Consider the following 230,686-nt stretch of genomic DNA (forward strand, 5'->3'; position numbering starts at 1 on the left):
AACATAACTATGGCATCGGCAATGGTATCGCCGATGATGCCGCTGTCGTTATGCCAATTACGACACCAGTCAGTGCCAATGGTAATGCCTTCTCAATCTTTGGCAATGCCACCTCCAATTCAACCAATGACTCATCAACCACAACCAGTAACTACTTCCAAGATAACGACACCACCAATAACAGCAATAGCGGTGGTAATGGATCTGACAATGGTACAAGTGGTGGTATAGGTAATGGTATTGCTGCTGGCAACGGTGAGCATAATTATGGTATCGGCAATGGTATTGCGGATGATGCAAGCATTGTCGCACCAATAACAGTGCCAATTAGTGCCAACGGGAATGCCTTCTCCATCTTTGGCAATGCGACCTCAAACTCAACCAATAACTCATCGACCACAACCAACAACTACGTTCAAGACAACGACACAACCGACAACAGTAATGGAGGCGGTAATGGTACAGGTGGTGGCTCAGGTGGCGGTTTCCTAGGTCTAGGTGGCTTGCTCAATGGTATTGGTTCAGGCAATGGCGAACATAACTACGGTATTGGCAATGGGAATGGCGACGATGCCAGTATTGTCATGCCAGTTGCAGTTCCAATTAACTTATCAGGTAATGCAATATCAGTTGTTGGCACTGCCACATCGAACTCAACCAATAACTCATCAACCACAACCAATAACCACGTCGAAGATAATGACACCACTGACAATAGCAATGGTGCTGGCAATGGCTTCGGCACAGGTGCAGGTCTATTAGGTGGTCTACTCAATGGTGTTGGTACTGGAAATGGAGAACATAACTACGGTATCGGCAATGGTAACGGTGATGACGCTAGCGTCGTTGCACCAATCACAATTCCGATTAACTTCTCAGGCAATGCAATCTCTGTATTAGACCTCAATAGTCTCAGTGAAGGAGACGTGCTCAGCCCTGTCACCAATATCGTTGGTATTATTGCGGGTGATGGCGAAGGTGGTACAGGTCTCGTCGGTACAGTCACAGGTATTGCTGGTGGAATTATCGGTGATCCAGATGTAGGTGGTGGTTTACTAAATCCAATCACCAATGTTGTCGGCGGCATCACTGGAATTATTGGCGGTGATGGTGATCTGACTGGTGGCCTACTTGATCCAATTACAGGCATCATCGGTGGTATTGGCGGTGGTGACGGCGGTCCTCTTGGTGCAATCACTGGCATCATCGGTGGTATTACCGGTGGCGACGGCAGTCCTCTAGATGCAATCACAGACATCATCGGTGGCATTGGCGGTGGTGACGGTAGCCCTCTTGGTCCAATCACTGGCATCATCGGCGGTATCACGGGTGGTGACGGCGGTCCTCTGGGTCCAATCACTGGCATCATCGGCGGTATTGGCGGTGGTGATGATGGTCCTCTTGGCGCAATCACAGGCATCATCGGTGGCATTGGCGGTGGTGACGGCAGTCCTCTAGATGCAATCACAGGCATTATCGGCGGTATCACGGGTGGTGACGGCGGTCCTCTGGGTCCAATCACTGGCATCATCGGCGGTATTACGGGCGGTGACGGCAGCCCTCTTGATCTAATCACAGGTGTCATCGGTGGTATTGGCGGTGGTGACGGCGGTCCATTAGGTCCAATCACAGGCATTATCGGTGGTATTACAGGTGGTGACGGCGGCAGCCCTCTCGATATCTTAACGGGTATTATTGGTGGCATTGCTGGTGGCGATCTAGGCAACAATCCTGTAACGGGCGTCATCCAAACAGGTATTGATATGCTTCAAGGCGTTGAAAGCCTCAAAACTGAAATCATCAATACAGGTATCGACACTGTTGCTGGCACAATCATCGGTGTATTCCCTCAAGCTGAACATCCTGTCGGTGATCTTGCGGATCTCGGTACGCTTACTTTTGAAACGTCTCGCGATACCGTCAACGGTACACTTGAAGCAATCTCTGATTTAGCAGGCTCTGATTTTGGTGGTGCGATGGGTAATGCTACTGGCGTTATCGGCACACTGATCAATAATGGTTCAACTGCTGCGGATATTATCCAACATGTCGTCGGAGACGATCTGCTTGGTGGCGGCATCATCGGTGGTATTGGCGGTGGGGATGGCAGTCCTCTTGGCGCAATCACAGGTATTATCGGCGGTGACGGCGGTCCTTTAGGTTCAATCACTGGCATCATTGGCGGCATTACTGGTGGTATCAGTGGTGGTGATGGTAGCTCTCTTGATTCAATTACTGAGATTATAAGTGGCAGTATAAGCGGTAATTTAGGTGGCTTCATTTCTATCAATGGCGATAGCAATAGTGTTGTTGAGAACATTTTAGACTCTGTAGTCGGTGCAACCTCTTCATCTTCTCAAAGTGTCTCTGTAAGTGTCTTTAATTCAAACTTCACTGAGAGCTTTAATACCCCAAGCTTAAATTTAACTGAACAGCTTTTTGAAAGTAGCAACCTTTTCTAAGGCTTGCTTTCCCTATAAAAAAAACTGCTGATATTTCAGCGGTTTTTTTTAGTACATCGTCGTGAAACAAGATAAAAAATCCTTAATTAACTCAATCATAAAACTTTATTCGAATTGATAAGTTTTCATTAAAGATAAAATAGGGTTCACATCGTCTACATTTTTATATAATAAATTAAGATTATGATATATATTGTTTTTTTATAGACCCAGAGTCTATGAAACATTTACTTTCAAACCAACAACAAATTTCATAAACTTTCTGCTTATTCCTCAATAAGCATCTGGACAATTCAACCTACTCCCTATTAACCAACTGATTTAATAAACTAAACTTCATAATGGAAAATTATTAGCACATCTTCACCATAAGACTTTTCGCCACTAAAAAAACAAAATATATCAAATAAAAACAATTACCTACTTAACTTTAAACTCTCATTTAACAATTAAATTTGATCATTAATATACATTGACAAATTAATTGAAAAATATAACACTAAATTTGATTAATGAGACATAAATCACAGAATAACCGTAACCATTAATAAATAATTGAATCAAAACAACACAACTTCAAAAATATAGGTATCGTTATGCTTTTCAAAAGTCTTTTATCACCCATTAAAAGTATTACTTCAAATTTAACAGAGAGTAGTACATCGTCGGCTAGTCATTCAATCCTAGCCCCTCTTTCTCTTTCCACAATTACAAATATTCTATCTACAAATACTGTAACAAACACAATTAGCAGCTTAACTAGCAACACAGATGGCGGTCCACTAGGTTCAATTACTGGTGTTATCGACGGTATTACTGGTGGCGGTGATGGTGGTCCTCTTGGCTCAATCACAGGCATTATCGGTGGTATTACTGGTGGTGACGGTGGTCCTCTTGGTCCAATCACTGGAATTATCGGTGGTGTTACGGGTGGCGGTGATGGCGGTCCTCTTGGTCCAATCACAGGCATTATCGGTGGTATTACGGGTGGCGGTGATGGTGGTCCACTAGGTCCGATCACAGGCATTATCGGTGGTATTACGGGTGGTGATGGTGGTCCTTTAGGTCCGATCACAGGCATTATCGGCGGTATTACTGGTGGTGATCTTGGCAACAACCCAGTAACGGGTGTTATCCAAACAGGTATCGATGTGCTTCAAGGCGTTGAAAGCCTCAAAACTGAAATCATCAATACAGGTATCGACACTGTCGCTGGCACAATTATTGGGGCGTTCCCTCAAGCTGAACATCCTGTCGGTGACCTCGCAAATCTTGGCACACTCACTTTTGAAACTTCTCGCGATACCGTCAACGGTACACTTGAAGCTATCTCTGATTTAGCAGGTGCTGATTTTGGTGGTGCACTGGATAATGCTACTGGCGTTATCGGTACACTGATCAATAATGGTTCAACTGCTGCAGATATCATCCAACATGTCATCGGAGACGATCTGCTTGGCGGTGGCATTCTTGATGGCATCACAGGTGGTATTGGTGGTGACGGCGGTCCTTTAGGTGCAATCACAGGTATTATCGGTGGTATTACAGGTGGTGACGGCGGTCCACTAGGTCCAATCACAGGCATTATCGGTGGTATTACTGGTGGCGGTGATGGCGGTCCTCTTGGCCCAATCACAGGCATTATCGGTGGTATTACGGGTGGCGGTGATGGTGGTCCACTAGGTCCGATCACAGGCATTATCGGTGGTATTACGGGTGGCGGTGATGGCGGTCCTCTTGGTCCAATCACAGGTATTATCGGTGGTATTACTGGTGGCGATGGCGGTCCTCTTGGTCCAATCACAGGCATTATCGGCGGTATTACAGGTGGTGATCTTGGCAACAATCCTGTAACGGGTGTTATCCAAACAGGTATCGATGTGCTTCAAGGCGTTGAAAGCCTCAAAACTGAAATCATCAATACAGGTATCGACACTGTCGCTGGCACAATTATTGGGGCGTTCCCTCAAGCTGAACATCCTGTCGGTGACCTCGCAAATCTTGGCACACTCACTTTTGAAACTTCTCGCGATACCGTCAACGGTACACTTGAAGCTATCTCTGATTTAGCAGGTGCTGATTTTGGTGGTGCACTGGATAATGCTACTGGCGTTATCGGTACACTGATCAATAATGGTTCAACTGCTGCAGATATCATCCAACATGTCATCGGAGACGATCTGCTTGGCGGTGGCATTCTTGATGGCATCACAGGTGGTATTGGTGGTGACGGCGGTCCATTAGGTCCAATCACAGGTATTATCGGTGGTATTACAGGTGGTGACGGCGGTCCACTAGGTCCAATCACAGGCATTATCGGTGGTATTACTGGTGGCGGTGATGGCGGTCCTCTTGGCCCAATCACAGGCATTATCGGTGGTATTACGGGTGGCGGTGATGGTGGTCCACTAGGTCCGATCACAGGCATTATCGGTGGTATTACGGGTGGTGATCTTGGCAACAATCCTGTAACGGGTGTTATCCAAACAGGTATCGATGTGCTTCAAGGCGTTGAAAGCCTCAAAACTGAAATCATCAATACAGGTATCGACACTGTCGCTGGCACAATTATTGGGGCGTTCCCTCAAGCTGAACATCCTGTCGGTGACCTCGCAAATCTTGGCACACTCACTTTTGAAACTTCTCGCGATACCGTCAACGGTACACTTGAAGCTATCTCTGATTTAGCAGGCGCTGATTTTGGTGGTGCACTGGATAATGCTACTGGCGTTATCGGTACACTGATCAATAATGGTTCAACTGCTGCTGATATCATCCAACACGTCATTGGTGAGGATTTACTTGGCGGTGGCATTCTTGATGGCATCACAGGTGGTATTGGTGGTGACGGCGGTCCTTTAGGTGCAATCACAGGCATTATCGGTGGTATTACAGGTGGCGGTGATGGTGGTCCATTAGGTCCAATCACAGGCATTATCGGCGGTATTACTGGTGGTGACGGTGGTCCTTTAGGTGCAATCACAGGTATCATCGGCGGTATTACTGGTGGTGACGGCGGCAGCCCTCTCGATATCTTAACGGGTATTATTGGTGGCATTGCTGGTGGCGATCTAGGCAACAATCCTGTAACAGGTGTCATCCAAACAGGTATTGATATCCTTCAAGGTGTTGAAAGCCTCAAAACTGAAATCATCAACACAGGCATCAATACTGTTGCTGATGCAATTATCGGGGCATTCCCTCAAGCTGAACATCCTGTCGCTGATCTTGCGGAGCTCGGCACGCTTACCTTCGAAACTTCTCGTGATACTGTCAACGGTACACTTGAAGCCATTTCAGATTTGGCAGGTGCTGATTTCGGTGGCGCGTTCGATAATGCAACAGGTGTCATCGGTACACTGATCAACAATGGTTCAACTGCTGCAGATATTATCCAACACGTCATTGGTGAGGATTTACTTGGCGGTGGCATGATTGATGGTATCGGAGGCGGTAATGGTAGCCCTCTTGATTCAATTACTGAGATCATAAGTGGCAGTATAAGCGGTAATGTAGGTGGCTTTATTTCTATCAATGGCGATAGCAATAGTGTTGTAGAGAACATTTTAGACTCTGTAGTTGGTGCAACCTCTTCATCGTCTCAAAGTGTCTCGGTAACTGTCTTTAATTCAAACTTTACTGAGAGCTTTAATACCCCAAGCTTAAACCTAACTGAACAGCTTTTTGAAAGTAACAACCTTTTCTAAGTCTTGCTTCCCCTATAAAAAACCGCTGATATTTCAGCGGTTTTTTATCACTAGAAAAGGTAATGAACGAGATGAATTAACAATAATTTTGTAGATTGAGAGTTTTTACAAACTTAGAAAACACGAAAATTAAACATCACTGCCTTTAATAAAAAAATCGATGCATTTAATATAAAAAATTACAGCGAAGTTAGACCAAAGTCTAATATATTTATATTTAAAAACACGATAATAGAAAATCAAAATAAATACACACACCAAGTCTCTATCATAAAATTAAATACTCCAACCACATTTATAAAAAAATTAAATGCCGCCTCTACTTTAAATACCATAAAATCCATACTGAATAAGTTCACAGGCCATGCCTCGTGCATTAAATCTATTAGCGAAGGATTGCTTAGATGCTTTCACTTAAAGTTTAAGCATTTAATTATGAAAACACAGCTCAAGGCTTATGCCACATTGATTTATATCTTTTGATTTTCAAGAAATATATTTTTTAATTTTAACGGCATGGTCTATTTTAAATTTCATTTATTTAAATGAGATGACGGTTGCTTATTCATAATTTTAAATTGTTAGGATGACATGAATGAAAATTAATTTTTTAATTGCCAGTATATTAAGCATTGCAACGAGTTCAACATTCGCCGCCCCAAAATTTTATGGTGAGATTGATGCCAGTTTGGATTACCTACCAGAAAACAATGCAACAAAATCTGATCAAGATGTATGGAAAGTAAACAGCAACAGCTCATTCCTTGGACTTAAGGGCGAAGAAAAATTAACCGAACGCCTCAGCGCTGTTTACCTAATCGAATGGGCATTTAATGCGGATGGGGATGGAACCGATTGGTCGCAACGTGATCGCTATGTTGGCTTAAAAGATGAAAAATTCGGAACTATTAAAGCGGGTAAAAACAATTCACCATTAAAAAAATTATCCAGTACTGTTGATAGCTTCAATAACTATGTCCGCAATACTGCGGATATTAGAAGTATCATGCCTGGTGAAAACCGCATCAATAATTCCATCGTCTATGAATCTCCTCAATTTGCAATGAGTGAACAGTCGTCTTTAGGATTTAATGCGTTATTAGCCACAGGCGAGAAACAAGGTATCAAAAACAATCAAGGCGGTGTAACCGTTGATGGTGGGGGCTTAGGGGATGCATGGTCTACCTCTATCGTATTTAACCACCCTTTATTCTTAGCAGGTGCAGCTTATGATAAAGGTATTCCAAGCAACTTCCTCGGCCATGGTTTCTTAAATGCCAGCGATACCGAAACTGCGATTGATGGCGTGTTTGCAGCAGCAAAAACCATGCGCTTAACAGGTGTAATTAAACCTGTAGAAAATCTAAGATTAAAGGGATTAATCCAAAAATCTGAAGTTGAGGAAGCCAAAGGAAATACTGTCGGCGCAGATAATATTGATGATTCTATCGGATGGTTGATTGGTGCTGAATATCGAATTCCCAACTATGAAAAATGGAATGTAAAGGTACAATACAGTCAAAACTCCACCAGCTTTAAAAATGATGATGCAGACTATGATGCTAAGCAAATTATGGCAGGCGTAGATTATTCATTTAACAAGCAAGTGAAAGCCTATGGCTATACAGCCTATGCAACTTTCAAACAAGGAGATGCGAAAGACAAGCAACCTCTAGTCGGTACTGGTTTAGAATTTAAATTCTGATAGCACACATCACCGCTTAAGAAAAAAGCCAAGATTTATTAATTTTGGCTTTTTAATATCTATTCATTATTTAAAATCACCAATAATTTTCAATAAATCAAATACAAAAATTTAATAATAAAGCAGGATTTAATCTTCGCTTATTCATAATTCTCAACCGATTATCACAAATCCATATCCCGCACCGCTCAAATATCAATCATTCCCACCGATTTTTCAAAAGACATTCACCCTTATATTTAAAAAGAAAATCATCAACTTATTTCTCTCTATAATAATTTAGCAGCACATGGTATTTCTAAAATAAATAACCACTTTACATGTATTTTAAAAATGAATCATAACCATAGATAAGATAATGATATTCTTTTTCTGTTTATTTTTTATGATAAACAACGGATTCCACCATTCAAATTAAAGCTATGCAAAAGTGGTAGAGAGTACTGCAAGGTTAAAAATACCTCTCCCCCGTCTTTTAAAAATCTAGGCAACGAAGCCTATATAAAAATATGCACACCCAAAGTTTGCATATAAATATAACCGTTTATGGAGAAACACTTAAAATGTTAAAAGGCATTCTATTAACTGGTACTTTACTGACCTTAGGATTAGGTCTAACGGCATGCAACAAAAAACAAGGCGAAGTGGGCGAACCTAAACGCCCAGAATGTATTGCACCAGCAAAACCAGGAGGTGGTTTTGACCTGACCTGTAAATTGGCACAAAATGCCTTTAAAGAAACCGAATTATTAAAGTCACCAATGCGTGTAACTTATATGCCAGGTGGGGTTGGTGCCGTTGCATACAATAAAATTGTTGCCAATGACCCTGCCAATGACAATGCTATTGTGGCTTTTTCTACAGGTTCTCTTCTGAACCTCTCACAAGGAAAATTTGGTCAATACACTGAAAAAGATGTCCGTTGGTTAGCGATCGTAGGCACAGACTACGGTGTCGTTGCCGTCAATGCAGAATCTCCTTATAAAAACCTAAACGATTTAATTGCTGCCCTCAAGAAAAACCCAAAATCCGTGAGCTTCGGCGCAGGTGGTAGTGTCGGTGGTCAAGATTGGATGCAAACGGCGATGCTCGCCAAAGCCGCTGGCGTGAATCCAAAAGAAATGACCTATATTGCGTTAGAAGGTGGTGGTGAAGCCGTCACATCTGTTTTAGGCAACCACATCCAAGTGGTTAGCGCAGGTGTCGCCGAAGTTATTCCTCATGTTAAATCTGGAAAGTTACGCGCACTTGCTGTATTTGCACCTGAGCGCCTACCAAATGCTTTGGCGGATATTCCAACAGCAAAAGAACAAGGTTATGACATCCAATGGCCTGTAGTTCGTGGCTACTATGTTGGCCCAAAAGTTAGTGACGAAGCCTATCAATGGTGGAAAACATCATTTGAAAAAATGATGCGTGATCCGAAGTTTGAAAAATCTCGCGAACAATTCGATTTACTCCCTCTTTCTATGACTGGAGAAGAGTTAGATAAATTTGTCATGCAGCAAACGAATCAACTCAGAGATTTATCAAAAGAGTTCGATCTCGTTACAAAATAGCCTTTAAAACAATTAGAGCATTTCAATCCTCATATTTCGTTTAAGCGGAAATTCAGTATTGAAATGCGCCTGAATTTTTATGCAGAAAAGGAATTATTTATGTCCGCAGAAAGGATTTTTTCAGGGACTTTAGGACTCGTCAGTTTAGGTCTTCTTTATTTAGCTTGGGGTTATGTGGCCCCTTTCGCATATGACCCCTTAGGACCGCGCCCCTATCCTGTCCTGCTATTGTTACTGTTGATTATAAGTTGTCTTTATCTGACATTTAGACCTCAAAAATTAGCTGAATTCATTGATTTAGGCTACACACCTTCAATTCTAAAAAGAATCGGCTTATTGATGCTATTTATGCTGATTTACGCGGTAACTTTTGAATTTTTAGGGTTTCCTATTGCGACCGCCATCATGTTTTTCCTTGTCGGCACTCTTTTTGGTGGAAGCATCAAAGCATCACTAATCTCAGGCATTGTCTTTGGTTGTCTTTTATATGGGTTATTTGACTACGTATTAGATGTACCACTGCCATTGGGATTTTTTAGTTAATCAAGGAAGAATAAATGGAAGTTTATGAATATTTAATGTACGGCTTTCAGGTCGCATTGACACCTCAAAACCTAATGATTGCGCTGATCGGTGCATTTATTGGAACGATCGTTGGTCTATTGCCCGGACTCGGTCCGATCAATGGTGTCGCATTACTCCTCCCGTTTGCTTACGCATTGGGCCTCCCACCCGAAAGTGCGCTGATCCTATTAGCAGCAGTGTATCTCGGCTGTGAATATGGAGGACGTATTTCTGCCATTCTGATCAATGTGCCCGGTGATGCTGCCGCCATTATGTCAACGATGGATGGATATCCACTCGCCAAACAAGGTAAAGCAGGGATTGCATTGTCACTCTCAGCAATGAGTTCATTTATCGGTAGCTTAATCGCAATTATCGGAATCGTCTTATTTGCACCGCTTTTAGCAAAATGGGCAATCGTCTTCGGACCTGCTGAATATTTTGTCTTAATGGTATTCGCACTGACGTGTTTAAGTGGCTTAGTGGGCGACCAGCCGATTAAAACAGCGATTGCAGCCTTAATCGGTTTATTGTTTGCGACCGTGGGTGTGGATGCTGTCACTGGCGTGTATCGCTTTACTTTTGGTTCGGTTAATTTAAGCGACGGCGTGCAATTTACAACGATTGTAATTGGTTTTTTCAGTATCAGCGAAATTCTAATCATGCTGGAAAAAACAACGGTTGGGCAAAAAGCCTTGGGTCAAGGAAAGCGCAGCTTATTCAACCTCAAAGAGTTTATGTTCACCTTAGGCACAACGATTCGCAGTTCTTTGCTTGGCTTTATTGTTGGTATTTTACCTGGTGCAGGTGCAACCATCGCCAGTGCAATGTCTTATACCAGCGAACGCAAACTCGCAGGAAAAGATGGCAAATTTGGTGAAGGTGATTTGCGTGGTATTGCAGCACCAGAAGCTGCCAATAACGCTTCAGCATGTGGTTCATTTATTCCGATGCTCACCCTAGGTGTACCCGGTTCAGGCACAACAGCAGTGATGTTAGGTGCTTTAACGCTTTATAACATTACGCCCGGTCCACAGTTATTCACCGAACAACCAACGATTGTTTGGGGACTGATTGCCTCATTATTTGTGGTCAGTGTTTTATTACTCATTATGAACATCTCATTGGTTCGCTTCTTTGCCAAGCTATTGAGTGTTCCAAACTTTATTTTACTTCCAGCCATCGCCGCAGTCAGCTTTGTGGGGGTTTATGCCATCCATAGCACTGTCTTTGACCTTGTGTTCATGGTGATTCTGGGTATCTTTGGTTATATTTTACGCAAACTCAACTTCCCTTTATCGGCACTCATTCTAGGGTTCGTACTCGGAGAACTCATGGAGTCCAGCTTACGCCGTGCACTTTCCATTTCTCAAGGTGAATTATCTATTCTGTTTGATGGTTACATCACCAAAGTGTTATGGATGTTGGCAGGTATTATGATTGTATTACCGTTGATTCGCTGGTTACGTAATCGCCATCGCGCGATCTAAATCATGCTGACCGATAGGGATTAAATGCCTATCGGTCACTTACCTTTGATATGTGACCCTATTTATGCTGTATCTAAAGTATGCTTTGAGTCTAAGTCTTGCATTTTTAGGTGCACATCTCGCACTATGGTTACACTTGCCTATTCCATGGCTTCTAGGACCATTATTTGTTACCGCATTACTCAAAATAAATCATGCTCCCATTGAGTGCCATAGCGCTGCACGCAGCATCGGTTTATCCATTATCGGTCTGACCTTAGGTTTGTATTTCACCCCAGAAATGCTACGTTTGATTGCGATCAATGGGTTGGCATTATTGATTGGTTTGCTATTCGCTTTACTGTTAGGTGGTATTGGCGCTGTCATCTTACAACGCTGGGGCAAAGTCGATTTTAAAACAGCTTGGTTTGCTTCTGCGATTGGCGGAGCGAATGAAATGTCGCATTTAGCAGAACATTATCAAGCTCAAGTCGATAAAGTCGCGTCTGCGCATACGTTACGCGTACTGATGGTGGTGGTGATTGTGCCGTTCTTCTATCAGTTCATGGGATGGCATGGCTTTGATGGCAATACCATTGACCGTAATATGGAAATTGATTGGCTCGGTTTTATCCTTTTAGCAATCTTATCTTATCTCGCCAGCCGTATATTTCTGTACTATCAACTCCCTAACCCTTGGACGTTTGGCGCATTACTGATTGCCATTTTTTTTACCGCACAAAATATCCATCTCTCAGCCATACCAGATCCAATTGTGCACTTAGGACAAGTTTTACTTGGCTGGTCACTTGGCAATAAATTCAAAGCTGGATTTTTTAAAACCGCTCCACATTTTTTGAGTATTGTCGCGCTCTGTAATCTTGGCGCATTGGTACTCACAGGCTTAGTTGCATACGTCCTAATGCAATGGACCGATATTCCCCTACCGACACTTGGCTTAGGTCTCGCACCCGGTGGTGTCGCTGAAATGACCATCACTGCAAATGTATTACAATTAGGCGTACCCATAGTGACCGCTTTTCATGTGGTGCGTATGGTTGGCGTATTGGGAACTGTAGGCTATTTATATCGTTTCTTTGAAAAGAAAATAGGGAAATAAAACCCACCTAAAGATTTCATTTATTTCTATAAAAAATCAATAAAAGCATCATAATAAGTAGTTTTCTTGATATCTATAAATAATTATAGAGTTCAACTTTACTCGCAATTAAAATATACACTCAGACGAAAGGAAAGAAATGCAAAAAACAATTTTCGAGAACAATACAGAAGAAGATTGTATTCAAGACCACTTTAAATCGACTTTCCTCTGTTTTATTTTTTCTTTCATCATTTTATTGGTTTTTAGCTCATTTCATCAAGCTGCTTTACATCAAGCAGATCTAGCTAGAAATCACACATGGAAAATCTCAAAGAAACACATCAATTCATCCAGCGAGCCTCACATCCGTCGTGAAAGAGTAGGTGCATCGCTGATACTTCCTACTGGTCAAAAAGAACCCTTGGTGATGCAATGTGATGTCAAACTTATAAGGTTATGCCAACAGGAGCTTAAACAGCCAACTCAAGCTATCCAAACCATCTATTATTATCAAACGATACCTATGAGAAATAACCAGCCCGAATATCAACTTAAAGCCATCGACTATATGGATCTAAAAGGAAAATTGATTCATCTAAATTACAATAAAATAGCACCAAATACCTCCATCGCGATACAAAAGAATAATTGGAAGCTATGGATAATCACTTTTATTGGGGGTTGGGCTTGTTTGTTAATTACTTTAGTGATTTCCACTTTATTAAAATTATTTTCAAAAAAATCAAGAATTACACTGATTGCTTTACTCGGTCTGTATTACATTTCAATCATTTATAAAAGCTTGATGATTTATATCACCTAAAAATTCAGGCACAAAAAAACCGCAATTAAGCGGTTTATTTCATTAAGTTGGTGCGCTCAGAGAGATTCGAACTCCCGACCCCTTAGTTCGTAGCCAAGTGCTCTATCCAGCTGAGCTATGAGCGCATTACTTATGTGCCAATGTGGCATGTGTTACTTGTGCAATATTTACTTGGTGCGCTCAGAGAGATTCGAACTCCCGACCCCTTAGTTCGTAGCCAAGTGCTCTATCCAGCTGAGCTATGAGCGCATTAAGTAAAAAATGGCGGTGAGAGAGGGATTCGAACCCTCGGTACAGTTACCCGTACGCATCCTTAGCAGGGATGTGGTTTCAGCCACTCACCCATCTCACCGTAACACGAGCGCAATAATACAAACTAAAACTCCTTTACACAAGGGAAGATCCTGTTTTTTTCTGTTTTTTTATATCAATCAAATATTTTTTAAACGATTTTGGTATTTTTTCAGCATTTTTTGCCTCAACGCTTGTTAATATAGGCTTCTCTTTTATACAGATCCGTGGCGTAAACAGAAACTTGCAATCTTTGACGTGCAGTCGAAGTTTGAATGACTTATGCTAAAGCGATCTGCCAGATGTGAAATGAAACGATATGATTAAAAACTGGGGCGATCCCGAAGCAAAAGCAGAAGCCGAACGTTATGATAACCCGATTCCGAGCCGAACTCTTATTTTAACCACATTAGAACAATTACAAACTGCTCAATCTCATGCAGAACTCGTCGAGTGCTTTAATCTTCAAGATCAAAAAAGTATTGATGCATTAAACCATCGTTTAAGTGCGATGGTGCGTGATGGCCAGTTAATGAAGGATGGCTATAAATTTCAGCCAGCAACAGACCTTCCGAGCCATGAGGCGACGGTATATATCAATAGCAAAGGTTTAGGTACTGCCAATATCGCAGGACAAAACGACATCCTATTAGCTGAGCGTGAATTGCGACTGGTCTTTAATGGCGATCGCGTCAAAGTTCGTCAGACCTCAGTCGACCGTAAAGGCAAAGCTTGGGGCTTTATTAGCGAAGTGGTTCAACACCGCGTTAAACAGATTATTGGTAAAGTCATTGAACATGATGGTGAATATTTTATTCAACCCAGTAATCCCAATCAGCACCAACCAATCACCTTAGAAAAAGAACTGATTGAACATGCCAATGCAAAAGTTGGTGATATGTTGCGTGTTGCAATTGATGACTATCCAACGCGTGAAGAGCTAGCCACAGGTCATGTGATTCAATCCATGGCAGACAAAGCCGATACCGAAATTATTATTCCGCAAACGATTTTAGAGTTTGGATTACCTTACGAGTTTCCAGATGCGGTCATCAAAGAAGCTGAAAGTTTCAAAGAACCGTCTGCACAAGACCATAAAGGACGTGTCGATTTACGGGATCTGCCACTCGTCACCATTGATGGTGAAGATGCGCGTGACTTTGACGATGCCGTTTATGCAGAGAAACGTCCTGGTGGGGGTTATCGTGTGGTGGTGGCCATTGCCGATGTCAGTCATTATGTCCGTTTAGATTCAGCTTTAAATGAAGAAGCAGAAGACCGTGGGACATCAGTTTATTTCCCACACTTTGTTTTGCCTATGTTGCCTGAAGCATTGTCGAATGGCTTGTGTTCTTTAAATCCGCACCTTGACCGTCTATGTATGGTCTGTGATTTAAAACTGTCTCGTGCAGGAAAAGTAACGGGTTACGAATTTTATCCTGCGGTAATGCACTCCAAAGCACGTTTGACTTATACCCAAGTCAGTGAATATTTTGATGGTACAACAGATGCGATTCCACAAGATAAAAGCATCCATAAATCACTCAACACTCTGTTCCAGCTTTATCAAACCCTAAAAGGCTTACGTGCTGAACGTCATGCAATGGAATTTGAAACCATTGAAACCTATATGACCTTTGATGAGTTGGGTGGCATCAAAGAAATCTTGCCGCGTACGCGCAACGTTGCTCATAAACTGATTGAAGAATGTATGTTGCTCGCCAATGTCGCGGCGGCAGAATACGCTTTAGAACATGATATTCCGATGCTCTATCGTGTGCATGAAGCACCTGAATTTTCACGTATTCAAAAAGTACGTGATTTTGTGAAATTACTCGGTCTACCATTCCCAGAACAACCGACCCAAGCAGATTATCAACGCGTGATCGAAGCGACCAAGGATCGTTTGGATGCACCAAGTATTCATGCGGTGTTATTGCGCTCAATGATGCAAGCGTACTATGGCGCAAAAAACTCTGGTCACTACGGTTTGGCATATGAAGCGTATACGCATTTCACCTCACCAATTCGTCGTTACCCCGATTTATTACTTCATCGTGCCATTAAAACGCATTTGCAACAAAAGCCTCACACGCTTTCTGGTGCGGCCTTGGATGATGCAGGTGAGCATTTCTCTCAAACCGAACGTCGCGCAGATGAAGCTTCGCGTAGTGTGACCACATGGTTGAAATGCCATTATATGCAGCAGCATTTAGGTGATGAGTTTGTTGGCCTGATTAGTGCTGTGACTGAGTTTGGTTTATTTGTCACCCTTAAAGACTTGTATGTGGACGGTATGATCCATGTCAGCCAACTCGGTGAGGATTATTTCCTCTATGATCAAGCCAGCCAAAGTCTGGTCGGTCAAAACCGTGGGCAAGCCTTTAGTTTAGGTGATGAAGTCAAAATCAAAGTCGCTGGCGTGAACTTGGAAGAACGTAAAATCGACTTCCAACTGATTCAGCAATTGACCCATTTGGGTCGTGTGATTCGTCAAAAAGCACCACGTACTGCTTCAAACAAAACCCTAACCACTGAAGAAGTATTTAGCAAAGCACCTATCATCGCTCAACTCAGTGAAGATGGTGAAAAGCCCGTTGCTAAAAAGAAGAATAAGGACAAAGCTAGTCCTTACGCAAAGAAACCAAACAAAAAGAGCGCTTCTAAGCCTGAAAGTAAAGAAAAGGTGAAGAAGAAAGCAAAACCGAAAAAGAAAAAGTCCAATGCGAAGGTAAAGCAAGACGCTTAAATCATGAATAGGAAGGCCAGTATGGGAAAAGTAATATGCGGTATATGTATATCCGTTGATGGTTTCGTTGCTGGCCTGAATATGAGTGAAGATAAGCCTTTCGGTGAGTTACCTAATATTCATCAAAGTTTGTGTAAATGGTTGTTTGAACAAGCTGCTCAACATAAGAATGAAATTGCCAGTTTAACCTCTGCTGGCGCTTTTATTATGGGACGTAATATGTTCGGCCCAAGTGGGGCAGAATATAATACATGGGAAGGTTGGTGGGGCGAAGAACCCCCATACCATGCTCCTGTATTTGTTCTAACCCACACTGCTCGGGAGGATCTAGCTTTGCAAGGTGGTACGACCTTTCATTTTGTGACTGATGGAATACAAAGTGCTCTGGAAAAAGCAAAAGCAGTGGCTGGTGAAAAAGACATTGCAATTGCAGGTGGTGCCAATACCGTTAATCAGTATTTACAAGCAGGTTTGATTGATGAATTGTGGCTACATATCGTTCCGGTCGTGGTAGGTCAAGGCAAACGCTTGTTCGAGGATGTACCGCCAATAGATTTTGAAATACTGGAGCAAAGTGGCACAGATTTGGTAACACATATAAAATATCGCATCATAAAATAGCAAGAGATCACCAGACGTGAATTTGTTTGGCGATTGAACCTCCTTTCCTTTCTCAGCCAAAACCAGAAGTTAACCTAATAAATCATACCTTCAACTTGATTTCTGATGTCATCACCCCTACATCTATAACTATGTTTAAAGATGATATGGCAAAAATAGAATGACACTACAGCAAGCAACGCTTCCCGTTCCTCAATTTGATCAAATTCAACTTGCCGAATTAAAACAACAAATTGAACAGACCATTCAAAACGGTCAAAACTTCTTAAACCAACTCAATGAAGTTCCTCAAAACACTGAAGCCCAGCTTGCAACGCTGTCCGAAGTTGATCAGCTAGAAAATAACATGAGTGAAGCATGGGGCATTTTGTCGCATCTCAATGCCGTCATGAATAACCCTGAAACCCGTGAAGTATATCAATCACTATTACCGAGCTTGAGCGAATACTACACACAACTTGGGCAACATACGGCGCTGTATCAAACCTATCAACAGATTCATGACAGCATTGCGTTCCGAACCCTCAGTGAAGCACAACAAAGTGCCATTAAACTGGCACTACGAGACTTTAAACTTTCAGGTGTGGCACTCGAAGGCGAAGCAAAAAAACGCTATGCCGACATCTCAGCACGTCTATCTCAGCTTTCATCAGACTTTTCCAATCATGTCCTTGATGCAACCCAAGCTTACTTTAAACCTTTAAATGAAGCACAACTCACAGGTCTGCCACAAAGTAGTATTGAATTACTGAAACAATATGGACAACAACGTGAGCTTGATCAGGCCGTTGCGACACTCGACTTCCCTGCTTATTTTGCGATTATGACTTATGCCGATGATCGATCATTAAGAGAGGAATTGTATAAAGCCTATGTGACACGTGCATCTAAGCAGTCTGATAAAGTCGAGTTTGACAACACGCCTGTCATGGAAGAAATCCTCAGCTTACGTCAGGAAATGGCACAATTACTTGGTTTTAATAATTTTGCAGAATATTCACTTGCCAGCAAAATGGCACCTGATGTTGAGACAGTCGATAAATTCTTAGTCGATTTGGCTGAACATGCACGTGTGCCTGCATTGGCTGAAATTGCAGAACTCAAGGCTATTGCACAACAAGATGGGATCGAAGAATTAAAACCTTGGGATGCGACTTATTACTCTGAGAAGTTAAAACAACAACAATTCAATCTCTCTCAAGAAGCACTTAAACCTTATTTCCCAGCTCCAAAAGTTGTGGATGGTTTATTCCAGATTGTGCAACGCCTGTATGACATCCAAATCATCGAACGCCAAGCACCTGTTTGGCAAAATGATGTGCGTTATTTTGAAATTGAAGATCAAGGTCAAGTGATTGGTGGTTTCTACTTTGACTTATATGCCCGCAACGGTAAACGTGGTGGTGCTTGGATGAGTGGTTTCCGCTCGCGCGTGCAAACCGCAACAGGATTACAAAAACCAGTCTGTTATATGGTGTGTAATTTTACTCCACCGATTGGTGATCAACCTGCGCTACTCACCCATGATGAAGTGATTACCTTATTCCATGAGTTTGGTCATGGCTTACATCACATGCTTACTGAAGTGGATAATATCTCAGTTGCAGGCACACACGGCGTGGCTTGGGATGCGGTTGAATTACCAAGTCAGTTTATGGAATTCTGGGCGTGGGATAATGAAAGCTTAGATGTTCTCAGTGAGCATACTGAAACTAAGCAAACTTTACCGCAAGAATTGTTAGCTGCATTGTTGAACGCACGTTTCTTCCAATCAGGCATGCAAACGCTACGTCAGATTGAATTTGCATTGTTCGATCTGACCATTCACCGTCAAGCGCCTGCATTAAACAGCCAGCAGATTCAAGCAACCTTGGATGATATTCGAGATAAATTTGCGGTAGTTCCTGCTGTTTCTTATAACCGTTTTCAGCATAGCTTCAGTCACATCTTCGCAGGCGGCTATGCTGCGGGTTATTACTCGTACAAATGGGCAGAAGTTTTAGCCAGTGATGCCTTTGATCGATTCGAAAATGAAGGCATTTTTAATACTGAGACTGGAAAGGAGTTTCGGAAGTTTATTCTAGCAGTTGGCGGAAAAGAGACTGCACTTGATGCGTTTCGCAATTTCCGAAAAAGAGAACCCAAAATAGATGCATTATTGCGTCATCAAGGTTGGACGAACGCTGACAAAACCGCTTAAACTACGTCATTATTGTTCACAGGGTGATATTAACTGACATGAAAAGACAGTTCATCGCGGGTGCAAAATGCCCCAAATGTGGCGCGTTAGATCGTGTAGTTAAAATCACGACTGTGGATGACGAGTGGATTGAATGTATCGAATGTGCTTATAGCGAGAAACGGCCAACTCAAGTGGATGAACCTGAAATCGCAGAGCCAGATGAAATTGGGGTGATACAGTTCAAACCTCGTCATTTTGACTAGAAGGTTAAAAAAATGACGTCACCAAACCAAACCAAAAACGCCAAGTTATTGTGGATGATCATTGCTGGCATTAGCATTATTGTGGTTTTGTTTTTTGCAATACAATGGTTTTTAGCACAGAAAAACCAACAGCCAAGTACGAACCCAGATCAACCTATAGCTGAGGAAACAATTGCTTCACCAATCGAAGTAAGTAGCGCAGCCTCTGAAATCACTACAATGACGGATAGCGAAGCTGATGCACCGATTCAATTAGTACAAGAGTCATTAATAAAGGAACCATTACCGACCAATGACAGCTTAGCCAAAGAAGAAATCGCTAAATTAGATGATATTCACCATCAATTAAAAGATCAGCAAAAAGATTTAAAACAGCAACACGAAGATGTAGATGCTTTACTCAAGCTGAAAGAGGAACAAATTAAACTGCTTGAAGCTCAAATCGCAGCAGAAAGTAAAACCTAAAAAAGAAAAGCTTTAACTTCTGTTAAAGCTTTTCTTTTGTCCGCATCCTTAATCCAAAACTTGAGCTGAACGTTGTTTCAACTGAATCGGTTTCTGAATGGCTTGGGCTATTAAAATCCCCGCAAGCGTTAAGCCACCCCCCATATAATGGAAATCCTGTAAATGCTCACCCAATAAAACCACTGCAATCATTGCAGTAAATAACGGCAGTAAATTCATAAAAATACTGTTTTTATTAGGTCCTAAATGTCTTATCCCTTCAATCCATAAATAAGACAATAGGACAGAAGAAAAAATACTCGCATATAAAATCAAAGGAATCGTCTGTTGATTCAATAGCCTGTCTGAATCGGGTAAAAAGATAAAAAAAGGTAATACATATAAAATCGCAAAACTAGATTGTATGAAATTCGATTGCCAAGCGGGTATTGGCATTTTCCAACGTTTCAACAATACCCCATACAAAGCATAACCCGCAGCAGCAATCAGTATTAAACCATCACCAAGATGGACGCCTTGTTGCAAAATCTGTGAAATATCACCATGACTGAGCAAATATAAAATCCCATAAAAAGATAAAGCCCCACCAAACAACATGCCATAACTGATTCTATCTTTAAGGATAAAACTACTTAATATCATGGTTAGCAAAGGAATCAATGCGGTCACAATCGCCATATTGGTGGCTGTAGTCGTTGCTGCTGCCTGATAAGACAGAAACTGAAATAATGACACCGATAGAAAACCACCTAGCGCCAATTGCTTCCAATATTGCTGAATAGTTTGTCTATTTTTCCAGACAGGGATCAGCACAAAAGTACTCATCACAGCAAGTGCCAGTACTAAACGATAAAATGTAATCGCCACAGGTGATATGGCATGACTTGCCATTTTAGAAACCACCACATTCCCTGCCCAAAATAAGATAGCGAATAAAGGGTACAAAGAAGCCTTCTGAAACATAATCAAAACCTATACATTGCCGTATAAGTTATGCTAAAAAATAATCAACTTATAGTTACTCGATATAAAGACAATAACTATTGCAAAAAAGACAACTTATCTGAGGGCCTAACGTAAGATGGGGAAAAGCTTTAAACATGGTTTTTTAGATTATCCAGTCTATGCTTTCTCGGAAAACTATCCTCATGGTCATATTGAAGACTGGCATAGTCATGACCGCATCCAATTGATTCATACTCTAACAGGTGTTATCCGAGTGCGGACTCATGAAGGCATTTGGATTATTCCACCTGGACGTGGTGTGTGGATTCCCGCTCAAAAAGCACATGCATTGCTCAGTAGTGGTGATGTGAAAGCGCGAGGTGTTTTTATTGAAACTTCCGCCAGCACAAGCTTAATCAATGAATGCCGTGTCGTTGCAGTGCCTGCTTTATTACGTGAACTGATGAGTAGTGCCATGGAAATACGGACAGCTATTCAATCCAATAGCCGTAATGAAAGGCTTCTTCAATTAATTTTAGACGAAGTACAAATTTTACCCGCACTCGCATTCAATTTACCCGACCCTCAAAGTCCAAAGCTCCAACAATTGTGCCAAAGGATTAAAGGGAACTTAGCTTTAGAATGGAATTTAGAAGATACTGCTCAACAATTACATATCAGCAGTAAAACACTCGCACGACATTTTCAAAGAGAAACTGGCTTACATTTTTCGCATTGGGTTCGACAGGCAAAAGTGATGCAGGCAATGATCGATTTAGCTATGAATAAGCCAGTTTTAAATGTTGCTTTAGACTTAGGTTACGATAGTCCAAGTGCTTTTAGTGCTATGTTTAAACGTGAGACCAGCATGACACCAAGAGACTATCTCCAACAATTTGCGTCGATAGAGACATAAAACCAGTACCAGCTTTGTACTTTACAAGCGACCAACTCTCCGCCAAATGATACCGGCCTCTTTCCACATCCCTTATTATTTCGACTGTAAAAATAGGGAGTCTGAATATGATTGCTACCCTTTTAAATGCTTCTTTAGTTCAAGCCAACGATGCTTAAAAATATACAGTTAGAGAATTTAAAGCTTGATCTTTCTGATCACCGAGTCCCACAAAAAAATTGAGAAGCAAAGGTTTCAATACCTTAGTGACATCATTTGGAGGAAGTAAATATTTTGCTGTTTCTAATAAAACAAACCCATGCACAATCGTCCACCATTGATTAGCAAGCAAAAAGGCAACGTTGTCTCCAAATCTGTTATGTTCAATGCTTACTTGAATCGCCTGAACTATTCGTTCCAAAGTATATAAGTTCTCTTTTAAAACATTGCTCTCCTGAGTGCGTAACTCCCCCAAATGAACACAGCCAAACATGATTGCATATAGGTGTGGATTCTCTCTCGAAAACTGAATATATGCTTGTGTAAGACCAACCAAATAAGTTACTGGATCTTCATGTTGAGTTGTTTTATTTAATGTCATGTCTAATTGAGCAAAACCAAAATTGACCATTTCACTGACTAAGTTCTGTATAGAACCAAAGTGCGTGTAAACACTCATTGTTGATGTTCCAGTTGCAGTAGCGATTTTTCGAGTAGTAAGTGCTTTTACTCCCTCCTCCGCCAACATTTTTGCTGCTGCCTGTAGCAATCGAACTTTCATATCCTGACTTGCATTTTTCTGCATTCTTTTGTCCCGCAATGACATAACACTCGTTATAACATATGTTATAAACTAATGACCAAGCAGTATTGTAACAAGGTCGGTTATTAATGAATACCATTCAAAAAAAGAGAATTAACAAGATTTTATATTTTCTACTTTTGATATTTGTAGTGATATATGCCCCCATGTCGATGGAATATTTTGCCAAATTTTTTTATTCAGATAGTCCTCGGTTGTGGGATAATTTTTTTGTATGGTTTGTTGGTGAGCAACATGCGCTTGGTGTAGGATCGGCTGAAATCGAGCAAGCTATACCGTATACAAAATCTCGTGTTCCTATGCTCTTTCATTCCATCTTTGGTGGACTCTCAATTCTTATTGCCATACATCAATTCTATAAACCCTACAGAATTCGGTATCCACAACGACATAAAATTCTGGGCAGAATCCAAGTTATTGTTGTTACAATTACAGTTATTGGCTCTGTTATGTATTTGATCAATACATCTGCTGTGGATACGTTCAGTGGAATTGGTTTCCACTATTCACTATGGCTATTGGCAATAGGAACCTTGCTCAGTCTATATCTCGCCGTATGGGCCATCATAAAAAAAGACGTCCTGGCACACCAAGCATTAATGATTTTTAATTTTGGCGCTTTACTGTCAGCACCTGTTTTAAGATTAGAGTGGTTGTTTATCGGTCAAATTCCAAACATGACTCAAGAGTTATCAAATTTATATAGTGCATTGATTTTTGGATATTTACTTACTCCTGCGGCCATTATTGTTTCTCGTCTAACGGATTTTCGTAAGCAAACTTTGTGCTCACCTCCTTCAAAACTGAATCATTACTCCCCTTTCTTAAACTTAGGTTTAATACTCAGTTGCTTGTTATATATGTTTATCACGTATCTTTACTTTGATTTGTTCAAAACTTTTGATGCATTTTTCTACATCATCATGTCTTTAATTGTCATGACCTTCATTGGATATGTCACGATGCTGTCTTTGAATAAATATCAGAAAAGATGGATTGCCTATCGTGAATGGCTTATCCATGTAATTAGCTTTGCAGTCTTACCAATATTTATATTAATCAATTGGTATTTCTTCACCTTCTTCTATACGACGCAAATTGCATTTCAAATTGCAGCGATGACGACCCCACCCGCAATTTTTGGTTTAGGTTATGTCTACATGGCTTATTCTAGAAAAAGAATGATATAAATTAGTCATATAGGTCTTGATATTATTTGCAATATCAAGACCTATACACGCAACAACGAAGACTCTATATAAAAAAGTAAATTATTTAAACAATAAGACTTATAATCCATTTAGTTCCTTATTCTCAGTCAATTTGATAAGAAATTATCCTCATCCAATCAGAATAGTTTTATTATCCAAACCTTTCTCATCAATACAATCATGATAGTGATCTACCCTTCAAGATGAATGCAATCAAAAAAGATAAAAGTCTGATTCTGGCTATTGCATGTCTCATGCTCTCTGCACTTTTATTCTCGGTGATGGGGATCTGTATTCGCTATGCTTCCCATACAGTTGATAACTACACCATTGTATTTTTCCGTAACATCGTTGGACTCATTCTGTTTGTCCCCTTTATCTTTCAACAGGGTTTAGCTTTTGTAAAAACAGAAAAACTATGGATGCATACATGGCGTAGTTTGGTCGGGCTTGCAGCAATGTATGGTTTTTTCTATGCCATTGCACATCTAAAACTCTCCAATGCAATGGTATTTACTTATTCATCCCCGATTTTCATTCCACTCATCGCATGGTTATTTTTAAAAGAACGAATCACAGCAGCGATGCTTTGTGCCGCAGCTTTAGGATTCATTGGTGTATTTTTCGTTGCCAAACCTGATCAAGGCTTGCTGAACTGGATTGCTATAGTTGGGATGACATCAAGTCTATTTGCTGCACTGGCATTTGTCACCGTACGAGCACTGACTCGGACAGAACCACCTGAACGAATTGTGTTTTATTTCTGCTTGATTGGTTCGTGCCTTTCTGTGATTCCTATGTTTTGGGTTTGGCGTCCCTATCAAATCAAAGAGTTATTTTTTCTAATCAGTGCAGGTATCCTTGCCAATACCAGCCAAATCTTTATGTCACACGCTTATCGCCTTGCACCTGCTGGTCAGATTGCACCAGTGAATTATATGGCGATCATTTTTGCAGGGATTTGGGGATTTTTTCTTTGGCAAGAAACACCAGATATATATAGTTTAATTGGTTTCAGTTTTATTTTGATTGCTATCTTTTTATGCAGCCCATTCATACAAAAGCAAAAATAAGCCAGTGAAGTAGCACATGAGATGGAATGATATTTGTTATGGGGAATCCCCCCTTAAGCCCAATTAAATAACCAACAGAACAAATCTGTATATTGTTCAGTGCATAAAAAAAGCACCCGAAGGTGCTTTTTTTTAATTAGTTACTTAATGATACCAACCGAACAACTTAAAGTAATACGGTACGTACGCAATAATTAACATCGCAGGAACCATCACCAGTAACGGTAAAATCCAGCGCTCATATCGATAGTAGAACGACAGATGTTTCACTTCTGCATCAGCGGCCATAACTTCTTCATCACCAATCGCTTGTCGTGCCAATAGATGGTTTAAAGCAACAGGTGGTGTGACATAACCCAACTCAAAGCCAGTCAATGCAATCATCCAGAAATGGACAGGATCAATACCGTACTGATAAGCCACAGGCGCAACAGTTGCGGAAATAAGAATAACTGCGCCGAATGGATCCATGATCATACCGACCAAGACCATAAACACTACAACTAAGGAAATCACCACAAACATACTACTGATGTCGCGAGGGAAAGCTTCCATAACCTCAATGTGTTCGAGGAAACCACCGACACTGACTGAAAGTGCCATTAAAATAACTAACGCACCAATATGTCCAACGGTTTCTGTCGTTGAAGTATGTAATGCTTTGCCAAATGGGACGTGACGTTCAGGATTACGTGGGTCATCCGCTGGATTCACTGGTGGTACTGGTTGAGAACCATCTGATGGTGCTGTATAGGTGTTTAAAGTACTGTCCCAATGCCCAACAGGCGCAAGTGGTGCAGGTTCTTTACGCAACTTATCAAACAAGACCATCATCAATAGAATCACTGGCATCATGACAGGTGCAGTAAATTCATTCAGCTCAGTTGATAATGCATGCTTATAGAACAACCAAATCAGAACAAAAATCACGATATACGGCGCTACAGGAACGAATGCACGTAATGATTTCGGTAAAGCAATTTTTGGAGGAGCAATACGGAATTTTTGCTCAGCAAAGAATAATGCAATCACCAAGAATAATGTAGATGTTAACAGGAACACATACATACCATGTTTATATAGTAGGTCAGTCGTGACTTCTTTGTTTAAAGACGCGACAACTACAATTAATAAACAAGGACGTAACACCACACCAAGCGAACCAGATAATGCCGTAGCCGCTAAAGCAAACTGACGACGACCACCCGCATTCCAAACTTCCTTATAAATAATTGCACCAGCGGCAATAACGAAGATACCAGATGCACCGGTATAAGCCGTTGGCAATGCAGCTGCAATCAAAATCAACCATGTTAAGGTTTCAGGAGCTAAGTTCCACGGACGTAAAATATTTAAGAATAAATCGACAATACGTGTTTGCTTAAGCAACATACCTGCCCAAATAAACAAGGCAAGATTTAAGAAGATATTTGCGAATTCAACCAATTGACCAAGGTAAATCCCTTGTCCCATCGGATAATCCATAAAGAATGTAAATGCAATCCCAGTAATAATCGCCATATATGCATACAATGGGATACTGAGGAAGGCCAAACCAATGTTTCCACCTTCACGTGTCGGAGCTGGTGACTTCACTAAATGGAATAAACTAATTAACGTGAGTACCCCAAATAAAATCATCCAAAGCCAATAAATAATATTCATTCCTGAGGCGAAAGGCACACCAGAATTCAAAACAGAATTATATTGACTGATCACTGAGTATGTGAGTAAAGCATTACCCAACAACATCGCAGTGTTATAAATACGGAAATCAATTTTGGTCGCTGGACTACGCAAACCAATATGATGTGATTTTATCGTCGCACTGATTGCAGCAAATAAAACCATAATCACTAAAAATAAAGCGCGATTCTCAGAACCAAATTTAAAAACACCAAAAAAGGAGGTTTCAATATTTCGATAGGTTCGGACGCTTGGATTGGCTTCAATATGTGCCATTGCTTTATCATAGAATTGATATTTTTCTTCACACTGTTGCTTTGCAGCAAGCAATGACGAACGCACATCTGATTCTGATGCAACACCAAACATACTGGCAAACTCATCCGCAGCATTGATCTTCATCTGCTCTTGAACTTGCGCATCTATATTCGGATTAGTATCACAGGTTGGTTTCGTCGGTTCAGCACGTAGAAAAGAATATTGCATACCCGTATTAGGATCGCCATATAAACGTTCCCCCATACGCAATAACTGACCATGAATCATCTCACCAGTACCAATAACGAGCGTCATTAATAGTAAAACGAGAACAACAAAGGTCGATATCCACTCTGTCCAGATATAACTCAGCAGACCTAATCCAGACTTTTTCTCTTGATCATTTTGCATGTCTATTCCAATTTATTGTTATCAACATCCATCCAAAGATGTTGAATCATGCGATATCCATGGTTGATAGATAAATGAATTTACCCTTTGAATCACCAGTCCCTTTTAAACCGCTTAAATTTGCAGCAATCTTTTTCAAAAAAGAATGGCTACAATCAATTTTTTATAGGTTGTTTTTATCAACTTGCCTGTGCTCTACCTTTTCCATTTATAGATAAATAACCTAAACCACTTAAGACACCACCAATTGCACCAATCAAATGGGCCTCTGTTAACACGGGGCTACCGATTAATTGAGCTGTGCCTGCTTGTCCAAAAGTGTTTTCCCAAAGTAACTTTACAGCAACCAAAACCAACACCAAAATGGCAAACTTACGTTCCTTTGGATACTGCAAATACACCAAGCTTACTGCAGTATATAAACCATGCAGAACGCCTGATAATCCTGCGTACGCATCTATATAAGGTAAATAAAAATAAAAAATTAGGCTGATAAATGGCGGTAGAATCAATAACAGCGCACATAAATGCCGATTAAGTACATGAGGAAAAATAAACGGTAAACATCCAAATGCCAGCATATTCAGCAAAAAATGCATCCATCCAACATGCACCCAATGCGCAGTCCACAAACGCCAGAACTCATCAAGTAAACTCGGTTTCCAATAAATGAAATGATCAGAAAAGACTTGTAAGCACGCTGATATTGAAATACATACAGCGATCAAAATGACTTTCCGTATCCATATTTGATCTTTCATTTATTTACACCTCTTCAAAAACAGACCTTTTACGATTCACAAATCATAAATACTTTGTTCATCGAGAACTGTAAAAGGCCGTTTAATTCAAGTTACTCAACAGGCTTCCTGTTGGAACAGATGATTATTCATCGCCATCGAATAATGCATCTAATTCTGATGAACTTTCTTTCTCATCATCCCAGAATGAAGATAAGCCTTCATCACTCGCTCTTACACCCGTATTTTCAGTCCAGTAACGGTCTGCGATACCACGCACCATCAAGCCAGCCATTTGGTCAACTAATCTAAATTGAGGGTTTGCAGGTTTATCTTCACCCGAAGCTGCCGCATAAGAACGTAATGCATCACGCAGTTTCGCATCATCACCACTCGCTTGAGCGGCAACAGCATATAAAGCATGCGCTAGACGAACACCCTTTTTCTCGCCAATTTGCATTGACTCTTTCATGGTTGCATAAGGTTCAGGTTTTCCATCACCAGCGCCAGGTAATAAAGTCCAAATCACTGCACGGGTCGCCATTGGCGCGCCCCAATATTTTTCATTATCCAAGCATGCCATACCACGCTCAACAATCCCTGCGATATCTTTAGGTACATTGACTGAGCCACCAGAATTAATATCATTGGTCATTGCTTGTAAGCCATTTACCATCCCTAGCAAATACACCGTTTGATCGAGATCATTACGCATAGTTGGGCAGGAATCGCCTAATTTATATTTATATTTCGTTTCCCAGCGGTTTGCGAAAAGCTGATAACTGGTATATTGACGTTGAGCCGCAATCGCTGCCCAACGTTTTTGCTCAATACGTGCATCTTGTGCTTCAGTAATTTGTCCTGCTTTTGCTGCTCGCAAATAACGTAATTCTGCTTCTAATGCTTGATTTTCAGCACAAACACCAGATGCTGTATACAACAATACCGCCATCCGCGTTGGATCGGCTCCCATCTCTTTGGTCGACATCACAGCTGGCGTTAAAGCATTCCCCGAGTTACACACCATTTCAGCATCATCCATTGCTAAAATTGGCGGTACAATATGTCTTTCACCAAAACCTAAAGCAACATTTGCCCCAGTTTTAATCACATATGAACACCCTGTTAACATTGATGTTGTTAAAAACGCAACCGCCACGCCCTGTCCAACTTTATGCAGTCTAGACATACTTCCTGTCCTCTAATTAATTTATTTTCCTTTTAATCGTACCTTATCAGATGCCATACTCGAGTTAAAGAGTAATTGCTCTAATTTTGACATAGATATCTTGACACACTTCACAGAACAATGAATTGACAGATATTTGGGAATACAGGAATTTCAGGCAAAAAAAAGTAGCATTGCGACGGTTCAGCACATGCTACTTATTAACTGGTAAAATCGTGAAACTTTTTACATTTTAGTTTTGTTGAAAATAATCCTTAAGTAACGTTCCAGCTCTTCCTACAACAATCGCCATAACAATTGCAATTACTAGAAACATCCACATTGAAATCTCCATAGAGACCTCCTACACTTTTTGTGTCTACTTTTGATAGACACTAGATTGGCGCTCATCATCAATATTCATGGGAGTATGATATATTGATGACACCTTCAATCTCTTTCTCTTGTTCACTCCAATCTTAGATTGATGTGACTCAAGAAGTTCCCTGAGTAAAGTTCCTGCTCTTCCTACTACAATTGCAAAAATGACTGCAATCACCAGAAACGACCATGTTGGAATTTCCATCATTTTGGACCTCCACCATACTTTACGTTGGTGTTTGTACTTTAACCAAAACACATCCAACTTGATCGGCATATTGTCTGACAATCATAATTTTCATGATTTTTTAGAGTATTTAATCTAACAATTTAGATAGCATGAGGGTAAAAAACAGATAAGTACTTGAATAATATTATTTTAATAAAAATATACAACTGCACAATTGTCTAACAATCAAACAAGTTTTGCTAATATCTTCAGGTTTTTCCATTGTAAAATTGATAACTGGTCCCACCAAATAATACAGGGTTGATGCAAAGGATCATCAAAATAGATCACGATATAGCATTGATGATCGATCATTTTTCTAATTGTTCTGCGTTGAATAGACTGGGGGAAATGATGAAAACAGAATATCCAATCTTGATCATCTAAAAATTCAAAATGCTGTATTTGAGGTTTCTTTTGAAAGATAAACCAAGCCACTCCCATAATAACAACGCTGAGCAACCACAAGAATATAGAGAGAAAAGAATATAATAAACTTATAATGATAATAAAAGTAAAGAGTTGCAAAACAATAGCAAATCGACTGTATTGCAACTCAAAAACACGGCTAGCCATGTACATAGTGTTTTAATTTTAAAATAAAATCTTTCAACTCGGTGCGCGGTGGCTCCCCGACTTCCATAAACCAATCTAGCAAATCAGGGTCTTCTTGGTCGACCAACTCTGCAAATAATGCTTTTTCCGCGACATCTGCACTGAGATAGTAATTTTTAACATAAGGGTCAAAATACACATCGATTTCCTTTAATCCCCGACGTGCACGATAAATTACCTTACGTTCTTCCAGTGTCATTTCTTCAGACATGCTTTGTTCCAATACGCAACAATTTCCCCATAGTGTACTCGATCCCCCCATAAAGTTCGCAGAGATTTTTCTCAAGTGACCAAATACATCAATCAAATTGAGCATTGATCACATTGTTCAATATTTTCGATTTCTTGTATCGTGATAAGGATCATTTTAAATCCAATAGACTAGGGAAAAAATAACAAATGCAATCAGGTGCTATTCGTCCAATTCCAAATATGTTACCGCGTAAACTATTTACTTCAGATCACGAAGCATTTCGCGAAACCGTCCGTAAGTTTTATGAAAAAGAAGTTGTTCCAAATATTGAAAAATATGAGCAACAACAACATGTCGATCGAGATTTGTGGAATAAAGCAGGTGAACTTGGCTTACTCTGTACCACGATGCCTGAAGAATATGGTGGCTCAGGTGTAGATCGACTATACAGCATGATTCTGATTGAAGAACAAGCTTATGCGATGGACTCAAGCACAGGATTCTCCTTGCATTCAGATATTGTTGCCAACTATATCAATAACTTTGGAAATGACGCGCAAAAGCAACAATGGCTACCGAAAATGGCAACAGGTGAAGCCGTTACAGCGATTGCGATGACAGAACCTGGAACAGGTTCAGATTTACAAGCCGTTCGCACCACAGCCGTGCTTGATGGCGATGAGTATGTGATTAACGGCTCTAAAATCTTTATTACCAACGGCTATCTTTGTGACATGGCTATTGTCGTCTGTAAAACTGGCAACAATGAAAAAGGTTCAGCCAACTTATCTTTGATTATTGTTGAAGCAGACCGCGCAGGTTTTAGTAAAGGTAAACCTTTAAATAAAATCGGTATGAAAGGTCAAGATACCTGTGAATTGTTCTTTGATGATGTGCGTGTACCCAAAGAAAATCTTCTTGGTATGGAAGGTATGGGCTTCATGATGCTGATGAAAGAGCTTGCGTGGGAACGTATGCTGGTTGCGATCATTTGCCAAGCAGGTGCTGAAGCAGCCTTTGCCCATACAGTGCAATATACCAAAGACCGTAAAGCATTTGGCAAAGCGATTAGTACGTTCCAAAACACTCGTTTTAAACTGGCAGAGTTACGGACTGAAATTGATTTTTGCCGTACCTATCTAGATCGTTGTATGGAATTACAGTTAGAAGAAAACTTAGGCGTTGATGCAGCAGCAGCAGCTAAATACAAAATCTCTGACATGTTCTCAGAGGTTGTCGATGAATGCTTACAATTACATGGTGGTTATGGCTACATGCTGGAATATCCAATTGCACGTGCTTATATCGACAATCGTGCAAACCGTATCTATGCAGGCACCAATGAAATTATGAAAGAACTTATTTCACGTACTTTATAATCCCTATGTAACCCAAAAAAGGAATAGTGCTAATGCGCTATTCCTTTTTTATTTACTTCTGCTCAACCTTTTCAGCTGGTTGAACAGCAGAGGGATTCATCCTTGCCATTAATTGTTTCACCGTCGGGTTTTCTATATGTTGTTGCATGGTAGTATTTAAAGCGGTCCGTGCATATTGTGTGGTGAAATGTGCAACCTCACTCCCTACTTCACTGGCTTTCGTCGCCCAGACTTTTCCTTCAGTAGATTGATAAAAGGTTAATGCAGCTTGTAACTCTTTTTGGCTAAACGTTTCGACATAGCGCTGAACAATAAACTGCTTTCTTTGTTCACTATTTAAGTTTTTAACTAAATCCACATAAAAGCTTTCTGGTATATCTTTCGGCAAACGCATCCGAATTTGCTCTAAAATCATTTTGTCGGTACTTTGCAGGCCTTGCTCTGTTCCATCAATGGAAACCAATTTCTGTGCAATCGCTTCTTTTTGCTTTACATCATTTGCAAAAGTTAAAGTACTCAATAATAAAGTCCCCAAAATTAGTATTTGCTTCATCACACTTCCCTTGCTAATCAATTTTTTTAATGTGCTCAATATACTCGATATTTAAATTATTTAAAGAATATCCATTCAACATTTAAACAAAAAACCCTATGTAAAAACATAGGGTTTTTGGAACTACAGTTCAGCCGTTACGACACTAATTTTGGTTTACGACCTGCTTGCTCGTCACGTTTACTAAATTGTAAAACGCCATCATTAAATTTCGCATTTTTCAATTCTTTACGGTCAGCCAGATAGTTATTAGTTACTTTCCAAGGTGCACGACGACCTTGTTTAGGCATCACATCAGCTGCACGTGCGATATAACCTGATGATAAGCTCCCCATTACAGTATCTTCCATCAAATCTGCTTGGTTACCCAAAGCAATGACTTCGTCAAAGCCATTCTGGTCCATGTGATTGAGCAAGCGACAAATGTAGTCAGCAGCAACGTCCACTTTTAAAGTCCAAGATGCATTGATATAACCAATGATCATCGCCATATTCGGAACATCACTGACCATCACACCTTGATACAGCATATGATGAGAGGTATTCATTGGTTTACCATCTATCGAACCTTTCACACCACCTAGAATCTGAATTTCTAAACCTGTTGCAGAAATGACAATATCAGCTTCCAAGTGCTTACCAGACTTCAATAATACGCCATTCGCAGTGAACTTCTCAATTTGATCCGTTTCAACACTAGCTTGACCTTCACGCAGTGCTTTGAACAAATCACCATCAGGTACAACACATAAACGTTGATCCCAAGGATTGTAGCTAGGTGTAAAGTGTTTCATATCTACTTTACCCTTAAGCTGTAATTCAATACCTTTCAACAATAAACGACGTACTGTTTTAGGATGTTTTAGTGCAAGTGCATAAATTGCACGTTGCATCCCGATATTACGTGCACGGGTAAATTTATATGCAGTTTCTTCTGACATAAATTTACGGGTCTTTTCATAAATAAAGTCAATCGAAGGAATGCTTGCAATATAAGAGGGTGAGCGCTGTAACATCGTGACATGCCCTGCTCCACCTTTCACCATTGAAGGAACGAGAGTAATAGCTGTTGCACCACTACCGATGATAACAACCTTCTTACCTTTATAATCTAAATTTTCTGGCCAATGCTGTGGATGAATCAATTGACCTTTAAAATCTTCTTGATGAGGAAATGTTGGTGCATAACCTTGATCATAATTGTAGTAGCCAGTACAACCCATTACAAAATTTGCTGACCAAGTTTGTTTTTTCTTGTTGCTGTCTTCTATTTCAACCAACCATTTTTTCTTAGCAGAATCATAGTTTGCAGAAAGGACACGATGACCAAAATGAATTTTTTCTTTTAACTTAAATTCGTTAATAACTTCAGCAAGGTAACCCTTGATTTCTGGCCCACTTGCCAAAACTTTTTCTTTCGCCCATGGCTTAAAATTAAAACCAAAAGTTGACATATCAGAGTCAGAACGAATCCCTGGATAACGGAATAAATCCCAAGTTCCACCAAAACTTTCACGACGCTCTAAGATTTCAAAACTACGTTGTGGACAGTTTTTAGAAATATGCACAGCAGAGCCAATCCCAGAGATTCCTGCGCCAATAATTAGAACATCAACTTGCTTTTCCATTTTTTTTATACCTAGTAGAAACTATGAGTTTATTAAAGCACAAATTTGACAATACACAATGTCAAGTTTAGTCATTCATCGGTTTTTTTATATCAGTTCGGGACAATTTGCAGAAAAATTGAGGTTAAAACATTTTGAGATTTACGATTGAATTTGAATTTTTTTAAAAAATTGTTAGCCTCGCTTATATATATTTGCCGTAAATACTTTAGCAAAATAGTTTTAATACAAATGAATAAGAATGAAATGTTAAGTGCTGAACAATATCTCGCACAGAAGCTTAGTACACTAAAATATAGAGCGGTTTACAACAAAAAAGTGCTTAAAGGTAAAACTTTAAGCATTCCGTGTAAGCTGTATTATGTTAGTTTTAGAAGTTTAATAGCAGCCATAATCTTCGAGTCTAGGAATGATAGTTTTAAACTCCCAAATGAGTGAATTCTTGTTATCAAGGGGTAATACTCCTATTCCCGAGACTTTAGAACTTAAGATGTTAGAAGGCTTTTATGAACATGCTGATACTATTGTCTTTGCTTTTTACAAAGACCGCTTAGACCACTGGGACTATGATGCCGTCATTAGTAGATATGGAGATCTAACGGGATTTGAAGCATCCACTAATAGAATTCACATAGATGATTACATTCATAATGAAAATTTTACTACAAATGAAATAATAAACATCGGTTTCTCATTAGTTCAATTAGTTCAAAATTTATGGAATAAATTAAGAGATGATGAATGTAGTATTATCTTATCATCTGATTTAGAAAGTGATTTCGGGAATAATGCATCACTTACTTTTCATAAAAAAAGAGCAAATGAAATATTAATGGATAGCCTAGATGGCTGTCTTCAAGCAGTATTCATTTGTGACAACAATGACTCAATCACTATTTAGGCTTAAATTAAAGTTGGCTTCATTTCACATGATGTAGACATCTTTATGCCATAGAATGCCGATATTTCTTAAACGAATCTTGAAATACAGCCAATAAAAAAGGTTGGCTTTCGCCAACCTTTTTTGGAACAACTGTTCTACACGTAGAAGTATTATTTTACTTCACGGTCAACGAGTTCAACGTAAGCCATCGGTGCAGCATCACCTGCACGGAAGCCCGCTTTAAGAACACGAAGATAACCGCCGTTACGTTCTTTGTAACGAGGGCCAAGAATGGTAAATAATTTACCAACAGTTGCTGCAGAGCGAGTACGAGCAAACGCTAAACGACGGTTTGCTACTGTATCGTTTTTAGCCAAAGTGATTAAAGGCTCAGCAACGCGGCGAAGTTCTTTCGCCTTAGGCAAAGTTGTTTTAATTAACTCATGCTCAACTAAAGCATTTGTTAAATTTTGGAACAACGCCTTACGGTGGCTGCTTGTACGGCCTAATTTCACACCACTATTACGATGACGCATGGTGATAGTCCTACTTAATTAACGGCTACGATAGGCAAAACGGTCATCCATACGGAGACTAGCTGGTGGCCAGTTCTCTAAACGCATGCCGAGTTGTAAACCTTTCGATGCCAAAACATCTTTGATCTCAGTTAACGATTTTTTACCTAAGTTTGGAGTTTTTAACAACTCAACTTCAGTACGTTGAACAAGATCACCAATGTAGTAAATATTTTCTGCCTTCAAACAGTTAGCAGAACGAACAGTTAGCTCGAGATCATCTACTGGACGAAGCAAGATTGGGTCAACTTCTTCGCGAGGTTCTTGAGCCACAGGTGTTTGATCTTTCTGAAGATCAACAAAAATTGCAATTTGTTGTTGCAAGATTGTTGCCGCTTTGCGGATTGCTTCTTCTGGATCAACAGTACCATTAGTTTCAAGATCGATCACTAGTTTATCAAGATCAGTACGTTGTTCTACACGAGCATTTTCAACTGTGTAAGACACACGCTTAATCGGGCTATAAGAAGCATCTAACTGTAAACGACCTACTGGACGTGTTTCGCCTTCCGGGAAACGAGAGTCAGATGTTTCATAACCACGACCTTGAGAAACTTTAAGGCGCATTTTTAATGAACCAGAAGAACTCAAAGTACCGATTAAATGATCAGGGTTAACCACTTCAACATTATGAGGTAAACGAAGGTCAGCTGCTGTTACGTCACCCGCACCTTGTTTCTCTAATGTCAAATATGCTTCGTTTTGATCGAACAGCTTAATAGACAATCCTTTTAGGTTCAGCAAGAGCTCGACGATGTCCTGCTGCAAGCCTTCTAAAGTACTGTACTCGTGCTCGACGCCTTCTATCTCTACTTCTACCACAGCAGCGCCAGGCAGAGAAGACAATAGAATGCGACGTAAAGCATTACCTAGAGTATGACCAAAGCCACGCTCTAAAGGTTCCAGAATCACTTTTGCCGAGGTCCCGCTCACCGCTTCGACCTTGATCGCTTGCGGAGTTAGAAACTCGTTTGCAGTACGCGTCATTTATTGCTACCTCAAGGATTATTTAGAATACAATTCTACAATCAAGCTTTCGTTGATTTCAGCAGGTAAATCAGAACGATCTGGTGCAGCTTTGAACGTACCTTCCAACTTAGAATGATCAATTTCCATCCAAGCAGGTGTACCACGTTGAGCAGCTAATTCAATTGCATTTTTGATACGCAATTGTTGTTTAGCACCTTCATGTACCGCAATTACATCACCAGCTTTTACTTGAATAGACGCAATGTTTACACGACGACCATTTAAAGTAATAGAACGGTGACTGACTAACTGACGAGCTTCTGAACGTGTAGAACCAAAACCCATGCGATAAACAACGTTATCAAGACGGCTTTCGAGCAATTTCAACAAGTTTTCACCTGTTGCGCCTTTCACACGAGCAGCTTCTTTATAGTAATTACTAAATTGACGTTCTAACACACCGTACATACGACGTACTTTTTGTTTTTCACGTAATTGTAGTGAATACTCAGATTGCTTACCACCACGAGCCGCACCATGTTGACCAGGTGCTTTATTGTGCTTTTTGGTTTTAACATCAAACGGTTTAACGCCTGATTTAAGTTGCAGGTCTGTCCCTTCGCGGCGAGAGAGTTTGCATTTTGGACCAATATAACGAGCCATGAATGTTTCTCCTTACACGCGACGTTTTTTAGGTGGACGGCAACCGTTGTGAGGAATTGGCGTCACATCGGTAATGCTGTTAATTTTATAACCCACTGCGCCTAATGCACGAACCGCAGACTCACGACCTGGACCAGGACCTTTTACAAGGACGTCTAGGTTTTTCAAACCGTAATCCAAAGCTGCTTTACCAGCAACTTCAGCAGCTACCTGAGCAGCAAACGGAGTTGATTTACGTGAACCACGGAAGCCTTGTCCACCAGAGGTAGCCCAAGCCAATGCATTACCTTGACGATCGGTAATCGTTACAATGGTGTTATTAAAAGAAGCGTGAATGTGTGCAACACCTTCAGAGACGGTACGAGTGACCTTCTTGCGTGTGCGAGTATCTTTAGCCATCTTTTAGCTTCCAGAAATCTTACTTTTTAATCGGTTTGCGCGGACCTTTACGGGTACGTGCGTTAGTTTTGGTGCGTTGACCACGGACAGGCAAGCTGCGACGATGACGAAGACCACGGTAGCAGCCTAAATCCATTAAACGTTTAATGTTCATGGAAATTTCGCGACGTAAATCACCTTCGGTTGGAACCTTAGCAACTTCTGCACGAATCGCATCAAGCTGTGCATCGTCCAACTCACGGATTTTTGTAGTTCCAGCAATACCAACAGCAGCTAAGATATTCTTAGCTGTATGGCGGCCGACACCAAAAATATACGTGAGGGAGATAACAGCATGCTTGTTATCCGGAATGTTTACACCGGCAATACGAGCCATTCACTTTTCTCCAAAAAGGCAGCAGAGATAATCAACCGCCCCACAAAAATCTTGAGGGGCGGATAATAACCTAATTAGCCTACTGAAATCAACAGGTCTTAATTAAATTAACCTTGACGCTGCTTATGACGAGGTTCTGCGCTACAAATTACGCGAATAACCCCATTACGACGGATAACTTTACAGCTACCACAAATTTTCTTTACAGAAGCTTGTACTTTCATGATGAAACCTCTAAGTGCGCTTATCCCTTCGGATGAGCAGTCGTTTTTCTCATTAACGTTTGATTGTCATATTGATGCGAAGTAAGGTGTGCTTGAAGTTGTGCCATGAAATCCATGACTACGACAACAACAATCAACAATGATGTCCCACCCAAATGGAATGGAATACCAAACGAACTTTGCAGAACCATTGGCATTAAACACACCACGGTAATGTAAATTGCACCAATAAACGTCAAACGGTTAAGAATATGATCTAAATAACGAGCCGTTTGCTCACCTGGACGGATACCAGGCACATATGCTCCGCTACGTTTTAGATTCTCTGAAACTTCTTTCGGACTAAAAACTAGCGCCGTATAGAAATAACAGAAGAAAATAATTAACCCGCCAAAGAGCATCAAATACAACGGCTGTCCAGGCGATAACACCAATGCCAAGTCTTGCAGACTACGTTTTACGATCCCTGCATTTGGATCAGCACTCCCTAACCATTGCCCCAAACTCGCTGGAAATAATAACAGTGAGCTTGCGAAAATCGCTGGAATAACACCCGCCATATTAATTTTTAATGGCAAATGCGTTTGCTGTGCAGTAAACACCCTACGACCTTGCTGTTTTTGAGCATAGTTCACTGGAATACGACGTTGTGCTTTTTCAATAAACACAATCGCAGCGAGAACTGCTAACGATAATAAACCGAAGACAGCTAATCCAATTAAACTACCTTGACCATTCTGAACAGACGAGAACGACTGAATTACAAGATTTGGCAAACCAGCCACAATACCTGCAAAAATGATCATTGAGATACCATTACCAACACCACGTTCGGTAATCTGTTCTCCCAACCACATCAAAAACATAGTTCCTGCAACAAGCGAAGTCACTGCTGGAACATAAAATGCCAAGCCTGATGTCAAAGTAATACCCTGACTAATCAAACCAGCACACATCCCTATACCCTGCACGAGTGCAAGAAACAAGGTGCCGTAACGTGTGTATTGATTGATTTTACGTTTGCCTTGCTCGCCTTCTTTTTTCAAAGCTTCTAACGAAGGAACCACCGTAGACATCAACTGCACAATAATCGATGCAGAAATATACGGCATAATCCCTAACGCTAGAATTGACATGCGCTCCAATGCGCCACCAGAGAACATATTAAATAAGCCTAAGAAGGTACCTTCATTAGCCTTAAAAAAGCTCGCTAGTGCCACACTATCAATGCCTGGCAACGGAATATGCGCTCCTAGTCGAAAGACCAACAACGCGCCAATCAAGAACATTAATCGACGAATAATTTCACGGTATTTCACATGAAATGGTTGGCCTTTCATCATGTTAACATGACCTGAAGAACTAGGAGTCATAGACACTCGAGATTACTCCTCGACCTTACCGCCAGCTGCTTCAACAGCAGCTTTAGCGCCTTTAGTCAACGTAACACCTTGTACAGTGAACGCGCGAGTGATTTCACCTGAAAGCACGATGCGAGCACGAATTTGGTCACGACGAACTACATTCGCAGCTTTTAAAGTTTCAAGGCTAACTACATCACCTTCAACTTTATTCAACTCAGACAAACGCACTTCAGCAGTTTTTAAAGCAATTTGGCTAGTGAAGCCGAATTTTGGCAAACGACGATAAAGTGCTGTTTGACCACCTTCAAAGCCTGGACGAGTACCACCGCTTTTACGTGATTTTTGACCTTTGACACCACGGCCACCAGTCTTACCAACGCCTGAACCAATACCACGGCCTAAACGACGGTTGTCACGCTTAGCACCTTCTGCTGGTGCAAGTTCATTTAAACGCAGAGTCATGGCTTATTCCTCTACACTAACCATATAGTAAACTTTGTTGACCATACCACGGTTAGAAGGCGTATCTTGCACTTCTACAGTATGACCAATACGACGCAGACCTAAACCCTGTAGGCAAAGTTTATGATTTTTTAAACGATGCGAAGAAGATTTAGTCTGGGTAACTTTAATCGTTTTCATGATTGATTACCCTTGAATTTCTTCTACTGATTTACCACGTTTCGCAGCGACTTTCTCAGGAGAAGTCATATCACGCAAACCTTTGAAAGTCGCGTTTACTACGTTAGCAGCATTAGTAGAACCGTAACATTTAGCAAGTACGTTATGTACACCAGCAGCTTCAAGAACAGCACGCATCGCGCCACCAGCAATTACGCCAGTACCTTCAGAAGCAGGCTGCATGTATACACGGCTTGCACCATGACGAGCATTCACAGGGTGCTGTAAAGTAGTCCCCGCAAGGTCTACAGTAATCATGTTGCGACGAGCAGCTTCAAGTGCTTTAGAGATAGCAGCTGGAACTTCACGTGCTTTACCACGACCAAAACCTACGCGCCCATTACCATCACCCACAACAGTTAATGCTGTGAAAGAGAAGATACGACCACCCTTAACAACTTTGGCTACACGATCAACGGCAACCAGCTTTTCAACGAGACCTTCGTTTTGTTCAACTTTCGCCATGATTAGAACTCCAAGCCGCCTTCACGAGCAGCATCAGCCAAGGCTTTGATACGACCATGATATTTAAAACCAGAACGGTCAAATGCAACTTTAGTAACACCAGCTGCTTTAGCACGTTCTGCGATTAAAGCACCAACCTTAGTTGCTGCATCGATATTACCAGTCGCACCACTACGCAAAGATGCATCCAAAGTTGAAGCTTGCGCTAAAACTTTGCCACCATCTGCTGAGATGACTTGAGCATAGATGTGACGCGGAGTGCGGTTTACACACAAACGAGTCGCACCCAATGCACGAATGTGCAAGCGTGTGCTTTTCGCACGACGCAAACGGGTTTGTTTCTTTTCGTTCATAAGAACCTCGCGCCTTATTTCTTCTTAGCTTCTTTACGAAGAATAACTTCATCCGAATAACGAACACCTTTACCTTTATATGGTTCAGGAGAACGGTATGCACGGATTTCCGCCGCCACTTGACCTAACAACTGCTTGTTTGCTGATTTCAATATGATTTCAGTTGCAGTTGGAGTTTCCGCTGTTACACCTTCAGGTAAAGCGTAGTCAATCGGGTGTGAGTAACCAAGGTTAAGGTTTACAACAGTACCTTTAACCGCAGCTTTATAACCAACACCAACAAGCTGTAACTTACGTTCGAAGCCTTCACTAACACCTTTTACAAGGTTGTTCAATACAGCGCGAGCAGTACCAGCTTGCATCCAAGCGTCTTTCGACTCTTTAGCTGGAGCAAGTTGAAGTTTACCTTCTTCCTGTTTTAGCTCGACCAGCGCATGCAGGTTGAAAGACAATGTACCTTTGCTGCCTTTCACTTCGACCTGCCGGCCGTTCTGAGTAACTGTTACACTATTCGGTACAGTTACTGGGGCTTTAGCCACACGAGACATGAGGAATCACCTATTAAGAAACAAAAGCAATAACTTCACCACCGACGCCCGCAGCACGTGCAGCGCGATCAGTCATGATGCCTTTGCTTGTAGAAACAATTGCAATACCCAAACCTTGCTTAACGCTCGGTAGTTTATCTTTACCACGGTATTGGCGTAGACCTGGACGGCTTACGCGTTTAACCGTTTCGATAACTGGTTTGCCTTCGAAATATTTTAACGTAATTGTCAAAGTAGATTTAATCTCTTCTTGAGCAACTTCTACATTTGAAATATAACCTTCTTGTTGAAGTACGTTTGCAATAGCAACCTTCAACTTAGAAGAAGGCATAGAAACAGTTTGTTTCTTTGCCATTTGTGCGTTACGAACACGGGTTAACATGTCGGCAACGGTATCTTGCATACTCATTTAGTCGCTCCTTACCAGCTTGCCTTAACAACGCCCGGTACATCACCTTGCATTACTGTTTCACGTAATTTGTTACGGCCTAAACCGAACTTACGGAAGTAACCATGAGGACGACCAGTTAAACCACAGCGGTTACGAAGACGCACTGGAGATGCATTACGTGGCAATGCCTGTAACTTTAACATCGCATTGAAACGTTCTTCCTCACTTGCATTTACATTTGCAATCGTTGCTTTTAATTCAGCACGTTTTGCAGCGTATTTAGCAACTGTCTGTTCGCGTTTCAATTCGCGATTAATCATACCTTTCTTAGCCATATCGACCTCTTATTTGAACGGGAAGCCGAATGCACGCATAAGCGCACGGCCTTCGTCATCGCTACGAGCAGTGGTCGTAATCGTGATGTCTAAACCACGGATACGATCAATTTTGTCAAAATCGATTTCAGGGAAAACGATTTGCTCTTTTAAACCCATAGAGTAGTTACCACGACCATCAAATGATTTCGCTGAGAAACCACGGAAGTCACGGATACGAGGGATTGCGATAGAGATCAAACGATCCAAGAATTCGTACATTTGGTCGCCACGTAAAGTAACTTTACAACCAATTGGCCAACCATCACGGATTTTGAAACCAGCAATCGATTTACGAGCAAGTGTCACAACTGGTTTTTGACCAGCAATGAGTTGCATATCAGCAACAGCACCATCTAATAATTTCTTATCAGTTGCAGCTGCGCCTACACCCATATTAAGGGTGATTTTTGTGATGCGAGGAATCTCCATCACATTCTTAACGCCAAGTTCTTCTAGTAACTTTGCTTTAAGTTCGTCATTGTAACGTGCTTTAAGTCTGGCCATTGCCTTTTCAACCTATTACTTCGCTGTCGCCACTGATTCACCATTTGATTTGAATACACGCGTTTTCGCGCCATCAATCACTTGGTAACCAACACGGTCAGCCTTTTGGGTTGTAGCATTAAAAACTGCCACGTTTGAAATATGAAGCGAAGCTTCCTGAGTAACAATACCGCCTTCGGCGCCAGTTACACGGTTTGGCTTCTGGTGCTTCTTCACTAAGTTAAGGCCTTCAACCTTAACTCGATCTTCAGAAACTGACAAAACGATACCTTGTTTGCCTTTCTCTTTACCTGCGATCACAATAATTTGATCGCCTTTTTTAATCTTAGCCATGATTGCCTCTTATAGAACTTCAGGAGCCAATGAAATGATTTTCATGAACTGTTCAGTACGAAGTTCACGAGTCACCGGTCCGAAGATACGAGTAGCAATCGGAGCTTTATTGTTGTTCAAAATAACAGCAGCGTTATCATCAAAACGGATCACAGATCCATCTGGACGACGAATGCCGAACTTTGTACGAACAACTACAGCATTCATTACGTCACCTTTTTTAACACGTGAGCGAGGAATTGCTTCTTTTACAGTAACTTTAATAATGTCGCCAACTGAAGCATAACGACGGTGTGAACCACCTAGTACTTTAATACATTGTACGCGGCGTGCACCACTGTTGTCTGCTACGTCGAGCATACTTTCGGTTTGAATCATTGCCCTACTCCAAAACCGAGCATCACCGGTCACAATTTCGAAAGGCTCAAAGAGTACTCGAAATTGTCCGATGATGCAACAAGAACGTCTAATTACTCAGCAGCTGCTTCAACGACTTCCACTAAAGCCCAAGCTTTAGTTTTAGAAATTGGGCGGCTTTCTTTAATGGTCACTAAGTCGCCAATTTTAGCAACGTTGTTCTCATCATGAGCGTGTAATTTAGTTGAACGGCGGATTGATTTGCCATACAACGGGTGTTGAACACGGCGTTCAATAAGCACAACAATAGACTTGTCCATTTTGTCGCTTACGACTTTGCCAGTTAACGTGCGGACTGTTTTTTCATTCATTGTCCGTTCCCCTGTTTTTCGGTAAGGAGTGTCTTGATACGAGCAATAGTTTTACGAGCAATTTGCACTTCGTGCGATTTACCCAATTGACCAGTTGCTTTCGCCATACGAAGACGGAATTGATTAAGCTGCTGCTCATCAAGCAAAGCTTTCAACTCTTCTACCGATTTTTCACGTAGATCTTTAGTTTTCATTACATTACCGTCCGAGTCACGATAGTGGTTTTAAACGGAAGTTTAGCTGCAGCCAAAGCAAATGCTTCGCGCGCTAACTCTTCGCTAACACCTTCAATTTCGTACAGGATCTTACCTGGTTGAATCTGACAAACCCAGTATTCCACACTACCTTTACCTTTACCCATACGAACTTCTAATGGTTTTTCAGTAATTGGTTTATCCGGGAATACACGGATGAAGATTTTACCACCACGCTTAATACGACGGCTAATGGTACGACGCGCAGCTTCAATCTGACGCGCAGTCATACGACCACGTTCAGTTGCTTTAATTGCGATCGAACCAAATGATACTGTACTACCACGATGCGCTAGACCAGTGTTACGGCCTTTGTGCACTTTACGGAATTTGGTACGTTTAGGTTGCAACATGGATTATTCTCCCTTGTCAGCAGCACGGTCACCGCGACGACCACGACGCTCTTGACCTTCACCACGACCACGACCACGTTTAGCTGGACGATCTTCAGCAGGAGCAGGGTTCATGACTTGTTTCATGCCACCTAAGATCTCGCCACGGAAAATCCAAACTTTAACACCAATCGTACCGTAAGTTGTTTCAGCACGTACAGTTGCGTAGTCGATGTCTGCACGAAGTGTATGCAAAGGTACACGACCTTCACGATACCATTCAGTACGAGCAATCTCTGCACCACCTAAACGACCAGAAACTTCAACTTTGATACCTTTAGCGCCAGCACGCATTGTGTTTTGAACCGCACGCTTCATAGCACGACGGAACATTACACGCTTTTCTAATTGTGAAGCAATTGCTTCAGCAACTAAACGCGCGTCCAAGTCTGGGCGATCAATTTCATTGATGCTTACTTGAGCTGGAACACCCATAATAGTGGTGAGTTCGCGCTGTAATTTCTCGATATCTTCGCCTTTTTTACCGATTACGATACCTGGACGAGCAGTACTAATTGTTACTTTAGCAGCGCCAGTAGGACGTTCGATAAGAATATTACTAATCATCGCATTCTTAAGTTTTTTATTTAAAAACTCACGAACTTGAAGGTCTTTAAGTAAATATTCAGCGTATTGTTTCGGACTCGCATACCAGTTAGCGTTATGGCGTTTCACAACACCCAGGCGGATACCGATTGGATGAACCTTCTGACCCATATCAAACCCCTACCTTAACGGTGATGTGACAAGTACGCTTAGTAATACGATCTGCACGGCCTTTAGCACGTGGCATGATACGTTTAAGGCTTACACCTTCATCAACGTAAATCGTAGTTACTTTAAGGTCATCAACATCTAAGCTGTTATTGTGTTCAGCATTCGCGATCGCAGATTCAAGTGCTTTTTTAACAAGCACAGCCGCTTTCTTGTTGCTGAAATTTAGAATATCTAGCGCGCGCGCGATCGATTTACCACGGATCAAATCAGCAACTAAACGTGCTTTCTGTGCCGAGATAGCGGCACCGCGTAATTTTGCAGTTACTTCCATCATAGCACCTATTAACGTTTAGACTTCTTATCAACACCGTGACCACGATAGGTACGAGTTGGCGCGAATTCACCGAGTTTATGACCAACCATATGCTCAGAAATAATTACTGGAACATGGTTACGACCATTGTGAACAGAAATTGTTAAACCAACAAAGTCTGGTAGGATCATTGAACGACGTGACCAAGTTTTGATCGGCTTACGGTTGTTAGCAGCAATAGCAGCTTCAACTTTAGCGAACAAATGTGCGTCGACGAATGGACCTTTTTTTAATGAACGAGGCATTATTCAGATTCCTTACTTGACGCGACGGTCGCGAATAATCATCTTAGTCGTACGCTTATTGGTACGTGTCTTGTACCCTTTAGCTTTTTGACCCCATGGACTTACAGGCTGAATACCTTTACTACGTCCTTCACCACCACCGTGTGGATGGTCAACCGGGTTCATCGCCATACCACGAACGGTAGGACGAATACCACGCCAGCGTGAAGCACCAGCTTTACCCAATGAACGAAGGTTGCTTTCTTGGTTAGAAACTTCACCAATTACAGCACGACATTCAACATGGATTTTGCGCATTTCACCTGAACGTAAACGAACAATAGCGTAAGAACCATCACGACCCAACAACTGAACTGAAGTACCAGCAGAACGTGCTAATTGAGCACCTTTACCGATTTTAAGTTCAAGGTTGTGCAAGGTAGAACCGATTGGCATGTTACGAAGTGGCAAGCAGTTACCTGGACGAATTGGAGCATCGTTACCAGATTGAACTTTATCACCAGCACGTAGGCCTTTTGGCGCAATGATATAACGACGTTCACCATCAGCATATAGAACTAAAGCAATATGAGCTGTACGGTTAGGATCGTATTCGATACGCTCTACAGTCGCAGGAATACCATCTTTATTACGTTTAAAGTCAACAATACGATAGTTTTGTTTATGACCACCACCTACATGACGTGTAGTGATGTGACCATTATTATTACGACCACCAGTACGTTTTTTTGCTTCAACCAACGGCGCATAAGGTGCACCTTTGTGGAGATGGCTATGAACCACTTTCTCTACAAAGCGACGTCCTGGAGACGTTGGCTTACATTTTTGAATTGGCATAATTCTCGTCCTTATTCCGCTGCGTTTTCAGCGGTATCGCCCAAGTCAGCCATTTCAACATCTTGGCCAGCTTTCAGGGTGACGTATGCTTTTTTCACATCAGAACGACGTCCTAATGTTTTACCAAAGCGTTTTGTTTTACCTTTAGTGATTGTTGTGTTTACTTTAACAACCTCAACACCAAAGAGTTGCTCAACTGCTTTCTTGATTTCAAGTTTGTTGGCATTAAGCGCAACTTTGAACACTTGAACACCAGCAGTATCACCTAAAACTTGTGCTTTTTCTGAGAATACTGGTCCTTGAAGGACTTGATAGATACGTTCGTTGTTCATCCGAGTTCTACCTCAATTTTCTTAGCAGCAGCTACAGACATTACAACCTTATCAAATGCGATCAAGCTAACAGGATCAATCGCAGTTGCATCTACCACATCTACGTGTGGAAGGTTGCGCGCCGCAAGATACAAGTTCTCATCTACAGCATCTGTAATGATCAATGCACGAGTTGCATTCAAGTCGTTAAGCTTAGCAAGCAATTCTTTAGTTTTTGGAGCTGCAACAGCAAACTCTTCAACTAACACAAGGCGATCTTGGCGAACAAGTTCAGCTAAGATACATTGCATTGCGCCGCGATACATCTTACGGTTTACTTTTTGAGACCAATCTTGTGGGCGAGCAGCAAAAGTTTTACCACCACCTACCCAGATTGGGCTACGAATAGAACCCGCACGAGCGCGACCAGTACCTTTTTGACGGAATGGTTTTTTACCACCGCCAGAAACATCTGCACGTGATTTGTGAGCACGAGTACCTTGACGACCACCAGCTAAATAAGCTGTAACAACTTGGTGTACAAGAGCTTCGTTAAATTCACGTCCGAAAGCAACTTCAGACAATTCAACAGCAGAGCCGGAAACAGTTTTTAAATTCACAGTATTTCCCCTCAGGCCTTGATGGTAGGACGCACGATAACGTCACCGCCAGTTGAACCAGGAATAGCACCCTTAACAACTAAAACAGAACGTTCAGCGTCAATAGATACAATCTCAAGACCTTGAACTGTTACGCGTTCATCACCTAAGTGACCGGCCATTTTCTTGCCTTTGAACACGCGACCAGGTGTCTGGTTTTGACCTGTAGAACCTAAAACACGGTGAGATAACGAGTTACCATGAGTAGCATCTTGCGTACGGAAGTTCCAACGCTTAACACCACCTTGGAAGCCCTTACCTTTTGATTGACCAGTTACGTCAACTACTTGACCAACTGTAAACATGTCAACACCGATAGAACCACCAACTTCACGACCGTCAAGCTCAGCTTCAGTAACACGGAACTCTTTAACCAAACGACCAGCAGCAACACCCGCTTTCGCGAAGTGACCTTTCTGAGCGTTAGTTACGCGCGATTCGCGACGTTCACCAGTAGTTACTTGAATTGCTTGATAACCATCAGTTTCAAGTGTTTTGATTTGCGTAATGCGGTTTGGATCGACTTCGATAACTGTAACAGGTACAGATACACCAGCATCAGTAAAGATGCGAGTCATACCACATTTGCGACCGACTAAACCAATAGCCATGTGCATAAACCTCTAAAAAAGCGGCCTAATTAACTTAAACGTTAATCAACCGAAAGCCTTAACCCAAAGCGATCTGAACATCTACACCAGCAGCAAGATCTAACTTCATCAATGCATCAACAGTTTTATCTGTTGGTTGAACGATATCGATCAAACGTTTGTATGTGCGGATCTCATACTGATCACGTGCGTCTTTGTTGACGTGTGGTGAAGTAAGAACGTTGAAGCGTTCGATGCGAGTAGGCATCGGAATTGGACCACACACTTGTGCGCCAGTACGCTTAGCGGTTTCTACGATCTCTTGAGCAGATTGATCAATCAGACGATGATCAAAAGACTTCAAACGGATACGAATTCTCTGGTTAGACATACCAGTAAACTCCAAGCCAAATATATAAAGAATCACCCATGACGCACCTCACCTTTCGGTAAGTGTCAAGGGCAGTGAAAATCACTATGGTCGTGATCGATGCCACGACTGTCATGCATTTACTACTTTACTCGCAGTAAACGCCCTCCTATTGAGGGACGCTCATTATAGCGATTGTTTAAGTCTTATGCAATTCTTCTTTTTTATTTTTAGGCTTTAAGTCGGCTTATGCACTCACCACATAGTCTATCGCTTGATTAAGCAAACGATTTCCCTGCTCAAATTTGCTTTTCAGGGTTCTTTTTAGCTCAGATATCGGTTGTACATACTCACCATTAAATACAGCCGCATCCTCTTCATTTTCGATCAGAAGATGCAAGGCATGTGGCGTAATTTCAGGATGAAATTGGAAACCGAGTACATTGCGTCCAATTTGGTACATCTGGTTGCGACACACACTATTTTCAGCCAGATGCACACCACCACGTGGTATTTCAAAGGTTTCACTATGCCATTGCATAATGTTAATTTTCTCAGGAATTTGAAAACAATTTTCTGGGATATGTGTCGCTCTGCCGACATCCATCCAGCCCAATTCTTGATGTGGATTTCGACTTACCGCCGCACCCAACGCATTTGCGATCAACTGACCACCCAAACACAAACCAATCGCTGGCTTACCTGCTGCCAGATAACGACGCAACCATCTTTTTTCTAGCTTCAACCAAGGATAATTCACCTCATCATTGACGCTCATCGTTCCACCCATAATAATCAGCAGATCAACCTCATCCACCCTTGGCAACGCTTCCAATTCGAGTGGTAAATCAACGGGTAAAGCGAAAAATTCAGTTGCGGTAATTTTTGCTTGATTTGCCTTTAAGTAATCGTAGCAACTTCCAAAACCTTCACCTGCGATGTGCTGAAAATAATGCACTCTTAAATGCGACTTCATGCGCTAAAACCTATTTTAGTTAGAATGATAATAATTCTTAGCAAAAATAAAGCCAGTTCTAAGTCAGAGTGTTCTATCTGTACCGATTCTGTACAAAACATGCAAATCACTGGCAGCTTTGCTTATTTTCTCTTAACCTAATTCATTATATCGCTTTGATTTTGCCCCATGACAGCACATAAAAAAACTCAAACTCAATTGATCCATGCACCACGAAAAGCCCCTCAATACATTGAGACGGTCCAACCTCCCCTATTTCGTGCATCCACCATTATTTTCCAATCCACTGCGCACCTTTTTGATCGCCATTGGACCGATGCTTATGACTATAGTTACGGTACCCACGGTACACCGACAACATTTACTTTAGCCGACAATATCACTCAAATTGAAGGCGGCAGTTATTGCCTACTTGCACCAAGTGGTTTATCTGCGATTAATTTAGTGAATAGTACCGTATTAAATACAGGCGATGAAGTTTGGGTCGCCGACAATATTTATGGACCTAATTTAGAACATTTAAACAACCTACAAGATCGCTACGGCATCACCGTTAAGATTTACAATCCAATTGATGCGGACAGCTTTCAACCTACAGAGAAAGCCAAACTGATTTGGTTAGAAGCTGCGGGCTCAATCACTCTAGAGTTTCCAGACTTAAAGCACTTAGTCAAAAAGGCTCAACAAGCGAATGTATTGACAGCCCTAGATAACACATGGGGTGCTGGACTTGCCTTTAATGCATTTGATTTTTCAGATGAACATCTTTCAGTTGATATCACCGCTCATGCATTGACCAAATACCCAAGCGGTGGCGGTGACATACTCATGGGCTCGGTCGTAACACGTGATCAAGCTTTACATCACAAATTGTTCCGTATGCATGCAATTCAGGGCATCTCTGTTTCTGGTGATGATACTGCACAAATCCAACGCAGCTTGGCGCATATGTCTTTACGTTACGAACAACAAGCAAAAAATGCAAATAAGCTACTCGACTGGTTAAAACAGCAACCTCAATTCAGCCAAGTGCTGCATCCAAGCAACCCCGATTCGGCGGGTCACTGCTTCTGGAAGGAAGTGTGTAACACAGGCAAAAGTGCTGGTTTAGTCAGCGTGATCTTTAAACCTGAATATGACCTGACCGCCGTTCGAAAATTTTGCGATAGCTTAGACCTCTTCAAACTAGGTTTTAGTTGGGGTGGGCCTATCAGCTTAGTCATGCTGTACGACTTAAAACAGATGCGCACACTTGAAAATACACATTTACAACAAGGTTTATTGGTTCGCTTCTGTATAGGACTAGAACATCCCGAAGATTTGATCCAAGATATTCAAAATGCACTAAAACAATTGGAATAACACGAAGAATAGGTGAAGAATGAGCACACCCATTATTATTGCAAGAAAAACCACAGATACAACACAAGATATTGTTCTACATTCTAAATTTGCCAACCGACATGGTTTGATCGCAGGTGCAACGGGTACAGGTAAAACTGTTACGCTCAAAGTTCTTGCAGAAAGCTTCTCTCGGCTTGGCGTCCCTGTGTTCTTGGCCGATGCCAAAGGTGATGTTTCGAGTCTCGCCAAAGCAGGGAGTAGTAGTCCGAAGTTTGAAGAACGCCTCAACCTACTCAAAGTAGACAGCGTCGCATTTGCAGCATCACCTGTGATCTTTTGGGATTTATTTGGGCAACAAGGACATCCGATTCGCACCACCATCACAGAAATTGGCCCATTGCTGTTAGCACGCATGCTCAATCTGAATGACACCCAAGAAGGTGTACTCTCAGCCGTGTTCCGTATTGCTGATGACCAAGGCTTATTACTCATCGACTTTAAAGATCTTAAATCGATGCTGAGTTATGTCAGCGCACACACTTCCGAATTGAAAGCAGAATACGGTAATCTCTCTCCTGCAAGCATCGGCGCAATTCAGCGCAATCTATTGGCATTGGGTGATCAGGGGGGCGAGCAGTTCTTTGGCGAACCCAGTCTAAATATTCTGGATTTCATCCAAACAGATGGTAACGGTCATGGCTATATCAATATCTTAGCCGCCGATAAACTCATGAACACCCCAAAACTATATGCCACCTTCTTACTTTGGATGTTGTCAGAACTCTTTGAACAGTTGCCTGAAGTCGGCGATATGGACAAACCTAAATTGGTGTTCTTCTTCGATGAGGCACATTTATTATTTGATAATGCCAGTCCAGCCTTACAGCAAAAAATCGAGCAAGTGGTTCGCTTAATTCGCTCCAAAGGCGTCGGGATCTACTTCATCACCCAAAACCCACTGGATCTACCTGAAAGCGTATTAGGTCAATTGGGAAATCGAATACAACATGCATTACGTGCATTTACACCGAAGGATCAAAAAGCAGTCAAAACTGCGGCTGATACCTTCCGTGCCAATCCAGACTTTAAAGTGGATCAAGCCATTACTGAACTTGCAGTGGGTGAAGCATTGATTAGTTGTCTAGATGAACAAGGTACGCCGCAGATTGTAGAACGTGGCTGGGTGATGCCACCCTACTCATCATTTGATCCCATCACCGCCGAAGAACGCCAAGTGATTATTGCGCAGAGCATCGTTGCAGGTATTTACGATCAGGCCGTTGATCGAGATAGTGCCTATGAAATGCTACAAAACAAAGTCGCTGAACGTGAACAACAAAAACAGCAAGCTGAACTAGAAAAGCAACAACTCAAAGAACAAGAAGCTGCCGAAAAACAACAACTCAAAGAGCAAGAACGTTTAGCCCGTGAGCAACAACGTGCTGAGGAAAAAGCAGCCCAACAACGCGCCAAAATGACGCAAGATATTGTCGGGACTTTTGCCAAGAGTGCCGCGCGCAGTTTGGGTGGGAGTTCTGGGCAAAAAATTGTTCGGGGGTTATTAGGTTCATTATTTGGAAAATAAAGCTTTATTCATTTATAAATAAAGGGATAATTTATTATCCCTTATTTTTTTTATGGTTTTCTTTAAAATACGTATTGCAAATGCAAAATTAAAGGTATATTTTAAATACATCTTATAAATGATAGCCAAGAGAGATCTAAAATGACTCCGCAGCAAATTGACCTTGTAAAAGCCACTGTTCCTGTACTGCGTGAAAATGGTGTCGCGTTAACGGGCTATTTTTATAACCGTATGTTAGGAAATAATCCTGAATTAAAAGAAACCTTTAACATGGGGCATCAACGTAGTGGCGCACAAGCACAGGCGCTTGCTGGCGCAGTCCTCGCTTATGCTGAAAATATTGAAGATCCTTCCGTGCTTTTACCTGTGGTTGAACTGATTGCACACAAACATGTCAGCCTAAATATTCAATCACCAGATTACGGCATTGTGGGTGAAAACCTACTCCACTCCATCAGTGAAGTTCTGAATATTTCAATGCAAGATCCACTTATTGACGCTTGGGCCGCTGCTTATGGTCAATTGGCTGATCTATTCATCAGCACTGAAAAAGCCATATATGAACAACATCAGCAAAATAAAGGCAGTTGGTTAGGCTGGCGTAATTTTAAAATCGCCAAGAAAGTCGTTGAAAGTGATGAAATCACCTCATTCTATCTTGCGCCAATCGATGGCGGTGATTTACCACAATATCAAGCAGGTCAATACACCTCTGTTCGTGTCTTTGTGCCTGAGCTGAATCTCAGACAGCCACGTCAATATACTTTATCCACTAGTCCACAATCGGATTATTTACGTATATCTGTGAAGCGCGAAGATGAAAAAGGTGAGTTAGCAAGCGGCTGGGTTTCAAGTACATTACATGGTTTAGCTGAAGGCTCAGAAATTGAAGTGTCTGCACCAACAGGGAATTTCTACTTAATGAATAGTAATAAGCACAACGTCTTCATTAGTGGTGGTGTGGGCTTAACTCCAATGATCGCCATGCTCAATCAGTTGGTGACGCTAGACATGCCACAAGCTGTCAGTTTTATCCATGCATGTCGTAGCAGCCAAGTTCATGCGATGAAAAAACATATTCATGAACTTAAAGCCAAGTATCCACGTCTCAGCACCTTTACGGCTTATGAGTTTCCACATGCGGATGACGTACTCGGGGAAGATTACGACATTACTGGGCGCTTAGATTTAAGTTCGATGGATGCCGCATTATTACCAACAAGTGCAGATTATTACCTATGTGGTCCAATGCCATTTATGGCAGAACAACATAAAGCGCTAATCGCTCGTGGTATTCCAGCAGAAAATATCCATAGCGAGGCCTTTGGCACAGGCGGTGTCAAACTCAACTAATCGGCACTGCATTTTGCGTGGGGCTAGTCTATGATAGACTAGCCCTTTGTATTTAAAGCACTAGATTGAGTGAAATGCCATGCAACTCAATAAGTTTACTGATTATGCGCTTAGAATTTTGATGTATGTCGCTCGCCCGAGTGATGTACCGTATACGATTGCAGATATTGCTCAAGATTTACATGTTTCGCAAAACCATCTGGTTAAAATTGTTCACTTTATGGGGAAGCAACACTGGATCATTACTACACGTGGTAAAGGTGGCGGTATTCGTCTCAATCCTGAAGCAAAAAATCTTAAACTCGGCGACATCGTTCGCATCTTACAAGGTCATCAGCAAATTGTAGAATGTAACACCCCACCTTGTGTATTGCGTGCGCACTGCGGACTAAAAGGGATTCTAGATCAAGCATTAGAGAGCTTTTATCAAAGTCTTGATCAATATACAGTGGGAGAAGTATTGCAACACAGTATTCTCCCCTCGTCTCAGCATTCAAATATCGATTTTTTACAACTCATTCCAAAAGCCTCGTCATGAGGATTCGCACGAATCTCCGACATCCTTTATAATAGATCTCGCTATTTCAAATTTTAAAGTAAGCTTCTATGCGTCAGCGTCAACAATCGAAAGATACCAAAGCTAAACTCGCCCCAAAAGAAAAAATCAGTTATGAGAAACAGACTGATCCTGCATTAACACTTTATGCAAACCAGTCTTTAAATTGGTTACGCCAAGCTGAGTTTTTAATGAGTGCGCCAAAGCTTGCTTTATGCGTAGAAGATACAGGCTATGAAATTGCTTTCGCTGGTCGATCAAATGCAGGTAAATCCAGTGCAATCAATGCACTGACCAATCAAAAACAATTGGCGCGTGCATCAAAAAGACCGGGGCGCACCCAAATGATCAACTTTTTTAGCTTAGGCAATCCTGACCAACGTTTAGTCGATTTACCGGGTTACGGTTATGCAGCCGTGCCTGAAGCGATGAAACTGGTGTGGCAAAAAGAACTGGAAAATTACTTAATCCACCGCCAAAGCCTACAAGGCTTAGTGTTATTAATGGATATTCGCCATCCATTGCAGCATTTTGACTTAATGATGTTGGAATGGGCGCATTCACGTCATTTGTTTGTACATATCCTTTTAACCAAGGCAGACAAACTCAATCGTGGACCTGCCAATAAAACCTTATTAGATGTGAAACAACAATTGAAAAAGATGAAGCTAGACTTTTCGATTCAACTGTTCTCATCACTTAATAAGATTGGTTTAGAAGAACTAGCAAGTGTGATGGGTGGACGTTTGAATTACACGCTCGACCAACCGACTGAATTTGACCTCGATCAGATTCCAGAAGCTACAGATGCTGATCTTGAAGAATAGTATCTGAATCTTTCATATATGTTTGCAGCATGAGCCGTATACGGCTGCATTTTTTTTAGACGATATATAATATATTTTGCGAAACTGCGTGATGAGAAACAAGGTTTCGTAAGACATACAATGAGAATAAAGTCTCAAAAAGCCCTCATATTGCAATTCATGCAACTTGATGCATAAAATAAATTTTAATTGTCCTGAATTGCTAAACACAACAGGTGGAGTATTTTCATATACTCCATACTATTGGTTCATTGCACTATCGATTAGGACTAAACGATGAAATTACTATCATTTGTGAAGAACAAAGTTCTTGGTTCTTCGATTGACTATAAAATTCTCCCTCGCAAAGTAAAGTTTGATTGGGAAAAAACTCCTGTAGATTGGATTCCAAATCAGCCTTTCGCCAGTTATTTTATTAATGAAATTAACAATATCTTACCCGCAGGTGAGTTTTGGTTCTGTCGTTTATACAATAAAGTCTTGCCTGAAATTACCGATCCAAAACTGAAAGAAGATGTGCAAGCATTTATTCGTCAAGAAGCCATGCATGCGATTGCACACACCTCTGCAAACAAAGAATACCTAAGCCAGCGGAATATAGATATTCAACGTAATCTCGACATTATGGACTTTGTATTTGGCAAAGCTTTAGCGGATAAACCATTTGGCAAAGAAGTCCCAAAAATACTCGATCATCAATGGGATTTATTTCGCCTTGGTGTGATTGCTACCGTTGAACATATGACTTGTGTGCTTGGTAAATATGCATTGTATAACAAACGCTGGGAAGAGCTTGGTGCTGACCCAGAAATGATTGATTTAATCAAATGGCATGGTTCAGAAGAAATCGAACACCGTACTGTTGCCTTTGATCTTTACCGTCATCTTGGTGGTGGCTATATCGCTCGTTACTATCTCAGCGTTGCGGTGATTATTGGCGTGCTTGGTTTATGGGTGGATGGCGCAGCACACATCATGGGTCAAGACCCTCGTTTTGCCGATAAGAAACCGAGTCCGCTCAAACCTTGGATTTGGTTAGAATGGTATAAACAGGGACGCAAAGATGATCAAATATTACCAAACCCAATTTGGCTCGTTGCGCAGCAAATTGATTACCTCATGCCGTGGTACGACCCTGTGAAAGAAGCAAATACCCAAGATGCAGTGAACTATTTAAATAACTCACCTGCTGCAAAACGCGCCTTACAGCCAGCTGCTTAAACGAAATTATTCAACACCAATACAAAAGCCCCCATCTTAGGATGGGGGCTTTTGTTTATAAGCAAATGTAATTAGAAGCGATAGCGAACGCCAGCTTCAAATGAACGCTCAGGACCTACGTAGATTCCATTACGTAAACTTGCCATATAACGCTTGTCTTCCAAGTTTTTCACTGCGCCGTAGAACTCAACTTGATCATTGAGTGTGTACCGTGAGGTTAAATCAACAGTCGTATAAGCGTTAAGTTTTCCAGTAAAGAAACCTGATGTACTTTCTACAATTGGTTTGGTATTGAGTTCATCAGTAAACTGCGAACCCATATAGTTCGCACTAAGCTGGGTACGTAAACCCGCATAACTATAACCGAAACCTAAATTTGCAACCCATTCTGGCGTATATGGCACACGATCGCCATCTTTTGATTTAAGCGTACCATTTTTATTGTAACGATCACCTTTGAACTGTGCATCTGCCACCCAAGTGACATTGGCAAATACATCAAAGCCGTTTTCCAACTCTACACTGATCGCACTTTCAAGACCTTGGTTAAAAGTCTTACCACCATTGGTTGTTTGGAAATCAGAGTTACTGTTAGCAGGGATAATCTGATTATCAAAATCCATTCGGAATGCAGTCAACTCATATTTAAAGATATCCTGCTGACCTCTTAAACCCAACTCCCAACTGACCGCAGTTTCTGCGTCCAATTTCTGATCCGTCATACCACTGAGAGAATCACCATTCGACGCTGGAGAAAAAGCTTTATAAACACTACCATAAAGCTGTACTGCTGGAACCAATTGGAAGGTCACACCTAGACCAGGCATCACTTCCGTATTAGAGGTCTTAACCGTTTCACTCTTTAATTTATCTTCGCGTTGCTGTTCATAACGTTCAACACGAAGACCTGGTGTAACAGACAATTGATCGGTAATGTCTAAACGGTTTTGTGCATATAATGCGACACTTTTAGCAGTGTCTTTTGTATCCTTGCCAATCTTACCTGTACGTGGCGTTGCACGTGTCGCATTAATGGTGACATCATCCATTTTTTCATTCATCAAACGTAGACCGACTTCAGCTTCGCTTGGAATATTAAACAAATTATGTTTTGCCACTAAACGGGTTTCAGCACCCACACGCTCAAAGGCACGGTTATTACCATTCAAACTATCAGTATAAATCCAACGGCCTGCTGCTTGTGAAGCTGCACCATTCGTACTATAACGCCAGTAATCACGGTTCATTTCACTCCAATACACCAAGGTTTGAAGTTCTGTATCTGCATTGATGTTCCAACGGTGATTGATGTCGAATGAGTTACGTTCAGTCAAGAACCAATCATCTGGTGCAGGGTTATTCTTTTTCTTGGCATGATATTCACCCAAGAACTGCCCACGATATGAAATATTGGCATCATTTTCATAATGGGTAAATTTAACACCTAACCACTGGTTATCGCCAATCGCGGTACCCGCTTTGATGACCGCATCTTTCATTTCATAGCCCTTGTCCATGAAACCATCACTTTTAGCCCAACTTAAAATTGCGCCAAAGTTACTATCTTTGTTTGGAGAGCTGCCACCCAATTCAACTGTGGTTTTATAGGTATCCCAAGAGCCAATTGACAGATCGACCAATGCACCATCTTTGGGTTGCTTGGTACGATAGTTAATCACACCACCAATATTTGATGGGCCATAACGCAATGCCGAAGAACCTTTCAATACTTCAATACTATCCATCCGTTGTACACGCGGATTGTAATAACGGCCATTTCCAACGAATAGACCCGGTGCTACAGGAACACCATCTTCTAAAATCAAAGTTTTATAGTCTTGTGAGCTAATGCCTCGCATACCAATATTGGCAACGACAGCAGACTCTTCTTCAGGTTTTACATAGACACCTGATACGCGCTTTAAAATATCTTCAGTTGAGGTTGGGATGAATTTTTGGATTTGTTCTTGATCTACAATTACTGCCGCACCAGGTATCTTAGAAACAGCATCATCCTGTGAACCGATCACTTGAATGGTCGGCAGAACCATCGTTTTGCTCTCTTGGGCTGTCTCAGCATGCAACATAGGTGCAAAACTACCGAATAACAACCCACTCATCACGATTGGATTTTTTAGAAAAAAACGGTTTTTCATAGCTTCCCCCGAAGCGGTAAAGAACGTATAACCTTTCCATCGCTATTTTCTTTAGCGACCAGAAACGATCTCAGACAAAAAAACAAACAAATGATAGTGCAAACAAGAATGATTATCTATATTTTCTTTGAGCATTTATCATAAAACATTTTTAATTTCATATACATATTTTTAATAATATAAATTTATTATTATATATATCATCTTTTTTTCTTATATATTTCAGCATATCAAAGAATTAAAATCTCTTTTTTTAATGCACTTTTCAACAATTTAAATGACCAGAATTTTATCCATTTTTTTGAAAAATGGCTGAACTCAGCAACATTATTCCAATCAGACTGACATAAATCTCTCTGTTTGAGCGATATACGATCTATCGCTCAACTGCTGTCATTTATGCTTTTTTACTCAGGTGTATGCCGATCAACCACTACACTAATCATCATATCGCCCTGCACATTTACCACTGTACGCACTGTATCTAATAAACGATCAATAGGCAGTAAAATTGCAATCGCCTCTGCAGGCAAACCCACAGATTGCAACACCATAATCATGGTGACCATGCCAGCACTTGGAATCCCAGGCGCACCTAAAGAAGCAACAATCGCCACCAAACAGACAATAATCTGTTGGGTGATAGATAAATCCAAACCCATCAGATTGGCAATAAACAATGCTGCCGCTGCTTCGTACAGTGCCGTACCATCCATGTTGAGTTGCGTGCCTAAAGGAATAACAAAACCTGCGGTTTGTGGTCTAACACCAAGATTTTCTTGTGCACATTTCAAACTAAGCGGCATGGTCGCTGAACTAGAACTGGTTGCAAAAGCAGTCACCAATGCTGCCCTAGCTCCTTTAAAAAAGGTAATCGGATCCATTCGACCGAATATCCACAACAATAATGGTAATACAACAAGACCATGAAAAATGGTGGTTCCTGTGACCACAGCCGCGAATTCAACTAAACGACTCAATACGGAAAGATCTTCACTGGCGATCAGTTTGGCGAGTAATGCGAAAATGCCGATCGGCGCAAGTTTCATCACCCAACCCACCAGCATCATCATCATTTCAAAGAATTGTTGAAAGCTATTCCGTACCAGCGCAAAACGTTCTCCACCTTTAACTAACGCAACACCCAAAAATAATGCAAACACGACCACCGCCAAAACATTGCCTTCACTAAAAGCTTTAAATGGGTTGATCAGGGTGTTTTGTACAAAATTGGTCAAAAAACTAGAGGGTGTTAGCGTGTCAGGGGTTTGATGACTTTGCATCTCGGCTTGGAAAATTTGAATATCAATTCCCTTGCCCACGTCAAAAAGATGTGCGCAGCTGATGCCGAGAATCAGCGCCAAAGTGGTGGTGGTGATCGAACTCAGCGCTGTGATTTTCCAGACGCGGCCAAATTGCCCACCTGCTTGTAAGTTTGAAACACCGACCACAATTGAACTAAAGATCAATGGAATCAATAGCATTTTCAACAAACCAATGAAGATGCTACTTAAAATACCGAGCCCATATAAACTATAGTCAACGAATATCGTTTGTGGGTAAGCATTTAACAAAAAACCAAATGCCACACCGAGCACAGCGGCCAGTAAAATCTGTGTATTTAAATTCATTATGCTTGATAAAGTTTTTTAACTTATTGCTACTATGGCATGCTCATGTTGAAGAATCGAGCAATTTTTTGTCACATCTATATCATAAAAAAGCCATCAGAATGATGGCCTTAGTATAAATTTATTTGTTATTGGGTTTCGATTTCTCTGAGCCGAATCAAACCTTCTTGGACCGTACTACAGACCAACTGCCCATTTTGCCACATCCGACCAAAATTGAGCCCGCGAGAACTCGCACTAATGGTCGCCTCCATTTCATAAAGCATCCATTCGTCTGCACGCAATGGGCGATGGAAATAAATCGTATGATCAATACTGGCACACTGTAGATTTGGAGAAATCCATGACAAGCCATGAGGACGCAATGCTGTGGTCATCAGTGTGAAATCTGAATAAAATGCCACGATCGCTTGATGCAATGAGATTTCATCTACATTTTTAGCAATATCACCATGGGTTCGAATGTAATGTGCATAAAACGGTGCTTCAGGCTGCGGTTGAAAAGGATTAACTGGCTGAATTGGACGAATTTCCACATGACGTTCACGCATAAAACTGGCACGAACATTTTCAGGGACAAAATTAATCATCGCTTCTTTCAGTTCATTTTCCGACTTCAAGCTTTCAGGTGCAGGATATTCTGGTTCTTTATGTTGATAATTTAAGCCTTCTTCAGGATTGGCAAAAGAAACCATTGCCGAAAAGATAGTACGCCCATGTTGAATCGCTCGCACTTGTCGACTAGCGAAGCTTTTCCCATCTCGAAGCGAATCAACTTCATAAATAATCGGAGCATCCACATCCCCGCCATAAAGAAAATAAGCATGTAAAGAATGCGCAGGACGATTTGTGGTATATGACGCTGCTCTTAATGCTTGCCCAAGCACTTGCCCACCAAATACACGTTTGCCAACCAAGTTGCGGCTATTGCCCCGAAAGATATTGGCTTCCAGCCTTTCTAGCGTCAAAAGCTCAACGAGTTCTTGCGTTAAAGCATTCATGTAATCACCTTTTTACAACAATGGGGGAGAAATAACGAGAGCCGTAGCTAAGCGATATTTTGCTTAAAACTTAGGGCGGAGCAAGAATAATCATCTTAATCGAGATTAGTCGATTAATATAGATTGTAGCCAAGATAAAATGATTTACCCATCGCATTATTATATTTATACCCGCTAAAAATACGATTTTTAACGATAAAATCTACCAAATACGCTATATTTTGTCAGAAAATAGCATACCGTTTTATGTCAGAATACAGCAGAATGTCGTGTTCATCATGACTTGATGTTAGGGTTATATTTAGGAGTTCGTAATGTCCAAGACAGGATTTGGTCAAATGTATCGTCAACTTTCGAGTAAGTTACTTGACCTTGTGGTAACCCCGCATGTTCTTGGTGAAGTTCCTGTAGAATCCACCACAACAGAACAAAGCCCAGCCGATCCAAATAAAATCGTATGCTATGTATTACAAAATTATTCGCATAGTAATGCGCTGGTGGTCGATGGTGAGACGCGTCGCCTTAAGCTGAAACCTGCGCTAGATCCTTTGAGTTTTGGCAACTATCAAGAAAAAAATTCAGTCCTTTTTTTACATCAGAACGATAATATTTTCTTCAATACCCAAACTTATCCTCCGCGCTTATTAAAACTGATCGAAGCCCTTGAGCAAAATCCTGACATTGAAGTTCAATTGATCCCTGTGACCGTACTTTGGGGACGCTCTCCAGATAAAGAAGATTCTTGGTTCAAATTATTATTTTCAGATACTTGGGCAACACCGAGTACAGTAAAGCAACTGGTCAATATTGGCTTACATGGTCGTCAATCCTACTTAGAATTCCATGACCCCCAATGTTTACGTGAATTGGTCGATTACGCCAAAACACAGCATCCAAATATTTCTCCTGCAACGTATATTGCAAGCTCACTCGATACTTATCTAGATCAACAACGTGAAGTTGTGCTCGGTCCTGATTTGTCTGATCGCCGCAATGTCATGCAGTCCGTGGTCAAAGCACCAGATGTGCAAGATGCGATTCGCCGTGAAAGCATCCATCATAAAATCAGCATGCTAGAGGCTGAACGTCGTGCCATTGGTTATGTCAATGAAATCGTTTCAGACTATTCTGCTTCCGCTGTGCGTTTTGCCGATATGGCGCTGACACGGTTATGGACGCAACTCTATGACGGTGTTGAAGTACATAACTTTAGTACCGTGCGTGAGCTGGCAAAAGATTATGAAATTATCTATACCCCATGTCATCGTAGCCATATCGACTATTTATTATTGTCCTATGTGATTTATAAACGCGGCTTGATGATTCCATATATCGCTGCGGGTGATAATTTAAATATGCCGTTTGTGGGGCAGTTATTACGTGGTGGTGGCGCATTCTTTATTCGCCGCTCTTTCCGCGGTAATGCACTTTACACATCTGTATTTAAAGAATATTTATATAGCATTTTATCTCGTAACACACCGATCGAATACTTTATTGAAGGCGGACGTTCCCGTACAGGACGTTTACTTCCACCTAAAACAGGCATGTTGGCAATGACCATTCAAGGTCACCTTCGTGGACCTGCCAAACCGATCGTATTCTTACCTACTTATATTGGCTATGAACGCTTGATGGAAGGCGCGACCTACGTTGGTGAAATGCAAGGTAAACCAAAAGAAGCTGAATCTATTTTTGGTATCTTAAAAACCTTACGTAAAATTGAAAGAATCTTCGGTAAAGTTCATGTCAACTTTGGTGAACCTGTTTTCTTGGATGATATTTTAAAACAGCATCAAGCAGACAATGTTCACGTCGAAAAAAATGATGCGCCTATTTCAGCCGAAATATCTAATGTGGTTGCAAGCTCTGCCAATCTGATTTTAGAAAACATCAACCGTGCTGTAGTTGTTAACCCTGTTTCATTGCTTTCTTTGGTGTTATTGGCGACACCAAAACATACGCTAGACGAGGAAATCTGTATAAAACAGCTCGATATCTACCGAGACCTCGTCACCCAACAGCCTTATGATGAACGTACCCAAGTGACATCATTATCAGGTAAAGAAATCATTGCTTATGGTTTAAAACTTAAACTGATCAAACGTGTTCAGCATGTCTTGGGCGATATTATTGCGATTGAAGATAACCAAGCAGTACTGCTCACCTATTTCCGTAATAATATTTTGCATGCCTTTGTATTGCCGTCTTTGGTTGCGTCATTGGTTGAGCATAACGGTAAGATTAATAAATCAGATCTTAGCAATGTAATTCGTACCTTGTATCCGTTCTTAAAAGCCGAGCTATTTATGAAATGGCAGCCATCTGAACTACAGCAACACATTGATAGTTATATCGATGCGCTGGTTGAGCTAGGTCTGATTTTCCAAGATCATGATGACAACTTGCTGAGCCCTACACCAAATAGTGAAGAGCATCAAAAGCTTTTAACTTTGGCGATGCCAGTGAAACAAAGTTTAGAACGCTACTACATGACGCTTGCCCTGATTACACAACGTGGTTCTGGCAATATTTCGACCAAGCAAGTTGAAGAGTTAAGTCATTTATTAGGTCAGCGCTTATCTGTGCTTTATGAATTCAACTCACCAGAATTCTTTGATAAATCTCTTTTCCAAAGTTTTATTAAAGTCTTAACGCAGCAAAATTATATTCGCAATAATGAACAAGGTTTCATTGAATATGATGATAACTTCAGCGAAATGGCTGCAGGTGCGCGACTTGTCTTAGATGAAACCACCTTACAAATGTTGCAACACATCACCACATTCAGTGATGAAGAACTTGCAACTGCTTTAGAAGCAATGGCATCACAACAAGCCAAACGTCGCCTCAAACGTAAAAAAGCTTAAAAGCAAAAACAATAACGGCAACTTCGGTTGCCGTTATTGTTTATCTATCTCCGACATTCGATGTATTTGGGTTCATCCAAACACCGTAAACGTTTGATTAGTTCAACAAAATAAGCATCATAATAGCCAGATGCCACAAAACGATTACGAATTCGCATTACCAAAGCATCATAACCTTGCTTTTCATAAGCTGAAATGTCCGCCCAATAATACGCAGGCAATTGATTTTCCCATTGAATTGCTTGTGCAGCCAACACATGGCTATTTTTGACAAACCAAGTTCGAATATTCTGACCAAAACCCGCTGGATATCCCTGAGGGCGGATCACAATATTGACAGCAAAATAAGCTAATGGGAAATTGACTACTTGGGTCGCTTCACCAAATTCCTTCTTGAGGTTATATGGCAACACGCCATAAGCTGGCGCACCTAAGATATCAATTTTCTTCTGTTTGAATAAATCTATGGCATTGGCAAAATCCACATAAACAGGTTTTGCGCCCACACTTTTCGCCAATGCTAGTTGCGGTGGATTATCCACCAAAATCCCAATAGTCTTATTCTTAAGTTGAGAGACTTTCTGAATCTTCTGGGTATTCATGATCATATAGACCGTACCGATTGGAATCATGCCAACCACTTCATACTCGGAACCAATCATACGTTTTTCGACATTCGAATTGGTAAACAGCTGTATAAACACACGTGCCGTACGATTATTTGGAATGAGACCAATACCACTGGTGCTCCCCATAAATTGATTATAACGATAGGTATTAAAATTCGATGCGACCAAACCCGAACATTCTTTTTGATCAAATGCATGAATCGCCTCGTTTTCATTTTTGAAAGTTTTAAATTTCAATTGGACTTGGCTATGTTGCGCATATAATCGAATATCATGTAAACGGCGACTAATATCCCCCTGTGTACTCAAAGGATCAAATACACACCATACCTTTTCACTCGCCCAACTCATTGTCGTCATTAAGCCAAGTAACATCGAGCAAATTATTTTTTTCATATATACCCCTTAATGTCTTAGCGCAATCCATGTGCACATATCGGCTTCAATGAGCCCTGTACTCACAGATATTAAAAATCAAGAATCCCATCCAAAAAGAACAACTACGTCACATTTTAATCAAAATTTCATTTATTACTATGTGCCAATAGCGCCTCAGCATAGTCATTAAAGCAAATCAAATGGTCAAATTTAAAAGATGTTCTCGTCAGTCTCGTCGCATAAATTCGCTTGCCCGTATGTTGTTTAGATACAAGCTGTAAAGGAGGTAAATCAAGTTGTTGCTGAAACCAAAGTAGAATTTCATGCATCGGTAAAGGAATATTGTTGCTGACAATATAACTGGATTCTACTTCTGGAAGATCAGCTAACATAGCCAAAAACTTGGCTAAGTCATCGATATGAATCCGATTACTATAATGAACTGTAGGATAAGTAAGCGTCTGTTGTGCCAGTTTTTTTAATCGAACAATCGATATTCCGTAAATTCCCGCTGGTCGAACGATGATACTGTGTTGTGGATAGTATGCTTGCCATAGAAGCTCCATTTTACGCAGCAAATGCCCTTGCTCATCCGCAGGTTGAATCAACGTCTCGTCGTCGATTCGCTCACCAGCACTTTCCCCATAGACCCGAGTTGAAGAAACGATAATGATGCGTTGTACTGGATGTGATTTTAAAGCCCGAACAATCGGCTCAACACTATCAACATACGTCTGTTGATAAGCATCAACGCCACTTTGAGATGGTGCGAGAATCACGTAAACCACATCAATTGGACGAAATGCTGTTAAATCAAGTCGCTGCACGTCTTGAATAGCATGAGTCGCATAACAATCTGTTTTTTCACTGCGACTAATTGTGCTAATGTGGTGACCACACTCAAATAAGTGTTTAGCGACACGCTGAGATGTTTTACCATAACCAATAAATAAAATATGCATACATGTCCTTGATCAAATATGAGTTCAGTCCAGCAGTTACAAGGCGTTGGTGCTAGCGCAGCAACCTTATTAGAAAAGCTTCATATTTTTAGCACGGATGATTTATTGTTTCATCTTCCCCGTGACTATGAAGATCGTAGCACGATTATTCCGATGAATCAGTTGGTTGTTGGACGCAGCTATTTGCTTGAAGGTGAGGTCAGATCCGTCGATTTCCCACCGGGAAAGAAAAAATCCCTTGCCGCTTTATTGCAAGATGATTTCGGCAAAGTTACTTTGCGTTTTTATCATATCTATAAAGGCTTAACAGATCGCATCCAAATGGGTGCTCGATTACGTATCTTTGGTGAAGTGCGCGTTGGTGCCCGTGGTTTAGAACTGTATCACCCCGAAATCCAAGTCATCCACCAGCATACCGCATTGCCTCAAACGCAGCTCACCGCGATTTATCCAAGTACTGAAGGTCTGACACAACCAAAGTTACGTGAATATGTTCGTCAGGCTTTAAAACATCATAGTGATGATCTGCCTGAACTGCTACCGAGTAAATACAGCAATGGCTATGAACTCAAACAAGCGCTACATTACATTCATGAACCGCCGATTGATGCCAATATGCTGCAACTCAATCAAGGCTCACATCCCGCACAGCAACGCTTAATCTTTGAAGAATTAGTGGCTCACCAGATTAGTTTACTTACTCGTCGTGCTTTTATTCGACAGATCGCTGCGCCACGTTTTAGCAGCAGCAAAGTTCTAGCAAAAAAACTCTTAGAAGCGCTCCCCTTTCAAATGACCAATGCGCAAAAACGCGTTTCTAAAGAAATTTTACAAGATCTAAAACAAGATCAACCAATGTTACGCTTAGTTCAAGGCGATGTCGGTGCAGGTAAAACCTTAGTCGCTGCAGTAGCGGCCTGTCATGCGCTAGAAGCAGATTGGCAAGTGGCATTGATGGCGCCAACTGAAATCTTAGCTGAACAGCATTATTTGAACTTTAAACGTTGGTTCGAGCCGTTGGGTATTCAAGTTGCATGGCTATCGGGCAAACAGAAAGGCAAAGCACGTACGCACGCCGAACAACAGATTAAAGAAGGACATTCGCAGCTCATCGTCGGCACACATGCGCTATTCCAAGACAATGTTGAGTTTTCCAAACTTGGCTTAGTAATCATTGATGAACAACATCGCTTCGGCGTGGATCAGCGCCTTGCACTTAGAAATAAAGGCGTAGATCAATTTACGCCACATCAGTTGGTCATGACGGCAACCCCTATTCCCCGTACCCTCGCCATGAGTGCTTATGGTGATTTAGATACATCGGTTATTGATGAACTGCCACCAGGACGTACACCGATTCAAACCGTTACTATTCCACTGGATCGTCGTGAACAAGTCCTACAACGAATCGCAACCAATTGCCGCGAAGGTAAACAAGCCTATTGGGTCTGTACCTTGGTTGAGCAATCTGAGACCTTAGATGCGCAAGCCGCAGAAGCTACCTATCAAGAAATTAGAGAACGCTTTTCCGATATAAATATCGGACTGGTGCATGGAAAAATGAAAGCCGATGAGAAGCAATCAGTCATGCAAGCCTTTAAAGACAACCAACTACAACTGCTCATTGCCACTACTGTCATCGAGGTTGGTGTGGACGTTCCCAATGCATCGATTATGGTGATTGAAAATGCAGAACGTTTAGGACTTTCACAACTCCACCAACTCCGTGGTCGCGTGGGACGTGGCGCCACTGCGAGTTTCTGCGCATTATTGTACAAAGTCCCTTTGTCGCAAAATGGTCAGGAGCGGCTTTCTATTTTGCGTGAAAGTAATGATGGTTTCGTGATTGCTGAAAAAGACTTAGAAATACGGGGGCCTGGCGAGCTATTAGGTACCAAACAAACTGGTGATATGGGCTTTCGTGTTGCAAGCTTAGAACGTGATGACCACCTACTAACTCAAGCACACTACGTTGCGGAACAAATTTTAAAAGATTACCCACAACACGCAGCAGGATTACTCAAACGCTGGTTACCTAAAGCACCGCGTTATGCCTATGTTTAAATCTCTCAGTACACACGCACAACAACTTTTTGATTATGTGACGCCATGTAGTCTATGTGAGGTCGGCATCAAGCAACATTTCGGTGTTTGTCAAAGCTGTTGGCAACAATTGCCGTGGTTAAAACAACAAATCCAACGCAATCAACAACAAGTATATGTCGCTTGTCATTATGACTATCCGATCAATCGTATTATTCAACAGTTCAAATATGAGCAAAAATTACAGCATCAAAGATTATTAAATGGTTTGTTGTTACAGCTTCGACTTCCAAAAGTCCACGCAATCGTTCCGATGCCCATTTCAACCGATCGTTTAGTAGAACGAGGTTTCAATCAAACACTACTATTAGCCAAAGCGCTCGGTAAAACATTAAACATCCCTGTTTGGCAACCGATACAGCGCTTGGCACAACATTCGCAAAAAGGATTATCACGCTTAGAAAGATTGGAGAATATTGAACAGCTGTTTGTTGCCAAATCATCCAATACAATTCGCTATAGAACTGTGCTGATTTTAGATGATGTGATGACCACAGGCAGCTCTATCACCGCACTTTCTCAGGCTTTAGAACAACTTGGCTGTCAGAAGATTTATGCCGCATGTCTCGCGGCGGGACAATTAAAAGAACGCTCTAGCTCAATCGATTTTGCTGACACCATGGAATCACCACTTCGCTAGTCAGTGGCGCCAATCGTGTTGCTTGGTCAGTCAAATCAATCCATTTCATCTCAGCAATTTCAGCTGCAATCTGCGGCTTTTGTTTTAATTGAACCGAATAAACATAACTCACCAAAACATGATCTGGCTCATTGGCTGCGGCAGTTTCAAACTGTCCAACAAATTGTTTAATCTCACATTCACAACCAATTTCTTCCAAAATCTCACGCTGAATCGCAAGCTCGGGGGCTTCATTTTCTTCTAATTTACCGCCGACTTGCATAAATGCCTGTGTATTCTGTTTACGAACCAATAATAATTGATTCTGATCGTTCAAGATAATCGCGGCAGCAACAGTAATCGTTTTCAATGAGACTTCCTCGAACATGAGTTTCAATAGCAGGCTATTTTAGATCTCGAAAATGCAGAAAACAACCCAATAAACATGCATGCTCCGCAACGCTATATTTATCCTCATTAAGCTACTTTCTACTCTTATGCCAGCATTAAAGCCATTTAAAAATAAATGAAATCATGACTGCGTGTAGAATGAGCAAAAGAATAGATGAAACTCTCAGTAATAAAATTGTTTTATCCAATTGTCATGCTGCTAAAGTAAGCTACAAAACATGTTTTTTGAGAAAATAACGTTTAGGCAAGTGTTTTTCGTTTCATCCTTGTCTAAAATACACGCTGACTTTCTGTAAAATGCAGAAGGCCTTATATTGACTGCGCGAGGAAAAAAGACATGCTTGAAGCCTTTTATGCCACAGAGCGCGGTAGTCTAGAAGATGCAACAATCAATGGTGGATTTGATCTACACCCAGAGTTGGTTTGGATTGACCTAATTGCGCCATCCCAAGAAGAACAACAATGGGTTCTCGAGGCCTACGATCGCAATCTACCCACCCTAAAATCACTTGAAGACATTTCCTCATCAGCACGTTTTTATCGTGATGATGAAGGTATTTTACATATCAGTACTTACTTTCTCACCAAGAACAAAAATTTCCAGTCAGATCGAGAACAAGAAGATCTTGAAAATACCCTTGCAGCAACCGTACATACAGTTGCTTTCTTGCTTGAGAAAAACCGACTCATCACACTCCGTGGTGAAAAATTAGTCGCATTTCGAGCATTTCGAGCAAGAGCGAGACGTAATGATTATGAGATGGACTATAAAGATCCAGTTTGGATTTTATTAGGCTTATTGGAAGCTAAACTAGATGAACTTTCAGATATCTTAGAAGACACCCACCGTTATCTTGAAGAGTACTCCGCAGAAGTCCTGAATGATCATCACCGTGAACAAATTCTTGATCTTGACGACATGATCACAAACCTCGCGCATCAAGAAGATATGTTGGGAAAAGCACAACTCTGTCTTACAGACTTACGTCGTGTGTTGTCTTTTCTGTCACGTCCACGCGCCTTGGGTAGCCATATATATGATGCAGATATTCGAGAAATGAGTGAGGATGTTCGTTCTTTACTAGAACATAATGCGTTCCTGTTTCAAAAACTTAAATTCTTACTCGATATCACCACTGGTTTTGCAAATACTGAAATGAATGAGACCTTTAAACGTTTCTCAATTTTACCAAGTATGCTTGCGCCACCGATGTTAATTGCCAGTATTTATGGCATGAACACCGATGTTTTGCCTTTTGCGCAAGGGGATACAAGCTTTTGGATTGTGATTACATTGGTTTTAACATTTTTAACTGGACCAACACTTTATTTCCGCTGGAAGAAATGGATTTAGCATGAAAGGCAATTCTCTTTTTTTGAGTATGCCTATTCTAGGATCGATTCTATTCCCTCCAACAGCTTTTGCTTGTGCACCGTATTCACCAGATGACGTGTTTATTGCACGTCTACAAGCTGTTCAGAAGATAGCATCTACAGATCATTACCACTTAACTATAAGTAATTCCCGTTTTATCTTCCAAGGCTTTAGGACATGGATAATGCGTTCAAAGCCGAAACAATGGCAGAGTCAGTTCCCACTTAAAAATATAAAAAAGAATGATTTAATCATTGGTTTAGCCTACGCCCCTAATCAAGATAAACCACAAAACTATACTGTGGGTTCTTTAGCACTGTTACAGTGTCAAAATAATATCCTATCTATAGACCAGCCAATTGTACCGTTCCTAGCGTGGAACCGAAAAAATAATAATTGTCATGATGACCACACCACATCCATAAAATTACTAGATGGTTTTTTAGCATACGATCAATCTTATTATCTCAAAAAATTACACACAAAATATCCAACTTGTCAGGCTCTTTTTTCAGCCTTTCCAAAATCATAAATATAAAAAAAGAGCTTTATAAAAAAGCTCTTTTTTCGATTCATACAATATCAAATCAAAATAAGGTCATCTTCTAAATGACAAGCTTGGATGATTTTCAGCATTTTCTCAGGGACATTTTTAAAATGCAGCCCTTTACTTTCAGGGGTTTGACGCAACCATTGCACTAATACAGCGAGAGACAAGGTGCTGCCCTGTTCAAGCTGAGCAAGATCAACAATCAAAGGAAAATGCTGATGTTGTTGAATATGCGCTAAGCCTGATTGGTAAACCTGCTCTGCATTTTCAAAATCGATCGTCTTAGGAACGATAAGTTGCTGATCAATATACTGAATCACCCTTCACCTACTTATTTTTTAGTGACTGCAGCATCTGCATCAGGTTTAAAAGTTGCAATCGCTTTATTGATGTCACCACCATTACGCTGAACCGTAGCAGCAAACTGATTACGGAATTGCAAACCTAAGTCGATCCCTGCCACATTCACATTACGGATTTTCCATTGATCGCCTTTATCAATCAATTGGAATGATACTGGAATCTTTTCACCATTGTTTAAAAAGTCCAAAGTCACAACTGGATTTTTGCTGTTGCTGACTTTATAAGGACGCATGGTATAACTTTGATTGGTATATTTTGCAAATGCACTACCGTAGTTTTCAATAATCACTTCACGGAAGTTTTTCTCAAACTGAGCACGTTGCGCTGCATTGGTATGCTGATTATTAGCATACGTTCCTAGCACGATACGTGTAAAAGCTTGTGAATCAACAAACGGATCAAGGTTTTGACGAATAATCGTATTAACTAATTTCGGATTATTCTGCAACTTTGCGTGATCTGCTTTTAATCGATTGACTAAACCATCTGCTACACGTTTAACAAAATCAGGGGGCGTCTCTGTCGGAGCTGCAAAAGCTGTAGTTGCAAGCATAGCTGACAATACGCTTGCCGTTAGAGTTTGTTTCAATAATGTGTTCACTTTAAAAACTCCTAAATACGATTATTCAGCAAAAGATGGTTCGGCATCTGACGGTGTTACTGAAGTCTCAGTGCCTGACGCAACTTTGCTTGCACCACCACCCGTAATAAACTTACTGATTAAATCTTCTAGATCCATTGTGCCTTGGGTATTTGAAACCACATCACCACGTTTTAAGTAGTCAACGCCACCACCTGGAATGACTTTCAAATATTTCTCACCCAATAAGCCATTGGTTGCTACCATTATATAAGCATCTTCATCGAGACTGGTAATGGAGGTCATGTTACTGATCAGTTGCTGTTCCATTGCTTTTTGTTTCGTCGCATCAGCTTGCTGATAGTCCGAACTATAGTGCAATTCTTCAAGCGCATTTTGTTGCACTACTTTTAGCTGCTCTGCATTGAAGCTGGTGAGTTTACCATCTAAATCAAATTTGACGGTTGCGAGGCGCGAGACTGGATCAAGTGTAATAGATTCAACACGACCAATCGTTACACCACTCATGGTCACTTTTGCACGTGCTTTTAAACCATTTACGTTGTCAAATTGAGCCGTCATACTATAACTATCACGCAGGTTGGTACCTGCTAAGCCGCTGACTTTCATCGCAAGAAAAAATAAGGCAATACCGAAGATAATGACAAAAACACCAACGGCCAGCTCACTAATACGTGATTTCATTAAATCCCTCCGAACATGACCGCAGTCAACACGAAATCAAAACCTAATACACAAAGTGAAGAATATACGACTGTTCTGGTCATAGATGTCGCGATACCTTCGGGAGTTGGATCACAGGCATAACCTTGATACACCGCCACCCATGTACAAATCAGAGCAAAAACAATACTTTTAATAATGCCATTTACAACATCGTGTCCGAACTGCACACTACTTTGCATACCCCCCCAGAATGAACCTTCATCCACACCGAGGAAATCGACGCCGACCATTTTGCCACCGATAATACCAATCGCAGCAAAAATCACGGTTAACATCGGCAAGCTCACGATCCCTGCCCATAAGCGTGGAGATACAATCTGGCGCAATGGATCAACACCAATCATTTCCATACTGGCCAGTTGCTCACTCTGTTTCATCGAGCCAATTTCAGCCGTCAAAGCTGAGCCTGCACGTCCTGCAAATAACAACGCAGCAACCACAGGTGCAAGTTCACGCAGCAAAGTTAAAGACACCATGGTGCCTAGCATTGCTTCACTGCCGACATTGACCAAAATCGAGTAACCTTGTAAACCCAATACTAAGCCAATAAATAAACCAGAAACTGAGATGATCAATAAAGACATCACCCCAACACGATACATCTGATAAATAAAGCGTTGAAAACCACCTTTCGATGGCATTGAAAATAAAATCTGTAGGAGCATCAGTGACGCAGCACCAATCCCCTTTATTCGCTCAATAACGAGTCTACCTAACCAGGCAATCGCATTCATGGACGAACCTCGTTATCTAAATAAGCTTGGTGAGTAAATTGATATTCGACAGGTCCCTCAACTGAACCTGTTAAAAACTGACGAACAAATGGTGAAGCATGTGTTTTTAATTGTTCAGGTGTACCTTCGCCCTGAATTTTTCCTTCTGCAACCACATAAATGTAATCTGCAATCGACAAAGTCTCTGCCACATCATGCGAAACAATAATTGTGGTTAAATCTAATGCTTCTCGTAGTGAACGAATCAAACGCGTCAAAATCCCTTTCACGATCGGATCTTGGCCTGCAAATGGTTCGTCATACATAATCAATTCAGGATCAAGTGCAATGGCACGTGCTAAAGCAACGCGGCGATTCATCCCGCCCGATAGTTCTGTAGGCATGAGTTGTTCAGCACCGCGTAACCCGACAGACTCAAGCTTTAATGCCACCAACTCTGCAATTAGGTGTTCAGGCAACTTTGTGTGTGCTCGAATCGGAAATGCAACATTTTCATACACAGACATATCTGTAAATAATGCGCCACTTTGAAATAACATTCCCATACGCGCACGTGCAGCGAACAACTCAAGACGTGACATTGATGCAATATTTTTACCATCAAGTAAAACCTTACCTTGATCAGGACTGAGCTGTCCTCCAATCAACCGCAATAAAGTGGTTTTACCCGTACCAGATGGTCCCATAATTGCTGTGATTTGACCACGTCGAATTTTAAGGCTGATATCGTCATAAATGACGCGGTCTCCTCGATTAAAGCTCAAGTTTGTAACTTCAATTAAGGCTTCAGCATCGAGAGGAGATTTGTTATTCATAATGGCATTCATTCCTGCACTTTTTATGCACGCATACTATACACCGAAAGATTAAATCGTTGTTTTTATTTTGATAAGGGATGTATCAAGATGATTTAGTTTATGTAGTTATTCTTTGAATCAACTTCGCTGGTAGTTTGGTGAAAATTCGCATTTAAACGATCGGGATTACTTTGATCAAAAACCGCATAGGCAAAAAATAAACCATTACACAGCATCATAATGACAAAAAGACACGGTAGTCCTTCATTACAGGTAAAAGACCATATTTGATTTAAAAAGCTGTTGTTTTGTTTCATCCTATTCATTTCTTATTCAAAGTTTGAACTAGTGCACATTTTTATTATTTTACATGACTATGCATAAATAAAAAAGCCAGTTTTTCAACTGGCTTCTTTTTTATCAATTAATAATCGTTTTTCCGACGACGGTCACCACCGAAGCCACCTTCACGCGGTGCTGCTGGGCGATCACCAAAATCACGTTTCGGACGATCTTCACCACCGAAAGTACGCTTAGGACGATCTTCACCACCAAAAGTACGTTTTGGACGATCTTCGCCACCGAAAGTACGCTTAGGACGGTCTTCACCACCGAAAGTACGTTTTGGACGATCATCACCACCAAAGCTACGTTTAGGACGGTCACCAAAACCACCTTCACGTGGAGCTGCTGGACGATCACCAAAATCACGCTTAGGACGGTCACCAAAACCACCCTCACGACGTGGTTTATAATCTACACGGTTACCACGGTTGTCATCATTTGATTCAAAACGCGGTTTATCATTGAAACCACCTTCACGACGTGGTGGACGATCACCAAAACCACCCTCACGGCGTGGTGGACGATCACCAAAATCACGCTTAGGACGATCATCTACAGCACCTTCACGGCGTGGACGGTCTGAGTTAAAGTCGCGGCGTGGACGATCTTCGCCACCGAAGCTACGTTGTGGACGATCACCAAACCCACCTTCACGGCGTGGTGGACGATCACCAAAATCACGCTTAGGACGATCATCACCATAAGATGGACGATCACCACGTGGTTTATCATCAAAGCTACGACGTGGACGGTCATCACCACCTTCACGACGTTTGAAGTTGCTTTCGCCTTCAAAACGACGACCGCCGCCACCATTGCCGCTACGACCACGACCAGCACCGCCACCGCCATTACCACTACGACCGCGACCACCACCATCACGACCTGAACGAGCAGGAGGTGGAGATGGCTCTAAACCTTCGATTTCAGAAACACTTAAACGTGCATCTAAATAATCTTCTAAAGCACGGATTTTACCGCGCTCGCGGTAAGTCGCTAAAGTAATTGCTTGACCTGAACGACCTGCACGACCTGTACGACCGATACGGTGTACATAGTCCTCATTTTTCATTGGTAAACCGAAGTTAATTACGTGAGAAATGGTTGGTACGTCTAAACCACGCGCTGCAACATCAGTCGCAACTAAGATTTTTGCACGACCTTCACGGATACTACGTAAACGACGGTTACGAACCGTTTGTGGCATTGCACCGTGCAACGCAACAACAGAATGACCCGCTTCAGCTAACTCTTCAGCAAGCATATCGGTATCTTCTTGCGTGCTCGCAAATACAACTGCTTGATCTACTGATTCATCAGACAACCAATGCGTAAGTAATTTTTTCTTGTGTTCGAAACCATCAGTCCAATGCAATGTTTGAGTAACATCAGTATTGGTACTATGACCAGTTTCGATTGCGATACGTACAGGGTTATTCATCATACGTTCAGCAAGACGAATAATACGATCTGCAAATGTCGCAGAGAACATCAATGTTTGTTTACGATTTGCAGCCAATTCACCAATTGCTTCTAGATCTTCAGAGAAACCTAGATCAAGCATACGGTCTGCTTCATCAACGATTAATGATTCAACTTTATCTAATTTAATTTGACGACGGTTAACAAGATCAAGCAAACGACCAGGCGTTGCAACGACAACTTGCGCACCTTTAAGCTGTTGAATTTGTTTACCAAAAGGCATACCACCCATAATCGCAGCAATACGAACACCTTTCATGTGACGTACCAATGCAATCGCATCTTGACTTACTTGTTGTGCCAACTCACGAGTAGGAGAAATAACTAAAATCGTAGGTTGAGTCACTGCTTTCATACGGTCTTTAAAAGAAGCAAATGCTTCTTCGCCCGCTAAAGAGTTAAGTGTAGGCAATAAAAATGCTGCTGTCTTACCAGAACCTGTCTGGCTAGAAACCAATAAATCTTTTCCTTCTAACGCAGCAGGAATTGCTTGTTCTTGTACAGGAGTTGGGGTTGTAAAACCTAAACCTTCAAGCGCTTGTTGTAAGGTTTCATGTAATGAAAATTCGGCAAAAGTTTTGCTCATAGAGAGTTTCACCCTTGTGGGTGCTCCATTTTAATAAATACAAAAAATAGACATCGGCAACAGGCGGCAAAGCGACTCAAGCTGAAAATAAATGAGATTCAGCGGCGATCCGAATAACGACGATGTGGACTAAACGCACGCTTGATTACTGCTTCAACCTGAAGAATCGCTAAGCGATTTGGGCGCAAGATGTGGTCCTCTCTATGGACAGCGAGCGCAAAATATGAATAGAACAGAATGTTCAGGTAATGAACTGGAATTTCAGTGCGTGGGCGGAGTATAGCAGAAAGTTTAAGAATGTCACGCTTTTTAATTGTTTTTCCTATTAAGTTGTCTTTATTTATCGCCTAACAAGCGATCTTTCAACAAAAATAAGCCATTTATCAGTTATTTAATTAATATACCTTATATACATTATTTATCAATAAGTACTTAGCCTCATGTTTCCAACATCACTCTAACGTTTTGAGCAACCTGTCAGGCCTAACGTCTGTCGAAATAATTCGATATTGTCGTCTTGCCCACGCCACCGGGACCAATAAAATAGATCAGCAATTTATTTCACCTTAATTTTCCGATCTCGCATAAAAAAGCCCTCAAAGTTTGAGGGCTTTTCAGAAATTCGAATTATTTCGCAGCAACACCCCAAGCAGGAACAACTGCTTGCATCAATGGTTTTAACATTTTCAATGAACAAGCAATCACTTGGCCATTTTCAAATGAATCATTACCACCACGAGCATCAACCATCGCACCGCCAGCTTCTTTCACAATCAACTCACCCGCAGCGATATCCCACGGTTTTAAGCCCAACTCAAAGAAACCATCAAAACGACCCGCTGCAACATAAGCCAAATCTAAAGCAGCAGAACCCGCACGGCGGATGTGTGCACCTGCTTTAGTCACAGCCAATAATGAAGCAAAATGTTGTTCAGCATAGGAAACGATTTCTCCATCACGTTGTGCACGGAATGGATGACCAACAGCAAGGGAGGTATTTTCTAAAGTTTCACTTGTATTCACACGAATACGACGTTGATTCATGACCGCGCCGCGACCGCGACTTGCTGAGAATAATTCATCACGTACTGGATCGTAGATCACACCGTGTTGCGTTACGCCTTTGTGTTGTACAGCGATAGAAATACAGAAATGCGGGAAACCATTAATGAAGTTTTGTGTGCCATCTAAAGGATCAATAACCCAACACCAATCAGCATCGTGTCCTTTACCTTCTTGAAATCCAAACTCTTCACCATGAAAACTATGGTTTTTATAACTTTTACGGAGAGTATCGATAGTAAGTTGTTCCAAGTAACGGTCAACACGCGTCACTGGACCATCAATGCCTTTATCTTCAACTTGTAAATCGAGTTTATGACGATTTTGATGTGCCTTTAAAAGCTCTTGACCAACTGTTTGAGCCGCACGCGCAGCCATAACCACCATAGGTTCCATTGAACACCCACTACAAATTTCGAAGATTTTGACAAAGAATAATGCATAAAAGCGCCCACATTCTATCAAATCTGAGCGCTTTTAGGGAAAAAATGTTGCTAAAAATTTAGTGGGCAATCGCTAATATCAAATCCACCTGCATTTATTTGGTTTTATTGATTAAAACCAAGCTTGCTCAATTGACTTAAAAATACCAGACGCATCTAAGCCACAGTCTTGCAACATTTGTTGATGTGTTGCTTGAAGTAAAAACGTATCTGGCAGACCCAAATTCAAGATTGGTTTAACAATTTTAGCCTGTGCCAAAAATTCATTTACTGCACTACCCGCACCTGCCATCACAGCATGCTCCTCAACAGTGACAAAAAGCTGTGTATTAGCAGCTAAATCACGAATGATTTGTTCATCAAGCGGTTTCACAAAACGCATATTGATGACACGGATACCGATTGGATGTTTATTTGCAAATAACTCGGCGGCTTGGACTGATGCTGTCACTCGGCTACCAAAAGCCAAAATACTGATCTGTTGTACTGCATCTACATTAAATTCTGCAACGACCTCAGCTTTACCAATCTCCAATGCAGTCATGTTTTCTTGGATGTCGACACCCACCCCTGCACCACGTGGATAACGAACCGCAGCCGGTCCATTATACAGGTAGGCGGTATGTAGCATTTGTCGACATTCATTTTCATCTTTTGGTGCCATGATCACCATATTCGGGACAGTACGCATAAAGGCATAATCGTATGCACCAGCATGCGTTGGACCATCTTCACCGACTAAACCTGCACGATCAATACCAAAAGTCACATCTAAATTTTGTAATGCAACATCATGGATCAATTGATCATAACCGCGTTGCAAAAAAGTTGAATAGATTGCAACGACTGGTTTCAAACCTTCACATGCCATACCCGCTGCTAATGTCACTGCATGTTGCTCTGCAATTGCGACATCAAAAAAACGTTCAGGATATTGCTGGGCAAATTTCACCATGCCCGATCCTTCACACATCGCTGGCGTAATCGCCAGTAAGCGCTCGTCTTGAGCAGCTTCATCGCACAACCACTGTCCAAATACATCAGAATATTTTGGAGGTGATTTTTTTATTGGTGCGGATACTGCTGGTGCAATTTTAGTAATTGCATGGTACGTGATTGGATCTGCTTCTGCTGGAGCAAAACCTTTGCCCTTTTTGGTATAAATATGAACTAAACGCGGCCCTTTACGCTTTTTCAACGCATGAAAAACTTGCGCGAGTTGCTCGACATCATGACCATCAAATGGGCCAAAATAATCAAAACCAATTGCTTTAAATAAATTGTCTGCTGCATCAGTTGCGGACTGATGTAAACGCGAGTTATAAGTCCATTTCGGATGTGGCTGAATATAGGCTTCACCCAACTCATTCACATTGACAAGCTGACCTGACTCCCAAATCGCGGCTAGATGTTTTGCAAAACCACCTGTGCTGCATGAAATCGACATATCATTGTCATTGAGGACCACAATCAAATCTGCATCATGAGCAACTGCATCGTTCATGGCTTCAAATGCCATACCCGCTGTCATTGCGCCATCACCCACAATCGCCACCACATCACATGGATCTTTTTGGTAACGACGAGCCAGTGCCATTCCTAAACCAGCAGAAATTGCCGTCGATGAATGTCCTACACCAAAGGTATCAAATTCAGATTCTTCTCGCGCTGGAAAAGCGGCCAAGCCATTTTTACTGCGAATTGTTGTGATTTGCTCACGGCGACCAGTTAAAACTTTATGCGGATAAGCTTGATGCCCCACATCCCAAACCAAACGATCTCGTGGCGTATTAAAGCAATAATGTAAGGCAACAGTAAGTTCAATGACACCTAGATTTGCGCCGAAGTGACCACCACTTTGTCCTGCTGCATACAAAATATATTGACGTAACTCATCCGCCACTTGTGCGAGTTGGCTTTGCGCGAGCTGTCGTAACTGTTGCGGATGATCAATTTCATCTAACAGTAGCGTCACAGGACGTTGAGTTGGAATTTCGGTATACAACATAATGTGGCAAAGCCTTTTTAAGCCTGGCAAATCCGAAGCTGGGTTAAATGGGGGCAATCATACAATTAAATATGATCTACCTTCAATCAGCCACATGTGCGAATGATGCAGTGCTGAACATTCTTAGACCAATCTAAAGGACTGGCTCGCAGATTATCCTGAATTATGTCACTGTTTATCAACCATTATTGTGTGCTTTCTATGAAAAAGAAAAACTTATGTGAAAAATCAGAAATTCCGATTCACGCAATCTTCACACATTAAGCTATACTTTGATTGTTTTTATGATACGAGTGAGCTCTCTGTGCCGATTGAATTTATTGCAACATCAAAGCTACCAACTGCTTTTGGTGACTTCAATATTTCTGTGTTTCAAGACCCTGAAACGGGCGAAGAGCATGTGGCGCTTTCGAAAGGTTTAGATACGAATCCAACACAGCCAGTATTAGTCCGTATCCATTCAGAATGCTTAACAGGTGATGCTTTCGCGTCGCTTAAATGTGATTGTGGCCCACAATTACAAGCCACACAACAGTTGATTAATGAGACAGGACAAGGCGTAATTTTATATCTACGCCAAGAAGGTCGCGGTATTGGTTTAACCAATAAAATCCGTGCCTATGCCTTACAAGATCAAGGTCATGATACCGTTGATGCAAACTTATTATTAAACCTGCCTGCCGATGCGCGCCGTTATGATATGTGCAGCATTATGCTCGATCACCTTCAAGTCAAAGAAGTGAAACTGATCACCAATAACCCTTTAAAATTGAAAGCATTGACTGATCTTGGTATTAAAGTCATTGAGCGTGTTCCACTGACGGTTGGACATAATCCATTCAATGAGCAATATTTAAAAACTAAACGTGAGCGTATGGATCATCTTTATCAAAAGGATGATTTTTAATTCATTTTTATAAATTAATAAAGATAAAGTAAGTAAGGGATTTTTATTCTTATAAAAATCCCTTACTTTTATTATGGTTTTATGCTTTGATATCACTAATTCCTAGATCACCTCAAGAGGATCATCATGCAGCATCCAACTTCAGCTGATATTCAACGTGTACGCGAGTTTTTACTCGATCTACAAGCACGAATTTGTGCAGGACTAGAGCAACAGGAACGTGCAGGCGGCGGAACCGCTGAGTTTATCATTGATGATTGGCAACGAACCGAGGGTGGCGGTGGTCGCTCACGGGTTTTGCAAAATGGTGAAGTGATTGAAAAAGGTGGAGTGATGTTCTCCCACATCAATATCAGCAAGCTTCCCGCCTCTGCCACTGAACGCCACCCACAAATCGCTGGTGCAAAGGCTCAGGCTTTAGGTGTGTCACTGGTCATTCACCCGAAAAATCCAAATATCCCAACCTCACATGCCAACGTACGCTTATTTGTGGCTGAACCTGAAGGGCAAGATCCTGTGTGGTGGTTTGGTGGTGGCTTTGACCTCACGCCATTCTATCCAGATGATCAAGACATTCAAAACTGGCATCAAACGGCGTATGACCTATGTCAACCATTTGGTGATGATGTGTATGCAGAACATAAACAATGGTGTGATGATTATTTCTATCTAAAACACCGTGATGAGCAACGTGGTGTAGGTGGTCTGTTCTTTGATGATCTCAACCAATGGGATTTCGAAACCTGCTTTAAATATATACAAGCGGTGGGTAATGGTTATTTAGAAGCGATCTTACCGATTTTTGAAAAGCATCGTGAGCAGCCTTATACCGAAGCGCAACGTGAATTCCAACTGTATCGCCGTGGTCGTTATGTTGAGTATAATTTAGTTTATGACCGTGGCACTTTATTCGGTCTACAAACAGGTGGACGGATTGAGTCCATCTTAGTGAGTTTACCGAATCTCGCAGGTTGGTCTTATCGCCCTGAATGGGATGCGGATTCGATCGAAAAACGCCTCACTGATTATTATTTAAAACCGAGAGATTGGTTAGGTTTAAACAAGTAAATACTTTTTTATTTTTAAAGCATCTAAATATAGATGCTTTTTTTAGACTCTCAGATTGTCGTATATTTAGTGCCATTAAACATCAAGTACAATCCATACCAAACAGATCATTTATAAAGTTTTAGGTAAAAGTATGACCAAACAATTTGCTGTAATTGGAAATCCAATTGAACAATCTCGCTCACCTGAACTACATCATGCTTTTGCAGCAAAAACTGGCGTTGATTTGAACTATAAAAAAATTCTTGCGCCTTTAGATGGTTTTGAAACGACGACTAAGACATTCTTTTCTCAAGGTGGCATCGGCATGAATGTCACCGTTCCTTTTAAAGAACAAGCATTTACTTTGTGCGACCAACTAACAGAACGTGCCAAGATTGCCAAAGCGGTAAATACACTATGGATGCAGGATGGCACACTCTACGGCGACAATACCGATGGTCAAGGGCTCGTTGCTGCGATTCAAGCACTTGGTTGGAATCTTGAAAATAGCCGTATTTTAATTTTAGGGGCAGGTGGTGCAACGCGCGGTGTGATCTACCCATTGGTACAGGCAGGCGCAAAAAAAATTGTTATTGCGAATCGCACCCTAGCCCGTGCTGAACAACTGGTCAATGATTTAAAAGATGCTGTTGTACAGGCTGAGTTGAGTGCGATTGGCTTAGAACAACTTTCTGGTGAATTTGATTTGGCGATTAACGCAACATCGGCAAGCTTAACAGGTGATGCTTTACAACTTCCTGAAAATTTAATTTTCCATCATGCTTATGAAATGGCCTATGGCAAGCCCTCTAGTTTTCTTGATCAAGCCCAAGCACGTCAAGTTCCATCTACTGATGGGTTTGGCATGCTGGTTGGACAAGCCATCGAAGCCTTTTATATTTGGAACGCAGTTAAACCTGAACTAAAAGATTTCTTATAAATCAATCTCCAAAAAAAGAACCTGCATGATGCAGGTTCTTTTTTTGCTTTGAATTACTTAATCGTTAACATCTTTTGATAAACATCTTTAAAGATTTCATAATCAATAAACTCATCATGATCAACCTTTAAGTTTTGAATCGTCTTCAAGGTCAACTTGTTTTGTCGTGCTGCCACATACACTTGCCCTAAAATATTTGCAGTCTGCTCAAGTAAGATTTTTTCCTCACTTGAAGCACCATTCTCACGTTCAAATTGAATTTGATATTGTTTAGCAAATAGCTGTTGTGGTTGCTTATATTGTGTTTGTAGTTTCTTCCATGCTTGGCGATCTTTATCACCATGCAATGCACCACTGACAATACGATCTACAGATTCGCCCAACGGATAATTAAACTGCTCATCGTCTTCTAGATGGTGTTTCTTTTGTAACGCTTCTATCGCTTTAAGCGCTGACCCTTGAGGATTGTATACCTCTTCACTTGAATACCAATAGGCATAAACACTGGCTATTTCTTGCAACTCTTTGGTTGAATAACGCTGTACCACCTGTGGTGTACTTTCCGTTAATTTGGCTATAAATACAGCTTTATAAGTCTGCTCATATGATCGAGTTGCATCATAACGTTGTTCAGCAATCACTTTAAGCTGATCATCTAATGATAATGTATATGGTTTAGCAGCACGCTCTACAATCCCTGACTGACCCATTTTTTCAGTGAACCGGCCAATTGCTTGCTCAAACATCGAGCCCTTACTGACTTCCGACCATATTTTGGCACGTTTTAATTGTGCTCGATCAATCGATGTCGCTTTTCCATAATTTAAAACTTGCATATCCGCTTTAAGGTTCACACTGGATTGCAATTCTGGAGAAGTATAATTGAGATCATAGTCATAGTTAATCGCACGCCCTTTGTCATCTAAACTAATATCCATAATGAATGGATTACGTTTATCAGCGACAGGCAATGCTTGATTAATCTCAGTCTGATGCTTGATCCAGAGTGCTTTGAATGCATGATCATCAATAAACTGAGCTTGGTTATAAACAGAGAATAATTCTTCCAAAGTGCTTAGTTTCGCAATATAAGAAATTAGACCAGAAGCACTTGATTGCGTTGGGTTGAATACATCAACACCATGCATACTTTGGCAATATTGTGCATCGCCATAGGTGATTTTTAGGTTTGATGATAAAGAATCACACTGCTCACGACTTAAACCACTTTCATAAGCAGCTTCAACATCAGATTCAGACCCATCGCCATTTTTTACTGCATGATCCCCATCATCACTTTCCCATGCTGCAGCTTGTGTTGCTTCCGCCGCTGCCATTGCTTCCAAAGCGGCAGCAGATGCATCCTCAGAAGCAGAGTCATAGGCATCAGCCTCATCCTCAACACCAAAATGTTGATTTACCAATTGATAAAGCTGCTGACTCACCACACTCGCATCATCAGATGAAGTTTTGGTATTTTTTGTAGAAGATGGTTTTTTAGACTTACTTTGAGCATCAACTTCATCTGCGATCAGTTTTTCTAGGCTCTGTTCATTGATATTGAAAATGCTTTGCATTAAATATTTTTCATTGACCTTGCCATATAAACTCGATTGCAAGAATGCTTCTTCAATCGTTGTTTTTAAGCGAATTTTTTCAACGACACCTGCTGCACGTTCTGCTGATGACACCGGCAAAGCCTGTATATTTTGCTGATCCGCCAAACGATAAAACACGCCACTTGATGCTTTGAGGTATTCCACAAACTTCTTGTAATCGACTTGCTTGATCAAACCTTGATACTTCGAAAAATCGAAATATGCCAAATTACTCTGATTTTCTTTATTAACCAAATATGGCATAAATCCAAAATAATTGACGTAAAACTTATGATCGTTCAAATCTAACACCATAGGCATTTTAGCTTGTACCAATAGCGTCGGTTTTTCATAGCGCGCGGTCAGATTAAATGAGCCCAATTTTTGACGATAATGCACTGAACCATCATATTCAAATTGCATATCATTCAAAATCGTTGCCATGGACTGAATGACTTTATCCACTTTGGTTTGACTATATGAGCTCTTATCTTGTGCCAGAGCATCATATAAGGCTTGTTTTTGTTTGCTATTTAAATTGACTTTTTGATCTCTTAAATATTGTTCAACTTTTTGTTTTAATGCATCATCTAATGGCGCTGACTGTAGGCTAGCAGCAGACTTATTTTGATTAGGCTCAATATGTACATTAAATTTTCCGCGATAATCATAACTTGGGTATTCATACATCGCATTAATACTATTGATGGCCTTTTGCTCTAAACTAGCCGTACCAGTATTGGTTTTAATGACATGTTGTGAACATGCTGAAAGACTCAGCCCCAACAAACATAAAGTTAAATATTTTAAACGCATAGTTTTACCAACCACCTTTATATCATTATACTTTCAACTAAAAATTGACCCATTTTCATCATAGACATACGTCTAAAAGTCAAACAAAAAAGGGACTTCCACCTCAACAACTATTCTTCAAAATTCGCTTTTCTGACATTTTTTTCTACTGGGCTTATCAATGTATTTGTGTCACCATTGTGAATAATCTAAGGTATCGAAACAGATAATCCAAAATGATTCCAATACAGGATTAAGATTATGCCAGCTTATAAAGCCCCACTCCGTGATGTTCGTTTCTTAATGAACGAAATGTTAGATTATCCAGCACATTACCAAACTTTAGCAAGTGGTCAAAATGCTGATGCTGAAACTGTTGATATGATTCTTGAAGGTGCGGCAGATTACTGCGAAAACGTACTTTCTCCAATCAACCAGTCAGGCGATGAAGAAGGCTGTACCTTCAACAATGGTGAAGTTACAACTCCTAAAGGCTTCAAAGAAGCGTATGACCAATTTGTCATGGGTGGTTGGCAGGGTCTTTCATATCCAGAAGAGTTTGGTGGTCAAGGCTTGCCAATGTCTTTAAACCTAATCAAATCTGAAATGATGGGGACTGCAAACTGGTCTTTCACCATGTATCCAGGTTTGAGTACTGGTTGTATGAACACCATTATGCAATTTGGTACAGATGAGCAAAAAAATACCTATATGCCTAAACTGGTTGAAGGTACTTGGTCTGGTACGATGTGCTTGACTGAACCTCAATGTGGTACAGATTTAGGTCAAGTTAAAACTAAAGCAGAACCTCAAGAAGATGGGACTTATAAGCTTTCTGGTACGAAGATATTCATCTCTGCAGGTGAGCACGATTTAACAGAAAACATTATTCACATTGTACTTGCTCGTCTTCCAGATGCACCTGCAGGTACACGTGGTATCTCATTATTCATCGTACCTAAATTCATCCCTACTGCGGATGGTGGCGTAGGTGAACGCAATACTGTTTCTTGTGGTTCAATCGAACACAAAATGGGGATTAAAGCCTCTGCTACAGCAGTATTGAACTTTGATAACGCAACGGGTTACTTAATCGGTGAAGTGAATAAAGGTTTACATGCAATGTTTACCTTCATGAACACTGCACGTATTGGTACTGCGGTTCAAGGTGTTGCTCACGCTGAACTCTCTTTCCAAGGTGCTTTACCGTATGCCAAAGACCGTATGTCAATGCGTGCACTTTCTGGCAAAAAAGAACCTGAGCGCGTAGCTGATGCGATCATTCACCATGCTGACGTACGTCGCCTGCTGTTAACGCAAAAAGCAATTGCTGAAGGTGGTCGTTCAATGATCTACCACGCAGCTAAACTTGCTGACAAAATGACAGATGCTATCGCAAATGGTGATCAAGCGGCTTATGAAGCACATGATGACAAACTTGGTTTCTATACTCCGATTCTAAAAGGCTTCTTGACTGAGCTTGGTTTAGAATCTGCAAATAATGGTATGCAAGTGTTTGGTGGTCATGGCTATATCCGTGAATGGGGTATGGAACAGATCGCACGTGATGCACGTATCTCGACTTTGTACGAAGGTACTACAGGCATTCAAGCACTTGATTTGCTCGGTCGTAAAGTTCTTTTAAGCTCGAAAGGTAAAGTGGTTCGTGACTATACCGCTGAAATCTTAAAGTTCTGTGCAACACATGCACGTAACAAGTACTTACGTCGTTTTGCTTGGGATTTGACTAAGCTTTGCGCACAGTGGAATACATTGACTGTTCGTATCATGCTTGCTGCACGTAAGGATCGTGACATCGTTTCTTCAGCTTCTGCTGATTTCTTGATGTTCTCTGGCTACGTGATGATGGCTTACTTCTGGGCACAACAAGCTGTGGTTGCTTCTGAGAAATTAGAAGCGGGTGACGGCATCGAAACACCAGAATTCTATAAAGCAAAAATCAAAGTTGCTGATTTCTATTTTGACCGTTTGTTGCCACGTGCTCAAGGTCATGCAGAATCAATGGTTTCGTCTTCACGCACCTTGACTTCACTTGCACCAGAACACTTCAGCTTCGATTACTAATTAGAACTGTAAAAAAAGAGCGCGATATGCGCTCTTTTTTTATTCTATTGTATTTTCTTAAACTCATAGGCTTTTTCAGGAAATGGGTATTCTTTAAAGAATTTCTGATTTTCACCATTATTGTCGTTCCAAATTTTCTCTAAATTTAGAACCAAATCTTGATTTTGGTTAACCTTAAAATACAAGCTAATATTCGCGGCATCACAACGAACCATAATTTCATTCAGTTCTTCATGCGCGTACCATTGCACTTGATTACAGGTTTGCTCAATCTTAGCTACATTATGAGAAGAATCTATGCCTAAGCGGCCAAAACTGGTATTAATCCAATAAACTGAACCATCTTCCAATAGATTCAAAATATATTCTGCTTCTTTCTCTTGATTCACGCATCCTGCAAATGCATCGGTACATGGAATACGCGCATGATAACGACCCACATAGGTCAGACCAGTTTCAGAAGGTTGGGTTAAATTACGTTTCCCTGCGCCTGAATACGGCAATGTTGCTTGTCCCGCAATTTTAGTTAATGGCACACCATCATCAGCGAATGAAGACTGCTCATCCTGTACAACGCTTGCTTCGTAATTTGATTGCTTTTGGATTTGTTTGGCGGATTCTGAATGATCACGATCACACGCACTTAAACCGAGAGTTAATACACATCCTATACTCACATACTGTAGTAACAACCACCTGAACTGCATATCCACAAATCTCTAACATCAACATCGCTATCGACGAAACCCACACAATCCACCCCAAAAATCTTGGAGAATATAAAGAACAGAGAATGTATCTATTCTCTATGTCCATACCTCATGAACTATCGAAGGTAAGCCCATAGAACTGAATCCTAAGGCGACAAAGCAGTCTGCTTTAAGTCGGTGCATTTTAGGCGATACTGTTGGTTTTTCCAGCAGCATTTTACACAACGTAACTAATCTCTTATCTATTTAAACTTTAAAAAAATGTATTTCGCCCCTATTTCATAATAAACAGCAACTCATCCATGAATATGTCTTTTTTGCTGTCATTTCATTACGTTAAGGAGAAGAATTCGATGACCAATACTGGTTTATATCGCTCAAACCAAAAAAGCATGATCGCAGGTGTAATGGGCGGTATTGCTGAACGTTTTGGTTGGAACGCAAATTTACTACGCTTGATCTTTGTTGTGATCTCGATCCTGAGTGCCGCTTTTCCCGGTATTTTAGTGTATTTGATTCTATGGTTGGTCATTCCCAAGAGACAAACAGCATCTATAGAGCATGTACAACATTATCAGCAGCCTGTGAAAACAATTTATGATGATCAGAGTATGAAACGTTAATTCACTTTGCCACTTTTGGTCGCTACGGTTGAATTTACCCCTAATACAACCGTAGCTTTTTTTATCTCAATTAAAGGCGCTGACGACTTAATTGTTGTTGCAAGGCAGCAATCATATCAGCACGACTGATCATTCCGATCAAACGTTGATTCTCAACCACAGGGATATAATTAAAAGACTTCTCTACAAAATAAGGTATGAGGTCTTGAATCGGTTGTAGCGGTTCAACGGTCACGACCCTACGACTCATAATTTGCCGAACATAATGCTGCCAAGAGTTCCTTGGATCAGTCGCACTTTTAAACCATTCAACCACTTCATATAAAGCCAGTGTGCCGACAAGTTTTTCCTCACGATTGACCACAGGCAAGCTCATTATATTAACCGCTTTGAACTTATCTAATGCCTGATGAATATCATCGTTCTCATGCAGCGTGATCACATCCCGACTCATAATATCTTGGCAAACAAAGCTATTTTGCAAGCGTCCATGTGCACGCTCTTGCGCGTCTAAAATGATTTTTTCTAAGTCGTATTGACTAATATCGAGTAGTTCAGTGTGTTGTTCTAAAGCATATTCAATATCTTTGGGTTGAATCGATACTTTCTGTGTTGGTGTTGGATCTTTGCTTCGTGCATTGACATGCGCGGTCATTGGATAATGTCGTCCAATTAAGCGATTAAAAAACACCGCAAATAACAACAATAAAATTGAATTTAATAAGACAGGATAAAGCACAAAATAGAAACCTAGACGCTGAACTGCCTCGCCCCCTAATACAGCTGTGATCGCCACTGCCCCACTTGGCGGGTGTAAAGAGTCTGTGGTCATCATCACAAAAATTGCCAGACCCACTGCCACGCTAAATGCCGTGGTTAAATCTGGCAACCATTGCACACAAACAACGCCGATCACCCCAGACAACGTATTGCCGACAATGACATTCCAAGGTTGCGCCAAAGGACTGTTTGGTAGAGCAAATAGCAGTACCGATGATGCACCCATCGGTGCGATATACCATGCATTGATCCCGCCGAGTACATACCAACTCAATAATGACGACACAGCCAAACCACATAATGCGCCAAAGCCTGAAAGCAAACGCTCTTTAAGTGGGAGGATTTTATAGTTAGGTTTAAGAAAATTTAGCCAATCAGATTGAGTAAAGCTCACAATGCACCTTGCTGGAATCGTGTTGTGTTTGATGGGTTGCGGCAGTATACACTTAAGCTTTTATAAGATACATTTTGGTTACATGTTAAAACATCAGACAGTGTACTTCTCTAAAATCGACAGCGTCTTCCTAAAATAAATCTCTTCGAATTAGACCAAAGCCTAATGTACTTAAGCCCAAAAACTTATTATGTAAAATTGAGAAAAATTCCTATTTATAATAAAAATAAATATCACATAGATTTTTATCAAAAAACTAAATACCACTTACAGCTCAAATACCATAAAATTCAAACGTTCAAAAACTGGACAGGAATGCACTCCAGACTTTGTCTACCTACTTTCAGCCCTACTTGGATGTAGTTATAGGGCAAGGAGTACACGGATTTAAAAAAAATTACATGGATGATAGAAGTTAGCATTTACTATTGATTCGCTAAAAATGGTTATTCGGTCACGTGAAATTGAGTGATAGATAACAACACAAATAAGGATATTGTATGAATGTTCCTCACTTAGAAACACCAACCAATGCAATGCCTAAAGGCGTATTGCGTGGTTGGATCATCATTGCAATTGCAGCCTTGCTGTCATTCGGTTTATATGAAATTCTCCCTTATGAGCAAAATGCCAACAAAGGCTTAAGTTTATTATTCTTTATTGGCACTTTATGGCTTACTGAAGCCATCCACATCACCATCACTGCGCTTTTGGTTCCTATTTTAGCCGTTTTGGTCGGTATGCCAAGTGTTGGTAGTAATGATGAAATCAGTCCGATTACCACATCCAAAGCACTCAGCACTTTCGCTGACCCAATTATTTTCCTATTTTTTGGTGGTTTTGCTTTAGCAACTGCCTTACATGTGCAAAAGCTGGATCGAAAGATCGCGATGTGGGTCATTGCCTTATCTCGAGGACATTTGGGACTGGCAGTACTGGCAATCTGTGTCGTCACTGCATTTTTATCGATGTGGATCTCCAATACTGCAACGGCGGCGATGATGTTGCCGCTTGCATTGGGATTACTTTCTCACTTTGATGCAGCCAAAGAGCGCAAAACCTTTGTGTTCATTTTGCTCGGTATCGCCTATTCAGCCAATATTGGTGGCTTAGGTACCCTCGTCGGTTCACCTCCCAATGCCATTGCAGCCAAAGCACTAGGCTATGACTTCGCTGACTGGATGAAAATCGGCTTACCAATGATGTTGCTTCTTTTCCCTGCAATGTTAGTCAGCTTATATCTAGTTTTACGCCCTAAATTAAACCATCGTGTTGAATTCAAAGCTGAAACGATTCCTTGGAATCGGGATCGCATGCTCACTATGATCTTGTTTGTGGTGACAGCTTTAGGTTGGATCTTCGGCAAAAGTGTGAGTGAGCAGTTTGGAATTAGCCAACCAGATACGTGGGTGGCGATTGCCGCAGCATGTATGGTGGTGATTTTAGGGATCGCGACATGGAAAGATATCTCGGATAACACCGATTGGGGTGTACTCATGTTATTCGGTGGTGGCTTGACGCTCAGTGCGGTTTTAAAAGATTCAGGTTCATCATTGGTGCTCGGACAAACCCTTGCCAACGCCTTTGGTGGTGCATCGCCATTCTTGGTGATTATTGTGGTTGCTGCGTTTATTATTTTCTTGACAGAGCTGACCAGCAATACTGCTTCTGCCGCGCTTTTGGTTCCGGTCTTTGCTGCAATTGCCGCGCAAATGGGGCTTCCAAAAGAAATCCTTGTATTGGTGATTGGTCTCGGTGCATCGTGTGCCTTTATGCTCCCTGTGGCAACACCACCAAATGCAATTGTATTTGGTACTGGGCATATTCAACAACGTGAAATGATGAAAGTTGGTTTCATCCTGAATGTATTATGTATTGCCGTGATTTCAATCTTCTTTTACTTATTCTTTCTTTAAATAAGTCCTAAGTTATTGCATTGATTTTCAAACTATCCGCATAAAAAATAGCCCATTTACTGGGCTATTTTTTATCGAAAAATTAAGATGCTTTAGCGACACCTAACCATGTAAAGGTATTCGGTACATCATTCAACTGAATGCTTTGTTTGATTTTTAAGTGCTTCAAATCAAGTTCAACAATCGTTTTGGCTTGAGTATCATTGATAAAAATCGTGTCTGACGCAGCATTGACCACTAAACGACTTTTAGAAAGTTCAGTACCAATAACATTGTTAATCGCCTGAATTTGACCTAATCGTTGCCAAGTTTGCGTATCAATCACATGCACAGTTCCCATACTATCCAAAATAGCCAAATAGCGTCCTGTTGCATCAAATGCTTGTTGTAAGCGTTTAACCGCAGTTGTACCATCAAGCTCTTTCGCACCGATCGACCAGTCTAAACTGATAGCATTCCCTTGTTGTGGATCTACAACAAATAAAGCATGGGTGCCTGATGCAAATGCAGCAAATTGATTAATTTTCTCATGCCCTGCTAAAGTTGAAATACGCTGATCAATGAAGACTTTTTTATCAACAAAAGTATCTTTCTTTTGCTCAACCACCAACACCCCATCTTCACAACCAAAAGCAGCGTAATTCGCTATCGAAGCTGCCCCATGTAGGCGATTACATGGATTTACCAAGGTTTGTTCTTCATGATAATGATCACCATGGATGTGATAGCTTTTTATAATACTAAGTGCCGTTGCATCGATCGGCAAATAAGTACTGAGTACATACTCGCCTCGTGGTTCAGCTACCCCATGATGATTTTTTGGTAACTTCTGCGTCGCGATACTTTGCTGAGCAATCATTGCATCATTAAACACATCGAACTTAGAAACATCCGTCGCACTACCGTCATAAAACAATGCCGCCGTACCATTGAAACTACGATAATGAGCAGGCGTTGCACCATTCAATTGGAACGTTAAGATATTTGGAGCATTAACCTTAAGTTGATTGCTTTGATTAAAGACACCACCATCAGCAAATTGAACAACACCGTCATTACGACTAACCATGACCGCATAACGTGATTGCGGGCTGCTGTACATCGCTGAAGGCGTATAGTTTAACGCTTTACTATCAATTAATTTCTGATCTTTTAGATCATAAACCGAGAGCATTGGACGATCTGCATCGGCATTAGCAATCGCCAAACGACCTTCATATGTTTGCGTCGTCGGTTGTTCTGGTTTTGGTGTGTTTGATGATGAACTCGATGAATCACCACTGCCCCCACATGCGGATAACAACACACTACTGAATAACGCACTCAGCAGATAAGCTTGTTTTAACTTATTCACACTCATTTCCCCTGTTGGACTGATTTATACTAATTTTGAAATGTTATAACATAACATTAATACAAAATTAATCATTTCCTGCATTTTTCCAACAGTAAAAATCGTATCGAGAAACAAATTTCACTTAAGAATATGTATTATTTGGAGAAATTATTTTTAGATTATTTTTTCATTTAAGTAGCGCCAATAGCGTTTTGGCAAGTATTGAACATGAAGTTTAATGTTTTGACGCTCCTTAATATTGATACTATTAAAATAATCTTTCCAAAGCTGATCATATAATTCTTCTTGTTGATCTAATTCTAATTGGAAGTTCTGACTCGCCCCATTTTCGATATTACGGTCAATCTGATGGACTTCTAAAGAGACTTCATGGATCTCGCGTAAATCATAATAAAGACCATACTTACGTTGCTCATCATAAATCAGCCAGCGCTGGTCTTGATAACGACGCTTAAAATGCGGCTGAATCAGTGGCAACACATTAAAATCAGGACGAATTAAACTGATAAACAATTCATCTGTGGTTTTTTTAAAGCGAATGAATGCCTCCATCCGATGTTTTTCGCGCCCGACCTTTTTCGTCCATTGCGAAATCGCTAAAACGCTAGGATGTGAATAATTTTTCTCGACTGAATGTTGATGTCGAAAAACATAGACACAGTAATTAAATAAATGCTGATAAGCGTCCAGAGATTCGGATAAATATGCAAAATAGAACTGTCTTAACGATGACTTTGACAGGCGTTGTTGTAATGCAGACCAAACACGTTGCGCATGCTGTTCATCATTTGGAATCTCAACAACAGTAGCAAATAATCCATGCTGCGCGCCTTCATTTAAACAGAGCTGAACTTGGAACTCTTTAAATTGAAAAGCACGAAAGACGCAATTGAGTAAGCCGACCATTGAACCATCAAAGTAATAATAAGCAATACCATCACTTAACATCATTAGAAGCCTAAACTCAGTTGAGGTGAAAGTTGTTTGACATACTTAGATGAGCCTTGAGTCAGAATTTGTTGACGGATGTGATGAGAAGAAAGTTCCTTTTGGAAGCGTGGACTGTCTTCACAACGAATAAAAAACTTAGCACGTGAATACGCCACACCTAATTTTTTCAGTAAATCAGTATGTATCTTGCCAAAACGTCGCGCTTGCACGATTTTCTTGGCCGACTTCACCCCAATACCCGGTACGCGTAAAATCATACGGTAATCTGCACGGTTTAGATCGACAGGAAACTGCTCAGGATGTCGTAGCGCCCAACTTAGTTTTGGGTCAACATCTAGATCAAGATGAGGGTGTTTTTCATTGACGATTTCATTGACTTCAAAACCATAAAAACGCATCAGCCAATCACTCTGATAGAGTCGATTTTCACGTAACAATGGCGGTGCAGAACCCACCGCAGGCAAGTAATTATTTTCAGTATTAATTGGGATATAGCCTGAGAAATAGACTCGTTTTAATTTGAATTCTTTGTAATGTCGATCTGCCATCACAAGCACATCTTGATCTGTTTCTTGATGTGCACCGACCACCATTTGTGTGGTCTGCCCTGCGGGTACATATTTCGGCACATGCTTAATGATTTGACGTTCATCTTTGAGTTGAATGAGTCGATCTCGTACTAAACCTAAATCTTTTTGTACTTCTTGATGTGATTTTTCAGGGGCAAATGCTTTTAACCCAATCTCAGTTGGCATTTCTAAATTAATGCTCATCCGATCTGCATAAAGACCTGCTTCATGAATCAACTCAGGCGATGCTCCTGGAATAGTTTTAAGATGAATATAGCCATTAAAGTTTTCTTCGAGACGCAGTTTTTTCACCACTTGCAGCATTCGTTCCATGGTGTGATCTGCGGATTTGAATATGCCTGAACTCAGAAAAAGCCCTTCAATATAATTCCGACGATAGAAATTAATGGTCAGGTCAACTACTTCCTGTACGGTAAAGGCAGCGCGTTTGACGTCATTGGAACGGCGTGACACGCAATAAGCACAGTCAAAAATACAGACATTACTAAACAAGATTTTCAGCAATGAAACACAGCGCCCATCTTCAGTATAGCTATGACAAATTCCTGAGCGACTGGCGTCACCTAGCCCCTTATCTTTATTTTTACGGTCACTACCACTGGATGAACAGGACACATCGTATTTGGCTGCGTCCGCAAGAATTTGCAATTTTTCACGAATGCGATCAGACATTTCAAACGACCTGAGGAGAACAGAGAATATCGTTTAAAAATTAGCACTTCCAAGTTGTGAAATTAAGAGCATGGGAGATGCAATGCGTCATGAGGTGACGTATAGTTGATTAGTTAAATATTAGCGATAACCAAATTACCCAACCCTTTCATTTAGATAAAACAATGATCCTAAATTTTTATAAATTACTTACCCAACGGCTTGATGTCAGCAAAAAACAAATTTGGCGTTGTTTGATTCAAACCCCTCTCTATGCTGGTATTCCAATATTTTTTATATTGTCCGTTTTTTTCGCACCTAACGATTACTTCTCTATAGAAATATTTAAAGTGTTCTATGAAATGTTTCTTGCCACACTTTGTATTGCATTGATCTACTTCATCTTGGTTTTCCTTCCAACCTATTTAGTTCAAGTTTTATTGAAAAAATATAAAATCCTCAATTTCTTTTCGATGATTGCGTATGCAGTCTTATTTACCGCTATTGTCCCTAGCCTGATTATGATTTTAAATACTGCTCAGATTAATATTATCCCACTCGGTTTTTTTCTTATTTTCTGTTTCTTTTCCCTCACATTTCCACTGACCAACTGGATTTTATTACTCAGAACAACGAATAAATCTAAAACCTGTTCAAAGCTGAAATACCCTGATTAGCACCTCAAAGCTGGTTGCAAAGTTAAGTTCATGCTTACTTCTTTATTTCATCGAATAAAAAGTTACTACATTCTCATGATGTACTTCTAAGCACCAACTACAAGTAAGGTCAACGATTTCTAAACTGATACCAATCGACCAACTAAACAGATCCCAATGTTTTACAAAAACCTTCCATTTAGTTTTGATGACATGCTCGTCATAAAGCATATATACATCTTGATCAAAAGGAATCTTACATTGAAACAACCAGTCTCGAACTTTGGCAACTTCTTTATCAGATTTGCAACTTCCAGAAATATCTAACGCAACTTCATATACGAATGACTTAGGAATCTCTTTGGATATAAGGCGAATAAATTCAGTCGCTTCAAAACCTTTTAAGAAACTTGTCCGTTTAGATAAGTATGTCTCTAACGCCGATTCATCGATAAGGAAAAATAAACCAGATGGCAATTCAGCATAGTTTTCCCAACGTCTGAACTTACTTTCATAATCTGTCAGATACATGATTTGCTTTAATTTTGGTCTAGATGAAAAACAGTATAATTTGAGCTATAACCTTTGCTCACGGTCAAATTTTAACTTTTACATGTATTCGGATAAGTTTCTTTAATATTTAAATTAAAATCGAAAACTGGTTGAATCGGTATGTCCTCACTACGGTAATAACACATCTCCCTCCAACGCATGGCTTCTTCCTCATTCTCTGGTAAGCCATTTAGTCCTCGATAATAATTTTGGAACATATTTTCTATACCATTAGCGTAACCAAGGTTTGCAGCCTTGATATACCATTCTGTTGAGATTTTTCCATTTTGTTCTACCCCCAAACCTCGCTGATAGAGTACACCAATATTATTCATACCTGCTGGGTTACCTTGTTCAACAGCTTTTTTATACCAATACATGGCTTTTTGATAATTTATATCAGTGCCAAAACCTTGATGAAAAAGCACCCCTACTCTGAATTGAGCGTCAGCATTTCCAGCTTCAGCCGCTTCTTTAGAAAGTTGAAAAATTTGAGATACTGGTATTTCTTCTTTCTTTCTCAAATAAAGCGTAACCAAATTCAATTTAGCTAAAGTACTTCCTTTATCAGCAGCTTGTTCAAATAAACTTTCTACTTCTAATGCTTTTTTTGCTCTAGTAATCTCATCTTCTTTACTTCGAAAATGATCGTTTATATTTTTGTAATATTGTAGTGCTGCATATTGATTTAGCTCATCTGCAGACAACTCTTTAAAATGATATTTATATGAGGCTGAAAGGTAATTCCAATTATGTTTTAAATAGTTAAAGCCAACAAATCCCAAAAATAATATAAAAACACCCAAATAATACTTTTTTAAATTCATTTCAGAACAATCTAATTTAAATTATGACAAGCTATCCTAACAAAATTTCATAGATGTCTGAATACAAAATATAATAGTCATATTTTAAATATATGATAGACATGGTCAACAGATCATCTTAAAATTTTCAAAACCCTACCCCCCCTGTTTATGATGACCACAACAACGACAAATATCGACTATCAACCAAAAATCTCTCTTATTATTACACCTCTTATTCCAATTGGTCTCCTGATCTTATTTTCTTTATTTACAGGAAAGTTTGGATTTGATCTTCTTTATATCGTGGGTCTATTTGCTGGAATCTACTACATTGTTTTATTTCCATTATTACTTAAAATTTGCAACATACTAATTTCAAAAAAACTTTTTATTTTTCCATTGATGTTGCTGGGCGCACATATATCTTTAAGCCTAATTTATTTCATCATATCGATTCTTCAAAACATTTATAACAACTCACCTATGTTTGACTATGTTTTTTATACAGTCGCTCGCACTTTCACTTCACCTTCAACCTTTAGCGTTAGTTTTCTCCTCAGCCTTATTTTTTGGTCTATCTCTTCATTTCAACCTAAATTCAAAGCTAAGTACTTTCAAAGAAACTCAAATGAATAACGCTCAATAATTTTTTGTAGGTATAGAAACAAGCCTTTGCCACTACTCCCCAAAATCCTTATACTTAACCACAATTTTTGTTTGATTCCAGTGGATGCACCATGAGTCGTGCTATATCGCATATTGATACATTTCAGGGCTTAATTCTTGCCCTACAAAACTATTGGGCGGAGCAAGGCTGCGTCATATTACAACCATATGATATGGAAATGGGTGCAGGAACATTCCACACTGCAACCTTCTTACGTGCATTAGGTCCAGAAACTTGGAACGCGGCATATGTTCAACCTTCACGTCGTCCAAAAGATGGTCGTTATGGTGAGAACCCTAACCGTTTACAACACTACTATCAGTTCCAAGTGGTGCTTAAGCCAAACCCAGATAATATCCAACAGCTTTATCTCGACTCTTTAAAAGCCATCGGGATTGATACTCTGACGCACGATATTCGTTTCGTAGAAGACAACTGGGAATCTCCAACACTGGGCGCTTGGGGCTTAGGTTGGGAAGTCTGGTTAAATGGTATGGAAGTGACTCAGTTCACTTACTTCCAACAAGTCGGTGGCGTTGAATGCTACCCTGTGACTGGTGAAATCACTTACGGTTTAGAACGTCTAGCGATGTACCTACAGGGCGTAGACTCAGTTTACGATCTTGTTTGGACCAAAGGTCAATTTGGTACAGTAACTTATGGTGATGTATTCCATCAAAATGAAGTTGAGCAATCGACTTATAACTTTGAATACGCGCCAGTCGATAAAATGTTTGAATTGTTTGACTTCTATGAAGCTGAAGCCTCACGTTTAATCGAAGCTGAACTGCCACTTCCTGCTTATGAACAAGTGATCAAAGCATCTCACTGCTTTAACTTACTCGACGCACGCGGTGCAATCTCTGTCACAGAACGTCAGCGTTATATCTTACGTGTGCGCACTTTGGCACGTTCAATTGCACAAAGTTATGTGGCTGCTCGTGCGAAACTCGGCTTCCCGATGGCAGAACCACATTTACGTGATGAAGTATTAGCTCAGTTAAAAGCACAAGTTGAAGCAGAAGCAGCCCAAGCTGAAAAAGCGAAGGAGAATAAATAATGACAAAGCATACTGTTTTATTCGAACTTGGCTGTGAAGAACTTCCACCAAAAAGCTTAAAAACTCTACGTGATGCTTTAAAAGCTGAAACGGAAAAAGGTTTAAAGGATGCTGGCTTAAACTTTGCGTCAATCGAAGCTTATGCTGCTCCACGTCGTTTAGCACTTAAAATCGTAGATATTGATGCAGCTCAAGCTGATACTCAAAAACGTTTTGACGGTCCTGCTGTACAAGCGGCTTATGATGCTGAAGGCAAACCGACTAAAGCACTTGAAGGCTTTATGCGCGGTCAAGGTATCACAGTTGACCAACTTTCGACGTTCCAAGCAGGTAAAGTTGAAAAAGTTTGCTTCTTGAAAGATGTCAAAGGTCAAAGCCTTGATGCTGTACTGCCACAAATTTTACAAACTGCATTGGACAACTTGCCAATCGCAAAACGTATGCGTTCAGCGGCAAGCCGTACTGAGTTCGTGCGTCCAGTGAAATGGGTGGTGTTGCTGAAAGATGATCAAGTGGTTGAAGCAACCATTCAAGATCATAAAGCGGGTAACGTGACTTATGGTCACCGTTTCCATGCCCCTGAAGCGGTGATTTTGGCGCATGCCAACGATTACTTAGCGACTTTAGAAAAAGCGTATGTGGTAGCAGACTTTGAAAAGCGTCAAGCGACCATTCAAGAACAAGTGAAAAAATTGGCGGATGATGTCAACGCGACTGCAATTGTTCCTGCAAACTTGCTTGATGAAGTGACCAGTTTGGTTGAATGGCCAGTTGCGTTACGTGCGACTTTTGAAGAGCGTTATTTAGCTGTTCCTCAAGAAGCCTTAATTACCACCATGCAGGACAATCAGAAGTATTTCTGTTTGATCAATGCTGAAGGTAAATTACAGCCTTACTTCATCACTATTTCAAATATTGAGTCGAAAGATCCGATTCAAATTATTGAAGGCAATGAGAAAGTTGTACGCCCGCGTTTGTCTGATGCTGAATTCTTCTTCTTACAAGACCAAAAGCAACCGCTCGCAAGTCGTAAAGAAAAATTAGCCAATATGGTATTCCAAGCCCAATTGGGTACGCTTTGGAATAAATCAGAACGTATCGCAAAATTGGCTGTAGCGTTATCACCAATCACAGGTGCGAATGTTACTGATGCCGAGAAAGCAGCTTTACTTGCGAAATGCGACTTAACCTCTGAGCTCGTTGGTGAATTCCCTGAACTTCAAGGTATTGCAGGGACTTACTATGCCCGTCTTGAAGGTGAAAACACCGAAGTTTCAGAAGCGCTAGGTGAACAATACTTACCAAAATTTGCTGGTGATGTATTACCACAAACCAAAACAGGTACAACGATTGCACTTGCAGATCGTTTAGATACGCTGGTTGGTATTTTCGGTATTGGTCAAGCGCCAACAGGTTCTAAAGACCCGTTTGCATTACGCCGTTCTGCAATTGGTATCTTACGTTTGATCATTGAAAATGAACTTGATGTAACGATCGAAGAATTGGTTAATTTTGCACTGCAAGGTTATGGCGACGTGGTTAAAGATCATGATAAGACGCGTGCTGATGCCGTTGCTTTCCTTGAAGGTCGTTATCGTGCCAAGTACGAAGATCAAGGCGTTGCTGTTGATGTACTGCAATCAGTTCAAGCACTTGCGCCAAAATCACCACTTGATTTTGATAAGCGTGTGAATGCGGTCAATCACTTCCGTACTTTACCTGAAGCGGCTGCTTTAGCTGCTGCAAACAAACGTGTTGCCAATATTCTTGCCAAAGAAGCAACGCCAGAAGGTGCGGTGGTTGAAGCGAATCTCGTTGAAGCCGCTGAAAAAGCACTTTATGCGGAATTATCTGCTTTAACACCAGTGGTTCAGCCTTTGCTTGATGCACGTAACTATACTGAAGCGTTGTCTAAGCTTGCTGCCCTTCGTGTACCTATTGATGCGTTCTTTGAAGGTGTGATGGTTATGACAGACGACACTGAATTGAAAGCTAACCGTTTACGTTTATTGGCTCAGTTGCGTGATTTATTCACAGCGATTGCAGATGTAAGTGTATTGCAGGGTTAAGTATTTATAATACTTGATTTTTTAAACAAACCCCGCTATAAACTGGCGGGGTTTGTTTTATTGAGTAATCATCAGCCAAATTTTAATAAAAATTGCCATTCTGTGATTCATCTGAATTATATTACTGATACTTAACGCTGGAAATCAGACGCCCCTCGGCTAGAACGATTTACTAGGAGTCTGGGGCATTGTCCTTGTTGAAGTGCCAGTAGGCTCTGCTTTAACCAACCCACGGCTTGATGATTTGCCCATTCCAAGGAAGGAACGCGTAGCCAGAAGAAGCATCTTGCAACGCACCTTGAACTTCCATCAGCGTATTGATTTCATCAAGTGCCATTTCTAGATCATCAATGGTTACCTCAAACCGAGCATCGCACAGACTGATGCTTTGTTCATGTTCAGTTCCTTCAGCGATCTCTTGGGCCTCTTTGATAACGTGAGGCTCCCGAACCAGAACTATTTGAAATTTCGAAGAGCCGGAACGCTCCACCATCAAAGAGTTTCCGTTCTGATGAACTTGCAGGTTGTACGCTCTCAGTTCTTGTTCGGCTCGCTCGAGGGTACAGGTGTCACTACGAAAGAGGATAAGGCACGATCCTTTCATTGGATACTCCAAAGAAGCCTAACTACTCTTATGAGGCAGAAATGACAGATAAGATTCCAAAACCTGCCTCATAAGATACATATTTTGATTAAAAAATAAAACTCGAAAATATTGATTTGTATGGAATTGAAACTACCATGAGCAATGCAAGGCGTCAACGATCATAAAATGTCAGATTAGCATCCCAATCTGCTTGATTTGATGAAGCAGCGAATACACTACAAACATATGTGCTATCGAACTGAACAGACATAATTTTTACGCACTGTATCAATTTCACATCACCTACATTCTTTTCTTGAACTTGGCGATAAGCTATAAAACTTGAATTACAAGAATATCTCCTGAAGGATAAAAGATGATGAAAAAAGTACCTGCTCTGTGTTTAATGACTGCACTGATCGCATCGTCTTCTCTCTGGGCAGCCGAAACAAATACAACTACAGCGAATACAAACACTGCAACGGCTGAAAAAACACTTCCTTATGGTGACAATCCTAGCCTCGGTCGAGTATTGCTGTATAAGACAGGCAAAGGCATGCAGAACCTAGGTGATTCGATTCAAGGTGCATCTGAAAATACATCACAAAAAATCGGTGAAAAATGGAAAAGTACCAAAGAATACAGTGCTGAACAGTCCGTCATTGTTCAAGAACAAACTGAGAAAGCAAAAACGTATACTGCAAAGAAATGGCAAGACACCAAAGATGCTGTAGTGGGTACAAATGATGGAAATGTACCAATTGAGCGCGCTGATCTAAGCTCGCCATCATCCAATTAATACGATTAAATAGAACTTATAGGAATGCATCAAATAATGATTAACAAGCCATTCAAAATAACCCTATTGACCATAGCAAGCAGTATTGGGTTCACTGCATGTTCGCTTACACCAACTCAAACCGTATTTCCCATAACGCAATTGGAACAAGTTGAAAATATTGATGCGCTACCCGATACAAAAACCAATATTGCAACGCTCAGTAAATACAAAGACCGTTGCGTGATCAAATTTACAGGTTACTTAGAAGGTGGTGAAAGTACTGAGACTTGGGACTTTAGAAAAGATAAACTCAATCGTGCATTTTCGGAAACCTTTCACTACGCCCCTAACAGTCCAGTTAATAACACGACTCAAAAACCTGAGTTAGATCAAAATACTCGCAAAGTCACCATATTTGATATTCAAAATACCGACGTAAAAAGTAACTTTAACAAGTTAAAAAGCCATTTTAACCAAAGTAACTTAGCTCAATGTCACTAATTACTTCTTAAATAAAAACTCGTTGCAGATATCACTATTTGCAACGAGTTATGGCACTTTTAAACACACTTTGGGTCAATTTAAACTATAAAAAAATTAACTCAATTTGATGATAAGCCACTGCTCGCAGCCAATACATCAATACGTGGAAATACCAAGCCAGTTCGCGTATCCGTAACTGGTTTGCCGGTTACTTTCAAACGATTAATGGTTTGATCAATGCTTTCTGTCGGACTCACACTATTGGCACGCAATAATGCAATCGCCCCTGCAACATGTGGTGCAGCTTGTGATGTCCCTCCTTGAGTTTCACCACCTGCAGTAATCAATGCACCTGGTGCGAGTAAAGTGACCAATGAACCCCCATTACTAAAACAAGTCACTTTGTCAGCAGTCGTGGTTCCATCTGTACAATTACTCCATGCCATATTCCCCAGATTGCTATCGTACACTGCTCCTACACGCACAGCACCCGCAACACAAGCAGGTGAAGATATCCCATCTGCAAATCCATCGTTACCCGAAGCAACTACAGGAGCAACATCTGCTGCTCGTGCATTGGCGAAAGCAGTGGCATAACTACTGTTTTGACATTCAGACGTATATTTCACCCCAGACACACCTAAACTCATGTTAATCGCTTTAATATTATAAGCTTGAGCATTATTGACCGCCCAATTAATGCCTGCGAGGATATCGCTATCATAGGCAGTACTCACCCATTGCCCTTGATATCTAACCTTTCTAAATGCATCGATGCCAATGATTTTGGTTTTAGTTGCAACTTTGGCAACAATCGCTGAAACATTACTGCCATGTCCATCATCATCTAAGCTGCCGTCATCGGGCGCACTGTCAAAGGAATGCACCACCCGACAAGTCGATGCGGGTGTATTGACTGCGGTACAGCCAAAATCAGCATGTTTATAATTTACGCCTGTATCAAGCACCACCACACTAGATCCATCCCCTGTAAAGCCATTCGCTTCAGCTTGGGGTTGGTTAATTAAAGGAAGACTTTGCATCGTGGTTGGTGAGTTTTTACGGTTTGGGTAAACACCTTTCACTGACGGATCATTTAAAACCTTTGCTAATGTTTCACGATCTTGGATGCGATATAAACCTAAAGGCAGCCCATTAAACTCACGTAAAGTTTGAAAACCTGATGCTTTGGCAAACTTATTTTTAAACTGTGTTTTGCCTTCAGCAATATAACTCCGCTTTTCAAGGCTTGGCGATATATGAGAAAAGTTCGTCTCATATTCAATCAGTAAATCATTGGATTCATTGCTCACTAAGGCATTTAGATCAATTTTTCCTTGGGCAACTTTGGCTACTGCGATCGAACTCAACTGTTGTTTTAATTGAGTTGCATTTAAAGCTGCAGCAGAAGAACTTGTGCTGTATAAAGCACATAAACTTAGTAATAATAACGTTTTATTTTTCAATTTATATCTCCATTGTTCTCGGATAAAGAACATTTGAATCTCTAGTGGTCTTGGGTAAAGTCCACTAAACGATTAAAGCGTTTTAATTTCATTTGCAGGATCTTTTTCTGGATCTATCGGTTGAATCGCAGGATCACTTTTGGTGTTATAAAATTGCGCCTCTTCATTCGACTGTTCCGATTGATTCAATAAAGTTGTTGTTATTTCAGTGGTGTTGTTCTCCTCTTTGTTTAATGTTGTTGGAATAACTTCAAGATATTCATCTTTCATCTGATGGATATACTGATCTTGGGAAGACGTTAAGGGATCGGATGGCTGGAAATAGAGCACGATCGCGCCCACTCCAATCAATAAAAGTAAAAATGCCGCGATCTTTTTCATTCATATGCTCCAATTTTTTTTACTGTTTATCGCAAGGTTTTGTTTGAATCATCTAAAAGATAAGTTTTATTAACTTTAATATTCACGTTAATTTTAATGTTTTTCCAGCATTCAAAATTGTACATAAAAATTCGTTATTGCGCTCAACTTTTAGACAACTTTTACCTCAACGTAGAATTATTTGAGAGATGTTTAGTTTTCTATAAAGACAATTGAATTTAATGAAAAACCAAATTAATTTTTCCACACTTTTAGACCAAGCAATAAAAATGCCACTTTTAATTTAGATGATTTGAACTTGATATTTGACTCCCCCATTTATTCTTTAATTTCCTTATAGAAGCGCATTTGGTTTTGTTTTTATCTATTTAATCGTCAATTAACTTATTTTTATTTATAATTAAAATTATATTTTTCACATATTTAGTTTAGTAATGTATCTCCACAATTTATCGCTATAGTGTGTTTAAGCTGTAACCTACTTGTAAAGTTTTGCTGAAATCCATAGCTTTCTCCTTTTTGCTCGCTATGATGCAATTGCGTTTATGAAGTGCCCTGATATGGCACATCACTTAAGGAACCGCAATATGAAAAAAATGATCAAAACTGCTATCGTGACAACAAGTATTCTTGCTTCTGCATCTGTCTTTGCTCAAAACGTCGGCGCAAATGCAAGTGGCTCAGCCCAAGTTTCTGTTCAGTCAAACGGCTTAATTAAGGGCGTTACTGGTGCAGTTAAAAATACCGCACAAGGTGTTGGCCAAGCAGCACATCATGTTGGTCATACCGCTGTGAATACAGGTGTAAATGCCACTCAAAAAACCGTTGGTGCGGCTGCGAATGTCGGCTCAAATGTTGTTCATAGCACAGGCACAGCGATTAAGAATTCTAAAGACTATGCAGTAGATAAAGCCGTTGATGGTAAAACATTTGCAGCAGATAAAACCGCACAAGTGATACATAGCACGGGCACAGCTGTTAAAACTTCAAAAGACTATACGGTAGAGAAAGCCGTTGATGGCAAAAACTTAGCGGCTGAAAAACGTGCAGAAGCAAAAAAACGTTATCAGGAACGTAAAACTGAACCAAAATCAGTGGGTCTGAATACCCAAGCAGGCGTTCATGCTGGAAATTCATCTGTTCAAGCTCAAACAGGCTTAAATGCAGATAAAAAACAAGCGCAAGCTGGTGCAAATGTTGGCGTGAAAGTATTAGGTGTAAATGCCAATGTAAACACCAATGCAAAAGTCGGCGCAAACTAAGCTCGACATATTCACCACAAAAAAAGCCTTTTGAACGTTCAAAAGGCTTTTTTATTAGGCAAATCTTTTAACTCAACAGAATTGTAGCTTGGTCTGCTCATCTGCATTATTTTCAATAAAATGACTTAAACCTTCAGCATCACAGCATAAAGTCAGTTGCTTATAGCTCACACTACAAAAATCAGCATACTGTTTAAAAACCAATGGTGACTGATCTAAAGGTAATGGTTCGCCAACGGGAATCAACTTATGAATACCGCGATCATTCATGGTCAGTAAGTAGCGATCATTATTCAAATCAAGTTCGACCAAAGTATTCGGCTGAACCTTTAAAGGCAAAAGATACTGATGATTTCCAGCAATAATATCTGCCGCATAACTTTCGAGTTTCAAGCTCACTAAATTGAAAACCGCAAACTGTTGCTGAGCCGTTCTGACATTCGGAGTTAAGGCCTCAGCATGTTGCACAAAATGCGGAAGTGCACCCAACTTATGTAGGTTCTGTTCAGTTCCTTGTTTAAGCTTAAATAATTGCTGCACCAGTTTTTGCTTTATGGTTGCATCAAAATAACGCTCATCCAATTGCAAGTCATTATTTTCCAGTATTTTTAATAAAGCACGATGATGTCGGTGCAATAAAGCATCCAACACATGACGATAATAAAACTTACTTTGCTTTTTGACTTCTCGAACACGTCGATAGAAATAGGTGATATCAAATGGCTTTACAACGAAATCATTTAAAAGTTCTGAACTGGCCAACACAGAGAGTGCCTCATGCCCTGTAAATGGCAAATGAATCACATGCATCTTTGGCAACAACGGCTGGATCTTTAAAAAATGCTCTTTATCTTCGGCATAATAAGGATCATAGACAATAATGTATTCACGTGCAGGATCGACTTCATCCGCTTGAATCTGCATATCTTGATGAATTGATACATCAAAAAATTCAGCATAACGACGGTCTTGCACCATGTCAGGATCGATTGAATATTGCGGAACAAAAGCCACGATTTTTTGCATATTCAATAAATTTGAATATTTAATCGCAGCATAACCGCCCATCGAGCCACCATAGCCCACAATCTGTTTAAATTGCTGCAAGATCGGTTGAATCTGATGCTGCATGGCAAGCATGCTGCTTTTGGGAAACCATGTCTTCTGCTTCGGCATAATGCCGATGACGTTGTATTGATATTTTATTAATGATTTTTCAGCATTAATGGACATGCCTTTAGCGCGACTAATCAAATCGCCAAACGAAACCACTAACGTGTCACTTGAACCTTTTAAAAAAATAACGCGAATATGATCATCTTCAAATATTATTTGTTTATCCATGCTCACACTGAAAAATATTCCTAGGTGTGAATCAACAAGTCATCAAATGATGCCTTTGCCAATCCTTAATTGCGGAGTATCTTATTTTATAGAGATCAGTCAGATTAAAAAGCGCAAAAAATGACACAATCCTTACATCCTGCTGCACAAAAAGGCTTTAGTTTAGGGGCTAAACTCTACCAGCAAGTTCGACCCAGTTACCCACAAGAAACAGTCATTTGGCTGCAAGATCGACTCCAAATAGGTGAAAATTCAACTGTTGTTGACCTCGGATCTGGGACTGGCAAATTCTTACCTTACTTGATTCAGACACAAGCAAAAGTGATCGCAGTCGAGCCTATCTTAGAAATGTTGCAACAACTCCAACACAGCCATCCCAACATTGAATGTATACAGGCATCCAGTGATCAACTTCCCCTAAGCGATCAGTCGATTGACGCGATTGTCTGCGCGCAATCTTTTCATTGGTTCTCGAATCTTGAGAGTCTGACTGAAATGCATCGTGTATTAACCCGATCTGGGCATGTCGGCTTGATTTGGAATCAGCGAGACATTGAGGTCAATTGGGTGAAAGCGTTAGCTGATGAAATTGCACCATTTGAAGGAGATAGCCCACGTTATCACAGCGGGAAATGGAAGCAGGTTTTTGACGGTCAGAATTTGTTTAAACCCATCGACGTACAAACCTTTCAATTGATGCATCGCGGTACAGTCGAACAAGTGGTGAGTAAACGCCTGCTCTCTACCAGTTTTATCGCAGCCCTAGCACCAATCGATCAACAACAACTCAAAACCAAGTTCGAACAAATTGTATTTGATTTTATGGGATTAACTGCGCAAGATCAGATAGATTTCCCTTATGTCACTTATGCCTATCATTTTCAGAAAATATCGAATTAATGAGTTTATTTATGAAAGCTGAATTTAAAACAACATTTGCTATGGGCTGCATTTTGGGCTCAGCCTTGATGCTCAGTGCATGTAATAAAGACCAAGAGCCAACGACGCAAAATGAAGGTCAAACCAATTCAGTCAATGATGCAATTGGTCAACTCAATCCAATGCCAATTAAGCAATTTCCAACGACTACAGATGATGCGCATGATATTGCAATCTTGGATGAATATGAGCAACGCTTTACCGAGATGACCGATAGTATGGAAATTGAATTGGCGAAAATGAAACAAGATGGCACTTTAACAGCAGAGTTTGAACAGCAGCGTCAAAAAGACAATATCCGATCTGCCCTCAATATGTTGAAAGACTTGGAACTCAAAACAGAACAAGGTCGCTATATTCAAGGGTTGCTTTACGATTATTGGGACAATCAAGCCAAGGTTTTAGATCAAAGTCGTTATTCCAATCCATCTCAAAATTCGACCGATCAGGTTGAGCAATTAAATGGCTATCTACATGCGCAAAGCCAATTGCATCATTGGAAAAGCTCACAAACTGCCGAAAGCTAATGGATAGAAAATTCCAAAATCATATAAAGCCTTCTCAATATTTCTATAATAAAAAGCCCATTCTTTTTCTATAAAAGAGCGGGCTTTTTTATCAAACTGTTATTTTAAATCTTCTGTCTCTCGACCCATTCAATCGAATTCACGCGAAATAATTCACAAGCGCCATCGCCTACACCGCCAGGTGTCAAAGAGGAGGTCCAAACCAGATCTTTATCACGCACCTCAACCAACTCACCTTTTAAGTTGACCAAATCACCACGCTTGACCTGCTTAATTTGTTTTGCGATTTCAGGGTTAGCAGGAATGATGTGCATATTTGACACCATTTTTAATGCTTGATCAGGTGGTACGGGTAATTTTTTCATATTCCAATTTAAGTAGCGATCATACTGACGTACTGAAATGGTCCGTGCAATCTCTGGATCAGCAAACAAATCTAAACTGACCGCATAATCGATGGGAGAAAACTTCGCTTGTTCATCATCGTGATAAACTTTTGAACCGAGTATACGAAAATTCCCATCAAACGGTTTTAATACCGAAATGGACTGATATTTCACAACAGGCGATAAACCATTGGCAATATTATATTCTGCCTGATTGGTTGATGCATGTGTTTGCCCCATTGCAGCAACCATGCATAAACTGATCCAAAGACGTTTGTTCATGGCTCGATCATCCTCAAAAAAATGACTAAAATCTTAGAACATCATTCCTTTCATAGTATGCCTAGACCATGAATGAAGTTGCTTTTTTTAGTAACAATCAGCTTCATTTTGGTCATCTTTTTGTGCCATTTGCGACCTCTACTTTTATATCCCCCATACCTGATATAAAACCCGCCTAAACGATGACTATTCCGTAAAGTCAATTCGCAGGGTTTCGAACCTAACCCGCCCCTCACTAATTGCTTGTGCAATCGCCTGCTGACCTTTACTCAGACGCGCACCACCACTTTTAATATCGAGTAAGATCACTTCAATATCTTCGGCTTCACCATCGCCATCTCGAAAATCGGTATACCCATCAAACACCACATAATCGACCGGATCACCTAAAAACTTGGCATCGCTGGGTAAATATCGAAACTCAGGTAAAATCGGTGCAAACTGCTCTGCCATTTTTCCTTTCAACACTGCACGACTGGTGTTCACACTACGCTTCTGCGCATCTAACAACGCTTGTTTATGCTCTAACTCAAGTTCAGCAATGTATCTCTCATACTCCGCTTGGATACGCCCATTACGACTATGAGACAAAATAATGGTGGTCAGCACCACGCCAATACACCCACCAATTAGCATTGCAAGCCAAATTGACATAAAAATGTTCCTTATCTATTGCCGTGCTATTTAACTGCAACATGAGGGTCTATTGATATTTCAGCCATGCATTGCGTTATAGGCTAAAACCACACAAACAAGGCGTGAAACGTAGGCAATGGCGATCCCTTTGTCAAGTTTCACAACGAAGTTTGAGGCAGTTTTAGCCATAACCCTGCGGGACAGGGACATTTTTTGCCGCTACTACGTTATGTCTTGCTCATTTAGAATACTAAATTTCGCAAACCATGCCTTGTATCGTCTAAAAAATTTCCTCTGTCGCAAGCATCTGTGAAATGTCAACAGACCCTAAACTTTTGTCATGTGTCACACACTCTTATCAAAAAGATGCTAAGGTATGATTGAATATAAGAGACCTGTTAAAAAAGAGTTCATGAAGACAATATTAATCGCAAATCAAAAAGGTGGTTGTGGTAAAACCATGACTGCGATCACCCTTGCCACAGCATTATCACAAAAAGGGTATAAGGTTGCTTTAGCAGATGCGGACAACCAAAAATCTTCATTACAATGGTTAAAACAACGTCCAGAAACGGTCACTGAAATCCAAAGTCTTGATTGGCGACATGAAAAATCAATTGGCGACGCGCCTAAGAATCTTGATTATTTGATCATTGATGCGCCTGGGGCACTTTCGGGTGAACATGCTGAACAATTAGTCAGTGAAGCACATGCCATTGTGACACCTATACAGCCTTCATTCTTTGATATTGATAGTACCCGTCGTTTTCTCAAACATTTGCAAGAGATCAAACGGATTCGTAAAGGTAAAGTCCAGATTTTACTGATCGCCAACCGTGTCAAAGCAAACAGTGCCAGCTCCAAAGATATCCAGAACTTCTTTACCAAAATCGAGCACCCCCCTGTTGCTTGGATTTCTGAACGTAGTGCATATGGTACGTTGGCAATGCAAGGTTTAAGTATTTTTGATAAGCCACAGAAGAATTTTGTGCTGATTCAAAACCAATGGCAGCCTGTTTTAAATCAGTTGGTCGATGATCCTAGCGAGTGGTTCTAAGCTTTGCAAAGAAACGTAATCTTTTGATATTAAATCTTAAAAGATCAGCAGGGAAATATCCCTAAACTGGTTTTTCAGTTAATATGGATCTATTCAATTTCCAGCACTAGAGAAAACTATGGTGCAACAATACGCTCCCGTATTACAACGCGTTTTGCTGTTTGGTCTATTCTTTGTCTTACTGTTTTTGGGATTTAATATCCTCAAATACTTTATTGTGCCTGTCCTTTGGGCGGCGATTATTGCCTATATGACTTGGCCTGTTTATCTATGGGTACAACGTCGATTTTTTGGTGAACATCGTCCCACACTGAATGCCACGATTATGATTAGTTTGGTGATTCTGGTGATTGGAGTCCCATTTATTTTCGCGATCTTTATGCTGCAACTTGAAGGTCGTAATTTATATTTTAATTTACAAAAACAACTTTTTTCTGGGCATGTTCAGATCCCTGATTTTATTAAGAACCTGCCGATTATTGGTGGAGATATTAGTCATACACTGAACGAATTAAGTAGCGATCCCAATAGCATTGCAAAAAATATCGCGGAATGGATTCAAAGCCATTTAAGTTATGGTCGTTTTGTCTTAAGTGAAATTAGCCGTAATTTGGTCAAACTGACATTTGCCCTCATGACCCTTTTCTTTTTCTATCGTGACGGACAAACGATATTGGCACAAGTCAGTCGTGCTTTAGAAATGGTCATTGGACCACGTGTCCACCATTATCTACAAACCATCTCAGAAACGACACGTGCTGTTGTTTACGGCGTTGGTTTAACTGCGGTTGCGCAAGCACTTTTGGCGGGTTTAAGTTACTTCGTCGCAGGTGTACCGAATCCAATGCTACTGACGATTGTGACCTTCTTTTTAGCCCTAATTCCATTTGGCACACCTATTTCATATTTAGGTGTCGGGCTATGGTTGTTTTCTCAAGGTCAAACCGTTGAAGCAATTGGTGTCATCGTATGGGGCGTATTGATCGTCAGTAGTGCAGACAATGTGATCCGACCACTGGTGATCTCAGGTGCAACTCAGATTCCATTCATATTGATTATGTTTGGTGTCCTCGGCGGCGTCGCTAGCTTTGGTTTAGTCGGTTTATTTATTGGTCCTGTGATTTTGGCCGTGTTACTGGCGATATGGCGTGAATGGCTACATGAAAATGTGGAAGAACCTGTTGCAGCACTTGAAGCACCGCCTGATATGAAATAGTTAAAAGACTGTGGGTATCTTAAAAGATATCCACAGTTTTCTTGAAAATTCATTTATTTTTTCCATTACGAACATTTAAAACAATAACTTTGCATGGATTTTGCTTGTTTTTATTACTTGAAAGATCAACTCAATCTGGATGCAAAAAATGATATGCCTCATTGATCAAACAATATTTTTATAAGGAAAATTTGTTTGTATGATAAAACTTAAACAAATTGAAGAAAAATAATTATGAACAGTCTTTATCTGCTCTTCAATCGCTTTAGATCGAATTCAATTCTGCTGTATTGCCTACAAATTTTTATTGTTTTAATCGGCACAACGCTATTACTGCATGGATTGGGTCTAAGTCAATTTATTGTGCCTGTCACATTAGGTGCAATTGCAGCAGCCCTGACTGACTTTGATGACCGGCTAAGTATCCGACTTCGAAATTTGCTTTATGTCTGTGTACTGTTCTTTACGGTCAGTACAATCTTAGCCTTTCTCGCACCTTATAAATTCTGGTTCATCGTTTATTTGAGTCTATCCAGTGCTGCTTTTGTGCTGATGGGTGCTTTGGGGCAACGCTACGCCACAATTTCTTTTGGCACGATTTTACTTTCCATCTACACCATGTTTGGGTTGGGAGATTATCCACATTGGTATCAACAACCCAGTTATTTTGTTTGTGGTGCACTGTGGTACGGTTTTACTTCGATCTTATTTTTTATCATTCGTCCCACACTGCCACTACAAGAAAAAATTTCGACTATTTTTAAAGAAATAGGGGAACTCTTACAAATCAAAGCCAAGCTGTTTGATCCTGACAATGTGCAGAATGTTGAAGAACTACTGTTTAAACTCTCACAAAAAAATGCTCAGGTGGTGAATAGTCTCAATCAGGCCAAGCAATCCTTACTTTCTCGACTCAAGTCTTCCCGCATCAATAACACCAGTATCTATTGGCTAAATTTATATTATTTTGCCCAAGATATCCATGAACAAGTAACTTCTAATTATTTGCATTATGAAAAAATTCATCAGAACTTTAGCCGCAGTGATTTAATTTTCCGTATCCAAAAAAATATGTTTTTACAGGCCACAGCCTGCCAAAAGCTCAGCCAGTCACTGCTGCATAAAACACCCTACCAAAACAGTCAACGGGCAGATGCAGCGCTGGAAAATCTTGAAGCATCCATGAAAGATTGGATCGTTCAGCATCCACATAATCTTGAGGTTAAAAATTTAGAACTCATTCTCAATAATTTAAAAAGTATTCATGAGCAATTCGCTCAACTGCAATTCAAGCAAAAAATCGAAACACTCTCCCCACAGCAACAACAGGCACACTTGAACTTGCTTGATGAAGATATTCAGGGTTTTCAGGATTTCTTCTTAAAAATAAAACAACATCTCAGTCCACAGTCGGCCTTATTTCGTCATGCCGTTCGTTTAGCAATTGTCTTTGCCGTGGGTTATACAATTTCTTTACTGCCTTTTGCAAAAAATGGCTATTGGATTTTACTGACCAGCTTGTTTGTTTGTCAGATCACTTACTTCGCAACTAAAAGTCGCCTAAAACTCAGAACCATCGGCACGTTATTAGGTGTGCTGTTAGGTATACCCGTGCTTTATTTTGTACCCAGTATTGAAGGACAACTGGTGATTACCGTGATTAGCGGCGTGTATTTCTTCTATTTACGCCAAAAGAAATACGCACTTGCGACAGTGATGGCAACACTGATGGTTTTATTGATTTTTAATCTAAAGGGCGCGGGTTTTAGTATTGTTTTACCAAGGATTGTCGATACGCTCATCGGCTGTGCAATCGCATGGTTAGCAGTGAACTTGATTTGGCCCGATTGGAACTTTCGTAATATCCCTGAAAATATACTCAAAAGTAGCCAAGCCACCATGAATTATTTGGATGCAGTCATCCAGCAATATCATCAAGGACGTTCCAACGATCTTGAATATCGAAAAGCACGTCGTGCGGCACATAATGCCCAGATCGAACTGTCAAATATGATTTCGAGTCTCAGTACCGAACCACAGCCCAATCAAGAACTCATCCATTATGCATTTCGCTACTTGGTCTATAGTCATAGCCAATTGAGCTACGTTTCTGCTCTCGGCCATCAACGTATTCAAATTCAAGATCAACATATTTTGGCGCTGTTAGATCAAAGTGCCGAATTAATCAAACACACCTTGATCCAACAACAACAGCCGATTCCAAATCAACAGATTGAAGACATATTAATCAAAATTCAGCACTTAAATTCACAAGGTCAGGTCTCTGAGCAAAATCAATTACTGTTAAAGCAAATGAGTCTATTACTCGAGACCCTCACTGAACTGGTGATGTTGAAAAATAAACTTCTAGAACTTGAAATTCAGTAATCAACTGACACCGCATCGATTCTAATTTACTCCTTGTTGCTGACGTGTTTGCATCACCTGTTTCAACGCAGCGCGCGGTTGAGCAAACCATAAGCCAATCAAAGCTACACTCGCGAGTGCAAAAGCCCAAATGTGGAAATGTGTATAAAGTACTCGTACCAGTTCAATAATGACAAAGAAACTCATCATCATGATCATCGACACTGCGGCTGCAACCGTACCTTTCGATACTTCTGAAGACATCAAGGCAAAACGATACATTACTGAGAAGCTAATCCCTTCACCAAAACTGATCAAAGTCATGCCGATCAATAAACATGGCACCAAATAGATCGGCCAAATCACGCCAAGCAATAAGAACAACGTCCCAAATAACATGATGGGTAAACCCACCAAAATGGTTTTACCTAAAGCAAAACGATCCATCACTTTGATCAAGACAATATTGCCCGCAATCAAACCAAAGAATATCGGAAACTGTGCCAAACCATATTGCATGCTGCTCAGTTTCAACTCATCCACCAAAATGATCGGTGATAAGGCAATCCATAGCATCAAGGGCATCGCCACCAGTGGTAGAGCAAGGCTTAAACCCAAGAAATGGCGATTGGTAAACACCTTTTTAAAGTCATCAAACATATAACTAAAGGGTTGTTTCACTCTACTTTGCTGTTGCGAAGGCATAAATTTCTTCAGACCAAACCAACTCAAGAATGAAATAGCGGCGATGCCGACAAAGCCCCAATGCCAAGAAATATGTTCAATTAAAAATGCCCCGAGGACAGGACCAAGTAAAGGTGCTAATAATGAAATATTTGCCATCAGTGCCATGACTTTAATGGCATCTCGTTCTTCAAATGTTTCTTGAATAGCGGCATAACCAACCGCTGAAATGACAGTCAAACCAATACCTTGCAAGAAACGTAAGGCCAAGAATTGTTCAATATTATGCGTCAATAAAATCAACAAACAGCAGATCGTAAAGAATGCCACACCAGCCAATAATACTGTTTTACGCCCAAGTCGATCTGAAAGTGGTCCAAGCAGCCAAGCGACACTGGCACCACCCAACAAATAAAATGACATCGACGAAGGTGCCCATGTTGCACTGACACCAAATTGTTCGGTAATCGACAGCATTGCAGGCTGTATCAAGTCATTACCAATATAAACCGCAAACTCAAATAGCACTAAAGCTAAAGGAAACATGAGCGTTATACGGTTTAACGTCATATTTTGATTATTCGTCATCATGTTCTATTCACAAAAACAACCAATTCGGGTGCGTCCCATTTCCATACAAAGAAAATAGGATCATCACCACACGATTTTATGGTTTAGATTTAAATTAAATTTTGATTTTCATGCTGTGAGAGCGCATGTAATAAATGTGAAAACACCGTATTCACTAGGTGTATATATAAGAAAAACAATCTATTTACGTGAGCTTGGTAAACGTTTTACCTTTTGGCAAAATTGCCAGACGCAACTTTAGCACTTTTTAAAAATGACCGCAATTTGAGCAATTGTTTTAATATGTGAATAACAATCAAGTTATCCACAGCTTTGCTGATCTTTCATTCAATTTTAAATGTTATGGACATAAATCAAGCTGGAATGTCGCAGTGTTCTCCCCTCTAGCGCATTGATAACTTTGTTTCTTATTCACAACTTTCCAAACTGCTTGATCGCGTTTTAATTGATATTCGGTTCGAACGGCAATCACTGAATCATCCAGTTGGGCTTGTTCAACCGTAATTGCTGCCTCGCTTGGATTTTCTGCGCTATTAAATTGTTGATCGATCTTTAAATTAGTTTCGTCATTTAATAAAGTCGGTTGGTCCAATAAAACAGCATACATGGCTGTACTTTTTTGAACTGCAGCTTGTTGTTGCGACTGCGCAATTGGCTGATTACACGCTGTTAAAAAAATTCCGCATCCTAAAATCATCAAAATTTTATGCATTTTGTACCTCTCCTATTTACCACATGCATCTATGCTACTATGCAAAATTAAATTTCAACGCAATAAAATGTAAGTGACTTATGTGAGATTTGTTGTATTTATCAATCATTTGAATATCATCATAAGTAACTAAAAACACAAATTTTATAACACGAACATCACCACAGATTGAGCATAAACTCATGTCAGATTTAGCAAAAAAATTAACGATTGTTTTAATATTAAGTACCGCTATTGTCGGCTGTTCAAAAAAAGAAGAAGGCATGGCAAGTGATCCCTCTGTTGCCGCAGAAAGAACAGCTTCAAATAGTGATATTGTTCAGGAAAATACTGTCAAAAATCCTGAACAATTGGTCGGCACGCAACAAAGTGCGCTAGAACAAAATCGTCAGTTGGTTAAAAGCGCTCAATTGCAATTTGAAGTCAAAGATGTATTACAAACAGCTTCAGCTCTCGAACAACAGCTGTTGCAATACAACGGCTATATCGAAAACAAGCAAATTGACTATCAAGTGAGTGACCGCTCTCAACGTGATCGCATTGATGGCAGCATTGATATTTATGAGAAAATAACGCCATTCGTAGAACTCACGGTCCGTATCCCAAATGATCAAGTGACTACTTTTTTAAATAAACTTTTACCTTTGATGTTGAACTTTAATACGCAGTCTTATGAAGCAAAACGTTATGAATTAAAGCTATTAGAAGAAAAGCTAAATACCGCAAATCAGAGTAATAGCGCATCAAATACGGTAAATAATCAACTACAACAACTCACTGATTTGGAAGTGAAAGATCGTTTGGCTTATAGCACTATTCGTTTGGAATTTTTCCAACAACCCAAAGTTCGTAAAAGCCATGACTTAAATATTCATCGAATCGCTACTATGGACAGTGAGCCGTTATTAACACGGATTGGAGAGGCATTTAAAGTAGGTTTATCTTATTTTAAAGAAACCATTTTATGGCTGATTCAGTTCTGGGCGTTCTTTCTTGTCATTATTGCTATTTGGGTGATCCGTAAAGCATATAGGCTGAGAAAACAAGGCAGTTAATTATTGATTTTTGATCAATAGTATTTTGCTTATTTATGTGTTTTTACTCATGAATAGATTTCCTAAAATGCCGTCAAGTTTTAGCAATCTATTTTCGAGTTATTCAATGAGCAATATTTTAATTATTAATGGCGCTAAACAATTCGCTCACTCAAATGGTGAGCTCAATGACACTTTAACTGACTTTTCTGAAGCACATTTAAAAGCGCTTGGTCATGCCGTACAAGTGACACGCACTGACAGTGACTATGACATCCAAGCCGAAATTGAAAAATACTTATGGGCAGATGTGGTGATCTATCAAATGCCGGGCTGGTGGATGGGTGCGCCGTGGACCATGAAGAAATACATTGATGATGTATTTACCATTGGTCATGGTTCACTGTATGCCAGCGATGGGCGTAGTCGTTCGGATGCTTCTAAAAAATATGGTTCAGGGGGGTTGATTCAAGGCAAGAAATACATGTTGTCTTTAACATGGAATGCACCAATGGAAGCGTTTACAGATCCTGATCAATTCTTTCACGGCGTGGGTGTAGATGGTGTGTATTTAGCTTTTCACAAAGCCAATCAATTCTTGGGTATGGAATCACTCCCGACCTTTATCGTAAATGATGTAATCAAAATGCCAAATGTCCCAAGCTATATCGAAGATTATAAAGCCCATTTAGATCAGTTTTTTACGAACATGAATTAAGAGAGAAATACTATGTTGACGATTATTGCTGAAATTCAGACACATGCAGGTGCAGAACACCGCCAAGCCGTATTAGATGCTTTCCAAAAAATTATTCCAACTGTACTGGCTGAAGATGGTTGTCATGGTTATGCGCCATTGATTGATCATTTACCTGCAATTGAAATGCAGACACAGGATGAAAATAGCATTGTGATGTTGGAGCAATGGGAAAGCACAGCTCATCTTGAAGCGCATATGCAAACGACACATATGCTGAAGCATTTTGAAGCGACCAAAGCACATGTGGCTGATGTGAAAGTGCGTATTTTGGAAAGTGAGATTTAGAACAAAGATTGGTTATTTATCAAATCCTCATAAAATATATGATACTCGGTAATGTCATCTGCAACCTGCGTGATTTCAATAAGATACTGTTTCTGCGATAGATTTTAATTAATGCAAGAAGTGAACAGGTTTTGCAGATGACAATGGTTTTGCCTACTTTTCCCGAAAGAAAAGTAGGGCGAGCCGCAGGCTGATCCCTCAATTGGGTGAGCACCTAGCAAGACTCCGTCAAGAATATTTCCAATTAGTTCGGAAAATATTTAAGTCGAATGTAGATTATTAATAAAAAATTGTTTTACTAATAATAGTGCTGCTTCAAATGGCGACTATACTCCGTTAAATAACGCTCTAAGCTCTCACGTCGATCAGCTTTTTGCATTTCTTTAGCGGCTAATTGCTCAATTTTCGTTTCCAATAAATGAAGAATCGCTGCTTGTTCCACTTCAGGGAGTTGGGCTTTTTCTTTCTGCTGCTTTTTAATTTCCAAATAATCCTCTGCCCAGTGACGCAATGGATCATTTGAATCAACTTGTGCAAATAAATCAGTGATCAATAATTCGGGCATCACTTCTTGGGTTGCCAACTCTGCCGACATCAAACCACGAATCGAATAAAATACTTTTTTATAAGTAAAGTTTTCTGCGGTTTGCATCACTTTCATCCCACCTTTCGCCAGTGATAAGTAGTGATGATATAGCGCACTATAGTTAATTCGCTCAAGCAATCCATCTCGAAACGTTTGCCATTCTGGAAAGGCATTAAAATACACAATATGCGCTCTTACCCACTCCAAAACGGTTGGGTTACTTTTAGCCAATAGCCCAAACATTTTATCGAGATCATATGAAACGAAATCAAAATCCCCATCCATGATTTCGATCAGATCCCTGTATTTTTTATAATCAAAATACTGTTCTTTACTCGGCAAATGAAAACCGCGCACATCATAGTCGCTGTCAGGGCTTGCCATACCCCATAAACGGCTACCACTTTCAATATAAAATAATGGGATATCTTGGCGTTGTTGAAACAGTTTTTCGATTTCGTGATGGATGTTCATTTGTTTTACTTCATGATTTAAAAATTAAGACTTGCGAGAGACAATAATATTTTTTACTGTTCTAATTCATTTGATTTTAAAAAGATAACCATTTGATAAAATCAATGTCTATTCAATATAACAAATAGGATCATTCATGCAACTGACTTATGCAGGACAGGTTTTCTTAGTAGTCATTGCGATCTTGTGCGTATGGTCTTTTGTTCTGACAAAATTTTGGCTCAAGCGTTTAGCCAATAATCGTGAAAGCAGCAAGCTTGAATTTAGTTATTTATTCGTGGTTGTTTTTAGCATTAGTTCTTTATTCTTCCCCTTTAGCTATTGGGTTTCACAAGCCGTCTATGGTTTAGCGACCAAACCAAGCTATGATGCAACGGTAGTGAGTTATACCTCTGAATGGGTCGATACTGAACGTACTGATTCCAATGGACGTAAATATAAAACCCAAACCTTAATGCATACCGCTCAAGTCCAATTCAAAGATGATCAAAATAGAATTTTGACCTTAGATAATTCAGTTCGTTCTGGGGATACTCCTGTGGTGGGGGATCATATTACAGTTGTTTATGGAGCTGGGGATCAAACCGTACAAGAAAAGAGTTGGCGAACGGGACTCCTATTTGTCGCAACCCTATTTATGCTGTTTATTATGGGCTATATCTTGGTCATGATTATTGCGTATGGTTTGAATCGGGATATGGCACCATATCGCAAGTTTGCCAATCTGCTTATTTTTAGAGTTACGATTCCATTAGGTACTATGGCAATGTTTGCGATGTTGTCTTATTCGGTTTTTGCTTATTTCTTTTTAAGCAATCCACGTGATTTACCTGTGTGGGTGGTTGCGATTTGTGGCTTCTTCTCGGTATGTCTTTTGCCACTGATTTATCATATTTTGACGGGTTGGAAAGCGTATAGAGAATAGATCTTTTATTGCTGTTTACTCTCTAATTTCTGTTATATAAGCGGTTCCTATTTCTTTACCTTGAAAGTCTTTAATTAAATAATTTTTCATCAAAACAATTTGATCTAAAATTTTTCCAAATACGATTTCACAAACCAAAAACTCATCCAAGATTTTCTTTTCAATGTAAGAAAATATACCCTTTGCAAATCATTTACTTTTCCATAAAATTTCTCGTTATCTAATTAATATTATTATAATTTATAAATTTTCATTAAAATATATAAATCCTATTTGTTCACTTTTTAAGTTATAGAGATCGTAATTCTTAAATAAATTTAACTCTCCATCATAAGAAAGAAAATTTGCCTCACAATGAATAAGCTCTTCCAATATCCATGAAGAGAAGTCTTTGAACAATAAAGAGCAAGAATAAAAGAGATTTCCAATTTTCACTCTAAGCATAATAGACATACATTTTATATTCTGCTCATTATAGAAATAATCAATATAGTCTCCATATACTTGATCACTATTTAAATAAATATAACCTTGAGTCTTCATATTCATCTCATAAAAAAAGCGCATCTTTAGATACGCTTTTAACAGAACTTCTTTTATCTAATCAAGCATTAAAGATCAAACAATTTCCCAGGGTTCATAATCCCATTCGGATCAAATGCCAACTTCAATGCTTTCATATATTCAATTTCTTCAGGCGAACGAGAATACTCCAAATATGGTTTCTTGGTCATGCCCACACCATGCTCGGCAGAGATCGAACCATCATATTTTTTCACGGTCTCAAACACGTATTTATTCACCACCTGACACTTGGCAAAGAACTCATCTTTGGTGAGGTTCTCAGGTTTTAAAATATTTAAGTGCAAGTTACCGTCACCAATATGACCAAACCAACAGATTTCAAAGTCTGGATAATTGTCTGCAACAATTGCATCAATTTCTTTGATAAATGCAGGTACATGCGTAATCAGCACTGAAATATCATTTTTATAAGGAATAAACGGCGCGATTGACTCTGAAATATCTTCACGCAAACGCCATAAGCTTTGCGCTTGATCTAGACTTTGGCTCATCACACCATCAATGACCCAACCCTGTTCCATGCAATGCTCAAAAATCTGCATGGCTTTGTCCATGATTGGCTCATATGGCGCTTCAAACTCAAGTAACACATAGAACGGGCATTGCGTTTCAAATGGACGCTGTACATGACCGCGATCCAAAACTTTTTGCATTGCGACTTCACCAAAGAACTCAAACGCGGTTAAGTCGATTTCTTTTTGGAAAGCATGCAATACAGGCATCACCGCTTCAAAGTCAGGCGTACCCAACACCATCACTTGCAGGTTTTGTGGTTGACGTTCCAACTTAATCTCAGCTTCAGTGACTAAACCAAGCGTTCCCTCACCACCAATGAATAAATGCTGCAAAGCATAACCCGTGGCATTTTTAATCATGCCTTTATTGATACGAAGAATATCGCCCTTACCTGTCACCACAGTCAGACCAAGCACCCAGTTTCGGGTCATACCGTATTTGATGACTTTAATGCCGCCTGCATTGGTTCCGATATTGCCGCCGATTTGGCTTGAGCCTGTTGAGGCAAAATCAACTGGATAATACATCCCTTGTTGTTCTGCATAGTTCTGTAACTGTTCAGTGACCACACCAGCTTGAACCCGCACCATACGATCGGCTGGGAAGAACTCCAAGATCTGATTCATCTTGTCAAAGCTAATCACGATCTCGCCATTGCTTGCCACTGCACCTGCTGAAAGCCCAGTACGCCCACCTGACGGCGTAATCGCCACATTAAACTGATTAGCAAGCTTTACAACCGCTTGAACCTGTTCAGTGCTTGATGGAAAAACGATGACTGATGGGTTCGGATCAAAATGTTTAGTATGATCTCGTCCCCAATTTTCCAAACTATCCGCATCGGTTTTAATACGGTTTTCACCCACAATTGCTGTTAATTGGGTTAATAACTCAGGGGTTAAAGCGACTGAAGCATTCATCGTTTACAGGCCTAGCAAGAAGTAAATATAGGGCTTTTGGATGACAACATAATATTTTTCAATATCTTAAAAAGAAGATATTTGAATTATCCAAAAATATAGAAACTTTACAGAACAGCGCAAACCCATTGATGATTAGGTTTGTCCATCAGATAGATACATTTTACATAGAAGCAAGCAAGGGATAAAGCTTTGCATCAAGATAGTGTCATCACAACCGCTATCTCCTGAAAATCAGTCAACATTTCCATGGAAAATGATCAGTATTTCCACGCTGGAATTTGCAATGAAATCGCCCTCATTTTGATCAAACATGGTATGATACGGCGATTTAAATTCGACCTGATATAGCGTAGAGCCGTTATGAGCCAACATCTATCACTCCCTAAAGATAAAATCCGTTTTCTATTGTTAGAGGGCGTTCATCAAAATGCCATCGATACTTTAAACGCTGCGGGTTATACCAATATCGATTACCACAAAACTGCACTTGAAGGCGATGCTTTAAAAGAAGCAGTCAAAGATGCTCACTTTATTGGTATTCGTTCGCGCACTCAATTGACTGAAGAAATCTTTGAAGCAGCGAATAAATTGATTGCGGTAGGTTGTTTCTGTATCGGTACCAACCAAGTCGATTTAAAAGCAGCGATGTCGCGCGGTATCCCTGTTTTCAACGCACCGTATTCAAATACTCGTTCAGTGGCTGAATTGGTTCTAGCAGAAGCAATTTTATTACTTCGTCGCGTTCCTGAAAAATCAAAAGATACCCACGCAGGCGGCTGGAACAAAGCAGCAGTTGGTTCTTTTGAAACACGTGGCAAGACTTTAGGTATCGTCGGTTACGGTTCAATCGGTTCTCAACTTTCTGTATTGGCAGAAAGCTTGGGTATGAAAGTGATCTACTTTGATGCTGTGACTAAATTACCTCTAGGTAATGCACGTCAAGTGGGTTCTATGGATGAGTTGTTAGCAACTGCTGATGTGGTTTCTTTACACGTTCCAGATGTTCCATCAACGCGTAATTTCTTCAAGAAAGAACAATTTGCGAAAATGAAACAAGGTTCAATCTTCATTAATGCTGCACGTGGAACATGTGTGATTATCGAAGACTTAGCCGATGCGATTAAATCGGGTCACATTGCTGGTGCAGCCGTTGACGTATTCCCGAAAGAACCAAAAGCCAATGGCGAAGAGTTTATTTCCCCACTTCGTGGTTTAGACAACGTAATTCTAACCCCACACGTGGGTGGTTCTACCATGGAAGCGCAAGCGAACATTGGCTTAGAAGTTGCTGAAAAATTCGTTTCTTACTCAGATAAAGGTATGACACTTTCTGCGGTGAACTTCCCAGAAATCGCATTGCCACTTTCTGATGGTCAGCATCGTTTGCTTCACATCCATAAAAACGTTCCGGGTGTGTTATCTAAGATCAACACCTTATTTGCAGAACAAGGCATCAACATTTCGGGTCAGTCTTTAATGACCAAAGGTGATATCGGCTACCTCGTTATGGATGTCGATGCATCTGCTTCTCAAGAAGCACTTGATACCTTAAGCCATGTTGAAGGTACGATTCGCGTTCGCGTATTGTTCTAAAACACGCTGACTTAAAAAAATCACAGCTTTGGCTGTGATTTTTTTTTGCTACGTCTTAAGCACAGTTGGGAATCACCACCCCATTATTGTCTTTGGCTTGATCATTGCCCCAACGCGACAGCATAAATGCAGACACCCATTGATTGGTTGGACCTACATCTAAGTCTGTTTTTAACCACCAATGATTCCATTGTGCGCCTGTCGCATTCTGAACTTTTGGTCCCCACACCTTACAGTAAACATAACTCGTGCCTTTATACAGCGTTCCAGTAACCGTACCTCCCGGGCTAGAACGACCATTGGCATCGCCCCACGTATCTACCCAATATTTATTTCCAGTCGGTGGAGGTGGCGGTGTTGTATTCGGACAGTTAGCACTGGTTCTGACTAAAGGTGAGTTTGGTACCATATATAACCATTCACCTTGAAGTATCGGGTTCACAATATGTTGGCTGCCTGCATCATTCAGACCGGGTGCATATAATTGTTCATAATGTAAGTGAGGAATACCAGGTGAGCCGACATCTCCCATATAACCTACCACATCACCCTGCTTCACATTACTACCCACAGGCACATGGCTACTCATGTGCATATATGTCGTAAACCAACCATTGCCATGCCGAATTTCGATCCCACCGGGGTAAAAAGCCTGATGAACCAAGCCATCAGCCGATGCAGTAATTGGGCTGCCTGTGAACATCCCCATACGATACATATCGATTTTTTTATCGTCTGGACCATGTCCTTGATAGGTTTTTAATTCGATTTGTGCACCACATGGAAAAGGCAGTTTAAAGGCAGGACGATTCGGTAATGGATCAGCAGAAAAAGTATGGGTTGAGAACATTGCAAGCACTGCACAGGCAATGGTTTTATATCTATTTTTTAAAATAACGCTGGTGATTATTGGCGGGAATTGAATTTCAAACATCGTTTATTATCCTTATTAGACTGCTTTCATAAACCCGCTTTGTTTTTCCGAGTGGAAGAAATATAAAGCAGCTAAATATTCATGAAAGAGATTTATTGATCAGTTTTTTTATTTTTTATCGACATGCCGTTCATTTGAACGGCATGTTTGATCTTAGTCAGATTGTTTAACGCTTAAGGACAGTTTGGAATCACAGTACCATTATTGTCTTTTGCCTCATCATTGCCCCAGCGTGACAGCATAAATGCTGAAACCCATTGGTTGGTTGGACCCACATCTAAGTCTGTTTTCAACCACCAATGATTCCATTGTGTTCCTGTGGCATTTTGAATTTTTGGTCCCCAAACTTTACAGTAAGTATAATGCGTACCTTTGTATAAAGTTCCAGTCACTGTACCGCCCGGACTAGAGCGTCCATTGGCATCACCCCATGTATCTACCCAATATTTATTTCCAGTCGGTGGAGGTGGCGGTGTTGTACCACTACAACCATTATCACTGGTCAAAGCTTTTTGACCGTAACTGTATGGATACGGTGCCAATGACTTGCCATTGATGACAATGCTTTGCGCTGAGTTATTGAGACGTTGTTCAAAGTGTAAATGTGCACCCGTACTTTGCCCTGTACTTCCTACCGTACCAATCTGATGACCCTGACCAATCGAAGCACCGACATTGACATTAATGCTATTCAAATGAAAATAATGAGTCGACCAGCCATTACCATGATTGATCACCACCATATTTCCAGCACCACCATTCCAACCAGCAGAACTGACTGATACCGTTCCTCCCGCTGAAGCCAGTACAGCGGCGCCTGAAGTTGGTCCATTGTCCCAACGTACCCAGTCTAAGGCATTATAATTATGACCTGAGTAAGTGCTATAGCTCCACGTTTGCCCGCAGGCGAAAGGGGCTTTGAAGGAAGGCGCAGCGTAAGCGGCAAAAGGAACGAATGTCATTATACCAATGGCAAAAGCTCGTTTTAGTTTTAACATTTAATTGTCTCCATCATTATTATTTCATTTAAAGCATTATCATTTTTAGCGTTTTAATTAAGATGTACGGGGTCTTTATTGCCCCAAAATTTTATAGCAAACAAATGACAAATTTTATGTTTGAATCTGACGAGCTGCATCTATTCAAACCACAATTCACACGATTAACAGTCCTTTTCCCTGTGATAAAAGAATATCCCACTCACATTTCTTAGCACTTACTGAGGTGTAAATCTCAAAAAGGAACGGTTTAAAGTTCGAATATTCTAAATCCACAAACAAATAATTTTTAAAAGGATATTAAAGTTAATTAAAGAATCATGAACGTATAAAACTACACCGACCAATAAACTAAAATTCTGCTCGTCTCAACCCAGATCTTTGGTTAGAATTCAATTATTATGTGAAAGTTACACTAACTCAATTGCTGATTAAATGTCCAACTCAATTCTAAAGTCACCGCTGTCTGCCATAGCATTATTGATGCTTGCGATGATCTGTGTCCAAGGCAGTGGTTCTTTAGCCAAAATGTTATTTCAAAGTTTTCCGGTATTAACGGTCTCTGCGATGCGCTTGTGTTTTGGTGCACTCATTTTGGCTGTGATTTTTAAAATCTGGACCATTGATTTTCGTTCAGTTCGCTGGAAAGCCATCCTAAGTTATGGTGTCGCACTGGCTGGGATGAATGGGTTGTTCTATTTATCGCTTGAACGTTTACCTCTGGGTCTTGCCGTTGCGTTTGAATTTATTGGACCTTTAAGTGTCGCGCTCTACTACGCTCGCCAAAAATATGACTTTATCTGGGTCGGTTGTGCGATTTTAGGCTTAGCGTTATTGTTCCCCTTGCAACAAGCGCAACAAAGTCTCGATTTGGTGGGGGTATTTTTTGCTGTCAGTGCAGGTGCTTGTTGGGCCATGTATATTATTGCAGGACAAAAACCCTCAGGCATTTCGGGCAACCATACGGTTTGTTTAGGCATGAGTATTGGTATGCTTTGTTTACTGCCATTTGCTGCTTTTTCTGGTGCGATGGATCGTGTATTTGAACTCCCCAATTTATATTATTTTATTGGGCTTGCCATTCTCGCCAGCGCCTTGCCTTTTTCATTGGAAATGATTGCCTTACGCAATCTAACACCACTGAGTTTTGGGACTTTGATGAGTTTAGAGCCTGCTGTTGCCGCACTTTCTGGATTTGTATTTCTCGGTGAAAAACTATTGTGGAATCAGTGGCTCGCACTTGCCACCATCATCATCGCCTCGATTGGCTGTACCTTTACCATGCAGCAAGCCCGCCAAAAAAAAGAGGCAAAATAAAATGCCACTTTGCAACAAAAATGTACCTGTCAGGGCGTATCATCATCACGCCTGTTGTTTAGGTTTTCTTAAACTTATTTGGTAGATCTGCCATGAAAAATCTTCAATTGGTTGCCGTGCTGTACATGGTTTTATCCATGGTTGCCTATCAGATTAGTGCCTCATTTGCCAAGCAACTGATCACAACACTCGACCCACTGACAGTGACGATTTTAAGGCTGTGCTTTGCGACTATTATCGTGGCAATCATGTTCCGCTCATGGACAATTTTATCCAAACTCAAACAACTCAAATGGCGAGATCTATTGCTTTATAGTGCTTCTCTGGGCTGTATGAATATCTTGTTTTATACCTCTTTAGGTAAACTGCCCCAAGGGATTGCCGTGGGTTTGGAGTTTATCGGACCTTTGAGTTTGGCCTTACTCTCAATCAAACAGCGTAGTGATTATATTTGGGTGATTTTTGCAATATTAGGGATTGCACTGATGGTCCCATGGCACGATGCCAACCAAGACAATTTTTCTTATATTGGGGCAGCTTGTGCTCTCGGTGCTGGGTTTTTCTGGGCCTTTTATATTTATTATGGACATCGTGTTGCGCAACAAAATATAGGCATGCATGCGCTCACCATTGCGATTGGTTTATCGGCATTGATCCTATTGCCTTTTGGTCTATGGAATAACGCCCCAGTCCTACTTGACACCCAATACTGGGGCAAAGCCTTAGTCATTGCAGTGCTAGCAACAGCTATACCTTATGCACTGGACTTAATGGCACTCAAACGCTTAAGTAAACTCAGCTATGGTACGCTCACTAGCCTCGCACCAGCCTTAGCTGCTTTAGCAGGTTTGGTCATCTTGCATGAGCAAATCAGCTTGATTCAATGGGTTGCGCTTGCTTGTATTATGGCAGCCTCCATCGGCGTAACCTTACGCGGGGAAAAACAAGTTTCCTGACGTGGCGATTGATCGGTCAGTATTAAGTTTCAGAGACCTTATATTTACCATATTCCTTTAAATATTTCTGAGCGAGGCTTTCTTTCTCGCGATCAGAGAGGATTTTCCCAGCCTGTTGAAAAAACGTATGTTCTTCTTCTTTTAAGTGATGATGAACTGTCTCACTGAGCTGTTTAGCAGTTGCCAACCAGCTCGGATTACTCATATCCGTTTCTTCTAGTTTTTCGATCAATTCATCCATTTCATGGTGTTCTGCCAAAGCATGGCGGGTAATACCTAAACCCACATCATCAAACATCAATGGAATATATAAGTAGCGATCCTCGGCAACCGAATGAGCATATAATTCATTTTTCAATAATTTAAATAATTGTTTTCGTTCATCACTCATACCACTGGTCGCAATGAGTTTCTGAGCTAGGCTACGTTGTTGCTCATGACTTTCTCGGAGTGCTTCAAATATATTCATCGATCACCTCTATGATTGGCTAACATCATCAACATAGGATTTAAATCCATTATCATGTTGTTGTGCTTGGCTGATCTTCCATAATAGAAAGTGTCGTTTTTTTATACAGTGCTATTTAAGTATGTTTTTGTCGTGAAAATTTAACTTTTAGATTCAAGCTGCAACCAAAATCTGATAGCCCAAGCGACAAATTAAAATACTCACTAAAATCAGAAAGAGGATACGGATAAATCCACTGCCATATTTTAAGGCCAAACGGACGCCCAATAATGAACCCGCAATATTGGCCACAGCCATCATCAAACCTAAACCAAATAGCACATGCCCTGTCGGAATAAAAAAGCTCAAGGCAGCCAAATTGGTCATGAAATTTCCAATTTTAGACAGGGCTGAAGCATGTAAAAAATCGACCTGTAAAAAACGGATAAAGAAGAAAATAAAGAAACTACCCGTTCCTGGACCAAAAATTCCATCATAAAAACCGATCGCAAGACTACCGATTGCAGCAAAAATCAGTAACTTTGGTGTGATTCGTTGATCCACATGGACTTGGCCGAACTGCTTTTTCATCAAGGTATAAATCGCAATCACGATCAGCATGACCAAGACGAAAGGTCTTAAAATATGAGTGGGAATCATTGATACACATGCAGCGCCAGCAAAAGAGCTCACAAAGGCAAAGAGCGCAATAACCGCCAACAATGGCCACTTCAATTTAACTCGTCGTACAAATGAAAAGGCTGCTGATGCTGTACCACAGATGGATGCCAATTTATTGGTACCAAAAATAGTGGCAGGGGCTGTTTGAGGTAAGGCCCCCATTAAGGCAGGGATTTGGATCAATCCCCCACCGCCAACAGCTGCATCAATAGTTCCTGCACAAAATGCAAAGAACACGAGACTCAGAATCAGTTCCCATTCCATCGATGATTACTCTACAAATTCAAGAGGCGTTTTGGCACGAGACGTTTCTTATCAGTGATTTCAGCCAAACCTAAACAACGTTCACCATCGAACACCAATACTTCCGCAACAGCCTCATGCTCAATATTACTTTCCTGACCATTGCCAAAATACTTTTCACGTCCTTCTGGCAACTGAACTCTAGGAAAATGCGCAATAGGTGCATATACAGGAAGCAATAAAGCATCTCGTTGTTCTTGCGATAAGCTTTCCAAATACTCAATGGTATAGTCTGGATTTATCTCAAAATGACCTGTTTGAATACGATGCAAATGAGTCAAATGTCCGCCGCAACCTAAGGCTTCACCAATATCTTCGCCAAGTACACGAATATAAGTCCCTTTTGAACATGTCACATCTAAAGTCAGACTATCTTCAGTAAAGCTTACCAAAGTTAAGTCATAAATCGTGACTGGACGTGCTTCTCTTTCAATCTCAATGCCTTGACGCGCCAACTCATACAACGGACGCCCATCTCGTTTTAAAGCTGAATACATCGGTGGAATTTGCTGAATATCACTACGAAATTGCGCCAAAACCTGTTCAATGCTTTCTAAGGTTAGATGTGGTACTTCTCTCTGCTGGAGAATTTCACCTTCGACATCACCCGTCGTGGTCGTTTGACCGAACTTGACTGTCGTTTGATAACGTTTGCTTGAATCGAGTAAGTAATGTGAAAACTTAGTTGCCTCACCCAAGCATATGGGTAATAGTCCTGTCGCCAAAGGATCTAAAGACCCTGTGTGCCCTGCTTTCTGAGCATTAAACAGTCGACGTACTTTTTGTAATGCTGAGTTTGAACTGATTCCTAAAGGCTTATTTAATAAAAACACACCACTTAGATGACGATAAGCACTTTTTTTCATAAATAAGAGTCGAAATACAAAGCGACATTTTAGCAAAACTATCCAGAAAAAGTTGCACCTTTAACTCATTATGAATACAGATAAAGGTAGACCAATCACCAATTTGATACTCAAGATCATTTTTTCACCACTTAAGGCATACACGAACCCAATGACTTGTTCTTAAAAGCAATCATGCAAATGCTGGGGCTTGATCCTGTCGATATGAACCATCGACCTACTATGTGACTTAAATTATAAGAATAATAAATATGCCATAAAAAAATGCGCCTATTGGCGCATTTTTTTGCTTTAAAACAACGTTAAAATTAACCTTGTTTACGAGCTGGTAACTTTTCACGAATACGTGCAGCTTTACCAGTCAATCCACGTAAGTAGTAAAGTTTCGCACGACGTACATCACCACGACGTTTCACTTCAATTTTAGCAACGATTGGAGAGTGAGTTTGGAAAACACGCTCAACACCAACACCGCTAGAAATTTTACGAACAGTGAAAGCTGAGTTCAAACCACGGTTTTTCTTCGCAATCACAACACCTTCATAAGCCTGAAGACGTTCACGGTTACCCTCTTTTACTTTTACCGAAACAATAACTGTGTCGCCTGGAGCAAAAGATGGGATATCAGTTTTCAACTGTGCATTTTCAATTACTTGAACTAAAGGATGTTTACCACTCATTGTGGGAATCTCCATAATTGCGGGAGAGAAGAGGTCTCTTACACCGCTGGGGATAGAGGCTAAAGCGCATATCGACCCGTTTAACTTTCTCTTTAAAACAGACTGTCTTAAAGAGCCTATTTATACTTAAATAATTTTAAGTATCTAAACTTTGTAACCATTTTTTTTGCTGCTTGGTCAACTCAACTTTTTCCACCAACTCTGGTCGGCGATCTAAAGTCCGTTGATAGCGCTGCAAAAACCGCCATTTCTCGATATTGGCATGATGTCCAGATTTTAAAACCTCAGGCACATCCAAACCTTCAAAATGGTCAGGCTTGGTATATTGTGGACAATCTAATAGACCATCCACAAAAGAATCTTGTATTGCCGACTGTTCATCAGACATAACGTTCGGCAAACGACGAATGATACTGTCTAATAACACCATCGCAGGCAGTTCACCACCCGATAAAACGTAATCCCCAATTGACCATTCTTGATCAACATAATGCTGGATTAAACGTTCATCGACCCCTTCATAACGCCCACACAATACAATCAAACCATCATAATCAACGAATTGTTGTACTGCCTGTTCATTTAAGGTTTGCCCTTGCGGTGACATATACACCACAGGTGCATGAACACAGCCTGCTTGCGTCGCAAGTTGTTTGGCATGGCAAATCGCTTTTGCCAAAGGCTCAGCCATCATCACCATACCAGGACCACCACCAAATGGACGTTCATCCACTCGTTTGTAGTTGCCCTCAGCAAAATCTCGTGGGTTGATGCAAGTGACTTGCACGATGTCACGTTTCGATGCACGCCCGCTAATCCCGTATGCTGTAATCGCTTCGAACATTTCAGGAAATAATGTGATGACTGCAAAAAACACCGCAGACTCCTTTATTATCCTGCTGCGCGACTATCCTCTAAAGGATTAGTAATCTACGCCCCAATTGACGTAAATACGACCAGCTTCAAGATCAACGCGTTGTACCACATCTTTGTGCCAAGGAATCATGCGCTCCTCGGAGTCAACGCTGTCAAGGGTTGCTTTTACAACCATGACTTCATTGGCACCCGTTTCAAACAGCTCATAGATTTGACCGAGATTAACTTCTTGCTCTTCATCATCCAGCCCTAACACAGTTAAGCCTTTAAGATCAGACCAGTAATACTCGTTCACGTCTGCTGTTGGAAGCTGTGATTTGGCAATCCAGATATCCACGCCAACTAAGTTTTCTGCGCCAGTGCGATCATTTACACCTTTTAACGCAACAACCAAGCCTTTGCCATGTGGTTTCCAACGTTTCACATCGATTGTTTGCCAACCTGCCTTGGTCTCAATGTACCAAGGAAGGTAGTCAAACATATTGCTCATAGGTTCAGTATTTGAATAAACCCAAAGCCACCCATTCAATCCATAAGCTGAACGTAACTGTCCAATCTGAATACGATCTTCTGGTACATTCTGTATTGGTGTCATGGGTTACCTACTACAATACAAATAGTTATGCAGCAGCTACAGCTTTCTTAGCTTGAGCAGCTAAAGAAGCAACACGCTCTGAAGGTTGAGCGCCTTGAGCAACCCAGTGTGCAAAACGATCAGCATCTAAACGAAGTTTTTCCGCTTGACCTTGTGCAGTTGGGTTAAAGAAACCGATACGCTCGATGAAACGACCATCACGCGCATTGCGGCTATCAGTCACAATAATTTGATAGAACGGACGTTTTTTTGCACCACCGCGCGCTAAACGAATAACAACCATGAGAACAACCTTATAGTTTTTACGGATTATCCCTGCGCCGACCATCGACAGCATTTCAAACCCCTTTAATAGAGGGCGACATTCTACGTTAAATTTAGACTGAAAGAAAGATTAAATATTAAGTTATCCGCAGCTTTGAATTTAAATGTTTGAAATCCAAATTCATTACCAATCTTCTGATTCTGTACCACAACTCTGATTGGCAATATTGGCCGTGGTTTTGGTTTTACATTTTATACCCGTACTGGTGAGTAATAAGGAATAATTACGGGGACTTTGGCTTTCGGCTTTGAGTGACCAAACCTGTGAATTTACGTTCAAAATCAAAGTAAATTTTTGCTTTCCAGTTGTCGTATCCAATGGAATCAGCAAAGTTGTATTGGTTGCATTCGGAACATCGAAGTAAGGTCCTTTATTTGTCGAGGTTCCTTTCAATACGAAACCATCATAACTAAAGTTACGTGTCCGATGTTTTTCTAATAGAGCAGCGACTTTATGCATTTCTTGTTGTGCCGTTGATAAATCTGCACGGCGTATGTAAATGTCATAGCTGGGGATCGCTATCGCTGCCAAAATAGCAATGATAGCGACAGTGACCATCAGTTCAATGAGTGTAAATGCCGATTGTTTATTCATTGCTTTCATACCATTTGAGTGGCACAAGTTGACGGCGCATGGTGTTGATTGGCATTGCATTTCCACCAACGATGCTATCTTTGGCATTTGGGTTTAAAATTTGGCGCGTCGCCTCATTTTTCTTATCAAGTCCAGCACCAACACCCGCCATAACATCAACAATACCTCGACCTGCACCAAAGCTCATTTCGGAAACATTTTGCTCACAAACACCAAATGGTAAACAATAACGTTGTACCGTAGTAATGCCTTGCGCTTGTACCCGACAACCATCAATTGTACCGTTTGGATTATAAACACTGGCATATAAGCTCTTATTCATCACGACCATTTCACCCAATACTTTGCTCGCCGCTGTATTGGTTATCTGTTTTTCATTGCCATTTTGTTCAAGTTGCTTGCCAATCACTGTTTCAGCAGATACATACCAACCATTTTGCACACGCTTATTACCTGAAGCTTGTAAGTCAGCTAGTGTTAAAGCCACACCATTTAAATCAGTGATTTTCATTTCTTTTAAGTCGCTTAATAAAAACTTTGCTGTGGCACTTCGGGCTTCAAATTTAAAATTAGGATGAATCACTTCTCGATCAAAAAGATTATAAATCGTACTGGTTGAACTTTTATCACTAAATGGAAGGCTACGGTTTCCTGAAGCAATGCTAATCACTGCACGGGGCTGTTCGTAACCATATACACTAAAATTAGGCGCTTCATAAAAACGCTCTTTTGAATTTGTAAAAATAAGGCGAGCAAATCCAGCGTTATTGCCCACACCCAACTTCGAATCAAAATCTATACGCCAAACCTGTCCACCCAAATCTCCAAAATAAAGATGATCCGTCAAACCATCGCCATTACGATCTGCGGTATTAATCCGGCTCACCACACTATATTTCATCGCCCCAATCTTTAAACTACTGGCAGCATTGGCACTGGCCCACCATAAAAGCGCACCACTTTCGGCATCAAACATATATATACCAGCACCTTTTTCATTTGCTTGGTGTGTATAGTTTTGATCTTCATACCGAGCGTCATAACCACCACCGACGATCATGACGCGTTTCAGCTTACCATTCCATGCGACCTGAGTAATGGTCGGTTTTGACCAGCTCTGCCCCATTTGACTTAAAGCTGTTTGTGTATTCGTGTCATCTATTATAATCGTATCTTGATTAATAATACGTCTATGCTCAGGATCAATATGAAATTTAAGTTTCGGAGTATTTAAACTCACCAAGTCAAGTGCATAGTAACTCCGCCCCCCCATACGTAAACCACCATAAGCAATTTGTTTTCCCTTTGGCGCTTTACTATTTGATGAGTCTATTGAACCAACGGTAGCTATAACTTTACTGCTCCCGTTACTCGCTTTTTTCATGCCATAAACATATTCACTATATAAGGTCCAAGCCCCATCTATGCCGTATGCCATATTGGCTTTTAAGCCTGTTTTTTCTTTTAAGAAGGCATTCCTTTGTCGGCTATTTTCAAGCATTTCATTTGGAACAAAAGCAAACTGCTCTTTTCCAGTTTCAGCATCAACTACATGAAGTAAACCTTGTGTTGTACCAAACAACATATAATCTTTTCGAGTATCCTCTACAACATCACCATTTGCGTCAAAAGTCGCTTCTTGGGTCAATTTTATTGGCGTAGAATGTAGATTCATGCCCACTTGCCAATTACTACGATTGGCTTCAGTTAGATCATTTGCGGTCGCACCCTTCTCTAACTTGTAACCCAATAAACTCATAAGATAATAATCTTCATCCTTCACATTATCTCGCTTATTTGGATCAAGCACACAGCGACTTTGATTTGAAGTATCTAAATAATGATTATCAATGGCTTTAAGTTGACGTGTAGCAGTAAATCGAATATTACCCTGACCATCATTTTCACAATCACGGTTAATCAATAAGGTACGTCCAGTCGTATTTTCAGTGGTACTTAAATCCTCAAGTTTGGCGAGCAGACCACCTTTATTCCAATCTTTGACATCATAACTAGGTGCACTTGTACTCCACGCATCTTTAAGCTTATAAACAGAATTATCATCTTGGGTGTAATATTTTTTGAAGTTCCCCAACCAACTGGCTTTTTCGGTCGGTTCAAACATACTTTTATAAACATCATTGGTCATACGATATGGGGTAAGCGGATCAGCAGGAAGCGTTTGCAAACCAATTGGATCGGACTCCATTTCGACAAGGCTTTGGTTAAAATCCAAAATCCCCTCAGCAATACTTTGAGCACTAGATAGTTGATACCAACCGCCGCCGCCATGCACTCCCCAACGCGCCAAGTTTGCAACATCTGCATTATAAGCAGCTTGATCTAAAGGTACAGGCAGTACGTTATTGAGTATTTTATTAAGCTTTTCAATTAAATCCCCTAAACCAAGCAACGATAGAACGGGGTTTAATGCTTTTACAATATTTGCTACAGGTTGTAGTAGGCTTGATAAAACGGTTTTCGGTGCTTGAATCGTCCCTAATTCCTCTGAGGTTTTGGCATTTGGAATATGAGCAAAGTCGCGACCAATCCCGCCAACACCTGTTTTTATACCAACACCATTATTATAAGTACCTTCTTTTAGAATACCTGCATAGTTTGCAATACAAGACCATGTCGCAGATGTTGAACCATTTGTCCAGCCACTCGGAACAGTGCCACAATTAAAAACGGTATTACTGGATGGGTCTAATGATCGACTCATTAATTTACGAACAGGATTATTGCTGGCGTTAAATGGCTCTCTTGTTGCCCCTCCTAATAATCCATCAAGTAAATTTGGATTTAAATCTGGGACACTACCTGTCAAAACATACAAACCTTTAGCACTACACTCAGCACTCGTTGCTGGAGGTCCGACATAACGATTGCCAGATTTACTAGCAGAGGTAGATACAGGGAAACCACTATATGCAGATGCATACTGAAGATTTCCATTATAACGATAGAAAGATTTCCATTGATTGAGTTCTAAACCAATCAAAGATGTACCAGTCGTAGGTAAATCATGGCAATTTGTACTATTTGTTAATGTACATTGATTTTTATACCAACCAGGCGCATTTCCGCCTAGACCTAATAAACTACTATCCCTAAAAGGAGCCGACCAGTTAACACACTTTCCTACCTCATCAAGTGTACTACATTCTTGATACTCCCCTAATTTTATCAATCCAATACCTAAAAGGCTTATTTCTATTTTTCTTGCACGACCAACTTCAACAATCCCAGTACCTTTAGTGGTGTTACTGAGTAAATAAGCGCCCGTTTCAGCATAGGCTGTGGCTGTCGGTGTACTTAAGCCAGCTAGGTTTTTTAAATCATTAATTAAAGTCGGAATCGTACCTAAAGCACCAACAATCAAGCCAACAAGATCAAGCGCCAAGAGTTTTCCGACCAGCTCATTCACTTTTGTGGTAATACTAGCCGCGGGATCAACACTACTCACTTCACTTATTTTTGCTTTAATTTTGGCACGTTGTGCGGCATCAAGCGGCTTTGCTTCAACTGCAATCATACCTGCCAACTCATTTTTTCCAGTGCCTGATTGATTCATAGCTGGAAAAACAGACAGACCTACAGAAACGTTATCAGGCAAAGCATCAATCCCTTTTCCTGAATTACCGTCAATCACATCATGGATTGCTTGTTTAACACGGTACAAACGGTTGTAACAACGATAAGCTGGGCCTGCAATTGCCAACGGTGGATTCTCAACCAGCTCACAACTGTCTTTAATATACTGCACAGACCCTCTCAACCCGAGTAAATCTGCACCTAAAATAGGATTGGTAATACCATCAACACCTTCTAAAATTTGCGTTACCAGCAATGAAGGAATGTAACAAGAATGTGGGTCTGTTGGCGCACCAGTATCTAACTTCACTAAGCCTAATAAATTAAGATCAACCGTTGCGATACTGCCCAATAAACTGGTGACATTGCCAAGTAGACTGCCACTTAAACACAATGGATAGTCACGCTGTAAATCTGCAATTGGATCCGCTCCCATACTTTGGGATAAATCCACCATCAACATAATCGTATTACTACTATTATTTTGCTGATAAATCTCAATATCGCTTGCAGATGCAACTGAAGATAGCACTAAAAAACTCGACAATACCGTGCAACTCAACAACAAGCCTCTTGTTCTATTTTTTTGCTTACGCTCACGTTTTGTTAGTTTTTTCATTTTATTATTATTCATGACCCTTTCTCCCTTATGAACCTGATGGCTCAAAGTCAGATAAGAAGCGATATTCTGCTACTTGCATATTATACAAAAGGCTTTCTTCATTATTCTTTAAACAGTCAGCCACTTCATTTGTGCCGTCATTATCTATACTTTTGGTTAAACAGCCCTGTTTAGTATCCGTGCTCCCCAAAAAGAGCGTCTTATTTGGATCGAACAACAGCCCCTTCATTACCGATACCACATAGACACGTAAACGGATGTTATTTTCAGTTTTTGCTCCTAAGCTTTCAGTCCCTCGAGCAAGGTCAGCAAATGGTACTGATACATCGTCTGTCTCTCGTTTAATATAAACCTGCGTTACTACTGCCGAACGGCCACCAGATACTGAATCGTTATTACAGGCTCCACCACCCGTTGTCATGTTTAAGAAAGATGAGCTATTTAGCCGATAACTTGCATTACTTAATTGAAATGGCTCAGCCCCCGAAAAACAAAATACCAATTCAGCTTCTCGATGATTTTCATTTCTAAAAAATCCAACGATTCCATTTGTAGCGGTAATATGCGGTCGAAATGCAGGGTCCTGAAAAGCCATCAGAGCAGCATCAGAGTTTTGCAATAACAACGTTTGCATTTGATTATTACTCACCAATTTCAATGAGCTAATACTCTGACGAATCGCAAGCGTTCCTATAATCGTAATCATCAATACGATCATCAACACAATGATAAGCGTTGAACCTTTTTCATACTGAATCATATTCAAGCCCCCCCTGTACATGTTGACCCTGCACTACTATCGCAACCTTCAGTCACCCAACCCATCGCATTTCTAAGCGAGACTGTTTGATCAACCACTTGGCGTAAACGAGTATCTTGATATGTGGGTGTGAGTGTTACTTTGGTACCGAGCACCTGAAATGGTTCTTTATTTCTTTCTTTAATAATGTTTTGACTACCAGCGCTATCTGCTGATTGGACCAATACACCAAGCTGAATCGCATGAACATGTGGACGTACAGGCTGCATTACACCATCAATATTTTTATTTTTAGCACTCAAAGCCATATAGTTTTTGATATCTGTATAAGCGAGTATGCTATCGGCATTATCCAGTTCGCCATCGATATAACCTAAACGAACCTGAAAAAAATCAACATTCGGCAAAATAACCTGACTATCTTGCCAGTCTAATGATAACGGCGGATCTGTTTCACTGAGGAGATCAAGTTGCGCTTGTGTATATTGGGCCGCCTGACAGCGCAACGATTGACGCAAATCCGTTGAAGTTGAACCCACATAATACCTTTGCACCACAAATGTATCTTTTGCTAATGTATTTCCAGAACAATCAAAGCCCCCTTGTGGTGCCTGATAACGAATTAGGAGTTGGTCATTGGTTAACCCTGCTACATTCGCGTTGCCAAAACTCGTTAACTTATTATCAGAAAAACAGGTTGCACAGTTTAGATTGATTTTTGACCCTACATTATTCGATGTCAGGATAATTCCAGAATAAGCAATTTGATCGTTAACAGCGGGGATTGGAGAGCTTAAATTGGCTTTACGAACATCATCAATAATAAAGTTCAAGCCAAAACTTGCACTGTCCTGAATATGTGACATCGCTTTTTGCAGCTTATAGCTCGTTACCCCTGTAATAAAAAGCTGGATTGCGGCGGCAACAATAATCAGACCTAACGCAAGTGAAATCATGAGTTCGATCAAGGTAAATCCTGAGCGAGAGTTAACAAAGTGAAACTTTGTCCTGAGAGACTCCGTCTCGCAAGAAGACGGAGAGCTATGCTCGAAGTGACCCGATGGCGCAAGACGAGGAGCCTTGCTTCGAGTACGAGGGCTAGCGATGTAATGCAGCGAGCTGTGCTCAGCATGTTTTAAGAGACTTCTTTTCATTTTAATAAGCCTCCAAAAACAAACAGTGTGACCCTTTTACATACACACCGTCTTTGATACATGACTCTACCCCTTGACTGTCTGCCAAAGTGGTCTCTTCCCATGCGACATAAATACACTGCCGTGTATTTCCAGTTGGACAGTCAGCAATCGATAGATTCATTCCATTATTCTTCGCTTGTACAGCCGCATTATTTAAATCTTGTTCTGCAATACTTGCAGCATCGCCTGCCGTTGTTGCAACATCTTCTGTCGGAATGGTTAACGCACCAACATTATAATTTCCATCTCTAACAGCTTGAGGGTTTGCTCTCATCCGTTCAGCCAAATCACGAGCAATCGTCAATCCAATCACTTGCTTACTCGCTTCCAAACTGGCATCAACCGCTTTCAACTGTAAGGCAGCAAAACCTAGTACAGCAATTGCTAGAAGTAATAGCGCAACTAAAACTTCAACTAAACCTACACCTTTTTGTTTGTTATAATTCATGTGCAAGCTCCCTCTTTTATTGTTGTATCACCCGTTATCCCAACAGCAATACAATAAGAAAAGCCATTCCGCAGTAAAATAAAATTGGTAGCAGCAGCTACACTGCCATTGTTTCTAAATTTAAGATAAGTTTCTGAACGACTATCAACTGTGACTCCTTTTTCTAAATGAGACACAAAGATCCTATTTTTATTGGTATCCGTGATCGTAAGTGCTGTTGAACAATTGGCTTCTGATAACGAGCTTAGACAAACACCAGTTGACTCTCGAAGCATCACGGCTTGGGCCCTAGCCTCAGATACTTTCATCGCCACGTCACGTGCTGAAGATTCTAGTTTTTGACGTGAATACATACTTGCAAAAGAGGGTGCAGCCATCACAGCAAGAATTACAATAATTGTAATTGTCACGATCAGTTCAAATAACGTAAATCCTGAGACCCGATAAAACCGAGCGACGCTCGGTCTGAGAGGCACTGCCTCGCAAGAAAGACGAAAAGCTGTGCTTTGAGTATGAGGATAAACAAAGTGCAACTTTGTCTGAGCGCAAGACGGAGAGCTATGCTCGAAGTGACATGGTTTACATCGAGCATGGCTCGACCCAATAGCTATGCTTCGAGTATGAGGCGAAGCGTTAAGCTTGGAATGATATACTTGTTGCATATCGCCCTCCATATGCACAATTTTTATAGTTTTGATTTATGTTCTAATGTTTAATTATCAATTTCCTACCAAAACACCATGAAATCTATTTTTTATGGATGAAAGGTAGATATTGTCAGATAACTGCAAAAATATTAAATATGAATCTACATTTATTAAAATAAAGATAAACATGACACAAAATTAAGCTTATTTTTAGTATAAAAAACAATCAAAATATTAAAAAATTAATCTTATCCAAACTTTAGAAAGCAGAAAAGCAAACACCTTTCGATATTTGCTTTTCTTGAAGATAAGATACTTTATGAGGGAGTTAACGACCATCCCAATTAGAAGTTGCGGATAGTGCGCATACTGTTGCCGCTTTCTCCCAATATTTTTGTCCTTGATCATTTAAGCAAATTACACCATTACCAGCTTGTAATGTTCCTGCTTTAGGTGTTGCAATTAGCAACCAAGTTCTCACTCTTGCAGAGGTTGCAGTAAGCGCTACACCATCCGTATCAGTCAATACGATATCATATAGCGGCTGTGCTCTGGGTATCGTCGTTGCACCATAAATATTTGTTGCTGTTCGTCCTGCATAGCTATTATTTGCCATTTTAAATGTTGCCAAATTACGTGCTATTTGCAACATTTCAGCCTGTGCATCTGTACGCTGTACTCGAACTTTATAGCCTGTATATGCTGGATAAGCGATCGCTGCCAATACGCCAATAATCGCAACAACAATCATAAGCTCAATGAGGGTAAAACCATTTTTATGCACGATTACCAGTCCTCCCTTCCTGTTGCTTCTGTACCACACCCTGCATCTGTAACATTTAATTTTGTTTTATTTTTACAACGTACTCCAGCACTAGTCATTAACAAATCATAGTTTCTAACGTCGTTCGTTCTCGCAATCATAACCCAATTACGGGCTCTAATCGCGGGAGCGGTAGTATCCGTTAACAATCTTGTTGGTGCTTCTGCATCTGTGATTGTAATTGTATATTTAATCGCCGAACTCACTGCTCCTCTTGGCAAAGTCACTGAATTCATTGGCCCCACGACGTTATAAATAAAATTCGGGTCAAAGCTTCGATAAGTAAAGTTTTTTGCCTTATGGCGCTCTAATTGTTCTGCAATCTTTTGCATTTCTTGTTGCGCCATAGCGACATTAGCTCTTCTCACATATTCCTGATAACTCGGAATTGCTATTGCAGCAAATATCGCAACGATAACAACAACGATCATCAACTCAATTAGAGTAAACCCTTTAGTAGCCCCCTCTTTCAACCGACGAAACGTTCCCGTCGATTGAAAGAATTTTGTATTTCCTTGCGTTATTTTTTCCATCTTTCATACCATCGAGTTGGATTAATCGTCGGAATACAATTCCAAATTCCATTCCCCTTTTCGTTCCCAGCAATAGAGAAATCTGGACATGGATTTGTTGATGTTGGTTCTTTAATTGGCACTGGTGCCAAGCCAACAATTCCCCCGCCGATCACATTTTTATTACACTCAGTGACATTAGGCGGGCAGTCTTCCGTTGTCGTTTGAAAGCCAGTACCACCTTCTCGTGCGAGATTCACGGTACCATCTGACTTAAGACAAACACCATAAGGTAAGCAAAAGCGTTGACTATCTGTTTCACCAATCACACGAGGTTTACATGGGTCTTGTTGTGCAATACCCGTACCTTGTGGGTCGTAAACAGGAACAATCAAGTTACCTGTCAATGCAATTGGTTCTTCAAAGGATTTCATACCACCTGCTATACGGAAACTATTATCAGCTCGTTCTTCACCTTTGCTATTACTAGACAACGAGCGATACCAACCATCTCGTGTGGCAGATGTACCCACAAATGTACCAATAATATTCGTTGTCAACAATTGTGGATTTTCTTCTAAATTAGAGAGATTTAAATCCTCTGTATCTAATGTTGGTGTACCACTAATGAGGTTTGTCTTAATAAAATCACGGTCAATGACACCATACACATTATTGACTAAACGATCATTGAGCGCACTCGCTGGTGACATACCATCACGTCCTCGTAATGGATAAACATCTAATGGTGTGCTGCGATTGCCTGATGCGAGACCAATCAACATAAAAGTCTCAGCACCTTGATCATGAATCGTTACTGTTGGAGCTTGATAGAATCGTGGATTTTTACCACCAGTCAAAGCAGTTCCTGTTGTAGTCGTCGCAAGATTTGCCAAACGTGCCACTCGTTTACCGAAGTTTGCTGTTGTTGTTCCAACTGCATTATTTAAATCTGCACGGAAAACCTGACCGCCCAAATCACCAAAATAAAGATGATCAATTAATCCATCTGCATTTCGATCAATCGCACTGACACGACTCACGATACTATGTTTCATATCACTGTTATTGGTATTTGCCCCTGTACTGCTTGCCCACCATAAACGCTCACCTGTTTTGGCATCAACAATATAAATTGCATTACCTTGGGCAGTATCTTCTCCTGTTAAAGCAAAGGTTGGGCTTTCATAGCGCATATCGTAGCCACCACCCACAATCATGACACGGCGAATTTCATCATCATAACGAATATTTGCAATCACAGGTTTAGACCAAGATTGCCCCATACGGCTAAAATCACTTTGATCACGCCCTATTCTAAATAGGAGTTTAGGTTTTTTAGGGTTTAAAACATCCAAGCCATAATAACTCTCCCCTCCCATACGCAATCCACCATACACATTCATCTGGCGTGCTTGTACTTTATGGGCATCTGTCGCATTTGTTGCTTTCTGAGATTTGTATAATGCATCTGCTACCCATGCACCATCAACACCATGTATAGGTGCAATGTCATCACTTGCTCCTTTAACCAAGGCTTTAGAGCTAACAGGATTTCTTATGAACTCTGAAGGAACAAACACCATTTGTTCAACGCCTGTTTCATGATCCACAAGATGCAACCCACCATCCATCGTACCGTATAAAATTGACTGTTGACGGGTACTAGTGAGTTGACCTGAAGCATCCAATGTACCCGAGTAAGTTAACTGCACAGGAAATGAATGCACACTGCCACCCATTGCCAAATGCGGTACAGCAGGTGTGTTCAAAGTTTCAGGCAAAGCTGTATCACTCTCATTCAACGCAACACTAAAACCCAGATAATTTAAAAGTTTTTGTTTTTCCAAGATCGAAAACGCTTTAAGAACCTCTTGTTCATTAAACTTTTCCAGTACATAGGCAGCAATACCTGTTGTCGGGATCTCATTTTCAGCATCACCAATAGGGATACTCAGTAAATCACCCTTATTATCTTTACTTATTAATTCATCACTACTATTCATAGTGACATTTGTAAATAAACGTCTTAAGGCATTTTCATTGGCTTTAAACGCATATTGTTTTGGCACTTTGGTTAAGTCTTCAGCCTGACCTAAAATCGGCATCGGCACACGAGAAGACGCTCCACCCAAGCTGATAATACCGCCATCTGTATAACTTCTCCCATCATAGACAGCACTACTGTTCCATAAATCTTTTGTGCCTGTGTTAAATGCACCTGACGAGTTATACACCAAGGATGTACCGTTTTCACCAGCAAATGCCCCTGCATTTGCACCAGTCAACACGACTTTATAACGTTTTAAATTACCTGCCCAAACCATGTTATTACTTTGTGGGTTTGGCTCTAAAGCACGCAAATAACCATAAGGCTGTAATCCCGATGGGCTGAGTGCATCCGCAGGTACAGAGATTGCACCTGTAGTTAACGGTTCAAGCGGTGCTTTACCTAAATTAGCAAGAAAGGTAATTACACTTTTTGTAACCCCTTCAGCAGTTTGTACTGGAAAAAACCCGCCATTTCCATAACCAGGTGAAGCAACTGCATTCGTTGCTTGATTCGGAGAACAAGCATCATCACCGTCGCGATCTGCTTGAGTTCGAGAAGTCATTTTACAAGCATTTTTTGCATCATCTGAACCCAAGCTATTTAATACAGCACCAAACCCGACAAATGCCGTTTGAATCGGTACATTGACTGGATTAGTTGCATTACTAGGGTCAGCTTTAATGTTACCACCATTAAATAATGCCTTAGCAAAGTTACTCATATAATCCCAGTTAGTACCACCACTTAACCCTCCTGAAGCACTAAAAGAGCTTTCTTGTAATGCTGTGGCCAAGATATTAGACTGAGCATTATTTGTAGGAATACCATCAGATAGAATATAGATCCCCTGACCATCGCAACTGACTCGATCTGCCGCTGCTGGTAACGGTGATTTATATGCCGTTTTAGTTGCATTTTTTAATGCGTCATCGGCAGCACTAAAACCACTGTAATCATTAGTACCCACTTGTGGTTCAGTCTTATAAAAAACATCAGCACCGTTATTCGTATAATCTCCCAAATCAGATGGTGGGGTCGGCCCCAAAGAAGCCCAACCACCAGTACTACAAGGTTGTGTACTAGTGGTAAAATTGGTACTACTCAAACTGTCACAACGGTAATAAGTTATTCTTGGAGGATTATAGTAAGTCGCTGAAATATACTCATCCCAGCTCCTCATACGACGATCATCCCAACAACGCCCCCGAGATACATCTAAATATGGATAACTTCTATTAGTACATTCGTAAGTGACTGTTTCCTTTTTATAAACATCGACCTGTATCTCAACAGGTGCAACAGTTGATGTTCCCATCAGATAAGCCGCTGCTTCTGCAAAAGCATTTGCTGTAGGCGTACTACTGCTCGCACTTAAGCCCGCAACCTTCGCTTTTAAAAGATTACGCTGACTCGATCCAACCGCACCTAACGCCTCAGCAGCCACCAATATTTTGCCTGCCTTACCGCTATTAATAGAATAATGCCCAAGCCCAACTCTTGCCGTAGGAAGCTTGTCGTTACTATTACTATCTAAAAATGCAAACATACCATCTTTCAGACGAGTTAAACGATCGTAGCAACGATAGCCTGTAATTGTTCCACTTGAATTTTTTTGCGCTTCACATCCACCATTTTCTGGAGTCTTTTTGATTGTCGCCGTTGCTCCACTTGTCGAAAAATAGCAAAAATTACGCTTATAATCATAAGGACTAGATACGGTTGGGTCAGAACCAACATAATAATTTTTTTTGTTAACAAAAGATGAAAGTGAATTTCCATTAGCAGGTGTCTGATTACAATCTGAATCATAATTAGAGTTAATACCATAATCATTAAAACTATAAGTATTTTGACTACTTGGCCCCATCGACCCTGATGTATCCAACATCATCACAATGGTTTTTTTACCTGCCGTTGGTACAGCATAGATCTGCATATCACTGGCTTGGGCAACTGATGCCGCAACCAACATTGTCCCTGTAAATGCCCAAACAAACGATGCACCATACGAAAAATGGCGAGCATAATGCTGGAAATCTAATCTATTTTTTTGTCTTTTCATCATCATTCTCCCATTTATTTATTCTGGTGCAGTTTCTTCGACGTAGCGTGTCATCAGATCAATCTCTTGAACCTGTGTATTTACGGGAATACCATAATCACGCAAACAATCCGCAACTGTTCGCTTAGTTTGTAAACCATCATCGACATTGTCGTTGATATACCCGACATCACTTGCATTGCCGATGCAATCTTCTTGTACATCTGCCAAGTTCATACTGGAATAATTGGGTAAAATTGCGGTTGATGTGATGCGAACACGACCATCTACTTTACCTTGTTGAACATTGGCATCTTTACTGGTATCCGTATTTCGAGCTAAATCTGCACCAGGCGTCGTATCATTTGCGGCATTGATATATTTCACCGCAACTTGTGTCACGACAGCTTCACGCGCACTGCCAAAGTCCTGCTCTAAATCACAAAAACCACTACGATTACTTTCAGTTGGGCCTATCGTTGCTTTTGTTTCATCAGGGTCAGTTGTCTCTGGTGGAACTAAAACTGTTACATCTAGGATACTGCCGACTTGTAGAGCCTCAGTCGGGCGATAACAGAAAATATATTCCCGCCCATGACTCAAAGGATCTTTTTGATCATCGATCACCTTACCCACAACATTCATAACCGAGGTAATATCCTTATAATTGGTTCGATTTAAGAAATAGTTAGTCGGCGTATCACTGGTTTGTAATAGTAACTGTCCTATTTGACTGTTGGTTGCAATATTCAGTGAAGTCATAGCTACACGTATTGCGACGACGCCAATAATCGTCACAACAAGCAAGATGATTAAGACAACGATCAGTGTTGCACCACGTTGTTGGCGATAGGGTTGTTTTAAGCTCATCATTTTTCTCCCAACCCATTTCTAAATGTGACAACAGTGCTATATACACGGCGAGCAAAACGAGTATTAGTGTCAGTGAGTGCGACATTTTGGTTTAACAGATCAATTCGTCTAGACAAATCAATTGCGTTATTCCGAGTGTTATCTGTTGAACGTACCAATACTGCTAATTTGACTGAAACAATTCGAGGTGGGACAGTGGGTATAGCTGCCGCATGAGCAGCAGCGGCCATCGTACGGTATTGATTAATTGTGTAATACGCCATATTACCTGTTGAGTCCTTAGTCCCAACCTGCACCACGAAATGATCAACTCGAGGCATAATTAACTCACCTGCCCCACCGAACCCTGTAATGGATGTCGGTTTTGCAACGGCTGCTGTACCTGCTGGCGTTGGTCTATTTGCATCACAAGCCAATCCGTAATCCGTGCCCGTCGTTAAAGCCGCATTTGCACGTCTTAAAAAATATCGCTGAATGACGTAATCACCTGCTTGTACATTTTCCCCTTCACAATTCACCATCGCATTCGGTGCAACAAACTGAATAGTTAATTGATCACTTTCGACATCAACGTTCGACAAACCTTGCCATTCATGTAAAGTTGTACTAAGTGTATCGCCAGTCCCAATACTGTGACTTAATAGACCCTTTGAAATAAAAGGTGCTGTGGCAGGAATAGGTAAGTTTGCATTAGAGGTTGTTGCATCTATAGCGGTCAATACAATTCCGCCCCATGGCGTTTGGTCATTCAACTCTGGGAAAGCTGTATTTATATAATTCGCCAAACGAATATCACGTGCGACATAATCTAAACCAAAGACACCACTATTTTGCAGTTCAGCATTTGCTTCTTGCATACGAGAAGCAAGAAATCCACCCGTAAAAAGCTGCACCGCAGCGGCAGTCACAAGCAAACCCAACGCCAACGCCACCATCAATTCAATAAGCGTAAAACCCTGCTGTTGTATCGGCTTCGAATCAACATAATGTGGAGTTTTCATTAATACACCTCCATCATTAAGCAACTTGAGCGATTCACATACACACCTGTTGCTCCCATACACTCACTTACATCCGCAGCTGTATTGGTTGCGCTAAGCTCTGTATCTCCCCATGCAGCAAATAAACATTGCCGTTGTACAGGTGCAGCTATCACACCTGGACAGGTATCCATCGTAATATTCATACCAATTTCAAATGCTGTTCGTGCAGCCATAAAAGCGTCATAAGTTGCCATTTGCGTAGGAGTACAGGCAGAGGTGGGATTGAAACACGCGTTACTAGGTGATGTCGGTGTTGCCGTAATATTGGTATAAGCTCTCACAGCCGCAGGATAATTCGTTTGTGCATCGGGGTTTGCACGCATATTTTCAGCCAACCCACGTAAAATGAGCATTCCTTGAGAACGAGCTAATGCCTCACTAGATGCATCTACCGCGCGAAGTTGCAAAATGGTATACCCTAGAACCCCAACTGCTAATAACAACAAAGCAACCAGTACTTCTACCAGCCCCACACCTTGTTGATGTTTATTAATATTCATTAACACGCCCCTGCAACTTGTCGAACATTGCCTAATCTTGTTACTTCTATTGTTCTGTTTTGAGCTGACTTACAGAAACTAAATGTTTCAGCGGTAGTTGCACTTCCGACATCATTGAACAAAATCATCTCTGCACTGGTAGATTCAATCGCAACTTGAGGGTCGATCTGTACGGAAATAACTCGCGTGTTCCGAACTTCTTGTTGATCTGCGTTTGCCAATGCTGCATAACCTGGAATCAGAGCTGTCGCACATTTATCTTTATTAAAGTCATCATCCGTATTGATTCGGTTTAGACATACGGCTACCGTTGTTTTCATCAAAGCTGCTTGTGATTTTGCTTGATTAATCGCAAGTGTGAGTTCACGAGTTGCTGCATTTAATTTTTGTCTCGCCACCATATTGCCAAAACTAGGCACAGCCATCATCGCGACAATCGCCAAAACAGCAATCGTCACCATCAACTCGATTAAGGTGAATCCCCGACCTTTCCCCATTACTTTGTACCAATTTTTTTTAAATTTATTAGCTCTATATTAAATTTTATTTTTACAGAACCAATACAAAGCAGATGAGAACCAAAAAAAAACGGATGGAGTGTAATCCATCCGTTCCTAGTTCACATTTTTCTAATAAAATTAGGCTTGTATCACCTGTATACGCAGCTCTTTTGGCAGACTAAAGGTAATATTTTCTTCTGTACCTTGTAACTCTTTAGGCGGTGTTGCACCCCAATCTTGTAAGCGTTGGATCACTTGTTTAATTAAAATTTCAGGCGCTGATGCACCAGCCGTCACACCAATTTTGCTGTCCGCTTTAAACCAAACTTGCTCAAGCTGATCCGCGTTATCAACCAAATAAGCAGATTTCCCCATACGTTCAGCCAACTCGCGTAAACGATTAGAATTAGAAGAATTCGGAGAACCAACCACTAGCACCACATCACATTGCTCAGCTAAATCCCGCACTGCATCCTGACGGTTCTGAGTGGCATAACAAATATCATCCTTACGCGGGCCTTGAATCTGTGGAAACTTAAGCCGCAAAGCATCAATCACCTTTGCTGTATCGTCGATTGACAGCGTGGTTTGCGTAACAAAAGCAACTTTTTCAGGATGTTTCACCATCAATGCTTCAACATCTTGCTCATCTTCAACCAAATAGATCGCGCCACCTTTGGACATATCATATTGTCCCATCGTGCCTTCAACTTCTGGATGACCTTCATGCCCAATCAGGATCGCTTCTACCCCTTCACGCGCATAGCGAGTGACTTCTATATGGACTTTAGTCACTAATGGGCAAGTTGCATCAAATACCTTTAAACCACGCTGTTCAGCTTCTATCTGTACGGCCTTTGAAACACCATGCGCGCTAAAAATCACGATCGAATCATCAGGCACTTGATCAAGTTCATCGACAAAAACTGCACCGCGCTGACGTAAATCATCGACCACAAATTTATTGTGTACTACTTCGTGGCGTACATAAATCGGTGGATTAAAACATTCGAGTGCGCGATTGACGATTGCTATAGCACGGTCAACACCAGCACAAAAACCCCGTGGATTGGCTAACACGATTTCCATAACATCCTCACTCTAAGCATCTGAATATTTATACCAAACTATTTCGTTTAGCAGCACGCTACACTACAATAGCCAAGATATTTTATCATATCAGGAAAGTATCATGTCGGGTCTATTGTTTGTCGTTTCTGCGGCCTCAGGAACAGGCAAAACATCTTTAGTGAAAGCCCTACTCGATCGAGTCAGCAACCTTCATGTTTCAGTCTCGCACACAACTCGCGACCAACGTCCTGGCGAATTAGATGGTGTTCACTATCATTTTACCACTAAAGAAGATTTTTTAGCCCAAGTTGAACAGGGTGGATTTATTGAATATGCAGAAGTCTTTGGCAATTATTATGGGACTTCCCAAGCCACCGTCAAAGCACAACTACAACAAGGTCACGATGTATTATTAGAGATTGACTGGCAAGGTGCTGAGCAAGTTCGTCGACTTTTTCCAGAATCAAAACAAATCTTTATTCTGCCTCCAACACAGTACGATTTAAGACAACGCCTGTCCAACCGTGGCACAGATTCAGTTGAAGTGATTAAGCATCGTCTCAGTTGTGCCGTGGAAGATATGCGTCATTTTGCTAGTTTTGACTACGTGATTATCAATGATGACTTCAATAAAGCTGTACATGATCTAGAATCGATTATCAGCGCCAACCGTTTAGTAACATTGCAGCAAAGTAATCGTCATCAACAATTGATCGAGAATTTAATTACGCTCCATCGCGAATAGCTTGAGTCTTACTCAAAAGCCTTTTATACTACTTAGTCATTTCAGATGTATTGTTCAAACGAGACTACTTATGGCACGTGTAACCGTTGAAGATTGTTTAGACCACGTAGATAACCGTTTTGAGTTGGTACTGGTGGCGAGTAAACGTGCACGTCAACTCGCACGTCAAGGAATGGAACCCACTGTAGAATGGGATAATGACAAACCAACCGTCGTTGCTTTACGCGAAATTGCGATGGGTCATGTGACTAAAGACATTTTGAAACAACGCGATCAAGACTACCAAACGTCAAATCTTGATATGGTATTGTCTACAAATTCATTAAACTTAGAAGGTTTTTCTTTCTAAGTCGAATTTACTTTGCATAGAAGCCCATTGTGAAGACACTGGGCTTTTTTGTTTGTTGAAATGTCAGTAGATCCTGTTCTATATTGATAAAAGCAATTTCCTTGATTGGAAAAATTTTCGTTTTTTTCTTCTGAACAAATTGACAAGTTTGGCAATATGCTTTTCATTAGAAGCTAAAGCAAATATCCATAGACGTTATCATTCTCGAATTCATGTTATAAAAGGTGTTTTTCTATGCCAGGCGAAGAGGTCAGCCAAGCCAAGCAACAGTTAAAAGTAATTATTGATGCCTATCTCAAAGATAGCGATGTCCTGCGTGTGCTTGCTGCCTGTGATTTTGCCGATTTAGCACATAGCGGTATTACCCGTAAAAGTGGCGAACCCTATGTCTTACACCCTATTGCGGTAAGCTGTATCTTGGCACATATGCGTCTCGATGCAGATACGCTTATGGCTGCACTATTACATGATGTGATTGAAGACACTGAATTTAGCAAAGATGAGATTGGAGAAAAATTTGGCTTGGTCGTCGCCGAACTTGTCGATGGTGTGACCAAACTCAGCCACTCCAGTGATAAAGAATATAACAAAGCCGCATCCTTCCGAAAAATCCTGCAAGCCACCTTACAAGATCCTCGTGTCATTATTATTAAACTTGCAGATCGCTATCATAATATGACCACGCTAGGCGCGCTGCGCCCAGACAAACGTGCTCGGATTGCACAAGAGACGTTTGATATCTTTGTGCCTATGGCACGTCTTGTGGGCATGAATGAGATGGCAGATAACCTAGAACATCTATGTTATCAAAATCTTGATCTCGACATGTTCAATGACATACAAACCGCACTATTAGAAACCAAACCTAAACGCTGTGAATATCAAACCATTTGGGAACAAAAATTATCCGATTTATTAGAAAACCATAAGATAAAAGGTCGAATTAAAAAGAAAAATAATAATATCGAATTGCTACGTCACTTTGTAAAAAATGAAATTGATTTAAATGAACTGAGTCATAGCCACGCCTTTGAAATCGTTTTACAAAGCATTGCGGATTGCGACCGTCTGGTCACTGCACTGAAAGATAATTTTCAAGTCTTACAATATCGAGACCATATTCGCCGCCCTTTACCTGGCGGCAATCAGTCGCTAATGATTAAGCTTAAAGGCGAAAAAACCACACTGTCGCTCACCATTCAAACTGAATTGATGCGTAAAGCCGCACGCTTTGGTGTGGTGTTGGGTGAAAATGCACCTCAGGCTTGTCGATCAGCGATTCAAGCGTCTATGCAAAACTTGAACACCTTAATCGACAGTGATTGTGCCAAAACCACATTTAGCGATTTACTTGATTATTTACATCAAGAAAAAATTTGGGTATACACTCCGCATGGACAGTTACATGAACTGCCGCAAGGCGCAACTGTAGTCGACTTCGCTTATTCGGCCAGCTTGTTTCTAGGTAACCATGCTGTGGGTGCCAAAGTGGATGGTGAAATTCGCCCCTTATCCACGCCACTACATAGCGGTCAAGTGGTTGAGATCATTACCGATGTATTGGCCACGCCAAATCCAGATTGGCTGAGCTTTATTAACACGCAAAAAGCACGTCGTGCATTGCAAAACATGCTTAGAGATCAAGATATTGATGAGCAACGTTTAGTCGGTCAACAAGCACTGAATCGAGCCTTAAAATTATTCCATCGTTCAATCAACGATCTTTCTCAAAATGATTGGATCAATGTTTTAGAGTGGCGACATTTAAGCAGTAAAGATACCTTATTTGAACAGATCGCTGTCGGCGACCTACTACCTCAATTGGTGGCAAATCACCTATTCGCTCAAGATCAATATTCACATGTTCATGAAAGCTCAGATCGCTTAATTCTCGGTACTGAAGGCGTCGATGTAAAATATGCGCATTGTTGTAACCCAGTATTGGGTGATCCGATCCAAGGTCATTTGTCACGTCGCGGTTTAATCGTACATCGCTCACGCTGTCGTAATTTGCTGCACGAACAAAACCAACACCCTGAAAATATCATGCCTTTATACTGGCAATCAGAAGAAATCGATGATGTTCGTTTTAGTGCTTATTTATGTATTCACATGGCCATGAACGATGAACAAATTTCTGATCTGATCTACCAATGTCGTAAGGCAAAGACCGGGGTCGAAATGGTTCACTCACAAGATCAAAAGACCTACGTCAATATCGTGGTGAACAATCGAAAACAACTTGCACAAATTATTCGTGACTTGCGTATGCATCTGAATTTCCCGCGCATTGAACGCTTAAATATACCGATCGTCCAGCCAGAAGTCGCTAAAGTGGTTTAAAACTATCTGAAAACGACTCGGCAGTACTCAGTCGTTTCGCAGCTATGCTTTTGTGTTAAAGTCGCTTTGCTTAAGATAGAAAATAATGACATAGGAGAGCTTAATGTCACGTCAAGTTATTCATACTGAACACGCCCCTGCTGCGATCGGAACATATTCTCAAGCAATTCTTGTTGGCAATACACTCTATCTTTCAGGTCAAATTGGCTTAGACCCATACAGTATGGAACTCGTGGATGGCATTGAGGCTCAGATTCGTCGGGTTTTTGACAATCTAAAAGCTGTATGTACTGCTGCTGGTGGTAGCTTAGCAGACATCGCCAAACTCAACATTTTCCTCACCGACCTGTCTCACTTCCAGCTGGTCAATCAGATTATGGGTGAATACTTCGCTCAGCCCTACCCTGCACGTGCCGCACTTGGCGTTGCAAGCTTACCTAAAAATGCACTGGTGGAAATGGATGGTATTGTGATTATTCCATAATTTTTAATTCATATTTTTCAATAGCATAAATAAAAAACATAGACACCACCGATAAAGTGGTGTTTTTTTATTCAAATTCCCAATAAGAATCTATCCGCTATTCGAATGAAATTCATTGACAAACGATAACAATTATCAATAATATCAATTATCGCATTTATATTTGTGAATAGTCTGCCATGTATGTCTGTTTATGTCGTGGAATCACCGATCAAGATATCAAAGATGCCGTTGCTAACGGTACAGAGAGCTATCGTGAAATCCGCGAACAACTTGGCTTAGGAACTTGCTGTGGACGTTGTGTTCCTGAAGCACGTGCTATTATCAGTGAAGAACTCGCTGAAATCGCAGCACGCATCTCTGTTGCAGCCTGACTTATTTAGACCTTAAAACAAATTCCATTCGTGTTTACGACTCCACCGCTTCTTGTCGAACCTTAACCCCTCTTCATCTAAGCGGTTTTTTTATAAAAAAATAATGTTCTTGCAAGACTTCCATTTTCTTAGGTCGCTATCATCACCCCTCTGAGCGTCGAACTCCTCATGATTGTGATTTTCATTTGCCGTTCTATAAATTACTCGCCATAACCCTGTTTGTTGATTAAAATCATATAAATTGCCTTAATAAGGGTCTGTTGGTATTTCACAGATGCTTGCGACAGTGGGTATTTTTCTGACGGTACAAGGCATGATTTACGCAATTTAGCCATTCTAAATAAGTAAAGCATAACGAAGTAACGGCAAAAAATACCCCTGTCCCAAAGGGTTATAGCTAAAACTGCTCCAAACTTCGTTATGAAACTTGACAAGGGAATCGCCATTGCCTACGTTTCATGCCTTGTTTGTATTGTTTTATCTTATAACGCAATGCATGGTTGAAATGCCAGCAGACCCTATTACGGCATCAACTTGGTGTTTTATGGAGCAAGCGCAATGAAAGGCAATCGTGAAGTGATCAATCAGCTGAATCAGGTGCTTTATCATCATTTAACTGCAATTAACCAATATTTTTTACATTCTCGTATGTTTAATGATTGGGGCATCGAACAGCTCGGTTCAGCAGAATACAAAGAATCTATTCGCCAAATGAAACATGCCGATAAAATCATTGAACGTGTTTTATTTTTAGAAGGTTTACCGAATCTGCAACATCTCGGCAAATTGTATATCGGTCAGCACACCGAAGAAGTGTTGAATTGTGATATTCGCAAAGTTAAAGAAAATATCGCGACGATTCAGCAAGCAGTTGAGCTTGCTGAGGTTGAGCAGGATTATGTAACACGCGATTTAGTCCAAGAAATCTTAGAGAAAGAAGAAGAATATCTAGACTGGCTCGATACTCAACTTGATTTAGTCGAAAAAGTTGGCATCGAAAACTATATTCAAAGTCAAATTTAACAAATTTTAAATCCCTCCCAGCCTCCCTTTTAGAAAGGGAGGAGTGGATTGGTTTTACTTTTTGGACTGACCGATCACTTGCTCTAAAGTCAGTTGCTTTTTATAAAATCGATTCCAAATCTCAATATATTGCTGTGCTTCAGCCTCTCTACCATTATATGCCAGCAACTGCGCATATTTTTTCAGATTAAACGGGGTTGCTTTATTCTTCACCATTTTGCCGATCATCATTAATTCATGCTCAGACATCACTGTATTGGGTGAGAGTGCAATCCAATTGAGACGCCACTCAAACTGAGTTAATAATAGAATTTCTGAACTACCCAAAATATGAGCAGTCGGTGGCTTTTTCGCAAAAGCCAAACGGCTATTATCTTGATAGAGCTTATAGTCCCGCCAAATAAGCAGAAGCACAATAAGACTCAACACCCAGACACAACGAATAATATTCTTATGTATTTCGATGCCTTTTAAATTCGGTGTTTGCGACTGAATCAGACCCAATAAGAAGCCCAATGGCAATAAGAAATAAGCGTAACGTTGCGGAAACTCAAGCATGGCATGAATCAGAATCGCAACGACCATCAACATCGCAATAATCGAAACAGTCTCGTTGCTTCGTTGATTTAACCAAAACAACCACAGTCCAATATAACCAATGATCAAGAGTCCAAGTGGAATCCCATTCCAAACCAGTAAGTCCAATAAAATATTATGCGAGCTATTAAACCAAACCTGTACCGTATTGAACTGAAGACTCTCCACCACTGCCACACTGGTTTGATTCCATCCATAGCCCCACCACGGCTGTTCTGCGATCGCATGAAGGATTTGCATCCACATTCCTAAACGCTCATGTCCTCGGCTCGCCCGATCAACAATAGAGGCAGTCTTGGCCACTTCGGTAAGCTGTTCCGCTGCGATCCATTGCGTCAACAGCGGTAAAAGGTAACCTGACATCAATACAAAAGTTGCACACCAAAAAATCAGCTTAGGAAAATTCAGACGGGGGCTATTTCTATGTTGTTTATAGATCCAATAAATAAAAACAAAAATGAGTACCATCCACGACGTTCTAGACTGACTTAAACTAATCGCAAATAAAATTAAGAAACTCGATGGAATCAGCAGCCATAAGGCTGCTTTTTGTTTTTCATAAAGATAAAGCCCACCAAACAATCCTACGATCAGAAAGGTCGCCATATTGTTTGGTTGCCCAAAATTGGCAAAAGGTCTATTGCCTCTCAATTGATTAATAAAGCTGAAATGAGACTCCAATTTCAACCATTGCATGATTGCCATTAAACTGGTGATCAGAGCCGTTGCAAGCACGAGATAACTAAACCCTTGCATCAACTGTTCACGGCGGTTTGGTTGCTGTAGCGACAGGTTAAAACCGAGCAAAATCATTAACCAAAACGTAAATAGGTAAAATGAACTCAGTAACGCAACACTCAGATCTCCAATTAAGCCTAAACTCCATTGTAATATTGGAATCACAATGATAGGCAGCATCCATAACTGCGCTTTAGGCACTTTTATATTTTTATTTAAGGCCAGCGTAAAGAGCGCAATACCCGCAGCAAAACCAGCGAGATCACTAGAAAAAGTCACCCATGGGTATGTATGGAATGGCGATAGCCACGCAAAGCCAAGTAAAACACTGGCGAGAAGAAAACATAGAGCATGCATAAGGTTAAATAAAAATAAGGCTTCGCGCTAGTATATAACGAAGCCATTTATTGATCTCAATTCAGCATTAAAAACTACATTTTTTAATTGATGAGAATGATCAAGTCTACCCACATCGTTTGATCAATGAACTCAATAGGAGCGCCCTTTTCAATTATTTCCAGGGTCTTAGGTCTACGATTTTAACTACGTCACCTGTTTCTTTATTGATAAGAACTGTCATATCGACTGCTGTGGCTTTGAGTGGCACGAAAGCATTGGCTTGTGGGTATTTGGCTAAAGTTTTTTGTACAGCTACTTTATTATTAAACAAATTTAATTGCCCTAAACTTTGTGCGCGTTGTTGAATTTGTTTTTTGACTTCGATCAGCGGTACATATCGTTCAGGTTTTTGTGCAATTGAAATACCAGCAAATAACTCTTGGAACATTTCATCACTACGCACGTTATTGTCTTTTGCGAAAGCAACGCCAACAAACTGTGGTTTTAGCCATGAAGGTTGTTGATATTGTGGTCGTGCTTTTTCAATATGATCCTCAATAATTTCATTTTTTCGTACAACTTCAAAACGATCAACATTATAAGCCAGCCATACTGGACGACCTTGACCGATGCTATAGATGCCGTAGAGTAAAGCTGAGAGTTGCAGTAGAATAATAATGCTTAAATCCATTTTTAAGGTTTTCTTGCCTTCTTTATAGACGACCCACCCCAACACTGGTCCGACGATGACATCAATCGCCAACAGCATAAGAAAAATATCAGTTACCCCAACCGCCTCGGCGAGTGGCATTGGATACCAAACAAAGAAAACAAGCCCTACGACGATTAAAGCAATCATTGCTGAAATAAATAAATGGCTTAGAAAAAATTTTAAACGTTTCGACATTTTCAACCACATAAAAAATATAAGCGACTAAACACTTTTAATGATTAAGCCCCAAAAAAATATATTTGAAGTAATACCTAACGACATTCTGACGGCGCATATTCTGCTGGCAATGTCCCTAAATCTGCAACCAAGCCTTTTGCCACTGCATTCGTAGAAGTTGTCGTCGCACATGCCCAATCAATACTACCTTCAGATGTTCCTATCAGTTTTGCTTTATCTATATTCGGTGTTAAAACCAAAGTTTTTCCCAAAACATCACTTATAAGCCCCACATTGGTATTATTGGTTAAAGTCAGTGTAATCACACCATCATTTAAAACTTGAATGTTTGACACATATTGGGTTTGTTTGCTGGCTGCTGGAATCGCATTATAATCTGCTGCTGTACTCGCAAGCGTAGCAATACCACCCACCAAATAAGCTTCACTGACCAATGTTTTAGTTGCACTTGCGATCACCAATGCCTCACTTACTTTTGCTCGTGTCGCTTGGTATTGATACGCAGGAATAGCGACTGCCGCTAAAATACCGATAATCGCCACCACGATCATTAACTCGATTAAAGTAAAACCCTGACTCTTTTGCATTGTGCTATTCCTTGAGCATATATATTTTATATATCAAGAAGCATGCCAAACATTAAGTTAAACAAAATCATATAATTAGGCATTAGCACAAAACAAGTTATGGCGAATTATGACATTTTTTGTAGTATTCAAACCTAAAAAAGAGTGCCGAAGCACTCTCTTATAATTGTTTTTAATCAGAAATTAACGACATTCTGAAGGTGCAAATTTAGCAGGTAGAGCATCAGCTGCGGCAGGAGCACCCGTAGCAAATCCACGTGCAGTTGCTTGAGCTGTGGTTTCACTCATACATGACCATTGTACTGAACCTTCAAGCCCATCAGCCAATGCTGTAGCAGCTCCCGCAGCATCAAGAATATAAGGTGCCATAACGATATCTTTAGTTCTTGAGCTTGTTGGTAAGCTATCATCTACTGTAGTTTGGAGTGTAAGAGTACCAGTAGCATTATCCGCTGTAATCGACTGTAAATACTTACTTACACTCTGAGTTGGAACTACACCACGAGTCCCCTTTTCCACTCCAGTAGCAGCAGAATCAACACCAACCATACCATTGGTTTGGAAACCTTCAGAAATTGCAGATTTAGCAGAAGCACCTGCTGCAATCACTTCAGAGATTTTCGCACGAACTGTATAATCTTGATAAGCAGGAATCGCAACTGCAGCCAAAATACCGATGATCGCAACAACGATCATTAATTCAATTAAGGTAAAACCCTTTTGCATTGTGTTCATAACATTTCTCCAATGTATAAATTTTTTATAAGCTTTATTCAGCTACTTTGTATTCAGCATGTTTCATGCCAGCTCCTAGCTTAGCCAATTTTAACTTAAAAAAACAGAGACTTAAAACAATATTACGCCTGTTCACAATTGATGCAGTTTGGACATTTTACGAGGATAAATGACAAATAATGTCAGCTTTCTCTCATTACCCGTCTTGGATTTTAAAGTCAATTTTGATGATGCTCTTATTGTTTTAAAATTGAGCGAAGTAGGTCACATAAAAAATATTGTAACTGACCTTACCACTCATCGCCAAATAACATCCGTTTATCACTAGGCGATATATCCCTTAATTAAACGACACAATCAAATATGAGCAAATCCGCCCCAACATTGAATTTCTAACATTCTCATTCATCAGCCAAAGGTGAAATATTTAGAACTGTACAAGCTCTATTAATTCAAAATAATCGGCTCATTAGGCAACTCATTGGTTTGATCGGAAATTGGCTGATCATAATACATCGCCAACACCTGACCGATTTCCTGAATACCCCCCAAAACACCTTGTTGATATTGTTGCTGTTTTAGTTTTTCGATGATCAACTGACAAATCTGCTGCCAAGTTTCAGTATCTGTTGCATTCTTTAACCCCCGATCAATCACAATTTCAACTTTGCGCTCGCATAGATTTAGGTAAAGCAACACACCACTATTCAACTCGGTATCCCATACCCCCAACTCAGCAAAGAGCTGTTGCGCACGTAAGCGTGTATCCTGATGATAAGCTTGTGAACAAGGGATATGCCCCTCTATCACCACCTGTATCTCACCAACATGTCCATGCTCAGCTTGCTGTACCGTCTGAGCAATCTCTAAACGATCTTGCTTACTAAAATAGCGATGCGTGGCAGAAATATATAAAAAATGCTTAAACCAACGTTTCAAGCTCGGTTGGACACGCTCATCCAGTTTAGGCTGGGTAATAATCTGTGTTGTATCTGTCTTAGTTACCATGAGCCTGATGCACCTCCGCCGCCAAAACCACCGCCACCACCACGATATCCACCACCACTTCCGCCCCCAAAACCACCACCGCCACGTCCACCGCCTGATAAAAAGGCTTGGAAAATCAGTTGTGCCAGTGAGGTAATCAATAAAAAGAACACACCAATACCTAGCAACAAGCTCATCAATACGCCAGCCCCATTGACCAAACCAGCCACGACTGCTGCAACCCCCGCAGTAGATGCACTTAAACGTTTACCCACAATCAATGAGCCCACAACGCCAGCAATCAAGATAAAGAGTGCCATTGAAAGACTATTTTCTTTGGCTTGTTGCTGATGTAATGCTTGTTCATGACGCTCTTTTAATTCCTGTGCAGCTTGTTGTGCGACTTCTGGATCTAAATTGACGATTCGGGTAATCTCATCCAAACCAGCCGCAATGCCTTGCGCATACTGACCTTGTTTAAATGCAGGCGTGATCTGATTACGAATAATTCGACTCAGCACCACATCAGGTAAAACCCCTTCCAAGCCATAGCCCGTGAGGATTTGAATGTTCCGATCATTAATCGCAATGGCGATGAGCAAGCCATTATCGCGTTTAGCAGAACCCAGTTGCCATTTTTCACCTGTCCTTAAAGCAAAGTCAAAAATCGCTTCCTGTCCTGTAGTTGGCACAATAATCACACCGATTTGTGCCTTACCCTGCTGATAAAGACTGAGAATTTTTTGGTTCAATTGCTGCGTTTCAGCAGCACTCAATATATTGGCTTGATCAATGACTGGCTGATTTAAAGTGGGTAAGCCACGTATAGACTCCCCCTCCACCATATCATCTGCAACCTTGGGTAGGACTGGAGCAGGATCATTACTGTTGGCAGGTGCAGTGGATTGATTTTTTTGTTGTTCCTGAATAATTTTTCCAGCAATCAACACATCACTTTGATCTGTTGCCGTTGCTTGCTCCGCCCACACCGTATGTTGAAAACAAAGTGTTGTAAAAAGAAGGATGAAAACAGCGTAAATTCGCTGCGTCCATGCTTGCTTTGACGTTTTCATCATACAGTAACTCCCCACAATGCCAATTTAGTTAAAAGAAACAGTTGGCGCTTGCTCAGCAGATGCTTCTGCCTTGAAGTTTTCTTTGGTTTTCATCCCGATCACTTTCGCTGTCATCACTTGCGGGAATTGACGTGCATAGGCATTGTAATCTTGAACAGTCGTAATATAACGATTACGCGCCACCGCGATACGGTTTTCCGTTCCTTCGAGCTGTGCTTGTAGATCTCGAAAGTTTTCATTGGCTTTGAGATCAGGATAGTTTTCTGAAACAGCGATTAAACGTGATAATGCACCTGTAAGTTGGCTTTGCGCTTGTTGGTATTTTTCAAACAAGGCTGGGTCTTCTAAGACTTCTTTATCTACTTTTAAACCCGCCACGTTAGAGCGTGCTTGAGTCACTTCCACTAAAACTTGTTCTTCGTGTTTGGCATAACCTTTCACTACATTGACTAGGTTTGGAACAAGGTCAGCACGTCGTTGGTATTGGTTTTGCACTTCGGACCAAGATGCGATGACAGCTTCATCTTTGACTTGCAAGGTGTTATAACCACAACCTGTAAACAATAAACTGCTTGCCAATACGGTTGCTAGGGCGGTTTGTTTCATAGCTTTCATAAAGTTTATCCTCAAGTTTTTCTTTATATTTTTCACGATAATTCATTGTAGTGTGATTTTTTGTGCGCTGTGTAAAGTTTATTAAAGTTGTTTTATTTCTCTTTAAATAAAAATGGCATTACATCAATGTCTAGATGTAATGCCTCGCTAAGCAAAGTGTTTAAATCTGCATGTCTAAAATTTTATTCTTATTTGTAGGTAAAGTTGTACCTGTTAACTATAAATTTTAGAAGCAGTCTCTTCTTGAAAACTAATCATGCCATATTCATCTGCCATACGTATTTTCCAATCGTTTACCAGTCGCGTGTAATCATGTTTGGCTGGATGAAAATCAGCTTGATAGTATGATAAATATTCAGGAATCAATTGAATCAGCATTTTGCTCAACAGGTATAGTCCAAATAAATTCCCACCGACTTTCGGTAAACTTTTCCACTTATCTTGCCAGATCAAACGTGTTGTTCCATAAAAAACCAAACTCGCAAAACCAGTGGTGACACTACGCATCAGCAAACGTCGAATTCGATCATCCCCATACACCTCTTCATAAACATTAAATGCCACTGAACGATGCTCGATTTCCTCAATTGCATGCCATACCCATAGCTTCATTGCATCCTCATCCAAAGTGCTTAAAACCTCAGGATGTTTAAGAATGTAGCCCCCTAACATTGCAGTGAAATGTTCAAAAGCACAGGTCAAAGCAAGTTGAAGTTTTGGATGCGCTTTTCTTAATGATTCATCCTGTTTGGCAATCCAAGTTTGAAAACGATCAAGATTATAATCATCACGCCGCCATGCATCATTAAACTCGGTATGTGCTTTGGAATGCATTGCTTCCTGCCCAATAAATGCAGCGATCTGCGCTTGTAATTGTGGATCTTGAACTTTGTCTCGAACATTGCGAACACTGTTGACAAAAAACTGTTCACCGATCGGGAACGTTGAGGAAAGAGCAGTCAAGAGATGCGACATCACAGGTGAATTCGCAAAATAATGTCGCTTAATTTTTTTAGGATTAAACTGCAAACGTCGTACGGTAATCCCTAATGCTTTGGGACGATTTAGATAATTCTTTTCTGTGGTAGTCTTTGCAAGAGCCATTTTGATTGCCTGCACTATTTCCATACTGACATTCAGTAATACGCTGGATATAACCCTAAGGACAGGGCAAAAAAGCTTATTGAACTGGCAAAAAAGACCAAAAAGATAAAGTGAAAAAATAAAGCCTGCATATAGCAGGCTTTATAGGTGTCTTGTTTAAACAGTTCTGAATTACACGCCGAGGTAATCCAAGATACCTTCTGCGGCCTCACGACCTTCCCAGATTGCGGTCACAACAAGATCAGAACCACGCACCATATCACCACCCGCGAAAATCTTCGGGTTAGACGTTTGGAATTTGAACTCTTGCTGTTCAGCCGCAACCACACGGCCTGAACCATCTAGATTTACCTTTGCGCTACCAAACCAATCGGCTGGGCTTGGACGGAAACCAAAAGCAAGTAGTACCGCATCTGCTGGCAATACTTCTTCAGAACCCGGAATTGGTTCAGGGCTACGACGACCACGGCTATCAGGCTCACCTAACTGAGTCGTTACGAACTTAACGCCAGTCACTTGACCATTTTCGCCCACGATTTCAATCGGCTGACGATTGAATAGGAATTTCACACCCTCTTCGTAGGCATTTTTCACTTCACGAGCAGAACCCGGCATGTTGCTTTCATCACGACGATAAGCACAGGTCACGTCATGAGCACCTTGGCGTAGTGAGGTACGATTACAGTCCATCGCGGTATCACCACCACCAAGTACGATCACTTTTTTACCGTCTAGGTTAATGTATTCGCTTGGATCTTTTTCCCAACCTTGACAACGATTCACGTTAGCGATCAAGAAATCCAATGCATCATAAACGCCATCGAGATCTTCACCTGGGAAACCACCTTTCATATAGGTATAGGTGCCCATTCCCATGAATACAGCATCATATTCAGCTAATAACTGTTCAATGGTAACGTCTGTACCAATCTCCGTATTTAAACGGAATTCGATGCCCATCCCCGTAAAGATTTCACGGCGACGCTTCATGACATCTTTTTCCATTTTAAATTCTGGAATACCGAAGGTAAGAAGACCACCGATTTCAGGGCGTTTATCAAATACCACAGGTTTAACACCACCGCGTGCAAGAATATCTGCACAACCTAAGCCTGCTGGACCAGCACCAATAATCGCAACTTTTTTACCCGTTGGCTTAACCCCAGACATATCTGGACGCCAGCCTAAAGCAAATGCCGTATCGTTGATATATTTCTCAGCATTCCCAATGGTTACTGCACCAAAGCCATCATTTAGGGTACATGCACCTTCACACAGACGGTCTTGTGGACATACACGACCACAAACTTCTGGCAAGGTATTGGTTTGATGGCAAAGTTCAGCCGCTTGGAAAATTTGACCTTCCGCAATCAGCTTCAACCAGTTTGGAATGTAGTTATGTACTGGACATTTCCATTCACAATAGGGATTACCACAACCTAAACAACGATGTGATTGATTCGCAGCCACATCCGCAGTAAAAGGCTTATAAATTTCCACAAACTCTGCTTTGCGGACAGTAATATCTTTTTTCTCTGGATCTTGGCGTGCTACATCCAGAAATTGAAAGTCATTATTGAGGCGTTCTGCCATGTCTCTCTCCGTGGGTAGGCGCAGCGATGTCATTCACCGCTTGCACCTGCCTATGTCTTTGCAGTCGTAGAATTATTGTGGATCGGCTTGAGTCTTTATCAAAAGCGTTTGCAAATTAGCAGCTTTTGGTTTGACCAGCCAGAATTTACGACTATAGAAGTCGAACTCATTACGGATCTTGTAGGCCCAAGCACTGCCTGTCTCTTGGATATGCTCATCAAGAATACGCAATAAATATTCTTTATGATCTTCCATCGCCTCAGTCGAAATACGATTTAGGTCAATGAGTTCATGGTTGTAGTAGTCAACAAAGTCATTATCAAGGTCGAGTACATAAGCAAAGCCACCCGTCATACCTGCACCGAAGTTATGACCCACTTTACCCAGTACAGTCACGACACCACCAGTCATGTATTCACAGCAATGGTCGCCAGCACCTTCAATCACCGCAAAAGCGCCTGAGTTACGCACTGCGAAACGCTCACCTGCAGTACCTGCAGCAAAGACTTTACCGCCAGTCGCACCATATAAACAGGTGTTACCAATAATCGCCGTATTTTGTGTTTGGAACGGTGAACCTTTTGGTGGGAAGATCGACACACAACCACCAGCCATACCTTTACCGACATAGTCGTTGGCATCACCTTCAAGCTTGATATGCAAACCACCCGCATTCCAGACACCCAATGACTGACCCGCCGTACCGACAAGATTCATCACCACTGGGCTACTTTCCATGCTCAAGTTGCCGTAACGACGAGCAATTTCACCCGAAATACGTGCACCAATCGAGCGATCACAGTTACCGACTTTGAAGTTAAATGAACCACCAGTACCTGCTTCAATCGCTGGCAACATCTCTGCCACCATTTGTTCTGCCAATAAACCTTTATCAAACGGTGCATTGCCTTGAACTTGGCAATATTGTGCCTTGCCTTCAGCCGATGGATGTGAGGTTAATAGTGCACTCAAATCCAAATGCGCATGCTTTTCAGTATCACCCGAAATAACTTCAAGTAAATCAACACGCCCAATCAAATCTTTCAGTGACGCAACACCCAAAGCAGCCAACAATTCACGTGTTTCTTCAGCAATAAACTTGAAGAAGTTAATCAGCATTTGTGGCTCGCCAATGTAATGCTCTTCACGCAAATGATCTTGCTGAGTAGCAACACCAGTCGCACAGTTATTTAAATGACAAATACGTAGGTATTTACAACCAAGGGCGATCATTGGCGTAGAACCAAAACCAAAACTTTCCGCACCTAAAATTGCAGCTTTAATCACATCAAGACCAGTTTTCAAACCACCATCGGTTTGCACACGGACTTTACCACGTAGGTCATTTACACGAAGGGCCTGATGCGCTTCACTTAAACCCAATTCCCATGGCGAACCCGCATGATGAATGGATGAAAGTGGCGATGCTGCAGTACCACCGTCATAACCTGAAATGGTAATAAAGTCGGCATATGCTTTTGCTACACCCGCCGCAATCGTACCAACACCCGGTTCAGAAACCAGTTTCACCGATACCATTGCTTGTGGATTGACTTGTTTCAAGTCAAAGATCAATTGTGATAAATCTTCGATCGAATAAATATCGTGATGCGGTGGTGGTGAAATCAAAGTCACGCCCGGAACTGAGTAACGTAAACGCGCAATTAAGCCATTCACTTTACCACCTGGTAACTGACCACCTTCACCCGGTTTTGCACCTTGTGCCACTTTGATCTGCAACACTTCCGCAGAGGTTAAATAGGCTGGTGTAACACCGAAACGACCTGATGCAATTTGTTTGATTTTCGAGTTACGAATCGTGCCATAACGCGCAGGATCTTCACCGCCTTCACCTGAGTTTGAACGACCACCAATGGTATTCATTGCAATCGCAATCGCTTCATGTGCTTCTGGTGATAATGCACCTAAAGACATACCTGCAGAATCAAAGCGTGGCAGAATTTCCTCAATGCTTTCAACTTGATCTAACGCAATTGGATTGGTGGTTTTTAATTTAAATAAATCACGAATCGTTGCAATTGGACGATTGTTGACCAATTCTGCATATTCTTTAAAGTCTTGATACTGACCTGAACGAACTGCTTTGTGTAAGGTGTTAATGACATCTGGGTTAAAGGCATGGTATTCCTTACCAAATACAAATTTCAGCAAACCGCCTTGATCAATTGGCTTGCGATGTTGCCAAGCAGTGATCGCCAATTTTTTCTGGTCTTTCTCTAAATCTGTAAACGTTGCACCCTGAATACGGCTTGGTACACCAAGGAAACACTGATCCACCACTTCTGAAGATAATCCAACTGCTTCAAACAATTGGCCACCACGATAAGAAGCAACGGTCGAAATTCCCATTTTAGAAAGAACTTTCAGTAAACCTTTCTCGATTCCCTTACGGAAATTTGCTTGCGCATAGATTGGATCACCCAACAACTCACCTTTGGCGATCAAGTCATTGATCACGTCATAAGCTAAATATGGATAAATCGCGGTTGCGCCAAAACCAAGCAACACTGCAAATTGATGTGGATCACGTGCATAACCTGTTTCAACCAAGATATTCGCGTCAGTACGTAAACCAGTCTTGATTAAATGATGATGTACCGCACCTGTTGCCAATGCAGAGTTTGCAGGTAAGAAACCTTCACGGAAGTTTTTATCCGATAATACAATCAGCGTTTTACCGTCACGCACTGCTTGAGCAGCTTCTTCACAAATACGCGTAATCGCCGCTTGCAAACCTTCAGTTTCAGCATAGTTCAGATCAATATCTACAACTGCGTAGCCGTCACGTTCTTTTTCAACATCACGTAGCAATTGCATCTTCGCGTTTGATAATACAGGACTAGCGATGATGATACGGTCAGCATGCTCAGGTCCTTGTTCAAACACATTTTGTTCACGACCAATACACGTTTCCAATGACATCACAATTGATTCACGTAATGGATCGATTGGTGGATTGGTCACTTGCGCAAACTGTTGGCGGAAGTAATCAGAGACATGACGTACTTGACGTGACAATACCGCCATTGGGGTATCATCGCCCATTGAGCCGACAGCTTCTTGACCACTTTCTGCGATTGGGCGTAACAATTGATCGCGCTCTTCAAATGTCACCATAAACATTTTTTGCGCTGTTTTTAATGCATCACCTGTTAAGCCTTGATCAATAAGCTGTTCTTCAAGCTCTGGATTTGCTTTCAAACGAATAGAATGATCACGCAACCACTCACGGTATGGACGCATATTTTTCAGGTGGTTGCTGACATCTTTAGTGTCAAGGACTTTACCTGTCAAGGTATCGACAACGAGGATTTGACCTGGACCGACACGACCTTTCGACACAACATCTTCAGGTTGATAATCCCATACACCAATTTCAGACGCCAAGGTGATGTAATCATTTTTAGTGATCACCCAACGCGCTGGACGTAAGCCATTACGATCTAGCATACAGATCGCATGACGACCATCTTGAACCACTAAACCTGCTGGACCATCCCATGCTTCCATATGTTTCGAGTTAAACTCATAGAAGGCACGTAAATCAGCATCTAAAGTTTCAACGTTTTGCCATGCTGGTGGTACAAGCATACGCAGTGCACGGAATAAATCCATGCCACCGCCCACCAAGATTTCTAGCATATTGTCTAGGCTTGAAGAATCCGAACCTGTACGGTTCACAATCGGATTCAATTCAGTTAAACCCGGCAATAATGGATTTTCAAATTTTGGAGTACGTGCCAATGCCCAGTTACGATTCGCGGTAATCGTGTTGATCTCACCATTATGCGCAAGATAACGGAACGGTTGAGCTAATGGCCAACGCGGCAAAGTATTGGTCGAGAAACGCTGATGGAACACCACAATGTGTGAAGTCAAACGCTCATCAGCCAAGTCGGTATAGAAGTCAGCAATCGCTGCTGGCATCATCAGACCTTTATAAGTAATCACCGTTGTCGCCAATGTGGTGACATAAAATAATGGATCATTATGTAATTGTTGTTCTGCACGACGACGTGCTAAAAAAAGCTTACGGTTAAATTCAACTTCAGTTACACCCATTGGACAGTTCACGAGAATCTGTTCAAAAACAGGTAAAGACTGCAATGCAATTTCACCTAAAGCATCGTTATTGGTTGGCACAACACGCCATGTTGCGACCTTTAAACCTTCCGCTTCAATTTCTTTATTGAGAATATTCTTTGCATTCTGAGCAAGCGCAGGATCAATATTTAAAAATACGGTACCCGCAGCAAAAATCTCTGTTAGGTTTACCCCGAGTTTCAGCGCTTCATCACGGAAAAATTGTTTCGGCATAGCCAATAACAATCCGCACCCATCTCCTGTCTTACCATCAGCGGCAATACCACCACGGTGCGTCATGCAACTTAAACTGTGAATCGCGGTTTCAACTAAATGATGGCTTGATTCACCTTTCATGTGGGCGATCAAACCGAAACCACAGTTATCCTTAAACTCATCAGGTTGATATAAACCTTGAGCGGGAGCTACAGTATTAGGCGATGGCATGTGCATAGCGTACCCTTCTTTAAACATGGCTCTTTCGAGCAACAAACAATCAATTCATTTTCTGCGATATTGCCGATTAACTCACATAAAGTTCAATGCTTCGCGAAAACATTTTTACTGGCGGATTTGCAATATACGCCTTTCTTTTCCAAGAATCAGCGCATTTACCATATAAAGTGTTTTCAGTTATTACACCTTAGCAAGGCTTTGTAAAGCAGAAAACTTTCCATTTCACTAAATTAATGAACCATTTAGCACAAAGAAAGATGAGGAGTAGACAAAATAGCACCACAAAATAGCAAAAAACATGCCAATTAAGCATAAATTTACTAAATCATTAAAAAAATTAAAATAAGTTTAAATTATAATGGTGAAGAGTGATCACACAATGAGCATAATTGCACCATAAAGAAGCCAAATGCCACAAAAAGAATCATAAAGCATCATTATGGTGCGAACTCAATTAAATGGGTCGCTGATTTCTCGTCTTGAAGTATCTGAATTTTCTTTTATTTTTTCAGCATTTGAAGGTACTGGAGCCGTAGAATGATTTTGCTGAACATTGACCACATTGCCTTGTGCATCACGTTGGGTCACCGTTGTTTTAACTGTTGTAGATGCATTGGCTGCGCCACTATTCACCGATGGCGTCGTTGCTGATGAACTGCCCATCAATAAAGACTCATCAACCCGAGGCAACGCAGCAGGTTTTAACTGAATTGCATAAAGCTGATTGGTCGCCAATTTCATTTCATCAGCACCTAAATCATTGACCAAATCGGCATAGATCGAAAGGCGCTGAGCCTTGGGTTGAATAGACTCAGGAAGTGCCAAGTTCAATTGAGAAAACTGGCGATTTGCATCCTCTGCACTAGAGAACACTCCATAAGCCAAAACATATTGCTCGACTTGATCCTGACCACTCAAACGAAAATAAATGAACTTTTTGCGATCAGCACGATTCAACAAAAAGTTTTTGATGATCGCCTCGTTTGAACTACGGAAAATCTCCATCACCCACTGACGCTGATTGTCTTTGACAAATTTAGTGCCCCGAAACTCTGGGGTATGTTCATTGGTTACAACAACTCGAGCGGTGAGATCTAAAGGTCGGACCGCATCTGCAAGTGCGCCCAAATGCGTTGTCGCAGCAACTTTCTCAGGCTGTATCTGAACGGGTACTTCAATTTTAGATGGTTGCTCGACTTCCACCAAGGCATCACTATCAGTAACCCCCCAAAATATCAATGCGGCAATTAAACAAGCCAGTGCGAAAACTAGCCAGCTATATTGTTGAATATTTTGCCAAATTGATCGTGACACAGCGATACTTTCCTTTCGTAATTCATTATGCAGATTGATTTGCTAAAATAGCTTGCTTCATAAGCTCAACATCAAAATCTTTTGTAATTATGGCTTGCCCTAATTTTTCAAGCAAAACTAAGCGCAGTTGGCCATTTAAGACTTTTTTGTCATGCGACATGTAAGCCAAAAATTCATCCAGTGGAATTTTCGGACATAATATCGGTAAATGAGCACGTTGAATGATTTTTTTTGTACGTTGCAAATCTTCAGCCGAAATCCAACCGAGACGATGAGATAGGTCTGCCGCCATCACCATACCCGTCGCAACCGCCTCTCCATGCAACCACACGCCATAACCCAAATACGATTCAATGGCATGGCCAAAGGTATGACCTAAATTAAGTAATGCTCGTTCGCCTTGTTCTTTTTCGTCATTGGCGACAATTCTGGCTTTATGCGCACATGAGCGATAAACCGCCTCTGCAAGTAAATTTGCATCTCTGGCAACCAAAGCATCCATGTTTTGCTCTAACCACGATAAGAAATCCACATCGCCCAATAAAGCATATTTAATTACTTCAGCAAGGCCTGCTGAAAGTTCTCGATCGGGTAAGCTATCTAGCTGTGCCATATCAGCCAACACCACTTGAGGTTGCTGGAAAGCACCTAACATGTTCTTGCCCAAGGGATGATTGATCCCTGTTTTCCCGCCGACACTCGAATCAACTTGTGACAATAAGGTGGTCGGAACCTGTACAAAATTCACCCCACGCTGAAAACACGCTGAAGCAAAACCTGCCATATCCCCTACGACACCACCACCCAATGCTAAAACCGTACAATCACGGTTAAAACCCGCTTCTAACAAGGCATCAAAAATTAAATTTAAATGTTGAATATCTTTGTATTGCTCACCATCAGGCAAGATGCATTGTGCAACTTGCTTATCGAGTTGGGTTAATGCATTAGCATAATGCTGCAAATAAAGCGGCGCCACCGTGGTATTTGACACCAACATTACTTGCCGCCCATGTAGATAAGGTTCAAGTAATTGTTTAGGGTCCAAATGACTTCCAATAAAAATTGGATAGCGACGATCACCTAACTCAACATATAACGTTTGCATAATTAAAACCAACTCGAGAATTACTTAATTTGTTTAGATAAAATAACCTGTAGAATCCGCTGCGCTAAATCTCTTGCTGCGCCTTGATTTGTCTCAATGATATAGTCTGCAACCTCACGATACAAAGGATCCCGCAAGGTCAATAAATCTCGCAGTTTTTGTTCGGGATTGTCTACTTGTAGTAATGGACGATTTTTATCGCGATAGGTTCGCTGTAGTTGAAGTTCTACAGGCGTATATAAATAAACAACAATGCCGCGTTGTTTTAAAAATTCTCGATTGCTCGGTTGTGTGACCACACCGCCACCTGTCGCTAACACAAGTGCAGAACGGGCAGTGAGATCGTTCAAGACATTGGTTTCGCGTAAACGAAATCCCACTTCACCTTCTTTTTCGAATATCCATGGAATAGTAGCTCCTGTCTTACGCTCAATCTCATGATCACTATCAATAAAATCACGCCCTAACAGCTCTGCTAAATGTCGACCAACCGTTGTTTTCCCTGCCCCCATTGGCCCTACCAAATAAATATTTGGTAGGGTTTCAAACGCTTTGCTTGGCAATGCGCCACCTATATTAATTGCAATTATTGAAAATATATTAATGATTTCTCGTCAAAGTGTCATTAACAATTCTCGGCGTCACAAAAATAAGCAGTTCACGTTTATTGTCGGTTTTTAAATCACGACGGAAAAGACGACCGACGTAGGGTAAATCACCCAAGAATGGAACTTTGATTTGTGAACTAATATTTTCTTGTTCAAAAATCCCACCAAGAACAACAGTTTCGCCGTTATCAACCAAGACATTGGTATCAATCGAATTCTTACTAATCGTTAATTGACCTGTCGGGGTTGGTGCACCAGGCGCATCTTTAGTGATGTTGAGCTTCATCATGACTTTACCTTCTGGGGTAATACTCGGTGTCACATCTAAGCTCAATGTCGCATTAATAAACTCTGTTTTAGGCACAGCATTCGCACCGCCCCCAGAAGAAGAAGAGTAAGGAATTTGTGTACCTGATTCAATTTTTGCGGGTTGCTTATCGGCAGTCATAACTTTTGGTGTCGAAATCACCTCACCATAACCATCTGCCTGAACAGCTGAAAGTTCGAGATCCAGCATAAAATCAGAGAGGCTAATTAGACCAAAAGCAATACGACTTGCACCTGGTGTAACCGCACCTAAATCTACATTCAAGTTATCTGGACGTTCAATCTCATATTTCCAACCACCTGTATCACCATCTTTCGTCGGTTCTCGTAAATTCCAAAGCGTGGTATCACTTCCACCAACCAGCAAATCACTATTTCGTGTGACGCCTTGTGACAAGATTCCCCACTTCACCCCCATCTCTCGAGTAAAGTCTGTACTTGCTCTGACGATACGTGCTTCGATCATGACTTGTTTGACAGATACATCTAACAAATCCACCATCTTACGAATTTTGTCAATATTGAGCGCAGTATCATTGACGATCAAGGTATTGGTACGCACATCTGCGACTGCACTGCCACGAGAACTGAGCAAACTCTCCAAAGCCAATGAGTCAGAGTTCGTAGTACGGTTTGAGACTCCACCCTTACCATCACGAGACTCTTCGATTAACTTTAAAATATCTGCAGCTTTGGCATAACTGAGTTTAATATATTCGGATTGAATCGGCGCAAGCTTCACACTTTGCGCAATAGCTTTCGCTTCTTCTTCTTCCGCTTTGATCAACTCTGAAACAGGCGCAATCCAGATCACATTTCCATTACGGCGTTTATCCAGATTTTTGGTTTTCAACACGATATCGAGCGCTTGATCCCATGGAACATCTTTCAAACGCAGGGTGATATTACCCTGTACCGTATCCGCAGCGACCATATTAATATTGGTGAAATCAGCCAGCAACTGTAGTACGCGACGCACTTCGATATCTTGGAAATCCAAAGAAATCTTATTGCCTGTATAGGCTTGTGATTTTGCTCTCAATGGTGATTTATCTTCAGGACGCTTTAGGCTAATCGTGAGTTTATTCTCTGCTTGATAAGCCATGTATTCATAGCTGCCCACAGACTGAATAGTGATCACCCCATTGCCTTTATCGTTATATGCATCAACTCCGGCGACAGGCGTAGCAAAATCATTGGTGTTTAAGCGACGTGTGAGATGGGTTGGAATCTTATTCCCCATGGTTCGCACCACGATTTTACTGCCTTGTTGTTGTACATCTACTGGGGTATTACTCCCCAATAAATCAATCACAACCAAACCTTCACCTTGTTTTCCACGCTGAAAGCCAATATTGGAAACACCTTGCTGTGCCTGACGAGCCACAACGGGCGCTGAGCTTGCCACAGATGGCCGTGCCGAATTTATTTTTAAAACAAAAGTATTGCCTTCAACACGTGTTGTAAACGCCCCTGCATCTTTCAAATTTACAATCACACGAGAACGCTGATCGTCAGCAGCAACTTCGATGGAACTGGCTTCTTTGGTCGATACAGGAATCGATGTCTGCTTTAAAGACTGTTGTGCTTTATCAAAATCTAAAATCAGACGTGAAGGTTGCTCGAGCTGATAAGCCTGCGGTTGCGGCGGCAAACCATTAAACATGACACGGATTTCAGTTCCCTGATCAGCTAAGCTCATTGGCACAATATTGGTCATACTGACTTGTGCTGATGCAACCTGCATCACTGCTATAGCGACAGCACCCATAGAAAATTGACGGAATGCATGATTCATGGTCTTCGCTTCCCCAAATAAAGAATCTTTAAACTGTTTTTTCATTGTTATTCCCTTAATCTTACGGCGCTGGTCCAATTAAAACGAGTGTTCTCGGTCTTTCAACATAACCTTCTCGTCCATCAGGTACAATTTCAACCAAGTCGATCTGAGTCGGGCTAATTTTAATAATACGCCCCTGATTCATCCCCAAATAACTGCCGACTTGTACGCGCTCAATCTGCCCATCAGGTGTTTGGATTAATGCAATGGTCTGATTTACTCGACCACGCATGCTTCCTTTCATATTCAGAGATTCCAACGCATAGCTTTCTAAAGGCTGTGGTTGACGATTGAAGTTTGGATAAACACGCTTACCTGCCATAATCTTTAATTCAGCCGCCAAAGAGCTTGGCATAAAAGGACTCTTGAGCTGATGCGCTGAATAATTAAATAAAGGCACTGGGGTAAATATAGGTGCAGGCTCAATAGGTAAAGGTGGTTGATTACGAATTTCTGCCATTTTTTGACTCACCGCATCAATACGAGAATCACAACCCACCAACCCAAAACCAATAAACAAACCCAGTATTAACTTATAATGATTCATTAGCGCTGTCCTCCTTGAGCAGATGGAGCTGTCGCACCCGCATCAATAGCGGCCTGATCATCCACACCAACATAACGATAGGTTTTTGCTTTCACAGTATAGCTAACCACTGGAATATCGGATTTTTTCTGGGTATCTGCTTTTGCTTCCACCGTAAAATCATGCAAAGTCACAATGCGCGGTAATGCTGCAATACCTGTCGCAAAAGCGCCGAAAGCATGATAATCACCCGTTGCTTCCATACTGATAGGCTGCTCAATAAAGAACTCTTGTTTAATTTCTTTTTCTAAACGGATATTTTTAAACTTCAGACCTGAATTTACGCCCGTTAAGTTCATATCCTCAACCAAACTTGGAATTTCTGTTTCTTTCGGCAACTGCTCCAGTTGCTGATTAAAATTCGCTTCCATCTCTTGTAATTGCGTTTGGTACTGCTGCAAATTACGCAACTTGGATTCTTTTTCTTTGAACTCATTCAGTAAGCTTTGCTCTCGTGCTTGCGCATTGGCAATGGTTTCCAATTGCTTTTGAACCACCACAAAATAACCCAATGCAGCAACTGCTAAAAGAATAAAAATCCAACAAGTGACTTTGACAGAGAGCGGCCAACTGCCATAGTTATTCATATCCAAGGTATTAAATTGTTGGAAGAATTGCTCTACTGTCATTTTTTTCTTCTTTACAGCAACACTATCTTGATTAAGATCATTTAGTTCATCTTGACTCATTGTGTCACCCCCGCTGTCCCTAATGTTGCTGTCTCTGAAGCTGGGTCGGCTACAACGGTGGTACCGATTTCACCCAAATCTACAGTAACGACAAAACTTCCATAATTCTCTTCGACACGAGGAACCAAAGAGCTTACCGTTTTATCTTTTTTCTCTTCTGCTGCCAAAAATGAATTCATAAAGGCATTGCGGTACCAAGGAGATGCTTCTAAATTACGTAGTAATTCAGCAACGGTATTTGGGCTTTCTGCCTTACCTTCAATACTGAATTTATCGCCAGTTCGCGTAAATTTAGTGATGTACATGGTTGGTGGAGTCACACGGACTAACTCATCAACTAACCGCACAATCACTGGGCGTTGTCCTTGTAAACCCTGAATCAACTTCATTCGCTCAATAATGGCATTACGGCGTTCTTGCAAACCCTCTAAAGACTTGAGCTGTACATCCAAACTTTGATTGGTACTGACAATAAACTGATTGGCTTGCTCTTGATCATTCAATTTGTGATCAAAATACATCCAAGCTGTAAATACAGATGCAATTCCTAATGCAGCCACCCCAACACAAAATGCGACAAATTGTTTCTTTCTTTGTTCTCTTAGCTCATCGCGCCAAGGGAGTAAGTTAATCTTTGCCATTAATCAAAACTCCTCAATGCCAAACCACATGCAACCATCAATGAGGAAGCATCATTTTCAATTTTTTTAATATCGATTTGTGGAGAAAAACCCATTTGTAGAAATGGATTGGCAATCGTTACTCGGTAACCCAATTTTTGTTGTAATAACTTTGCAAGGCCTGGAATATTGGCATTCCCCCCAGCCAGCAAAATATGATCGATCTCGTTGAATTGAGAGGATGAAAAAAAGAATTGTAGTGAACGCGCTGCTTGTTGCACCACAGCATCCAAGAATGGCTCCAGCACCTCGATGTCATAGTCATCTGGAAGCGTTCTTTCTTTTTTGGCGCGTCCTGCTTCTTCAAATGACAAACCATAGCGACTTTGAACATCTTGGGTCAGCTGTCGCCCACCAAAAACTTGTTCACGTGTATAAATGATTTTGCCCTTTTGCATCACTGATAGCGTGGTCATGGTATGCCCGATATCTAAGATGCCAACGGTGTTTGCCCCCATCGGCAGTGTATCCGAAAACACACTAAAAGCACGCTCCATCGCATAGCTTTCAACATCAGCTGTTTTGGCATTTAATCCGGCAAGCTCTAGCACTTCTACACGCGTATCAACATTCTCAGTACGTGTAGCAACGAGAAGGACATTTACCCGATTCGGATTGGCTAATCGATCAGGTAAAACTTCAAAATCAAGACTCACTTCATCTAATGGGAACGGAATATATTGCTCAGCATCCATACGAATTTGAACTTCACGCTCTTCATCCGTCATATCCGCATCCATCTCTATGATTTTATTAATAACCATAGAAGTAGGTACCGCAATTGCCACATTGCTGGTATGTGGATTGGCGAGGTTCACCACTCTCTCAAGAGCATCACCGACCGCCTCTGGGTTCAAAATGCTTTTTTCCACCACGCTATTTTCAGGCAATGGCATCACGGCATAACTTTCAACCCAATATCTACCGTTCTTTACAGAAAGTTCCAATAATTTAACAGTTGTCGAACTAATATCGACACCCACTAACCCCTTATTTGGTTTACGATATAACCTGAGCACAGTATTTTCCTATTTATTTTTTTATCCCCAAAAATACAACACACTAATTTGTTTTGGTCTTTAATTAATACGGATACAATAACCCATCTAACAATCCGTATGTCTAAAGGATATACTGACCACAATTAGTTTGTCATTCGCTCTTATTAAAACTTACTTATTATGAAAAAGCTATCCAGTTCTGGTATTGTTCGCCCATTTTTTTTGATCATTATTATTATCTTAGTCTCACTTCCAATGGGATTTTATGGCATGTATCTCTATCTCGCGCCATCACTGCCAGATATGAGTTCATTAAAAAAGGCACCACTGTTAAAACCATTGCAGGTCTATACGGCAGATAATAAGCTGATTGCAGAATATGGCGGTAAACTTTCCATTCCTGTCGAATATGAGCAAATTCCACCGACATTTATTCATGCTTTTTTGGCCGCTGAAGATTCTTCCTTTTTCGAGCATAGTGGGATTAGTTTTAAAGGTTTGGGGCGAGCGATAACCGAATCTGTAACTGGATCTGATGTCCAAACTGGGGGCTCAACCATTACTATGCAAGTGGCAAAGAATTATTATTTAAGTCCTGAGCGAACATTAAGACGCAAACTCACTGAAGTCTTTCTTGCACGAAAAATTGAACAAAATCTAAGCAAACAAGAAATTTTAAGTTCTTATGTCAATAAGATCTTCTTAGGTAAAAATTCCTATGGCATCGCTGCTGCTGCACGTATCTATTACAACAAAAATATCGATGAACTCAGCATTGCACAGATGGCAATGATTGCAGGTTTACCTAAAGCACCTTCAAAATATAATCCTGTTGCTAACCCGCAACGTGCACTTGAACGCCGTAATTGGATTTTAGGGCGCATGCTTCAGCTCGGCTATATCAATCAAGCTCAGTATCAAAAAGCGGTCGCAGAACCGATCAATCTAAATATGGTGGACCGCTCAGTCAGCAATGTGTTCCCATACGTAGGTGAAATGGTACGTTCAGAATTGGTTAAACAGTTTGGTGATCAAGCGATTGATTCAGGCTACAAGGTGTACACCACCATTGATAGCAATCGCCAACGTTATGCTGAGCAAGCTCTTCAAGATGGTTTAGAAGCTTATGACCGTCGTCATGGATGGCGTGGCCCTGAAGCGCATGATCAACCTCTCAATCAATTCATGGCTTATGCCAACACCTATCCAGCTCAAGTGGTAAAAGTAAATAACAATTCCTTTGATGCGCTCATGCAGGATGGCTCGACTGTGACCGTCAACTGGTCAGGTATGTCATGGATTCGTCCATATCGCAATGCCAATAGTGTCGGTGGCGCCCCCTCTAATGCCTCACAAATCGTCAAAGTGAAAGATATTATCCGCTTACGCCCCAACAAAGAAAAAACTGTTTGGTCTTTAGTTCAAGTCCCTAAAGTACAAGGGCAGCTCATTGCCATAAATCCAAATGATGGCGCGATCGAAGCTGTTGTCGGTGGTTATAATTTCTATCAATCGAAGTTTAACCGTGCGACTCAAGGGTGGAGACAACCAGGTTCGACCATTAAGCCTTTTGTCTATGCATTGGCCCTAGAGCGCGGCATGACGCCTTATAGTATGGTCAATGACAGCCCGATTACTATTGGGAAATGGTCGCCTAGAAACTCAGATGGCCGTTATTTAGGTATGATTCCTTTACGTCGTGCTTTATATTTATCCAGAAATACCGTATCGGTACGATTGCTACAAAATGTGGGGATCGAGCGGACACGCCAACTCTTTATGGATTTTGGTTTGCAGGATGACCAGATTCCTCGCAACTATACCATTGCATTAGGAACCCCACAGGTCTTGCCGGTACAGATGGCAACGGGTTATGCAACCTTCGCAAATGGCGGTTATCGTGTTCAGCCTCATTTTATTAAGCGAATAGAAGATGCTTATGGCAAAGTGATTTATAGTGCCAAGCCTGAATATGCGTGCATTCCTTGTATTGGCAACGCAAAGGCGAGCGACCCACAATCAAATACAAATAACACCCAGGTGACAGAAATCACCAACCAAAGCTTAGACAATATTAATGCCACTTCTGAAGCTCAGCTTACCGCCAATAACTCTGAGAAACCGTTCAAGACCAATAGTGATTATCGTCAAGCGCAACGTATTTTAAAATCAAGTTCGGCGTATGACATGGCCAATATTTTACGTGATGTGATTCAACATGGTACAGGTCGTGCTGCACTTAAAATTGGTCGTGATGATTTAGGTGGGAAAACAGGAACCACCAATAATGCAAAAGACGCTTGGTTCGCAGGCTTTAACGGTAAGTTGGTTACGATCACATGGGTCGGTTTTGATCAGCCTCGTACACTAGGTCGTCGAGAATATGGCGGCGTTGCTGCACTGCCAATTTGGTCCAACTTTATGGCCAAAGCTTTAAAAGATACACCATCTGCATGGGTTCGATTGGATAAAGATGCAAAAGATCCTATTTCTCATGATCAATTACAGATCCAGCAAAGCGAAGATCGCAAAGAATATCGTGCTTCTCCACCACTCGCACGCCCACTTTACCGTCCTGCACCACCTGCACCTACGCGCTCAGCGCAAAGTGATTTTTCTGACTTATCTGGTACCACTCAAAACGGTGAAAACACCATCACACCCGAGAGAAAACAACCACCAACGATGGATTCACCCCCTCAAAACCCAAATAGCCAAAGAGAGCGAGATGGAATTGAAAATTTAATTAATCAAATCCAATAATCGTTCATCGACGCCCAAACAGCCATCAATTTGATGGCTGTTTGTTTTTCTGAAATAGATAAATCTGAAAGGCGGCGCTGACGGTGAACTGCTGTTGTTGCTCAAGTGCTTTCCGTCGCTCTGGATTGGCTTTATACGCATAGGGCGTCATCGCAATTAAGTTGCTGAGCGCGAGCTGATCTAACTGCATTGTGGTTTCAACAACTCGCTGCTGTTTCAGCTCAAGTTGAGACTCAAGCTGTTCAATAAACTTCTGTGGTTCATGCAAGTTGACCCGCTCGAACAACGCCTCACGCAATGCGAATAGATGCTTAGGTGCAGGTGTCACCACAATCAAATAACCTTGATCACTCAACACTCGCACGATTTCATTTTGTGGAATCGGGCTAAATAAACTACTACACACATCAATCGAATAATCTCGTACAGGCAAAGTTGCCCCAGTCCCCACCACCCAAGTCACGTCAGAATTTAATTTTGCCGCACGTTGTACTGCTGTTTTGGCAATATCCACACCGATACAGTATTCAGTATGACGCTGCATAGCACTGGTGTAGTAGCCTTCGCCGCAGCCAATATCCAGAATAGCTTTTGGTTTTAACTGTTGTAGCAACTCGACCACAGCTTGTTGTAAGGGCTGATAAAAACCTGCTTGCAAGAAGTCTCGGCGTGCCAACACAGACTCTGCCGTATCCCCTGGCGTTTTACTATGCTTATGCTGCACCACATGCAGATTTACATAGCCTTGTTTCGCCACATCATAATGATGTCCATTATCACATCGCCATGCATTTTCAACCAAATTTAATGATTGGCGACAAACAGGACACATCAACAAATTCATCTATTTTTCTCCAAGCATAAAAAAAGCTGGTATTCACCAGCTTCTTTTTTAAATCGTGGCTTAACGTAATTTTAACGTCATTAACCCTAAAACCACCAAGAAAATCGTAATAATCCAGAAGCGAATCACCACTTGAGTTTCCTTCCAGCCTTGTTTTTCATAATGATGATGTAGAGGCGCCATCAGGAATACACGTTTGTTTCGCATCCGCAATGAGCCAATCTGCAAGAATACCGAGATGGCCTCCATAACAAATACACCACCCATAATCGCAAATACAATTTCCTGTCTAACCATGACTGCAATCGTACCGAGCATCGCACCCAACGCCAAAGCACCGACATCACCCATAAATACTTGAGCAGGGTGGGCATTGTACCAAAGGAAGGCCAAACCAGCACCGATCATCGCTGAGCAAATCACCACAAGCTCTGAGGTATATTTCACATAGGGAATATGTAGATAATTGGCAAAACGAATATCACCAGACAAATAGGCAAACACACCCAAACCTGCCGCGACCATCACAATCGGCATAATCGCCAAACCATCCAAACCATCGGTTAGATTGACTGCGTTAGATGCACCATTGATCACCAAATAAGTAAAGGCAATAAAGGCTAAACCAAGTGGAACCGCTGAAAGTGGAATGGAAAGATTCTTAAAGAATGGAATCAATAAGTCCAACATATTCGCGGTATGCAAAGCGCTATCTTGCTGTTTTGCAATTACATATAAGGCAATACCAGCGCCTAATGAAGCAACTGAAGTCCAAAAAAACTTTTTACGAGCAGGTAAACCCGCATTGTCTTTATAACGGACTTTAATCCAATCATCAGCCCAACCGACTGCCCCAAATACCACCATAACCCCCAGAACAATCCAAACATACGGGTTGGATAGGTCTGCCCACAACAGGGTACTAATACCAATAGAGAGCAGAATGAGAATCCCCCCCATGGTCGGCGTTCCCATCTTCTTAGCATGATTTTCAGGTGCAAAAGAGCTCACCGCTTGACCATATTTTAATGCTTGTAATTTGCGAATCATGATCGGTCCTAAAACCAATCCAATTGCCAACGCGGTCAGTAGACTCAATAATGAACGCAATGTTAAATAACGAACAACTTGGAACGAGCTGTTATACCCCGCCAATTGTTCAAATAACCATAACAACATTTAAATTTTCTCCATCAAATCAGCCATCAACGTTTCCATGTGGGTGAAACGGGACCCTTTGAAGAGGAAACTCATCGACTGGGGTTGATGTCTTTGCACTAAATTAATTAAAAACGGTAATGCCTCTGCTTGTGTGGCAAATGCATGTAATGTTTTGGCATTCGCCGAGCCCTGCTGTGCTGCTTCAGCAAACTCTCCGACCACAACCAATGCATCTAAAGGCAAATTGGTTAAATCTCGGCCTAAATCATGATGTTCTTGCCAACTTGATTCTCCAAGCTCACCAATGTCGCCCATGACCATGACTTTCAAACCTTGCTGCTGCAATAGGACATTCGCAGCTGCACGCATTGAGGTTGGATTAGCATTATAAGTATCGTCAATAAATAGGTGCTGTTGATGTTGAATAAAATTCAAACGACCTTTTGCACCTTGTGCGTGTTCTAAGCCATGCACAATATCATCGAGTTCAACCCCAATCGCCAACGCAAATGCGGTGGCTGCTGCTGCATTTTCCACATTATGCGCACCTGCAAAGGGTAGATTCACAGCGCGAACACCATGCGGTGTATGCAAACGGAACTGTGAAAATTGAGGGTGAAGTTCAACATCAGTGACAAAGATATCTCCACCTTCACCAAAACTTAAAATTGGATGCTTTTGAGCACTCTCACGAATGCTTGCCGCATAATCATCCTTTGCAGGAACGATCGCAGTGCCTTGAGGCAAAATGTGCGCATAAATTTCTGACTTCGCGCGACAAATACCCTCTCGCCCACCAAACTCACCTAAGTGCGCTGTTCCAATATTTAGAATGCCAGCCACATGCGGTTGCACTAGATTTGAGGTGTAATCAATCTCACCTTGATGACTCGCCCCAAGCTCCATTACGGCATAGCGATGTTCTTGACGCAATTCAAGCAACATCATCGGCACCCCTAAATCATTGTTGAGGTTACCTCGGGTAATCAACGTCGGCGCTAAACGAGACAGAATGCTGCCTAACATCTCTTTAGTCGTGGTTTTACCACTGCTGCCCGTCAATGCAATCACTTTAAGTTGCGGGTTCTGTTGACGACGATAAGCCCCCAAATGTCCCAAAGCCAAGCGCGTATCTTTGACCACAAGCTGCACAATATCAGCATCGACTGGACGTTCAACAATCGCCATTTGACATCCCTGCGACGCAACTTGTGCCACAAAATCATGTGCATCGAAACGCTCACCTTTCAAGGCAAGAAAAACATCACCTGCTTCAGCATGGCGTGAGTCTGTCAAAATTCGCTTGATTTCACCTTGTAGAGGTTTTGCGTTATACCACTCACCCTGTGTCGCTTGTTGTAATTGTTCTGCTGTCCAAGGTTCTAATGGAACTGTACTGGTGGTTGAGGTGTGCATACTTGTTATTTACCTTTTGACTCTTATTGCGCAGGATATGCTGAGTGTATCGAATGTGGCTGTGCAGTAATTGCTGATTGCACCTCTACTACATCATCAAACCAATGACGAACGCCATCAACTTCCTGATAGTTTTCATGTCCTTTTCCTGCGATCACCACAATATCTCCTGCTTGTGCATGCTCAACCACAAATCTAATCGCTTCACGGCGATCATGAATTTCATGCGTCGCATGATCAGCAAAGTCAATATCTTGCTTCATATCAGCAAAAATCTGTTCTGGATTTTCAGTCCGTGGATTATCTGAAGTCAAAACTACAGGATTGGCATGATCAAGTGCCGCTTGCGTCATCAATGGACGTTTACCACGATCACGATCCCCCCCACAACCAAATACCGCCCAAAGCTGACCCGCGACATGGCGCTTTAAAGTCGTCAACACTTGAATCAAAGCGTCAGGAGTATGTGCATAATCGACCACGAATAAACGCTCAGCATGCTGAATCACTTGCATGCGACCTGGTGCACCCTGTAATTGTGGAACAAACTGTACTAAATCAGCCAAAGCAAAACCTGCATATTCCGCAGCAATTAAGCTTGCCAATAAATTCTCGACATTAAAATGTCCCAGCAATGGACTTTGAACTGAATATAAACCAGTTGGCGCAATCAGCGTAAAACGAGCACCACTCAATTGATAGTGCAAATCAGCAATATGGTAATCTGCGCTCGCTTGAGTCAATGAATAGGTCAAGATTTTAGGTTGCGATGGATTGGCCTTGGCGGCATCTAACATCAAGGCAGCATATGCATCGTCTACATTAATCACCACGGCTTTTAAGGTGGTAAATCTAAATAACAAGGCTTTTGCTTCAGCATAAGCCTCTAAAGTACCGTGATAATCCAAATGGTCACGACTTAAATTACTATAGACCGCGATTTCAATCTCACAGCCGTTTAAACGACCTTGCTCCAAGCCATGAGAACTTGCTTCTAACGCAACAAATGCTGCACCCTGCTTGGCATAAGCATGCAGTGCATTTTGTAATTGTAATGCATCTAAAGTCGTATGACTGGAGGGTGTCAAATTCGGCAAAATACCATTGCCCGTGGTCCCCATCACCGCACAGCCTTGTCCTTGTGAACTCACCAATTCCGCGATTAAACGAGAAATTGTGGTTTTGCCATTGGTGCCTGTGACTGCAATACCGCGTAAGATCGATATTGGATCAACATGCTGCAAATATTGCTTTTGCCATTCGCCCAATAACTGACGGACTGTTGGGCAGGTCCACTCTTTTTCTAAACCTAGCACAGTTTCACTAATCACCACCAATGCACCTGCATCCAATGCATTTTGGGCAAATTGGCGGGTTTTCTCAGCTTGGCTAAAACTATTCAACGCAATAAAGATTTGCCCTGCTTCAAGCTTACGGCTATCCAAACAAAAACCGTTAAAAGGCTGCGCAGACCAAGCTGCATCGATGTTGATCGGGTGTATCTGTTGAAAAAAAATCGACATTTTTTACCTGCGCACTGGAGTTGGTGAAGTATCTAGTGGTCTATCCAAAGGCACATTGAGTAAGCGTAAGGACTCTTGCATAATTTTGGCAAAAACAGGCGCTGCGACCAAACCACCATAGTAGCGACCCTGCGGATTTTCTACGACAACGATCATTGCCAAACGAGGATCACTCACAGGCGCAACACCCGCAAATAAAGCACGGTATTCATTATTTGAATAACCCTTACGGTCAGCGCGAAGTTTGTGCGCTGTCCCCGTTTTACCCCCAACACGATAACCAGGAATCACCGCTTGTTTTGCAGTTCCGCCCGGTAAAGTGACCTGTTCTAACATCATCAAAACTTGATCTGCAATTTTAGGGTCAAGCACCTGTTTGCCTTCGGGTGCATGTTCTAGCTTATGCAAACTCAACGGCATTTCCATGCCATGATTCGCCAACATCGCATAACCTTGTGCAAGCTGTAAAATCGTGGCATTCAAACCATAACCGTAAGCCATCGTTCCGAGTTGTGAAGAGTTGAGCTTATCTCCAGAGTAGAGTAAACCTGCACTCTCACCGGGAAATCTCACATCCGAACGCTGACCAAAACCGACACGACGGAAAAAGGACGGCAAAGCATCTTTAGGCAAAGACAAGGCAAGTTTCGCTGAACCCACATTTGATGATTTAACAATCACGCCTGTCAATGTCAGCGCACCATAGTTATGGGTATCACGAATGGTATGCCAACCCAAACGCATCGATCCTGGTGCGGTATTGATAATTGAATTCGGTGTGTATTGACCGCTTTCTAATGCAGCAGCAACGGTAAATGGCTTCATGGTTGAACCCGGTTCAAACATATCAATCGCACCACGGTTACGCATGGCATCTTTATTTGAAAGCCCGCCCTTATCATTTGGGTTATAAGATGGCCAACTGGTCATCGCCAAGATTTCACCCGTTTTGACATCGACAGCAATCGCTGTGGCTGAACGTGCATTGTTTGCAACACCCGCGGCAGTCAACTCGCGATACATAATATATTGCAATCGTGAATCGATACTCAGGGTGATGTTTTCGCCTGATTCGACCTCTTTGATCACTTCAGAAACTTTGAGGCGATTGCCTTTTTTATCACGGATAATCTTCTGTTCGCCATCAACCCCTGCCAGTCGTGTATTCAACTGCATTTCTAAGCCTTCGATACCCGTGCCTTCACTATTGGTCAAACCAATAATTTGTGCATTTGCTTGAGGCTGAGGGTAATAACGTTTATAACTTTTCTCAGTATAAACACCCTGAAAATTGCGCTTTAAAATTAAATCTGCTTGTTGCGGTGGAATCTCTTTTTGCAATACCAAATAACGTGAACGAGCCCGATCATTCATTTGTTGCTTTAAAACTTTACGGTCAATCCCAACCGCATCAGCCAATTCATCTAAGTTTAAGTTTTTATTGGGCAATTGACGTTTTAGGCGGCGATTGGTTGGATCTTTTTTGAGTTCTTCAGTAATTTCATTAAATTGTTTTTTGGCATCCCAATAATCTCTTGGGTCAATCACGATTTTCATAATCGGCGTACTGATTGCCAGCGGCACACCGTGACGATCACTAATCACACCACGCATCGCTTCTAGACGTTCAGTCCGTAAAATATTGGCATTGGCCTTGTTTTGCAAAAAGTCTTTATTGACCACTTGCACATAAAATGCACGTGCCACCAGAACCACAAAACAAAGCAGTACCACACCCCAAAGCAAATAAAACCGCCACATATCCAAAGCAAGTGTTGGTTTTGCCGAAATAGACTGCTGTTTTCTTCGTATCGGTTTACTTCGCTTATCTGCCATACAGCATGCCTTATTTATCTTGCTTCGAGGTCGTAGGTAAAGAAATCACAACGGTTTGTGCCGCGGGTGGTGAGAACATGCGGAGTTGCGTAACCGCACGTGAACCAATCTGTGCCGTTGCACCAAAGGTTTGCTGCTCAATAAGCAGACGCCCCCATTCAGCATTTAAATCATCTCTTTCACGCATATATGCACTCAAGTCACGATAGTCATGACGATATTCAAATACTTGAAACACCACCATCATTGCACTCGTGAAGACCAGTGCAACAAGTACAGCATAAACAACGACTTTTTTCAGTCCATTTTTGCTGTTTGGTAGAACCTCGTCATCATTTTTATTGTTCATTATTTGCCTTTTTGCTCTATACGCTCTGCAACGCGCAGCCATGCACTACGAGAGCGAGGATTTTCTTTCACTTCAGCTTCACTCGCACGAATCCGAGACACTTTCTTTAAGCGTCGCGTATCAACGCGTTGTTGCGGCATGCCCCAGCCATGATCTTCAGCTAGAGTCGATTCTTTTTGAATAAACTGCTTAATTAGACGATCTTCTAAAGAATGGAAACTGATCACAGCTAATTGCCCTTGAGCTTTCAACAATTCTACCGCTTGCGGTAAAAATACCTCAATATCATCCAGCTCTTTATTTAAGGCAATGCGAATCGCCTGAAAGGTTCGCGTGGCAGCGTGTTTATGCTTTTCCCATTTTGGATGGGCAACTTTAACAATTTCTGCGAGCTGCGCAGTAGTGGTAATTTCACCTGCTGCTTTAATCGCTTTGGCAATACGGCGACTATAACGCTCTTCACCGTATTGATAGATAATATTGGCGAGTTGTTCTTCTTCAATTTTCAACAACCATTCTGCCGCAGTTGGACCTTGCGAATTGTCCATCCGCATATCCAATGGTCCATCCTTCATAAAACTAAAACCACGCTCTGCTTGATCAAGCTGTGGTGAAGACACGCCTAAATCGGCCATGATGCCATCGACTTCAGTAATACCGATCTTGGCTAGTTCAGATTGTATATCTGCAAAACTAGCATGAATAATTTTAAATCGAGGATCTTCTTGTTCTAATTGTGCTGCGACTTCAAGCGCTTGAGGATCTTTATCAAATCCGTAAACACGTGCATTTTGATCTAATTTTGAGAGCAATAATTTGGTATGACCGCCACGCCCAAAGGTAGCATCAACAAAAACACCGGAGTCGCGACCTGCCAAAACGCCATCAATGGTTTCGTGAAGTAAGACAGAAATATGCGACATAGTAGATAAATCAACAGCTAAAAATGTAACTGCACATTATCACCTTGTTTTATGCCAGTACCAAACGACTTTTTGTAGAGAATTCTTAACTTTTCATAGGTAAAACCGTTTTCTTCTCATTTTCCATTCAATAAAAAAGCAAATACCTCGCGTATTTGCTTTTGCACTTAAGCCGTTCAAAGTGGCGACGCTTAGTTCTATCGCTTTTGAGAATATATTTGGTCAAAAACTGCACCATTCACAAAATGTGTTTTTTGCGCTTTTTCCCATCCACCAAACACCTGATTAATATTGAACAATTGAATCTTCGGAAATTGCGCTGCATATTTTGCTGCGACTTGCGGATGACGTGGGCGGAAGTAATGTTTCGCCGCAAGCTCTTGTCCCAAAGGGGAATAAAGGAAGTTTAAGTAGCCACGCGCTAAATGACGATTTCCATTTTTATCTACTGTTTTATCGACGACTGCAACAGAAGGCTCTGCCAAAATCGAAATAGAGGGATAAATGATTTCAAATTTATCTTTTCCCAAACCTTGAGTTGCCAATAACGCTTCATTTTCCCAAGATAACAGCACATCACCAATACCACGTTCAGCAAAAGTCGTTAAGGAACCACGTGCACCTGAGTCTAGAACTTTGACGTTATGGTAAAGTTTTTTGACTAACTCACGCGCTTTTGCATCATTTCCAGCGGGTTGTTTTAATGCATACCCCCAAGCAGATAAATAAATCCAACGCGGCGCACCGCCTGTTTTAGGATTTGGAGTAATAATTTCAACGCCATCTTTAGTTAAGTCATTCCAATCACGAATATGCTTTGGATTGCCTTTGCGAACTAAAAAGACAATCGTTGAAGTATAAGGTGCAGAATTATTTTTAAATTGTTTTTGCCAATCTTTTCGAATTAAACCAGCATTCGCTATTTCATCGATATCATTGGCAAGTGCTAAAGTCACTACATCTGCTTGTAGACCATCGATCACGGATCGAGCTTGCTTACCCGACCCACCATGCGACTGTTTAAAATTAACGTCTTGACCTGTTCTTTGCTTCCAGTACTGTCCAAATGCCTGATTATATTCTTGATAAAACTCACGCGTTGGATCATAAGATACATTTAGAAAGGCTGTCGCTGCTTGGGCTACGCTGGTTAAACCCAACAGCAAAAAAGTTGTTATTACTATTTTCATTTATTTCTTACTCATCAGACCCCATTTATAAGCACTATATTTAGTATCAAATACCTTTACAATCATGTAGTTATATTAATAAGTAGATTGTTATTCTGCTTTTAAGATATACCGCCACAAGATATCTATTGCTCTATAAATGTACAATGAGGCATTGTGAGCTAACATTTGAAAAGTGAGGGCCTCCACGCTTTCTACACATTTGCTTGCTAAATTTGTATTGTGTACAAAGCAGCAACACTGTTATAAACATATATAACGGCGTGGCTAAATTTTAGATTTTTTGTAAAAAGTGTGACGCAGTTCTACTTTTTTATTATTTTTTATGTTTAAATTGTATCTATAAAGCAAATTATTAGTTATTTGGTTGGCCTTGATAGACCAGAAATCAAAAGGGGATGTGAGCAATGCGAGCATTAGAGTTGAAAAAAGCACTATGCCTAAGTTTATTTTTAACTTGTTCTATATCTGTTGGGCATGCAGCTGCGATTAAAGAAAATAACAGTTTAAAAACGCTAGACAAGACGACTTCACCGATCGTTAAAGCGCTCGATCAGCAAAAACGCAATACTTCATTATCATTATCTGCAACAGATGATGAATTAAAAATGTTGAATAGTATTCGTACAACACCGACTCAAACTTTTTTTGCCAGTCAACATGAACGTTTTTCTCGTTTTGTGCAAACCATATTCCAACCACATAGTTCTTAACGATTAAATACGTAATTCATCTCATGTTTAAATGAGCCTAGTCATACCGTGACTAGGCTTTTTCGTTATAATAGTTCAAATTCTAATTTAAACGCCGATCACTTATGACAGTTCGTACTCGCATTGCGCCCTCTCCTACAGGCTTTCCTCATGTAGGCACTGCCTATATTGCATTATTTAATTTATGTTTTGCTAAACAGCACGGTGGTGAATTCATTTTACGTATCGAAGATACGGATCAGCTTCGTTCAACACCTGAATCTGAAAAGATGATTTTAGATTCTTTACGCTGGTTAGGCTTAAATTGGTCAGAAGGCCCAGATGTGGGTGGCCCACATGCCCCATATCGCCAATCTGAACGTATGGGCATTTATAAGCAATATGCACTTGAATTGGTTGAAAAAGGTCATGCGTTCTACTGTTTTGCAACCGCAGAAGAACTCGATCAAATGCGTGCAGAACAACAAGCACGTGGTGAAACACCAAAATATGACGGCCGTGGTTTAAAACTCTCACAAGAAGAAGTTCAACGTCGTCTTGCAGCAGGTGAACCACATGTCATCCGCATGAAAGTGCCTGAACAAGGTATTTGTAAAATCAATGATATGTTACGTGGCGAAGTCGAAATTCCATGGGCACAAGTCGATATGCAAGTTTTGCTAAAAACAGATGGCTTGCCAACCTATCACCTTGCAAACGTCGTGGATGATCATTTGATGGAAATCACCCACGTGTTACGCGGCGAAGAATGGCTCCCTTCTGCACCGAAACACCAGTTATTGTATCAATATTTTGGCTGGGATATGCCTGCGCTGTGCCATATGCCTTTATTGCGGAACCCAGACAAATCAAAACTTTCAAAACGTAAAAACCCAACCTCGATCAACTACTATCGTGATATTGGGGTCTTGCCTGAAGCTCTATTGAACTATTTAGGTCGTATGGGTTGGTCGATGCCTGACGAGCGTGAAGTATTCACGCTGCAAGACATGGTGGACAACTTTGACGTACAACGTGTTTCACTGGGTGGTCCAATCTTTGATGTTGAAAAACTGAATTGGTTGAATGGTCAATGGATTAAGGCACTCACACCTGCAAAATTATTAGAACGTTTATTGACATGGAAAAATGATCCAAAGACTTTAGAAGAGATTGCTGCTGCGATTCAACCGCGAATCAACTTGTTGTCAGAAGCTGTGAATTGGGCAGGTTTTTACTTCAATCACATGCCACAAATCAGCAAAGAACAATTTGAAAGCAAAAAATTGACTGAAGAACAAGTTCGTCAAAGCTTACAGTTCGCGATTTGGCGCTTAGAAAGCCAGTTCACATGGAACAACGACACGGTGAGCCAAACACTGATGGACTTGGCAAATCAAATGGAAATTAAATTGCGTGATTTCATGCCTGCCTTTTTTATTGCCATTGCAGGTTCAACCAGCTCAACCCCTGTGATGCAAGCGATGGTGACGATTGGTCCTGATTTAACTTTTGCGCGTTTACGCCATGCTTTAGAAATTGTAGGTTCGCCAAGCAAGAAAGAACTTAAAGTGTGGGAAAAATTAAATGAATCGCTAAAATTGCCGAAAAATGATGCAAATAGTGAAAGTTAATCCAACATAATCATTGACGTGTGAGTGCAATCCTCCTAATATTGCCTCACACAAACTGGGGCCATAGCTCAGTTGGTAGAGCGCTACAATGGCATTGTAGAGGTCAGCGGTTCGATCCCGCTTGGCTCCACCAAATTTTAAGATTAGAAAAGTAAAACTTTTCCTTAAAATTTAAGCAAACAGCTCCGCTGTGCGCAGGCAAGCTCAGTTTAAAAGTTTGCAATATTTTGTTGCACACAAATGCCTCATCTGTCCCTATCGTCTAGAGGCCTAGGACATCGCCCTTTCACGGCGGTAACCGGGGTTCGAATCCCCGTAGGGACGCCATATTCTGTTTATCTAATAATTATATTTTTCTCACAATCTTTCCATTAAATCAGATTGCACATTTTCGATTTTTCCATAAAATAGCCGCTTCTCTATGCTTGGACAAATTGTCGTATGCAATCTTCCAACTCAAATACCCATCAAGACCCAAATGCACCAAAAACATTAAAACGTGCTATGAGTACTCGCCATTTGGTGATGCTCTCTCTCGGTGGCGCAATCGGTACAGGTTTATTTCTAGGTTCTGGCGAAGTTATTGCCCAAACTGGTCCTGTAGGCGCAATTATCGCCTATATCCTAGGTGGTTTGATCGCCTATATGGTGATGTTATGTCTCGGTGAGCTCGCTGTACACATGCCTGTGGCAGGAGCTTTTGGTGCATACGCGCAAAAATACATTGGTCCAGGCACAGGTTACATGATCTCTTGGGTCTATTGGCTCACATGGACCGCCACGCTAGGAACAGAATTTACCGCCGCAGCTTTATTGATGCAGGAATGGTTCCCCCATATTTCGATGTGGATTTGGACTATTATCTTTGCACTCACCATTTTTGCACTCAACTTGAGTTCCACACGTATTTTTGCTGAGTCAGAATTTTGGCTGGCCTTAGTGAAAGTCGTAACCGTTATTGTGTTTATTTTACTAGGTTTATTGGCAATTTTTGGCTTAATTCCATTTGATGGTGCCGAATCAGCACCGCTGTTCCACAACTTGACTACGCATGGATGGTTCCCTCAAGGTTTGATTCCGATTTTTACCACCATGCTGATTGTAAACTTTGCCTTCTCTGGTACTGAGTTGATTGGTGTTGCCGCAGGTGAAACCAAAGATCCAGCAGTAAACGTACCGAAAGCCATTAATGCAGCCATTTGGCGCTTACTGATTTTCTTTGTTGGAACCATCATTGTCATCAGTGCTTTATTGCCTTTCGAAATCGCAGGTTTAGGCGGCGAAGGGGTCAGCAGCAGTCCTTTTGTTACGGTATTTAATTACATTGGCATTCCTTATGCAGATGACATCATCCGCTTTGTGATTATCACCGCGTTGCTCTCTGCTGCAAACTCAGGCTTATATGCCGCCTCTCGAATGATGTGGTCTCTGTCGGATCAACGCCAACTTCCAAGTCTTTTCTCTCGACTTTCGAAAAGTGGTACACCGATTATTGCGCTTGTGGTGACGATGTTTGGTGCGATTCCTGGACTGTTATCTGAGCATTTTGCCCCAGAAACCATCTTTAAGAATTTGTTAGGCGTGGCTGCATTCACCATGGTGATCGTGTGGATGAGTATTTGCTTGAGCCAATTCAACTTTAGACGTCAGTGGTATAAAGCTGGCTATACTGTAAAGGATTTGAAATTTGCTGCGCCACTGTATCCTATCGTACCGATCTTAGGTTTTGTGTTCTGTCTGATCACAGGTCTTAGTATGGCATATGATCCAGAAATGCATGCTGGCCTCATTGTTTGTTTAATTTTTATCGCGGCATGTTACTTAAGTCACTATGTCTTCTATCGTGATCAAAAATAAATAAATTTCAGTGAAAATGCACTTGTGTTCGCTAAAACTTCAATTGTTTTAGCTTACCCAAGCTGCATTTTTTTGATTTTGATGTAATTTTATCCACTTGTTCGCTTTTTTTAACTTTTAGCCTGAAAAGCGTTTGACACATTATCTAATTCAACCTAATATACGCCCACCTCTGAAACGTCCCTATCGTCTAGAGGCCTAGGACATCGCCCTTTCACGGCGGTAACCGGGGTTCGAATCCCCGTAGGGACGCCATTAATGTTTCAGATGTATGCCTCAATATAAGTCCCTATCGTCTAGAGGCCTAGGACATCGCCCTTTCACGGCGGTAACCGGGGTTCGAATCCCCGTAGGGACGCCAAATTCTAAAAAAGCCACTGCATTGACAGTGGCTTTTTTTATGGGTGGATGTTCTTTATATAAGGCGAACACAGTTCGCCTCTACATTTCACCCAATGCCAACCTGAACCTCTAAACGTCCAGATTGTACACGCAGGCCTCGAATCTCAAATTGATCAACCAGCTGTTGAACCAACTCTCGGCTTTCCTGCAAAATATTCAAACCAGGCAGAATACTAAAATCAGTCAAACTTAACAGCTTATCCACCATCCAAGAGCGGTTATTAATAAAATCAATAAAACCAGCCTCCTCGAGATCAATATACCAAATGCGATGCCCTTCTTTTTGAATACCCGGTACATCCCGAATCAAATGATTAATCAAGAAAGGGATAGGCAAAGAATTAATCACGTCAAAACTGACACTACCCACTCGACGCGCCGCCCAATTGGTCAAAGTTCCGCCATGACGGACCTGAAGGTCTAAATGTTCATCTACCTGACGCAGACGTAAATATTTTTCCTGTCCAATACGACATTCTAAGACATTAAATTCTAATGAAAGGCGATAAAGAAAACGGCGATAGTGTCCGTCTAATTCGATATGAAAACGATCATTGCCACATTCAACTTTAATGTCATCAATTTCAGTACGATCTATCCGTTTTCTTATCTGATTATTGAGCAACATTTCCGGCAAATACAAAGTTAAGCTGCTCTTCCCCAAAGAGGCTCTAGCCATACTGAGTGCCACTTGACGTGCAGCTTCACTGGTTTCTGTGACAATATCTCGCACAGAGTTCCGTACCCCCTCGACACCGCGCTTGGTATGATGGGTAACATGATCTAAAGCATCTAATGCCGCATCTGCCACACCCGCAATATTACGAGAAGTATCACTGGCAAACTCAACTGCATCTTGTGCATGTTGCAATGTCTTATTGATGAGCCGACGTGATAATGATGGTTTATTATCAGATGCTGTATCTGCTGGCATAATATCGAACATTGCCTTTTTATCATCTTGTCGATTCAAGATGCTCTCCCTCTTCCCTTTCTTACTTATTCGCTCACTGCTTCTGAGCTATAGTCCACTTTCCGAACTGGTCGAACGTTTTTTCTAGATTAGCACGCAACGCAGCGCAATTTGCGTATTTTTGTTGCATATCCTCAAATTTTCCATGCGTATATCTGATTAATTTACACTCAAAACTGGTTACTTTTCATCTTGTTTCTGCTGCGATATTTCATTTCTATCTGGACGTAATAAGATTTGATTTAAACGCATCGTTTTGTATTTTTCTAAATTTTGTTGAATCTGATTTATTTTCTCTTGTCCATCATCATGATCAAAATGAACGAGCTCGCGTAGCGTGACCCACGCTGCTTGCATCTTATCAAAATCATTGCCTTTCTCTAATTTCTGTTGCAACCAATCCGATAAATCTTGCGCACGTTTTTGTATTTCAAATTGATAGGCAAACAAACCGCTGGAGAGTGCCATATCATCGAATTGACTGCACAACAACGTTTTGATTTGCTGCAATTGATGACTTTGTTGCTGCAAATAACTATTGAGAATTCCTTGTTGGAACCATACAGCCAATGCTGTCATTTCAGCGACAATAACATCTCGTTGCTCATACAAGCTATTTCGCTCAGCATGTTGTTTATCCAGACGAATATCGCCTAAATAATGAAGGAGACCATGCTCCAAAATCGTATGAATTCCCCCTAAATCTAATTTTTTCCTATCGACCAATACGAGTCGAGTAAGCAGATGTGTGAGTTGCTCATGCTGTTCTTGATCTATCAGCAAAGTTAAACAAGTATCAGCGTCTTTTTGTATAGATCGCCACAAGTTCGCCAGTAGCGATTCGGCGCTTTGCTGCTCAATTCGATCTTTAGTCTGCATCAATTTACGTTGCAAGGCATGTTGCATCGAACTCGACTGCGCGATACTTTCTAACACATGAGAATCGATTAATAATTGCGGTGCACTGGCAATCACCTCTTTACTATAAGCAAGTTGAGATTCTCGCCCACCCAGTATTCCACCCAAAGATTTTCCCAGTGAATTTAAACCACGACCAACATCCATCAAAATATTGGTTTCTGATCCTCGTGTTTGCAAAATTTCTCTAGGAAGTAGAGTGCTCACAGCGTTATGCAAGATTTTCGAATAGGTTTTCTGATCAATTGCTTTGCTGTACTGACACAGTAAAGCAATGGCATACTCAACATCACTGACATGCGGCTGATAGTCAGGCTCATTGCGATGCAGTAAACAATCGATATAAGCATAAAAGGCGACTTCATTGCGTTGTGGCGAATGCTGCGCAGCCCACTCATATTGTTCTATCGCTTGGCTGTATTGTGCTGCACCAGCATACGCTTTCGCTAAAGCAATGGCATGTGCCACACTCGGATCGTGCTGTTGAAAATAACTGAGTAAATCAATTTTAGGCTGTTGATCGAGACATGACTCAAGCTGACGCACGTAGCCATTAATTTGCTGTGATGTCGGCTGCTGAACGACATAGTTCAGTTGGTAGGTCACGCATTGCTCATACCATGCATATTTCCGTGCATGAAACTCATATGCAGGGATCAATTCATCTTCAATCAGTTGAATCAACTGGGTTGTATAGAGAATATCTTCATCTGTCTCATGCTTGAATTTCCATTGCTTCGGTAAAGAGACTTTAAATAAACGCAAAAAGAAATTGGCGCTAAGGTCTGGACTTTCCATACTGACCAATATCAATTTATCTTGTGTGGACAGATGCCCCTTGGCTTTTGCAATCCGTGCTAAACGCAATTTTAAAATTTTAGTAGGAAGCATGTATTTCCTTGCGTATTATTCGCTCAATTCTTCGATCAACTTATCATGACTGTGAATACTTTAGCGAATAGCTTTAGACGAGATGCATGCCAAGCGCTACCTCGATGCTCAGCCCCAATATGAGGTGCAATCGTGTAAATTTTTGAATTTGCATCATTCTCGGTTTTAGCTTTTGTGCTTTTTTCGCTAAAATAGCCAAAACAGAATAGGAAAAATCTATGCAATACCGTTGCCCTAAGTGCCAAAGCGTAAAAGTGATGCCTGTCAGTCAAGGTGCAAATAGCCCTCGTCCAAACGTACCGAAAAGTTTGGTGCTACTTGTTCCAGCAATTTTTATTTTATTAATTTTGGTGCTGATTAGCATTGCACTGTGGCTTTTTGGCAATGGCGCAGGTCAAGGTCTACAAATTGCAACTGTTGTTGTATTTGCTGTCTGTGTGATTGCAGGTGGCTTATTTTGGCGTGATCTACCCGATTTCAAAATTTCAATGCAAGCCTTTATGCAGGCACAAAAACATTGGAAATGCCGTGACTGCAATCACGAATGGCAAAACTAATACACTGATCATAAAATCTCGCGCCTCCACATCAGCTTAGTGCTGATGTGGCTGATCTTGTTTTACTGGTTCAGCATGTGAATGAGTATGCTGACAATTCATCTCAGCATCATCCTCAATCTGTAAGGTCACTTCAGCAATATCATGTTGGTGTGTCAACATTTCTGTTGCGGCACGATGCAATTGTTTCCGATCAGCATTCGGCGCAAACAAATGTACAGTTAAATGAATATTCTTCGAGCTAATCGCCCAAACTTTCAATTGATGAATACTCTCAACACCCTCTAACGCCAATAAGTCATTTCTTAACTTTTCAATATCAACTTCGTCTGGCACGCCTTCCAATAGAATATTGATACTCTGCTTTAATAAGATCCACGTTCTTGGTAATACCCAAAAACCAATAGCGACCGCAATAATCGTATCTACCCAATACCAATTGGTGTAATAAATTACAATCGCACCAATGATCACACCAACGGAACCCAAAGCATCACTCAGCACTTCTAGATACGCGCCTTTGATATTTAAACTTTCTGAAGCGCTGGACATCAGCATCTTCATTGAAATCAAATTAATCACCAAACCCAGTGTTGCCACAATCAGCATCCCCAAGCTATGAATTTCTGGGGGTTGGGTAAAGCGTTGATACGCTTCGTACAAAATGTACATCGCTACAAAGAACAGCATAGAAGCATTAAATAATGCCGCCAAAATTTCAAAACGTTGATAACCAAAAGTACGCTTGTTATCTGCTGGTCGCTTGGAAATTTGAATAGCTGCCAATGCAATCGCAAGTGCAGCCGCATCGGTAAACATATGTGCCGCATCGGAGAGTAATGCCAAACTTTGGGTCATTAAACCCGCAATAACCTCGACGACCAAAAATGTCGATGTGAGTATCAGGGCAATGGTTAATTTTTTGACATTGCCTTCAGTCACCGCTGCATGACTATGGTCATGACCTTGATGTCCACTCATGTTGGACTCCTCATTTGCGTGAAAAACAAAAACCGCCTATTTTCACTGTCATTTACTCGTGCTAGACGTCATCCACAACCTGCGTGCTATCCGCTATATACCGTTTCTGCGACGCTGTTTATGAAATGCAGAAAGTGAACAGGTTTTGTGGATGACAAAGTTTTTGGTTACTTTTTTAAAAAAGTAACGGAGTTAACGGATGAGATCAAGCTCATCACAGTAAGACTCCGCCATGAAATACAAGGGTCAACAATCCCTCTCATTCATCCAGCGATACACCACAGGCAAAATCACCAAAGTCAGTAAAGTCGATGAAATAATCCCACCAATCACCACTGTTGCCAATGGACGCTGTACCTCTGCACCCGTTCCAGTCGCGATTGCCATCGGAATAAAACCAAGTGATGCCACAAAAGCTGTCATCAGAACAGGACGCAAACGTAAGATTGCTCCTTGCCATGTGGCAATATGCAGATCGAACTGCTCACGTAGTTCTTTAATAAAACTCAGCATCACCAAACCATTCAATACTGCAACACCCGAAAGCGCAATAAAACCCACGCCCGCAGACATCGACAATGGAATATCTCGCAACCACAATGCAACCAGTCCACCAGACAAGGCAAATGGCACGCCACTAAATACCAGCAAGCTTTCTTTAAAGTTATGGAATACCGCCATCAATAAAGTAAAAATCGCAATCAATGCCAATGGAATCACAATCTGCATACGTGCTGCCGCAGATGCCAAGTTTTCAAACTGCCCACCATATTCCAACCAATAGCCTGCGGGTAAAGGTTGCTGCTTCAGGGTCGTTTGCAACTCTTGCACAAATGAACCAAGGTCTCGTCCTTCTACATTTGCCGTCACAATGACACGACGTTTACCATTTTCACGTCCAACTTGGCTCATGCCTGAGATGGTTTCGACTTTGGCGACATCTTGTAATTGAATCAGACCACCATTGGGTAATTGGATCGGGAGCTGCGCCAAGTTTTGTGCGGTGCGTTGATCGTCAGGTAGACGAATTTCAAAATCAAAACGACGGTCACCTTGTAAAATCTGACCGACATTTTGACCACCGACACTGGCCGCAACCACATCTTGAATCGTTTTCACCGACAAACCATATTGCGCCGCAAGCGCATTGTTAATATCCACATTTAATACAGGCAAACCACTGGTCTGTTCAACTTTGACTGCTGTCGCACCTGAAATCTTTTGTATTTTTTGAGCAATGGCTTGTGCTTGTGTATCGAGCACATTCATATCATCGCCAAATACTTTAATTCCCACATCACTGCGTATTCCTGAAATTAACTCATTAAAACGCAATTCAATCGGTTGAGAAAACTCACTGTTATTACCTGGAATGGTTTCTAAAAATGCTTGCATGCGGGTACGCAATGCATCAATGCTTTCTTTTGGGTTTTTCCATTGATCTTTAGGTTTCAATAGAATAACTGCATCAGAAATATTGGGTGGCATGACATCAGTCGCCACTTCAGCCGTACCTGTACGAGCAAATACCGCCTTCACCTCTGGAAAGTTTTTCAGAATTAACTTTTCAGTATTTTCTTGCATCCGCAAAGACTGTTCTAAACCTGTACTTGGCGACCGCATTTGTTGTACTGCAAAATCACCTTCACTCAGTTGTGGGGCAAATTCACTGCCGATTTGAGTGGTTAACACCCCAGTCAAAACCAAGATACTGATAGCAAATGTCACAACCACCATTTTGAATTGATAAGCCCAATCTAAGATCTGTTGATACTTCCCTTTTAAGGTCTGCATCCAACGTGATTCTTTTTCTTTGACTTCACCCGTAATGAATAATGCAACTGCGGCAGGCACAAAAGTCACCGACAGAATCATCGCACCCAGCAATGCCATCACCACTGTCATCGCCATCGGATGGAACATTTTCGCTTCTACACCTGTCAGTGCAAAAATCGGTAAATACACCACCATAATAATGGCTTGCCCAAACAATAACGGTTTACGTGCTTGTTTTGCTGCAAGAAAGACTTCTTTAAAGCGTTCTTGTCGGGTTAATAATCGCCCCGCATGATGCTGTGCCTCTGCAAGCCGTCGAATACAGTTTTCAACAATCACCACCGCACCATCGACAATGATCCCGAAGTCCAATGCACCCAAACTCATCAAGTTGGCACTGATATTCTGCTGTGCCATGCCCGTCAAGGTGAACAGCATGGAAAGTGGAATCACACAGGCCGTGATTAAAGCCGCACGGAAATTACCTAAGAAAATAAACAGAATCACGATCACCAAAATCGCGCCTTCGACCAAGTTCTTCTGCACCGTTTTGATGGCTTTGTTGACCAATGTCGTTCGGTCATACACCGTTTCAATTTCTACACCTTTCGGGAGCGTCGATTGAATTTCTTGGATCTTTGCATCCACCGCTTGCGCAACAGTACGACTGTTTTCGCCCATCATCATCATGGCGATGCCGAGAACAGTCTCTTCACCATTATAGGTTGCCGCACCAGTACGCAAGTCATGCCCGATTGCAACCGTTGCAACATCTGACACACGAATCGGTGAACCATTTTTAATACTGACAGTGATGTTCTGAATATCTTCGATGGTACTCAACATACCCGGCACACGAACCGTCAGCTGCTGACCATTCTCCTCAATGAAACCTGAGCCACGGTTTTCATTATTTTCCTGCAATGCAGTTTGAAATTCAGTGAGTGAAATCTGTAACTGTTGTAGGCGTTTTAAGTCAGGCGAAACGATATAGGTTTTGTTGTAACCCCCAATACTGTTGATTTCAGCCACACCTTTGACGCGCTGCAATTGTGGGCGCACGATCCAGTCTTGGATTTCACGTAAATCCATTGCGCTATAGGGCGTACCATCCTCTTTTTTCGCACCAGCTTTGGCTTTGACTACCCACTGATATATTTCGCCTAAACCTGTCGAAACAGGTGACATCACAGGATCAACCGCATCAGGCAATTGTCCATCCGCTTCTTGCAAACGTTGATTGATCAACTGTCTGGCCCAATAAATATCAGTGCCATCTTTAAAAATAATGGTGACTTGCGATAAACCATAACGCGAAATCGAACGGGTTTGTTCTAAGTCAGGAATCCCCGCCATTGCAGTTTCGATCGGATAGGTAATTCGCTGTTCAACTTCTAAAGCGGTATAGCCATTGGCTTGGGTATTAATCTGTACCTGCGTATTAGTAATATCGGGAACGGCATCAATCGGTAGTTTCTGATAACTCCACACCCCAATCGCAATCCACGTCATCACAAACAGCATGACCCAAATGGCATTTTTAATCGCAAACTGAATCAGGCGATCAAATAAGCCTTCAGGTTTTGGCAATTGAGAAGAATTAGTGTCCATGCTCAGCCTCTCCTTTTTCAAGTTCAGACTTCAACAAGAAACTGCCTACTGCGACATAAGATTGACCTGCTGTTAGACCCTGAGTAATTTCAACCCATTGCCCATCTTGGCTACGCTGTCCGATCTGTACTGGAACTGCACTAAAATCGAAACCTTTTTTCGGATTCGACTTCGCCACAAAAACCACATCTTTGCCTTCAACCTGTTGAATCGCTTCGGCACTGACTCGCATCACCGATGGCTGTGAACCTGCTTGTAATTCAACATTGACCATCAAATTTGGACGTAGCTCAGCCGCGTTCGATAAAACTTTGGCACGTACTTGTAAGCGACCAGTTTGTGCATCTGCTTCAGAGGTCAAGCTCTGGACTTGCGCATTAAATTGATTGCCTGTTTGCAGCGATTTAAAACGAATTTGCTGATTCGGCTGCACATTGATATTGACCATGGTCGGCAATACAAACTCCAGCCAAAGTTGGTCTAATTGATCAATGGTAAATAGTTGATCTGCAAGCTGAACATTTTCACCAATCACAATATCTTTATTGCTGATCACACCACTAATCGGTGCAGTTAAGCGATAGCGTCCATTTGACCCTGAAGCTGCTCCAAATGCAGTTAAACGTGAGCGCGCTGCTTGTACTTGGATTTGGGCTTGGCGATAGGCGTTATAGGCGCGTTGATATTCTTGTTTGGCAGAAATACCTTGTGACCAAAGACTACGTTCACGCTCATAATCTTGTTTAGCCAAGTCTAAATTGGTTTGCGCAATTTGCAGATTGGCTTGTTGATCAACCAAGTCAGGCACGAGCAAATTTGCCAATGCTTGTCCTTGTTTGACTTGTTGCCCCAACTCCACATATACGGACTCAACTCGCCCCGCAAAGCTTGGGGAAACGTGTGCCTGACGATCGGTATTGACTGTCAGTTTCGCAGGGAAAGTTTGCACTTGATTGACTTCACCGAGCGCGACTTGAGCAAGCTTGACACTATACTGCTGCATCTGTTCGGCACTTAGACTTAAGCTTTCCTCTGACTCATGCTCCTCTCCTGTGTCCGCATGCTGATCTTTTTCATTTTCCTGATGCGAATGCCCTTGTTCGCCATGTTCCGCGCTTTCGCTGCTTTTGCGCTGACCACTCCACAACAACACGGCAGCCACAAGCGTCGTTGCAATGACAATAATGGCAATCCAAACCCATTGAGAACGCATTTTTGCTTTAATCTTCATCTCGTTATTCTCCAACTTGGTTTGGGAAGGCATTACTTTGTTGCCATATACGCTGATTCAGTTGCATCAAGGCATCTTTGGCGGTGATTTGTTCGGTTGACAGTCCCATACGCGCACTTTGCACTTCGGTACTGAGTTGCCATGCTTGCTTTAGCAATTGCACTTTACGTAAACGCACATCCTGTAGCTGCATAGTGGCTTGTTGCACATCGGTGACTGAAAATTTGCCTAAACGAAAGCCCTGCAAGGTTTTTTGCTGAACTTGATTCGCCAGTGGAATTTGCTGATCGTCGAGCTGCTTAAATTGCGCTTGTAAGCCCTTCAATTCAGCCAGACGAATATCAATATCCATCTGATTCTGCTGACGATAGGTCCGTTGTTGCTGCTGAATAAGGCTTTGTTTGGCTTGGGCAATTTGAACCCCATATTTTTGGGAGTTAAAAATATTGAGTGGAATTTCAATGCCTAAACGAATTTGGTTTTCGCTATATTGATCAGCTGAACGGGTGCGATTGACACCAAACGTCATGATCGGCTGTGGACGTGACTTGGCTTTGAGTTGGTCAATTTGCGCTTGTTGACGCTGCGTTTCTAACTGCAAACCTCGCTCAAATAAATTCTCATTTTGCTCAGTCACTGCCTTGATCTGCGTCGCTTTGGTCCATAATTCAGCCGTGCTTGCAGAAATTGAAAATTGATTTACGCTTTCTCCTGCAAGGCTCGCCAATTGCTTTTGTGCCAGTTGCAGTTGTAAATCCGCTTGTTGAAAGAGCCGCTGATTTTCCAAATGTGCGATACGAACCCGCTCCACATCGACTTGGGCAATGCTGCCTGCCTGATAACGTCTTTGAGAGGCATCCAAGTTTTGCTGGCTGACTTGTAATTGCTCAGCAATCACTGATTTTTCGAGTTGTAATAAAGCCACTTGTGCCCAAACATATTGCACGATCAATTCGAGTTCTGCGTCGTAGCGTTGCTGTTCCAAGTCAACTTGATTGGCGGAAAGCTTAGCCACTTTTTGCGCCGCTTTACGCTGACCAAAGAGATCTAAAGGCTGTGAAATACCAATGGACAACTCTCGGTCTTGATCATTTTGAAAGCCTGTTTGCTCAATCGAAATACTCGGATTTGCCCACAAAGCACTTTGTTTTAGCTGCACACTCGCCATCTGTTGTTGTGTTTGCCAGCTTGACTGATTGTTTTGATAAGCACGAACCTGCTGCAAAATTTGTTCAAAATTAGAATTTTGCTGCACGACACTTGAACTTGCTGATGCCTGATTGACATCGAGTACAGATTTCGCTGATATGGATTGCCCGAAAACTACAGTCGAGAGAGCAATCCCCAATATCGACCACTTGAATGGTGATGAATGGACAGAATTTTTTAGCGTATGGGTACGCTGATTTAAACTTAAAGACATGTTAAGCCCCGCAAATAATAAGGTTGCGGTGGGCTATTTTTCGGCTACCCCACCAATAGCGGGGTCAGAACAGGCGGCGGATTGAGACTGGATAGATACGGAGACTGATACGAATTCGACCAATGGTATTTTTGTTTTAATTTTTGCGTCCGCAACATCGGCTGATCAAGCTGTTGCTGAACTTCAGGCGTAACCACATGAAAGCAAGACGGCAAATGATCGTGATGATCTTGCAAACTCACAGGCATAGGCAAATCAGTTGTATCTAATTTGGAAGTTTGAACCTGAGTCGTTGCCGCATCAATAGCATCAGGGACATGATGCCCAAAATGGCTGGAAAAAGTTGATTGCTGATTGGTATTTTCATGGGCGCAATAAGCTGCTGCCACATTCCAAAGACTTTGGAATATGAACAAACTTAGCAAGACGGTCACGAAAATACTGGAACGACGCAAATTTTTCTCTTTAGTCAAAAATTGCTCAGATGGACTATAGCAACTAAACTCGATGTAATAAAATTACATCTGCGAATTCAGCCATAAAATCTTTTGTGCATGCAGAATGTGCAAATCATTAGATTTTTGCTGAACGGTAGGAAACTGCTCAGTAGAATAAGCAGTTTCCTAAAATATGAATCTGGTTATTTACACTTCTGCTTGATGTCGCAGTGGTGAATATGCTTTTCTAAATGCACTTTAGCTTCTTGCTGAGACTGTAGATTTTTTTCTAGAAAAATCAAACCTCCATCGGCATTCGCCAAACTTACCGAAAGAAATAAAACCATGAAACATAACGTTGTATTTAATTGAATAGACATAACACTCACCTGATTTATATATTGCAATTCATCGGGTGGATAAATTCACACCCAAATAAAATGAATAAAAATTATTCGCTTAGGGTCTACTCATAATCAGCAGGTCTTGATCAGAAGACTTTTACTCAATCATGATTTACAAAACTTTGATGCAAATGTACCGATCAACATGACATCAGAATAAATATTCGAATGTGATATTGAGACCTCTATTAATAAGAGTGCTTTACATTTTTAATGTGCATCATCAAGCATGGAAGAACCCTTTGAAATAGATCTATTTCTGGTGGGCTTTTTGGCTACCCCACCTAAAGCGGGGTGAGTACAGGAGGTCGGTTTAATCCAGACAAATAAGGGGACTGGTAATCATTTGACCAGTGATATTTTTGTTCTAATTCATGTATACGTAAAATTGGTTCATTGAGCTGTTGCTGCGTCGAGATAACAACGACATGGAAACATGTTGGCAAATGATCATGATGATCTTGCAGGTTTAGCGGTTTTGATAAATCAGTATTAACTTCAGCAACGGTAAAAGAACTTACCTGATCTTTTGAGTTTTCTAAAAGATGATGACCGAAATGAGTAACGGCTATCGTTGCTTTGCTTGTAGTTTCATGACTGCAATAAGCTGCTGCCACATTCCAAATACTTTGGAATATGAACAAACTTAGCAAGAGTGTCATAAATACAGCGCAACGTCGCACGTTTCACCAACTGGTCAAAATTTGTCTTACTATAACAAGCAATGTGCATGTAATAAAATTACATTAAACAAAAAGTAAATACTTTAAAATTTTTCGATGCTTAATATATCTATATTCTCATAAATATATATCCCCCCTTAGGCTCCAATGCACATCAATCCTGATCATTATTTAGAAACAGATTCTGGTAGAGTCTTCACAAGCGAACGAAATCAGATCGCATGGGCAAAATGCTTTCACGATTTTGAAAATGAGGTCATTAACAACTCTAGCGTACAAATCGTTTATGTCCTGATTGGTTGCCAAGCTTCTGGTAAAAGTACTTGGGCTGACAAAAAAATAAAGGAGGAGCCTTATAATATTGTTTTTGATGCGATTTTAGTTAAAAAAGTTGAACGAGCATCGATTCTCAGGATTACAACTCAAAAAAATCTTCAATGTATAGCTGTTTTATTCAAAACAGATTTAGCGATTTGTTTAGAAAGGAATGCGAAAAGAACTATAGATAAAATTGTAAATCAGCAGGCCCTAAAAAATGTTTTCGCAGCAATAGAAGCACCCTGTTTAAACGAAGGGTTTACAAGTATCATCCTTGTAGGAGAATAAAAAAACCAGCCCTTAGGCTGGTTTTTGAAACAGAGAATTAACCCGTAATCTTTTTATATTTTGAACGCTTTGCACCTGCTTCATCACCTAAACGTGACTGGCGATATGCTTCATATTCTGCATAGTTACCTGTGTAGAATTCTGGCTGTTCATTTTCAAAAGACAAGATATGCGTTGCAATACGGTCTAAGAACCAACGGTCATGCGATACCACCATCACAGTACCTGGGAATACAAGAATTGCATCCTCAAGCGCACGTAAAGTTTCGATATCCAAGTCGTTTGATGGCTCATCCAGTAAGATTACGTTTGCACCTAACTGTAAGATTTTTGCCAGTTGTAAACGATTACGCTCACCACCTGACAGCTCACCAACACGTTTTTGCTGATCTTGACCTTTGAAGTTAAAGCGGCCGATATAAGCACGCGATGCGATTTCATAATCACCGATTTTCAAGATATCTAAACCGCCAGAAACTTCTTCCCAAACGGTTTTATTGTTATCTAAAGTATCGCGAATCTGACCAACATACGCCACTTTAACAGACTCACCCAACGTTACCGTACCAGTATCAGGTTGCTGTTCACCTGTCATCATACGGAATAATGTGGTTTTACCCGCACCGTTAGGACCAACAATACCCACAATCGCAGTTGGCGGTATTGTAAATGTTAAGTCTTTATAAAGTAGGCGACCATCAAATGATTTACTGATGCCTTCAACTTCTACAACTTTATTTCCTAGGCGTGGGCCAGGTGGAATATAGATTTCAGAAGTTTCATTACGCTGTTGGAATTCTTTAGAGTTCAACTCTTCAAAACGTTCCATACGTGCTTTGTTTTTCTTTTGCTGACCTTTGGCATTTGAGCGAACCCATTCAAGTTCTTTTTTCAATGCTTTAGCAAAAGATTCTTCTTGTTTATTCTCTTGCTCTAAACGAGCATTTTTCTGCTCAAGCCAAGAGGTATAGTTACCTTGATATGGAATACCCATGCCACGGTCAAGTTCAAGAATCCACTCAGCAACGTTATCCAAGAAATAACGGTCATGCGTAATCGCCACGATCGTGCCTGGGAAATCTTTCAAGAAACGTTCTAACCAAGATACTGATTCAGCATCCAAATGGTTCGTCGGTTCATCTAGAAGTAACATATCAGGCTTAGACAGCAATAAACGGCAAAGTGCCACACGACGACGCTCACCACCTGAAAGTAGAGATACATCTGCATCCCAAGCTGGTAGGTTCAAAGCACCTGCCGCAATTTCAAGTTGGTTATTGAGGTTATGTGCATCCCAAGCATGGATAATTGATTCTAATTTTTCTTGCTCTTTTGCAAGTGCATCAAAATCTGCATCAGGATCAGCATATTCAGCAAAAACTTGATCAAGACGTTCTAAAGCGTCTAGTGCTTCACGTACGCCATCTTCAACGTTTCCACGAACATCTTTGCTTGGATCTAATGGTGGCTCTTGTTCTAAATAACCGATTTTGATTCCTGGTTGTGCACGCGCTTCACCTGAGAAATCTTTATCTACGCCAGCCATAATACGGAGTAGGGTAGATTTACCTGCACCGTTCAAACCAAGCACACCAATTTTTGCGCCTGGGAAAAATGATAAAGAGATGTCTTTTAGGATTTCGCGCTTAGGCGGAACCATCTTCGACACTCGATTCATCGTATAAATATATTGGGCCACGCAGGACTCCTCAATTGAAAAACCAATAAATCGCAAAAAGCGAAAAATAATCGCACGTATTATACGCTGAAAACCGGATTAACATGAAGTTAAGATGATATTTGTTTGCCTCAATCAAAGGATTTTCTTTTTCAAGACGTTACACGATTCACGATACAGTCATGCCGAAAAAAATAGGAAGAGACCAAGATTCTGTTTATATGAATAAAAACGCAATAAATCGCATAAATTATGCACCTTTCTGGACGGTTTTTAAGCTAAACTCGATCACTATTTAACTCACGTAGATGATGTAATCATGACTTATAAAGATGAAACTTTAGCGATTCATGCGGGCTATTCACCAGAGGCAACGACTAAAGCAGTGGCTGTACCTATTTACCAAACCACCTCTTATGCCTTTGACAATACGCAACATGGTGCAGATTTATTTGATTTAAAAGTTCAGGGAAATATCTATACCCGTATCATGAACCCAACCACGGCTGTACTGGAACAACGTATTGCAGCACTTGAGGGTGGGATTGGCGCTTTAGCTTTAGCATCAGGGATGGCAGCAATCACTTATTCGATTCAAACCATTGCTGAAGCAGGTGACAATATTGCTTCGGTTTCAACACTCTATGGTGGAACGTATAATCTATTTGCACATACCCTACCCAAACAAGGCATCGAAGTTCGTTTCTTTGATTATCAAAACCCTGAAAGCTTACGCAACTTGATTGATGATAAAACTAAATTGGTTTTTGTTGAGTCGATCGGCAACCCGCTTGGTAATATTATCGACTTAGAAGCAATCTCAAAAATTGCCCATGAATATGGTGTCCCAGTTATTGTTGATAATACCGTTGCAACCCCTGCCCTATTAAAGCCGTTTGAATTTGGTGCGGATGTTGTCATTCACTCATTGACTAAATACATCGGCGGTCATGGCAATAGTATTGGTGGCATTATTGTCGATAGTGGCAAATTTCCTTGGGGCAAATATCCAGAGCGTTTTAAAGCACTGAATACGCCAGACCCAAGTTATCACGGCGTAAATTACGTTGAAGTGCTCGGTGAAGCAGCTTATATCGCTCGTGCTCGTGTTGTTCCATTACGAAATACAGGTGCAGCCATTAGCCCACTCAGCGTCTTCCTCATTTTACAAGGTTTAGAAACGTTAAACCTTCGTATGGAGCGCCACACTGAAAACGCCATTCAAGTTGCAAAATATTTAAAACAACACCCAAAAGTAAAATGGGTCAATTATGCTGGTTTAACTGACCATCCACAGCATCATTTGGCACAAAAATATGTGAAAGGTAAACCTTCTGCAATCCTTTCCTTTGGAGTACAGGATGGCTTAGAGGGCGGAACTCGCTTTATTGATGCATTACAGTTATTTACTCGTCTGGTCAACATTGGTGATGCAAAAAGCTTGGCATGTCATCCTGCAACGACGACCCATCGTCAACTCAACGCAGAAGAACTTAAATCTGCTGGTGTGAGTGAAGACCTAGTCCGCTTGTCTATTGGGATTGAGCATATTGATGATTTGATTGCAGACCTCGAACAAGCTCTCGCTCAGGTTTAAACTGAATAAAAGACAACAGCCTCACTTTAGAGGCTTTTTTTTATGCTTTTGAAGAAAAATATTATTGCATTTTCAACTATTACAATCATTTGTTTTAGAGCTTTTACTCTAAAAATATTATTATATTTCAAACATTTACACTAGACAAACAAAAAAAATCGGTTAATATTAGTACAAAATAAAGTGCAGTGTTTAATCGCAACACAAGGACATTGTAAACAACAGCTTGATTAATGTAGGAAACTTACATGAACGCAAAACTCAAAAAACTTTTTCAACAAAAAGTCGACGGGAAAACAATCATTGTCACTGGAGCATCAAGTGGCATTGGTTTAACGGTTTCAAAATATCTTGCTCAAGCAGGTGCACATGTCTTATTGCTAGCGCGTACGAAAGAGAAATTAGATGAAGTAAAAGCTGAGATCGAAGCTGAAGGCGGTAAAGCCACTGTATTCCCATGCGATCTCAACGATATGGAATCGATTGATGCTGTTTCAAAAGAGATTTTAGCTTCTGTTGATCACATTGATATTTTAGTCAACAACGCGGGGCGTTCAATCCGTCGTGCTGTGCATGAGTCAGTTGATCGTTTCCATGACTTTGAACGTACTATGCAGCTTAACTACTTTGGTGCTGTACGTTTAGTTTTGAATATCTTACCGCATATGATGCAACGTAAAGATGGTCAAATCATTAACATCAGCTCGATTGGTGTATTGGCCAATGCAACCCGTTTCTCAGCGTATGTTGCTTCTAAAGCTGCACTTGATGCATTTAGCCGTTGTCTCTCTGCTGAAGTTCATTCGCATAAAATTGCGATTACCTCTATTTATATGCCATTAGTGCGTACACCGATGATTGCACCCACTAAAATTTATAAATATGTACCGACGCTTTCTCCTGAAGAAGCCGCAGATTTAATTGCTTACGCAATCGTAAAACGTCCGAAGAAAATCGCAACCAACTTAGGTCGCTTAGCATCGATTACCTATGCGGTTGCGCCAGACATCAATAATATTTTGATGTCGATTGGCTTTAACTTATTCCCAAGCTCTACTGCTTCAGTGGGTCAGCAAGAAAAGTTAAACATCATGCAGCGTGCCTATGCGCGTTTATTCCCAGGTGAACATTGGTAATCTTTATCGACATGAAGAACCTCCCAAAAGGGAGGTTCTTTTTTTTGATTAATTACAGAAATTCGATTGGTATTGATACACAAACTGGGTCTTGGTTGCTGTCGAACTCGGTGCGCTATATTGAGTTAAACTTTTTAAAGCACTAAAACTTAAAGCGGCACGGGAGACTACTTTCTTAGTGTAGTTCGCATTTGCATCTGCATATTTAAAAGAAATTTCGACTACTGCAGGCTTTAAACCTGTATAAGGCATTTGGGTATACCACAAGCTCATTTCCAGATCAGCATCAAACTCACCCAAATCAATCGTTGCGCCATCATATTTACGTTCATAAATAGTCAAACCACCGACCTGTTGTAAGCTCTGACCATTACTAAAGGTATAATTATTTGTAAAACCTGTGAATAAAGTATTAATGTCTTCAAAATCATTAATCGTTCTTGAAGTAGGTACCGTCGTCGACTTACTTGCAACGACAAGGAAGCTGAGATTATCTTTACGGGTAATGTCATCCTCAAATTTAGTTTTTGCACCCGAAATATTACTACTCATATCTTCAAAATCAGTAATATAATGATCATAACCACGATATTTTAACGTTACTTCCTTAGCACCATTTTCGATGCGCTCTCTAAAGCTATATCCCATATTATGAAGCGGGCAACTTCCTTGAGTATCATAAAAACGAACTTCTCGTTGGGTATCGAGACTCATGCTCCCCGTGACATTACGGCTAATTTTATTTTCAATTACCGCTTTTGCCTGAGTGAAGTAGCTATTTACGTTACTTGCTTCATTTCCATAACTAAAATTATTGGGGTCTAATAATAATTTGTATTCACGTGAAGTGACTTTCGGTGCGGCATAGCTGACAGATGGCAAAGTGACAATCATGAATAAGGTCATCAACGTGAGTTTATTTATTTTCATTTTCGTTCCTCTATAAAATGTGGCATTTAAAAAGCCCAAAAGCTGCTGCTTCTGGGCTTATATTCATTGTTATGGATTAAAAAGATTGAGTTTATCAACCATATACAACGTAGGAGTATCAATACGAGTACGAGCATGATCTAAATACTTTTGTTCTAAACCATTGGCATTTTTCCAAAGCCCCATATCATCATCATTCAGAACTCCCAAGTGTTGCTGGTCAATCAGCCATAAGCCTTCCATTTTGTCATGTGCATAACTCACACGTTTGCCCATATCCAACACCAATGTTTTACTGACCGGCTGAATATTTAATCCCTGTAATCCTTCCCATCCTTGAGCCAAGACATATTGTTCTAATGTTTCACCTGCAATGGTTAAGCCAAGTTTCGAATCTTGCTGAATATCCCCTTGAACAGCAATATTTTCAAGATTAGTCGCATCTTTCAAATCAATCCGATAAACATGTTTCATCATGTTCGGATTATCTTTCAAAAACGCGCCATCACGCTCCAATACCAAAAATTCATGATCATTAATCGCCACAATCGCCGAGTTAGAGTTCGCTGCAATTTCCTGACGATAGAGATACTGTGCCACTTTTCCAGTCTCTAAATTAATCGTGACAATGCGTGTCAATGTCGATTTATTCACAGCCTTGGTTGGCAGATTCATGGTCGACTGCATTATGCCAACCAATGTTTTTTGGTCAGGTGTAATCGTCAATCCTTCCATCCCACGATTGGCACGGCGATAGCTAAACTCTTGCGGTAAGGTAAGCGTATTACGAGCATCATTCGCAAAAGGATTGATACGGCCAATTTCTTTACCGTTCGCATCATAATGCACAAGGTGAGGCCCATATTCATCACTAACCCAAAATGTGCCATCTTTTAATGCCGCCAAACCTTCACTATCAAGACCATAGTCATCCAGCTTAATCGGATTCGTCACAGGATCATAAGGCTTGCTTGAATCAACAGTAATGACTCGACCCTCGATATCATAAGGTGTTTCACCTGTTCCCCCCAATGCAGCCGTATTCGGTAAACCTGTAATATTTTTCCCATTACGATCTTTCAATAAAATGGTTTTGATCAGTTTGACTGAACCATCATCTTGCACCTCAAACAGACCTATTTTAGGCACAAAATCTGGGATAGGAAAAATCTTACCAGCACCATGAATACCATCATCATAATCAGCATTCGGTCCACGATCAGTAATGGCATAAAATTGTTTTTTATTGGTGGGATGTGCTGCTACATCCGAACCAAAGCCACCTTGACGCAAGGAAAATGGCAGATCGATGGTTGTCCCATTCGGCTGATATGTGCCTAGAACTTGATATGGTAAGGCAACACCTTGCGCAAATAAATTCATTCCACACTGTACCGAGTGCTGCTCGACTTCGTTTGGATCTAACTGACCATTTTTATTTTTATCTAAACCACTTTCGATACGCGTTCCAGCACTCCAACAATCATCGTTTCCAAGCGCTAAAGGCGTTTGTTGAATCAAGCTATTTAACCCATTTTGACCATTATCCCCATCGGAACATCCACTCATTGAAAATACGGATGTCCATAATGCTAAAGCTAATGTTGTTTTTTTCATTTTTCATAAATACTTAAATAAGAGAAGCCTTCATGCTAGAAAGCCCCAATGACATTTCAATGAATAAAATATAACCAAATGATGACAGCAGATGATGTGAATAAACCTAAACTTATCCACAAATTGAGGGGGTAAGCTATAGCTTAAGATAAGGATTCAAATTTATAAGCTGCTTAAAACCACTCTGTACCACCATCGCTGTACGAGACTTTGGACGTTTGATCGCTTCTGACTGACTAAATTCAATCATCTTATGATTAAAATCCAAGCGTGGATGTTGCTCATATAATTGTTGTCTAAACTGTGGAGAAAATTCAAAGCCACGACTGCCAATCACATCACAACTGGCAGCGTGTTGCAGTAAATGTGCTTCGATGCCATCCTCCAGCGCCACATAAGGATTCATGTGCATACTGATCACGTCAAACAGTTGATCCGCACGAGGGGCATGCCAACCCCGCTCAATTGACCAGTCTTTAGCAGCATAAGCCCCCTGTCCTGCAAAGCATCGACAGTTTTCATGGTGCTGATAATGCTGTTCAGTCATCCCCAAATCATGCAATAAACATGACACCGCCAATAGCTCATCATCGCGCTTTAAATTTTGCATCTTGGCAAATGCAACTGCATAACACCAAGTTCTCAAACAATGATTTTGCAAGGCTTCAGAACTACAAGATTGCATCTTCTGCAATGCCTGCTTTACATCTGTACTATCAGGTAAATACAGATCATCGAGACTCAAATCATGCTGTACATTCCGCTTAGATTGAGATGCGAAAGCGTACATTTTTATACTTTGTTTGAGTACAGGCAATAGACTATGACTCAATAGAGCCATACGATCTTTCAAAGATAAATCGCCTGAAGTTTGTATCATCCATGCTTGTCGACCAATCTGCATTATTATCCCCATATAAAATTAGAGTAATTACTCTAATTTAAGTTTTACTGCAAATATTGCTGAATGTCAAAGCAATCGTTCTTGGCAAAAAACCACAGCTCAAAGCCGTTTTTTGAGTAAATCATCCAACCAATCGATGAAGTCCTGAAAATACTTTGGACGGTATTGTCGATCTGTCAGCAAAATATTGACCGGTAATTCTAGACTGGGAATATCGACAAATAGGCGTTGCAATTTTCTTTGTTGAACATAAGGTACAGCATCGAACTCAGGAATTTGAATCATGCCAATACCTGCCAAACCTGCATGAATATAAGCTTCGGTGTTTTCGATCAGTAAGCGATACGGTATATCGATACGGTGATCACGAAACGCAAGCTCACTCATTTCTCGATAATTTTTTGCCACATGATAATCCACGGCGAAATGCTGCTGTAACTCATCGAAACTTTTAGGTTCACCGAACTCAGCGACATACTGTGGTGATGCCAATGTCCAAATCTTGGTCTGGGTAATGGGTCGAATCAGTAAATATTCATCTTGAACTTGCCCAACTCGCACCACACAATCAAGTTGCTGTTCGATCAAATTAGAAAAATCATCACTGCCATTAATCAACACTTTTACCTTTGGATAACGCTGATAAAACGCGAGTAAATTCGGAATCAAAAGCTGTGTTGCCAACCGCTTCGGCATACCAATACTGATCTTGCCTTCTTGGCTGCGAACATGAGTTTTAAAACTATTCAATTCCTTTAACTGGGCCACCAACCGCACGGTCTCCTCATAAAACAGACTACCCTCATGCGTTAAAGCAACCTTACGTGTCGTACGGTAAAACAACAGCACTTCATATTCTTTTTCAAGTGATTGAATCGCATAAGTGACATTGGACCGCGGCAGCCCCAATTGCAGTGCCGCTTGTGCGAAAGACTGCTTTTCTGCCACCAAACAAAATATTTTTAGGCGCTCGATCTTATCCATTTATTATTCAACTTTCTTGCACAATCAGTTCAATACTAACAACTATTTCAAACAAAGAAATTCAATTATGATAATTTTCACACAAAACAAAATCAGGATAAAATAATGTCACAACATGATTTAAAAGATAAAACAGTACTGATTGCAGGCGGTGCAAAGAATTTAGGTGGTTTGATCTCACGTAAGTTTGCTGAACAAGGTGCAAACTTAGTGATCCATTATAATAGTACAGCGACACAAGCCGATGCCGAAGACACCTTAAAAACCGTACAAGAGCTCGGTGCCAAAGCCATTTTAATTCAAGCTGATCTATCCGATATTCAAAACATCGAAGCCTTATTTACCCAAGCCAAAGCTGAATTTGGCGGTGTTGATATTGCCATTAATACCGTCGGTCGTGTGTTGAAAAAACCCTATTTGGACACCACCGAACAAGAGTTTGATGTGATGAACGACATCAATAATAAAATTGCCTATTTCTTTATTCAATCAGCCGGTCGCCATCTCAACCCAAACGGCAAAATCTGTAGCATTGTGACCAGTTTATTGGCAGCCTACACAGGTCTTTATTCTACTTATGAAGGATTAAAAGCCCCTGTTGAACATTATACCCGTGCGGCTTCCAAAGAGTTTGGCGAACGCGGTATCTCGGTGACTGCTGTCGCGCCAGGTCCCATGGATACGCCATTTTTCTATGGTCAAGAAGCACCTGAGGCGGTGGCTTATCATAAATCGGCATCAGCACTTGGCGGACTCACCAAAATCGAAGATATTGAACCTTTGATTCGTTTCTTAGTCACCGATGGCTGGTGGATAACTGGACAAACCATTTTCGCCAATGGGGGTTATACCACGCGTTAATTCATGTTCATGAGAAGGGCTTGGGTCATGACTTACATGTGCCCAAGCTTTTTTTAATTGAACCAAAATACCAAAGCATAAAAACAAGCCAAACTGAGAACAATCGTCAGTAAGGTATGGCGAACCTTATACGCTATCGCAATAGTTACAATGGTGGCAATAAAATAAGGGTTCAATAAAGTCTCACGAAATGCACCCTGCTCATCCATAAATACAATCGGTGTGGCAATCGCAGTCAATAAACATGGTGCCGAATATTGCAATGACTGTTGAAACCATTTCGGTAAACGTAGCGGAATATTCGGTTCAAGCAAAATATAGCGATTCATAAAGACCACCAATGCCAAAATAATCAGAACAAACCAAGTCATGTTGTACGCTCCCGCAGATTTTGCAGGCACGTCGCTGCGAACATGCCAATCACCCCTGCCATAATGGCTGCACTTTTAAAACCTAAACTTAGAAACACCACGGTTAAAGCCACTGAAACCAACACACCCACCAAAGTATTTAAATTTTTAATAAATGGAATCACGATGGCGATAAAGGTCGCGACAATCGAAAAATCGAGATGGTATTGATCTAAGTTCGGCACAGAGGATGCAAGCAGCACGCCACACACACTAAACAACACCCAACATAGATAAAAGCAACTACCCGCCCCGAGAAGATAGTAAATATAGTGCTGTTGTTTTTTAATACTGACCGCAAACAACTCATCTGTGAGTAAAAAACCCAACATTAACCGATGTTTTAACGGTTGCTTGGAAATATCTTCACGTAAATACAGCGCATATAAATAATGCTGCGTGGTAATCAAAAATACCGAAATGATGATGGTGAGTGCAGGTGTCCCTGCCATGACCAAGCCTAAAGTCATCAATTGAGCAGCGCCAGCAAAAACCAATGCTGACATTGCAATGGCTTGCATGGTCGTTAGCCCAGCTTGAATCGCCATTGAGCCTGCCAAGATGCCCCAAGGCAACACAGCAAAACATAGCGGTAGTATTTTGACTGCCCCATTTAAAAATGCCCGAGGCACAGACATTGAGGTGTCATCGATGGTCTCAGTCAACATCAGTATTACAATCGTTTATAAGAGACTGTTGACTATGCCAAAAATCAATCAATCAAGATTGCATAAAATTGCTGTTTTATTTGAGATAGGCAATATAGCCACCTGGCGTAATCCCAAAAGTTTGACGGAAATGCCGACTAAAATGGCTCTGATCTGAAAAGCCACACTGCTGCGAAATCTCAGATAAGCTTAATCCTTGTCTTAATAATTTTTGTGACTTCTGCAAACGCGCTTGGACCAACCATGCATGCGGTGACAAACCCACATGTTTTTTAAACTGGCGTAGAAAATGCCACTGGCTTAGATTGGCCATGTCAGCCAATGCCGTCAAAGAAAACTCCTGTTCAGGCATCGATGCCATCAGTTCTTTTATACTAAGAATACGTTGTTTGGCATTACTCAGATCGGTCACTTGAGGCTTAGTTTGACTATACTTCGACACTAGCCAAGCGATAGTAGAGAGAAATAAGGTTTGCTTCAGTAAGGTATTGCTGGGTTGCTCGAATAAGTCGAATAGCAAACGGAATTGTTGTGCCAAACCCTCATCATGCAATACAGCTTCTCTAAACCACGGTGCAGTACCATGAACAGTGGTCAAATCGCGTGTCAGCTCATTAAACACTTCTGGTGTAGGATAAATTGCCCGATAGCGCCAACCCGTCTCCACTGCCGAAGAACCTGTATGTACTTCATCGGCATTGACCAAAATAATATCGCCTTGTGGCGCGACATGATTACCGCCTGTACGATAAAAGCGTTGCGCGCCTTCTTCGATCACACCGATACAAAATCCTTCATGCACATGTCGTGAAAACTCCTGCTGATAATAACTTGCTTTCAGCATTTCTAAACCACCGAGTTCTTCGAGGTGTAAGTAATCGACGTGTTCACGAGGTCTACGTGACATCACGACCTCCTTTGGATTTTTGCATCAAATCAGGTTAACGCAATGGGATCAGATTTATAGAATAAAATTGCTGTTTAACTATCTTATTCTAATTCTCCGAACTTATAACCTTATTCACACATCTACTCGCATAAAAAAACCTTCCCGAAGGAAGGTTTTTAAACGAACTCAATTCAATTATTTCGAGCCTTGCTTATTTCGAGCCTTTAATCCCTGCTTGCAATAACAACGCACCTAAACCACCAATTTTTTGCTCTTGTGGTTTCTCGGTTTTTGGCTTGTTATTTTGCGGACGTTTAAAGTCACCTTCTTTACGCGGTGGACGTTGACCTTGTGGCTTACGCTCTGAACGTTCAGGACGATCTTGCTGTGGGCGCTGCTGTTGACGTGGCGCTTTCACTGGTGCAGAACCTTCTGCACGCATACTCAAGTTGACGCGATTACGCTCTGCATCCACTTGAATCACACGAACTTGTACAATTTGACCCGGTTTCACTACTTTATGCGGATCAGAAACAAATTCATTGGCAAGTTCAGAGATATGCACTAAACCATCTTGATGCACACCAACATCCACGAAAGCACCAAAATTCGTGACATTAGTCACCACACCTTCAAGCTGTAAACCTTCAGTGAGTTGTGCAACTTCGGTAATGTCTTCACGGAATTTAGCCGTACGGAACTCTGGACGTGGGTCACGTGCAGGCTTTTCCAATTCAGCCAAAATATCCTGAATCGTTGGCAAACCAAATTTGTCATCGACAAACTCATCTGCTTTAACTTGACGAATAATTTCAGTATTGCCAATGATGTCTTTGACTGTGGTTGCTTTCGCCGCAACGATTTTTTCAACCACGCCATAACTCTCAGGGTGAACGGCTGACGCATCCAATGGTTCTGTACCATCCTGAATACGCAAGAACCCTGCTGCTTGCTCAAAAGTACGCTCGCCTAAACGTGGTACTTTTTTCAATGCTTGGCGACTATCAAAGCGACCATGTTCTTTACGATATTCAAAGATTTGTTGTGCAATGGATTTATTCAGACCCGCAATATAAGCCAGAATCGCAGGAGAAGCGGTATTCACATCCACCCCAACCGCATTCACACAGTCTTCAACCACAGCATCTAGGGTTTTTGCTAGACCTGTTTGATTGACATCATGTTGGTATTGACCTACACCGATTGATTTCGGGTCGATTTTAACCAGCTCAGCCAATGGATCTTGTAAACGACGGGCAATTGAGACTGCACCGCGAATTGACACGTCAAGGTCAGGTAATTCTTGCGAAGCCAATTCACTTGCAGAATAAACTGATGCACCTGCTTCACTCACCGTGATACGTGTCAGTTTCAAGTCAGCATTGGCTGCCATCATTTCTGCAACCACCGCTTCAGTTTCACGACTCGCTGTACCATTGCCAATCGCAATAAGTTCCACGTGGAACTCTCGGCATAAACGCGCAAGCTCAGCAATCGAACCGGCTTTATCTTCTTTCGGTGCAAATGGATAAATGGTGCTATGTGCAAGTACATCACCTGCATCACTCACCACGGCAAGCTTCACACCAGTACGAATACCAGGATCAACACCTAAAGTAGTGCGACTGCCTGCTGGTGCAGAAAGCAATAAATGACGTAAGTTTTCTGCAAAAACATCCATTGCTTCAGCTTCTGCGGTTAAACGCTTATCTGTTAATAACGAATGTTCGATTTGTGGGCGAATTTTACCCAACCAAAATAATTTTGCAGTTTGTTTTAAATAATCTTGGCGTGTTTGCGGTTGAATCTGTTCAAGATTATATTCCGTTTCGATACGTGCCAATGGTGCATCATCTTCACCATCCACTTTCAAGCCCAATACGTTTTCTTGACGACCACGTAACATCGCCAATAAACGATGTGAAGGGACTTTATTTAAGTTTTCTGAGAACTCAAAATAATCACGGAATTTTTTACCAACTTCTTTTTTCTCTTCAGAAGCAACCACACTTTTCAATACTGCTGTTTTAGAAAAAGTTTGTTTTAATTCAGTGGTTAAGGCGATATTTTGCGCCCAATCATCAATTAAAATATGCTGAATCGCATCGAGCTGGCTTTCAACATCTGGATAGTCTTCATGACTAAAACCAGCTAAAGCTTCAGTTGGATCAACTTGATCATTAATAATCTTTTCAGCAATAACACCTAAACCCGCTTCTTTTGCTTTAAATGATTTGCTGGTACGTTTCGGGCGATACGGCGCATAAATTTCTTCTAACGCATTCTTAGTTTCAGCAGCATTTACACGCCCCAATAAATCATCGTTCAATTTATCTTGTTCTTGTAAAGACTGGATCACTTTCTCACGACGCTCGTACAAATCACGCAAGTAAGTTAAACGTGTGTCAAGTTGACGTAATTGCGTATCGTCTAAGCCTTGAGTGACCTCTTTACGGTAACGTGCGATAAAAGGAACACTAGCGCCTTCATCAATTAAACGAATAGCAGCTTCTACTTGGTTTGGACGTACGGCAAGTTCATTTGCCAACTGCTGAACTAAGTCAGTCATCGTGATTGATTCCACAAGGGTTGAGTCTAAAAGCAATGATTATAAAGTCCATGGCTATAAAATCCACTATTGTTTTTTTAAAATATTGTGCATAGGGTCACTTCTTTCCCCACAAACCCTACAGATTATGCTAATTGAGCAATGTTTCTAAAATACCAAGCTTTTTCTGCCTAAATATTGAAAAATAGATTGATTGTCATAATTTTACCTGTATATATTTGGTATCTTTCTCTTGATTTTATTGGCAATATTTGTTGCTTTATAACATAGCCAAGACTGTGCAATGAGTCGTATACTACAGAGTCTATTCACATTCACCTTACGAGCTATAGCTCTCATTGCGACATAAGCCGTATACGGTGCTAGATTTTAGCCGATAACGCAAAGCAGGGTTGAAATATAAATAGCCCCTACAGCATTGCATAAAGACGATGACAATAAACGATAAAGGAGCACAGCATGAGTTTAGTTGTACCTGCCGAATCGACGGAAACTGTTCACCATGAAACAGACCGGGTCGAACGCATTTTAGTGGTCGATGATGATGTGCGCTTGCGTACGCTTTTACAACGCTTCCTCGAAGACAAAGGCTTTGTAGTTAAAACTGCCCATGACGCAACCCAGATGGACCGTTTGCTACAACGTGAGTTGTTCTCGCTCATCGTCCTTGATTTTATGTTACCGGTTGAAGACGGGTTAAGTATCTGTCGTCGCTTACGTCAATCCAATATTGACACTCCAATCATTATGCTTACTGCACGTGGCAGTGACTCAGACCGTATTGCGGGTCTAGAGGCAGGTGCAGATGATTACCTACCAAAACCGTTCAATCCAAATGAGTTACTGGCACGTATTCGTGCAGTATTACGTCGTCAGGTGCGTGAAGTACCAGGCGCACCGAGCCAACACGTTGAAGTGGTCAGTTTTGGACCTTGGGCTTTAGATCTATCCACCCGAACCCTAACCCGTGAAGGTCAAGTTGTAACTTTGACCACAGGTGAGTTTGCTGTGCTCAAAGCACTGGTACAACACCCGCGTGAACCATTGACACGCGACAAGCTGATGAATCTCGCACGTGGTCGTGAGTGGGGCGCAATGGAGCGCTCAATCGATGTACAAGTCTCTCGCTTACGTCGCTTAATCGAAGACAACCCAGCACGTGCACGCTATATTCAAACTGTCTGGGGTGTAGGCTATGTTTTTGTTCCAGATGGTGCGGAATAAGCGTAGGAAATTAGACCTTGAAACTTGAACCAATTGATCCGCAAGAATTTACTGACTTCGTGGCCTACTCTGAAAGGCCGCGAACAAAATGGGAACGTTTTTTAGATAAAATCAAACCGCGTTCTGCCGCCATGCGTACCATAATTTTGGTACTGTCCATGGTCTTTTTCAGTTTGTTTATGTCTTTGTGGTTCTTTTGGCGCACCTTATATTTACCTGAGTTGCAACAACATGCGCGTTATCTCGCAGTTGAACTTGAACTCGTCAACAATCCCGATATTCGGATTTTACATCAAGATACCGAAGTCGATATTGATGACTGGTTAAAGAATCGCATTGGCATCGAGTACATTACCGATCCCAAAGAGTTCCCTAAAGTTGAAGATAAATTTCTCGCTGAATTATTTACCAATCAAGTTGAAGCAAAACTCGCCAAAGAGTTAGGCGTGAAAGACGTGACGGTTTACTTCAAATTTAAACCGATTCCACGCATCTGGATTCAAACACCAGAAATGAATGGCAATTGGGTTCGTGAACCACTCAAAACCTATGACAACTATAGCATCGAGTTGATTGCCACATGGTTGTTTGGTGTGCCTGTTCTCTCTTCAATTATTATTTTAATTTTGGTTCGTCAGATGAATCGACCATTGCGTCGATTACAAAATGCCGCCAATAGCTATAGTAAAACAGGCAAAGCACCGTACTTGGACACCAATCATGGTCCACTAGAGATCCGTCAAGTGAATCAAGCCTTTAACCAAATGGTTTACACCCTTGAACAAACGGAACGTGATCGACAAATCATGTTGGCAGGCATTTCACATGATCTCCGCACCCCGTTGACGCGTATTCGTTTAACCGCAGAAATGCTACCTGATGAATTTTTCCGAGAAGGCCTGATCTACGATGTGGATGACATGGATGCGATTTTAAATCAATTCATTTCTTATATGCGTGATGGTTCTGATGAAGAGCTGACAGAGACCAATCTCAACACCTTACTCCAAGAGTTGGTGGTGCAATTTCAACCGCTCGATATCCAGTTTGAAACACAAGAGTTACCGATCATTCCAGCGCGTAGCCTATCGCTGAAACGTTTAATCGCCAATTTGCTCAATAACGCTAAACGCTATGGTTCTGAGCCGATTGAACTCTCTGCCAGCCATATCGATGATCATATTCTCATTACCGTAGCTGATCATGGCGAGGGCATTCCTCCCGATCAGGTCGAAGAGTTGATGCAACCCTTTGTGCGTGGAAATTCAGCCCGCACCGTTCAAGGGAGCGGACTTGGGCTTGCGATCGTGAAACGTATTGTTGATATTCACCAAGGGCAAATCAATATTCGCAACCGCGAACAAGGTGGCTTAGAAGTGGTCATTTCATTGCCAATTCCAAGCGAAAAAACTGATGAGCCGCAAAACAACACCATCGACAAAATTAGACAAACGCTAACGGGGCATTTTTAGAGAGACATTTTTTGATCAGATGTACTGTGATTTGCGTTAGACCTTAGCCTAAAATCAATACACTTTTCACATTTTAGCGCTAAAATCCAACGCTTATAAAAAGCAACATTGAGAATGAATGATGTCTTTAAGTCGCATTCGCCTTCACAGCCTACATGACAAAATTATGAGTGCTGAAAAGGCTTCCAGCTTTATTGAAAATGGTATGACCGTTGGCATGAGTGGTTTCACCCGCGCAGGTGAAGCAAAAGCCGTTCCACAAGCGCTGGTCAATCGCGCTAAAAAAAATCCGTTAAAAATCACATTAATTACAGGTGCAAGCCTCGGTAATGATTTAGACAAGCAATTGACTGAAGCAGGTGTCTTGGCGCGTCGTATGCCCTTCCAAGTCGATAGCACTTTGCGTCGTGCCATCAACAATGGCGAAGTCATGTTTGTGGATCAGCACTTATCTGAAACCGTCGAGCAAATGCGTAATCAGCAGCTCAAACGCCCGGATATTGCAGTGATTGAAGCGGTGGCCATAACCGAGCAAGGTCATATTGTTCCAACGACATCCGTCGGCAACTCTGCCAGCTTTGCGATCTTTGCTGAAAAAGTCATTGTGGAAATCAACACTGCATTGAGCGAAGATTTCGAAGGCTTACATGATATCTATATTCCAAGCTATCGTCCTACACGAACACCACTCCCCTTAACTCAAGTAAATGATCGTATTGGCTCAACGGCGATTCCGATTGATCCTGCAAAAATCGTGGGGATCGTACTCAACGACACCTCTGACTCTCCTTCAACCGTAACTGCACCCGATGCTGAAACACAAGCGATTGCCAATCATCTCATTGTCTTCTTTGAACAAGAGGTTGCGGCTGGTCGTTTAGCAAAAAATTTAGGTCCTTTACAAGCAGGGATTGGTTCAATAGCCAATGCGGTATTAACTGGCTTAAAAGATTCGAATTTTGAAGATCTAGTGATGTATTCAGAAGTGCTACAAGACTGTACTTTTGAATTGATCGATGCAGGTAAAATGAAATTTGCCTCAGGCAGCTCCATTACTTTATCGGCAAAATGTGGCGAGCGCGTTTTTGGCAATCTAGATCAATACAAAGACAAGCTGGTATTACGTCCACAAGAAATTTCAAATCATCCAGAGATCGTACGTCGCTTAGGTATTATTGGCATTAACACTGCGCTTGAATTTGATATTTATGGCAACGTCAACTCAACCCATGTCTGTGGTACCAAAATGATGAATGGGATCGGTGGTTCAGGCGATTTTGCCCGCAATGCACATCTCGCCATCTTCGTGACCAAATCGATTGCCAAGGGTGGTGATATTTCTTCGATCGTTCCGATGGCGAGCCACGTGGATCATTGTGAGCACGATGTGGATATTTTGGTGACAGAACAAGGATTGGCAGATTTGCGTGGTTTAGCACCGCGTGAGCGCGCACGTGTCATTATCGACCATTGTGTACATCCATTGTATCAAGCTGCATTAAACGACTATTTTGATCGTGCTTGTGCAAGAGGTGGTCACACTCCTCACATCCTACGTGAAGCGCTGTCTTGGCATGCTAACTTTGAAGAAACGGGACAGATGCTCAACGCTCCTCAAGTCGCTAAAACAGCTTAAAAACAACCTCTACAATAAAGAAGTCGCTACATAGCGACTTCTTTTGTATTCAGCGTTATTCGATAGTATTCACCATCGAAATCATCCACAAAACCAACAAACTTAGAGTTTATTGCATCTATAAACAGATACACGCTTATAAAATCTCAACAATCCGATAACTTGCCTGAGCAATCGGCTTAAGTTGATCACGCATTTGATAAACCTTGACATCATAAGTACCTATTTGCCATCCAGTTGGAGGCACAGCACTTACCCAGTTCTGGGAAACATCTTGGGTAATCTTTCGTGGCGTAAACATCAACACTTCGCCAGTGTCACGGTTTAACCAACGAATAAATATTTGCTCATCCGCAGGAAACTTGCCCAAGGTATCAAAATGCGCAAAAATGCTTTGATTTGAATGGACCTGACTTAAATCTTCAGAGATTTGCGGCATCACAGGAGTAAGTCCTAAAACTAAACGACCAGATAACGTCTGTTGATCATTATGCGAACTCAATTCCTCTAAAGCCCGCTGAGCAAACAATTTTTTATTTTGGATCGCAGTGAAATTCTGTTTAGGAAAAGCTTTATTTAAATATTCATCGATTTGCTGTTCAGATGCATGTTCAATAATTTTAGACACTTGTTCACGTTGTTGCTCCGACAAAGTCTTGATTGATGATGCTGCGCTGTTGGTTATCGGTGATGGCACTGAAGCGACGATTGCTTGTAAATCGTTGACGACCATCGGTGTACTCTTTGCATGTTTATCGAGTGGCGCAGATGAAGGTACGATTTGCTTAAAATCAGCAACCAAATACCCTAGACCAAAGCCAACGACTAAGAACAAAATATATAAATACTTTTCCATGATGGACTCCAAAATTAAAGGTGAACGAGTCACCTTTAATTTTCATCAATATATTTAATTAGTAAGTTAGCTACAGCTCACTTTAATGCCATTTAATATGACGCTACCTGCACTAAATGTTGCGCCTTCAGCAATTACTTTCTGTTTGGTATGACCTGTGCCTGTTAGCATTTTCAATGCAGTTCCTGAACAGACATTGGTTTGTTGCGCGTTACCAATGGTTGCAATACATCCATTTTCAGTCGCTTTGACTGTGCCAGCTCCTGTAACACACTGCGCAGTAATCACAACACCCGGTGTCGAGGTCTCACAGGCGGTACAATCGTTATTATTTTCACACGCATTTGCAGCAGACTGCGATTTACAAATATAAGTCACTCCATTTTTGGTAATTGTTTTAGAGAAAGAAGAGTTAAAATCATCACCATCCCCTCCTCCGCATGCCGTTAAAGCACCTAACAATAATGCAGCAGTCACTAATTTGATTTTGGATAACATACTAAGACCTTTATCATTTTATCTAATTTAAAGTTTTGTTCGTTTGAGTTGTTGCACTCAATTTTTGAATTTCGCACGCTTATTATTTTTTGAATTCACATCTTTTCACATAAGCATACTCAGCGAAATACAAGCCGAAGATTAGCTCAAAGATACATGATTAATCAACAAAATAAATAAATCAAAGGGTTAAAAATCATTTTTCCAATTCAGTCAAAGCAATAAAAAAACCCCAAACTTTCGTTTGGGGTTTTTTGAATATGGTGGCGTGACCCAGGATCGAACTGGGGACACACGGATTTTCAATCCGTTGCTCTACCGACTGAGCTATCGCGCCAATGGCGTGTATTAAGCCGTATCTCAGATAAATAGTCAACAACTATCCTGAGCTTTTGATTTAAATGACCATTTCTTATCCAAAAAGTGTACTGCAAAAGTTTTGGACAAAAAAAATCCCTGATGGGATCAGGGATTGAAATTTGAATCTATGGTGGCGTGACCCAGGATCGAACTGGGGACACACGGATTTTCAATCCGTTGCTCTACCGACTGAGCTATCGCGCCAAAGTGGGCGTATTAAACAATGTTTGTCAAAATCCGTCAAGCAAATTTGCGGATTTTTCTATCTAGCGTTTAATTTTGCTACAAAGCCAACAACGCCCCACCTGTTTAGATTTTACCAATATGGGATAAGCAACGATGAATTGCACCGCACCCTGGTTCAAACTGCTTTACGCCTTGCTCTTCTTCAAAACGACAAACCTCTTCAACTAAACGTTCAGCGACACCACGCCCTCGATTGGCTGGATGTACGACGATATACTCTAAAACACGGCTTTCTCCTTGCCCTGTCGCCCAGATTGCACCTATAATTTTGCTGTTAAATTCAGCGGTATAAACTGTGGTATATTGCTGTAGATTTTGTTCAAGTTGCTCCATTGCATCTTGCCCATCTCCGAACTCTGGGCTGGTATCATAGAGTCGCTCTAGCTGAGTACGGATTCCTAGTTGGTCTAAAGAACTGTAGGCATGTACTGTAATAGGCATTGATTAACCCTCCTGAGCAAACTATGATGCTGTCACTTTTTCGTCACAGCGAAACTTTCGGTTTTTAATTCAATCATTTTTGACGTTTTTTGAGGAACGTGTCCATGACGCAACGTATCAGTGAAGTGGTAAGAAATACCAACGAAACAAAAATTCGAGTTCGTCTCAATCTCGATGGTACTGGTCAAGGCACACTCAACACTGGAGTTCCATTTTTAGACCATATGATTGATCAAATCAAGCGCCATGGTCTATTTGATATTGATATTCATTGTGATGGTGACCTTGAAATTGACGATCATCACACAGTGGAAGACTGTGGAATCACATTAGGGCAAGCCTTTGCGCAAGCTTTGGGTGATAAAAAAGGCTTACGCCGCTATGGTCATTTTTATGCACCTTTAGATGAAGCGTTGTCTCGCGTTGTGGTCGACTTGTCAGGTCGTCCGGGTTTATTTATGGATATCCCCTTCACTCGTGCCCGTATTGGCAGCTTCGATGTCGATTTATTCTCTGAATTTTTTCAGGGATTTGTCAATCACGCTCTGATGACCTTACATATTGATAGCTTGAAAGGTAAAAACAGCCATCATCAGATTGAAAGCGTGTTTAAAGCTCTAGCGCGTGCTTTGCGTATGGCATGTGAAGTTGATCCACGCGCAGAAAATACCATTGCTTCGACCAAAGGTAGTTTGTAATGACGCGTATTGCTTTACTTGACTATGGCATGGGCAATTTGCACTCTGCGGCAAAAGCTTTAGAACATGTCGGTGCGACGGTTGACGTAACCAATGATCCAAAACTGATCGCCAAAGCCGATAAAATCGTATTTCCGGGTGTTGGTGCGATGCGCGACTGTATGCACGGTATGCACGAAGCTGGCATCGATGAGGTTGTCCGCCAAGCTGCATTCAACAAGCCTGTTTTGGCGATTTGTGTGGGCATGCAAGCATTATTGCAAACATCTGAAGAAAATGGTGGCGTTGCTGCGCTTGGTATCTTTGACGGCGTAGTTAAACATTTTCCTGAAATGCCGAATTTAAAAGTACCGCACATGGGCTGGAACCAAGTACATCAACTTGATCCAAGCCATCCGATGTGGAATAACATCGAACAAGACGCGCGTTTTTATTTTGTGCATAGCTATTATGTTGAACCACAAGATTCATCTGTGATCGCAGCAACTTGCGATTATGGTGTGAACTTTTGTACCGCAATTCATAAAGATAATTTATTTGCCACACAATTCCACCCTGAAAAGAGTCATACCGCAGGTTTGCAGTTGTTGAAAAACTTTGTGGAATGGAACATCTAATTAGAAAAACCATAGCAGATCAAATTTATTCATTTGATCTGCTTTTATAAAAATATTCTGTAATTCTCATCTTATTTTCTTTATTATTCGCATCTATACAGATCACTCCATTTTAACAATTGTATAAAAACACCTAAATAGGAATAAAAATGAATTCACCTATCCAAACCATAGATAAACCGCTAAGCCCGAAAGGTCGTTTTGGCCGACTCGCGTATGCCGCTTGGTCCTTTTTGAGCGCAATCGCCTTCTGTATTGTTATTTTTATTCTTGCATTTATTGCAAGTCTATTCAGCGGCAATGGCTCTGAGTTCTCAGATTTTCCATTTATTGCGATTTTATTATTCATCATTCTCTATATTGGATTTCTCTATTTTTCTTTTGTTTTTACCATTCGTCGTTTGCATGATCGCAATCAAACTGGCTGGCTGTCATTATTGATGCTGGTGCCATTCTTGAACCTGATTTTTTTAATCTATTTATTCTGTGCCAAAGGAACTGAAGGTGAAAATCTTTATGGTCCGAGTCGAAACACGGCTGGATGGGAAAAAGTGTTGGGTTGGATTTATATTATTTTGATTCCTCTCCTATTGGTTTTCGGTTTGGCTGCAAATGCAATTCCAGCTTATCAAGACTACATAGAACGAAGCCAACAAACCCAAATGCAATATCAACAGGACTATTCTGAATAAATAAATGACAGAATTTAGATGTTGATCAGCCAAGTTGTTAGACTTGGCTTTTTTATTTGTATAAAACTTTAAAGAAAGACGCAGT

At 41.1% G+C, this 230,686-nt stretch carries 214 protein-coding genes, 9 tRNA genes and 1 pseudogene (1 of these 224 running past the window's edge); 77 read left to right on the plus strand and 147 right to left on the minus strand.

Annotated elements, in window-relative coordinates; genetic code table 11:
• The 8 genes from EAH57_RS03135 to EAH57_RS03175 all read left to right on the plus strand — a co-directional run.
• On the plus strand, positions 1-2,462 hold the end of the coding sequence (locus EAH57_RS03135; protein ID WP_121928814.1) for a beta strand repeat-containing protein. 3,103 nt of this gene lie to the left of the window's left edge; the window shows 2,462 of its 5,565 coding nt (coding positions 3,104-5,565); its start codon lies beyond the left edge, outside the window; the stop codon is at positions 2,460-2,462.
• A gap of 596 nt (positions 2,463-3,058) precedes the next feature.
• Positions 3,059-6,169, plus strand: a complete 3,111-nt coding sequence (locus EAH57_RS15930) for a hypothetical protein (RefSeq protein WP_228200033.1) — start codon at positions 3,059-3,061, stop codon at positions 6,167-6,169.
• 595 nt (positions 6,170-6,764) lie between these two features.
• Positions 6,765-7,874, plus strand: coding sequence for a porin (locus EAH57_RS03150; RefSeq protein ID WP_121928815.1), 1,110 nt, complete (start codon positions 6,765-6,767; stop codon positions 7,872-7,874).
• A 563-nt stretch (positions 7,875-8,437) separates the two neighbouring features.
• Positions 8,438-9,433 (plus strand): tripartite tricarboxylate transporter substrate binding protein, encoded by a 996-nt coding sequence (locus EAH57_RS03155; RefSeq protein WP_121928816.1) that lies wholly within the window; start codon positions 8,438-8,440, stop codon positions 9,431-9,433.
• Positions 9,434-9,532: 99 nt separating this feature from the next.
• Positions 9,533-9,976, plus strand: coding sequence for a tripartite tricarboxylate transporter TctB family protein (locus EAH57_RS03160; protein WP_121928817.1), 444 nt, complete (start codon positions 9,533-9,535; stop codon positions 9,974-9,976).
• 14 nt (positions 9,977-9,990) lie between these two features.
• Positions 9,991-11,487, plus strand: coding sequence for a tripartite tricarboxylate transporter permease (locus EAH57_RS03165; protein WP_121928818.1), 1,497 nt, complete (start codon positions 9,991-9,993; stop codon positions 11,485-11,487).
• 64 nt (positions 11,488-11,551) lie between these two features.
• Complete coding sequence (locus EAH57_RS03170; RefSeq protein WP_121928819.1) at positions 11,552-12,586, plus strand: AbrB family transcriptional regulator; 1,035 nt, start codon at positions 11,552-11,554, stop codon at positions 12,584-12,586.
• Between the two features lie 139 nt (positions 12,587-12,725).
• Entirely contained in the window at positions 12,726-13,391 is a 666-nt protein-coding gene (locus EAH57_RS03175) for a hypothetical protein (RefSeq protein ID WP_121928820.1), read from the plus strand.
• A 48-nt stretch (positions 13,392-13,439) separates the two neighbouring features.
• Here the strand turns inward: EAH57_RS03175 and EAH57_RS03180 are convergent.
• From EAH57_RS03180 to EAH57_RS03190, 3 genes are all read right to left on the minus strand, one after another.
• Positions 13,440-13,516: transfer RNA gene (locus EAH57_RS03180), tRNA-Arg, on the minus strand.
• A gap of 47 nt (positions 13,517-13,563) precedes the next feature.
• Positions 13,564-13,640 (minus strand) — tRNA-Arg (locus EAH57_RS03185).
• 13 nt (positions 13,641-13,653) lie between these two features.
• Positions 13,654-13,743, minus strand: a tRNA-Ser gene (locus EAH57_RS03190).
• Between the two features lie 258 nt (positions 13,744-14,001).
• Between EAH57_RS03190 and rnr the strand changes: the two genes are divergently transcribed.
• The 5 genes from rnr to EAH57_RS03215 all read left to right on the plus strand — a co-directional run bounded on the left by rnr (position 14,002) and on the right by EAH57_RS03215 (position 19,962).
• Positions 14,002-16,431: a ribonuclease R gene (rnr, locus tag EAH57_RS03195; protein WP_121928821.1), complete on the plus strand. Its 2,430-nt coding sequence runs from the start codon at positions 14,002-14,004 to the stop codon at positions 16,429-16,431.
• Between the two features lie 21 nt (positions 16,432-16,452).
• Entirely contained in the window at positions 16,453-17,052 is a 600-nt protein-coding gene (locus EAH57_RS03200) for a dihydrofolate reductase family protein (protein WP_121928822.1), read from the plus strand.
• Between the two features lie 160 nt (positions 17,053-17,212).
• On the plus strand, positions 17,213-19,252 hold the full coding sequence (locus EAH57_RS03205; protein ID WP_121928823.1) for a M3 family metallopeptidase: 2,040 nt from the start codon (positions 17,213-17,215) through the stop codon (positions 19,250-19,252).
• Positions 19,253-19,290: 38 nt separating this feature from the next.
• Positions 19,291-19,497: a YheV family putative metal-binding protein gene (locus tag EAH57_RS03210; protein WP_004672960.1), complete on the plus strand. Its 207-nt coding sequence runs from the start codon at positions 19,291-19,293 to the stop codon at positions 19,495-19,497.
• 12 nt (positions 19,498-19,509) lie between these two features.
• Positions 19,510-19,962 (plus strand): hypothetical protein, encoded by a 453-nt coding sequence (locus EAH57_RS03215; protein ID WP_121928824.1) that lies wholly within the window; start codon positions 19,510-19,512, stop codon positions 19,960-19,962.
• A 48-nt stretch (positions 19,963-20,010) separates the two neighbouring features.
• Here the strand turns inward: EAH57_RS03215 and EAH57_RS03220 are convergent, their stop codons facing one another.
• On the minus strand, positions 20,011-20,925 hold the full coding sequence (locus EAH57_RS03220; protein ID WP_121928825.1) for a DMT family transporter: 915 nt from the start codon (positions 20,923-20,925) through the stop codon (positions 20,011-20,013).
• Positions 20,926-21,043: 118 nt separating this feature from the next.
• Here EAH57_RS03220 and EAH57_RS03225 point away from each other — a divergent pair, with 118 nt between their 5' ends.
• On the plus strand, positions 21,044-21,823 hold the full coding sequence (locus EAH57_RS03225) for an AraC family transcriptional regulator (RefSeq protein WP_121928826.1): 780 nt from the start codon (positions 21,044-21,046) through the stop codon (positions 21,821-21,823).
• Between the two features lie 154 nt (positions 21,824-21,977).
• Here the strand turns inward: EAH57_RS03225 and EAH57_RS03230 are convergent, their stop codons facing one another.
• Positions 21,978-22,607, minus strand: a complete 630-nt coding sequence (locus EAH57_RS03230) for a TetR/AcrR family transcriptional regulator (RefSeq protein ID WP_165382347.1) — start codon at positions 22,605-22,607, stop codon at positions 21,978-21,980.
• 164 nt (positions 22,608-22,771) lie between these two features.
• On the opposite strand from EAH57_RS03230, the gene EAH57_RS03235 reads away from it, so the two are divergent.
• Together EAH57_RS03235 and EAH57_RS03240 are read left to right on the plus strand one after the other, a co-directional pair.
• Positions 22,772-23,815, plus strand: coding sequence for a DUF2306 domain-containing protein (locus tag EAH57_RS03235; protein WP_171407366.1), 1,044 nt, complete (start codon positions 22,772-22,774; stop codon positions 23,813-23,815).
• 224 nt (positions 23,816-24,039) lie between these two features.
• Positions 24,040-24,909: a DMT family transporter gene (locus tag EAH57_RS03240; protein WP_121928829.1), complete on the plus strand. Its 870-nt coding sequence runs from the start codon at positions 24,040-24,042 to the stop codon at positions 24,907-24,909.
• 144 nt (positions 24,910-25,053) lie between these two features.
• On the opposite strand, the gene EAH57_RS03245 is transcribed toward EAH57_RS03240, so the two are convergent.
• From EAH57_RS03245 to EAH57_RS03270, 6 genes are all read right to left on the minus strand, one after another.
• Complete coding sequence (locus tag EAH57_RS03245; protein ID WP_121928830.1) at positions 25,054-27,264, minus strand: TRAP transporter large permease subunit; 2,211 nt, start codon at positions 27,262-27,264, stop codon at positions 25,054-25,056.
• Positions 27,265-27,443: 179 nt separating this feature from the next.
• Positions 27,444-28,025, minus strand: a complete 582-nt coding sequence (gene rrtA, locus EAH57_RS03250; RefSeq protein WP_121928831.1) for a rhombosortase — start codon at positions 28,023-28,025, stop codon at positions 27,444-27,446.
• 124 nt (positions 28,026-28,149) lie between these two features.
• A complete protein-coding gene (locus EAH57_RS03255) occupies positions 28,150-29,193 on the minus strand; it encodes a hypothetical protein (RefSeq protein WP_121928832.1) in 1,044 nt (347 codons plus the stop codon).
• Positions 29,194-29,551: 358 nt separating this feature from the next.
• Positions 29,552-29,758, minus strand: a complete 207-nt coding sequence (locus EAH57_RS03260) for a hypothetical protein (protein WP_171063509.1) — start codon at positions 29,756-29,758, stop codon at positions 29,552-29,554.
• 210 nt (positions 29,759-29,968) lie between these two features.
• Complete coding sequence (locus EAH57_RS16090) at positions 29,969-30,364, minus strand: hypothetical protein (RefSeq protein ID WP_121928833.1); 396 nt, start codon at positions 30,362-30,364, stop codon at positions 29,969-29,971.
• Positions 30,351-30,608, minus strand: coding sequence for a succinate dehydrogenase assembly factor 2 (locus EAH57_RS03270; protein ID WP_121928834.1), 258 nt, complete (start codon positions 30,606-30,608; stop codon positions 30,351-30,353). The genes EAH57_RS16090 and EAH57_RS03270 overlap by 14 nt, the downstream gene beginning before the upstream one ends.
• Before the next feature lie 188 nt (positions 30,609-30,796).
• On the opposite strand from EAH57_RS03270, the gene EAH57_RS03275 reads away from it, so the two are divergent.
• On the plus strand, positions 30,797-31,969 hold the full coding sequence (locus EAH57_RS03275; protein WP_121928835.1) for an acyl-CoA dehydrogenase family protein: 1,173 nt from the start codon (positions 30,797-30,799) through the stop codon (positions 31,967-31,969).
• A 52-nt stretch (positions 31,970-32,021) separates the two neighbouring features.
• On the opposite strand, the gene EAH57_RS03280 is transcribed toward EAH57_RS03275, so the two are convergent.
• Positions 32,022-32,522, minus strand: coding sequence for a DUF2059 domain-containing protein (locus EAH57_RS03280; RefSeq protein WP_121928836.1), 501 nt, complete (start codon positions 32,520-32,522; stop codon positions 32,022-32,024).
• A gap of 137 nt (positions 32,523-32,659) precedes the next feature.
• A complete protein-coding gene (locus EAH57_RS03285; RefSeq protein ID WP_121928837.1) occupies positions 32,660-34,150 on the minus strand; it encodes a flavin-containing monooxygenase in 1,491 nt (496 codons plus the stop codon).
• A gap of 409 nt (positions 34,151-34,559) precedes the next feature.
• On the opposite strand from EAH57_RS03285, the gene EAH57_RS03295 reads away from it, so the two are divergent.
• A complete protein-coding gene (locus EAH57_RS03295; RefSeq protein ID WP_121928838.1) occupies positions 34,560-35,051 on the plus strand; it encodes a hypothetical protein in 492 nt (163 codons plus the stop codon).
• Between the two features lie 152 nt (positions 35,052-35,203).
• Here the strand turns inward: EAH57_RS03295 and rplQ are convergent, their stop codons facing one another.
• From rplQ to EAH57_RS03440, 29 genes and pseudogenes are all read right to left on the minus strand, one after another.
• Positions 35,204-35,569 (minus strand): 50S ribosomal protein L17, encoded by a 366-nt coding sequence (gene rplQ, locus EAH57_RS03300; protein ID WP_004672979.1) that lies wholly within the window; start codon positions 35,567-35,569, stop codon positions 35,204-35,206.
• 18 nt (positions 35,570-35,587) lie between these two features.
• On the minus strand, positions 35,588-36,595 hold the full coding sequence (locus EAH57_RS03305) for a DNA-directed RNA polymerase subunit alpha (RefSeq protein WP_004672981.1): 1,008 nt from the start codon (positions 36,593-36,595) through the stop codon (positions 35,588-35,590).
• A gap of 18 nt (positions 36,596-36,613) precedes the next feature.
• A complete protein-coding gene (gene rpsD / locus EAH57_RS03310; protein ID WP_004672983.1) occupies positions 36,614-37,240 on the minus strand; it encodes a 30S ribosomal protein S4 in 627 nt (208 codons plus the stop codon).
• A gap of 12 nt (positions 37,241-37,252) precedes the next feature.
• Positions 37,253-37,639 (minus strand): 30S ribosomal protein S11, encoded by a 387-nt coding sequence (gene rpsK, locus EAH57_RS03315; protein ID WP_001040166.1) that lies wholly within the window; start codon positions 37,637-37,639, stop codon positions 37,253-37,255.
• Between the two features lie 19 nt (positions 37,640-37,658).
• Complete coding sequence (rpsM, locus tag EAH57_RS03320) at positions 37,659-38,015, minus strand: 30S ribosomal protein S13 (protein ID WP_004672984.1); 357 nt, start codon at positions 38,013-38,015, stop codon at positions 37,659-37,661.
• A 107-nt stretch (positions 38,016-38,122) separates the two neighbouring features.
• On the minus strand, positions 38,123-38,239 hold the full coding sequence (rpmJ, locus tag EAH57_RS03325) for a 50S ribosomal protein L36 (protein ID WP_000867907.1): 117 nt from the start codon (positions 38,237-38,239) through the stop codon (positions 38,123-38,125).
• Positions 38,240-38,259: 20 nt separating this feature from the next.
• Positions 38,260-39,579: a preprotein translocase subunit SecY gene (gene secY, locus EAH57_RS03330; RefSeq protein WP_171063511.1), complete on the minus strand. Its 1,320-nt coding sequence runs from the start codon at positions 39,577-39,579 to the stop codon at positions 38,260-38,262.
• Between the two features lie 45 nt (positions 39,580-39,624).
• Positions 39,625-40,065: a 50S ribosomal protein L15 gene (rplO, locus tag EAH57_RS03335; RefSeq protein WP_004672986.1), complete on the minus strand. Its 441-nt coding sequence runs from the start codon at positions 40,063-40,065 to the stop codon at positions 39,625-39,627.
• Positions 40,066-40,068: 3 nt separating this feature from the next.
• Positions 40,069-40,245 (minus strand): 50S ribosomal protein L30, encoded by a 177-nt coding sequence (gene rpmD / locus EAH57_RS03340; RefSeq protein WP_003653652.1) that lies wholly within the window; start codon positions 40,243-40,245, stop codon positions 40,069-40,071.
• 6 nt (positions 40,246-40,251) lie between these two features.
• Positions 40,252-40,749 carry a 30S ribosomal protein S5 gene (gene rpsE / locus EAH57_RS03345; RefSeq protein ID WP_001141025.1) on the minus strand — a complete coding sequence of 166 codons (498 nt, stop codon included), beginning with the start codon at positions 40,747-40,749 and terminating at the stop codon, positions 40,252-40,254.
• Positions 40,750-40,751: 2 nt separating this feature from the next.
• Positions 40,752-41,102 carry a 50S ribosomal protein L18 gene (gene rplR / locus EAH57_RS03350; protein WP_004660364.1) on the minus strand — a complete coding sequence of 117 codons (351 nt, stop codon included), beginning with the start codon at positions 41,100-41,102 and terminating at the stop codon, positions 40,752-40,754.
• Positions 41,103-41,116: 14 nt separating this feature from the next.
• The gene (gene rplF / locus EAH57_RS03355; RefSeq protein WP_121928839.1) at positions 41,117-41,650 is read right to left on the minus strand and encodes a 50S ribosomal protein L6; all 534 of its coding nucleotides are present in this window, start codon (positions 41,648-41,650) and stop codon (positions 41,117-41,119) included.
• 13 nt (positions 41,651-41,663) lie between these two features.
• Positions 41,664-42,059, minus strand: coding sequence for a 30S ribosomal protein S8 (rpsH, locus tag EAH57_RS03360; RefSeq protein WP_004672989.1), 396 nt, complete (start codon positions 42,057-42,059; stop codon positions 41,664-41,666).
• Between the two features lie 11 nt (positions 42,060-42,070).
• Positions 42,071-42,376, minus strand: a complete 306-nt coding sequence (gene rpsN, locus EAH57_RS03365; protein WP_004672990.1) for a 30S ribosomal protein S14 — start codon at positions 42,374-42,376, stop codon at positions 42,071-42,073.
• Between the two features lie 9 nt (positions 42,377-42,385).
• Complete coding sequence (rplE, locus tag EAH57_RS03370; protein WP_121928840.1) at positions 42,386-42,922, minus strand: 50S ribosomal protein L5; 537 nt, start codon at positions 42,920-42,922, stop codon at positions 42,386-42,388.
• Positions 42,923-42,937: 15 nt separating this feature from the next.
• On the minus strand, positions 42,938-43,255 hold the full coding sequence (gene rplX, locus EAH57_RS03375; protein WP_121928841.1) for a 50S ribosomal protein L24: 318 nt from the start codon (positions 43,253-43,255) through the stop codon (positions 42,938-42,940).
• A 9-nt stretch (positions 43,256-43,264) separates the two neighbouring features.
• Positions 43,265-43,633, minus strand: coding sequence for a 50S ribosomal protein L14 (rplN, locus tag EAH57_RS03380; protein WP_121928842.1), 369 nt, complete (start codon positions 43,631-43,633; stop codon positions 43,265-43,267).
• Positions 43,634-43,725: 92 nt separating this feature from the next.
• The gene (gene rpsQ, locus EAH57_RS03385) at positions 43,726-43,983 is read right to left on the minus strand and encodes a 30S ribosomal protein S17 (RefSeq protein ID WP_121928843.1); all 258 of its coding nucleotides are present in this window, start codon (positions 43,981-43,983) and stop codon (positions 43,726-43,728) included.
• Entirely contained in the window at positions 43,980-44,177 is a 198-nt protein-coding gene (gene rpmC / locus EAH57_RS03390; protein ID WP_000849927.1) for a 50S ribosomal protein L29, read from the minus strand. The genes rpsQ and rpmC overlap by 4 nt, the downstream gene beginning before the upstream one ends.
• Complete coding sequence (gene rplP / locus EAH57_RS03395) at positions 44,177-44,590, minus strand: 50S ribosomal protein L16 (RefSeq protein ID WP_004672996.1); 414 nt, start codon at positions 44,588-44,590, stop codon at positions 44,177-44,179. Before rplP ends, rpmC begins: the two co-directional genes overlap by 1 nt.
• Positions 44,530-45,346: pseudogene (gene rpsC, locus EAH57_RS03400) on the minus strand (30S ribosomal protein S3). Before rpsC ends, rplP begins: the two are co-directional and overlap by 61 nt.
• A 1-nt stretch (position 45,347) precedes the next feature.
• Positions 45,348-45,677 (minus strand): 50S ribosomal protein L22, encoded by a 330-nt coding sequence (gene rplV / locus EAH57_RS03405; protein ID WP_004672999.1) that lies wholly within the window; start codon positions 45,675-45,677, stop codon positions 45,348-45,350.
• An 11-nt stretch (positions 45,678-45,688) separates the two neighbouring features.
• Positions 45,689-45,964: a 30S ribosomal protein S19 gene (rpsS, locus tag EAH57_RS03410; RefSeq protein WP_004673001.1), complete on the minus strand. Its 276-nt coding sequence runs from the start codon at positions 45,962-45,964 to the stop codon at positions 45,689-45,691.
• Positions 45,965-45,976: 12 nt separating this feature from the next.
• Positions 45,977-46,801, minus strand: a complete 825-nt coding sequence (gene rplB, locus EAH57_RS03415; protein ID WP_121928844.1) for a 50S ribosomal protein L2 — start codon at positions 46,799-46,801, stop codon at positions 45,977-45,979.
• Positions 46,802-46,812: 11 nt separating this feature from the next.
• Positions 46,813-47,133, minus strand: coding sequence for a 50S ribosomal protein L23 (gene rplW, locus EAH57_RS03420; protein ID WP_004673004.1), 321 nt, complete (start codon positions 47,131-47,133; stop codon positions 46,813-46,815).
• A complete protein-coding gene (rplD, locus tag EAH57_RS03425; RefSeq protein ID WP_004673007.1) occupies positions 47,130-47,732 on the minus strand; it encodes a 50S ribosomal protein L4 in 603 nt (200 codons plus the stop codon). The genes rplW and rplD overlap by 4 nt, the downstream gene beginning before the upstream one ends.
• An 11-nt stretch (positions 47,733-47,743) precedes the next feature.
• A complete protein-coding gene (gene rplC, locus EAH57_RS03430) occupies positions 47,744-48,382 on the minus strand; it encodes a 50S ribosomal protein L3 (protein ID WP_004673009.1) in 639 nt (212 codons plus the stop codon).
• 58 nt (positions 48,383-48,440) lie between these two features.
• A complete protein-coding gene (gene rpsJ, locus EAH57_RS03435) occupies positions 48,441-48,752 on the minus strand; it encodes a 30S ribosomal protein S10 (RefSeq protein ID WP_000070912.1) in 312 nt (103 codons plus the stop codon).
• A 226-nt stretch (positions 48,753-48,978) separates the two neighbouring features.
• Entirely contained in the window at positions 48,979-49,707 is a 729-nt protein-coding gene (locus EAH57_RS03440) for a type 1 glutamine amidotransferase (RefSeq protein WP_004673010.1), read from the minus strand.
• Positions 49,708-49,875: 168 nt separating this feature from the next.
• Between EAH57_RS03440 and EAH57_RS03445 the strand changes: the two genes are divergently transcribed.
• From EAH57_RS03445 to EAH57_RS03470, 6 genes are all read left to right on the plus strand, one after another.
• Positions 49,876-51,069: a PLP-dependent transferase gene (locus EAH57_RS03445; RefSeq protein WP_121928845.1), complete on the plus strand. Its 1,194-nt coding sequence runs from the start codon at positions 49,876-49,878 to the stop codon at positions 51,067-51,069.
• Positions 51,070-51,088: 19 nt separating this feature from the next.
• Positions 51,089-52,636 carry a helicase HerA-like domain-containing protein gene (locus EAH57_RS03450; RefSeq protein ID WP_121928846.1) on the plus strand — a complete coding sequence of 516 codons (1,548 nt, stop codon included), beginning with the start codon at positions 51,089-51,091 and terminating at the stop codon, positions 52,634-52,636.
• Positions 52,637-52,777: 141 nt separating this feature from the next.
• On the plus strand, positions 52,778-53,989 hold the full coding sequence (hmpA, locus tag EAH57_RS03455; RefSeq protein WP_121928847.1) for an NO-inducible flavohemoprotein: 1,212 nt from the start codon (positions 52,778-52,780) through the stop codon (positions 53,987-53,989).
• 79 nt (positions 53,990-54,068) lie between these two features.
• Positions 54,069-54,527 (plus strand): RrF2 family transcriptional regulator, encoded by a 459-nt coding sequence (locus EAH57_RS03460; protein WP_121928848.1) that lies wholly within the window; start codon positions 54,069-54,071, stop codon positions 54,525-54,527.
• A gap of 68 nt (positions 54,528-54,595) precedes the next feature.
• Positions 54,596-55,372, plus strand: a complete 777-nt coding sequence (yihA, locus tag EAH57_RS03465; protein WP_004673017.1) for a ribosome biogenesis GTP-binding protein YihA/YsxC — start codon at positions 54,596-54,598, stop codon at positions 55,370-55,372.
• 276 nt (positions 55,373-55,648) lie between these two features.
• On the plus strand, positions 55,649-56,593 hold the full coding sequence (locus tag EAH57_RS03470; protein ID WP_121928849.1) for a metal-dependent hydrolase: 945 nt from the start codon (positions 55,649-55,651) through the stop codon (positions 56,591-56,593).
• A gap of 71 nt (positions 56,594-56,664) precedes the next feature.
• On the opposite strand, the gene EAH57_RS03475 is transcribed toward EAH57_RS03470, so the two are convergent.
• The 3 genes from EAH57_RS03475 to EAH57_RS03485 form a co-directional block, all read right to left on the minus strand.
• A complete protein-coding gene (locus EAH57_RS03475) occupies positions 56,665-58,749 on the minus strand; it encodes a TonB-dependent receptor family protein (protein ID WP_121928850.1) in 2,085 nt (694 codons plus the stop codon).
• 407 nt (positions 58,750-59,156) lie between these two features.
• Positions 59,157-60,380 (minus strand): dicarboxylate/amino acid:cation symporter, encoded by a 1,224-nt coding sequence (locus tag EAH57_RS03480; RefSeq protein ID WP_121928851.1) that lies wholly within the window; start codon positions 60,378-60,380, stop codon positions 59,157-59,159.
• 128 nt (positions 60,381-60,508) lie between these two features.
• On the minus strand, positions 60,509-61,381 hold the full coding sequence (locus EAH57_RS03485; RefSeq protein WP_121928852.1) for an acyl-CoA thioesterase: 873 nt from the start codon (positions 61,379-61,381) through the stop codon (positions 60,509-60,511).
• 314 nt (positions 61,382-61,695) lie between these two features.
• Between EAH57_RS03485 and plsB the strand changes: the two genes are divergently transcribed.
• A complete protein-coding gene (gene plsB, locus EAH57_RS03490; RefSeq protein WP_121928853.1) occupies positions 61,696-64,251 on the plus strand; it encodes a glycerol-3-phosphate 1-O-acyltransferase PlsB in 2,556 nt (851 codons plus the stop codon).
• A 44-nt stretch (positions 64,252-64,295) separates the two neighbouring features.
• Here the strand turns inward: plsB and EAH57_RS03495 are convergent, their stop codons facing one another.
• Both EAH57_RS03495 and EAH57_RS03500 read right to left on the minus strand, forming a co-directional pair.
• Positions 64,296-65,276: a putative solute-binding protein gene (locus EAH57_RS03495; RefSeq protein WP_121928854.1), complete on the minus strand. Its 981-nt coding sequence runs from the start codon at positions 65,274-65,276 to the stop codon at positions 64,296-64,298.
• A 128-nt stretch (positions 65,277-65,404) separates the two neighbouring features.
• A complete protein-coding gene (locus tag EAH57_RS03500) occupies positions 65,405-66,220 on the minus strand; it encodes an NAD-dependent epimerase/dehydratase family protein (protein ID WP_121928855.1) in 816 nt (271 codons plus the stop codon).
• An 18-nt stretch (positions 66,221-66,238) separates the two neighbouring features.
• On the opposite strand from EAH57_RS03500, the gene recG reads away from it, so the two are divergent.
• Together recG and EAH57_RS03510 are read left to right on the plus strand one after the other, a co-directional pair.
• Complete coding sequence (gene recG, locus EAH57_RS03505; protein WP_121928856.1) at positions 66,239-68,284, plus strand: ATP-dependent DNA helicase RecG; 2,046 nt, start codon at positions 66,239-66,241, stop codon at positions 68,282-68,284.
• Positions 68,277-68,963, plus strand: coding sequence for a ComF family protein (locus EAH57_RS03510; RefSeq protein WP_121929124.1), 687 nt, complete (start codon positions 68,277-68,279; stop codon positions 68,961-68,963). The genes recG and EAH57_RS03510 overlap by 8 nt, the downstream gene beginning before the upstream one ends.
• On the opposite strand, the gene EAH57_RS03515 is transcribed toward EAH57_RS03510, so the two are convergent.
• Positions 68,917-69,312: an NUDIX hydrolase gene (locus EAH57_RS03515; protein WP_171407367.1), complete on the minus strand. Its 396-nt coding sequence runs from the start codon at positions 69,310-69,312 to the stop codon at positions 68,917-68,919. The two genes, EAH57_RS03510 and EAH57_RS03515, sit on opposite strands and share 47 nt — an antisense overlap.
• Positions 69,313-69,690: 378 nt before the next feature.
• On the opposite strand from EAH57_RS03515, the gene EAH57_RS03520 reads away from it, so the two are divergent.
• Together EAH57_RS03520 and EAH57_RS03525 are read left to right on the plus strand one after the other, a co-directional pair.
• A complete protein-coding gene (locus tag EAH57_RS03520) occupies positions 69,691-70,707 on the plus strand; it encodes a CorA family divalent cation transporter (RefSeq protein ID WP_004673037.1) in 1,017 nt (338 codons plus the stop codon).
• Between the two features lies 1 nt (position 70,708).
• On the plus strand, positions 70,709-71,260 hold the full coding sequence (locus tag EAH57_RS03525) for a hypothetical protein (RefSeq protein ID WP_121928858.1): 552 nt from the start codon (positions 70,709-70,711) through the stop codon (positions 71,258-71,260).
• 50 nt (positions 71,261-71,310) lie between these two features.
• On the opposite strand, the gene EAH57_RS03530 is transcribed toward EAH57_RS03525, so the two are convergent.
• The 8 genes from EAH57_RS03530 to dxs form a co-directional block, all read right to left on the minus strand.
• Complete coding sequence (locus tag EAH57_RS03530) at positions 71,311-71,598, minus strand: STAS domain-containing protein (RefSeq protein WP_005193728.1); 288 nt, start codon at positions 71,596-71,598, stop codon at positions 71,311-71,313.
• Positions 71,599-71,609: 11 nt separating this feature from the next.
• A complete protein-coding gene (locus EAH57_RS03535; protein ID WP_121928859.1) occupies positions 71,610-72,242 on the minus strand; it encodes an MlaC/ttg2D family ABC transporter substrate-binding protein in 633 nt (210 codons plus the stop codon).
• Between the two features lie 21 nt (positions 72,243-72,263).
• Positions 72,264-72,926 carry an outer membrane lipid asymmetry maintenance protein MlaD gene (locus EAH57_RS03540; protein ID WP_121928860.1) on the minus strand — a complete coding sequence of 221 codons (663 nt, stop codon included), beginning with the start codon at positions 72,924-72,926 and terminating at the stop codon, positions 72,264-72,266.
• A complete protein-coding gene (mlaE, locus tag EAH57_RS03545; RefSeq protein ID WP_121928861.1) occupies positions 72,926-73,702 on the minus strand; it encodes a lipid asymmetry maintenance ABC transporter permease subunit MlaE in 777 nt (258 codons plus the stop codon). Before mlaE ends, EAH57_RS03540 begins: the two co-directional genes overlap by 1 nt.
• A complete protein-coding gene (locus EAH57_RS03550) occupies positions 73,699-74,517 on the minus strand; it encodes an ABC transporter ATP-binding protein (protein WP_005193731.1) in 819 nt (272 codons plus the stop codon). The genes mlaE and EAH57_RS03550 overlap by 4 nt, the downstream gene beginning before the upstream one ends.
• 406 nt (positions 74,518-74,923) lie before the next feature.
• Positions 74,924-76,912, minus strand: coding sequence for a DEAD/DEAH box helicase (locus tag EAH57_RS03560; protein WP_004673051.1), 1,989 nt, complete (start codon positions 76,910-76,912; stop codon positions 74,924-74,926).
• A 627-nt stretch (positions 76,913-77,539) separates the two neighbouring features.
• Positions 77,540-78,370: an inositol monophosphatase family protein gene (locus EAH57_RS03565; RefSeq protein ID WP_121928862.1), complete on the minus strand. Its 831-nt coding sequence runs from the start codon at positions 78,368-78,370 to the stop codon at positions 77,540-77,542.
• A gap of 159 nt (positions 78,371-78,529) precedes the next feature.
• Entirely contained in the window at positions 78,530-80,425 is a 1,896-nt protein-coding gene (dxs, locus tag EAH57_RS03570; protein WP_121928863.1) for a 1-deoxy-D-xylulose-5-phosphate synthase, read from the minus strand.
• 304 nt (positions 80,426-80,729) lie between these two features.
• On the opposite strand from dxs, the gene ribA reads away from it, so the two are divergent.
• The 3 genes from ribA to aroE all read left to right on the plus strand — a co-directional run bounded on the left by ribA (position 80,730) and on the right by aroE (position 83,322).
• Positions 80,730-81,332 (plus strand): GTP cyclohydrolase II, encoded by a 603-nt coding sequence (gene ribA / locus EAH57_RS03575; protein WP_121929125.1) that lies wholly within the window; start codon positions 80,730-80,732, stop codon positions 81,330-81,332.
• A gap of 126 nt (positions 81,333-81,458) precedes the next feature.
• Positions 81,459-82,400, plus strand: coding sequence for an oxygen-dependent coproporphyrinogen oxidase (gene hemF / locus EAH57_RS03580; RefSeq protein ID WP_121928864.1), 942 nt, complete (start codon positions 81,459-81,461; stop codon positions 82,398-82,400).
• Between the two features lie 133 nt (positions 82,401-82,533).
• Positions 82,534-83,322: a shikimate dehydrogenase gene (aroE, locus tag EAH57_RS03585; protein ID WP_121928865.1), complete on the plus strand. Its 789-nt coding sequence runs from the start codon at positions 82,534-82,536 to the stop codon at positions 83,320-83,322.
• Positions 83,323-83,375: 53 nt separating this feature from the next.
• On the opposite strand, the gene EAH57_RS03590 is transcribed toward aroE, so the two are convergent.
• On the minus strand, positions 83,376-85,736 hold the full coding sequence (locus EAH57_RS03590) for a hypothetical protein (protein WP_121929126.1): 2,361 nt from the start codon (positions 85,734-85,736) through the stop codon (positions 83,376-83,378).
• A gap of 240 nt (positions 85,737-85,976) precedes the next feature.
• On the opposite strand from EAH57_RS03590, the gene EAH57_RS03595 reads away from it, so the two are divergent.
• Positions 85,977-87,800 carry an acyl-CoA dehydrogenase C-terminal domain-containing protein gene (locus EAH57_RS03595; protein ID WP_121928866.1) on the plus strand — a complete coding sequence of 608 codons (1,824 nt, stop codon included), beginning with the start codon at positions 85,977-85,979 and terminating at the stop codon, positions 87,798-87,800.
• Positions 87,801-87,844: 44 nt separating this feature from the next.
• Here the strand turns inward: EAH57_RS03595 and EAH57_RS03600 are convergent, their stop codons facing one another.
• Positions 87,845-88,507, minus strand: coding sequence for a hypothetical protein (locus EAH57_RS03600; RefSeq protein WP_121928867.1), 663 nt, complete (start codon positions 88,505-88,507; stop codon positions 87,845-87,847).
• A 356-nt stretch (positions 88,508-88,863) separates the two neighbouring features.
• Between EAH57_RS03600 and EAH57_RS03605 the strand changes: the two genes are divergently transcribed.
• Positions 88,864-89,133 carry a PspC domain-containing protein gene (locus EAH57_RS03605; RefSeq protein ID WP_004673066.1) on the plus strand — a complete coding sequence of 90 codons (270 nt, stop codon included), beginning with the start codon at positions 88,864-88,866 and terminating at the stop codon, positions 89,131-89,133.
• A gap of 70 nt (positions 89,134-89,203) precedes the next feature.
• Here EAH57_RS03605 and EAH57_RS03610 read toward each other — a convergent pair whose 3' ends face one another.
• The gene (locus EAH57_RS03610) at positions 89,204-90,307 is read right to left on the minus strand and encodes an HPP family protein (protein ID WP_121928868.1); all 1,104 of its coding nucleotides are present in this window, start codon (positions 90,305-90,307) and stop codon (positions 89,204-89,206) included.
• A 500-nt stretch (positions 90,308-90,807) separates the two neighbouring features.
• Between EAH57_RS03610 and EAH57_RS03615 the strand changes: the two genes are divergently transcribed.
• Positions 90,808-92,223 (plus strand): SLC13 family permease, encoded by a 1,416-nt coding sequence (locus EAH57_RS03615; RefSeq protein ID WP_121928869.1) that lies wholly within the window; start codon positions 90,808-90,810, stop codon positions 92,221-92,223.
• Positions 92,224-92,305: 82 nt separating this feature from the next.
• Here the strand turns inward: EAH57_RS03615 and EAH57_RS03620 are convergent, their stop codons facing one another.
• The 5 genes from EAH57_RS03620 to EAH57_RS03645 all read right to left on the minus strand — a co-directional run bounded on the left by EAH57_RS03620 (position 92,306) and on the right by EAH57_RS03645 (position 97,807).
• On the minus strand, positions 92,306-93,577 hold the full coding sequence (locus EAH57_RS03620) for a hypothetical protein (RefSeq protein WP_121929127.1): 1,272 nt from the start codon (positions 93,575-93,577) through the stop codon (positions 92,306-92,308).
• 156 nt (positions 93,578-93,733) lie between these two features.
• A complete protein-coding gene (locus EAH57_RS03625) occupies positions 93,734-94,528 on the minus strand; it encodes a TIGR03915 family putative DNA repair protein (protein WP_121928870.1) in 795 nt (264 codons plus the stop codon).
• A 2-nt stretch (positions 94,529-94,530) separates the two neighbouring features.
• Positions 94,531-95,793, minus strand: a complete 1,263-nt coding sequence (locus tag EAH57_RS03630; RefSeq protein ID WP_121928871.1) for a putative DNA modification/repair radical SAM protein — start codon at positions 95,791-95,793, stop codon at positions 94,531-94,533.
• Between the two features lie 698 nt (positions 95,794-96,491).
• The gene (locus EAH57_RS03640; RefSeq protein WP_121928873.1) at positions 96,492-96,959 is read right to left on the minus strand and encodes a hypothetical protein; all 468 of its coding nucleotides are present in this window, start codon (positions 96,957-96,959) and stop codon (positions 96,492-96,494) included.
• Positions 96,960-97,030: 71 nt separating this feature from the next.
• Positions 97,031-97,807 (minus strand): tetratricopeptide repeat protein, encoded by a 777-nt coding sequence (locus EAH57_RS03645; protein WP_121928874.1) that lies wholly within the window; start codon positions 97,805-97,807, stop codon positions 97,031-97,033.
• Positions 97,808-98,526: 719 nt separating this feature from the next.
• Between EAH57_RS03645 and glyQ the strand changes: the two genes are divergently transcribed.
• Both glyQ and glyS read left to right on the plus strand, forming a co-directional pair.
• The gene (gene glyQ / locus EAH57_RS03655; RefSeq protein ID WP_121928876.1) at positions 98,527-99,516 is read left to right on the plus strand and encodes a glycine--tRNA ligase subunit alpha; all 990 of its coding nucleotides are present in this window, start codon (positions 98,527-98,529) and stop codon (positions 99,514-99,516) included.
• The gene (gene glyS, locus EAH57_RS03660; RefSeq protein WP_121928877.1) at positions 99,516-101,585 is read left to right on the plus strand and encodes a glycine--tRNA ligase subunit beta; all 2,070 of its coding nucleotides are present in this window, start codon (positions 99,516-99,518) and stop codon (positions 101,583-101,585) included. The genes glyQ and glyS overlap by 1 nt, the downstream gene beginning before the upstream one ends.
• A gap of 220 nt (positions 101,586-101,805) precedes the next feature.
• On the opposite strand, the gene EAH57_RS03665 is transcribed toward glyS, so the two are convergent.
• Entirely contained in the window at positions 101,806-102,189 is a 384-nt protein-coding gene (locus tag EAH57_RS03665) for a hypothetical protein (protein ID WP_004673088.1), read from the minus strand.
• Between the two features lie 361 nt (positions 102,190-102,550).
• Here EAH57_RS03665 and EAH57_RS03670 point away from each other — a divergent pair, with 361 nt between their 5' ends.
• Entirely contained in the window at positions 102,551-102,970 is a 420-nt protein-coding gene (locus EAH57_RS03670) for a hypothetical protein (RefSeq protein WP_121928878.1), read from the plus strand.
• Between the two features lie 36 nt (positions 102,971-103,006).
• A complete protein-coding gene (locus tag EAH57_RS03675) occupies positions 103,007-103,453 on the plus strand; it encodes a hypothetical protein (protein ID WP_121928879.1) in 447 nt (148 codons plus the stop codon).
• A 101-nt stretch (positions 103,454-103,554) separates the two neighbouring features.
• On the opposite strand, the gene EAH57_RS03680 is transcribed toward EAH57_RS03675, so the two are convergent.
• Both EAH57_RS03680 and EAH57_RS03685 read right to left on the minus strand, forming a co-directional pair.
• Positions 103,555-104,901, minus strand: coding sequence for a S8 family peptidase (locus EAH57_RS03680; protein WP_171407368.1), 1,347 nt, complete (start codon positions 104,899-104,901; stop codon positions 103,555-103,557).
• A gap of 72 nt (positions 104,902-104,973) precedes the next feature.
• Positions 104,974-105,282, minus strand: coding sequence for a hypothetical protein (locus EAH57_RS03685; protein WP_005193765.1), 309 nt, complete (start codon positions 105,280-105,282; stop codon positions 104,974-104,976).
• Positions 105,283-105,869: 587 nt separating this feature from the next.
• On the opposite strand from EAH57_RS03685, the gene EAH57_RS03690 reads away from it, so the two are divergent.
• Complete coding sequence (locus tag EAH57_RS03690; RefSeq protein WP_121928881.1) at positions 105,870-106,544, plus strand: hypothetical protein; 675 nt, start codon at positions 105,870-105,872, stop codon at positions 106,542-106,544.
• 72 nt (positions 106,545-106,616) lie between these two features.
• On the opposite strand, the gene EAH57_RS03695 is transcribed toward EAH57_RS03690, so the two are convergent.
• Positions 106,617-107,888, minus strand: coding sequence for a hypothetical protein (locus EAH57_RS03695; protein WP_121928882.1), 1,272 nt, complete (start codon positions 107,886-107,888; stop codon positions 106,617-106,619).
• A gap of 120 nt (positions 107,889-108,008) precedes the next feature.
• On the opposite strand from EAH57_RS03695, the gene EAH57_RS03700 reads away from it, so the two are divergent.
• Positions 108,009-108,788 (plus strand): class I SAM-dependent methyltransferase, encoded by a 780-nt coding sequence (locus EAH57_RS03700; protein WP_121928883.1) that lies wholly within the window; start codon positions 108,009-108,011, stop codon positions 108,786-108,788.
• An 11-nt stretch (positions 108,789-108,799) separates the two neighbouring features.
• Positions 108,800-109,354 carry a hypothetical protein gene (locus EAH57_RS03705; protein WP_121928884.1) on the plus strand — a complete coding sequence of 185 codons (555 nt, stop codon included), beginning with the start codon at positions 108,800-108,802 and terminating at the stop codon, positions 109,352-109,354.
• Positions 109,355-109,458: 104 nt separating this feature from the next.
• Here EAH57_RS03705 and EAH57_RS03710 read toward each other — a convergent pair whose 3' ends face one another.
• Positions 109,459-110,022, minus strand: a complete 564-nt coding sequence (locus EAH57_RS03710; RefSeq protein WP_121928885.1) for a hypothetical protein — start codon at positions 110,020-110,022, stop codon at positions 109,459-109,461.
• Positions 110,023-110,208: 186 nt separating this feature from the next.
• On the minus strand, positions 110,209-110,676 hold the full coding sequence (locus EAH57_RS03715) for a Holliday junction resolvase-like protein (RefSeq protein ID WP_121928886.1): 468 nt from the start codon (positions 110,674-110,676) through the stop codon (positions 110,209-110,211).
• 394 nt (positions 110,677-111,070) lie between these two features.
• On the opposite strand from EAH57_RS03715, the gene EAH57_RS03720 reads away from it, so the two are divergent.
• The 3 genes from EAH57_RS03720 to yccS all read left to right on the plus strand — a co-directional run bounded on the left by EAH57_RS03720 (position 111,071) and on the right by yccS (position 115,319).
• Positions 111,071-111,715, plus strand: coding sequence for a ParA family protein (locus EAH57_RS03720; protein WP_034594731.1), 645 nt, complete (start codon positions 111,071-111,073; stop codon positions 111,713-111,715).
• A gap of 121 nt (positions 111,716-111,836) precedes the next feature.
• A complete protein-coding gene (locus EAH57_RS03725; RefSeq protein WP_171407382.1) occupies positions 111,837-112,931 on the plus strand; it encodes an AI-2E family transporter in 1,095 nt (364 codons plus the stop codon).
• A 234-nt stretch (positions 112,932-113,165) separates the two neighbouring features.
• A complete protein-coding gene (yccS, locus tag EAH57_RS03730) occupies positions 113,166-115,319 on the plus strand; it encodes a YccS family putative transporter (protein WP_121928888.1) in 2,154 nt (717 codons plus the stop codon).
• Between the two features lie 21 nt (positions 115,320-115,340).
• Here yccS and EAH57_RS03735 read toward each other — a convergent pair whose 3' ends face one another.
• Together EAH57_RS03735 and EAH57_RS03740 are read right to left on the minus strand one after the other, a co-directional pair.
• A complete protein-coding gene (locus tag EAH57_RS03735; RefSeq protein ID WP_416240482.1) occupies positions 115,341-116,570 on the minus strand; it encodes an MFS transporter in 1,230 nt (409 codons plus the stop codon).
• 343 nt (positions 116,571-116,913) lie between these two features.
• The gene (locus tag EAH57_RS03740; RefSeq protein WP_121928889.1) at positions 116,914-117,285 is read right to left on the minus strand and encodes a hypothetical protein; all 372 of its coding nucleotides are present in this window, start codon (positions 117,283-117,285) and stop codon (positions 116,914-116,916) included.
• A gap of 182 nt (positions 117,286-117,467) precedes the next feature.
• Between EAH57_RS03740 and EAH57_RS03745 the strand changes: the two genes are divergently transcribed.
• The 3 genes from EAH57_RS03745 (at position 117,468) to EAH57_RS03755 (ending at position 119,364) form a co-directional block, all read left to right on the plus strand.
• The gene (locus EAH57_RS03745; protein ID WP_121928890.1) at positions 117,468-118,340 is read left to right on the plus strand and encodes a DUF4349 domain-containing protein; all 873 of its coding nucleotides are present in this window, start codon (positions 117,468-117,470) and stop codon (positions 118,338-118,340) included.
• Positions 118,341-118,446: 106 nt separating this feature from the next.
• Positions 118,447-119,037, plus strand: coding sequence for an NAD(P)H-dependent oxidoreductase (locus EAH57_RS03750; protein ID WP_121928891.1), 591 nt, complete (start codon positions 118,447-118,449; stop codon positions 119,035-119,037).
• Between the two features lie 12 nt (positions 119,038-119,049).
• Positions 119,050-119,364: a putative quinol monooxygenase gene (locus tag EAH57_RS03755; protein WP_121928892.1), complete on the plus strand. Its 315-nt coding sequence runs from the start codon at positions 119,050-119,052 to the stop codon at positions 119,362-119,364.
• A gap of 298 nt (positions 119,365-119,662) precedes the next feature.
• On the opposite strand, the gene EAH57_RS03760 is transcribed toward EAH57_RS03755, so the two are convergent.
• Positions 119,663-120,424 carry a DNA polymerase beta superfamily protein gene (locus EAH57_RS03760; protein WP_121928893.1) on the minus strand — a complete coding sequence of 254 codons (762 nt, stop codon included), beginning with the start codon at positions 120,422-120,424 and terminating at the stop codon, positions 119,663-119,665.
• Positions 120,425-120,560: 136 nt separating this feature from the next.
• Here EAH57_RS03760 and EAH57_RS03765 point away from each other — a divergent pair, with 136 nt between their 5' ends.
• Positions 120,561-121,349: a xanthine permease gene (locus EAH57_RS03765; protein ID WP_121928894.1), complete on the plus strand. Its 789-nt coding sequence runs from the start codon at positions 120,561-120,563 to the stop codon at positions 121,347-121,349.
• A gap of 240 nt (positions 121,350-121,589) precedes the next feature.
• Here EAH57_RS03765 and EAH57_RS03770 read toward each other — a convergent pair whose 3' ends face one another.
• Together EAH57_RS03770 and EAH57_RS03775 are read right to left on the minus strand one after the other, a co-directional pair.
• Positions 121,590-121,892 carry a hypothetical protein gene (locus EAH57_RS03770; RefSeq protein ID WP_228200035.1) on the minus strand — a complete coding sequence of 101 codons (303 nt, stop codon included), beginning with the start codon at positions 121,890-121,892 and terminating at the stop codon, positions 121,590-121,592.
• 68 nt (positions 121,893-121,960) lie between these two features.
• The gene (locus EAH57_RS03775) at positions 121,961-123,370 is read right to left on the minus strand and encodes an FAD-binding oxidoreductase (RefSeq protein ID WP_121928896.1); all 1,410 of its coding nucleotides are present in this window, start codon (positions 123,368-123,370) and stop codon (positions 121,961-121,963) included.
• Between the two features lie 363 nt (positions 123,371-123,733).
• On the opposite strand from EAH57_RS03775, the gene serA reads away from it, so the two are divergent.
• Positions 123,734-124,966, plus strand: a complete 1,233-nt coding sequence (gene serA, locus EAH57_RS03780) for a phosphoglycerate dehydrogenase (protein WP_005193800.1) — start codon at positions 123,734-123,736, stop codon at positions 124,964-124,966.
• A 55-nt stretch (positions 124,967-125,021) separates the two neighbouring features.
• Here the strand turns inward: serA and EAH57_RS03785 are convergent, their stop codons facing one another.
• A complete protein-coding gene (locus EAH57_RS03785; RefSeq protein ID WP_121928897.1) occupies positions 125,022-125,900 on the minus strand; it encodes a M23 family metallopeptidase in 879 nt (292 codons plus the stop codon).
• 173 nt (positions 125,901-126,073) lie between these two features.
• A complete protein-coding gene (locus EAH57_RS03790) occupies positions 126,074-126,898 on the minus strand; it encodes a M23 family metallopeptidase (RefSeq protein ID WP_121928898.1) in 825 nt (274 codons plus the stop codon).
• 435 nt (positions 126,899-127,333) lie between these two features.
• Between EAH57_RS03790 and EAH57_RS03795 the strand changes: the two genes are divergently transcribed.
• Both EAH57_RS03795 and EAH57_RS03800 read left to right on the plus strand, forming a co-directional pair.
• The gene (locus EAH57_RS03795; RefSeq protein WP_121928899.1) at positions 127,334-128,215 is read left to right on the plus strand and encodes an EamA family transporter; all 882 of its coding nucleotides are present in this window, start codon (positions 127,334-127,336) and stop codon (positions 128,213-128,215) included.
• 92 nt (positions 128,216-128,307) lie between these two features.
• Complete coding sequence (locus tag EAH57_RS03800; protein WP_121928900.1) at positions 128,308-129,171, plus strand: EamA family transporter; 864 nt, start codon at positions 128,308-128,310, stop codon at positions 129,169-129,171.
• A 22-nt stretch (positions 129,172-129,193) separates the two neighbouring features.
• Here the strand turns inward: EAH57_RS03800 and EAH57_RS03805 are convergent, their stop codons facing one another.
• The 21 genes from EAH57_RS03805 to ispH all read right to left on the minus strand — a co-directional run bounded on the left by EAH57_RS03805 (position 129,194) and on the right by ispH (position 151,243).
• Positions 129,194-129,640, minus strand: coding sequence for a hemerythrin domain-containing protein (locus EAH57_RS03805; RefSeq protein ID WP_004673129.1), 447 nt, complete (start codon positions 129,638-129,640; stop codon positions 129,194-129,196).
• A 153-nt stretch (positions 129,641-129,793) separates the two neighbouring features.
• Complete coding sequence (locus EAH57_RS03810; protein WP_121928901.1) at positions 129,794-130,564, minus strand: TSUP family transporter; 771 nt, start codon at positions 130,562-130,564, stop codon at positions 129,794-129,796.
• Positions 130,565-130,575: 11 nt separating this feature from the next.
• Complete coding sequence (gene truB / locus EAH57_RS03815) at positions 130,576-131,469, minus strand: tRNA pseudouridine(55) synthase TruB (protein WP_121928902.1); 894 nt, start codon at positions 131,467-131,469, stop codon at positions 130,576-130,578.
• Between the two features lie 308 nt (positions 131,470-131,777).
• Positions 131,778-132,149 (minus strand): 50S ribosomal protein L19, encoded by a 372-nt coding sequence (gene rplS, locus EAH57_RS03820; RefSeq protein WP_121928903.1) that lies wholly within the window; start codon positions 132,147-132,149, stop codon positions 131,778-131,780.
• A 136-nt stretch (positions 132,150-132,285) separates the two neighbouring features.
• Positions 132,286-133,026, minus strand: coding sequence for a tRNA (guanosine(37)-N1)-methyltransferase TrmD (trmD, locus tag EAH57_RS03825; protein ID WP_121928904.1), 741 nt, complete (start codon positions 133,024-133,026; stop codon positions 132,286-132,288).
• A 45-nt stretch (positions 133,027-133,071) separates the two neighbouring features.
• A complete protein-coding gene (gene rimM / locus EAH57_RS03830; protein ID WP_121928905.1) occupies positions 133,072-133,620 on the minus strand; it encodes a ribosome maturation factor RimM in 549 nt (182 codons plus the stop codon).
• A gap of 25 nt (positions 133,621-133,645) precedes the next feature.
• A complete protein-coding gene (gene rpsP, locus EAH57_RS03835; protein WP_165382351.1) occupies positions 133,646-133,903 on the minus strand; it encodes a 30S ribosomal protein S16 in 258 nt (85 codons plus the stop codon).
• A 165-nt stretch (positions 133,904-134,068) separates the two neighbouring features.
• Positions 134,069-134,548 carry a type IV pilin protein gene (locus tag EAH57_RS03840; protein ID WP_121928907.1) on the minus strand — a complete coding sequence of 160 codons (480 nt, stop codon included), beginning with the start codon at positions 134,546-134,548 and terminating at the stop codon, positions 134,069-134,071.
• Positions 134,532-138,770, minus strand: coding sequence for a PilC/PilY family type IV pilus protein (locus EAH57_RS03845; protein ID WP_121928908.1), 4,239 nt, complete (start codon positions 138,768-138,770; stop codon positions 134,532-134,534). The genes EAH57_RS03840 and EAH57_RS03845 overlap by 17 nt, the downstream gene beginning before the upstream one ends.
• A gap of 13 nt (positions 138,771-138,783) precedes the next feature.
• Positions 138,784-139,518, minus strand: coding sequence for a pilus assembly PilX family protein (locus EAH57_RS03850; protein WP_121928909.1), 735 nt, complete (start codon positions 139,516-139,518; stop codon positions 138,784-138,786).
• Between the two features lie 2 nt (positions 139,519-139,520).
• Positions 139,521-140,672, minus strand: coding sequence for a PilW family protein (locus tag EAH57_RS03855; protein WP_121928910.1), 1,152 nt, complete (start codon positions 140,670-140,672; stop codon positions 139,521-139,523).
• Between the two features lies 1 nt (position 140,673).
• Positions 140,674-141,162 carry a type IV pilus modification protein PilV gene (pilV, locus tag EAH57_RS03860; protein WP_121928911.1) on the minus strand — a complete coding sequence of 163 codons (489 nt, stop codon included), beginning with the start codon at positions 141,160-141,162 and terminating at the stop codon, positions 140,674-140,676.
• On the minus strand, positions 141,159-141,824 hold the full coding sequence (locus tag EAH57_RS03865; protein ID WP_171407369.1) for a pilus assembly FimT family protein: 666 nt from the start codon (positions 141,822-141,824) through the stop codon (positions 141,159-141,161). Before EAH57_RS03865 ends, pilV (EAH57_RS03860) begins: the two co-directional genes overlap by 4 nt.
• Positions 141,825-142,137: 313 nt before the next feature.
• On the minus strand, positions 142,138-142,560 hold the full coding sequence (locus tag EAH57_RS03870) for a type IV pilin protein (RefSeq protein WP_416240483.1): 423 nt from the start codon (positions 142,558-142,560) through the stop codon (positions 142,138-142,140).
• 35 nt (positions 142,561-142,595) lie between these two features.
• Positions 142,596-143,063 (minus strand): type IV pilin protein, encoded by a 468-nt coding sequence (locus EAH57_RS03875; RefSeq protein WP_416240484.1) that lies wholly within the window; start codon positions 143,061-143,063, stop codon positions 142,596-142,598.
• Positions 143,064-143,152: 89 nt separating this feature from the next.
• Positions 143,153-147,259 (minus strand): pilus assembly protein, encoded by a 4,107-nt coding sequence (locus tag EAH57_RS03880; RefSeq protein WP_121929131.1) that lies wholly within the window; start codon positions 147,257-147,259, stop codon positions 143,153-143,155.
• Positions 147,260-147,277: 18 nt separating this feature from the next.
• A complete protein-coding gene (locus tag EAH57_RS03885) occupies positions 147,278-148,108 on the minus strand; it encodes a PilX N-terminal domain-containing pilus assembly protein (RefSeq protein ID WP_121928913.1) in 831 nt (276 codons plus the stop codon).
• On the minus strand, positions 148,108-149,112 hold the full coding sequence (locus tag EAH57_RS03890; RefSeq protein WP_121928914.1) for a PilW family protein: 1,005 nt from the start codon (positions 149,110-149,112) through the stop codon (positions 148,108-148,110). Before EAH57_RS03890 ends, EAH57_RS03885 begins: the two co-directional genes overlap by 1 nt.
• Positions 149,112-149,654 carry a type IV pilus modification protein PilV gene (gene pilV, locus EAH57_RS03895; RefSeq protein WP_121928915.1) on the minus strand — a complete coding sequence of 181 codons (543 nt, stop codon included), beginning with the start codon at positions 149,652-149,654 and terminating at the stop codon, positions 149,112-149,114. The genes EAH57_RS03890 and pilV (EAH57_RS03895) overlap by 1 nt, the downstream gene beginning before the upstream one ends.
• Positions 149,654-150,151, minus strand: coding sequence for a pilus assembly FimT family protein (locus tag EAH57_RS03900; protein ID WP_121928916.1), 498 nt, complete (start codon positions 150,149-150,151; stop codon positions 149,654-149,656). Before EAH57_RS03900 ends, pilV (EAH57_RS03895) begins: the two co-directional genes overlap by 1 nt.
• A gap of 141 nt (positions 150,152-150,292) precedes the next feature.
• Positions 150,293-151,243 (minus strand): 4-hydroxy-3-methylbut-2-enyl diphosphate reductase, encoded by a 951-nt coding sequence (gene ispH / locus EAH57_RS03905; RefSeq protein WP_121928917.1) that lies wholly within the window; start codon positions 151,241-151,243, stop codon positions 150,293-150,295.
• Between the two features lie 103 nt (positions 151,244-151,346).
• Between ispH and gmk the strand changes: the two genes are divergently transcribed.
• From gmk to bfr, 6 genes are all read left to right on the plus strand, one after another.
• Positions 151,347-151,970, plus strand: a complete 624-nt coding sequence (gmk, locus tag EAH57_RS03910; protein WP_121928918.1) for a guanylate kinase — start codon at positions 151,347-151,349, stop codon at positions 151,968-151,970.
• Between the two features lie 70 nt (positions 151,971-152,040).
• Positions 152,041-152,319, plus strand: coding sequence for a DNA-directed RNA polymerase subunit omega (gene rpoZ / locus EAH57_RS03915; protein WP_004673169.1), 279 nt, complete (start codon positions 152,041-152,043; stop codon positions 152,317-152,319).
• 234 nt (positions 152,320-152,553) lie between these two features.
• Entirely contained in the window at positions 152,554-154,662 is a 2,109-nt protein-coding gene (locus EAH57_RS03920; RefSeq protein WP_121928919.1) for a RelA/SpoT family protein, read from the plus strand.
• Between the two features lie 103 nt (positions 154,663-154,765).
• On the plus strand, positions 154,766-155,146 hold the full coding sequence (locus tag EAH57_RS03925) for a RidA family protein (protein ID WP_121928920.1): 381 nt from the start codon (positions 154,766-154,768) through the stop codon (positions 155,144-155,146).
• A 179-nt stretch (positions 155,147-155,325) separates the two neighbouring features.
• A complete protein-coding gene (locus tag EAH57_RS03930) occupies positions 155,326-155,520 on the plus strand; it encodes a bacterioferritin-associated ferredoxin (RefSeq protein ID WP_004673176.1) in 195 nt (64 codons plus the stop codon).
• Positions 155,521-156,078: 558 nt separating this feature from the next.
• Positions 156,079-156,543, plus strand: a complete 465-nt coding sequence (gene bfr, locus EAH57_RS03940) for a heteropolymeric bacterioferritin subunit Bfr (protein WP_004673178.1) — start codon at positions 156,079-156,081, stop codon at positions 156,541-156,543.
• Positions 156,544-156,597: 54 nt separating this feature from the next.
• On the opposite strand, the gene EAH57_RS03945 is transcribed toward bfr, so the two are convergent.
• From EAH57_RS03945 to EAH57_RS04030, 18 genes are all read right to left on the minus strand, one after another.
• Positions 156,598-158,235 (minus strand): O-antigen ligase family protein, encoded by a 1,638-nt coding sequence (locus EAH57_RS03945; protein WP_121928922.1) that lies wholly within the window; start codon positions 158,233-158,235, stop codon positions 156,598-156,600.
• A 154-nt stretch (positions 158,236-158,389) separates the two neighbouring features.
• Positions 158,390-159,124 carry a TfpX/TfpZ family type IV pilin accessory protein gene (gene tfpZ, locus EAH57_RS03950; RefSeq protein ID WP_171407370.1) on the minus strand — a complete coding sequence of 245 codons (735 nt, stop codon included), beginning with the start codon at positions 159,122-159,124 and terminating at the stop codon, positions 158,390-158,392.
• A gap of 77 nt (positions 159,125-159,201) precedes the next feature.
• On the minus strand, positions 159,202-159,714 hold the full coding sequence (locus EAH57_RS03955) for a pilin (RefSeq protein WP_121928924.1): 513 nt from the start codon (positions 159,712-159,714) through the stop codon (positions 159,202-159,204).
• A 183-nt stretch (positions 159,715-159,897) separates the two neighbouring features.
• Positions 159,898-160,440, minus strand: a complete 543-nt coding sequence (locus EAH57_RS03960; RefSeq protein ID WP_416240485.1) for a pilin — start codon at positions 160,438-160,440, stop codon at positions 159,898-159,900.
• Positions 160,441-160,896: 456 nt separating this feature from the next.
• On the minus strand, positions 160,897-161,457 hold the full coding sequence (locus EAH57_RS03965; protein WP_121928926.1) for a TPM domain-containing protein: 561 nt from the start codon (positions 161,455-161,457) through the stop codon (positions 160,897-160,899).
• A complete protein-coding gene (locus EAH57_RS03970; RefSeq protein ID WP_121928927.1) occupies positions 161,451-162,512 on the minus strand; it encodes a TPM domain-containing protein in 1,062 nt (353 codons plus the stop codon). Before EAH57_RS03970 ends, EAH57_RS03965 begins: the two co-directional genes overlap by 7 nt.
• A 24-nt stretch (positions 162,513-162,536) precedes the next feature.
• Positions 162,537-163,127: a LemA family protein gene (locus EAH57_RS03975; RefSeq protein WP_121928928.1), complete on the minus strand. Its 591-nt coding sequence runs from the start codon at positions 163,125-163,127 to the stop codon at positions 162,537-162,539.
• A 213-nt stretch (positions 163,128-163,340) separates the two neighbouring features.
• Positions 163,341-164,231 (minus strand): metal-dependent hydrolase, encoded by an 891-nt coding sequence (locus EAH57_RS03980; RefSeq protein WP_121929132.1) that lies wholly within the window; start codon positions 164,229-164,231, stop codon positions 163,341-163,343.
• Between the two features lie 171 nt (positions 164,232-164,402).
• Positions 164,403-165,824: an FAD-dependent oxidoreductase gene (locus EAH57_RS03985; protein ID WP_121928929.1), complete on the minus strand. Its 1,422-nt coding sequence runs from the start codon at positions 165,822-165,824 to the stop codon at positions 164,403-164,405.
• Between the two features lie 72 nt (positions 165,825-165,896).
• Positions 165,897-170,375 carry a glutamate synthase large subunit gene (gltB, locus tag EAH57_RS03990; protein ID WP_171407371.1) on the minus strand — a complete coding sequence of 1,493 codons (4,479 nt, stop codon included), beginning with the start codon at positions 170,373-170,375 and terminating at the stop codon, positions 165,897-165,899.
• A gap of 459 nt (positions 170,376-170,834) precedes the next feature.
• Entirely contained in the window at positions 170,835-171,704 is an 870-nt protein-coding gene (locus EAH57_RS03995) for a hypothetical protein (protein WP_171407383.1), read from the minus strand.
• A gap of 19 nt (positions 171,705-171,723) precedes the next feature.
• Entirely contained in the window at positions 171,724-172,806 is a 1,083-nt protein-coding gene (gene aroB / locus EAH57_RS04000) for a 3-dehydroquinate synthase (protein ID WP_121928932.1), read from the minus strand.
• Positions 172,807-172,826: 20 nt separating this feature from the next.
• On the minus strand, positions 172,827-173,396 hold the full coding sequence (gene aroK, locus EAH57_RS04005; protein WP_121928933.1) for a shikimate kinase AroK: 570 nt from the start codon (positions 173,394-173,396) through the stop codon (positions 172,827-172,829).
• Between the two features lie 10 nt (positions 173,397-173,406).
• The gene (gene pilQ / locus EAH57_RS04010) at positions 173,407-175,584 is read right to left on the minus strand and encodes a type IV pilus secretin PilQ (RefSeq protein ID WP_121928934.1); all 2,178 of its coding nucleotides are present in this window, start codon (positions 175,582-175,584) and stop codon (positions 173,407-173,409) included.
• Positions 175,585-175,600: 16 nt separating this feature from the next.
• Positions 175,601-176,128: a pilus assembly protein PilP gene (locus EAH57_RS04015; RefSeq protein WP_004673211.1), complete on the minus strand. Its 528-nt coding sequence runs from the start codon at positions 176,126-176,128 to the stop codon at positions 175,601-175,603.
• Entirely contained in the window at positions 176,128-176,856 is a 729-nt protein-coding gene (locus EAH57_RS04020; protein ID WP_004673213.1) for a type 4a pilus biogenesis protein PilO, read from the minus strand. The genes EAH57_RS04015 and EAH57_RS04020 overlap by 1 nt, the downstream gene beginning before the upstream one ends.
• Positions 176,853-177,497: a PilN domain-containing protein gene (locus EAH57_RS04025; protein ID WP_121928935.1), complete on the minus strand. Its 645-nt coding sequence runs from the start codon at positions 177,495-177,497 to the stop codon at positions 176,853-176,855. The genes EAH57_RS04020 and EAH57_RS04025 overlap by 4 nt, the downstream gene beginning before the upstream one ends.
• Positions 177,497-178,555, minus strand: coding sequence for a pilus assembly protein PilM (locus EAH57_RS04030; protein WP_121928936.1), 1,059 nt, complete (start codon positions 178,553-178,555; stop codon positions 177,497-177,499). Before EAH57_RS04030 ends, EAH57_RS04025 begins: the two co-directional genes overlap by 1 nt.
• Positions 178,556-178,717: 162 nt before the next feature.
• Between EAH57_RS04030 and ponA the strand changes: the two genes are divergently transcribed.
• Complete coding sequence (gene ponA / locus EAH57_RS04035) at positions 178,718-181,300, plus strand: penicillin-binding protein PBP1a (RefSeq protein WP_121928937.1); 2,583 nt, start codon at positions 178,718-178,720, stop codon at positions 181,298-181,300.
• Between the two features lie 25 nt (positions 181,301-181,325).
• On the opposite strand, the gene EAH57_RS04040 is transcribed toward ponA, so the two are convergent.
• From EAH57_RS04040 to EAH57_RS04075, 8 genes are all read right to left on the minus strand, one after another.
• Positions 181,326-182,144 (minus strand): putative RNA methyltransferase, encoded by an 819-nt coding sequence (locus EAH57_RS04040; protein ID WP_121928938.1) that lies wholly within the window; start codon positions 182,142-182,144, stop codon positions 181,326-181,328.
• A 60-nt stretch (positions 182,145-182,204) separates the two neighbouring features.
• Positions 182,205-183,323, minus strand: coding sequence for a phospho-N-acetylmuramoyl-pentapeptide-transferase (gene mraY, locus EAH57_RS04045; RefSeq protein ID WP_005193873.1), 1,119 nt, complete (start codon positions 183,321-183,323; stop codon positions 182,205-182,207).
• Positions 183,324-184,721, minus strand: coding sequence for a UDP-N-acetylmuramoyl-tripeptide--D-alanyl-D-alanine ligase (locus tag EAH57_RS04050; RefSeq protein WP_121928939.1), 1,398 nt, complete (start codon positions 184,719-184,721; stop codon positions 183,324-183,326).
• A gap of 23 nt (positions 184,722-184,744) precedes the next feature.
• Positions 184,745-186,244: a UDP-N-acetylmuramoyl-L-alanyl-D-glutamate--2,6-diaminopimelate ligase gene (locus tag EAH57_RS04055; RefSeq protein ID WP_121928940.1), complete on the minus strand. Its 1,500-nt coding sequence runs from the start codon at positions 186,242-186,244 to the stop codon at positions 184,745-184,747.
• Between the two features lie 3 nt (positions 186,245-186,247).
• Positions 186,248-188,080 (minus strand): penicillin-binding protein PBP3, encoded by a 1,833-nt coding sequence (gene ftsI / locus EAH57_RS04060; protein ID WP_121928941.1) that lies wholly within the window; start codon positions 188,078-188,080, stop codon positions 186,248-186,250.
• Positions 188,081-188,090: 10 nt separating this feature from the next.
• Positions 188,091-188,429 carry a cell division protein FtsL gene (locus EAH57_RS04065; protein ID WP_004673228.1) on the minus strand — a complete coding sequence of 113 codons (339 nt, stop codon included), beginning with the start codon at positions 188,427-188,429 and terminating at the stop codon, positions 188,091-188,093.
• Entirely contained in the window at positions 188,429-189,352 is a 924-nt protein-coding gene (rsmH, locus tag EAH57_RS04070) for a 16S rRNA (cytosine(1402)-N(4))-methyltransferase RsmH (RefSeq protein WP_121928942.1), read from the minus strand. Before rsmH ends, EAH57_RS04065 begins: the two co-directional genes overlap by 1 nt.
• Positions 189,353-189,549: 197 nt before the next feature.
• Positions 189,550-190,542, minus strand: a complete 993-nt coding sequence (locus EAH57_RS04075) for a sulfate ABC transporter substrate-binding protein (protein WP_121928943.1) — start codon at positions 190,540-190,542, stop codon at positions 189,550-189,552.
• Between the two features lie 407 nt (positions 190,543-190,949).
• Between EAH57_RS04075 and EAH57_RS04080 the strand changes: the two genes are divergently transcribed.
• From EAH57_RS04080 to EAH57_RS04110, 7 genes are all read left to right on the plus strand, one after another.
• A complete protein-coding gene (locus tag EAH57_RS04080) occupies positions 190,950-191,255 on the plus strand; it encodes a DUF4179 domain-containing protein (protein WP_121928944.1) in 306 nt (101 codons plus the stop codon).
• Between the two features lie 104 nt (positions 191,256-191,359).
• Positions 191,360-192,868, plus strand: a complete 1,509-nt coding sequence (gltX, locus tag EAH57_RS04085) for a glutamate--tRNA ligase (RefSeq protein ID WP_121928945.1) — start codon at positions 191,360-191,362, stop codon at positions 192,866-192,868.
• Positions 192,869-192,925: 57 nt separating this feature from the next.
• A tRNA-Ala gene (locus EAH57_RS04090) sits at positions 192,926-193,001 on the plus strand.
• Between the two features lie 118 nt (positions 193,002-193,119).
• Positions 193,120-193,195 (plus strand) — tRNA-Glu (locus EAH57_RS04095).
• 114 nt (positions 193,196-193,309) lie between these two features.
• On the plus strand, positions 193,310-194,725 hold the full coding sequence (locus EAH57_RS04100) for an amino acid permease (protein ID WP_121928946.1): 1,416 nt from the start codon (positions 193,310-193,312) through the stop codon (positions 194,723-194,725).
• Positions 194,726-194,904: 179 nt separating this feature from the next.
• Positions 194,905-194,980 (plus strand) — tRNA-Glu (locus EAH57_RS04105).
• Positions 194,981-195,010: 30 nt separating this feature from the next.
• Positions 195,011-195,086, plus strand: a tRNA-Glu gene (locus tag EAH57_RS04110).
• Positions 195,087-195,173: 87 nt separating this feature from the next.
• Here EAH57_RS04110 and EAH57_RS04115 read toward each other — a convergent pair.
• Entirely contained in the window at positions 195,174-196,100 is a 927-nt protein-coding gene (locus EAH57_RS04115) for a hypothetical protein (protein WP_121928947.1), read from the minus strand.
• A 180-nt stretch (positions 196,101-196,280) separates the two neighbouring features.
• On the minus strand, positions 196,281-197,909 hold the full coding sequence (locus EAH57_RS04120; RefSeq protein ID WP_121928948.1) for a hypothetical protein: 1,629 nt from the start codon (positions 197,907-197,909) through the stop codon (positions 196,281-196,283).
• Positions 197,910-198,127: 218 nt separating this feature from the next.
• On the opposite strand from EAH57_RS04120, the gene EAH57_RS04125 reads away from it, so the two are divergent.
• A complete protein-coding gene (locus EAH57_RS04125; RefSeq protein ID WP_004673246.1) occupies positions 198,128-198,466 on the plus strand; it encodes a hypothetical protein in 339 nt (112 codons plus the stop codon).
• Between the two features lie 36 nt (positions 198,467-198,502).
• Here EAH57_RS04125 and EAH57_RS04130 read toward each other — a convergent pair whose 3' ends face one another.
• From EAH57_RS04130 to EAH57_RS04155, 7 genes are all read right to left on the minus strand, one after another.
• Positions 198,503-199,447, minus strand: coding sequence for a cation diffusion facilitator family transporter (locus EAH57_RS04130; RefSeq protein ID WP_121928949.1), 945 nt, complete (start codon positions 199,445-199,447; stop codon positions 198,503-198,505).
• Positions 199,448-199,693: 246 nt separating this feature from the next.
• Complete coding sequence (locus EAH57_RS04135) at positions 199,694-202,834, minus strand: efflux RND transporter permease subunit (protein WP_121928950.1); 3,141 nt, start codon at positions 202,832-202,834, stop codon at positions 199,694-199,696.
• A complete protein-coding gene (locus tag EAH57_RS04140; protein WP_121928951.1) occupies positions 202,824-204,065 on the minus strand; it encodes an efflux RND transporter periplasmic adaptor subunit in 1,242 nt (413 codons plus the stop codon). The genes EAH57_RS04135 and EAH57_RS04140 overlap by 11 nt, the downstream gene beginning before the upstream one ends.
• Before the next feature lie 4 nt (positions 204,066-204,069).
• Positions 204,070-205,488 (minus strand): TolC family protein, encoded by a 1,419-nt coding sequence (locus EAH57_RS04145; protein ID WP_121928952.1) that lies wholly within the window; start codon positions 205,486-205,488, stop codon positions 204,070-204,072.
• A 44-nt stretch (positions 205,489-205,532) separates the two neighbouring features.
• Positions 205,533-205,943: a cation efflux protein, CzcI-like gene (locus tag EAH57_RS04150; protein ID WP_121928953.1), complete on the minus strand. Its 411-nt coding sequence runs from the start codon at positions 205,941-205,943 to the stop codon at positions 205,533-205,535.
• A 185-nt stretch (positions 205,944-206,128) separates the two neighbouring features.
• Positions 206,129-206,305 carry a hypothetical protein gene (locus tag EAH57_RS15935; RefSeq protein ID WP_171407373.1) on the minus strand — a complete coding sequence of 59 codons (177 nt, stop codon included), beginning with the start codon at positions 206,303-206,305 and terminating at the stop codon, positions 206,129-206,131.
• Positions 206,306-206,613: 308 nt separating this feature from the next.
• Positions 206,614-207,012: a cation efflux protein, CzcI-like gene (locus EAH57_RS04155; protein WP_416240481.1), complete on the minus strand. Its 399-nt coding sequence runs from the start codon at positions 207,010-207,012 to the stop codon at positions 206,614-206,616.
• Positions 207,013-207,159: 147 nt separating this feature from the next.
• Between EAH57_RS04155 and EAH57_RS04160 the strand changes: the two genes are divergently transcribed.
• A complete protein-coding gene (locus EAH57_RS04160; RefSeq protein WP_121928955.1) occupies positions 207,160-207,618 on the plus strand; it encodes an AAA family ATPase in 459 nt (152 codons plus the stop codon).
• A gap of 37 nt (positions 207,619-207,655) precedes the next feature.
• On the opposite strand, the gene ettA is transcribed toward EAH57_RS04160, so the two are convergent.
• Complete coding sequence (gene ettA, locus EAH57_RS04165) at positions 207,656-209,317, minus strand: energy-dependent translational throttle protein EttA (RefSeq protein ID WP_004673266.1); 1,662 nt, start codon at positions 209,315-209,317, stop codon at positions 207,656-207,658.
• Positions 209,318-209,615: 298 nt separating this feature from the next.
• Here ettA and EAH57_RS04170 point away from each other — a divergent pair, with 298 nt between their 5' ends.
• Both EAH57_RS04170 and EAH57_RS04175 read left to right on the plus strand, forming a co-directional pair.
• Positions 209,616-210,893, plus strand: a complete 1,278-nt coding sequence (locus EAH57_RS04170) for an O-acetylhomoserine aminocarboxypropyltransferase/cysteine synthase family protein (protein ID WP_121928956.1) — start codon at positions 209,616-209,618, stop codon at positions 210,891-210,893.
• A 248-nt stretch (positions 210,894-211,141) separates the two neighbouring features.
• Positions 211,142-212,029: an SDR family NAD(P)-dependent oxidoreductase gene (locus EAH57_RS04175; protein ID WP_121928957.1), complete on the plus strand. Its 888-nt coding sequence runs from the start codon at positions 211,142-211,144 to the stop codon at positions 212,027-212,029.
• 48 nt (positions 212,030-212,077) lie between these two features.
• On the opposite strand, the gene EAH57_RS04180 is transcribed toward EAH57_RS04175, so the two are convergent.
• The 4 genes from EAH57_RS04180 to EAH57_RS04195 all read right to left on the minus strand — a co-directional run bounded on the left by EAH57_RS04180 (position 212,078) and on the right by EAH57_RS04195 (position 216,464).
• Positions 212,078-212,959, minus strand: coding sequence for a hypothetical protein (locus EAH57_RS04180; protein WP_121928958.1), 882 nt, complete (start codon positions 212,957-212,959; stop codon positions 212,078-212,080).
• A 69-nt stretch (positions 212,960-213,028) separates the two neighbouring features.
• Positions 213,029-214,576, minus strand: a complete 1,548-nt coding sequence (locus EAH57_RS04185; protein WP_121928959.1) for an esterase-like activity of phytase family protein — start codon at positions 214,574-214,576, stop codon at positions 213,029-213,031.
• A 136-nt stretch (positions 214,577-214,712) separates the two neighbouring features.
• Positions 214,713-215,480: an HD domain-containing protein gene (locus EAH57_RS04190; RefSeq protein WP_121928960.1), complete on the minus strand. Its 768-nt coding sequence runs from the start codon at positions 215,478-215,480 to the stop codon at positions 214,713-214,715.
• Between the two features lie 99 nt (positions 215,481-215,579).
• Complete coding sequence (locus EAH57_RS04195) at positions 215,580-216,464, minus strand: LysR family transcriptional regulator (RefSeq protein WP_121928961.1); 885 nt, start codon at positions 216,462-216,464, stop codon at positions 215,580-215,582.
• A gap of 105 nt (positions 216,465-216,569) precedes the next feature.
• On the opposite strand from EAH57_RS04195, the gene EAH57_RS04200 reads away from it, so the two are divergent.
• The gene (locus tag EAH57_RS04200; RefSeq protein WP_121928962.1) at positions 216,570-217,325 is read left to right on the plus strand and encodes an SDR family oxidoreductase; all 756 of its coding nucleotides are present in this window, start codon (positions 216,570-216,572) and stop codon (positions 217,323-217,325) included.
• A 53-nt stretch (positions 217,326-217,378) separates the two neighbouring features.
• Here the strand turns inward: EAH57_RS04200 and EAH57_RS04205 are convergent, their stop codons facing one another.
• From EAH57_RS04205 to EAH57_RS04220, 4 genes are all read right to left on the minus strand, one after another.
• Entirely contained in the window at positions 217,379-217,696 is a 318-nt protein-coding gene (locus EAH57_RS04205) for an AzlD domain-containing protein (RefSeq protein ID WP_121928963.1), read from the minus strand.
• The gene (locus EAH57_RS04210; RefSeq protein WP_121928964.1) at positions 217,693-218,403 is read right to left on the minus strand and encodes an AzlC family ABC transporter permease; all 711 of its coding nucleotides are present in this window, start codon (positions 218,401-218,403) and stop codon (positions 217,693-217,695) included. The genes EAH57_RS04205 and EAH57_RS04210 overlap by 4 nt, the downstream gene beginning before the upstream one ends.
• Positions 218,404-218,479: 76 nt before the next feature.
• On the minus strand, positions 218,480-219,310 hold the full coding sequence (locus tag EAH57_RS04215) for an AraC family transcriptional regulator (RefSeq protein ID WP_121928965.1): 831 nt from the start codon (positions 219,308-219,310) through the stop codon (positions 218,480-218,482).
• 193 nt (positions 219,311-219,503) lie between these two features.
• Positions 219,504-221,861 (minus strand): Tex family protein, encoded by a 2,358-nt coding sequence (locus tag EAH57_RS04220; RefSeq protein ID WP_121928966.1) that lies wholly within the window; start codon positions 221,859-221,861, stop codon positions 219,504-219,506.
• A 459-nt stretch (positions 221,862-222,320) separates the two neighbouring features.
• Between EAH57_RS04220 and ompR the strand changes: the two genes are divergently transcribed.
• The 3 genes from ompR (at position 222,321) to EAH57_RS04235 (ending at position 226,193) form a co-directional block, all read left to right on the plus strand.
• A complete protein-coding gene (ompR, locus tag EAH57_RS04225) occupies positions 222,321-223,085 on the plus strand; it encodes a two-component system response regulator OmpR (RefSeq protein WP_004673280.1) in 765 nt (254 codons plus the stop codon).
• Positions 223,086-223,102: 17 nt separating this feature from the next.
• Positions 223,103-224,557: an ATP-binding protein gene (locus EAH57_RS04230; protein ID WP_121928967.1), complete on the plus strand. Its 1,455-nt coding sequence runs from the start codon at positions 223,103-223,105 to the stop codon at positions 224,555-224,557.
• Positions 224,558-224,678: 121 nt separating this feature from the next.
• Positions 224,679-226,193 (plus strand): acetyl-CoA hydrolase/transferase family protein, encoded by a 1,515-nt coding sequence (locus EAH57_RS04235; protein ID WP_121928968.1) that lies wholly within the window; start codon positions 224,679-224,681, stop codon positions 226,191-226,193.
• Between the two features lie 136 nt (positions 226,194-226,329).
• On the opposite strand, the gene EAH57_RS04240 is transcribed toward EAH57_RS04235, so the two are convergent.
• The 5 genes from EAH57_RS04240 to EAH57_RS04260 form a co-directional block, all read right to left on the minus strand.
• Positions 226,330-227,049 carry a hypothetical protein gene (locus EAH57_RS04240; protein ID WP_121928969.1) on the minus strand — a complete coding sequence of 240 codons (720 nt, stop codon included), beginning with the start codon at positions 227,047-227,049 and terminating at the stop codon, positions 226,330-226,332.
• A gap of 66 nt (positions 227,050-227,115) precedes the next feature.
• Positions 227,116-227,547: a hypothetical protein gene (locus EAH57_RS04245; protein WP_121928970.1), complete on the minus strand. Its 432-nt coding sequence runs from the start codon at positions 227,545-227,547 to the stop codon at positions 227,116-227,118.
• A gap of 261 nt (positions 227,548-227,808) precedes the next feature.
• Positions 227,809-227,884: transfer RNA gene (locus EAH57_RS04250), tRNA-Phe, on the minus strand.
• Positions 227,885-228,035: 151 nt separating this feature from the next.
• Positions 228,036-228,111 (minus strand) — tRNA-Phe (locus EAH57_RS04255).
• Between the two features lie 105 nt (positions 228,112-228,216).
• On the minus strand, positions 228,217-228,594 hold the full coding sequence (locus EAH57_RS04260; protein ID WP_121928971.1) for a GNAT family N-acetyltransferase: 378 nt from the start codon (positions 228,592-228,594) through the stop codon (positions 228,217-228,219).
• A 104-nt stretch (positions 228,595-228,698) separates the two neighbouring features.
• Between EAH57_RS04260 and hisB the strand changes: the two genes are divergently transcribed.
• The 3 genes from hisB (at position 228,699) to EAH57_RS04275 (ending at position 230,601) form a co-directional block, all read left to right on the plus strand.
• A complete protein-coding gene (hisB, locus tag EAH57_RS04265) occupies positions 228,699-229,292 on the plus strand; it encodes an imidazoleglycerol-phosphate dehydratase HisB (RefSeq protein WP_004673288.1) in 594 nt (197 codons plus the stop codon).
• Positions 229,292-229,909 (plus strand): imidazole glycerol phosphate synthase subunit HisH, encoded by a 618-nt coding sequence (hisH, locus tag EAH57_RS04270; RefSeq protein WP_121928972.1) that lies wholly within the window; start codon positions 229,292-229,294, stop codon positions 229,907-229,909. Before hisB ends, hisH begins: the two co-directional genes overlap by 1 nt.
• 149 nt (positions 229,910-230,058) lie before the next feature.
• A complete protein-coding gene (locus EAH57_RS04275) occupies positions 230,059-230,601 on the plus strand; it encodes a DUF805 domain-containing protein (RefSeq protein WP_121928973.1) in 543 nt (180 codons plus the stop codon).
• Positions 230,602-230,686: the final 85 nt, after the last annotated feature.

This window comes from Acinetobacter sp. 2JN-4, assembly GCF_003687745.1.
Lineage (GTDB): Bacteria > Pseudomonadota > Gammaproteobacteria > Pseudomonadales > Moraxellaceae > Acinetobacter > Acinetobacter halotolerans.

Bases quoted from the DNA above. Each gene is read 5' to 3' on its own strand.
- EAH57_RS15930 (WP_228200033.1), top strand. From the start codon at position 3,059: ATGCTTTTCAAAAGTCTTTTATCACCCATTAAAAGTATTACTTCAAAT.
- EAH57_RS03150 (WP_121928815.1), top strand. From the start codon at position 6,765: ATGAAAATTAATTTTTTAATTGCCAGTATATTAAGCATTGCAACGAGT.
- EAH57_RS03155 (WP_121928816.1), top strand. From the start codon at position 8,438: ATGTTAAAAGGCATTCTATTAACTGGTACTTTACTGACCTTAGGATTA.
- EAH57_RS03160 (WP_121928817.1), top strand. From the start codon at position 9,533: ATGTCCGCAGAAAGGATTTTTTCAGGGACTTTAGGACTCGTCAGTTTA.
- EAH57_RS03165 (WP_121928818.1), top strand. From the start codon at position 9,991: ATGGAAGTTTATGAATATTTAATGTACGGCTTTCAGGTCGCATTGACA.
- EAH57_RS03170 (WP_121928819.1), top strand. From the start codon at position 11,552: ATGCTGTATCTAAAGTATGCTTTGAGTCTAAGTCTTGCATTTTTAGGT.
- EAH57_RS03175 (WP_121928820.1), top strand. From the start codon at position 12,726: ATGCAAAAAACAATTTTCGAGAACAATACAGAAGAAGATTGTATTCAA.
- rnr (WP_121928821.1), top strand. From the start codon at position 14,002: ATGATTAAAAACTGGGGCGATCCCGAAGCAAAAGCAGAAGCCGAACGT.
- EAH57_RS03200 (WP_121928822.1), top strand. From the start codon at position 16,453: ATGGGAAAAGTAATATGCGGTATATGTATATCCGTTGATGGTTTCGTT.
- EAH57_RS03205 (WP_121928823.1), top strand. From the start codon at position 17,213: ATGACACTACAGCAAGCAACGCTTCCCGTTCCTCAATTTGATCAAATT.
- EAH57_RS03210 (WP_004672960.1), top strand. From the start codon at position 19,291: ATGAAAAGACAGTTCATCGCGGGTGCAAAATGCCCCAAATGTGGCGCG.
- EAH57_RS03215 (WP_121928824.1), top strand. From the start codon at position 19,510: ATGACGTCACCAAACCAAACCAAAAACGCCAAGTTATTGTGGATGATC.
- EAH57_RS03220 (WP_121928825.1), bottom strand. From the start codon at position 20,925: ATGTTTCAGAAGGCTTCTTTGTACCCTTTATTCGCTATCTTATTTTGG.
- EAH57_RS03225 (WP_121928826.1), top strand. From the start codon at position 21,044: ATGGGGAAAAGCTTTAAACATGGTTTTTTAGATTATCCAGTCTATGCT.
- EAH57_RS03230 (WP_165382347.1), bottom strand. From the start codon at position 22,607: ATGCAGAAAAATGCAAGTCAGGATATGAAAGTTCGATTGCTACAGGCA.
- EAH57_RS03235 (WP_171407366.1), top strand. From the start codon at position 22,772: ATGTCGATGGAATATTTTGCCAAATTTTTTTATTCAGATAGTCCTCGG.
- EAH57_RS03240 (WP_121928829.1), top strand. From the start codon at position 24,040: ATGAATGCAATCAAAAAAGATAAAAGTCTGATTCTGGCTATTGCATGT.
- EAH57_RS03245 (WP_121928830.1), bottom strand. From the start codon at position 27,264: ATGCAAAATGATCAAGAGAAAAAGTCTGGATTAGGTCTGCTGAGTTAT.
- rrtA (WP_121928831.1), bottom strand. From the start codon at position 28,025: ATGAAAGATCAAATATGGATACGGAAAGTCATTTTGATCGCTGTATGT.
- EAH57_RS03255 (WP_121928832.1), bottom strand. From the start codon at position 29,193: ATGTCTAGACTGCATAAAGTTGGACAGGGCGTGGCGGTTGCGTTTTTA.
- EAH57_RS03260 (WP_171063509.1), bottom strand. From the start codon at position 29,758: ATGGAAATTCCAACATGGTCGTTTCTGGTGATTGCAGTCATTTTTGCA.
- EAH57_RS16090 (WP_121928833.1), bottom strand. From the start codon at position 30,364: ATGTACATGGCTAGCCGTGTTTTTGAGTTGCAATACAGTCGATTTGCT.
- EAH57_RS03270 (WP_121928834.1), bottom strand. From the start codon at position 30,608: ATGTCTGAAGAAATGACACTGGAAGAACGTAAGGTAATTTATCGTGCA.
- EAH57_RS03275 (WP_121928835.1), top strand. From the start codon at position 30,797: ATGCAATCAGGTGCTATTCGTCCAATTCCAAATATGTTACCGCGTAAA.
- EAH57_RS03280 (WP_121928836.1), bottom strand. From the start codon at position 32,522: ATGAAGCAAATACTAATTTTGGGGACTTTATTATTGAGTACTTTAACT.
- EAH57_RS03285 (WP_121928837.1), bottom strand. From the start codon at position 34,150: ATGGAAAAGCAAGTTGATGTTCTAATTATTGGCGCAGGAATCTCTGGG.
- EAH57_RS03295 (WP_121928838.1), top strand. From the start codon at position 34,560: ATGATAGTTTTAAACTCCCAAATGAGTGAATTCTTGTTATCAAGGGGT.
- rplQ (WP_004672979.1), bottom strand. From the start codon at position 35,569: ATGCGTCATCGTAATAGTGGTGTGAAATTAGGCCGTACAAGCAGCCAC.
- EAH57_RS03305 (WP_004672981.1), bottom strand. From the start codon at position 36,595: ATGACGCGTACTGCAAACGAGTTTCTAACTCCGCAAGCGATCAAGGTC.
- rpsD (WP_004672983.1), bottom strand. From the start codon at position 37,240: ATGGCTCGTTATATTGGTCCAAAATGCAAACTCTCTCGCCGCGAAGGG.
- rpsK (WP_001040166.1), bottom strand. From the start codon at position 37,639: ATGGCTAAAGATACTCGCACACGCAAGAAGGTCACTCGTACCGTCTCT.
- rpsM (WP_004672984.1), bottom strand. From the start codon at position 38,015: ATGGCTCGTATTGCCGGTGTAAACATTCCGGATAACAAGCATGCTGTT.
- rpmJ (WP_000867907.1), bottom strand. From the start codon at position 38,239: ATGAAAGTACAAGCTTCTGTAAAGAAAATTTGTGGTAGCTGTAAAGTT.
- secY (WP_171063511.1), bottom strand. From the start codon at position 39,579: ATGAAAGGCCAACCATTTCATGTGAAATACCGTGAAATTATTCGTCGA.
- rplO (WP_004672986.1), bottom strand. From the start codon at position 40,065: ATGACTCTGCGTTTAAATGAACTTGCACCAGCAGAAGGTGCTAAGCGT.
- rpmD (WP_003653652.1), bottom strand. From the start codon at position 40,245: ATGAAAACGATTAAAGTTACCCAGACTAAATCTTCTTCGCATCGTTTA.
- rpsE (WP_001141025.1), bottom strand. From the start codon at position 40,749: ATGGCGAAAGTTGAACAAAACGAAGGTCTCGTTGAAAAGCTGGTTGCC.
- rplR (WP_004660364.1), bottom strand. From the start codon at position 41,102: ATGAACGAAAAGAAACAAACCCGTTTGCGTCGTGCGAAAAGCACACGC.
- rplF (WP_121928839.1), bottom strand. From the start codon at position 41,650: ATGTCTCGTGTGGCTAAAGCCCCAGTAACTGTACCGAATAGTGTAACA.
- rpsH (WP_004672989.1), bottom strand. From the start codon at position 42,059: ATGAGTATGCAAGATACCGTTGCCGACATGTTAACCCGTGTTCGTAAC.
- rpsN (WP_004672990.1), bottom strand. From the start codon at position 42,376: ATGGCTAAGAAAGGTATGATTAATCGCGAATTGAAACGCGAACAGACA.
- rplE (WP_121928840.1), bottom strand. From the start codon at position 42,922: ATGGCCAGACTTAAAGCACGTTACAATGACGAACTTAAAGCAAAGTTA.
- rplX (WP_121928841.1), bottom strand. From the start codon at position 43,255: ATGGCTAAGATTAAAAAAGGCGATCAAATTATTGTGATCGCAGGTAAA.
- rplN (WP_121928842.1), bottom strand. From the start codon at position 43,633: ATGATTCAAACCGAAAGTATGCTCGACGTAGCAGACAACAGTGGTGCA.
- rpsQ (WP_121928843.1), bottom strand. From the start codon at position 43,983: ATGAATGAAAAAACAGTCCGCACGTTAACTGGCAAAGTCGTAAGCGAC.
- rpmC (WP_000849927.1), bottom strand. From the start codon at position 44,177: ATGAAAACTAAAGATCTACGTGAAAAATCGGTAGAAGAGTTGAAAGCT.
- rplP (WP_004672996.1), bottom strand. From the start codon at position 44,590: ATGTTGCAACCTAAACGTACCAAATTCCGTAAAGTGCACAAAGGCCGT.
- rplV (WP_004672999.1), bottom strand. From the start codon at position 45,677: ATGGAAGTAACTGCAAAATTACGCGGTGCCGCTATCTCGGCACAGAAA.
- rpsS (WP_004673001.1), bottom strand. From the start codon at position 45,964: ATGCCTCGTTCATTAAAAAAAGGTCCATTCGTCGACGCACATTTGTTC.
- rplB (WP_121928844.1), bottom strand. From the start codon at position 46,801: ATGCCAATTCAAAAATGTAAGCCAACGTCTCCAGGACGTCGCTTTGTA.
- rplW (WP_004673004.1), bottom strand. From the start codon at position 47,133: ATGAACAACGAACGTATCTATCAAGTCCTTCAAGGACCAGTATTCTCA.
- rplC (WP_004673009.1), bottom strand. From the start codon at position 48,382: ATGGCTATTGGTTTAGTCGGTCGCAAATGTGGTATGACTCGCATCTTT.
- rpsJ (WP_000070912.1), bottom strand. From the start codon at position 48,752: ATGTCTAACCAGAGAATTCGTATCCGTTTGAAGTCTTTTGATCATCGT.
- EAH57_RS03440 (WP_004673010.1), bottom strand. From the start codon at position 49,707: ATGAAGTCGCATTTAAGAGTGCATTATTTTCAGCACATCGCAGGTGAA.
- EAH57_RS03445 (WP_121928845.1), top strand. From the start codon at position 49,876: ATGACAGCACATAAAAAAACTCAAACTCAATTGATCCATGCACCACGA.
- EAH57_RS03450 (WP_121928846.1), top strand. From the start codon at position 51,089: ATGAGCACACCCATTATTATTGCAAGAAAAACCACAGATACAACACAA.
- hmpA (WP_121928847.1), top strand. From the start codon at position 52,778: ATGACTCCGCAGCAAATTGACCTTGTAAAAGCCACTGTTCCTGTACTG.
- EAH57_RS03460 (WP_121928848.1), top strand. From the start codon at position 54,069: ATGCAACTCAATAAGTTTACTGATTATGCGCTTAGAATTTTGATGTAT.
- yihA (WP_004673017.1), top strand. From the start codon at position 54,596: ATGCGTCAGCGTCAACAATCGAAAGATACCAAAGCTAAACTCGCCCCA.
- EAH57_RS03470 (WP_121928849.1), top strand. From the start codon at position 55,649: ATGAAATTACTATCATTTGTGAAGAACAAAGTTCTTGGTTCTTCGATT.
- EAH57_RS03475 (WP_121928850.1), bottom strand. From the start codon at position 58,749: ATGAAAAACCGTTTTTTTCTAAAAAATCCAATCGTGATGAGTGGGTTG.
- EAH57_RS03480 (WP_121928851.1), bottom strand. From the start codon at position 60,380: ATGAATTTAAATACACAGATTTTACTGGCCGCTGTGCTCGGTGTGGCA.
- EAH57_RS03485 (WP_121928852.1), bottom strand. From the start codon at position 61,381: ATGAATGCTTTAACGCAAGAACTCGTTGAGCTTTTGACGCTAGAAAGG.
- plsB (WP_121928853.1), top strand. From the start codon at position 61,696: ATGTCCAAGACAGGATTTGGTCAAATGTATCGTCAACTTTCGAGTAAG.
- EAH57_RS03495 (WP_121928854.1), bottom strand. From the start codon at position 65,276: ATGAAAAAAATAATTTGCTCGATGTTACTTGGCTTAATGACGACAATG.
- EAH57_RS03500 (WP_121928855.1), bottom strand. From the start codon at position 66,220: ATGCATATTTTATTTATTGGTTATGGTAAAACATCTCAGCGTGTCGCT.
- recG (WP_121928856.1), top strand. From the start codon at position 66,239: ATGAGTTCAGTCCAGCAGTTACAAGGCGTTGGTGCTAGCGCAGCAACC.
- EAH57_RS03510 (WP_121929124.1), top strand. From the start codon at position 68,277: ATGTTTAAATCTCTCAGTACACACGCACAACAACTTTTTGATTATGTG.
- EAH57_RS03520 (WP_004673037.1), top strand. From the start codon at position 69,691: ATGCTTGAAGCCTTTTATGCCACAGAGCGCGGTAGTCTAGAAGATGCA.
- EAH57_RS03525 (WP_121928858.1), top strand. From the start codon at position 70,709: ATGAAAGGCAATTCTCTTTTTTTGAGTATGCCTATTCTAGGATCGATT.
- EAH57_RS03540 (WP_121928860.1), bottom strand. From the start codon at position 72,926: ATGAAATCACGTATTAGTGAGCTGGCCGTTGGTGTTTTTGTCATTATC.
- mlaE (WP_121928861.1), bottom strand. From the start codon at position 73,702: ATGAATGCGATTGCCTGGTTAGGTAGACTCGTTATTGAGCGAATAAAG.
- EAH57_RS03550 (WP_005193731.1), bottom strand. From the start codon at position 74,517: ATGAATAACAAATCTCCTCTCGATGCTGAAGCCTTAATTGAAGTTACA.
- EAH57_RS03560 (WP_004673051.1), bottom strand. From the start codon at position 76,912: ATGAGCAAAACTTTTGCCGAATTTTCATTACATGAAACCTTACAACAA.
- EAH57_RS03565 (WP_121928862.1), bottom strand. From the start codon at position 78,370: ATGGAACCTATGGTGGTTATGGCTGCGCGTGCGGCTCAAACAGTTGGT.
- dxs (WP_121928863.1), bottom strand. From the start codon at position 80,425: ATGTTGTATACCGAAATTCCAACTCAACGTCCTGTGACGCTACTGTTA.
- hemF (WP_121928864.1), top strand. From the start codon at position 81,459: ATGCAGCATCCAACTTCAGCTGATATTCAACGTGTACGCGAGTTTTTA.
- aroE (WP_121928865.1), top strand. From the start codon at position 82,534: ATGACCAAACAATTTGCTGTAATTGGAAATCCAATTGAACAATCTCGC.
- EAH57_RS03590 (WP_121929126.1), bottom strand. From the start codon at position 85,736: ATGCGTTTAAAATATTTAACTTTATGTTTGTTGGGGCTGAGTCTTTCA.
- EAH57_RS03595 (WP_121928866.1), top strand. From the start codon at position 85,977: ATGCCAGCTTATAAAGCCCCACTCCGTGATGTTCGTTTCTTAATGAAC.
- EAH57_RS03600 (WP_121928867.1), bottom strand. From the start codon at position 88,507: ATGCAGTTCAGGTGGTTGTTACTACAGTATGTGAGTATAGGATGTGTA.
- EAH57_RS03605 (WP_004673066.1), top strand. From the start codon at position 88,864: ATGACCAATACTGGTTTATATCGCTCAAACCAAAAAAGCATGATCGCA.
- EAH57_RS03615 (WP_121928869.1), top strand. From the start codon at position 90,808: ATGAATGTTCCTCACTTAGAAACACCAACCAATGCAATGCCTAAAGGC.
- EAH57_RS03625 (WP_121928870.1), bottom strand. From the start codon at position 94,528: ATGTTAAGTGATGGTATTGCTTATTATTACTTTGATGGTTCAATGGTC.
- EAH57_RS03630 (WP_121928871.1), bottom strand. From the start codon at position 95,793: ATGTCTGATCGCATTCGTGAAAAATTGCAAATTCTTGCGGACGCAGCC.
- EAH57_RS03640 (WP_121928873.1), bottom strand. From the start codon at position 96,959: ATGTATCTGACAGATTATGAAAGTAAGTTCAGACGTTGGGAAAACTAT.
- EAH57_RS03645 (WP_121928874.1), bottom strand. From the start codon at position 97,807: ATGAATTTAAAAAAGTATTATTTGGGTGTTTTTATATTATTTTTGGGA.
- glyQ (WP_121928876.1), top strand. From the start codon at position 98,527: ATGAGTCGTGCTATATCGCATATTGATACATTTCAGGGCTTAATTCTT.
- glyS (WP_121928877.1), top strand. From the start codon at position 99,516: ATGACAAAGCATACTGTTTTATTCGAACTTGGCTGTGAAGAACTTCCA.
- EAH57_RS03665 (WP_004673088.1), bottom strand. From the start codon at position 102,189: ATGAAAGGATCGTGCCTTATCCTCTTTCGTAGTGACACCTGTACCCTC.
- EAH57_RS03670 (WP_121928878.1), top strand. From the start codon at position 102,551: ATGAAAAAAGTACCTGCTCTGTGTTTAATGACTGCACTGATCGCATCG.
- EAH57_RS03675 (WP_121928879.1), top strand. From the start codon at position 103,007: ATGATTAACAAGCCATTCAAAATAACCCTATTGACCATAGCAAGCAGT.
- EAH57_RS03685 (WP_005193765.1), bottom strand. From the start codon at position 105,282: ATGAAAAAGATCGCGGCATTTTTACTTTTATTGATTGGAGTGGGCGCG.
- EAH57_RS03690 (WP_121928881.1), top strand. From the start codon at position 105,870: ATGAAAAAAATGATCAAAACTGCTATCGTGACAACAAGTATTCTTGCT.
- EAH57_RS03695 (WP_121928882.1), bottom strand. From the start codon at position 107,888: ATGGATAAACAAATAATATTTGAAGATGATCATATTCGCGTTATTTTT.
- EAH57_RS03700 (WP_121928883.1), top strand. From the start codon at position 108,009: ATGACACAATCCTTACATCCTGCTGCACAAAAAGGCTTTAGTTTAGGG.
- EAH57_RS03705 (WP_121928884.1), top strand. From the start codon at position 108,800: ATGAAAGCTGAATTTAAAACAACATTTGCTATGGGCTGCATTTTGGGC.
- EAH57_RS03710 (WP_121928885.1), bottom strand. From the start codon at position 110,022: ATGAACAAACGTCTTTGGATCAGTTTATGCATGGTTGCTGCAATGGGG.
- EAH57_RS03715 (WP_121928886.1), bottom strand. From the start codon at position 110,676: ATGTCAATTTGGCTTGCAATGCTAATTGGTGGGTGTATTGGCGTGGTG.
- EAH57_RS03720 (WP_034594731.1), top strand. From the start codon at position 111,071: ATGAAGACAATATTAATCGCAAATCAAAAAGGTGGTTGTGGTAAAACC.
- yccS (WP_121928888.1), top strand. From the start codon at position 113,166: ATGAACAGTCTTTATCTGCTCTTCAATCGCTTTAGATCGAATTCAATT.
- EAH57_RS03735 (WP_416240482.1), bottom strand. From the start codon at position 116,570: ATGACGAATAATCAAAATATGACGTTAAACCGTATAACGCTCATGTTT.
- EAH57_RS03740 (WP_121928889.1), bottom strand. From the start codon at position 117,285: ATGCATAAAATTTTGATGATTTTAGGATGCGGAATTTTTTTAACAGCG.
- EAH57_RS03745 (WP_121928890.1), top strand. From the start codon at position 117,468: ATGTCAGATTTAGCAAAAAAATTAACGATTGTTTTAATATTAAGTACC.
- EAH57_RS03750 (WP_121928891.1), top strand. From the start codon at position 118,447: ATGAGCAATATTTTAATTATTAATGGCGCTAAACAATTCGCTCACTCA.
- EAH57_RS03755 (WP_121928892.1), top strand. From the start codon at position 119,050: ATGTTGACGATTATTGCTGAAATTCAGACACATGCAGGTGCAGAACAC.
- EAH57_RS03760 (WP_121928893.1), bottom strand. From the start codon at position 120,424: ATGAACATCCATCACGAAATCGAAAAACTGTTTCAACAACGCCAAGAT.
- EAH57_RS03765 (WP_121928894.1), top strand. From the start codon at position 120,561: ATGCAACTGACTTATGCAGGACAGGTTTTCTTAGTAGTCATTGCGATC.
- EAH57_RS03770 (WP_228200035.1), bottom strand. From the start codon at position 121,892: ATGAAGACTCAAGGTTATATTTATTTAAATAGTGATCAAGTATATGGA.
- EAH57_RS03775 (WP_121928896.1), bottom strand. From the start codon at position 123,370: ATGAATGCTTCAGTCGCTTTAACCCCTGAGTTATTAACCCAATTAACA.
- serA (WP_005193800.1), top strand. From the start codon at position 123,734: ATGAGCCAACATCTATCACTCCCTAAAGATAAAATCCGTTTTCTATTG.
- EAH57_RS03785 (WP_121928897.1), bottom strand. From the start codon at position 125,900: ATGTTTGAAATTCAATTCCCGCCAATAATCACCAGCGTTATTTTAAAA.
- EAH57_RS03790 (WP_121928898.1), bottom strand. From the start codon at position 126,898: ATGTTAAAACTAAAACGAGCTTTTGCCATTGGTATAATGACATTCGTT.
- EAH57_RS03795 (WP_121928899.1), top strand. From the start codon at position 127,334: ATGTCCAACTCAATTCTAAAGTCACCGCTGTCTGCCATAGCATTATTG.
- EAH57_RS03800 (WP_121928900.1), top strand. From the start codon at position 128,308: ATGAAAAATCTTCAATTGGTTGCCGTGCTGTACATGGTTTTATCCATG.
- EAH57_RS03805 (WP_004673129.1), bottom strand. From the start codon at position 129,640: ATGAATATATTTGAAGCACTCCGAGAAAGTCATGAGCAACAACGTAGC.
- EAH57_RS03810 (WP_121928901.1), bottom strand. From the start codon at position 130,564: ATGGAATGGGAACTGATTCTGAGTCTCGTGTTCTTTGCATTTTGTGCA.
- truB (WP_121928902.1), bottom strand. From the start codon at position 131,469: ATGAAAAAAAGTGCTTATCGTCATCTAAGTGGTGTGTTTTTATTAAAT.
- rplS (WP_121928903.1), bottom strand. From the start codon at position 132,149: ATGAGTGGTAAACATCCTTTAGTTCAAGTAATTGAAAATGCACAGTTG.
- rimM (WP_121928905.1), bottom strand. From the start codon at position 133,620: ATGACACCAATACAGAATGTACCAGAAGATCGTATTCAGATTGGACAG.
- rpsP (WP_165382351.1), bottom strand. From the start codon at position 133,903: ATGGTTGTTATTCGTTTAGCGCGCGGTGGTGCAAAAAAACGTCCGTTC.
- EAH57_RS03840 (WP_121928907.1), bottom strand. From the start codon at position 134,548: ATGAAAGCAATGAATAAACAATCGGCATTTACACTCATTGAACTGATG.
- EAH57_RS03845 (WP_121928908.1), bottom strand. From the start codon at position 138,770: ATGAATAATAATAAAATGAAAAAACTAACAAAACGTGAGCGTAAGCAA.
- EAH57_RS03850 (WP_121928909.1), bottom strand. From the start codon at position 139,518: ATGATTCAGTATGAAAAAGGTTCAACGCTTATCATTGTGTTGATGATC.
- EAH57_RS03855 (WP_121928910.1), bottom strand. From the start codon at position 140,672: ATGAAAAGAAGTCTCTTAAAACATGCTGAGCACAGCTCGCTGCATTAC.
- pilV (WP_121928911.1), bottom strand. From the start codon at position 141,162: ATGAATTATAACAAACAAAAAGGTGTAGGTTTAGTTGAAGTTTTAGTT.
- EAH57_RS03865 (WP_171407369.1), bottom strand. From the start codon at position 141,824: ATGCAACAAGTATATCATTCCAAGCTTAACGCTTCGCCTCATACTCGA.
- EAH57_RS03870 (WP_416240483.1), bottom strand. From the start codon at position 142,560: ATGATTGTTGTTGCGATTATTGGCGTATTGGCAGCGATCGCTTATCCA.
- EAH57_RS03875 (WP_416240484.1), bottom strand. From the start codon at position 143,063: ATGATCGTTGTTGTTATCGTTGCGATATTTGCTGCAATAGCAATTCCG.
- EAH57_RS03880 (WP_121929131.1), bottom strand. From the start codon at position 147,259: ATGAAAAGACAAAAAAATAGATTAGATTTCCAGCATTATGCTCGCCAT.
- EAH57_RS03885 (WP_121928913.1), bottom strand. From the start codon at position 148,108: ATGAGCTTAAAACAACCCTATCGCCAACAACGTGGTGCAACACTGATC.
- EAH57_RS03890 (WP_121928914.1), bottom strand. From the start codon at position 149,112: ATGAAAACTCCACATTATGTTGATTCGAAGCCGATACAACAGCAGGGT.
- pilV (WP_121928915.1), bottom strand. From the start codon at position 149,654: ATGAATATTAATAAACATCAACAAGGTGTGGGGCTGGTAGAAGTACTG.
- EAH57_RS03900 (WP_121928916.1), bottom strand. From the start codon at position 150,151: ATGGGGAAAGGTCGGGGATTCACCTTAATCGAGTTGATGGTGACGATT.
- ispH (WP_121928917.1), bottom strand. From the start codon at position 151,243: ATGGAAATCGTGTTAGCCAATCCACGGGGTTTTTGTGCTGGTGTTGAC.
- gmk (WP_121928918.1), top strand. From the start codon at position 151,347: ATGTCGGGTCTATTGTTTGTCGTTTCTGCGGCCTCAGGAACAGGCAAA.
- rpoZ (WP_004673169.1), top strand. From the start codon at position 152,041: ATGGCACGTGTAACCGTTGAAGATTGTTTAGACCACGTAGATAACCGT.
- EAH57_RS03920 (WP_121928919.1), top strand. From the start codon at position 152,554: ATGCCAGGCGAAGAGGTCAGCCAAGCCAAGCAACAGTTAAAAGTAATT.
- EAH57_RS03925 (WP_121928920.1), top strand. From the start codon at position 154,766: ATGTCACGTCAAGTTATTCATACTGAACACGCCCCTGCTGCGATCGGA.
- EAH57_RS03930 (WP_004673176.1), top strand. From the start codon at position 155,326: ATGTATGTCTGTTTATGTCGTGGAATCACCGATCAAGATATCAAAGAT.
- bfr (WP_004673178.1), top strand. From the start codon at position 156,079: ATGAAAGGCAATCGTGAAGTGATCAATCAGCTGAATCAGGTGCTTTAT.
- EAH57_RS03945 (WP_121928922.1), bottom strand. From the start codon at position 158,235: ATGCATGCTCTATGTTTTCTTCTCGCCAGTGTTTTACTTGGCTTTGCG.
- tfpZ (WP_171407370.1), bottom strand. From the start codon at position 159,124: ATGTCGAAACGTTTAAAATTTTTTCTAAGCCATTTATTTATTTCAGCA.
- EAH57_RS03955 (WP_121928924.1), bottom strand. From the start codon at position 159,714: ATGCAAAAGAGTCAGGGTTTTACTTTAATCGAGTTAATGATCGTGGTG.
- EAH57_RS03960 (WP_416240485.1), bottom strand. From the start codon at position 160,440: ATGCAAAAGGGTTTTACCTTAATTGAATTAATGATCGTTGTTGCGATC.
- EAH57_RS03965 (WP_121928926.1), bottom strand. From the start codon at position 161,457: ATGGTAACTAAGACAGATACAACACAGATTATTACCCAGCCTAAACTG.
- EAH57_RS03970 (WP_121928927.1), bottom strand. From the start codon at position 162,512: ATGATGAAAACGTCAAAGCAAGCATGGACGCAGCGAATTTACGCTGTT.
- EAH57_RS03975 (WP_121928928.1), bottom strand. From the start codon at position 163,127: ATGAAAGCTATGAAACAAACCGCCCTAGCAACCGTATTGGCAAGCAGT.
- EAH57_RS03980 (WP_121929132.1), bottom strand. From the start codon at position 164,231: ATGGCTCTTGCAAAGACTACCACAGAAAAGAATTATCTAAATCGTCCC.
- EAH57_RS03985 (WP_121928929.1), bottom strand. From the start codon at position 165,824: ATGGCAGAACGCCTCAATAATGACTTTCAATTTCTGGATGTAGCACGC.
- gltB (WP_171407371.1), bottom strand. From the start codon at position 170,375: ATGCCATCGCCTAATACTGTAGCTCCCGCTCAAGGTTTATATCAACCT.
- aroB (WP_121928932.1), bottom strand. From the start codon at position 172,806: ATGCAAACGTTATATGTTGAGTTAGGTGATCGTCGCTATCCAATTTTT.
- pilQ (WP_121928934.1), bottom strand. From the start codon at position 175,584: ATGAAAAAACAGTTTAAAGATTCTTTATTTGGGGAAGCGAAGACCATG.
- EAH57_RS04015 (WP_004673211.1), bottom strand. From the start codon at position 176,128: ATGAATCATTATAAGTTAATACTGGGTTTGTTTATTGGTTTTGGGTTG.
- EAH57_RS04020 (WP_004673213.1), bottom strand. From the start codon at position 176,856: ATGAGTCAAGATGAACTAAATGATCTTAATCAAGATAGTGTTGCTGTA.
- EAH57_RS04025 (WP_121928935.1), bottom strand. From the start codon at position 177,497: ATGGCAAAGATTAACTTACTCCCTTGGCGCGATGAGCTAAGAGAACAA.
- ponA (WP_121928937.1), top strand. From the start codon at position 178,718: ATGAAAAAGCTATCCAGTTCTGGTATTGTTCGCCCATTTTTTTTGATC.
- EAH57_RS04040 (WP_121928938.1), bottom strand. From the start codon at position 182,144: ATGAATTTGTTGATGTGTCCTGTTTGTCGCCAATCATTAAATTTGGTT.
- mraY (WP_005193873.1), bottom strand. From the start codon at position 183,323: ATGTTGTTATGGTTATTTGAACAATTGGCGGGGTATAACAGCTCGTTC.
- EAH57_RS04050 (WP_121928939.1), bottom strand. From the start codon at position 184,721: ATGCACACCTCAACCACCAGTACAGTTCCATTAGAACCTTGGACAGCA.
- EAH57_RS04055 (WP_121928940.1), bottom strand. From the start codon at position 186,244: ATGTCGATTTTTTTTCAACAGATACACCCGATCAACATCGATGCAGCT.
- ftsI (WP_121928941.1), bottom strand. From the start codon at position 188,080: ATGGCAGATAAGCGAAGTAAACCGATACGAAGAAAACAGCAGTCTATT.
- EAH57_RS04065 (WP_004673228.1), bottom strand. From the start codon at position 188,429: ATGAACAATAAAAATGATGACGAGGTTCTACCAAACAGCAAAAATGGA.
- rsmH (WP_121928942.1), bottom strand. From the start codon at position 189,352: ATGTCGCATATTTCTGTCTTACTTCACGAAACCATTGATGGCGTTTTG.
- EAH57_RS04075 (WP_121928943.1), bottom strand. From the start codon at position 190,542: ATGAAAATAGTAATAACAACTTTTTTGCTGTTGGGTTTAACCAGCGTA.
- EAH57_RS04080 (WP_121928944.1), top strand. From the start codon at position 190,950: ATGCGAGCATTAGAGTTGAAAAAAGCACTATGCCTAAGTTTATTTTTA.
- gltX (WP_121928945.1), top strand. From the start codon at position 191,360: ATGACAGTTCGTACTCGCATTGCGCCCTCTCCTACAGGCTTTCCTCAT.
- EAH57_RS04100 (WP_121928946.1), top strand. From the start codon at position 193,310: ATGCAATCTTCCAACTCAAATACCCATCAAGACCCAAATGCACCAAAA.
- EAH57_RS04120 (WP_121928948.1), bottom strand. From the start codon at position 197,909: ATGCTTCCTACTAAAATTTTAAAATTGCGTTTAGCACGGATTGCAAAA.
- EAH57_RS04125 (WP_004673246.1), top strand. From the start codon at position 198,128: ATGCAATACCGTTGCCCTAAGTGCCAAAGCGTAAAAGTGATGCCTGTC.
- EAH57_RS04130 (WP_121928949.1), bottom strand. From the start codon at position 199,447: ATGAGTGGACATCAAGGTCATGACCATAGTCATGCAGCGGTGACTGAA.
- EAH57_RS04135 (WP_121928950.1), bottom strand. From the start codon at position 202,834: ATGGACACTAATTCTTCTCAATTGCCAAAACCTGAAGGCTTATTTGAT.
- EAH57_RS04140 (WP_121928951.1), bottom strand. From the start codon at position 204,065: ATGAAGATTAAAGCAAAAATGCGTTCTCAATGGGTTTGGATTGCCATT.
- EAH57_RS04145 (WP_121928952.1), bottom strand. From the start codon at position 205,488: ATGTCTTTAAGTTTAAATCAGCGTACCCATACGCTAAAAAATTCTGTC.
- EAH57_RS15935 (WP_171407373.1), bottom strand. From the start codon at position 206,305: ATGTCTATTCAATTAAATACAACGTTATGTTTCATGGTTTTATTTCTT.
- EAH57_RS04160 (WP_121928955.1), top strand. From the start codon at position 207,160: ATGCACATCAATCCTGATCATTATTTAGAAACAGATTCTGGTAGAGTC.
- EAH57_RS04170 (WP_121928956.1), top strand. From the start codon at position 209,616: ATGACTTATAAAGATGAAACTTTAGCGATTCATGCGGGCTATTCACCA.
- EAH57_RS04175 (WP_121928957.1), top strand. From the start codon at position 211,142: ATGAACGCAAAACTCAAAAAACTTTTTCAACAAAAAGTCGACGGGAAA.
- EAH57_RS04180 (WP_121928958.1), bottom strand. From the start codon at position 212,959: ATGAAAATAAATAAACTCACGTTGATGACCTTATTCATGATTGTCACT.
- EAH57_RS04185 (WP_121928959.1), bottom strand. From the start codon at position 214,576: ATGAAAAAAACAACATTAGCTTTAGCATTATGGACATCCGTATTTTCA.
- EAH57_RS04190 (WP_121928960.1), bottom strand. From the start codon at position 215,480: ATGCAGATTGGTCGACAAGCATGGATGATACAAACTTCAGGCGATTTA.
- EAH57_RS04195 (WP_121928961.1), bottom strand. From the start codon at position 216,464: ATGGATAAGATCGAGCGCCTAAAAATATTTTGTTTGGTGGCAGAAAAG.
- EAH57_RS04200 (WP_121928962.1), top strand. From the start codon at position 216,570: ATGTCACAACATGATTTAAAAGATAAAACAGTACTGATTGCAGGCGGT.
- EAH57_RS04205 (WP_121928963.1), bottom strand. From the start codon at position 217,696: ATGACTTGGTTTGTTCTGATTATTTTGGCATTGGTGGTCTTTATGAAT.
- EAH57_RS04210 (WP_121928964.1), bottom strand. From the start codon at position 218,403: ATGTTGACTGAGACCATCGATGACACCTCAATGTCTGTGCCTCGGGCA.
- EAH57_RS04215 (WP_121928965.1), bottom strand. From the start codon at position 219,310: ATGTCACGTAGACCTCGTGAACACGTCGATTACTTACACCTCGAAGAA.
- EAH57_RS04220 (WP_121928966.1), bottom strand. From the start codon at position 221,861: ATGACTGACTTAGTTCAGCAGTTGGCAAATGAACTTGCCGTACGTCCA.
- ompR (WP_004673280.1), top strand. From the start codon at position 222,321: ATGAGTTTAGTTGTACCTGCCGAATCGACGGAAACTGTTCACCATGAA.
- EAH57_RS04235 (WP_121928968.1), top strand. From the start codon at position 224,679: ATGTCTTTAAGTCGCATTCGCCTTCACAGCCTACATGACAAAATTATG.
- EAH57_RS04240 (WP_121928969.1), bottom strand. From the start codon at position 227,049: ATGGAAAAGTATTTATATATTTTGTTCTTAGTCGTTGGCTTTGGTCTA.
- EAH57_RS04245 (WP_121928970.1), bottom strand. From the start codon at position 227,547: ATGTTATCCAAAATCAAATTAGTGACTGCTGCATTATTGTTAGGTGCT.
- EAH57_RS04260 (WP_121928971.1), bottom strand. From the start codon at position 228,594: ATGCCTATTACAGTACATGCCTACAGTTCTTTAGACCAACTAGGAATC.
- hisB (WP_004673288.1), top strand. From the start codon at position 228,699: ATGACGCAACGTATCAGTGAAGTGGTAAGAAATACCAACGAAACAAAA.
- hisH (WP_121928972.1), top strand. From the start codon at position 229,292: ATGACGCGTATTGCTTTACTTGACTATGGCATGGGCAATTTGCACTCT.
- EAH57_RS04275 (WP_121928973.1), top strand. From the start codon at position 230,059: ATGAATTCACCTATCCAAACCATAGATAAACCGCTAAGCCCGAAAGGT.